Origin of the sequence: Paracidovorax oryzae ATCC 19882, assembly GCF_000687165.1 — a bacterium.
GTDB classification, from domain to species: Bacteria; Pseudomonadota; Gammaproteobacteria; order Burkholderiales; family Burkholderiaceae_C; genus Paracidovorax; species Paracidovorax oryzae.
Genome location: NZ_JMKU01000007.1, coordinates 1 through 223,852, shown reverse-complemented (window position 1 = coordinate 223,852; position 223,852 = coordinate 1). Strand labels below are relative to the sequence as shown.

Here is a 223,852-nt window from a genome sequence, read left to right as displayed (position 1 = left end):
CGATTCCCGTGGGCATCGGCATCACCGCGTTCGATACGGTGCTGGTGCTGGGCCTGCAGGGCGCGGGTTTCCGGCGGGTGGAGGCGATCGTCCTGGGGCTGGTGGGCACCATTGCCGCCTGCTTCGCGGTGGAGCTGGCATTCGCGCAGCCGCTCTGGTCCGAGATGGCCATCGGTTTCGCGCCCAGCCTGGAGCGGCTGCAGCAGCCGGGCGCGCTGTACCTGGCCATCGGCATCGTGGGCGCCACGGTGATGCCGCACAACCTGTACCTGCATTCCTCGGTGGTGCAGACCCGGCTGGTGGAAGACAGCGACGCCGGCCGGCGCGAGGCGATCCGCTTCTGCACGCTGGACGCGGTAATTTCCCTGTCGCTGGCGCTGCTGGTGAACGCGGCCATCATGGTGCTGGCCGCGAGCGCCTTCCATGGCAACGGCCACCGGGACGTGGCCGACATCGCGGACGCCTACCGCCTGATCGAGCCACTGGTGGGCAGCGCGCTCGCCGCCACGCTGTTCGGTATCGCACTGCTCGCATCGGGCCAGAGTTCGACCTTCACCGGCACGATCGCCGGGCAGATCGTGATGGAAGGCTTCCTCCAGCTCAAGATTCCCTGCTGGCAGCGGCGCCTCATCACGCGCGTGCTGGCGCTGGTGCCGGCCCTGGTGGGCGTGTGGTGGCTGGGCGACGAGGGCGTGGGGAAGATGCTGGTGCTGAGCCAGGTGGTGCTGAGCTTCCAGCTGCCGTTCGCGATGTGGCCGCTGATCCGGTTCACGGGGGACCGCACGGTGATGGGGGCGTTCGCCAGCGGCCGAACGGTGCGCGTGCTGGCCTGGGGCCTGTTCGGCGTGATCTCGGTGGCCAATGTGTGGCTGGTGGGTTCCGTGCTGGCGGGGTGAGCGGCGTACGCATTTCCACGTAATGCTTTCGCGTACGGTTGGGCTCTAATTTCAGGGTGTCCACTTCCGGTCGCGCCGCCGTCGTCGATGGCGGTGCCTCCTGCCTCCCATGACTCCCACTCCCCATTCCTCCATGGCTTCCGGCAGCGAAGCCGCTCTTTCCGCGCCCGCTTCGTCGAAGCTGGCCACCGTCCTGCGGGTGACGGGCGGCAATTTCATGGAGATGTTCGATTTCTTCCTGTTCGGCTTCTACGCCACGCAGATTTCCAAGGCCTTCTTCCCGGCCGGCAATGAGTTCGCGTCGCTGATGCTGACGTTCATGACCTTCGGCGCGGGCTTCCTGATGCGTCCGCTGGGCGCGGTCTTCCTGGGTGCCTACGTGGACCGCGTGGGCCGCCGGCAGGGTCTCATCGTGACGCTGGCGCTGATGGCGCTGGGCACGCTGCTGATCGCCTGCGTTCCGGGGTACGCCACCATCGGGCTGGCGGCGCCGCTGCTGGTGCTGATCGGGCGCCTGCTGCAGGGCTTCTCGGCCGGCGTGGAACTGGGCGGCGTGTCCGTGTACCTGTCCGAGATGGCGACGCCGGGCCGCAAGGGCTTCTACGTGAGCTGGCAGTCGGCCAGCCAGCAGGTGGCGATCATCGTCGCGGCGGCGCTGGGCTACTGGCTCAACGTGACCTTCGTGCCGCAGGAGATCGCCGACTTCTACTGGCGCGTGCCGTTTTTCGTGGGTTGCCTGATCGTGCCGGTGCTGTTCATCATCCGCCGCTCGCTGCAGGAGACCGAGGAGTTCAAGGCGCGCAAGCACCGTCCCTCCACGCGCGAGATCTTCCGCTCGATCATGTCCAACTGGGGCCTGGTGATCGCGGGGATGATGATGGTGTCGATGACGACGGTGTCGTTCTACCTCATCACCGTGTACACGCCCACCTTCGGCAAGAGCGTGCTGCACCTGAGCACCACGGACGCACTGGTCGTGACGCTGTGCGTGGCGCTGTCCAACTTCTTCTGGCTGCCGGTGATGGGCGCGCTGTCCGACCGCGTGGGCCGCAAGCCGCTGCTGGTGGCCTTCACCGTGCTGACCATCTTCACCGCCTATCCGGCCCTGAAGTGGCTGGTGGCCGCCCCGGATTTCGCGCGCATGCTGGAGGTGGAGCTGTGGCTGTCCTTCCTCTACGCGAGCTACAACGGCGCGATGGTCGTAGCGCTCACCGAGGTGATGCCGGTGGACGTGCGCACGGTGGGCTTCTCGCTGGCCTACAGCCTGGCGACCGCGGTGTTCGGCGGCTTCACGCCGGCCGTCGCCACGGGCCTGATCGAATGGTCGGGTGACAAGGCCGCGCCGGGCTGGTGGATGACGGCCGCCGCGGTCTGCGGCCTGCTGGCCACGCTGCGGCTGTACCGCCGGGCGGCCGGCCGATAGCCCGGCCTCAGTTGGTCGGATAGGCCGTGAGGAGGATCCACTGGCCGCCGACCACCTCGAAATCGAGTTGGATGTTCGAGTACTGCGAGGCCGTCTTGGTGGTGCATCGACCCTGGGCATCCGCGGCCGTGCAGTTGAAGCCTCCGATCCGGTCCTTCTTGAGCACGCTGTAGACGGTCACCTTCTGCCGCGCGCTGTTTCCGGAGCAATTGACCGCATTGCCGGTGTATTTCTTCGGATCGAGGTAGTTGTTCCAGAAGCCCTTGTATTCGTCAACGCTGGAGAACAGGGTCTTGGTGGCCTGGCTGCTGCCTTGCGGCGGCGTGGCGCCGAAGATGTGCTGGTTGAGGTGGCCGCCCGCGGCATTGTTGTTGGCGGAGACCCCGCTTTGCTGCACGGAGGCGATCGCGCGGCACTGCTCGGCATGCGCGCCTTCCGTGTGCAGGCCTGCTGCGAGAAGCAGCACGGCGAGGAGGGGCGTGGCGGCGGGGCGCATGGACGGGGCCCGGTCGGCTGTCATGGTCATGGTGTGTTCTCCCTGGAGAAAAGCTCCATGGCCATTCTTGGCGTTGCTCGGCGCCGTGCGCTGAAGGGCGCCTGAATCGTTCTGAAAAGCGCTGAACGGCTGGCGCGGCTTCGCCAGGGAGCTTTCCGTGCCAATAATGGCCCCATGAGCCTGATCGACCGCTACCTGCCACGCCACCAGTTCGCCGAGGAGCACAGCCGGCACATCCCGGCTTCGCCGGCCTGCGTGCTCGATGTGCTCGGTCGCCCCGAGGTGCTGGACGATCCGATCGCCCGCGGATTGATCGCGCTGCGCGAGGCACCCGAACGCCTCGCCGGCTGGCTGGGATTCGCCTCCCGCCTGAAACACCGTCCCTCGTTCAGCGTCGCCAACTTCACGCCCCTGGGGCGGGACGGCGACCGTGAACTCGCGTTCGGCCTGGCAGGCCGCTTCTGGCAATCGGACTATGGACTGATCGAGATGCGCGACGCCGCGGCCTTCGAGGCCCTGGATCCGGCGGGCATCGCCAAGCTGGTGATGAACTTCACGGTAGTTCCGGAAGGCGCGGGGACGCGGCTGACGACGCGCACCCGCGTCTGGTGCGGCGACGGCGCGGCAGTGCGGCGCTTTCGCCTGTACTGGCTGCTGATCAGGCCGGCGAGCGGCCTGATCCGCCGGCGCCTGCTCCAGCGCGCGCATGACGCGGCGCTGCAGGCGTCGCGGCCTTCTTCCTGACGGCCTCCGTGCAGTCCGGCCAACTCGGGTGCCGGCACCCATGAAAAAAGGGCACCGGCCTGATGGCCCGTGCCCTTGTCGCAGCGAATTCGTCGCGGATGACGGTTCGCTTTCCGCCGGAAGGCGGAGCGGCGCTCAGACGCGCTTGCGGTACTCGCCCGTGCGGGTGTCGATTTCGATCTTGTCGCCCTGGTTCACGAACAGGGGCACCGGCACTTCGAAGCCGGTGGCGATCTTGGCGGGCTTGAGCACCTTGCCGGACGTGTCGCCCTTGACGGCGGGCTCGGTCCAGGTGATTTCGCGCTCGACGCTGGTGGGCAGTTCGACCGAGATGGCCTTGCCGTCGTAGAACACCACTTCGACGGACATGCCGTCTTCCAGGTAGTTCAGCGCGTCACCCATGTTCTCGGCTTCGACTTCGTACTGGTTGTACTCGGAGTCCATGCACACGTACATCGGGTCGGCGAAATAGGAGTAGGTGCACTCCTTCTTGTCCAGGATCACGTTGTCGATCTTGTCGTCGGCCTTGAACACCACTTCGGTGCCCATGTTGTTGAGCAGTGCCTTGAGCTTCATGCGCACGGTGGCGGCGCCGCGGCCGCCGCGTGCGTATTCGGTCTTGAGGACGATCATCGGGTCCTTGCCGTGCATGATCACGTTGCCGGCGCGGATTTCTTGAGCGATTTTCATAGCAGGTCTGCCTGGGTTGGGGCCGCTCAACGCACCGGAGCGCCCGCCGAAGGCCGGCGGCGAGCGCGGCGGTGCGACAGGGCGCCGGGCAGGTTCCGCGGCGGGGGGATGCGCCGGCCGGCATGCGGAACTACGCGTGCCGCCCCTTTTGGGCGCAAAACCCCGGATTTTAGCTTTTTTCCCGGACGAACCCGAGCAACTGCGTCACGAGGTCGTCCTGCGCGAACAGGCGGCCGCGCGCCGCCTGCACGCAGTCGCGCCACTCGGCGAGGTGGGAGGCCGTCAGGGCGGGCAGGGCGGCCGGGTCCGCGATGCCGTTCCAGGCGTGGTGGAAATGCCGCAGCGCGGCCGGTGCCTGCAGCCAGTCGAGGAAGGCGTCGAGCTTGGCATGGTGCGCGCCGTCGTCCTGCGGATAGATGTGCCAGACGAAGGGCTGCCCGGCCCAGAGCGCGCGCACCAGCGAGTCTTCGCCGCGCACGGCGTTCAGGTCGCAGGCCCAGAGCATCTCGTCGAATCCAGGCTGGGGGCAGTGCGGCAGGTAGGTGACCATCGGCGGGGCGTCCGCCGCGGGGCTGCCCGCCAGCGCGGCGCGCACGGCGGCCGTGGCGCGCCCCGGGGTGGCCAGCAGGTGGGTGCGCGGCTCTTCGGAGAGGCGGCGCAGCAGGGCGGGCAGCCCGGCGGGCTCGTAGCAGAACAGCGATACGGCCAGCGCGTCCGCGGCCACGCCGTGGCGGGCGCGCCAGGTGTCGCGGTCGAAGGCTGCCTGGCGCGCGACCAGGTCCGGTTCGCGCAGCAGGCCGCCCGTGCGGGGCGTGAAGCCTGGGTAGAAGAACCAGCGGGTGCGTCCGGCGGCGGGGCCGGAGAAAAGCGGCGAAGGCAGGCGATGGCTGCGCTCGACATAGGCCTCGGCCGAAAGGTATTCCAGGTTGATCCACACGGGGCGCCGTGCGGCCCGCGGCCCGTCGGCGGCGGGCAGGCGGGCGAGGAAGGCCTCGGGGATGTCGCAGCCGAAGGCTTCGACGAGCACCTCGCCCGGCCCGGCGGATATTGCACCGGCGGTGGGCCAGGGCAGCACCTGCACGCCCGGTGCGCCGTCCGGCGCCATCCAGTCGAGGGCGGTGGCGTCGTCGGTCCACAGCCGCACGCGGTGGCCCAGCGCGCCGAGCTGGGCCGCGAGGCGCCAGCAGACGCCGATGTCGCCGAAGTTGTCGATGACGCGGCAGAAGAGGTCCCAGGAAAGGGGCGGGGTGGCGGTCATGGCGCGGCCTCCGCGGGCGGCGCCGCGCGCAGGTGGTCCACGAGCAGGCGCGCCGCGCTGGAGAGCGCATCGTCCGCCCGCACGCACAGAGCCAGCTGGCGCCGTGCCCAGGGCTCGGCGAGCGCGACGGTGCGCAGCGGCAGGGTGCCCAGGTAGAGCCGCGCACTGCCGCGCGGCAGCACGCCGACGCCGAGCCCGGCGGACACCATCAGGCAGAGGGCGTCGTAGCTGGTCACCTGGATGCGCAGCCGCAGGGGCTGGCCGGCTTCCGCGGCGGCTCGCGTGAGCAGGTTGTTGATGGCGCTGCCGGGATGCACGCCGACGAAGTCGCAATGGAGCGCCTCGGCCAGGCGCACGCTGCGGCGGCGCGCCAGGGCATGGCCCCGCGGCGCCACCAGCACCAGCTCGTCCTCCCGGTAGGGCAGCAGCGCGACGCGGTCGCCGTAGTTGCCGTGGTTGAGGATGCCGATGTCGGCCGCGTTTTCCGCCACGGAGCGGGCGATGGCGCTGCTGATCTGCTCCTCCAGCCGCACCTGCACCTGGGGGTGGGCCGCCATGAAGCGCTGCAGGTCTCCGGGCAGGAACTGGGTGATGGCCGAGATGTTGGCCACCACGCGCACCTGGCCCCGCACCCCGGCGCGGAAGTCGCCCATCTGCGCGGCGATGCCGTCCAGGTCGTTGAGCACGCCGCGCGCCAGGTGCAGCAGCGCGTAGGCGGCAGCCGTGGGCTCGCTGCCGCGGTTGCTGCGGGCGAACAGGTCCACGCCGAGGGCATCTTCCAGTTCCGCGAGCCGGCGGCTGGCGGCCGAGGCGGCGATGTGCTCGCGCGCGGCGGCGCGGGCGATGGCGTTCTCTTCCATCACCGCCACGAACAGGCGCAGGGACACGGGATCGAGTTTCATGGGCGCTAGTCTGCCATGCCGTTTTGCGATGGCACCTTCTCGATTGGGCGTTTTGCGGCCGCGCCGGTGCTGGGCATGATGCGCGCCATGCAGGAGACGACATCCATGGAAACCAGGGCCACGCAGGCACCCGCCCCGTCCGCCACCCCGACGACCCCCGCGGCCCTGGCCGGTGTACGGGTGATCGAGATGGGCCAGCTCATCGCCGGGCCGTTCTGCGGCAAGACCCTGGGCGAATTCGGTGCCGAGGTGGTGAAGATCGAGGCCACCGGCACGGGCGATCCGCTGCGCAACTGGCGCATGCTCAAGGAGGGCACGTCGGTGTGGTGGCAGGTGCAGTCGCGCAACAAGCGCTCGGTGGCGCTGGACCTGCGCCAGCCCGAGGGGCAGGACATCGCGCGCCGGCTGATCGCCGAGGCCGACGTGCTCATCGAGAACTTCCGCCCCGGTACGCTGGAGGACTGGGGCATGTCGCCCGAGGCGCTGCACGCGCTCAACCCGGGCCTGGTGATCCTGCGCATCTCGGGCTACGGCCAGACGGGCCCCTACCGCGACCTGCCGGGCTTCGGCGTGATCGGCGAGGCCATGGGCGGGCTGCGCCACCTCACGGGCGAGCCCGGCCGCGTGCCGGTGCGCGTGGGTGTGTCGATCGGCGACACGCTGGCGGCGCTGCACGGCGCCATCGGCGTGCTCACGGCGCTCTACCACCGCAAGGTGAACGGCGGGCAGGGGCAGGTGATCGACGTGGCGCTGCACGAGGCGGTGTTCAACGTGATGGAAAGCCTGATCCCGGAATACAGCGCGTTCGGCGCCGTGCGCGACGCCGCGGGCAGCGCGCTGCCGGGCATCGCTCCTTCCAACGCCTACCCCTGCACGGACGGCTGGGTGCTGGTGGCGGGCAACGGCGACAGCATCTTCCGGCGGCTCATGGAGGCCATCGGCCGGCCGGACCTGGCCGCGGCGCCCGATCTCGCGAGCAATGCCGGCCGCGTGGCGCGCGTGCAGGAAATCGACGCCGCGATCGGTGCCTGGACGGCGCAGCGCACCGTGGCCGAGGTGATGGAGACGCTCGCCGCCGCTCGCGTGCCCGCCGGCAAGGTCTACACGGCGCAGGACATCGCGCAAGACCCGCACTACCGCGCCCGCGAGATGCTGCTGCCGCAGGCCACGCGCGACGGCTACACGGTGGAGGTGCCGGGCATCGTGCCCAAGCTCTCGGCCACGCCGGGCACCATCCGCTCCAGCGCCCCGCGCCTGGGCGACGACACCGACGCGGTACTGCGCGAGGCCGGCCTGAGCGACGCCCAGATCGCGCTGCTGCGCGAGAAGGGGGTGGTGCAATGAGCGCCGGCGGCACAGTGTGGCACGGCGCGGGGCGCCGCATCCACATGCAGGAGGTGGGTACGCGCGACGGCCTGCAGATGGAGCAGGCCTTTGTGCCCACCGAGGACAAGATCTCGCTGGTGGACGCCCTGTCGGATGCGGGCCTGGCGAAGATCGAGGTGACGGCCTTCGTCTCGCCGAAGGCGATCCCGGCGCTGCGCGACGCCGAGATCGTGATGCGCGAGATCGCGCGCCGCCCCGGCGTGGTCTATGCCGCGCTGGTGCCCAACGTGCGCGGCGCGGAGCGCGCGATCGAGGCGCGCACCGACGAGCTGAACCTGGTGATGTCCGCCAGCGAGACGCACAACCTGGCGAACCTGCGCATGACCCGTGCGCAGTCCTTCGCATCGCTCGCGCAGGTGGTGGCCACGGCGCAGGGCGCGGGCGTGGCGGTGAACGTGTCCCTCTCGTGCGTGTTCGGCTGCCCGATGGAGGGCGATGTGGCCGAATCGGAAGTGTTCGGTTGGGTGCAGCGCTTCGCCGACCTGGGCGTGGGCGGCATCACGCTGTGCGACACGACCGGCATGGCGTATCCGGCGCAGGTGGCGGCGCTGGTGGCCGCGGCGCGCGCGCGCTGGCCTGCCATGGTCTTCACGCTGCACTTCCACAATACGCGCGGCATGGGGCTGGCCAACGTGCTGGCGGCCATCGACGCAGGCGCGGACCGGTTCGACGCCTCGCTGGGCGGGCTGGGCGGCTGCCCCTATGCGCCGGGGGCCTCGGGCAATGTCTGCAGCGAGGAGGTCGTGCATGCGCTGGAACTGATGGGCTACGACACGGGCGTGGACCTGCCCGCCCTGCTCGCGGCCGCGCGGCGCCTGCCTGCGCTCATCGGCCACGACATTCCCGGCCAGCTCGCCAAGGCCGGCAGGCGCCTGGACCTGCACCCCGTGCCGGCGGATTTCGAGGCCATCCGGGCGCGGGCGATGGCGCGATAGCACCCCGGCCAAGGCAGCCACGGCGGCGGCGCAAACGCCGTGCCGGGCAGACCAGAAAACACAACGACGACAGGAGACACAACCCATGCCCACGCTTCCTTTCCTCTCCGGCCACGTGCCGCGCCGTCGCGCGCTGCAGGCCCTTGCCGCCACCCTCTGCGCTCCCGCCCCATTCGCCCGGGCGCAGGACGGCTACCCCTCCAAGCCCATCACGCTGGTCGTGCCGCAGGCCGCCGGCGGTGCCAACGACGCGATCGCGCGGGTGGTGGCGCAGCGCCTGTCCGAGCAGATGGGCCAGAGCGTGGTGGTGGACAACCGCCCCGGCGCGGGCGGCACGCTCGCCACCGCGGCCACGGCGCGCGCGAAGCACGACGGCTACACCCTGCTGCTCACGGCCGACAGCGCGCATGTGATCGGTCCGGCGCTCTACCGCAACCCCGGCTTCGATCCGGTGAAGGATTTCGAGCCAGTCGCGCCCGTCGCCACGGCGGGCTACGTGCTGGTCGCGCACCCGTCGTTCCCCGCGAACGACATCGCGGGCCTGATCGCGCTCGCCAAGGCGAAGCCCGGGGAATACGCGATCGCCTCGGCGGGCAACGGCACGCTCAACCACCTGATCGGCGAGATGCTGCAGAAGGCCGCGGGCATCCGGCTGCAGCACGTGCCCTACAAGGGATCAGCCGCCGCCGCGACGGACGTGGCGGGCGGGCAGGTGCCGCTGTCGGTGCAGAGCCTGCCTTCCTGCATCGCGTTCATCAAGGCCGGCAAGCTCAAGGTGCTGGGCGTGGTCAACAGCCGCCCCGTGGCCGCGCTGCCCGGCGTGCCGACGATCGGCCAGACGCTGCCGGGTTTCGGCCAGTCGCCCTGGTATGCGCTGTTCGCGCCGGCCGGCACGCCTGCCCCCATCGTCGCGCGCCTGCAGGCCGAGGTGGCCCGCGCGCTGGAGCAGAAGGACGTGGTGGACAAGCTGGCCGGCGTGGGCTGCGAGCCGTTCAAGGGCACGTCCGCGCAGCTCGGCGCGCTGGTGCAGGCGGAACTGCCGCAATGGGCGCGCGTGGTGAAGGAAACCGGCGCCACCGTGGATTGACGGGGCCCGGTGCCACGCAACGCAACAGATAACAACCCAGGAGACATCGACATGCGACATTCCCTCCCACGCCGGCTTGCGCTGGCCGCCCTGGCCGCCTGCGGGGCCCTGCCGCTGGCCGCGGCGGCGCAGGGCAACTACCCTTCCAAGCCGGTCACCCTCGTCGTGCCCACCGCGGCCGGGGGCACCACCGACCTGTCGGCACGCATGCTCGCACAGGCGCTGGGCCCCGTGCTGGGGCAGTCGGTGGTGGTGGACAACAAGGGCGGCGGCAACGGCAACATCGCGGCCGGGGCCGTGAAGCGTGCCGAGCCGGACGGCTACACGCTGCTCATGCAGTATTCGGGCTACCACGTCATCTCGCCGCTGCTCACGGCGCAGAAGACCTGGGACATGGGCGACTTCCAGCCCGTGGCGAACGTGCTCTCCGCGCCGCAGATCATCGTGGTGCGCGATGGCCTGTCCGTGAAGACGCTGGGCGAGTTGATCGCCTATGCGAAGGCGAATCCCGGCAAGCTCAACTACGCCTCGTCGGGCAACGGCTCGCTGCAGCACGTGACGGGCGCCATGCTGGAACAGCAGGGCGGCGTGAAGATGGTGCACGTGCCCTACAAGGGCACCGGCCCCGCGCTGCAGGACCTGCTGGGCGGGCAGGTGGACCTGACCTTCGGCACGGCCCCGCCCTTCATGCCGCATATCCAGTCGGGCAAGCTGCGCGTGCTGGCCGTCACGGGCAGGGAGCGGCTGCCCAGCCTGCCCAACGTGCCCACCACGGCGGAGGCCGGCTATCCGAAGGTGGATGCCACTTCGTGGTTCGCCCTGTTCGCGCCAGCGGCCACGCCCCGCGCGGTGGTGGACAAGCTGGTGGCCGACGTGCGCACCGTGGTGCAGAACCCCGCGTTCCAGCAGAAGGCGCAGGAGCAGGGCGCCACGGCGGATTACCAGGGGCCGCAGCAACTGGGTGCGCGCGTGAAGGCCGACCTCGCCAACTGGGCGCAGGTGGTGAAGGCCGCGAATATCCAGGCGGAATAAAAACCTGCGCGCCTGGTTTTTAAGGGTTTTCCCCATTGCGGCGGCGTGCTGCATTTCAGGGCCTCCATGCACCGCATGGGGGCTTTTTTCTTGCTGCGCCGCACCATGCGGGTGCGGTGGCGAAATCGCTTTGAATGATTGATTTTTTTCTTTAATATGACGTTGTTGTAAATTTTTTCTCAGCGCTCCGCCGCCATGTCCGACCTCCCCGAAACCGCCAGCGAAGCCGTGTCGATCGCGATCCGCATCGGCCGCGCGCGCCCTACGCTGACGCGTTCGCACCAGCAGATGGCGGACTACGTGCTCGCGCATCCGTTGCAGGCGGCGACGATGCCGATCGACGAACTGGCGTCGGCGGTGGGGGTGTCCATTGCCACGGCCAACCGCTTCGCGCGGGCCGTGGGCCTGGATGGCTACCCGATGCTGCGTGCCGAGCTGGTCAAGGGTTTCGAGGCCATGCTGGCGCCCATCGAGAAGATGCGCATCAAGCTGGAAAAGCCCACGTCCGTCCACGACGTGTTCGCGGCCGCGCTGGAGGAGAGCCAGCGCAACATCGCCGCCACGCGCGAGGCGCTGGACCCTGCCGCCTGCGAGGCCGCGGTACAGGCGCTGCTGGGTGCGCGGCGCATCTACCTGGCGGGCTTCGGCGCGAGCGGCTGGCTGGCCGGCCTGCTGCAGCGCGGGCTGGATGCGTACTGCGACAACGTGCACCTGCTCTCGGGCGTGGGCGGGGCCTCGTACGGCGCGCGCCTGCTGCCGCGCATGGGCGCCGAAGACCTGTTCGTCGCGATCAGCTACCCGCGCTATCTCACCGACACCGTCGTGCTGGCGCAGGGCGCCTTCGAGCGCGGGGTTCCCGTGCTGGCGCTCACCGACGGCGCGCGCTCGCCGCTCGTGCCGTTCGCGCGCGTCTGCCTGTTCGCGCAGACCGAGAACCAGTACGCGGCGAACTCCGAATCCTCGGCGCTGGCGCTGATCGAGTCACTCACCAGCGCCGTGGCGCACCAATCCCGCGAGTCCGTCAAGACCGCCGCGCGCATGACCGAGGCGGTGCTGCCGTGGCTGCACGACAGCGCGCACAGCCGGCTTTCGCCGCGGTCTTCCGAGGCCGGAATCCGCAAGGCGGAGCTCCGGCCCGCCCCGCGGGGCCCGGGGCGCTGAGGCCGCCCGCACCACTGCCTTTTCGCTGCCTGTCCGCTGCCTGGCTCTTCCTTCCGCTCCGTTGCCGCCGCCTGCCCGCATGAACGTCTTTCTCGCATCCCCTTCGACTCCCGCCGTGCCCGTGATCGCCATCCATGGCGGTGCGGGCACGCTGAGCCGTGCGCACATCAGCCCCGTGCAGGAGCAGGCCTACCACGCCGCGCTGCAGGACGTGCTGCGCGCGGGCCAGGCCGTGCTGGCGCAGGGCGGCAGCGCGGTGGATGCCGTCTGCGAAGCCGTGCGCCTGCTCGAGGAATGCCCGCTGTTCAACGCCGGCCATGGCGCGGTGTTCACGGCCGACGCCACGCACGAACTGGACGCGGCGGTGATGGATGGCGTGAGCCTGGCTGCCGGCGCGGTGGCGGGCGTGGCGCATGTGCGCAACCCGGTGCTGGCCGCCCGCGCGGTGATGCAGCACGGCCAGCATGTGCTCATGGCGGGCGACGGTGCCGAGCGCATGGCGCGCGACGCGGGCCTGGCGATGGTGGATCCGCCCTATTTCTCGACCGATGCGCGCCGCGCGCAACTGGAGGCCGCGCGCGCCAGCCAGCGCGGCGCCGTGCTGGACCACGACGGCGCCGCGGCGCTGGCGGGCCGTGCGCTCGACGAAGACCGCAAGATGGGCACGGTGGGCGCCGTGGCGCTGGACGCGCACGGGCACATCGCCGCTGCCACCTCCACGGGCGGCATGACCAACAAGCGCCCCGGCCGCGTGGGCGACAGCCCGCTGATCGGCGCGGGCACCTATGCCGACGACCGGACGGCGGCCGTCTCCTGCACCGGGCACGGCGAGAGCTTCATCCGCGTGGCGGCCGCGCACGACGTCTGCGCGCGCATGGCCTACGGCGGCCTCGGCCTCGCGCAGGCCGCCGATGCGGTGGTGCATGGCGCCCTGGCCGCCATCGGCGGCACCGGCGGCCTGATCGCCGTGGACCGCCTGGGCAACGTCTGCCTGCCGTTCAACACCGAAGGCATGTACCGCGGCCTGGCCCGCGTGGGCGCATCGCCCGAAACCTTCATCTACCGCTGAGCGCCCGGCATCCGCCTGTACGCCGCCAACGACCGCATTTCTTCCCGGCCCCATGAAATCCAACGTCCCGACCTCTCCCTCGACCCTCGTCCTGCCCGAGCAGCGCGTGCTGGCCGTCGATGACCTGACCATCCGCTTCGCGAATTCCGAGCGCACGGTGGATGCCGTGCGGAACCTGTCCTTCCACGTGGACCGCGGCGAGACGCTGGCCATCGTGGGCGAATCGGGCTCGGGCAAGTCCGTCACCTCCCTGGCGCTGATGCGGCTCGTGGAGCACGGCGGCGGCAGGATCATCGGCGGTTCGGTGGCATTGCGCCGCCGCAACGGCCAGGTGCTGGACGTGGCACGCGCCAGCAACGCCGTGATGCGCGACGTGCGCGGCGCCGACGTGGCCATGATCTTCCAGGAGCCGATGACCTCGCTCAACCCCGTGTTCACCGCGGGCGAGCAGATCGCCGAATCCATCCGCGTGCACCAGGGCAAGGACCGGGCCGCCGCGCGGGCCGAGGCGCTGCGCATGCTGGAGCTGGTGCGCATCCCCGAGGCGCGCAACGTGCTGGACCGCTTCCCGCACCAGCTCTCGGGCGGCATGCGCCAGCGCGTGATGATCGCCATGGCGCTGTCGTGCAAGCCGCAGCTGCTGATCGCCGACGAGCCCACCACCGCGCTGGACGTGACCATCCAGGCGCAGATCCTGCAGCTCATCCGGCAGCTGCAGGACGAGATGCACATGGGCGTGATCTTCATCACCCACGACATGGGGGTGGTGGCCGAGGTGGCCGACCGCGTGCTGGTGATGTACCGCGGCGACAAGGTGGAAGAGGGCGCGTCGGACCGCATCTTCGCCGCGCCGCAGCATGCCTACACCCGCGCGCTGCTGTCGGCCGTGCCCAAGCTCGGCGCCATGCAGGGCACGGACCTGCCGCGCCATTTCGAACTGCTCGGCGCCGATGGCACGGTCCATGCGCAGCCGGTGCTCGAATCCACGCCCGCGGACACCCGCCCGGCAGGCGTGCAGCCCATCCTGCGCGTGAAGGACCTGGTGACGCGCTTCGACCTGCGCGCCGGCCTGCTCAACCGCGTGAAGCGCCGCGTGCACGCGGTGGAGCGCGTGAGCTTCGACCTCTATCCCGGCGAGACCCTGGCCCTGGTGGGCGAGTCCGGCTGCGGCAAGTCCACCACCGGCCGCTCGCTGCTGCGCCTGGTGGAGAGCCAGAGCGGTGCCATCGAGTTCGGCGGCCGCAACATCCTCGACCTGCCCACTTCCGAGGTGCAGGCCCTGCGCCGCGACATCCAGTTCATCTTCCAGGATCCGTTCGCGTCGCTCGATCCGCGCCTCACGGTGGGCTTCTCGATCATGGAGCCGCTGCTGGTGCACAAGATCGGCACCCGCGAAGAGGCCCAGGCCCGCGTGGACTGGCTCATGGAGAAGGTGGGACTGCCGCGCGAGCATGCGCAGCGCTACCCGCACGAGTTCTCCGGTGGCCAGCGCCAGCGCATCGCCATCGCACGCGCCCTGGCGCTCAACCCCAAGGTGGTGGTGGCCGACGAATCCGTCTCGGCGCTCGACGTCTCCATCCAGGCGCAGATCGTCAACCTGATGCTGGACCTGCAGCGCGAGCTCGGCGTGGCCTTCCTCTTCATCTCGCACGACATGGCGGTGGTGGAGCGCATCAGCCACCGCGTGGCGGTGATGTTCCTCGGCCAGATCGTGGAGATCGGCCCGCGCCGGGCGATCTTCGAGAACCCGCAGCACGCCTACACGAAGAAGCTCATGGCTGCCGTGCCCATCGCCGATCCTGCGCGCCGCCATCTCAAGCGGGCGCTGCTGGACGGCGATATTCCCAGCCCCATCCGCGCCATCGGCGACGAGCCCGCGGTGCAGCCGCTGGTGGAAGTGGGGCCGGGCCATTTCGTCGCGCGCCACGCCATCGCCAACCTGTATTGATGTTCCTTTCCCAACCGGAGTCCACCATGAAGAAGACCCCCGCTTTCCGCCGCGTCGCCGCCAGCCTGCTGGCACTGGCCGCGCTGTCCGCCACCGGTTCGGCACTGGCCGCCGGCAATGCCGTGCTGGCCATCTACCAGCAGCCCGAGACGCTGGACCCGTACAACACCAACACGACGATCACCACGGCCGTCACCAAGACCTTCTACGAAGGCCTGTTCGGCTTCGACAAGGACATGAAGGTCAAGAACGTCCTGGCCGAGAGCTACGACGTCTCCAAGGACGGCCTGGTGTACACCTTCAAGCTGCGTTCGGGCGTGAAGTTCCACGACGGCACCGACTTCAATGCCGCCGCGGCCAAGGCCAACCTGGACCGCGTGATGGATCCGGCCAATCGCCTGCTGCGCGCCAACCAGTTCAACCGCGTGGCCAAGGTGGAGGCCGTGAATCCGCAGACCCTGCGCATCACGCTGAAGGAAGCCTTCGGCCCCTTCATCAATGCCCTGGCGCACGCCTCGGCCGCGATGATCTCGCCCGCCGCGCTCGCCAAGTGGGGCAGCAAGGACATCGCCTTCCACCCCGTGGGCACGGGCCCGTTCGAATTCGTCGAGTGGAAGCAGACCGAAGCCATCGTGGGCAAGAAGTTCGCCAACTACTGGAAGAAGGGCTACCCCAAGGTCGATCAGGTGACCTGGAAGCCGGTGACCGAGAACAACACCCGCGCCGCCATGCTGCAGACGGGCGAGGCCGATTTCGCCTTCACGCTGCCCTATGAGCAGATCGCCACGCTCAAGAAGAGCGACAAGGTGGAAGTGGTGACCGCACCGTCCATCATCCAGCGCTTCCTGACGTTCAACATGCTGCAGAAGCCCTTCGACAACCTGAAGGTGCGCGAGGCCATCGGCTACGCGATCAACAAGGAAGCGCTGGCCAAGGTGGCCTTCAACGGCTACGCCTTCCCGGCCCAGGGCTTCGTGCCCCAGGGCGTGGAATACGCCGTGAAGATGCAGCCGATTCCCTACAACGTGGCCAAGGCCAGGGAGCTGCTGAAGGAAGCAGGCTTCCCCAACGGCTTCGAGACCACGCTGTGGAGCGGCTATAACAACACCACCAGCCAGAAGGTGATCCAGTTCCTGCAGCAGCAGCTGCAGCAGGTGGGCATCAAGGTGTCGGTGGAGGCGCTGGAGCCCGGCAAGCGTGCGGAACTGGTCGATGCCTGGCCCGATCCCAAGACCGCCAAGGCGCGGCTGTATTACATCGGCTGGTCGTCCTCCACTGGCGAAGCCGACTGGGCGCTGCGCCCGCTGTTCTCGACTGAATCGTGGGCGCCGAAACTCGCCAACTACGCCTTCTACAGCAACCCGGTGGTGGATGATTCCATCGCCAAGGCACTGCTGACCACCGACGGCGGCGAGCGCGCCGCGCTCTACAAGACCGCGCAGGAGCAGATCGCCAAGGACCTGCCGCGCATCCCGCTGGTCACGGAGGAAGTGCTCTACGCCCATTCCAAGCGCCTCTCCGGCGTGTACGTGATGCCCGACGGCAACATCAACAGCGACGAGATCTCGCTGAAGTAAGCCCCGGTGTCCGGCCCCCGCACGCCGCGGGGGTCCTTTTCCCGTTTTCGTTCCGCTCCCGTTTTCCCCTCGCTGCGCACCGCAGCGCCGCATCATGCTGAACTATTTCCTCAAACGACTGCTGGGGCTGCTTCCCACGCTGCTGATCGTGGCGGTACTGGTGTTCCTGTTCGTCCACATGCTGCCCGGCGACCCCGCGCGCCTGGCTGCGGGCGCCGACGCCGACGAAGCCACCGTGCAGGTCGTTCGCCAGGAGCTGGGCCTGGACAAGCCCCTGCCCGAGCAGTTCGTGCACTTCTTCTCGCGCATGGTGCAGGGAGATTTCGGCACGTCCATCCGCACCCGCCGCCCCGTGGCCGCCGAGATCGGCGAGCGCTTCATGCCTACGCTGCTGCTCACCCTGGCCGCCATGGCCTGGTCGGTGGTGCTGGGCATGGGCATCGGCATCCTGTCGGCCGTCTATCGCAACCGCTGGCCCGACCGGCTGGGCATGACGCTCGCGGTGTCCGGCATTTCCTTTCCCGCCTTCGCGCTCGGCATGACGCTGATGCAGGTGTTCTCGGTGGAGCTCGGCTGGCTGCCCACCGTGGGCGCCGACAGCTGGAAGCACTACATCCTGCCCTCCATCACGCTGGGCGCCGCGGTGGCCGCCGTGATGGCCCGCTTCACGCGCGCCTCCTTCGTCGAGGTGGTGCAGGAGGACTTCGTGCGCACCGCGCGCGCCAAGGGCCTCAACGAGCGCACCGTGGTGCTCAAGCACTGCCTGCGCAACGCGCTCATCCCGGTCGTCACCATGATGGGCCTGCAGTTCGGCTTCCTGCTGGGCGGATCGATCGTGGTGGAAGCCGTCTTCAACTGGCCCGGTCTCGGCCGCCTGCTGGTGGACGCCGTGACCATGCGCGACTACCCCGTCATCCAGACGCTGGTGCTGCTTTTCTCGCTGGAGTTCATCCTCATCAACCTGGTGGTGGACATGCTCTACGGCTTCATCAACCCGACCATCCGCTACAAGTGAAGCGCACGGACCGGACCCCTCCCACGGACGAAGACTCGGTATGACCACGCCCTCCATTCCCACGCCGCCCGACGCCGCCCAGCTTGCGGCAGCCTCGGTGGCCCCCGCCGCCGGCGCCTCCACGGTGCGCACGCCCTGGCGCGAGTTCTGGCGCAAGTTCAAGAAGCAGCACGTCGCGGTGGCCGCGCTGGTGTTCGTCGTGCTGCTCGTCGCCGTGGCCGTGCTGGCCCCGGCCATCGTGCCGTTCGATGCCGAGAACTTCTTCGACTACGACCGGATCAACGACGGCCCGTCGGCCATGCACTGGTTCGGCGTCGATCCGCTGGGCCGCGACATCTTCAGCCGCATCCTGATGGGCGCGCGCATCTCGCTGGCCGCGGGCTTCCTCTCGGTGGCGATCGGCTGCCTGATCGGCACCACGCTGGGCCTGCTCGCCGGCTACTACGAAGGCTGGTGGGACCGTATCGTGATGCGCATCTCCGACGTGCTGTTCGCCTTCCCCGGCATCCTGCTGGCGCTGGGCGTGGTGGCCATCCTGGGCAGCAGCATGACCAACGTGGTGGTGGCCGTGGCGGTGTTCAGCGTGCCGGCCTTCGCGCGGCTGGTGCGCGGCAACACGCTGGTGCTCAAGCAGATGACCTACATCGAATCCGCACGCAGCATCGGCGCATCGGACTGGACCATCATCGTGCGGCACATCCTGCCCGGCACCATCTCCTCCATCGTCGTGTACTTCACCATGCGCGTGGGCACCTCGATCATCACGGCCGCCAGCCTGTCGTTCCTCGGCATGGGCGCGCAGCCGCCGACGCCGGAGTGGGGCGCCATGCTCAACGAGGCACGCGCCGACATGGTGAACGCGCCGCACGTCGCGCTGTTCCCGAGCCTCGCCATTTTCCTCACGGTGCTGGCCTTCAACCTGCTGGGCGACGGCCTGCGCGACGCGCTGGACCCCAAGATCGACCGGCAGACATGAGCGTGCGCGACCCCGCCGCCATGGCGCCGCCGCGCATCGGCCTGCTGGATGCCGGCCCCCGGGACGCGATCACGGACGTGGCCGGTGTCACCGTCGGCCACGCCACGCTGGACGACGGCCCGGTGCAGACCGGCGTGACGGTGATCCATGCCCACGCGGAGGATCCGTACCGCCACAAGGTGCCGGCCGGCGCCGCGGTCATCAACGGTTTCGGCAAGAGCACGGGCCTGGTGCAGCTGGAAGAGCTGGGCCAGCTCGAGACGCCGGTCGCGCTCACCAATACCTTCTCCGTCGGCGCGCTGGCGCAGGCGCAGATCCGCGACTGCGTGCGCGCCAACCCCGAGACCGGGCGCGCCCTGCCCACCGTCAATCCGCTGGTGCTGGAGTGCAACGACGGCTACCTGAACGACATCCAGCGCATGGCCGTGGGCGAGAGCCACTACCGCGCGGCCTGCGATGGCGCGGGCGTGCAGGTGGCCCAGGGTGCGGTCGGCGCGGGGCGGGGCATGTCCAGCTTCCAGTGCAAGGGCGGCGTCGGCACCGCATCGCGCCGCGTGCCCTTGCACGGCCGCGGAACCAGCACCGTGGGCGCGCTGGTGCTGGCCAACTACGGCCTGCTGCCGAACCTGGTCTGGGGCGGCGCGCCCATCGGTGCAGCCCTGGCCTGCGCGCTCCATGCCGAGGAGCAGGCCGCCGCCCGCGCCGCGGAGAAGGGCTCCATCATCATGGTGCTCGCCACCGACGCGCCACTGGACGCGCGCCAGCTGCGCCGCCTGGCCTGGCGGGCCGCCGCCGGCCTGGCGCGCACCGGCTCGGTCTATGGCCACGGCAGCGGCGACATCGCCCTGGCGTTCTCGACCGCCTACACCCTGCCGCACCTGGCGCAGGAGCCCATGCCGGCCGTGGCGATGGTGCACGAAGGCCTGCTCGACGGCCTGTTCCAGGCCGCGGCCGACAGCGTGGAGCAGGCCATCGTCCATGCGCTCTGGCATGCGGAAACCGTCACCGGCAGGGATGGGCACCGCCGCCGCGCGCTGCGCGACCTGCTTTCCGGGATCGACTGAACGGGCCGCCCGCAGCCTCCCACGCCCACCCCTTCTTTTTCTGCCCAGTGCAGCGTTCCATGAAAATCCTCATCTCCGTCGATATCGAAGGCGTGGCCGGCGTCTATCACCCCGAGCAGGTGCGCGCCGGCAACCCGGAATACGAGCGCGCGCGGCGCCTCATGGCCGCGGAGGCGAATGCCGCCATCGCCGGGGCTTTCGATGGCGGCGCCGCCGAGGTGTTCGTCAACGATTCGCACGGGGGCTTTCGCAACATGCCGCCGGACCTGCTCGATCCGCGCGCCCAGGCCATCCAGGGCAAGCCGCGCTACCTGAGCATGGTGGCCGGCGTGGAACTGGGCGTGGACGGCGTCTGCTTCATCGGCTACCACGCGAAATCGCGGGCCCACGGCATCCTGGCCCATACCATCAACAGCTTCGCGTTCGCCCGCATCTCGCTCAACGGGCGCGAACTGGGCGAAGCCGGCATCTACGGCGCCCTCGCGGGGGCCTATGGCGCGCCGGTCATCGCCGCGTCCGGCGACGATGCCTTCATCGCGGAGACGCGGGACCTGTTCCCGCACGCGCAGTTCGTGCAGACCAAGCGCGCCACGGGCGCCAACAGCGGCATCAGCCTGTCGCCCGAACGCGCCTGCGCCGCGATCCGCGAAGGCGTGGCCCAGGCCACGGCCCGGGCCGGCCAGGCCCGGCCGTTCCGCATCGACGGCCCCGTCACGGTGGACCTGGAGGCGCAGTCGGTGGCGCTGGCCGACCTGTTCTGCCAGTGGCCCACGCTGGAGCGCACGGAGGCCGGCGCGCTGCGGTTCACTGCACCCGATACCGAATCGGCGGTGCGGATGATCAATGGCCTCTCCGCTATGTCCAGCATGCTGAGATAGGGAACACCCCCCTGAGGCGCTATGCGCCTTCCCCCCGCTCTCGCCGTGCTGCGCACGGCGGGCAGGGGGACGACGCCGGTGGCCTGGCGAAGCCAGTTCCACGGCGCCTGCTGGCGTGGCCTGCTCCGCGGCCTTCTGATGGGTGACGCTGTGCCTGTTGCATGGATTGCGCACTATGCGAGTGATTGTTGGGATAACGAGATGACTGAAACTGCAAATCCGTCCACTGGCGCCATGCGAGTGATGACCGTCGGCATCGTGGCCGGCATGGGCCCCGCCGCGGGCGTGGATTTCGCGCGCCTGTTCGTGCACGCGTCGGAGCAGTGGCTGCGCGAGCACGGCCAGCCGGTGCGCGACCAGGCGTTTCCCGAGCACTGGATCGCCCAGGTGCCGGTGGTGGACCGCACGCAGGCCCTGCGCGACCCCGCGGCGCCCCAGCCGCTCGAGGGGCTGGTGTCGGCGCTGGAGCGCCTGGCCGTGGTGGGGGCCCGCGCTGCGGCCATGTCGTGCAATACGGCGCATGCCTGGCATGCGGCGCTGCAGGAGCGCGTGCCGGGCGTGGAATTGCTGCACATCGCGCGGGAGACCGCCGCCGAGCTGCAGCGCCGCGGCATCCGCCGTGCGGCGCTGCTGGCCACGCAGGGCACCTACGGCATGGGGCTGTACGACGAGGCCTTCGCCACCCATGGCGTGGAATGCGTGCTGCCCTCCGCCGAGGCGAAGGAATGGCTCATGGAAGGCATCTACGACGGCGTGAAGGCCGGCGACATGGCCCTGGCCCGCCGGCGGTTCGCCGATGTGGGGCGGGCGGTGCGCGCGCAGCATGGCGACGTTCCGCTCGTCATGGCCTGCACGGAGATTCCCCTGGCGCTGCCCGATGCGCCGGATGCCGCCGGCTGGTCGCTGGTGGATCCGTCCGGGATCCTCGCGGCCGCCCTGGTGCGCCGCGCCTACGGCGACCACTGACAAAGCCCGGCCGGGCACGGGCCATCGCACGGCCCCGCCCGGCGCGGCCGTGCGTGCCGGCCACAATACGCACCATGTCCGACGTGCACTCCGATGAACTGCTCGCGCAGGTGGCCTCGCTGCCGCCCCTGCCGGGCGTGTACCGCTATTTCGACGCCCAGGGCGGGCTGCTCTACGTGGGCAAGGCCCGCAACCTGAAAAAGCGCGTTTCCAGCTATTTCACCAAGACCCATGGGGGCACGCGCATCGGCCACATGGTCGGCAAGATCGCGCGGCTGGAGACCACCGTGGTGCGCTCCGAGGCCGAGGCGCTGCTGCTGGAAAACAACCTCATCAAGACGCTCAACCCGCGCTACAACATCCTGTTCCGCGACGACAAGAGCTATCCCTACCTGAAGATCACCGGCGTGGCAGCGCGCGACGGCACCGGCGAGCAGCCCGGCCAGCGCTTCCCGCGCGTCGCGTATTACCGCGGCTCGATGGACAAGCGGCATCGCTATTTCGGGCCCTATCCCGGTGCCTGGGCGGTGAAGGAAACCATCCTGCTGCTGCAGAAGGTGTTCCGGCTGCGCACCTGCGAGGACACCGTCTTCGCCAACCGCACGCGCCCCTGCCTGCTCTACCAGATCAAGCGCTGCTCGGGCCCTTGCGTGGACCTGATCTCTCCCGAGGCCTATGCGCTGGACGTGCGCAACGCCGACGCCATGCTGCGTGGCGAGACCAGGGAACTGCTGGAGGCCCTGGAGGCGCGCATGATGGCGCACTCCGAACGGCTGGAGTTCGAGCAGGCGGCGGACATCCGCAACCAGATCACGGCGCTGTCGCGCGTGCTGCACCAGCAGGCCATCGAGACGGTCTCCGACAAGGACGTGGACATCCTGGCCGTGAAGGTGCTGGGCGGCCGCGCCTGCGTCAACCTCGCCATGGTGCGCGGCGGCCGCCACCTGGGCGACCGGCCGTACTTCCCCGTCCACGTGGAAGACGCCGCCGCGGTGTACCAGCTGGAGGAGGGGGGCGACGGGAGCGACGGCCCCGATGGCGCTGCCGAAACGGCAGGCTCGGCGCAGGCCTCCCCCTCCGCACCCCGAGCCCCGCAGCGCTCGCTGGAGGTGCAGGTGCTGGAGGCCTTCATCGCCCAGCACTACATCGGCGTGCCCGTGCCGCCCGTGCTCGTCACCAGCGAGCCGGTGGATCGCGCGCTGCTGGAGGCGCTCTCGCTGCAGGCAGGCATCCGCGTGGGCGCGGTGCACCAGCCGCGCGAGCAGCGCCGCGCCTGGCTGGACATGGCGCAGAAGAACGCCGACATCCAGCTCGCGCGGCTGCTTTCCGAAGAGGGCTCCCAGCAGGCCCGCACGCGCGCACTGGCCGAGGCGCTGGACCTGCCCATGGACGACCTGGAATCGCTCACCATCGAGTGCTTCGACATCTCCCACACGGCGGGCGAGGCCACGCAGGCATCGTGCGTGGTCTTCCACCACCACCGCATGCAGAGCAGCGAATACCGCCGCTACAAGATCGAAGGCATCACCGGCGGTGACGATTACGCCGCCATGCGGCAGGTGCTCACACGGCGCTACAGCAAGGTCGTGGAAGCGCAGCGCGAGGCCGGCGGCGCCGAGCCGGCACCCGGACAGGCGCGCCTGCCGGACCTGGTCCTGATCGACGGCGGCAAGGGGCAGGTCAGCATGGCGCGCGAGGTGTTCACCGAACTGGGCCTGGACCTCACCCGCATCGTCGGCGTGGAGAAAGGCGAGGGCCGCAAGGTCGGGCTGGAGGAACTCGTCTTCGCCGATGGCCGCGAGAAGATCTACCTCGGGCGCGACTCCGCCGCGCTCATGCTCGTGGCCCAGATCCGCGACGAGGCCCACCGCTTCGCCATCACCGGCATGCGCGCCGCGCGCGCCAAGGTGCGCGTGGGCGGCGGGCAGCTGGAGGAGATCCCCGGCGTGGGGCCCAAGAAGCGCGCGCGCCTGCTGCAGCGCTTCGGCGGAGTGCGGGGCGTGGCGGCCGCCAGCGTGGAGGACCTGGCCACGGTGGACGGCATCTCGCTGGAGCTCGCGCAGGAGATCTACCGGGCGCTGCGCTGAGCGGGCGGCGGCCATGGTGGCATGACACAATCGGCCCATGTTCCTGACCATCCCCACCATCATGACCTGGACGCGCATCGTCGCGATACCCTTGATCGTGGGCGTGTTCTACGCGCCGCTGGAGCCGGCCACGCGCAACCTCATCGCCACGGTGATGTTCGTGGTCTTCGCCGCCACCGACTGGCTCGACGGCTACCTGGCGCGCAAGCTGAACCAGACCTCCTCCTTCGGCGCCTTCCTCGATCCCGTCGCCGACAAATTCCTCGTCTGCGCATCGCTGCTCGTGCTGGTGCACCTGCAGCGTGCCGACGTGTTCGTGGCGCTCATCATCATCGGCCGGGAGATCGCGATCTCCGCCCTGCGCGAATGGATGGCGCAGATCGGCGCCTCCCGCAGCGTGGCGGTGCACATGCTGGGCAAGGTGAAGACCACGGTGCAGATGGTCGCCATTCCGTTCCTGCTCTACGACGGGCGTGCCGGCGCCATCGACACGGGCGTGTGGGGCACGTGGCTGATCTGGCTGGCCGCGGTGCTCACCGTGTGGTCGATGGTCTATTACCTGCAGAAGGCTTTGCCGGAGATCCGCGCACGCGTCAAGCGCTGACCGGGCAGCCCCTGCCGCATGTCAATGGGGGCTTGCGATAGAACGCGCGGCGCCCGTTGCGCAAACCCCGCGCATCGCCTGGCACCTCCGGAATTGCCGCTAAAATCCACATCTTCCGCCGTCGCAAAACGGCCCGTTGTATTGACACCCGGAAAGTCGATGGCTTTAATCTGGCACAGCGGCATCTGCCCCATGCCAGCCCCTCTCACGCCCCGTACGAACCCCGCGCAGCAGCGGCTGTTCCGGCGCGTGTGAAGGCCAGATACGCGCCAGACATTTCCTCCACATCCTTTCCCGAGAGGCTTCTTGTGAACAAGTCCGAACTGATTGAGCAAATTGCGACCAACGCCGACATCTCCAAGGCAGCCGCTGCGCGCGCCCTGGAATCCATGATCGAGTCGGTCAAGAAGACCCTGAAGAAGGGCGGCACGGTGTCTCTGGTCGGTTTCGGCACCTTCGCGGTGGGCAAGCGCGCTGCGCGCACGGGCCGCAATCCCCGTACGGGCGATACGATTAAGATCAAGGCTGCTAAAGTTCCGAAGTTCCGCCCCGGCAAGGCATTGAAGGATGCCCTCAACTGAGGCTCAAGGTTCAAGGTGGGGTGCTTAGCTCAGTTGGTAGAGCGGCGCCCTTACAAGGCGTAGGTCGGCGGTTCGACCCCGTCAGCACCCACCACCGATCAAAAGGCGAACGAGAGTTCGCCTTTTCTTTTGTCGCCATTGAAAGATCGAAACCATGTTCGAATCCATCCGCAAGCACTCCAAGGTCGTCATGATCGTGCTGTTCTTGCTGATCATTCCGTCGTTTGTGCTCGTGGGCATCGACCGGAACTACTTCACCAGCAAGAGCGCCGTGGTGGCGCGCGTGGATGGCCATGACATCACCCAGGACGACTGGGACAACGCGCATCGTATGGAAACGGACCGCATCCGCGCGCAGTCGCCCTCGGTGGATGCCAAGCTGCTCGATTCGCCCCGCGCGCGCTACGCCACGCTGGAGCGCCTGGTGCGCGACCGCGTGATGCAGGCCGCCGCCGTCAAGATGCACTTGGTCACGAGCGACGCCCAGCTGGCCCGCACGCTGCAGGGCATTCCCGCCATCGCCGCGCTCAAGCGCCCCGATGGCTCGCTGGATGCAGAGGCCTACCGCGCGCTCGTGGGTTCCCAGGGCCTCACGCCCGAGGGCTTCGAAAACAACGTGCGCCGCGAGCTCTCCCTCAGCCAGGTGATGGGCGGCGTGATGGGCTCCGCCTTCGCGGCCCAGGAGCCGGCACGCCTCGCGCTGGATTCGCTCTACCAGCGCCGCGAGATCCGCGTCGCCCGCTTCGACGCCAAGGATTTCGCCGCCAAGGTCACGCCCACCGACGACGAGCTCCAGGCCTACTACAAGGCCCACGAGGCGCAGTTCCGCCAGCCCGAGCACGCCGACGTGCAGTACGTGGTGCTCGACCTGGACGCCGTGCGCGCCAGCATCACGCTGAGCGAGGACGACCTGCGCACCTACTACAAGGAAAACCTCGAGCGCCTCGCCGGCAAGGAAGAGCGCCGTGCCAGCCACATCCTGATCAACGCGCCCAAGGATGCTCCCGCCGCCGACCGCGAGAAGGCCAAGGCCCGCGCGCAGGCGCTGCTGGAGCAGGTGCGCAAGGCGCCCAACACCTTTGCCGAGGTGGCCCGCAAGAACTCGCAGGACAGCGGCTCCGCGCCTTCCGGCGGCGACCTGGGCTTCTTCAAGCGCGGCGACATGGTCAAGCCGTTCGAGGACGCCGCCTTCTCGATGAAGAAGGGCGACATCAGCGACTTGGTGGAGAGCGAGTACGGCTACCACATCATCCAGCTCAACGACGTCAAGACGCCGAAGCAGCCGACCTTCGAGGAAGTGCGCGCCAAGCTGGAGACGGAAGCCAAGCAGCAGCAGGCGCAGCGCAAGTTCGCCGAACTGGCCGAGGTGTTCTCCAACACCGTGTACGAGCAGGCCGACAGCCTGCAGCCCGTGGCCGACAAGCTCAAGCTGAAGGTGCAGACCGCCAGCGACGTGACGCGCACCCCGCGCCCCGGCGCCCAGGGCCCGCTGGCCAACGGCCGCTTCCTGGAGGCCCTGTTCTCGTCCGACTCCGTGCAGAACAAGCGCAACACCGAGGCCATCGAGACGGCGCCCAGCACCCTGGTGGCCGGCCGCATCGCTGCCTACACGCCGGCGTCCACCCCGTCCTTCGACCAAGTGAAGACCCGCGTGCGCGAACTCTTCGTGGCCGAGCGCTCCGCCGAACTGGCGCGCAAGGAAGGCGAGGCCAAGGTGGCCGCCTGGAAGGCCGCTCCGGCCAGCGCCACCGGCCTGGGCGCGCCCGTGACCGTCTCGCGCGACAAGCCCGAAGGCCAGCCCCGCCCCGTGGTGGATGCCGCGCTGCAGGTGAATGCCGACACGCTGCCCGCCTTCGCCGGCACCCCCCTGGGCGCCCAGGGCTACGCCGTCATCAAGGTGGACCGCATCGTGCCGCGCGACCCCGCGGACCCGGCCGTGGCGCGCCAGCAGCAACAGCAGTACGCCGAAGCCGAGGCCCAGGCCGAAGCCATGGCCTACTACGAACTGCTCAAGGACCGCTTCAAGGTCCAGTTCAAGGTGGCCCGCCCGACGGGCGACGGCACCCCCGCCGCGGAAAATTGATGCCAGGAATATAGGCGGATAGGTTTTTATCCGGCTATAATTCGAGGCTACGGTGGCTGTAGCTCAGTTGGTAGAGTCCAGGATTGTGATTCCTGTCGTCGTGGGTTCGAGTCCCATCAGCCACCCCAGATCAACAAAGCCGCTACAGCTCTGAAAGCTGTAGCGGCTTTTGTCTTTGGTTCCCATGGCGGGAATATCTGCTCCATGCACGAGGCGCGCGCGACGCTTTTCTCCATCCAGGCCTTGCGCGGCATCGCTGCCGTGATGGTGTTGCTCGCACACGTACCTCGGACTCCGCAGGCTCCTGCGCCACCCGTGTTCGGTTTCGAAATCGGGGTGGACCTGTTTTTCGTGATCTCGGGTTTCGTGGTTGCCCTCGCCGCTGAAAAGCCCGTACCGGTCCGCCAGTTCGTCGAGGACCGGCTGTTGCGCGTGCTGCCGCTCTACTACCTGGTGTCGCTCGTCGCGCTGTGGGTGCTCGGGGTCTGGGGTCCCGCGCTCAACGTGTTGTGGAACACCTTCATGCTGGTGCCTGTCTTCGACAGGACGGCTTATACCAATCCGGCCCTCTATCTCGGATGGTCCGTTGGCGTCGAGATCTGGCTGTACATGCTCGTCGCTCTGTCCATGTCACTTTCCAGGGGCCGGTGGCACCTGCTCTTCACGGGACTGGTCCTGGCGCTGCTGGTGCAAGGCTACTTCGCTCCTGACCGGATGATGGCGCTGCATTTCATCGGCACGCCGTTGATGCTGGAGTTCCTCATGGGTGTGTGGCTCTGCAAGAGCCGGCTGCCACTGAAATGGCCGTTCGCGCTGGCCGCTGCGGTGCTGGGGGCCTGCTTCGTGCTGACGAACATGCAGGAACGGCCTTATATCGCTGCCCATGCGGGACCGTTATCGATTTTCGGTATCGGCATGCTGAGGGCTCTGACATGGGGCGTGCCGTGCGCCATCCTGCTCTTCGGCTGCGTGAGCCTGGAAAGGTGCGGGGCCATGGTCCCGCGCGTGCTGTCGTGGTTCGGCGGCTGGTCCTATTCCTTCTACCTGGTGCAACCCTTTTCCGTCTCTGCTGTAGAGGTGTCCGGACTGACGTCGTGGCTGGGCATGGCATCGGTATTCTTCTTGGCCAATTGCGTTGCCGGCTATGCGGTGCACCGCGCCGTGGAGCGCCCGTTGATGGCCTGGAGGACGCGGCGGGCAGCAGTGCGAAGGCAGGCGGGCATTCCGGTTACACCAACCTAGGAGCGTGCCTCCGGTGCCGCCCTCAATCCACGCTCGCCCCGGACGACCGCACGAGCCTGGCCCATTTCTCCGTGTCGGCCTGGATGCGGCCCGCGAATTCCTCCGGGGTCGAGGTCATCGGCGTCGCGCCCTGCGCCAGCAGCTTGTCCGTGGTGGCCTTCTCCTGCGCGATGGCGGTGATGTCCTTCGACAGGCGCTCCACGATGTCCCGGGGCAGGCTCTTCGGGCCCACGACGCCGAACCACACCTCCACTGCATAGCCCGGCACGCCTGCTTCGGCCATGGTGGGTACGTCGGGCAGCACCGGGGAGCGTGCCGGGCTGCTCACGGCCAGGGCGCGCAGGCCGCCGGCCTTCACCTGGGGCAGCGAGCCCGGCAGGTTGTCGAACATGAGCTGGATCTGATTGGCCAGCAGGTCCGCCATCGCGGGGCCGCTGCCTTTGTACGGCACGTGCAGGAAGGATGCGCCGGTCATCGACTTGAACAGTTCGCCGGAAAGGTGGTTGGTGGATGCGTTGCCGGCGGAGCCCATGTTGATGGAGTCCGGCCGGGACCTGGTGTAGGCGACCAGTTCCGCGACGGACCGGACCGGCAACTGCGGATTGACCACCAGGATGTTCGGCACGCTGGCGAATGGTGCGACGGGCGTGAAGTCCTTCGCGGGGTCGAAGGGCAGCTTCCTGTAGAGCGATCCGTTGATAGATTGGGTGCCGACCGTGGCGAACAGCAGGGTGTAGCCGTCCGCGGGTGATTTGGCGACCAGATCCGCCCCGATGTTGCCGCCGGCTCCGCCGCGGTTGTCGACGACGACCTGCTGCCCCAGCTTTCCGGACAGTCGCGCGGCCAGCAGGCGGCCGAGGTTGTCCGTGGTGCCTCCGGCAGCGAAGGGCACAACGAGGCGGATGGGCTTGGAGGGATAGGTATCGGCGCAGGCGCCGGCAGTGCCGAGCGCGAGGGCGGCCAGGGCAGCGAGTTTTGTCAGGGGCTTCATGGCGTGGTCCTTGGGAAGCGGTGCAGGGCAGGAGGGGAAGAGGGGGCGGACTCTCAACGGTCCGCGAGGGCGGCGATCTCGGCCTTGAGCGCCGCGCGGGCGCGGGCCAGGGTGTCCCGCCGGTCAGCGGCCCGTGCCGCGGATTGCCGGAGGGCCTGCAGTTGCCCGGCGGCGCGTTGCCGGACCAGCGATGGCGCCGGGCCGCCTTCGACGCATCGGTCCGTGACGCTGGCCACGGGGTCCAGGCACCGCTGCACGGCTGCGCTGCCCAGCTCGATGGTGCGTCCGGTCTGCGCGGTAGCGGCGGCGTTTACCATGTCCGCCGTGATCGCGTCGGCCGAAAGTCCGGCATCGAGCGCCTCGCGCACCACCGCGCCGACCACGTGGTGTGCCTGCCGGAACGACAGGCCTGCTTCGCGCACCAGTGCGTCCGCGAGGTCCGTCGCAGTGGAGAAATCGGCCCGGGCCTTGCGCAGCATTGCCTCCTGCAGGGGCCGTGCGGAGTCCACCACGAGCCTGAACAGCGCGAGGCAGCGCGCGCATTCCTCCGCGCTTTCCCAGAGGCTGCGCATGCTTTCGCGGTTACCGTCGCCGCTGTGCGTGAAGTGCGTGCCCTTGACCGTCGCCATCGCGGCATTGAGCAGGCCGATGAGATGGCCGGTCTTGCCCTTGAGGTATTCGACCACCACCGGATTCTTCTTCTGCGGCATGATGCTGGAGGTGCCTGCGACGCTGTCAGGGAACTCGATCAGGCCGAATTCCGGCGTGGCCCACACGTAGAAATCCTGGGCGATGCGCCCCCATGTCACGGCGGCGATGGCCATCGACGACATCAGTTCCCAGGCGAAATCGCGGGACGCGACTGCATCCAGGGAGTTGCCGACGCATCCCGAGAAGCCCAGCAGCCGGGCCGTTTCCTGGCGCTGGATCGGGAACGCCGTGCCCGCGATGGCGCCGGCGCCCAGCGGGCAGGCGTCGAAGCCTTCCATGGCGACCTCGATGCGCCGGGCATCGCGGGCCAGCGCGTCCGCCAGGGCGGCCAGGTAGTGGCCATACGTGATGGGTTGCGCCGACTGCAGGTGGGTGTAGCCCGGCATGACCACGCCGGCATGCTCCGAGGCGCGTGCAATAGCGACCTCGCGGACTGCATTCAGCCCTTCCAGTACCCGCAGTCCGGCGTCCCGCGCACGCATCCGATCGGAGGTCGCCAGGATGTCGTTGCGGCTGCGCGCCACGTGCAGCCGCCCGCCGGTGTCTGCGCCGGCCAGTGCCATCAGGTGGGCCTCGTAATTGAAGTAGGCATCCTCGCGCTGCGGGTCGAGCGCCACGGCGCCGGGGCCTTCCTCTTCCATCCGCAGCAGCGCTTCGGCCAGACGTGCGGCGGTGTCCCCGGGAACCAGCCCCGCCTTGTGGAGCATCAGCAGGTGTGCCTGGTTGATGTCGGAGAGGCAGGCGAAGCCGCTGGCGAACTCGCGTTCCAGGCGTGGCAGGTAGATGTGCTCGCAAACCTCCTGGGCGGTGGCCTGCTGCAGGCGGCGGCTGACTTTCGATTCCATGGGCCTTCTCGATGCGCATCCGTGCGCTGTGACGATGGGGCCAGTATCGAAACCTCGTAACATGCGGTCAAATACGAGGTTCTGCCAGATCCATACGGTTTTGTTATGCACCATCCACCCAGCGCGAAAGCCATCTACCCATGAAGTTCAAGCAGATCGAGGCGTTCCGCGTGGTGATGCTGACCCGCTCCATGACGCTGGCCGCCAGCGAACTGCATACCTCGCAGCCCAACATCAGCCGCTTCATCACCCAGCTCGAGGCCGAGACGGGCATGAAGCTGTTCGAACGCAAGGCCGGGGGGCTGAGCCCCACGCCGGAGGCCGAGGCCTTCTACCAGGAGGTGCAGCGGTCGTTCATCGGGCTGGATACGCTGGAGGAGTCGGTGCGCCTGATCCGCCGGCTGGGCACGGGTACCCTGCGCGTGGCCGCGTCGCCATCCATCGCCATGAGCGTGATGCCCCAGGTGGTCAGGGCCTTCCGGCAGCGCTATCCGGAGGCGCCGGTGTCCATCCAGACCAGCGATTCACCGGCCGTGGCAAAGTGGACGGCGACCCGTTACTGCGACATCGGTCTGGCGTCCTACCTGGCGGACACGCCGGGTGTCCAGGCCCGGCACTGGGCCACGGATGAAGGCGTGTGCATCGTTCCGCTCGGGCACCGGCTCGCCCGCAAGCGCCGGATCGTGGCCGGGGACCTGGACGACGAGCCGTTCGTGTCCCTGTCCCCCGGCGATGGCACGCGCGCGGCGATAGACGGGGCATTCGAGCCCGACCGGCGCAGGCTGACGCTCGACACGCCGTATGCCGCGACCATCTGCCGCATGGTCGCGATGGGACTGGGCGTCAGCGTCGTGAATCCGCTGGTGGTGCGGCATCTGAACATCCCCGGCATCAAGGCGATTGCGTTCCGGCCGCAGGTGCCGTTCCCGCGGTACATCCTGCTGTCGCAGCAGCACGTGGAATCCGCCCTGATGGCGGCATTCCTGGAATGCCTGGCCGAGGTGTGAGCCGGGCGGGAGGCCGGTGCGCCGGCGGGGCCTGAGGCGCGCAAAAAAGGGGCGCTCAGCCCTGCGGCACCGGCCCCGGTGGCGGCAGCAGCCCCTTCTCGCGCAGGATGCCGGTCACGATCCCGAAGGCATGGTTGGCGACCGGCACGCCGCAGTAGATGGCGGCCATGAGGATCACCTCCTTGATTTCGTCGGGCGTGAGGCGCGACTCTGGCGGGCCGTCCAGCGCGGCGCGCACGTGCAGCGCGAACTCCTCGTAGGCATGGATGCCCAGCATCATCGACAGCACCATGAAGCGCCGCGTGCGGTCGCCCAGCGCCGGCCGTCCCCAGATGTCCTGCCAGGCGTGGCGGGTGATGAGTTCCTGGAATTCGGCATTGAACGGCGTGCGGTTCTCCAGGGAGCGGTCCACCCAGGCATCGCCCAGGATGCGGCGGCGGTTGCGCAGGCCGGCCTCGAAATCCTCGCCACGCGTGGCGGAAGCGGAAGAGGCGGCGGAGTCCTGTGGAGGAAGAGGCATTTGCGTCATGGTGGTCGTGCGGAGCAGTGGAGGCCTGTGCGGCGCGGAACAGCGGGTTGGGGCGAGGCCGGCGGATGGAGATGGAGTGGTGCGGTGCTGGCGGCCGGCGCCCATGCCCGCGACAATCAACCCGTGCATTCTTCCCTGATCGCCCTCGTCGCCCTGCTGAGCCTTCCCGCCATTGTCCTTGCATGGCACGTGTGGCGCGACCTCCGTGGAGGGCGCCGCAATGCGTCGCAACGGTGCTATGCCTGCGGCAACAAGAGCCGGACACTGCGCCCGGTCAGCCATGGCAAGGGCGGGACCTACCTGTACTGCCGGCCTTGCGCTGACAAGGAGGGGTTCAAATCGGCCGTCGCATGGATCGCCCTCGCGTCCTCATTGCTCATCGCTGCTGCTATTCTGGCCACGCGGTGGGCCTGATGGTCCGACCTGGGCCTTGCACGGGGCTGCCCAGGGGCTTGCCCATTCATGGCGGAAGCTCAGATCCCTGCACGTCCACCCGTCCCGCCGGGCCAGCGCGTCAGCACCTCGAAGCCATCGTGCGTCACGGCCACCATGTGTTCCCACTGCGCGGACAGCGACCGGTCCCGCGTGACGACCGTCCAGCCGTCGTCGAGCTGCCGGGTCGCGGCGCGGCCGGCGTTGAGCATGGGTTCGATGGTGAAGACCATGCCGGGCTCCAGCCGCAGGCCCTCGCCGCGGTTGCCGTAGTGCAGCACGTCCGGTGCCTCGTGGCAGGTGCGGCCGATGCCGTGGCCGCAGTATTCCCGCACGACGCTGAAGCGTTCCCGGCGGGCCACCGTTTCGATCCTGCGCTGATTTGAGCGAGATGGTGCGCGCCATCAGCGTGCGCTTTGCGCCACGGACACGGGCGCCGGGGATGCGCCCGCACCGACGGTGGTGGCGACGTCCAGTCCCCCCGCGAGTTCGGTGCGGACCAGCCACTGGCAGATCTGCCGGTGGTCCAGGTCGGGGTTCAGCTCGCTCAGCATGCCGATGCGCATCCAGTGCTCCGCCTGGGCATTGATGGAGCGGCTGAGCGCGTTCGCAGCGACGCGCAGGTTTTCGTGCATCCGGTCGGAGATCTTGACGATGCCCATGGTCTTCCCTTGTATGAAACGCATATGAATTGTGCGTGTTTCGTATTTTCGTGTGTGCAAACCCTCCTGAGCATCGCTCGCAGGTTGCGGAAATTCCGCGTTCCAAGGGATTGTGCTGAGTCAAAAATATTGCATGTTTTTGTCTAAACGATAAACTTGCGTCAAATTCGGTGGTGAAAGTCTGGTCCGGATGGCCTGTTTCTCATGCAGGCCCCCGGCAGCCTCTTGCCGTTGGCGTCAACGTTCGGTGTGGAGGTGGGCGATGAGAAGGCATTTCTTGCAGCGGGCCTGTGCGGTCTCTGCGGCCTGGCTGGCCGTGTGCCTGGCGCCTGGCTTGGCGCAGGCGCAACCCGGGGCCGAATGGCCCGCGCGGCCGATCCGCATCGTGGTGCCCTATCCCCCCGGCACGGGCCCCGACGTGATGGCGCGGCTGGTCTCCGAGGGTCTGGCCCGGGAGCTGAAGGCGACCTTCGTCGTGGAGAACAAGCCGGGCGCCAACGCCATCATCGGCACCGGCGAGGTGGCGAAGGCCCCGGCCGACGGCCACACCTTCCTGCTGGTGGACCGGCTCACGCTGTCGGTCAACCCGCTGCTCTACAAGCCGCTGCCGTTCGATCCGAAGAAGGACCTCGTGTCGGTCAGCAACATCGCCGACGTGGACCTCTATCTGGTGGTGAGCGCGCGCGTGCCGGCGGGCGATTTCCGGTCGTTCATCGACTATGCGAAGGCACGCCCGGGACAGGTTCCCTTCGGCACCGGCGGCGTGGGCAGCGTGATGCACCTCAACATGGAACTGCTGCAGGCCGGCACGGGCGCGCAGTTCCTGCATGTGCCCTACAAGGCACTGGCCGAAGTGATCCCGGCGCTGCTCGGCGGACAGGTGGATGCAACTTCCGGCGGAGTGGAGGCCCTGCTGCCGCATGTGCGCAAGGGCACGCTGAAGCTGCTCGCGGTGGGGGCGGACGCGCGCACGCCGGTGGCCCCCGACGTGCCCACGATGGCCGAGGCAGGGGCCCCCGGCATGCTGCTGTCCACCTCGTATTCGCTCCATGCCCGTGCCGGCACGCCGCCCCAGGTGCTGGAGCGCATGCATGCGGCGCTGGACAAGGTGCTGTCCGCCCCCGCGCTGCGGACCTGGGCGTCCGACCGCGGGCTGCGGGCCGGTGCATCGGCGCCGCAGGAACTCGATGCCCGGATCGCGGCCGATGCGGAGCGTGTCGGGCGGCTGGTGCGCGAGCGACACATCCAGGCGCAGTAGCCAGGCCGCGCGCCTTCCGATTTTCTCCAAAGGACCCAAGACCATGAACCGACTGACCGGCGCGCACGCGCTATGGACCGCGCTCGCCGCCGAGGGGGTGGATACCTGTTTCGCCAACCCCGGCACCACCGAACTCGACCTCGTGCGCGCGCTGGAGCCCCTGGACGGCATCCGCTGCGTGGTGGGCCTGCAGGAAAACATATGTACCGGCGCTGCCGACGGCTACGGCCGCATGCAGGGCCGGCCTGCGGCGACGCTGCTGCACCTGGGGCCCGGCTTCGCCAATGGCATCGCCAACCTGCACAACGCCCGTCGCGCGCATACGCCCATCGTCAATGTCATCGGCGACCACACGAGCTGGCACCTGCCCTACGATGCGCCCCTGACCTCGGACATCGAATCGCTGGCGCGGCCGGTGTCGGGCTGGGTGCGCCGCATCGGCGGCGTGCAGGAATGCGCGCAGGCCGGCGCGGAGGCAGTGCGCCAGAGCCTGGCGCAGGGCGGGCAGGGCGCCACCCTGATCTTCCCGGCGGACTTCCAGGCCGCGGCGCTGCCGGACGCCGTCGCGGACGTGCCGGCATCCACGCCATCCCCCGCGCCGCGCCGTCCCGCCGAAGAGGGCGCGCCGGATGGCTACGACCATGCGCTGGCCCTGGAGCGTTTGCGCACGGCGGGCCGGGTGGTCTTCCTGCTGGGCGGCGGCGGCGAGCACAGCGGCCTGGGCGCGCGGGCCCAGCGCGCCGCGGCGCGGCTGTGCGGGCAGTTGGGCGCTTCGGCCTATGCCGAGACTTTTCCCGCCCGGTCGGAGCGCGGCCAGGGCCTGCCGGCCTTCGACCGCCTGCCGTATTTCCCCGAGCCGGCGCGCGCGGTGCTGGATGCGGCGGACCTCGTGGTGCTGGCCGGCGCACTGCCGCCCATTACGTACTTTGGCTATGCGGGCCATCCGAGCGCGCTGGTGCCGCCGGAGCGGCTGCTGGTGCTCGCAGCCCCGGGCCATGCCGTGGCCGAGCGGCTGGAGCAGCTTGCGGATGCGGTGGGAGCGCCGGCCTACGAGGCTCCCGCGGCAGAGATGCCCGCGATGCCGGAGGGCGAGCTGACGCCTGCGCGCATCGCGGCGGTGCTGGCGCGCGAGCTGCCGGAGCGCGCCATCGTGTCGGTGGAAGGCGGAACCTGCGGCTATCCGTTCTATGCCGCGTCGGCGGCGGCGCGGCCGCATACCACGCTCACCAACACCGGCGGCGCGATCGGGCAGGGCCTGCCGGTGGCGTTGGGCGCGGCCATCGCGTGTCCTGACCGCCCGGTGGTGGGACTGCTGTCGGACGGCAGCACGCAATACACGGTCCAGGCGCTGTGGTCGCTGGCGCACGAGCAGCTGGACGTGGTGGTGCTGATCGCGGCCAACCACCAGTACGCGATCCTGCGCAACGAACTGCGCCGCGACGGCGGCGTGCTGGGCGCGCGCGCCGAGGCGCTCACGGCGCTGGACCACCCCCGGATCGACTGGGTGGGGCTGGCGCAGTCGTACGGCGTGCCGGCGGCACGCGTGTCCACGGCCCAGGCGCTGGCCGGCGAGCTGCGCCGCGCGTTCGGGCGCAAGGGGCCGGCGCTGATCGAGATGGCGCTGTGACGGGGTTCATCGGCCGGGGCGTTTACCGCGGCCTTCCATCCATCCAAAGGAGTGTGCAATGGATCTGAAACTGAAGGGCAAGGTCGCGGTGGTGACCGGAGGCAGCCTCGGCATCGGCCGGGCGGTGACCGAAGCGCTGGCTGCGGAGGGCGTGCGCGTGGCGATCGTGGCGCGCAGCCAGGGCGCGCTGGAGCAGGCGGCGCGCGAGATCGGCGAGAAGACGGGCGTGGAGATCCTCGCCGCGCCTGCGGACGTGGGCAGCACTGCGCAGGTGGAGGCCATGATGGCAAAGGTGGCGGCGCACTTCGGGCGCATCGACATCCTGGTGAACGGCGCGGCCCACCCGGGCGGACTGGTGCGCAGCGAGATCGAGAACGCCGATCCGGAAGGCCTGCTGGAGGACATCAACATCAAGGTGGTGGGCTACATGCGCTGCGCCAAGGCCGCGGCGGCGCACATGAAGCAGGGCGGCTTCGGCCGGATCATCAATATCGGCGGGCTCACCGGCCGCGGCAGCAAGCAGCTGTCGGGCATGCGCAATGTGGCGATCTGCCACCTCACCAAGACGCTGTCCGACCAGCTGGGCCCGTCGGGCATCACCGTGAACGTGATCCATCCGGGGGTGGTGGAGACGCCGCACATCCACGAGCTTTATGCGAAGGAGGCGCGCCTGCAGGGCCTGACGCCTGAGCAGGTCGAGGCGAACTACGCCAAGGCCACGCCGATCCGCCGCGTGCTGCAGCCCGAGGAGATCGCCGACACGGTGCTGTTCCTCGCCTCCGAGCGAGCCGGCGCGATCACCGGCGAATCCATCGCGGTGGATGGCGGCATCACCCGCGGCATTTTCATCTGAACGCATCCAGGAAGGACCCGATCATGCAGGGAACGATTCTCGTGGGGACGGCCGGGCAGGGCATCCTGCGCAGCGCGGACGACGGCGCGAGCTGGCACCGCCTCGGCCTGAAGGAGGCCATCGAATTCGACGGCGTGGTGCGCAGCCTGCTGGTGGATCCGCACGACCCGAACCGGATCTTCGCGGGCGCGGATGCCGGTATCTGCCTGAGCGAGGATGCGGGTGCGCATTTCCGTCGGCTGGCATCGCCGGCCGACGGCATGCACGTGTGGGCGCTGGCGATAGACCCGCGCGATGCGCGCGTCATCTACGCGGGCACGGGCGCGCCGTCGAGGGCGGTGATGTTCCGCTCGCTGGACGGTGGCGCCAGCTGGACGCGCCTGCCCATCGAGCTGCCGGAGTTCTGCGCGGGCGTGAACCGCCCCCGCATCCTCGCGATCGCGGTGGACCCGGACGACGGCTCCGTCTGGTTCGGAGTGGAGGAAGGCGGCGCCTGGCACAGCACCGACCGCGGCGACACCTGGCGGCGCGTGGACGATGCGGACAGCGGCATCGCCAACAGCGACATCCATTGCATCCGCATCCTGCCCGCGGCCGGCGGCCGGCCCAAGACGCACATCATCGCCACGGTCAATTCGGTCTATACGAGTACCGAGGGTCCGGCCGGCCCCTGGGCCGCGGAGAGTTCCGCCGACCGATTCGACGGCATGTACTACACGCGCATCCTCACGCCGCTGGAGGGCGATCGCGAGGTGCTGCTGGCGGCCATCGGCGACGGCACGCCGGGCACGCGCACGCAGATCTACCGCTCGCAGGACCGTGGCCGGACCTGGGCCCCGTCGCTGCTGCATGCCGTGCCCAACTCGACGTTCTGGGCGCTGGGCACGCATGCCGCCGATCCGGACCTCGTGTTCGCGGGCACCAAGTACGGCCATCTCTTCCGCTCCATGGACGGCGGCCGCAGCTGGTTCAAGGACTGGCGCGATTTCAGCGAGATCACGGCCGTGGCGTGGACCCCCGCCGTCGCCGCCGTGAAGGCCCACCCGAAGTCCACCCTCGGAGCGAAGCCCCACCATGACTGAAATCCAGGCCGGGGTGGTGCGCCCCCGCATCCGCCGCACCCACCTGTCGCTGTTCGTGACCGACCCGTTCGCCTCGGCCGCATGGTACGAGCGCATCCTGGGCATGCAGGAAACCGCCCGGGGCGAGCGCTGGGTGTTCATGAGCTTCGGCCGCAAGCACCACGACATCGCGCTGATCAAGCCCGAGCCGGGGCAGGTGGTGGGCGGTTGCGCGCTGCAGCACTACGGGCTGGAGATCGAGGGCGATATGGACGAACTGCGCCGGCTCTACGGCCAGTTGCTGCGTGCCGGCGTGGAGGTGGTCAAGACCACCGACCACAAGGTGGGCTACGGCCTCTATTTCAACGACCCGGACGGGCACCGCTTCGAGTTCTTCCTGGAGATGGTGCACGACGACGAGGAGGGCAAGCGCGTGCTGCAGGCCCACCACGCGCCCAGCGAGCCGTTCCGGCTCGAGCCGCTGTTCGACTGATGCGGCCCGCGCCGGATTCCGTCCTCCCTTCCATTCCCCTCCATTCCTTCCACACCATCATGACCAAGGCTGCCAATTTCAGCGTCTTCCATATCCGCAAGTGGTATCTCCAGATCGAGGACACCCTGGCCGGCGAGACCGGTGCGCCCGCGGACGGCGAACCGCTGCGCAAGATCGTCATCGCCGCGTGCCTCCACAACCCGTTCGCCGGCCGCTACGAGCCGGACCTGTCGTCCTGGATCGATCCGTCCCCGGAGCTGGGCCGCGAGTTCGGCCGGCGCATCCAGGAGGCCGCCGGCGGCCGCGCGATCGAGAGCTACGGCAAGGCGATCGTGGTGGGCATCGACGGCGAGTACGAGCACGGCAACGCGCTGCTCACCAACCCCGCGGCCAACCCCATCCGCGACGCCATCGGGGGCGGCAAGTCCTGGGTGCCGTCGTCCGGCAAGCGCGGCGGCCCGGGCACCTCGATCGACATCCCGCTCGCGCACAAGGATGCGCTGTACGTGCGCTCGCACTACGACACCGTCACTGCGCAGTTCGCGGACGGCCCCAACCGCGACGAGGTGGTGCTGATCTGGGCCTTTGCCACCCGCGGCCGGCTCAATGCCCGCCTGGGCGGACTGAAGGCTTCGGAAATCCAGGGCCGGGACGGCCTGGTCTGAGGGCGGGCCATGGAACGGCGCGAACAGGTGATGTCCCTCCAGGGGCTGCGGTTCCACCTCACCGAGTGGGGTAGCCCGGCGGCCCGGCCCGTGGTGATGCTGCACGGCATCCGCGGCTATGCCGAGACCTTCGCGGGCCTGGCCGCCGCGCTGCAGCCGGATTTCCGCGTGATCGCCTTCGACCAGCGGGGGCGCGGCCAGACCGACTGGGATCCGGCGGGCGACTACTACACGGACACCTACGTGGCCGACCTGGAAGGCATCGTGGATGCGCTGGGCCTGGATGCCTTCGACCTGCTGGGACATTCGATGGGCGGGATGAACGCCATCGTCTATGCGGGCCGGCACCCTGGGCGCGTGCGGCGGCTGGTGATCGAGGATGCCGGCCCGGGCGCCTTCGATGCCAGCGAGGGCGCGACCCGCATCCGCAGGGAGCTGGCCATGACGCCCGCGTCGTTCCCGGACTGGGAAGCGGCGGCGGACTTCATGCGCGCGCTGCGGCCCACGGTGACCGAGGAGGCTCGCCTGCAGCGGCTGCAGAGCATGCTCTCGCCGCTGCCGCAGGGCGGCTTCACCTGGCGCTACGACCATGCGGGCATCACCGCGACGCGGCTGCATCCCGATCCCACGCGGGCGGTGGACCTGGAGGCCAGCCTGCGCGCGATCGCGTGCCCCACGCTGGTGGTGCGGGGCGGGCGCTCCGATTACCTGCAGCCGGCCATGGCCGAGCGCATGCGCGCGCTGAATCCGCGCATCGAAGCCATCGAGATCCCGGATGCCGGGCATTACATCCACGACGACCAGCCGGCGCTTTTCGCGCAGGCGGTGGCCGGATTCCTGCGGAGCGCGGCGGCCCGCGAGGCCGCCTGATCCCCTGAAAAGAAAGAGCCTCATGATCCATGAAATCCGGACCTACACGCTGGTGCCCGGCGGCACGCGCGAGTACCTGCGCCTGTACAACGAAGCGGGCCGCGAAGTGCAGACCCGCCTGCTGGGCGGCCTGGTGGCGGTGCTCACGCCGGAGAGCGGCGACCTGAACCAGCTCATCTACCACTGGGTCTTCGACAGCTACGAAGAGCGCGTGCGCCGCCGCGCCCAGCTGATCGCCGACCCGGCCTTCACCGAGTTCCGCAAGTCGGTGCGCCACCTGCTGGTGAGCCAGGACAGCCGGCTGCTCAGTCCGGCCTGAACGGCCCGGGGCGTGTGTCCACGAAAGGCTGCAAGGCAATGACATTTCCCACTGAAGTCCAGGTCCTCGTCGTCGGCGCGGGTCCGGTCGGGGCCACGATTGCGAACCTGCTGGGCGGCTACGGCGTGTCCGTGCTGGCTGTGGACCGCAGCCCGCAGGTGCTCGACTATCCGCGCGCGGTCGGGCTCGATGACGAGGCGCTGCGCACCTTCCAGGCGGCGGGCCTTGCCGAGCGCATGCTGCGCGACATGATCCAGAACGTGCCCATGCGCATGTACACTGCTTCGCGCCGCTGCTTCGCGGAGATCCTGCCCAGCACGCGCGAGTTCGGCTGGTTCCGGCGCAATCTGTTTTCCCAGCCGCTGGGCGAGGCGGTGCTGCGCGAGGGCCTGCAGCGCTTTGCGCATGTGCACCTGTGCCTGGAGACGGAGCTGCTGGACCTGCAGCAGGATGCGCAGGGCGTGACCGCGGTGCTGCGCGACGCGCAGGGGGCGGAGCACCGGGTGCGCGCGCAGTACCTGGTCGGATGCGACGGTGGCCGCAGCCGCGTGCGCGAGGGCATCCTGAAGCTGCCTTTCGAGGGGCGCACCCATCCCGCGAAGTGGGTGGTCATCGAGTGCGACCAGGATCCGCTGGATGCGCCCTACACGGCGCTGCACTGCGACCCCGAGCGGCCCTACGTGTGCCTGCGCCTGCCCTACGGCCTGCGTCGCTGGGAATTCATGCTGTTTCCCGGCGAGGACGGCGAGCAGATGCTGGCTCCGGACAAGGTGCGCGAACTGCTGGGCCGGCACGTGGCGCGGCCGGAGTCGCTGAACGTGATCCGGGCGCGCGTCTATACCCACAACTCGCGCGTGGCGGGATCTTTCGTGGTCGGGCGCGTGTGCCTGGCGGGCGATGCCGCGCACATCACCCCGCCCTGGATCGGCCAGGGGCTGAACGCAGGGCTGCGCGATGCGTTCAACCTGTCGTGGAAGCTCGCCTGGATCCTGCAGGGGCGCCTGCGCCCCGAGCTGCTCTCGAGCTATCAAGACGAGCGCCACGCGCATGCCAAGGCGATGATCGACCTCGCGGACCTGTTCGGGGCCATGCTGTCGCAGCGCAACCGGGCCCTGGCCTGGCTGCGCGACCGTTTCTTCCTGTCGGTGCGCAACATCCCGCGGGTGCGCGATTACGTGCTGCAGATGAAGTTCAAGCCCATGCCGCGCTTCACGCGGGGCGTCGTGCAGGACAGCGGGGATGCGCGGAGCGACGAGGTGGTGGGCCGCATGTTCATCCAGCCCGTGGTGGAGTGCGCGCCCGGCCGCCAACAGCGTCTGGACGACGTGGTCGGCCCGCGCTTCGCCGTGCTGAGCTGGTGCGAAGACGCGCTGGCCGATGCGCCTGCAGAGTTGCGGGAGCAACTGGAGCGGCTGGGCTGCGGGCGCTACGTGGCAGTGCGTTCGCGCGGCGCCGCGGCGGATGCCTGCGCACCGGCCCGCGGAGGACGCATCGAGGATGTGGAGAACACGCTGCATTTCTGGTTCCAGGACCGGGGTGTGGACTGGGTGCTGATCCGGCCCGACCGCTTCGTGGCGGCCGCTGGCCGCCGGGGCGATGCGGTCCCGCAGCTCGCGGCTTTTTGCCAGGCCGTGCTGCCGCCCGTGCTCCAGCCCCAGGCAGAGCCGGCCCTGCCGGCGTGAAGGAATCCGAGATGTATCCCGAACTTTCCCTGTTCATCGGTGGCAGCTTCCAGGGCCGCAGTGCCGGGCAGCCCGTGCATGACCCGGCCACGCTGGAGGTGCTGGGGCACCTGCCCTGGGCAGGACCCGCCGATGTCGAGGCGGCGATCGAGGCCGCGTACAGTGCCTTTCCCGCCTGGCGCGACAGCTCGCCGATGGATCGGTCCGCCGTGCTGCGCAAGGCCGCCAGCCTCGCGCGCGAGCGGGCCCAGGACATCGGCCGCGGCATCACGCTGGACAATGGCAAGCCCCTTCCGGAGGCCGTGGCCGAGGTGCTCAACGCCGCGGAGCACCTGGAGTGGCATGCGGAGGAATGCCGGCGCATCTACGGCCGCGTGGTGCCGCCTCGCCATCCGTCGGTGCGGCAGTGGGTGGTGCGTGAACCGGCCGGCGTGGTGGCTGCGTTCAGTCCCTGGAACTTTCCTTTCGGCCAGGCCGCGAAGAAGCTGGCCGCCGCGCTGGGCGCGGGTTGCACGGTGGTGCTCAAGGGGCCCGAGGAGTCGCCGAGCGCCATCGTCGCGCTGGCGCGGCTGTTCCACGACGCCGGCCTGCCCGCGGGGGCGCTCAACCTGGTGTGGGGCGTGCCGGCGGACATCTCCCGCCAGCTGATCGAATCGCCGCGCGTGCGGGTCGTGTCGTTCACCGGTTCGGTGCCCGTGGGCCGGCAGATCGCCGCCCTGGCCGGAACCCACCTCAAGCGCACCACGATGGAACTGGGCGGCCATGCCCCCGTACTGGTGTTCGACGATGCCGACGTGGACGAGGCCGCCGCCGCGCTGGCGCGCATGAAGGTGCGCAACGCCGGGCAGGTGTGCGTGTCACCCTCGCGCTTTTTCGTGCAATCCGGCATCTACGTCCGGTTCGCGGAGCGCTTCATGGACGCCCTGGGCGCGGTGAAGATGGGCCCCGGCCTGGAGGAGGGCGTGCAGATGGGGCCGCTCATCCATGCGCGCCGGCTGCAGGCGGTGCAGGGGCTGGTGGACGATGCCGTCGGCGCGGGCGCGAAGGCGTTCACCGGCGGGCAGCGCGTGCGTGGGCGCGGCCACTTCCTGGCCCCCACCGTACTGCGGGACGTTCCCCCGGGCGCGCGCATCCTGCGGGAGGAGCCCTTCGGACCCCTGGCGGTACTCGCACGCTTCGACACCGTGGACGAAGCGCTGGGCCTGGCCAATGCGCTGCCCTTCGGGCTGGCGTCGTACGTCTTCACGCAATCGCTGCCGGTATCCACGCGCGTGGCCCGTGGGCTGGAGGCCGGCATGGTCAACATCAACCATTCCGGCATGGCGCATCCCGAACTGCCCTTCGGCGGCGTGAAGGACAGCGGCTTCGGCAGCGAAGGCGGCACCGAGTCCTTCGACAGCTTTCTCGTGACCAAGATGGTCACCCAACTCTGAGCCGGCCCGCCCGGCCCCCTTATGCTGAACCTGCAAGATCCCTCCCTGCTGCGTGGCCGCTGCTTCGTGGACGGCCGCTGGACCGCCAGCGAGCGCTCCCTGGCCGTGGCCGACCCCGCCACCGGCGCCACCGTGGGCCACGTGCCCCGCATGGGCCCTGCGGAAACCCGCGAGGCCATCGATGCGGCGCACCGCGCATGGCCTGCGTGGCGCGCGCGCACGGCCAGCGAGCGTGCCGCGCTGCTCGCGCGCTGGCATGCGCTGATCCTGGCGAACCAGGACGATCTGGCGCGCATCATGACGGCGGAGCAGGGCAAGCCCCTGGCCGAGGCGCGCGGCGAGATCGGCTACGCGGCTTCCTTCATCCAGTGGTTCGCCGAGGAGGCGAAGCGCGTCTATGGCGAGACCGTGCCCGCGCCCGTGGCCTCGCAGCGCATCGTGGTGGTCCGGGAGCCCGTGGGCGTGTGCGCTGCCATCACGCCGTGGAACTTTCCCGCCGCGATGATCACCCGCAAGGCCGGGCCGGCCCTGGCGGCCGGCTGCACCATGGTCGTGAAGCCCGCCAGCCAGACGCCGCTGACTGCGCTCGCCCTGGCGGTACTGGCCGAGCGCGCGGGGATCCCCCCGGGCGTGCTGTCGGTGGTGACCGGACCGGCCGGAGAGGTCGGCACCGAGCTGGCGACGAATCCGCTGGTGCGCAAGCTGAGCTTCACCGGCTCCACCGAGGTGGGCCGGCACCTGATGCAGCAGACGGCGGCCACGGTGAAGAAGGTGTCGATGGAGCTGGGCGGGAACGCGCCCTTCATCGTGTTCGACGATGCCGACCTGGACGCCGCTGTGGAGGGCGCTCTGGTCTCGAAGTTCCGAAATGCCGGCCAGACCTGCGTGTGCGCCAACCGGCTCTACGTGCACGCGCGCGTGTACGACGCGTTCGCGCGCAAGCTCGTGGAGGCCCTGCGGGCGCTGCGTGTCGGCCCGGGCGCCGAAGAGGGCGTGCGGATCGGCCCGCTGATCGACGAGGCCGCGGTGCGCAAGGTGGAGGAGCACATCGCGGACGCCGTCGCCGGCGGCGCGCAGGTGGCCCTGGGCGGGCGGCGCCATGCGCTGGGCCGCAGCTTCTTCGAGCCGACGGTGCTCACGGGCGTGACGCAGAGCATGCGCGTGGCGCGCGAGGAAACCTTCGGGCCGCTGGCGCCGCTGTTCCGCTTCGATACAGAGGACGAGGTGGTGGCGATGGCCAACGACACCGAGTTCGGACTGGCGAGCTATTTCTACGCCCGCGATATCGGCCGCGCATGGCGCGTGGCCGAGCGCCTGGAGTACGGCATGGTGGGCGTGAACACGGGACTGATCTCCAACGAGGTCGCTCCGTTCGGCGGCATCAAGCAGTCCGGCCTGGGGCGCGAGGGATCGCGCCATGGCATGGACGATTACCTCACCCTCAAGTACATCAACATGGCCGGCATCTGACGCGGCCCGTGCACGTTTTTTCCAGGAACCAGGAGTCTTCCATGTCCCAGTCTCTCTCGCCCCGGCAGCCCGACCATGCGATCCACAGCGTGTTCACCGACCGGTGGTCGCCCCGCGCCTTCACCGGCGAGCCCATTCCCGAGTCCGGCCTGCTGGCTTTGCTCGAGGCGGCCCGCTGGGCGCCTTCGGCCTACAACGCCCAGCCGTGGCGGTTCATCTATGCCCGGCGCGATACCGCGAGCTGGGATCCCATCTTCCAGGCCCTGGAGCCTTTCAACCAGGGGTGGGCCCAGCGGGCGGCCGCCCTGGTGGTGATCGTCTCGGCCGAGCAGGCCGTGTTCCCGGGCGAATCCGTGCCTGCGCCGAATGCCTGGCACGCCTTCGATGCGGGTGCCGCCTGGGCCAGCCTCGCGCTGCAGGCGACGCTGTCGGGCTGGTCGGCCCATGCCATGGCCGGCTTCGATGCTGCCCTCGTGCGGGAGGCGGCAGCCATCCCCGCGGGCTATGCGGTCCAGGCTGTGGTGGCGATAGGCCGGCGCGGCGACAAGGGCGTGCTGCCCGAAGGCCTGCAGTCGCGCGAGTCGCCCAACGGCCGCCTGCCTCTGGCTCAACTGGCCTCGGAAGGGCGCTTTCCTGCAGGGGCTGAGGGCGCCTGACATTCCGGAGGCCGCCTCCTGCGGCCCATGCGCTGCCCGCGGTGCCGTGCCTGGCGCCGCGGGTTTTCTTTTGCCTGCGTGGCGTCAGCGGGCGGTGGCGGTCGGCGCGACCGGCCCCTGCCGCGAATAGAACACATCGGGCCGGTCCGGGGTGCCGGCACCGGCCACCACGCTGGTCAGGGCCAGCCGGTCCGGCCGGACTTCGGTGGCGAAGCTGGCGCCACTGTCGGCGCTGCGCAGCACCAACCCGTCCAGGCCTGCACCCACGACGGTGCTGCCGCGGGCTTGCAGCGCGGTGATGGAGGACTGGCTGTGCGTTTCCACGCGCTGCCAGGTGCGGCCGTCGTCGCCGCTGCGGTAGAGGGAGCCGCGCAGGCCGGCCGCCAGCAGCGTGCCGTCCGGCGTGGCCGCCCCTGTCCAGAACGAACCCTGGTATCCGGTGGGAAGATAGGTCCAGCTGCGGCCCTGGTCGTCCGAGCGCAGCACATTGCCTTTCTCTGCGGCGGCGAACAGCCGGCCACGGGCATCCGTGAACAGGCCCAGCAGGTTCAGGTCGGCCTTGCGGGCGCCCTCGGGCGGGGCCAGGTCCACCTTCCGCCACGTCGCCCCACCGTCGTCCGTGGTCAGCACCAGCGACCACAGGCCGACCGCCACGCCGTGGGCGGCGTCGAAGAAGTGCACGGCGAAGAGCGGGCGGTCTTCCTGCAGGTCCTTGCGCTGCAGTGTCCAGGTTTCGCCCCCGTCGGCGGTGTGCAGGATCACGCCGGCATGGCCTGCAGCCCAGCCGTTGCGCACGTCCGAGAAGGCTACGGATGTCAGCGTCACGTCCACGGGCACCGAACGGGCCTGGCGGTGCGTTCGGCCGCCATCGTCGGACAGCAGCACCACGCCGTGGTCGCCGACCGCCACCAGCCGTGAGCCCGCCAGGGCGCTGGCCAGCACCATGGCCTGGGCGGCGTAGGGAACCTGCCGTGCCGCGGAGATGTGCGGCACGGTCGCGGAGCCCGTGGCCGGCGCGGGCTGGGCAGAGGCGGCTCCCTGCAGGCACAGGGCCGCGGACAGCAGGAGGGGGGGAATGCTGGGGCGCATGGGGCGGGTCCTGGAAAGGGATCAATCGTGCTGCAGCCCGGTGGCCTGCACGGGCTTGCGGCGGGGAAAGAGGCGTTCCAGCCAGACGGCCACGGCCGGCAGGGCCGTCATGGCCATCACCATGTTCACCATGAACATGAAGGCCAGCAGCTTGCCCATGTCGGCCTGGAACTTCAGCTGCGAGAACGACCATGTCGCCACGCCGATAGCCAGCGTGATGGCCGTGAAGATGGTCGCCGTGCCCACCTCCAGAATGGCCGATTCCACGGCCTTGACGATGCTCTGGCCGTGGGCGAGGTGCATCAGCAGCCGGTTGTAGATGTAGAAGGCGTAGTCCACGCCGATGCCCACCGCCAGCACCATCACCGGCAGCGTGGCCACGGTCAGGCCGATCTCCAGCTCTTTCATGAACCAGTAGCCGATGAAGGTGCCCACGGTGAGGGGCAGGCAGCAGGCCACGACGGCGCGCAGGTCGCGGTAGACCAGGAACACCAGCACGATGATGGCGGCATACACATAGAGCATCATCGGCAGTTCGCTCTTCTCCACCTCATCGTCGATCGCCGCCAGCACGCCGGCATTGCCGGAGGCGAGGCGGATGACGATGCCGTCCTGCCTGTCATGCTCGCGGAAACGCTTCACGGCGTCGATCACGCGCTGGATGGTGGCCGCCTTGTGGTCGGTCAGGAAAAGGTGGACCGCCGTCATGCTGCAGTCCTTGCGCATCATGCCGGGCAGGCGGGCGATCTCGGTGGACAGGGCCGCGTAGTTGCCGGGGTCCAGCGGGATCACCGCCATCTTCGGATTGCCTTCGTTGTAGCCCTCGTTGTAGAGCCGCAGCTGCCCCGCATACGAAGACACGGAGAGCACGCCCTCCACCGGCTGCATGGTCCAGGTGAAGCGGTCCTGGTAGAGCCCGACATTGACGTTGCCGCAACTGTCGGGCGGCGCCTCGAAGACCACGGTCAGCCAGTCCAGGCCGGTGTCGTAGCTGCTGGAGATGGCGACCGCGTCGCGGTTGAAGCGTGAGTCCGCGCGCAGCTCCGGCGCGCCGGGCTGCAGCGTGCCCACCACGCGGTCGCGGCTCTGCCAGACGGCGGCGGCGAACACCACCGCCGTCGCCGCCAGCACCAGCAGGGCGTTGCGCGGCTCGGCCACGCGGGCGAGCACCCGCAGCCAGCCCGAACGCCGCTCGCGCTGCACCAGCGCCGCGTCGGCGTAGCGCTTGCCGATGTCGAAATACGAAGCCGCCACCGGCAGCATCACCAGGTTGGTGACGATCTTGTAGGCCACGCCCAGCGAGGCGGTGATCGCCAGCTCGCGCACCATCGGGATCGGGATGAGCAGCAGGGTGACGAACGATACGAAGGCGGTCACCAGGGCCAGCGTCCCCGGAATCAGCAGGCCGGTGAAGCTGTCGCGGCAGGCGTCGTAGTTGGAGCGGCCGTGCGATATCTGCCGCACGATGAAGTTGATCTGCTGCACACCATGCGATACGCCGATGGCGAACACCAGGAAGGGCACGAGCACGCCGAGCGGATCCAGGCCGAAGCCGAGCAGCTTGAGCGTGCCGAACTGCCACACCAGCGAGGTGAGCGAGCACACGATCGGCAGCAGCGTGAAGCGCACCGATCGGCAGTACCAGTACACCGCCAGCGCCGTCAGCACCAGGGCGATGGCGCAGAACTTCAGCACCGAGCGCGCGCCGTCGGCGATGTCGCCGATCTGCTTGGCGAAGCCGATGATCTGGATCTCGAAATCCGCGTCCTCGAACTTCGCGCGGATGCGCTCTTCCAGCAGGTGGTTGTAGGCCACGTAGTCCAGCTTCGTGTTGTCGGCGCCCACCTCCAGCAGCTCGGCGGTGACCATGGCGCTCGTCTCGTCGCGCGAGACCAGCGTACCCACGAATCCGCCCTGCGAGGCGGCACGGCGAATGCCCGCGATGGACTCGGGCGTGAGCTGTCCGGGCGTGATGGTGCTGTCGATCAGCGGGTCGGCCCGGAAGCCTTCCTCGGTGATCTCGTTGACGAAGCTGTTGGGCGTCCAGACCGAGCGCACGCCCAGCCGCTCGACATTGGGCAGGTAGCCGACCGCCTGGGTGACCTCGTACACCCGCTGCAGCGCGGCGGGCGTCCAGATGCTGCCGTGCCGCGCCTTCACCACGATGTTCAGGCGGTTGGCGCCCAGCACGTCGTTGCGGTACTCCTTGAAGGTCTCGATGTACTCGTGCCCGACAGGCATCTGTTTCTCGAAGCCCGCGTCCATGCGCAGCTGCACCGCGAACCAGGCCATCACCACGGTGAAGAGCACCAGCGCGGCGAGCAGCACCGTCCTGTGGTGGAAGACGATCTGTTCGACGCGCTGCACGGCGCGGACGAGGGCGGACCGGGGGGGAGATGCGGAGTCGGGCACGGGTGGCTTTCGGCAGACGGTCGGGGGGCGGTCGGGCGGTCAGAAGTTCCGCGACAGGGTGAAGCCCAGGTAGTTGCGGTCGCGCAGCGGCTGGTCGAACACCCGCTTGCCGCCGAAGAAGGCCGCGTAGTTGATCGAAGCCTGCCACTTGGCAGGGTTCTGCACGAAGCTCACCGTGAGGTTGATCGACTTCGCCCCCTCCATGAGCTGGCCGGCCGCATTGGGCGTGCGGCCCTTGACGGCCTGGAAGTAGTAGATCTCGGGGATCACCTGCCAGCCCGGGATGACCGTGCCGTCGTACACCCAGCTGAAGTCCAGGTTGTATCCCCACGCCGTCTTCGAGCCCATGGGCGAGGGCGACGCCCCCGCGTTGAACTCCTGCCCCCAGCCCCAGGCGCCAGCGGAGATCGGATCGGCGCCGTACAACTGCTTGAGGTGCGGGTAGCGCACCACCACGGTTTCCGCCATCAGGGTGGCGGTGCTGGCGCCCAGCAGGTCGAGCAGCCACTGGCCGTTGCTGGGCGTGACGCTGTAGAGGCCGGTCAGGTGCCACTGGAACTTCTTTTCGTCCACCCAGCAGTTGCCGCCCTGCGAGGCGCACCCGGTGGCGGCGGAGTTCAGCGACACCGCATCGCGCGGCCGGTAGGACAGTTCCGTGCCGACGGACCAGTCGCCCACGGGCATGTTCGCGCTCACGCCGTAGAGCCGGCGGTTCTCCGCGAACGCCCAGCCCGCGCGCCCCGTGCCGTTCACATTGCTGCTGAAATTCGCACCCTTGTCCTGGTAGTTCAGCACGTAGGCGCCGAGGTTGAGCGAAGTGCCCTCAGGCTGGTAGCGCAGCGCCACGCCCCACTGCCCGCTGTTCTTGGGCTTGGCCTCCACGAGCCCGTAGGTGTCGTGGCCCTTGCCGAGGCCGTTGGCAGTGGACCAGTAGCTGCCCGTGGGGGGCATGTAGTTGCCGTTCCAGTGCGTCTGCACGTAGGCCTCGACGTTGAGTCCGTGGCCCAGTCCGCTGGCGACGCTCACCATCGGCGCGGGCAGCAGCACCTCCTTGAGCTGGGTGCCGGGCTGCGAGGCGCGCATCACGTCCACCGCGTTCGTGCTGTTGATGCCGCCGGACAGGAACAGGCTTTCGCCCCAGTTGATCACCTGGTTGCCGACGCGCACGCGCGCGCGCTGGTCTCCGATGTCGAAGGACTTGCTCACCCACAGGTCCAGCAACCGCGCCTTGAACCGCAGGTCACGGCGCGCATCCGGCGCCAGCCCGTCCCGCAGCCCGGAGGGCGCGCCCGCGGCCAGGTAGCCGGTGGTATCGGAGGCGGTGAAGTCCTTGATCCAGTTCACCCGCCCGAGAAAGGTGATGTCGGACGGCAGCTTCAGCAGCAGTTCGTGGCTGCCCTTGAGGTACGTGGTGAAGGCGTCGCCCTTGGCGTAGTTGAGGTTGCCCTGGTCGCCCAGGGCCGAGGTGGGCGCCAGGCAGCCCGCGGGTGCCCCGTCGCCGGTGGCGCCGGCGTTGATGAGCGTGCAGGCCGGGTCCTTCATGCGGATGCCGGTGCCGATGGTGACGGTCGAATCGAAGCTTCCGCGGATGTTCTCCGTCTCGAAGGTCATGGCGTCCGCGCCGGTGCCGAGCAGCGCGGCGGCTGCCAGCGCGGTCGTGCGCAGGTGCAGGGAGTGCTTGGTGGTCATCCTGTTCTCCTGGGTGGGCGCGGGGGCTCAGCGCTCGCTGATGGCGCGGAGGTTGTCGGAGGTGTAGAAGCCCGGCTTGAACCGCGGGCCGGTGGGCTCGGTGAACCAGCGGATGTCCTTGCCGACGCCGACCGTGTGCGTGTCGAACACGTAGCGGCCTTCGGCCAGGTTGTTCTGCACCATCGCCATCACGTCGCAGCTGCCGGTCTCGTAGACGGGAATCAGGAAGCCCTCGCGCATCTTGGCCAGCTTGTTCTGGCCGTCGAAGTCATCCATCAGCACCGGGGCCCAGCTGTCCTCGTCGAGATAGATGGTGCGCTTCGGCGCGGAGTGCCGCATGCCGGACTTGACCGTCGCCTCGATCACCCACACGCGGTGCAGTTCGTAGCGGCGGTGCGTCTGCGCGATGAAGTCCGGTTTGGCGACGTCCTCGAACTTCGCCTTGAAGTCGAACGCGCCGAACGCGTTGTAGGGCACGTACATTTCCTTCTTGCCGACCAGCTTCCAGTCGAAGCGGTCCAGCGCGCCGTTGAACACCTGGGGCTCGTCCAGCGTGTACTGGTTCTCCATGCCGATCTGCGGCGCGTCATGCGAATAGGTGGGCATGCGCCGCACCCGCCGCTGGCCCGGGAAGTAGTAGAAGGTCTCGTTCTCTGCCTGGTTGATGTACTGCGTGATCGCCAGGGCCTGGCCGGCCAGTGCGGCAGGAGCCACGTAGCCGAAATACACGTAGAACTCCACGGGCGGCAGCGAGGACAGCTGCGTGGAGCCCTTCGCTCCGGAGGGGATGAACACGGTCTGCTCCGAATCGGCGCGGATCCATTCCGTGCTGCCGCGCCGCGGTGATACCGCGGTGATCGTGCCCTTGTAGTCGATGCCCACGCCGCGGTAGCGCATCTTGGAGTTCCACATCGCCTCCACGCCGGAGGAGGGGATGGGGAACGGGTATCCGGGCACGGTGGCCTCCTTCAGGCTCCAGCCGTCGTCGTTGAGCTTCGCGGTGCCCAGGTTCTTGCGGGTGTTGGCGGCCACGAAATCCGGCACGCCGCAGGTACGGTGCGACGGGTACACGTCCATGCGGTAGTCCTTGCGCTGCTTGAGCATGGCCAGCTGGCCGGCGCTGAGCTTGTCCGCGTACTTGTCCGCGTTGGATGCGTCGATGGTCAGCAGCGGCTTTTCATCCTTGTGCTTCCAGTAGTCCACGCGCAGCTTGCCCCATTCCCATCCGGCCTGCGGGGCTTCGGCTCCCTGCCATGCGGGAATGGAGCCGTCCTTGTTGCCTTCCTTTTCCGCGCCGGACGGCGTGAGCTTGTCCAGCTGGGCGAGGTCGGCCGCGGGAGCGGCGAAGGGAAGCGCGAGCAACTGGGCCGCGAGGACGGCCGTGCAGGTGGCGCGGAAGAAGGGGGCTGGGGGCTTGCGGACCATGGGGATCTCCGTGGGTTGGGTGGGTTCGATCGGTCGTCCGCGCGCCATGGCGGCGGCGTGCGGCGTGCGGGGCAGGACTGCGGCCGTGCGGGCCGCGGCGGTGCGGGAGCGGTGCTGTCTAGCGGTCCGCCGGCGGGGCCTGGGCGCCCGCCGGCGGTGGGGCAGGGGCGCGCTGGCGCAGTGGCAGCATGCGGCGCAGCACGTCGTCGCGCCGGATGAAGTGGTGCACCAGCGCCGCTCCGATATGCAGCGCCACGAGCACCCAGGCCACCCTCTTGCCGAGGAAGCTGTGGACCGTCCACATGGCGTCTTCAAGCTGGAGCGTGGTCAGCCCGAACAGGGACCGGATCCATTCCGCGAACGCCGTGTCGCGGCAGGCGGGAATGACGAACAGGCCGAAGTTCGTGGGGTCGTACGTGGTCATGTAGCCCGACACGGGCATCAGGATCAGCAGCGCGTAGAGCGCCCAGTGGGCCACATCCGCCGCCAGCACCTCCAGGCGGGAGGCCGGGGCGTGCCGCGGGGTGGTGCCGAGAATGCGCCACAGCAGCCGCGGCAGCACCAGGAAGCCGATGGTCATGCCCAGCACCCAGTGGATGTTGAGGATCGGCACCACGCGCTGCGCATCGGGTGCCCACCCGAACAGCGGGGGACGCACGCTGGTCTCGGGATCGACGATCCAGATCACGTAGTACGCGACCCCGTACGCGGCGATGAAGGCCGCGGCCATCGCCCAATGGAACAGCATCGAGACGCTGCCGTAGGCATCGAGGGTATTGCGCCATCGCATGGTGGATCTCTTTCGCACGGAGGTCGGGGGGCCGAACTGCCGCCGGCTCAGGGCAGCAGGATGGTGATGACCTTCTCTTCGGTGTAGGCGAGGGCGCCGGCCAGCCCGCCCTCGCGCCCGATGCCGCTGTCCTTCACGCCGCCCCATGGCAGGTTGGCCTCCAGCGGGCTCCAGCAATTGACCCCGACGGCACCGACGCGCACCGCAGCGGCGACGCGATGCGCGCGCGCCAGGTCGTTCGTCCACACCGTGGCCGCGAGGCCGTAGCTGGAATCGTTGGCCAGCGCGATCGCTTCCTCGTCCGTGTCGAACGGGATCACCGTGCCCACCGGGCCGAAGATCTCTTCGCGCGCGATGGTCATGGCGTTGGTCGCGTTGGCGAAGATCGTGGGCTTCACGAACCAGCCCTTGTCGGGCGACGAGACGCCGCCCGCGAGCAGTTCGGCGCCTTCCTCCAGACCGATGCGGATGTAGCGATTGACGCGCTCGAACTGCGCCTTCTTCGCCACGGGGCCCATCTGCACGCCCGGCTGGCGCGGATCGCCCACTGCCACGGCATCGGCGGCCTCGGCCAGCGCGGCCGCGAAGCGCTGCGCCAGGCCGCGCTGCACCAGGATGCGCGAGCCCGCGGCGCAGACCTGGCCCTGGTTCACGAACAGGCCCAGCGCGCAGCCGCGCAGCGCCTGCTCGAACGAGGCATCGTCGAAAACGATCTGTGCGCTCTTGCCGCCCAGCTCCAGGGTCACGCGCTTGAACGAGGCTCCGGCGACCTGCTGGATCGCCCGGCCGGCCTCGGGGCTGCCGGTGAAGCTGATCTTGGCGACGTCGGGGTGCTCGCACAGCGCGCGGCCCACCACGGCACCGTAGCCCGTCACCACGTTGACCACGCCGTCGGGGAAACCGGCTTCCTTGCACAGCGCGGCCAGGTGCAGTGCGGACTGGGGCGTTTCTTCCGACGGCTTCACCACCACGGTGCAGCCGGCCGCGAGCAGGGCGGCCAGTTTCCACGTGGTAATCATCAGCGGCGAGTTCCAGGGAACGATGGCGCCCACCACGCCCACCGGCTCGCGCAAGGTATAGGAGAGCGTGCGCATGCCCATGTACCCGCTGGTCGGGATGGTGCGTCCCTCGAGCTGGTTCGCCCAGCCCGCCGCCGCGCGCAGGTGCGACACGGCATTGGGCACGTCCATCATGCGCGGCTCCATGGGTGAGCGGCCGATGGCGTGCGCATCCATGTCGGCCAGCAGTTCCGTGTCGCGCTCCACGAGGTCTGCCAGGCGCAGCAGCAGGCGCGCACGCTGGGCCCCGCCGAGCCTGCTCCAGGCTCCGCCGTGCAACTGGGCGTGGGCTGCCGCAACGGCGCGCCGGATGTCTTCGGCGGTACCGAGCGCCGCCGTCGCGTATTCCTGCTCGTTCACGGGATCCACCAGCGCCATCCTGCCTCCGTCGGAGGCTTCTGCGGGGGCGCCGTTGATGTAGTGCTTCAAGGAGTGGTTCATGGGCATGTGGCGGTGTGTGTTGTGCAATGGCGGGAAACGGTCATCGCGGGAAGTGCTCCTGGGTGAAGCGGCTGCACTGTGCGACGGTGGCGGAAGTTTCGGGTTCGGCTTCCCGGCCGCGTTAGCCCAAATCAGCAACTGCATTCGCCGCAACGCATGCTTGCGCAGGCCGGTTCGCCGGCCTGCGGCGGCCTCCAGAAGGGGGCACAGCCTCATCCCCGAGGCCACGATGTGGTGCGTGATGCACCGGCAACGTGCATGTGCGGGGTTTTCCCGGCTGTATGTGGGAAAAGGCGCTTGCACAATTCTTGCAATGTGGCAAAGCCGTCAGGCCTGCATCCGCGGGTCGCGCCCGCGCAAGAGGTTCCGCCAGACCATGAATCAGTCGATCGATCGGTTTCAAGATATCCATGTGCATGCATCTGCAGTGCGCGAATGGCACCAGACCTACAGCCAGATCACGGCGGGGGCGTTGGAGAGTTCGCTCATCCAGTTGAACAGTGCGCGCTGCCATGTCTTCCGCGAGCACATCAACCAGCGCGTGGTGCAGCATGGCGAGGCGCCCCGCGGCAAGCTGTGCTTTGCCGTGCCCATCGCCATTCCCGGTTCCATCCGCATGCAGGGCCGGGAGGCGGACGACAAGAGCATCTTCGTGCTGCGGGGTGGCGAGGAGTTCATGTTCCACATGCCCATGGGCATGGACCTGCTGGCCATCACGTTCGAGCAGTCGTTTTTCGACCAGGCCCTCGCGGACACGCCGTGGGAGCAGGAGATCGGCATGCTGCTGCGGCAGCCGGTGATCAAGGTGCCGCAGCAGCGGCTCGAGGAGGCGCGCCGCCGGCTGCTCGCGATCTTCTCGAGGGCCATGGCTTCCGGCGATGCGGGCGTGCCGCCGCAGGGAGAGCCGCCGCAGGCGCTGGAGCAGGCCATGCTCGAGGAAATGCTGCGGCTCGTCACCGATCCCGCCTGCGACCGCGCCCAGCGCCACGGCAGTTCCACGCACAGTTTCATCGTGGAAAAGTGCCATCGGCTCGCGATGTCCGACGCGGTCAACGTGCCCAGCGTCATGGACCTGTGCGAGCGCCTTCACGTGAGCCGCCGCACGGTGCAGAACAGCTTCCGCACGGTGGCGGAAACCACCCCGCTGAACTATCTGCGCTCGGTGCGCCTCAATGGCGTGCGCCGCAAGCTGATGTCCACCGCTGCGTCGGAGCTGTCCATCGGGGACGCGGCCTCGGCCTGGGGGTTCTTCCATCTGAGCCACTTCGCCGCCGAGTACCAGGAGCTGTTCGGCGAGCTGCCGTCGCAGACGCGCCGCGCCGACGCGCGCCGGATGGCGAGCTGAGCAGCTCTCCCCAGCCCGCCTGTCCGTTGCACGCTGGCACCCGTTGCTGCGGGAGCGGAGCGGTTGCCGCGCGTGCCGGCCGCGCAGCCGCGGCACCGCACTCCCTGCATGGATGCCGGGCCCGTGCCGCGCCGCGGCCCATCGCGCCGGCTTGCCGATCCGGGATATCGTCCTGCGGCCTGCCGTTCTTAGACTGCGCCTGCTTCGGCCCGGGCCCGGCTTGCGCTCTTCGCGCGGCGTCCGGGTCCCGACATGACACGCCGAGCACGGAGATGAACGTATGGAATGGACAGACCCCCAAGTGACCGGAGCGCAGCAGGCCGGTACGCCCTCCTCGACGGGCCTGCGGAGATCGACGCTCGGCGCAGGAGTCATCACGCTGCTCGTGATCTCCGCCGCCAGCCCGCTGAGCGTGGTGGCCGGGGGCTTCCCGATCGGCATCATGCTGGGCAACGGGGCGGGAACACCCGCGCTGGTGCTGGTGGCGCTGGCGCTGCTGCTCATGTTCGCGGCGGGCTACACCGCCATGGCCACCTGCGTCACCAGCGCGGGCGGCTTCTACTCGATGGTGGCGCGCGGCCTGGGCGGCTACGCGGGCGGGGCAGTGGCGATGGTGGCCATCCTCGGCTACGTCGTACTGCAGTTCGGCCTGTACGGCCTGCTGGGAGCGGTGACCTCGGAGGCGATCCACGCGCTGTCCGGGTGGCAGTTGCCGTGGTGGTCGTGTGCGCTGGCGGCCATGGCCTCGGTGGCCTATTTCGGATACCACCAGATCGATTTCTCCGCGAAGATGCTCGCGGGTTTCGTGGTGGCCGAGTACGTCGTCGTGCTGTGCCTGGACGTGCTGATCCTCGCGCACGGCGGTGCCGACGGCATCCACCTGCGTTCCTACACGCCGCAGGCCATCTCGGGCGGCAATCCCTTCATCGGCCTGCTGTTCTGCTTCGCCGCCTTCATCGGCTTCGAGGCCACCACGATCTACAGCGAAGAGGCCAAGGATCCGCGGCGCAGCATTCCTGTCGCCACCTATGCGGCGCTGCTGCTGGTGGGCTGCTTCTACTCGTTCTCGCTGTGGTGCCTCGTGATCGGCGCGGGCAGCGACAGGGTCGTGGCGTCCATCGCGGCGCTGGAAGACCCGACCAACTTCCTCTACCTGCTCTCCGACCAGTACGGCGGGCCGCAGCTCACCCTGGTGCTGCGCGGCATGTTCATCGTCAGCATCTACGCGGGCCTGATCGCGTTCCACAACTCCACGGCGCGCTATTTCTATTCCATGGGCCGCGAGGGCCTTCTGCCTGCGGTCCTGGGCCGCACGCACCCTGAGTACAAGAGCCCGCACGTCGCCTCGCTGCTGCAGACCGCACTGTGCGCGGTGGTGGTGATCGGCTTCGCGGTGGCCGGTGCGGACCCGGTGCTGTCGGTGTTCTCCTGGCTCAGCAACCTCGCATCGGTCTGCGTACTGGCCCTGATGGTGTGCACTGCCGCCGCAGTGATCGCGTTCTTCCATGGCCGGCCACGCGGCCACGGCCGCCTGCGCGTGCTGGTGCTGCCGCTGCTGGCCTGCCTGGGCCTGTGCGCGGTGCTGGCGCTCGCGGTGGCGAACTTCCACGTCCTGACGGGCGCCAGCCCCCGCGCGTCCATCGTGCTCGTGGGCGCGGTGCCGGTGGCGGCGCTGCTGGGCCTGTTGGCCGCCAGGCGGCTGCGGCGGCGCGAGCCCGGCCGCTTCGCGAACCTGGGCCAGGACCGGGCATAGCCCGCAGCCCGTCCGATGGCAGGTACCGGCATGCGCTGGATGAACGACATGCGGATCGGGGCCCGGCTCGGCCTCGGCTTCGGCGCGGTGATCGCGCTGCTGATGGCCCTCGCGGCCGTGGGCATCGAGCGGATGGCCGCGGTCTCGGCCAATACCGAGCGCATCGTGGACGACCGATATGCCAGGGTGGCCCAGGCACACGCCATCGAGAACGCGGTGCACGCGCAGGCCATCGCGCTGCGCACGGCACTCATCGCCACCGACCTGGAGGCGGTGCGTGCAGAAATGAACAAGGTCGATGCCGCGGACCGCGCCATCGACGGTGCGGTCCGCGCGCTGCAGGACATGCCGGACGCAGCGGAACAGGGGCTGCAGACGCTGGATGGCGTGCTGGAGCTCCGCAAGGCCTACGCCTCGCGCAAGACCGAACTATCCCGGCTGGTGCTGGCGCAGAGCCTGGACGAAGGCGGGGTTTTCCTGGTGCAGCACATGCTTCCGGCGCAGCAGGCCTACCTGGCCGCCATCGAACGCTTCGGCAGGGCCCAGGCGGACGGCATGGTGCAGTTCGGCGCCGACGCTCTGCGCACGGCGCGGCTCGCCCAGGCGGCCATGGCGGTCCTGGCCGCTGCGGCCCTGGCGCTGGCCGCGGGCATCGCCGTGGTGCTGACGCGCTCGATCACCGGCCCCCTCTCCGAGGCCCTGGCGCTGGCCTCGACGGTGGCGCGCGGCGATCTCAGCGTGCGCACGGAGACCCGGCGCGGCGACGAGGCGGGCCAGTTGCTGGGCGCACTGCAGCGCATGGCGGAAAGCCTCGCGGGCATCGTCCGCCAGGTGCGCGAGAGCAGCGAATCCATCGCGATCGGTGCGTCGCAGATCGCCTCGGGCAACCTGGATCTGTCGCGCCGCACCGAGGAGCAGTCTTCCAGCCTGCGGCAGACCGCTGCCGCCATGGACCAGGTCTCCGCCGTGTCCGGTCAGAACGCGCGGGTGGCGGGCGAGACCGCCGCGCTCGTGGAGGAAGCTCGCATCGCCGCGCAACAGGGCGGTGCGGCCGTGCGTGAAGTGGTCGCGGTGATGGGCGAGATCGCGACCGGGGCGCGCAGCATCGCCGACATCACGGGCGTGATCGACGGCATCGCCCGGCAGACCAACATCCTCGCGCTGAATGCGGCGGTGGAGGGCGCCCGCGCCGCGGAGCATGGCCGGGGCTTCGCCGTCGTGGCGGCAGAGGTCCGCACGCTGGCACTGCGCGCCACCGCCGCCGCCCGGGACATCAAGGCGCTGGTTCAGGCCAGCGCGCTCCAGGTGGACGAGGGATCGCGGCTCGTGCAGGGCGCGGGCGCCACCATGGAGGCGGTCGTGCGCCACGTCGCGGGCATCGCGCAGCGGGCCGCCGGCATCGACGACGCCAGCCGCGCGCAGAACCAGGACATCGTGCGGGTCGCGGAGGCCATGGGCTCGATCGACCACGCGACCCAGCAGAACGCCGCGCTGGTGGAGGAAGCCGCCGCTGCCGCGGGCAGCCTCAGCGACCAGTCCGCCCGCCTCGCCGGCGTGGTCCGCTCCTTCACGCTGGAACGCGAGGCATAGCGCCGCCGAAACAGGCTGCATTCCGGTTGCCGATTCCGGCTAACCCGTCTTCCGCGGCTTGGATGACCATCACCTGGCGCTCCACGGTGTGCGGCGCATCCGCCGCACGCCATCCCGCAGATACGCAAAAAGGTACGTTTTTATGACTGAAGCTGAACTGGAAGCACTGAACTTTGCCGATGCCCCGAAGATGGTGTCCACCGCCTTTCCCGGCCCGAAGGCGGCCGAAGCGCTGGACCTGTCCGCGCGCACGGAATCGATGGCGCGCGGCGGCGGCCGCATGCCCGTGGTGATGGACCGCGCTTTCGGCGTGACCTTCAAGGACCCCGACGGCAACGTCTTCGTGGACCTGTCCGCCGGTGTCGGCGTGAGCAGCGTGGGCCGCTGCCATCCGGAGGTGGTGAAGACCATGCAGCAGCAGGCGGGCGACCTGATGCACGCCATGGAAGTGAACAACACGCGGCGCACCGAACTGGCGGCGAAGATCTCCGAAATCGCGCCTGACGGCCTGCGCGGCGACTGCATCACCTTCTTCACGCAAAGCGGAAGCGACGCCCTGGAAGCGGCCGTGAAATTCGCCCGGCGCGTCACAGGCCGCCACCAGATCGTGGCCTTCCACGGCGGCTACCACGGCATCTGGCAGGCATCCAACGCGCTCACCACAGGCACGGCCTACCGCAAGGGCTACGGCCCCTTCATGGGTGGCGTGATCCATGCGCCCTATCCGTATGCCTACCGTTTCCCCTTCGACACCACGCACAAGAGCGCCGAGCAGATCGCGGGCGAGTACATCGACTACCTGCTCAACACCCCGTACACCGCCGCCGACGACGTTGCCGCGGTGATCGTCGAGCCCGTGCAGGGCGAGGGAGGCTACGTGCCCCCGGCGCCGGAATTCCTGCAACTGCTGCGCAAGGCCTGCGATCGCAGCGGCGCGCTGCTCATCGTGGACGAGGTGCAGTGCGGCGCGGGACGCACCGGAAAGATGTGGGCCGTGGAGCACTCCGGCGTGAAGCCCGACATGCTGACCTTCGGCAAGGGCATGGGCGGCGACGTGCCCATGGCCGGCCTGGTCATGCGCTCGGACCTCGCCGCGAAGATCCCGGACGGCTCCGCTCCCAACACCTTCGCGGCCAACGCCCTCTCCGCTGCCGTGGCGCTCACCAACATCCGCCTGCTGCAGGACCCGGAACTGAACCTGGTCCAGCGCGCCCACGATGTGGGCCTGGAGGCGCAGGAGTACATCCGCGGCTTCAACAGCCCCTATGTGGGCGAAGTGCGCGGGCGCGGGCTGATGATCGGCATCGAACTGGTCGAAGACCAAGCCACGAGGGCCCCGCTGACCGGCGAGAAGCTGGGCCGCCTCATGGGCTACGTGCTGAGCCACGGCGTGCTGATGGTACCGTGCGGCCGCTACACCAACGTGATGCGCGTCATGCCATCCCTCACCGTGCCGCGCTCGCTGCTGTTCAAGGCGCTGGACGTCTTCGGCCGGGGGCTGGCGTCGCTCTGAACGCCGTGCGGGCCGCCGGTGGTCCTCCCGGCCTGGTGGGGAGGATGCCGGCGGCCGCGGCCGCGGCCAGGGAGCGGCCGCGCCTCATTGCCGGGCGATGCGCTCGGTCAGCTCGGCCGCAGCCTCGGTAACGAGCTTGCACAGGAAGCCTTCCTGGAAGGCCTTGAAGCGCTCGCTGCGTCCCACCAGCGTGATGCTGCCCAGCACGCGCTGCTTTTCGTCGAACACCGGCGCCGCGATGCCGATGCGCTCGGGGTGCAGCTCTCCCTCGCTGATGCAATAGCCCTGCTTGCGGATCGCCAGCAGGCTCTTGGAGAAATCCTTCCACTGCAGGCCGACATGCTCCAGTTCGGGCCCGGCCGCATGCGCGTCGTAGATGCGGCGGATCTGCCGCGGCGAGAGATAGGCCAGCACCACGCGGGCCGTCGCGCTGTGGAACAGGTCGATGGGCTTGCCGCGCCCGCTGTCCGCCGGCGCGGCATCGCTGCCGCGCTGCAGCAGCACGTTGATCACCACGTCGCCATACAACTCGCTGATCAGCGCGTCCAGCTGGGTTTCCTTCACCAGCCGGTCGATGAGGTCGCGGCTGCGCACCAGCATCGGGTCGTAGTCGGTCATCTGCCGCTCCAGCGCGATGATCCGGGGGCCCAGCGCATAGCCGCGCGGCAGCCTCACCAGCAGCCCCACGTCGCCGAGTTCGCGCAGGTAGCGGTACGCGCTCGCGGGGGTGTAGTCCAGTTCCCGGCAGATGGTATCGACGTCGATCACCGGCTGTTCCGGGCGAAATAGGTCGAGCACGGCGAGCATTCGGCGCAGGCTGTTCATGGGTTCTTCGAAAGATGGAGACGGTGCCGGCTGCCATGCCCGGAGGGCACATGCCGTGCGGTGGATCGGACCTGCGCGGCACCGGAAGGTGGCCGCGGCCCTGTGGCCGGATGCATCTGCCTCCCGTCGCCGCGGGGGCTGCAGAGGCGCCCGCGCCGCATGTATGTTACGGCAGAACACCGGGGCTGCTGCGCGTGTTCCGGTGCAGCGTACGCAGAGACTGACGCCCTCGCGTGCGTAGGAGGGCGCGCCGGTGCGCATCGCGATGGTCACGTTCCGATGCCAGACGTGCAGTCGCTGCAACTTCCGTGAACCGCATTTGCCGTGCTCGTGGATATTCGCTGCGATTCCTACAAACGGCCGAGCCGGCGCAGGAGGAAGCTGGCGTCCAGGCCCGGCAAGCCGCAGCGGTCGCTGCCACTGCCACGCTTCCCTCCGGAAGCGCACGGCCTGCAGTCCTCAACCACGACACAAGGAGAGTCATCCATGAACAGGAATCCACAGGTGCGCAAGACGCTGCAGTACTGCGCCGGCGCGCTGATCTCGGGCGCGGTGCTGATGGGCGCCCCGCTGGCGCAGGCGCAGACGTCGGGCGGGTCTTCCGGCGGCGCCATGGGTGGCGGCACCGCCGATGTCCCGTCCCCCCGGGCCAGCGGCGCCAGCAAGCGCTCCGGGGCCCATTCGGATGGCCGCAGTTCCGGCGGCGCGCATTCCGGCAGCGGCTCCGGAAGCTCCGGCACTGGCTCGGGCGGCAGCGGCGGCACACCGGGAAGCGGCGGTGCCGGCAGCAACGGTTCGGGCGGTTCCGGTACGGGAACGGGCAGCGGTGCCGGCGGTTCGGGCATGGGGCCCGGCGGCACCGGAGCCGGTGGCTCCAGCGGTGGCGGTACCGGTGGCAGCGGTGGTGGCAGCGGCGGCGGTGCCGGAGGCGCCACCGGCCGTTGAGCAGGCCCTGCAGCGCTAGCGCGCCGGGAAAGGCGTGCGCCCGGCCGGTACGCCGGCGCTGGCGGGCGCGGTTCCTACAGCGCATGCCCCGCCCGTCCCACCCCGCGCACGTCCTGCGGGGAGCCCAATAAGGGATCGCAGGTTGAAAAGGAGGTGCCGCATGTCCGTCGTCCAATGCCCGGGAGGCTCCGCCTTCTTCATCGCCGAAAGCACGCGTGCGCGCCAGATGGGGCAGCGCGACCTTCCCCGTTGGCAAGCCCAGCTCGGCGACGTCGAGCCCTGCCCGGATGCCGAGGACATTCCCGACAGCCGCCAGGCCGTGCAATCCCAGTTCTCGGATGAAGATGTTCCCCGCCACCGGCAGTGGCTGGGTTGAGGCCGTGATCCGGGGCAGTGATGCGCTTCAGCGGCGCAGCCGGCAGGCCGCCCGCACCAGCCGGTCGGCCTGGTCCGGTATGGCCTTGAACGTGACGGGCGCCTCTCCCTGCCGGAACGTCCGTTCCGCGGACGCCGCACCCGTCCAGCCCGGCAGCGCGTAGAAGCGCATGCGGGTGTACCAGGCTTCCCTCCGGGAGCAGTCCACCACCACCAGGCTTTCATGGCCGCGGTACGGGCCCCCGCCATAGGCTTCGCGCACGGTCTCGCGGGTCACGCGCACTTCCACGCTGATCAGGTCGCCCTCGAGGTGCGTGACCGACTCCGGGCGGATCTGTATCAGGTCCCGCTCGACCAGCGCCGGATCCCCATACACGGTGAACCATCCGCCATCCGCAGCGGATGTCAGGGAAAGGGTGGCCAGCAGGACGCCGGCAATCAGAGCGTGCATGGGTGGGGCGCCAGAGGGTGCACCATTGTGATCAATTCGTCCATCACCCCCTTCGCGCCATGGGCTTGCCGGCATGCAAGGGTGCGGGGTGACCATCCGGGCTGCTTTACACCCCGCACGGCCGCCGGACCGAGAGTGGCCACGGTACCGGCCCAGACCCCGCGCCCTCCAGAATAGGGGCGCCATTCCGATACGGGCTGTGAAGGCAGGTAAGTTGCTTGTCGGTGTGCGTGGGAAGCCTTGGCCTGCCCGGAGGGACTCGAACCCCCGACCTATTGCTTAGAAGGCAATTGCTCTATCCAGTTGAGCTACGGGCAGATGGTGGGAAGCAGGCCGGCTGCTGCGGCGCTTCCGAGGCCCGTGATCATACCCGTGCGGCAGGCAGCCCCGGGGGGCGGGGGCATCGCCGCCGGATCGCTTTGCGGTTATAACGGAACACAGCGAGATCGCTTCCACCGCCCCTCCCGCGCGCTGAGCGCTGCCAAAGCCCCTCCTTTGACACATGCCCCATAGCGTCGCCCTCATCCATACGATCGCCGTCGGCCTCGGCCTGGCGCTGCTGCTGGGCTTCCTGGCGACGCGGGTGCGCCTGCCCGCCCTGGTGGGCTACCTGCTGGCGGGCGTGGCGATCGGGCCCTACACGCCAGGCTTCGTGGCCGACGGGGCCATGGCCAGCCAGCTGGCCGAGATCGGCGTCATGCTGCTGATGTTCGGCGTCGGACTGCACTTTTCCCTGGGCGACCTGCTCGCCGTGCGCAAGATCGCGCTGCCCGGCGCCATCGTGCAGATGGCCGTGGCCACGCTGCTGGGCGTGGGCCTGGCCACCTGGTGGGGCTGGGGCCTGGGCGGCGCGCTGGTCTTCGGCCTGGCCCTGTCGGTGGCCAGCACGGTGGTGCTGCTGCGGGCGCTGGAAACGCTCGGCATCCTCGATTCCTACACGGGCCGCATCGCGGTCGGGTGGCTGGTGGTGGAGGACCTCGCCATGGTGCTGGTGCTGGTGCTGCTGCCGCCCCTGGCGGGGTGGCTCGGCGGCACGCCGGAGGGCGCGGCCGATGCCGTGGCCCATCCACCGCTCTGGAAGACCGTGGGCTGGACGCTGGCACAGGTGGGTGGCTTCGTGGCCGTGATGCTGCTGGTGGGGCGCCGGCTTTTTCCCTGGATGCTGTGGCAGGTGGCGCGCACGGGCTCGCGCGAGCTGTTCACGCTGTGCGTGGTGGCAGCGGCCGTGGGCATCGCTTTCGGCTCGGCCGCGCTGTTCGGGGTGTCGTTCGCACTGGGCGCGTTCTTCGCGGGCATGGTGATGCGCGAGTCGGAGTTCGCCCACCGCGCCGCGCAGGAATCGCTGCCGCTGCGCGATGCCTTCGCCGTGCTGTTCTTCGTCTCCGTGGGCATGCTGTTCGATCCGCGCGTGCTGCTCGAGCGCCCCCTGCAGGTGCTCGCCGTGGTGGCGATCATCATCTTCGGCAAGACCTTCGCGGCGGCCGCGCTGGTGCTGGCCTTCCGCTATCCGCTCCAGACCGCGCTCACCGTGTCGGCCAGCCTGGCGCAGATCGGCGAGTTCTCGTTCATCCTCGTGGGCCTGGGCGCATCGCTGGGCCTGCTGCCCCCGGAAGGCGCAAGCCTGGTGCTGGCGGGCGCGCTGTTTTCCATCGCCTTCAACCCCATCCTGTTCCGAGCCATCGCGCCGCTGCAGGACTGGCTGCGGGCGCGCTCTGCCTGGGCGCGGCAGCTGGAGCTGCGCGACGATCCGCTGGCGGAGCTGCCGCAGAGCACGCACCAGCGCTACCTGGCCCGGCAGGTGGTGCTGGTCGGCTACGGCCGGGTGGGGCGCCGCATCGCCGCCGCGCTGGCGGCGCGCGACATCCCGTTCGTGGTGGCCGAGCAGAACCGGGAACTGGTCGAGTGGCTGCGCGCCCGGGGCATGGCGGCCGTCGCCGGCGATGCCGTGGAGCCGGCCGTGCTGATCCAGGCGCACATCGCGCGCGCCCACATGCTGGTGATCGCCACGCCGGACACGCTGGACGTGCGGCAGATCGTCGCCACTGCCCGCACCCTCAACCCCGCCATCGAGACCGTGGTGCGCACCCACAACGAGGAGGAGGCGCAGTTGCTCGAAAGCGAGGGCGTGGGCAAGGTCTTCCTGGGCGAGGAGGCGCTGGCCGTGGCCATGACCACCCACGTGGTGGCCATGGCGGACGGGCAGGAGCGCCAGGCCGCCACGGTGCCGGGCACGCTCGACGAGCGGCACGCGTCCGTCTGACCCGCCGGTGCCTGCCGGGCGGTGCATGGGCGCCGCACGTGCGCCATGTGGGCGCTAGGCGGGCGCCGCGGTTCAGCTCAGTCCGGTTCCTCGAACACCAGCGTCGGCGTGGTCATCACCCGGGCCATGTCGCCCAGCGAGCCGATGAGCCGGTTCGCGAAATAGCTGTTCTGCGTGTCCGGCTCCAGCGCGGCGACCGCGAGGTTCGCCAGCGGCTGGTTGAGCGGCACGTAGTAGCTGCCGGCGGGCGCATCGATGGCGGTGCGCACGGTCTCGACCTTCACGCGCACGGTGTCCGCCGCGCCGGCCACGGTGCCGCGCACGTCTTCCCGCGGGGCGGTGTCGCGTGCGGTTTCACGGTAGGTGTCGGCCAGCAGCGATCCCTGCTCGGCCACGCGCATCACCTGCACGCCCATCATCTTCAGGTGGTCCACCGCCTCGCCCGCCGCGGGACCGAGCCAGTAGCCACAGGGGCGCGGGCGGCTGGTGAGGATGCGCAGGTCGAGCGACGAGTTCCATTCCACGCGCACGGTCTTGTCGGCACCGGTCTGCGGGTCGAGCATCAGCAGGTCGCGCTGCGTGGCGGTCGGGCCCGCATCCACGGCGACCTCGCCGCGGCAGGCCTGCGCGACCGTGTCGCGCGCGACGAACGAGCGCACCTGCTCCAGGTTGGCTGCACGCTCGGCCGTGCTGCGCAGGGCGCTGGTCAGCGCCGTCACCTGGGTATGCACGCGGCGCTGGATGTGCGTGCGGCCGATGCCCACGCCGCGCGTTTCCACCAGCAGGCTGACCGCGTTCTTGAGGCCGTTCACGTTGCGGCCGGTGTCCGGCCGCGTGCCGCCCATGGAGACGCGCATGTCCGCCGGATCGGTGGAGGTGGTGTAGTACCAGTCGCTGGTCAGTCCCTGGCCCTGCAGGGCGGCCGCCATGGGCTGGTAGTACCACTCGCGCGAAGCCTTGGTGAGGAATTCCGGCACGTTGGCGGTGGTGGCGTACTGCATCAGCGCGTCGTAGCGCTGGATGCCGCCGAACTTCTGCAGGAAGCGGCCGACCACGGTGTATTCGTGCGCATCGACGATGGCGATGGGGCGGTAGTCCCGCACCAGGCGGGCCAGTCCCTGCGCCTCGGGTGTGGTGAGCAGCAGGTGGTCCCGGTTCATGTCGGTGCCGTTCGCGGTCACGCGGGTGCCGGCTTCCGCGCCGTCGGGGTTGGCGCGCGGCACCACGACGACGTTGATGCGGTCCAGCAGCGGCTCCAGCAGGCCTTGCGTGAGTTCACGCGCGATCACCAGCAGCGCTTCCGAGCCCGCGGGCTCGTCACCGTGCTGCTGGCCGATCAGCACCACGGTGGGCCGGCCGCTGGCATCCAGTTCCTGCAGCGAGGTGCCGGCTCCGCGCGTGGCCACGAGGGCCTCGAGCGGGACGCCACGCTGCGAGCGGCCCCACTCGATCACCGCCGTCTTCGTCGCGCTGCCCGCCTGGGGCGCGAGGCTGTGCAGCCACTGCGAGGCCTCGGCGTTGGTGGTGAAGGCCCGGCGGCCGTCGGCCAGGCCGGGCGTGTCGTAGCGCACCGAGGGATCGGGGAACCGTGCCGCGACGGCGGCGGAGTAGGGCAGGGCCTCGGCCGGCGCAGCGGCGGGAGGGGGCGCCGCACCTTCCGGCTGCGGCACGATGGGGGTTTCGGAGACCGGAGTGGTGACCACTTCCGCGCGCGTGGTGCCCAGCGGCGGGGGAACGGTGCGTGCGGGAGCCGGACGCGTCTGCGCGGTGGAGGGCAGGGGCGTCGGCGCGCTCGCGGGCCAGGGGGGCAGCGGCGTGCTGCTGCAGCCCGCCGCCAGCACGGCGATGGCCAGAACCAGGGGTGCGAGCGCGCGGGGCGGCAGGCCGGGAGCGGCGGTCCTGGAGGGACGGAGGGCGTCGAATGGCTGGTTCATGGTCGATCGGGCCGCGTGCGGCCGGGGTTGGCAGGCGGGGCCGATGTTACCCGGCGCCGGGGCCGGGCCGTGTCGGTGGCAGTCCCGTGTGCCAGCGCATTCGGGCCCGGACCGGCGGAAACGAAACGGCGCGGCACGGAACGGTCCGGAGACCGCCCGTGCCGCGCCGTGGGCATGCAGCGCCGCCCCGGGAAGGGGCTGCGCGGAGATTCAGCGCCCGTAGCCGCCGCCACCGCCGCCACGGGGGCCGCGGTTGCCGCCACGGCCGCCGCCGTAGCCGCCGCCACCACCACCGCCATAGCCGCCACCACCGCCGCCGCCGCTGCGGAAGCCGCCGCCGCGCCGGCCGCTGGACATGCTGTCCACGCTGGTGCGCATCGGGTCGGGCTGGCCGCCGCCACTGCCGCTGCCATGCCGCGTGGGGCCCAGGTGGGTGCCGAGCTGCGTGCCCAGGTGGGCGTTCTCGCGCCGCGGCTGCAGGTCGTCGGAGCGGTGGCCGCCTTCGCTGCGCGGGGGGCGGTTGCCGCGGCCGCCGCCATTGCCGCCGCCACCGTTGCCGGAGCGCGGATGGCCGCCGTTGCCGGGATGCGCCGCACGCGGGCCGTTGCCCTGGCCCTGGCCTTGCGCGCCGCCGCGGCTGCGCTGGGGCTTCTGGCCACCGTTGCCGCCGCCTTCGCCCTGGCCTTGCGCGCCGCGTCCGCCGGACTTGCCGCCGCCGCTGCGCTCACCCTGGGTGGCCTTGTTGGTGCGGATGCGTTCCATCATCTCGCTGCGCGCTGCCTTGGCAGCTGCCTGCATGACTTCGCGGCTCGGCGGCTTCCCGGCACCGCCCCAGATGGTCTGGCGGCCCATGGCGATCGGCTCGGCCTTCTCGCCTTCCTCGGGGCCGAAGCCGTCGAGCACCTGCACCGGGATCTCCTGCTTGGTGAAGCGCTCGATCTCCATCATGAAGCCTTCCTCGTCCATGCAGACCAGGCTCACGGCCTCGCCGCTGGCGCCCGCGCGGCCGGTGCGGCCGATGCGGTGGACGTAGTCCTCGGGAACGTTGGGGATCTCGTAGTTGACGACGTGCGGCAGCTCGTCGATGTCGATGCCGCGCGCGGCGATGTCGGTGGCCACGAGGGCGCGGATCTCGCCGCTCTTGAAGCCGGCCAGGGCCTGGGTGCGGGCGCTCTGGCTCTTGTTGCCGTGCAGCGCCATGGCCGTGACGCCGTTCTTGGTGAGGAATTCGGCCACGTTGTTGGCGCCGAACTTGGTGCGGGTGAAGACCAGCACCTGGCTCCAGTTGTGCTGCTGGATGATGTGCAGCAGCACCTGCTTCTTCTTGCCACGGCCCACGGGATGGATCACCTGCGTGATGCGCTGCACCGTGGTGTTGCGCGGCGTGACCTGGATGCTCTGCGGGTTCTTGAGCAGGGTGTTGGCGAGTTCACGGATCTCGTCGCTGAAGGTGGCCGAGAACAGCAGGCTCTGCTTGTCGCGGGGCACCAGGGCCAGCACCTTCTTCACGTCGTGGATGAAGCCCATGTCGAGCATGCGGTCGGCTTCGTCCAGCACCAGGATCTCGACCGTGGAGAGGTCGAGGAAACCCTGCTGCTGCAGGTCCAGCAGGCGGCCGGGAGTAGCCACCAGCACGTCCACGCCACGCTTGATGCGGTCGATCTGCGGGTTCATGCCCACGCCGCCGAAGACGACGGTGGAATTGATGTCGAGGTACTTGCCGTACGCGCGCACCGATTCCTCGACCTGGGCGGCGAGTTCCCGCGTGGGGGTCAGCACGAGGGCGCGCACGCCCTTGCCGCCGAACTTGCTCTTCGGCGCCGATCCTTGCGAAAGGCGGTTCAGCATGGGCAGCGTGAAGGCCGCCGTCTTGCCCGTGCCGGTCTGGGCTCCGGCGAGGAGGTCGTGCCCTGCGAGCACGGCAGGGATGGCCTGGGCCTGGATGGGGGTGGGGGTCTCGTAGCCCTGCTCGTGCACGGCTTTCAGAATGGCCGGGGCCAGATTCAGTTCGTCAAAAGTCATTCAAGGAAGCGCCCTCTCCGGGCGCGGGAGGCATCGGCCTGTCGCAGGACCCGGGGGAGGGGCTGCGTCCAGTCAAGGCAGATGGGATTCACGAATGGGAGCCGGAACACCGCGTGGCGGCTTCCTCGTCCCCAGCAGGTTGCTGAGGCCGCCGGTTCCTGGTGCCGGCGGCTGAGGCGCTATTGTGGCACGAGATCGCACCACACCGTGCGCAGGGACACACTGCAGGCGTGGCCGTTGCCCGCGCCGGACTGTCCCGGGCTTAGACTGGCGACCTGTCATTCACGTTGCGGTGGCCGTGCCGCCATCGGGATTTACCCGGTGCGCGGCCGTCGTCACCACGCCAGCCCGCGGATCCGCCCCCATGCCCTCAACGCCATCGACATCGCCCGCCGCAGCGCCGGACGGCGCCCTGCAACTCGACATCGCCCACATGGAAGGCCTGGTCTGGTCCGGCCCGGTGCGCGTGGTGGGCCTGCCGGGCGCGGAGGGCGCCTTCGGCGTGCTGCACGGCCACACGCCGCTGCTCACGCGGCTGCGCGCGGGCTTCGTGCACATCGAGACCCCGGCTGGCGAGCGCATCGAGGTGTATGTGTCCGGCGGCTATGTGGAGATCCAGCCCGCGCGCGTCACGGTGCTGGCCGACACCGCCGTGCGCAATGCCGACCTCGACGCCGCGCGCGCCGAGGCCGCGAAGCAGGCGGCCTCCAGCCTGCTCGGCGGGGAGCTCGCCCATATCGACCACGCGCTGCTGCATGCCGAGATCGCGCGCGCCGCGGCGCAGTGGACGCACGAAGCCCGCAAGCTCTCCGGGCGCTAGGCCCTCCCGCCGGGCCCGGCATCCCGTCCGGCGCAAAGCATCCGATAATCGCAGGCGAAGCCTCCGCCGCGCGGCGCCCCGCCGCCGCCTCCCGCCCCTGGCGGAGCCGCCCCCATTCCAAGGAAAGAAACCCAATGGCCCAGTACGTTTATTCGATGAACCGCGTCAGCAAGACCGTGCCCCCGAAGCGGCAGATCTTGAAGGACATCTCCCTGTCGTTCTTTCCCGGCGCCAAGATCGGCGTGCTGGGCCTGAACGGCTCGGGCAAGTCCACGCTGCTGAAGATCATGGCCGGCGTGGACAAGGAGATCGAGGGCGAAGCCATCCCCATGCCGGGCCTGAAGATCGGTTATCTGCCGCAGGAGCCGCAACTCGACCCCAACCACACCGTGCGCGAGAGCGTGGAAGAGGCCATGGGCGAGGTCTTCGCCGCCAAGGCCAAGCTCGAGGAGGTGTACGCCGCCTATGCCGAGCCCGACGCCGACTTCGACGCGCTGGCCGCCGAGCAGGCCCGCCTGGAGGCCATCATCGCCACCGCCGGCACCGATTCCGAGCACCAGCTGGAGATCGCCGCCGACGCGCTGCGCCTGCCGCCCTGGGAGGCCAACGTGGGCGTGCTGTCCGGCGGCGAGAAGCGCCGCATCGCGCTCTGCCGCCTGCTGCTGTCCAAGCCCGACATGCTGCTGCTCGACGAACCCACCAACCACCTGGACGCCGAATCCGTCGACTGGCTGGAGCAGTTCCTGCACCGCTTCCCCGGCACCGTGGTGGCCATCACCCACGATCGCTACTTCCTCGACAACGCGGCCGAGTGGATTCTCGAACTGGACCGCGGCCACGGCATTCCGTATAAGGGCAACTACAGCACCTGGCTGGACCAGAAGCAGGCCCGCCTCGAATCCGAGCAGAAGGGCGAGGAAGCCCGCGCCAAGGCCCTGAAGAAGGAACTGGAGTGGGTGCGCCAGAACGCCAAGGGCCGCCAGGCCAAGTCCAAGGCGCGCATCGCCCGCTTCGAGGAACTGAGCGACTTCGAATACCAGAAGCGCAACGAGACGCAGGAAATCTTCATTCCCGTGGCCGACCGCCTGGGCACCCAGGTGATCGAGTTCAAGAACGTCACCAAGTCCTTCGGCGACCGCGTGCTGATCGACAACCTGTCGATGAACATCCCGGCCGGCGCCATCGTCGGCATCATCGGCCCGAACGGCGCCGGTAAATCGACCCTGTTCAAGCTGATCGCCGGCCGCGAGCAGCCCGACAGCGGCGAGGTGGTGATCGGCTCCACCGTCAAGATGGCCTACGTGGACCAGAACCGCGATGCGCTGTCCGACGAGAAGACCGTGTGGGAAGACATCTCGGGCGGCCTGGACATCATCAACATCGGCAAGTTCCAGATGGCGAGCCGCGCCTATGCGGGCCGCTTCAACTTCAACGGCGGCGACCAGCAGAAGAAGGTCGGCAGCCTCTCGGGCGGCGAACGCGGCCGGCTGCACCTGGCCAAGACGCTGATCGCGGGCGGCAACGTGCTGCTGCTGGACGAACCCTCGAACGACCTGGACGTGGAAACCCTGCGCGCCCTGGAAGACGCGCTGCTGGAATACGCGGGCACCGTGCTGGTCATCAGCCACGACCGCTGGTTCCTTGACCGCATCGCCACCCACATCCTGGCCGCCGAAGGCGACAGCCAGTGGGTGTTCTTCGACGGCAACTACCAGGAATACGAAGCCGACAAGAAGAAGCGCCTGGGCGAAGAGGGCGCCAAGCCCAAGCGCATGCGCTACAAGGCGCTCAAGTGAACGCGGGACGGCTCCACCCCGTCCGGTAGCTCCGTCCTTTTCCCGCCGCGATCCCCACCGCGCCGAACCACGCCGCCGCGCCATGTCCGCCATCGCCCCCGCCGCCCGGTCGGCTTTCCGTGCCTGCGTCGTGGCAGCCATCCGCGACGGCGAGGCGGTGATGGAGGCGCTGGTGGCGCAAACGCGCGATGCCCTGGAGGCAGAGGCACCGCTGGCGCGCGAGCCCCGGCGGCGCGATGCGCTGGAGGGCGCCCGCGCGCTGCTGGTGCAGCACGCGCCCGCGCTGGTGAGAGGCTTTCCCATGGCCCTGCTGGAGATCTTCGCGGGCGCCGGTCCGGACGCCCGGGCGAGGCCTTCAGAGCCCGCGGGGCTGGATTTCGGCGAGCTGTCCCTGATGGACGAGGCCGAGGTCATGGCGCAGGTGGAACTGTCGCGCGCCCAGCAGGTGGCGCTGCATGCCACCGAAGCCGTGCTGGCGGAACTGGACGCGCTGGTGAGCGCGGCCCAGGGCCTGCCCAGCGTGCAACCCGACCGCAATCCATTGCGGCCCGGGAACTACATCCGCGCCCTGCAGCAGGTGGTGGGCGCCACGGGGGTTGCGTCCGACGTGCGCACCCTCTGGATGGCGCCGCTGCGCAATGCCCTCGGCACCCAGCTCCAGGCCGCCTACCGCAGCGCCGCTGCCCGGCTCCGCGAGGACGGCGTGCAGCCCGTGGGCTACGCCGTTGCAGCCCATGCTGCGGGGCGGAGCGCCGCCGCCGGGCGCTGGCATGGGCCGGCGGCTGGCCAGGTGGGCGGTGGGCAGGGCGGCGGCTGGGGCACGGCATACGGCCCCGTTCCCACACTGGGCGACATGCAGTCCGCGCAGGGCGGATGGCGGGGGCCGGTGACCGACTGGAGCGGCATGGCGGACGCGCCGCTGCAGCCGTCCCGGCCGGCAGTCCTGGCGCCTGAAGCCGAGGAAGCGCTGCTCACCGTCGCCATGCTCCGGCAGATGCTGACCCAGCCGATGGGGTCGCTCGCCGCCCCGGCGGCCGCAGGGGTGCCCGCGCACCTGGCACTGGCGGCGCATCCGGGGGGACTGGACGGCCTGCCACTGGCCGGCCTGCCACTGGCCGTTCCCCCGGACGGTGGTCTCGCCGCCGCTGCGGCCGAGGCCATGGAGGACATCGCCGAACTCGAGCGCATCGTGGGCCGCCTGTCCGGCAGCCTGCCCGCACCGCTCGCCGCCGTCGCGCCCGCAGCCGCGCATCCGGGCATGGCTGCGGCCCCCATCGCACCACCGGCAGCCGGCCCGGCCGGCGCGCCTGCACGTTCCCGCTCGCGCACCGCCAGCGAGGTGGTGAGCCGCATGATGGACAACATCGCGCAGGACGACCGCCTGCTGGCGCCGGTGCAGCGCTCGCTGCAGAACCTGCGACCGGCGCTGCAGCGCCTGGTGCGGCACGACCCGCGCTTTTTCACCGATGAGCGGCATCCTGCGCGCCGCCTGCTGGACGTGCTCACCCAGCGGGCGCTGTCCTTCGATTCCGAGGACGTGGATGATTTCAGCGGCTTTGCGCGCCTCATGGAGCGGGCCGTGGAAAGCGTGACTTCGGGCGACACCCGCAGCGCCGACACCTTCGCTGCCGCCCTGGCGGGGCTGGAGGCCGGCTGGTCCGAGCAGGACCGGCGCCGCCGCGAGCGGGAGGAGTCCGCGCGCGCCGTGGCGCAGGAACTGACGCGCCGCGAAGCGCTGTCGCAGCGCGTGTCGCAGGACATCCGTGCGCTGGCCCGCACCGAGGACTTACCGCCGGACATCGTGGAGTTTGCCGCGGGCCCCTGGGCCGATGTGGTGGCGCGCGCCCAGGCGGACCGGCCCGGCGAGGATGACCCCGGCGGCTACCTCGCGGTCGTGCCCGAGCTGTTCTGGCTCGCCCAGCCCTGGCTCGCAGCCCGCACGCCCGAGCGCCTGGCCCCCGCCGTCACGTGCATCCTGGGCGCCCTGCGCGGCGGTTTGGACAGCGTAGGCCACGACGAGGGCATGACCGCCGCCATCCTGGAGCGTGTCGCGACCCTGCACCAGGCGGCCGCCGAACAGGCTGCGGCCCGCGCTGGGGAGGCCGTGGACTCCGGCATGCCGCAGACCGGCCACTCCCTGCTGGAGCCCGAGGAGCCCGAGGAGTCCGAAAGGCCCGGAGAGGCCGGCGAGGACAGGGCCGGGGGGGCAGCCACGTCCGCTGGCGGGGCGAACGCCTCCGGCGACGAACTCTCCATCGGTACCTGGGTGGAGCTCACCACGAATCACCGCGCGGTGCATACGCAGCTCACCTGGGCCAGCCCGCACCACACGCTGTTTTTGTTCACGGCGCCCGACGGCAGCACGCAGTCCATGACGCGGCGCGTGCGGGACAAGCTCATGGCCGAGGGCGCGCTCAAGGTGCTGCCGGGGCCTCCGGCGAAGATCCGGCCCGCACGTGGCGGATCGCGCAAGCCCGTACGCTGAGCCGCCGCAGGCCGCGCCAAGAGCGGCTAACACGACCCAGCGAAGCGGTTCTGGCCAGGCGCCGTATCACAGGCAGTACGAGTAGTACGACAAGATGCGGCAACGACGCCAGAAGGGTCGTGCTAGCCGCTCTAAGGAGTAGCGGAGGGGGCCTGCATGCCGCCAGCCACCTTCTGCCGCACGATCTGTATGTGGTGGCGCAGCGCATAGAGCTCATCCGCATACGACAGCGGCACGCTCACCTTCTCGACCTGGGTTTCCAGCCGGGCCAGCTGCGCCAGCAGTTCCGGGGGCGGCATGCTGCCGGTCTCGAACTGGTCTTCGATCTCGCGCAGGCGGCCGTACCAGCGGAACACGCGCGAGCGCACCCGGAACTGGTAGAGCGGCGGCACGATGCGCGACAGCGGCAGCATGGCCGCCAGCAGCACGCCCAGCACCAGCCACATGCGCTCGACGAGGTTGGCGATCCAGAACGGCAGGTAGCGCTGCAGCAGCGGCGGCGAGCCGTTGATGGCGCGCTCGCCTTCGGCGGCGATCGGCACCTCGCTGTGGCGGGTATTGGGAAACTCGCGCGCGCGGTTGAACCAGCCCGCGCCGCCGTGCAGCGTCTGCGCGCTCTGCGCGAACAGCTGCAGCAGCGCCGGGTGCGTGCCCTCGCGCGCCAGCAGCGAGGTGGTGGAGGCCACCAGGCGCACATCGGAGGAGGGCACGTTGCCCGCGAGGTCCACCACGCCGCGCGGCAGCGTGACGGGCGTGAGGAACGGAAAACGCCGGGCATAGGCTTCGTTCTGCGGGAAGTCCATGAGCCGCACGCCGGGCGTCTGCAGCAGCATTTGCACCATCAGTGATTCGGGCGCGGAGGCGAACACCAGCGCGTCCAGCCGGCCCGCCAGGAAGTCCACCGTGGCGGGCGTCTGGCCCAGTTGCGTGCGGTGCACGCGGGCCGGGTCCACCCGGTTGGCTTCCAGCAAGGTGTCCATGAGGGTCGGAACCCCACTGCCCGGCGTGCCCACGTTCACCCGCAGGCCGCGCAGCTGCGCCAGGCTGGCGAGGCGGCCGTTGGCGGACACGCGCCGCGCTGTGTCGTCCCGGTAGAACAGCCAGATCGGCTCCACGAACAGGCTGCCGAGCGACTCCAGGTTCCCGGCGTCCTCCGGGCGCAGTTCGCCCGTGCCCCCCTGCACGAAGGCCAGGTCCGCCCGGCCCTCGCGCAGCAGCTGCAGGTTGGCCGAGGAGCCTTCGCTTTCCAGAAGCAGCACGTCGATGCCGTCCGCCGCCAGGGCCTTGCGATAGCGCTGGCCGAACTCGGCGTAGGCGCTCTGTGCGGGGCCGGTGGCCAGGGTGACCCGGCGCGGAGGATTGGGCTGCAGCCACCAATAGGCCAGCGCCACCAGCCCCACGGCCAGGAAGGCGAGCGGCCCGGCCGAGAGCAGCAGGTCGCGCACGTTCAGCAGGGCGGTGCGCAGGCGCCGGGCGGCGGTGCGCGATCGGGCGGCCAGCATGTTCATGGCCAGACCGCTCCCCAGGAGGCCATGCCGCCCAGCTCCGCTGCGCCGGGCAGATGCAGGCCCTGCGGCGTGGCGAGCGAGCGCGCCGCGAGCACCGCGCGCAGCGTGGCGCGGGCCGTGACTTCGGCCGCCAGGGTGGACAGCACCATCATGCCCGGCGAGCGGCCCGCCAGGCCCGTGCCCAGCGCGAAGAGCGTGTCGCCGTCCGACAGCGTGTGCACGGGGTTGATGGCGCGCGCCAGCCCGTCGTGCGCGCACACCGCCAGCCGCCGCGCCTGTGCCTTGGTGATGGCGGCATCGGTCGCCACCACGCCGATCGTGGTGTTGGTGCCCGCGAGCAGCGTGTCCGGCACGTCCCCGGCCAGCAGAGCGCGGCGCGTGTCGCGCAGCCGCAGCCCGTCGGCCGTGCGCGCACCCGCCACCGGACGGCCGGACTCCGGGTCCACCACGTCGCCTGCCGCATTGCAGGCCACCAGCGCGCCCACGGTCACCCCCAGCACGGTGATCGACGCGCTGCCGATGCCGCCCTTCATGGCGTATTCCATGCCGAAGAGCTTGCCCACCGAGGCACCCGCGCCCGCGCCCACGTTGCCTTCGGCCGGGTCCGCACGCGACGCGGCGGCGCAGGCCGCGTAGCCCGCGGCAGCGTCGGGGCGGATGCGCGCGTCGCCCACGGGCAGGTCGAACAGCACGGCGGCCGGCACCAGCGGAATGCGTGCCACGCCCACGTCCAGGCCGATGCCGCGCTCTTCCAGCCAGCGCACCGCGCCGCCGGCCGCATCCAGTCCGAACGCGCTGCCGCCGGCCAGCATCACGGCATGGATGCGGTCCACCAGGTGCGTGGGCTCCAGCAGGTCGGTCTCGCGCGTGCCGGGCGCGGCGCCGCGCACGTCCACGCCGCCCACGGCGCCCTCCCGGGCGATGACCACGCTGCAGCCGGTGGGCCGGCGCGTGTCGGTGCTGTGGCCGACCTCGATGCCGGCGACGCGGGTGATGGAGCCGGCATCGCCGGCAGGGCCTGGGGAGTGCGAGAACTGGGACATGGGAAGAAGGGCCGGTTCGCCGGCGTGCCGCGGAGGCGCCACCATAGCGCAAGCGCGCGGGCTCGGTCAGCCCGCGAGGAGCCTGCGGCGGAATCCCTCCGGCGACAGGCCATGCCAGCGCTTGAAGGCCTGGGAGAAGGCCGACAGGTCGGCATAGCCCATGCGTTCGGCCACTTCGGTCAGGCTCAGCCGGGGATCGCCGACCAGCGCCGCAGCGGCCGAGGCCTGCGACTGCGCCGCCAGCTGCCGGAAGGACGTTCCTTCGCCCTGCAGCCGCCGTTTGAGAGTGCGCTCGCTGGTGTGGAGCAGGCCCGCGATGTGCTGGAGGCTGGGGAGGGCGCCCGGGGGCAGCGCGGCGAGCTGGTGCCGCACCATGGCAGCGCAGCCGATGTCCACGCGCCGCTGCTCCAACAGTTTCTGGCACATGCGCTCGCACATCGCCGCGGTGGCCGGGTCTGCCTGGGGCAGTGGCCTGGCCAGATAGGCGCGGTCGTAGGCGATCAGGTATGCGTGCGCCTTGAAATCGGGCACCGCGCCGAGGATGTCGTGGATGCCGGCGGGCGGCGCCCCGATCCTGCCGGGCAGGGCCTTGAGCGCGATGCGGTCCAGCCGGAAGCCGTCACCCGCCACCTGCCGCATCAGCATGGCGGCGGCGGCCATGTCGCGTTCGACCAGGAGGCGGCCGAGCCCGGGCGACAGGTCCGGCTCGCTGAAATGCACTTGCACCGAGTCCTCCAGCACCTGCGTGCTGATGGCGGAAAAAGCATACGAGAGCGGCAGGAAGCGCATCGCGATCTCCAGCGCCGCGCCGGCCGTGGCGCTGCTCAGGAGGCCATAGCCCCACATGCCGAAGTTGCCCAGCCGGTAGCGCAGGCCGAGCTCCAGTCCCAGGCCGGGCGGGTGCCCCAGCAGCCGCGAAAGATTGCGCGCCACCTGCAGCTCCTGCCCGGGTTCCAGCTCGGCGTCGGGCTCGGCCAGCAATGCCTCGCCGATACCGCTGCCGGCAAGCAGCGACGGGCAGTCCAGCCCTTTTTCACGGCCGTACTCCACCAGCAGGCGCGCGCCCGTGACCCCTCTTCGGAACATCAGAAAGCTCATCCAGACTTACCCTCAATGCCGCCGATTTGGCCCGAATTCTAAAGTGGCTGGCCCGGCCGCGCCTTGTGGCGCGCCGGGCGTGATTCGATGATGGCCCCATGCATAACGACGATACGGAGACATGATGCACGTGCGAATCCCATTCCCGACACCGTGCAGCCGCGGCACCGGGAGGCGGCCATGCTGATGCCGACGCCCATTCCCGGCACCTCCCTGGCCGGCATGCTGGCTCGCCAGCGCGCGGCGTTCGACGCCGAGCCGATGCCTGCCTGGCAGGCGCGCGCCGACCGGCTGCGCCGCCTGCTCGCCCTCACGCACCGCTGCGAGGCGCAATTCATCGCCGCCATCGACGCCGACTTCAGCGGCCGCAGCGCGCATGAAAGCCGGCTGGCCGAATTGTTCGTGGTGCGCGCCGGCATCCGCCATGCCCTGCGCCACCTGCGCGGCTGGATGCGGCCGCGCCGCGTGCCCACGCAGATGCATTTCCTGCCGGGCGGCAACCGCCTGCTGCCGCAGCCGCTGGGCGTGGTCGGCGTGGTCGCGCCCTGGAACTATCCGCTGCAGCTGGCGCTGGGGCCGGCCGTGGCCGCACTGGCGGCGGGCAACCGGGTGCTCATCAAGCCGTCGGAACTCACGCCCCGCTTCGCGGACGCACTGTCGCGGGCCGTTTCCGATGCGTTCGATCCCTCCGAAGTGGCCGTGGTGACCGGCGATGCAGAAGTGGCCCGCGCCTTCGTGGAACTGCCCTTCGACCACCTGTTCTTCACCGGCTCCACCGCCGTGGGCCGGCAGGTGGCCCAGGCCGCTGCAAAAAGCCTGGTGCCGGTGACGCTGGAACTGGGCGGCAAGTCGCCCGCCATCATCGATGTCAGCTGCGACCTGGGCGAGGCCCTGCCGCGCATCGCCTTCGGCAAACTGCTCAATGCCGGCCAGACCTGCATCGCGCCCGACTATCTGCTGGTGCCGGCCGGCCAGGGCGAGCCGGTGGCGCACGGCCTGGCCGCCGCCATGGGACGGCTGTATCCGCGGCTGCGCGACAACCCCGACTACACCTCCATCGTGAGCGACCGGCACCGCCAGCGCCTGCTCGCATTGCTGGACGATGCCCGGGCCCAGGGTGCGCGCGTGATCGAGGTGAACCCGGCCGGCGAGGACTTCAGCCACGGCACGCGCAAGCTGCCACCCGTGCTGGTGCTGGGCGCCACGGCGCAGATGCGGCTGATGCAGGATGAAATCTTCGGCCCGGTGCTGCCCATCGTGGAGGTGGCCGACACCGGGGCCGCCATCGCCCATGTGAGGGCAGGGGATCCACCGCTGGCCCTGTACTGGTTCGGCCGCGACCGGGCCGCCGAGGGACGCGTGCTGAACGGCACGCTGGCTGGCGGCGTCACGGTCAATGACTGCCTCTGGCACCTCGCGCAGGAGCACCAGCCCTTCGGCGGCGTGGGTGCGAGCGGGCAGGGCGCCTACCACGGCCGCTGGGGGTTCGACCGGCTGAGCCATCTCAAGCCCGTGTTCCGCCAGGCCCGGTTGAATGGCACGGCAATGTTCCATCCACCCTATGGCAAGACCTTCGAGCGCCTGCTCGGCTTGCTGGAGCGGCTGGCCTGACCTGAAGTGATGATGAGATGAAGGAGACAACGACATGAGCGACCTCTTCGATTTCGTGGTGGTGGGCGGCGGCTCCGGCGGCTGCGTGCTGGGCGGGCGGCTGACGGAAGACCCGGCCACCAGCGTCTGCCTGCTGGAGGCCGGTGGACGGGGCGACGGCGCGCTGGTCCGCATGCCGGTCGGCGCCGTCACGATGATCCCGACCCATCTGAACAACTGGGCCTTCGAGACCGTGCCGCAGCCCGGCCTGGGCGGGCGCCGCGGCTACCAGCCGCGCGGCCGGGCCCTGGGCGGTTCGTCGGCGATCAATGCGATGGTCTATATCCGCGGGCACCGCAGCGACTACGACGACTGGGCGCGCATGGGCGCCACGGGCTGGTCGTACGACGAGGTGCTGCCGTATTTCCGTCTCTCCGAGCACAACGAGCGCATCCAGGATGCCTGGCACGGCAGCGACGGCCCGCTGTGGGTGGCCGACCCGCGCACGGACAGTCCCTTCCATGCCGCCTTCCTGGAGGCGGGCCGGCAGGCAGGCCATGCGGTGAACTCCGACTTCAACGGTGCAGAGCAGGAAGGCGTGGGTGTCTATCAGCTCACGCAGAAGCACGGCGAGCGCTGCAGCGCGGCACGCGCCTACCTGCTGCCGCACCTGGGGCGGCGCCCGAACCTGGAGGTGCGTACCCATTCCCGGGCACTGCGCGTGCTGTTCGAGGGCCGGCGCGCCGTGGGCGTCGAGTACCTGCAGGATGGCGTGGTGCGCAGCGTGCGTGCGCGGCGCGAGGTGATCCTGGCGGCCGGCGCGCTGCAGACGCCGCAGCTGCTGATGCTTTCGGGCGTGGGCGCCCTCCATGCGCTGTCCGCGCAGGGCCTGCCGGTGGTGATGCACCTGCCCGGCGTGGGGCAGAACCTGCAGGACCATCCCGATTTCATCTTCGGCTACCAGGTGGACAGCACCGCCGCCATGGGTGTGTCGCTGTCCGGCGGACTGCGCATGCTGCGCGAGGCGCTGCGCTACCGGCGGGAGCGTCGGGGCATGCTGACCTCGAACTTCGCCGAATGCGGCGGCTTCCTGCGCTCGCGCCCCGATGCGGACCGGCCCGACCTGCAGTTGCATTTCGTCGTCGCCATGGTGGAAGACCACGCCCGCCGGTTCCGCCTGGGCCACGGCCTCTCGTGCCATGTCTGCCTGCTGCGCCCGCGCAGCCGCGGCAGCGTGGCCCTGGCCGGCCGCGACCCGCTGGCCGCGCCGCTGATCGATCCCGCCTTCTATGCCGATGGGCAGGACCTGGAGGACATGGTGCGGGGTTTCCGCATCACGCGGCAGATCATGCAGGCGCCCGCCATGGCCCGCTGGCTGCGCCGGGATGTGTTCACGAAGGACGTGGAGTCGGACGAGCAGATCCGCGCGGTGCTGCGCGCGCGTACCGATACGGTCTATCACCCCATCGGCACCTGCCGCATGGGCTCGGACGAGAACGCGGTGGTCGATCCCCAGCTGCGCGTGCGCGGACTGGACCGGCTGCGCATCGTGGATGCCTCGGTCATGCCGACGCTGATCGGCGGCAACACCAATGCGCCCACCATCATGATCGCCGAGAAGGCGGTGGATCTCATCCTCGGCCGCCGGCGCGTTGCGCAAAGCGGCGACGCTTCGCCATCCATCCCGCAGGAGGCCACCCATGCGATCGCCTGAGACCCCTGCCGCGATCCCCGGCGCCACGTCCTTCCGCTTCCTCATCATCGGCTCCGGCTTCGCCGGGCTGGGCATGGCGATCGCGCTGCGCAAGGCCGGCATCGACGACTTCGCCATCCTGGATAAGGCCGGCGACGTCGGTGGCGTCTGGCGCGACAACGCCTACCCCGGCGCTGCCTGCGACGTGCCGTCGCACCTGTATTCGTTCTCCTTCGAGCCCAACCCGCGCTGGAGCCGCGTGTTCGCTCCGCAGGAGGAAATCCTCGAATACCTGCGCCACTGCGCCCGCCGCTACGACCTGCTGCGACACGTGCGCTTGCGCAGCGAGGTCGCGTCGGCCGCCTGGGACGAGTCCGCGCAACGCTGGATGGTGCAGCTGCAGGGCGGCCAGCGCCTGGATGCGCAGTTCCTGGTCAGCGGCACGGGCCAACTGAGCCGTCCGGCGCTGCCCGCCATCGCCGGCATCGAGCGCTTCGCCGGGCCCAGCTTCCATTCGGCGCGCTGGGACCACGGCGTGGACCTGGCAGGCAAGCGCGTGGCCGTGATCGGAACCGGGGCCTCGGCCATCCAGTTCGTGCCGGCCATCGCCGGCCGGGTGGAGGCGCTGCATGTGTTCCAGCGATCGCCCAGCCACATGATGCCGCGCCCCGACAGGGCCTACAGCGGGCTGGAGAAGGTGCTGTTCGGCCGCGTGCCCGGCGCCATGCGGCTGCACCGCGCCTGGATCTACCTGAAATACGAGTCGCGCGCGCTGGCCTTCACGCGCTTCAAGGGCCTGATGCAGTGGGCCGTGGGCCGGCCCTTCCGCAAGATGCTGGAGCGGCAGGTGCCCGATGCGGCACTGCGCGAGGCGCTCACGCCCGATTACCCCATCGGCTGCAAGCGCATCCTGCTGTCGAGCGAGTACCTGGCCACCATGGCGCGCGCCAACGTGCATGTGCAGACCGGCGCCATCGATCGCGTGGAGCCGGGCGGCATCCGTACCCGCGACGGACAACTGCACGCTGCCGACGTGATCGTCTACGGCACGGGCTTCGCGGCCACGCAGTTCCTCTCGCCCATGAAGATCACAGGGCGCGGCGGGCGGGACCTGAACGCCGCCTGGCAGCGCGGCGCGGCGGCCTACCTGGGCATCACCGTGCCGGGCTTTCCCAACTTCTTCATGCTCTACGGCCCCAACACCAACCTGGGCCACAACTCGATCGTGTACATGATCGAGAGCCAGATCGCCCACGTGATGCGCTGCCTGCGCGCCATGGAACGCGCGGGCGCGACCACCATCGAGCCGGACGCGCAGCGCTTCGAGCGCTACAACCGGCACATCCAGCAGAGCCTGCGCCGCACCGTCTGGAATGGCTGCAAGAGCTGGTACGTGGACGCCAACGGCCACAACAGCACCAACTGGCCGGGATTCACGCTGAGCTACCGGGCTGCCACCCGCTGGTCGGGCCTGGACGCCTACCGGCTGCAGAGCCCGCAGGCGGGCGCCGATGCCACGCGCATCGCACCGCCGCCCGGTGTCGCGGAAAACCTCTCGGCCGCCTTGCTGCGCGGCTTCCTGCGGCTCGGCTTCAAGCGCCTCATCGGCCCTCCCTTCGGCGCAGGCTGGCAGCGCGCGGTGGTGGGCCTGCTTTCGCCGCTGATGCCCGGCGCGCGCGGCACCGTCCAGTACCGGGAGCAGTGGGGTGGTGTTCCGGTGCAGGTCGTGGCGCCTGCCGTGGGCGAAGGCCGTACCCATGTGCTCTACCTGCATGGCGGCGCCTTCTGCCTGGGCAGCCCGCACACGCACCGCAGCATCACCACGCGGCTGGCCCTGTCGGCCGGCGCGGTGGTGGCCGTGCCGGATTACCGCCTGGCGCCAGAGCACCCTTACCCCGCAGCGCTGGACGATGCCCGCGCCTGCTACCAGGCGCTGCTGGCGCGCGGCGTGGCGCCCGGGCGCATCGTGCTGGCCGGGGACTCGGCCGGCGGTGCGCTGGCCATGGCGCTGCTGCTGTCGCTCAAGCGTGCCGGCCAGCCCATGCCGGCCGGTGCGCTGCTGATCTCGCCCGTGACCGACCCGGCGCTGCGCGGGGCGAGCCTGGCGAACCTGCGCGCCGAAGACCCGATGATCCGCGAAGGCTGGCTGCGCCAGGGTCTGGCCTGGTACGGTGCCCCGGCCACGGCGGGCGAGCACCAGCCTCTGGCGGCGGACCTTTCCGGCCTGCCGCCCGTGATGATCCAGGTGGGCGAGCAGGAAGTACTGCGGGACGATTCGCTGCGGCTGGCCGACCGGCTGCAGCAGGCGGGCGTGGAGTGCCGCCTGCAGGTGTGGCAGGGGCGCTGGCACGTGTTCCACCTGCAATCGGCCTGGCTGCGGTCTGCTGCGCTGGCCATTGGCGAACTGGGCGCGTTCGCCCGGGAGCGGGTCCGGAGCGCGGGCGGACTGGGCGCGAGCATTGCGCAGGCGCGTTCCATCGCCACCGCGCCAGGGGGCGCGGGCCGGCAGGATGCCTGCGCGTTGCCTTGAGGCGTGCCAGGGCGGATGTCACCGCGGCGGGCGGCGTTCCCCGCTGCGGCAAGCCGCGAACAAGTTGCCCAGCGTCAGGTGTTCCGACCACGCCGCCTCGAGATCCACGCCGTAGCGGCTGGCGGCCTCGAGCGCCAGGACCTCGAGCTCCATCGCATCGACGCCCAGGCCGCCCTGGCGCGGGTAGCGCGCGGTATGGATATCCAGGATACGGTCGTCCGGTGCGAATCGCAGCCGTTCGCCGGCATGCAGGAGGAAGCTGCCTGCGAACATGCTAAGGAAGTCGCGGATCTCCTCCTTGCTGGCATGCGGAAATGCGCGCCTCCAGGCGCGGCCCTGGCAGGGGCGGCCGCGGAACGACCCGGGGGCCCGGCTTCCGGGCCGGGAAATCCACAGGGCGCATGCTGCCAGCAGATCGGTGAATGTTCGTACGAACGCAGGCATGCCTGGCCGCAAACTTCAGAGGAGGTTGGACAAAACCCGGGCCAGGCGGTCCTGGATGGCGTCCATCACTTGCCCGCGGCGTTCGCGCCGATCTCCGGCATATACGGCAACCTTCACTGTTTCGCGCATCGCGAAAGACTCGAACGTGCCGTTGTCTTCCTGGCGTTGCTCAATGCGATTTCCGCCGATCACGAAGAAGTCCTTTTTGCGGTTCTCCTGTTTCACGACACCGACATTGACGTCAGACAGCACGAGGTAGCTGTCGTATTCGTTGTTGGCTCGCAGCACTTCCTGCAGTGTCGCGCCCGCGACGGCTCCCAGCAATGCCCCCGAGCCCGGTCCCGTGCCACCGGGGCGCTTAGCCATCTCGTAGCCGGCCACGCCCCCCAGCAGCATGCCCAACTCATTGGACGCACGCTGGCGACCTTGTGCCACCGAGTTCATGAAGTAAAGGTTCACGTCAACGAGGATGCCGAAGTTCTGCTCGCCGATCTGGTAGCCGGCAGCGCGCAGGCCGGACTCCATTGCACCCCTGATTGCAGAGACGTCGATGGAGGGGTCCCCGGAGGAGTTGCGCAGGCGGAGCTTCACAGTCCGGTTGGCGAACTGGCCGGGATCGACGAACACATTCTTCGATGTGGCGCTTCCGATCTTGAATGCGTTGACCTGGGTGTCATGGGCGGCGCATCCAGCGAGGGCCATGAGCACGAGTGGCAGGAAAAGTCGGGTTCTCATGGTCATTTGCCTTTGAATCGATCGAGGTACGACCGGATCTCGTTGTAGGAGACGCTGAAATTGAGGTTCTGCGAGCCTTTGTCCACGCGGATCCAGTCATTGACGCCGATCACGGCGTCCTTGAGCAGTAGCGGTCCGCCAGAATTTCCCTGGCTGATGGGCGTATCGGTTTGAACGAATTCCACGAGGTTGTCGGAGCCGATGGCAGCGCTGCGCTGGCGCCGCATCGCGCTGATGACACCGCGCGTGATGGTGAATTCATACCCTTTCGGATGACCGATGGCCTCGACGGTTTCTCCGAGCTTGAGCGGGCCGGTGTGAATGGCTAGCGGCTTCCCTGCCTGCTGTGCCTTGACCAGTGCGAGATCGAGGCGCACGTCGTGGTCTATTACGCGGCCATAGGTCTTCGTGCCGTCGTAGTAGGTCATCTCCACCAGGGATTGGCCCTCGACCACATGGTGGGCTGTGAGCACCAGTTCCGGGGTGATGTAGAACCCCGTGCCGGTGGCTTTCGCGTTGCGTATCACGACGACGCTGTCGAAGCGTCCATCTGCAATCGTGTCGCCCACTGGCGCCCGGGCAGGAGGTGCACTGGCCAATGCCGCAGTGCCGCGTGCATTCAACCCGGAGTAAGACGGAGCGGCTGACGCATAGCTGCGCGTGCTGAGCGTTTTGAGAAACGCCTGCATGTTCGTGTAGGTACTAGATTCGGCTGCGCGCAGGTTGGAAGAACTGAAGAGCGTGCTGATGGGGACGGTCATTGGCCGCTTCTCCCAGGCCGTGACCTCGTCCTCGGTCTTGACATTGCGCTGGATGCTGGCTTTGTCCGGGTCGGCATCCCTCACGTTGTAGGCAACGTTGAACACCTCGTTGTCATTGATCTGGAAGCTGTTGCGAAGGATGCGCTTCTTTCTGACGTCGATGACGTAGTAGTTCACATCCGCCGTTTTTGTCGTGTTGATATCAACGGACTGATAGGCATATTCCGAGTACACGGGCTGGTCGATCATCTGGCTGGTGGCAGCGAGGCGTGCCGAAGCCTGGTCGACGCCGGCACGCGCACCGGCGCTCGCCAGGCCGTCAGCGAGACCTTGCAGCGCGCAACCCCAGCCGGAGCACAGCTTCGGTATGGCGCTGCTGATCTGCGCGCGCTGGAATTCGGCCATGGCTTTCTGGTAACTCGCCATCGCGGTGACATAGTCGGGATTCTGAATTTGCTGGGTTCCCGTCTGAGCGCGGCTCTTGTTGTCGCGCTTGTTCCTGAATTCGCGGGATACCTTCGCCACGGAAAGATCCGTGACGAAGAGGTAGTCGAACCGGGAGATGTCTCCGGAAGCGAAGACGGAATCGGTGGCTGGAGCGAAGCGGAATTCCAGGTCCGGCTTGAAGGCAATCTCGAAATCAAAGACGTTGCGGTCCCTGAAGCTGGCACTGGTCAGATCGACATAGCCGATCGTCGCGAGCCCCGCCAGCGCTTCCGCTCCGCTGCCGAAAGGTGTCCGGAGGCTGCCCAGCGTCGACACTTCATCGAGCGATATGTGCCCATCGGCCATGAGTTGCCTGCGCACGATCTCGACATAGGTGTCGTCTATGCTTTTGCGACTCTGCTCGTGCAGATAAGGTCCGAGCTGGACAGCTTGCCGGTAATAGCTGTCCTTGTCGCTGCGATGGGACGCCAGTTTGGCGAGCGCCGCGGTCTGGAACCTGGGAGAGCCGACATAGTCGCTTTCGCTGAATGTATGTCGGCCGATGAACTCCGCGCTGTGCCTGCCTTGGCTCAACGTGTCCTCGAAAGTAGATTCGAGAGCCTCGGCTTTGCCGGCCTCGGCAAGCTGTACCACCCGCGCGGCTTGTTCTTCCAGTTGCTGTCTCTTCTCTGAGCCCACATGGGTCAATTCAAGCAGCCGGTCTGCTGCAATGGCTTCAAGAACCTGATCACTGTTCTTGAGGGTGCGAGAAATCTGCGGCCATTGCGATTTGTCAGCGAGGCTGTGGATACCCCTCAACTCGTTGAGCGCCGAGTCCGCCTTGTTGCGGTAACGGGTTTCCCACACCTGGTTGGCCAGCTGTTCGAATTCGGGTGGAAGAGGTTTGTCGCTGCCTTTGTAGCGTTTCTCGAAGTAGGCGGCTTCTTTGAGAAAGAGCGCATCCGCTTCGTCGAATTTCTGCTCCCCGACCAACTTCTTGAGTTCGCGCAATTGCGGGCTGAACGCATCGCCAATGGTTCCGCTGATGTCGTCCAGCCCCAGCTTGCCGAACTGCAACTGGGGAAGAGTGGAGGCGCTGCCCCCTTGCGTGGTGACGCAGCCTCCGAGAGCCAGGCCCGATACCAGCAATGCCAGGCGAAGCAGTCCACTGCTTTTGTTCATTTGATCGTTCCTCCTGCAGGCCGGGGCTCGCCATACCGCGGGCCACGCGCCACAGCACGAACCTGTGGAACGTCCCTACCCCCTTATACAACTGGAAACATCTTAAGGGATGGATAGGGGATCGCCAATGGGTTTCAGCCCGATCCATCGAGGAGGCTCAATGTGATGGGCGCACCCCCGTCCGCGGAACGGGCGTACGAGATCCAGGTGTTGGCTACGCGGTTGGCCCGACAGGGCATCCCGCCGCCTGAAGATGGATATTCCGTCAGGCCATGATCCACACCTTGCGTACCGTCTCGAGGGTGCGCCAGGTGCCCACGTAGCCCGGCTTCATGATGAAGCAGTCGCCGGCCCTGAAGATCTTCGGCGCATGCCCGCGTTCGGTGATTTCCACCACGCCGGAGAGGATCAGGCAGAACTCCCAGGTTTCACCCTTGATGGAGTGGTTGAGGCCCGGAGTGGCTTCCCAGACGCCCGCGCGGACGGCGCCGTCCTTGGCGCTGTCGATGTCCCAGTTGCGGCAGACGATGTCGCCCTCGATCACGCGCTCGGCGGGCGGGCGGTATTCGGGGGCTTCGCCCAGCTTGTCGAAGGGAAAGGTCACGAGCAGATCAGACATGGCGCGGTCCTGAAGGGAAGAAGAGAAACCCCCGGTGGGGCGATGCCCCGATGCTAGGCGGGGAGGGAGCCCGGGAGGTGCTGAAAACACGCGCGCCGGCAGCGGCAAATGCGCTTTTGCCGCGGGTCCGCCAGCGCAATCTGCCGCCCATGTTCTCAGGGGTGGGCGGGTTCGATGCGGCTCGCGACGAAACCGCCGGCATCGCGTTCCGCGAGGAAGCGCACCCGTGCCCCCGGCACCTGGGCTGCCGCAGGAATCGCCTCGCGCACGCGGAACACCATGGTCATGGGAGGCATGTCCAGGTTCCGCAGCTCGCCGTGCCGCAGCGTGATGCGGCGGGTGGCGGCGTCCCAGCGCACGACTTCGCCCTCGCTCAGGTCCGGCGCCTGCGGCGCGCTCCCGGTGTTTGCGGTGGTGCCATGGTCCGCATGGTCGGCGGCGGCCGGCTGCGCGCAATAGCTGGTGAACACGCGTGCACTGCCGTCACGAGCGACCAGCAGCACGTCATGGGCATCGCGGCGGCCGCCGTAGAAAGCCCCGTCCATGCCCGGCGACCCCACCGGCATGCCCGGCACGGCCAGGCCCAGGGCGCGGGGCTTTTCGCGCAGCAGGCGCTGTACATCGGCGGCGGGCACGTGGCCTTCGACCAGGTAGCCGCCGACGAGGGCGGTGTGGCAGGAGCCAAGCTTTTGCGGCAGTCCGAGCTTTTCGCGCACGGCGGCGTTGCCGGTGTCGTGCACGGTGGCCTTGAAACCATGGGCCTGCATGTGGTCCACCCAGTCCTTGCAGCAGCCGCAGTTCGGGTCTTTCCAGACTTCGACGGGCGTGGGCCCGGGGCTGGCAGCGCGGGCGAGCAAGGGCAGGCTGGCGGCGGCAGTCGCCGCAGCGCAGAGTGCGGTGCCCAGCCAGGCGCGGCGGATCTCGCCGGCCGCGGAGAGTACAGGAGCCGGGGCGTGGGTGCCCGCGCCGGGCGCGGCGTGGATGGGGTGCGTGGCGATGTTCTTCATGGGGGGACTCCTTTGCGTGCGGAACATGCCGCAGTGATGTAGGGGAAAGCAGCGGTGCTGCCGATGGCAGCAATGGCAGAGCGATCAGTGGTCGTGCCCATGGCCCTGTTGGCTCCCATGGCCGTGGCCCGGCTTGCGCACGCGGGCTGCGCCGTCGTCGGCGCCCGCGCCCGCGCCCGCTGCCGGCGCACCCGCGGCACGCGGTGCGGGCGGCAGGGCATCCGCGCCACCCTGCCATTCATGCGCGCGTGTTCCAGGCGTCTGCACGTAGTCGCCCGGGTCGCGGAAATCCTTCGCCGCGAGGCCCTCGCGCACCTTGAGCACGCTGAACATGCCGCCCATCTCCAGCGCACCGAAGGGGCCGGTGCCGGTCATCATGGGCAGGGTGTTGTCGGGCAGGGGCATTTCCATGGCGCCCATGTCGGCCATGCCGCGATCGCCCATCACCATGTAGTCGGGCACGATCTTCTGGATCTTCCCCACCAGGCCGCTGTGGTCCACGCCGATCATGGTGGGCACGTCGTGGCCCATGGCGCCCATGGTGTGGTGGCTCTTGTGGCAGTGCACGGCCCAGTCGCCGGGTTCGTCGGCGATGAACTCGATCTGCCGCATCTGCCCCACGGCGACGTCGGTGGTCACCTCGGGCCAGCGGGCAGACGGAGGGACGATGCCGCCGTCGGTGCCCGTCACCTCGAATTCGTGGCCGTGCACGTGGATGGGGTGGTTGGTCATGGTGAGGTTGCCGATGCGCAGGCGCACGCGGTCGCCGCGCCGCGCCACGAAGGGGTCGATGCCCGGGAACACGCGGCTGTTCCAGGACCAGATATTGAAGTCCGTCATCTCGTTGATGCGGGGCGTCCGGCTGCCCGGTTCGACCGCGAACGATCCGAGCAGGAAAGCGTAGTCGCGGTCGGCCGTGGCGATGCGCGGATGGCGGCCGCGCGCGTCCAGGCGCGGGTGCGTGATCCACAGGCCCATGAGGCCCATGGCCATCTGCACCATTTCGTCGGCATGCGGGTGGTACATGAAGGTGCCGGGCCGGCGCGCGGTGAACTCGTACACGAAGGTCTTGCCCGAGGGAATCGCCGGCTGGTTGAGGCCCGAGACGCCGTCCATGCCGTTGGGCAGCCGCTGGCCGTGCCAGTGCACGCTGGTGTGCTCGGGCAGGCGGTTGGTGACGAAGATGCGCACGCGGTCGCCTTCGACCACCTCGATCGTGGGGCCGGGGCTCTGGCCGTTGTAGCCCCAGAGGTTGACGTGGAAGCCGGGCGCGAACTCCCGCACCACGGGCTCGGCGACGAGGTGGAATTCCTTGACGCTGCCATTCATGCGCCAGGGCAGGCTCCAGCCGTTGAGGGTGACGACCGGGTGGAAGGGCAGGCCCGTGGGCGGGAGCGGTGGAACCTGGGTGCCGGCGCCCGCGGGCGCGGCGGCCTCGGGCAGGGCCGCGAGGGCCGCGCGGCCCACCGAGGCGGCGGAGAGGGCGGCCACGGCCGTGGCGGCGCCGCCGAAGAAGTGTCTGCGTTGCATGGTGGATCAGTGGCCCGCGCCGGCCGGGGCCGTGCTGGACGAGGAAGTGGGGGAGGACAGGGAGAGGGCGGAGGAGGTGGCCGACGCGGAGGCGGAGGGCTGCGCGCCGGGCGAGGCGACCGCGAGCGCGAACTGCAGGTCGGTGTCGGCGAGCCAGAAGTCGCGCCGGGCGGCGACGGCGTCGGCCACGGCCTGCGTGGTCTGCCGGGCCTGGGCGAGCAGGTCCCAGACGCTGGCGAGCATGCCGTTGTAGCGCAGCAGGGTCTCCTGCTGGATCTGCTGCTGCAGGGGGACGACGTGCTTTTCCTGCTCCTGCGCCAGCTCCCAGGCGGTGCGGTAGCCGCGCCAGTGCATGCGCACTTCGGAGCGGGCGCGCAGGGCCGTCCGCTGGAGCTGGGCGGCGCTCTCGTTCACGAGCCCCTGGGCACGGGCGTTCGCCGCGCCGCCCCAGTCGAACAGCGGCAGCGGCAATTCCAGCTCCCAGCCCCGTTTGACTTCGGAGTGGCCGCCGGCGCCGCGCCCGGTGGTGGTGTCGCGCCGGTAGCCGAGGCCGATATCACCGAAGAGCTGGCCGGCGCGGGCGATGCCCTGCTGGCCGGCCACGCGATCGAGCCCGATGCGCGCCGCTCGCACGTCGAGGCGCTCGCGCAGGGCGCGCTGCTCCAGGGCCGCGGAGTCCATCGGTTCGGCGGGCAGGTCGGGCAGTTGCTTGGGCAGCGTGATCGAATCGGCGGCGGTGCCCCAGAGGCCGAGCGCGAGCGCCAGGGCTTCGCGCTCCGTGCCGGCCGCAAGGCGTGCCCGTGCCAGCCGGGCCCGCGCATCGGCCAACACGGCCTGTTCGCGCGCGGCCTGCAGCCGGCTCCAGTTGCCGGCGCTGGCCATGCGGCGCGCCAGCTCGGCACCGGCTTCGGCGGCATCGTGCATGCGCTCGTGCGCGGCGAGGGTTTCCTGCGCGGCCACGGCGCGCAGCCAGGCGCGGCGGGCGTCGCTGGCGGCGCGCGCGGCATCGGCCGCGGCGGCGAGCGTGTCCTGCTCGCGCAGGCTGCCGGCCCAGCGGTTGCGCCAGGGCAGGGTGATCAACTCCACCAGGCTGAAGGTGATGGAGCGCTCGATCTCGCGCTCATGCGCGGTGGTGAGCCGCCCCAGGCCGAGTACCGGATTGGGCGGCGTGAGCGCCTGCACGCGCTCGGCGTCCTGCACGCCCAGGCGGGCGAGGCGAGCCTGCAGGCCGGGGTGGCGGAGCAGCGCGATGCGCACCGCGGCCTCCTGCGTGAGCGGCGCGGCCAGCCAGTGGGCGACGGCGTCGTCTGCGGCACGCTGCGCGGCGGGGTCCGTGGAGGGCAGGGTGGCACCCTCGGCGCCGGCCGTGCGGCCCTGCAATGTGGCCTGCACATCGCCGCGCAGGCCGTCGGGCGAGACGCTGGCGCAGCCTGCGAGCAGGAGCGCTGCGGCAGCGGGCAGGGCCGACCGGAACGGTCGGAAAGATCGGAAACGGAAATGGGGATGGAATGGGGCGCGGGGCCCGGGGGTCTGCATGGAAAGCCTCTCCTGGACTCGGAAGCGAAAGCGGAACGCGGCCGCGCCGCCGTGCGCCGGGTGCTTCCCTGACGGCACGGCGGGGGCGGACGCACTTCGGGCGTCGAGGCTCAGGAAATGGGCGGCTTGGTGGCCTGCGCGGGCAGGGCGCTCGCGAAGCGGACGGCGGCGGGCACGCGCGGGCCGGCACCGTGGGAGGCCGCGCCTGCAGCAGGCGCGGGAGGGGCCATCACCACCGTATGGCAGATCTCGCAATCGGCGCAGGCGGCATGCGCGGCGTGGTCGCCGGATGCGGCACTGCAGGCGGAGGGAAGTTGCGCATGGGTCGCGGATTCGCCATGGCAGTTCGAGGCGATGGTGGCAGGGTCCAATGATGCGAAGCCGTGTCCGGCATGGGCCATGGCTTGTGGAGCGTGCGCCGCGGCATCGCCGGTGGCTGTGCCGTGGCCATGCTGCGCCCACCCGTCCTGCACTGCGGAGGGGTTTGCATCGGCGCCATGGGCACCATGCTCCGCGTGGGCTGGAACCGCGCTGCCCGCGTGCGGCATTCCCGCCATCTGCGCGGCCATGGCCGGGCCCACGAGCCCGCGCAGGGCCATGAGCACGATCAGCGCGAAGAAAACGAGGCGGCGGCGCATGGGCCCGATGATACGGCGTGCCTGGCGCGCCCGGTCACACGGCCATGTAGCGGCCGGGGCGATGGTTCATGGCCAGCACCAGGTTGAGCGCGACGGCGCCCACGATGGACCAGAGCACCCGGCCCGGCTCGACGGTGAAGAGCGCCAGCAGCACGATCGCGCAGTCCACGCCCATCTGCACCTTGCCGGCGCGCCAGCCGTGCCGGTCCTGCAGGTAGAGCGCGAGGATGCCGACGCCGCCCAGGCTGCAGCGGTGGCGGAACAGCACGAGGAACCCCGTGCCGACGATCAGCCCGCCGGCCACCGCCGCGTAGAGCGGCTGCAGCGCCGACAGCTGCAGGAAGCGCGACTGCGCCTCGGTCATCAGCGAGAGCAGCAGCACCGCCACGAAGGTCTTCAGGGTGAACGCGCGCCCCATCTTGCGCCACGCCAGCCAGTAGAAGGGCAGGTTCAACAGGAAGAACCATTTGCCGAAGCCGATGCCCGTCGCATAGTGCAGCAGGAAGGCGATGCCCGCCGTGCCGCCCGTGAGCAGCCCCGCACTGGTGAAGAACGCCACGCCCACCGAGATCAGCAGCACGCCCGTGAACACGGCCAGCGTGTCTTCGGTGGTGGTGTGCGGGACCATGGCGGCGGCAGGTGCGGGTGCAGCAGGGGACGGGGCGAGGGTCTGGCTCATGGATGGCGAGGTGAAGGGGCGCGCGGCGCGCGGCGGCCGAGGGGCCCGCGATTGCAGCACGGTGCCTGGAGCGGCGGTTTGCGGTGCGTCAAGGGGCGGCCCCTCGCGCGGCGCGCGCGTGGAAAGATGCAGGATTCTAGGGTAAACCCTGATCTGGCGGCGCGGTGCGGGATCGGCAAGGCAGGCATGCCGAGGGTGTTGCAATAACCGTACCTTGGGCGAAGCACCCCTGCGGTGCCGCGTGTCCAGTTCCTGCGGCGCAAGTGGCCCCCGCTCCCCGCCAGGGCATTGCCGCAGGGCTACCGTGCCGACTTACCCTGCTACCGGGCCGCTCTCGAACACCAGGCTGATCGCCGGCGCGTACTTGTCGCCATGGCCGGCGTCGATCGCCTTCTGCAGCGTGTCCAGCAGGTTGCGCGCGCCGGTGGGATCGACGCCGACCTGCTCGCCCAGGGCGACGGCGTACGAGATGTCCTTCCTGGCGTAGGTGACCGGGAAGGCCTTCTCGGGGAACTGGCCGGGAGCGATCGCCTTCATGCCGTGGTTGCGCAGCGCGAAGCTGTCGGCCGAGCCGGTGGAGAAGGCCTGGAACAGCACGTCCGGCTGCACGCCCGCGCGCCGGCCGATGGCGGCGGCCTCGGAGAGCGCGAGCACGGTTTCGTAGAGCACCATGTTGTTGAGGATCTTCACCACCTGGCCGGCGCTGATGCCGCCGGCATGCGTGACGTCCGAGGCGAAGGTGCGGATGAAGGGCGCGATGCGCCCGAACACCTCGGGGCTGGCGCCGACCGGCACGGCCAGGGTGCCGGCCTCGGCGGCGGCGCGCGTGCGCATGACGGGCGCGTCGGCGAAGGCGATGCCCTTGTCCTGCAGCAGCCGGGCCACCTCGAGCGTGACGTCCACCGACGAGGTGCTCAGGTCCACCAGCGTGGTGCCGGGGCGCAGGCGCTCGGCCAGCCCACCGGGCGCGGCCACGACCTGCTTCATGACCTCGCCCGAGGGCAGCGACATGAACACGATGTCGGCCTGCGCGGTCAGCTCCTGCAGGGCCACGGTGCGCACGCCATGTTCCGCGAGCCGCGCGAGCGGCTCCGCATTCAGGTCGGACGCGATCACGGGCGCGCCGCCCTTCGTTGCGATGTGCCGGCAGATGGGCTCGCCCATCACGCCGACGCCGATGAAACCCACGGTGGGTGACTGCATGTTGTTTTCTCCTGGGATGTTGGTTGGGAGCGCGGCGCGGGCCGGCTCAGGCCCGGACGTTGGCGGGGTTCATGCTCCAGTAGATGCCCTTGCTCTGCTGGTAGAGGCGCACGCCGGTCACGCCCTTCTCGCGGCCGATGCCGCTTTCCTTGAAGCCGCCGAACGGCGTGGCGATCGACAGCTGCTTGTAGGTGTTGATCCAGACGAGGCCGGCCTCCAGCGCGCGGGCCACGCGCCAGGCGCGCTGGTAGTTGGCCGTCCAGATGCCCGAGGCGAGGCCGAAGGCGGTGTCGTTGGCCTGGGCGATCAGGTCGTCCTCGTCGTCGAACGGCAGCACGCACAGCACGGGGCCGAAGATTTCCTCGCGCACGGCCGTGGCATGGTTGCCGAGTCCCGCGATCACCGTGGGCCGGTAGAAGGCGCCTGCGCCGAGATGGTCGCCCTCGGGGCGGCAGCCGCCGGCCAGGATCTCGCCGCCTTCGTCGCGCGCGCTCTGCACCATGGCCTCGATGCGCTCGCGGTGCCGGAAGCCGGACACGGGCCCCATCTGCGCGCCGGGCGCATCGGGCAGATCCACGCGCAGCCCGTTGGCGCGTTCCACCAGCATCGCCAGCACCTGGTCGAGCACCTTGCGGTGCACGAAGAGGCGCGAGCCCGCCACGCACGACTGGCCGCTGCCTTCGAAGATGCCGTCCACCACGCCGTCGATGGCGGCGTCCAGCTGCGCGTCGTCGAAGATGATGTGCGGGGACTTGCCGCCCAGCTCCAGCGCGACCGGGATCAGGCGCTGCGCGGCCACGGCGGCGATGCTGCGGCCGGTCTGCGTGCCGCCCGTGAACGACACCATGCGCACGCCGGGGTGGTGGATGATGGCGTGGCCCGTGACCGCGCCGGTGCCGGGCAGCACGTTGAGGATGCCGGGGGGCAGCCCGGCCTCCTGGGCGATGCGAGCCACCGCCAGGCCCACGCTGGGCGTGACTTCGGAAGGCTTGAGCAGCACCGCGTTGCCGGCCGCGAGCGCGGGGGCGATCTTCTGCGCCTCCATCGTCATGGGCGAATTCCACGGGGTGATGGCCGCCACCACGCCGTAGGGCTCGTAGGCCGTCATCGAGAGGTAGTCGCCGCGCGCGGGCGGCACCTCGGCGCCCAGCGTCTCGCACACGGCGGCGTAGTAGCGGTAGGTGGCCGCGGCGCCGGCGACCTGCGTCCTGCATTCGCTCAGCACCTTGCCGTTCTCGATCATCTGCAAGTGCGCGAGTTCGTCCGCATGCGCGCGGATGCCGTCGGAGATGCGCCCCAGGATCTGCGCGCGCACGTGGGGCAGCATGTCGCGCCAGCCCTTGGCCGAGGCCGCGTCGCGCGCGGCGGCCACGGCCGTGTCCACCTGCGCGGCGCTGGCCGCCGTGACGCGGCGGTTGATGCGGCCGGTGGCCGGGTTGACGGAGTCGATGGCGCCGTCTTCGCTGGTGATCCATTCGCCGCCGATGAGCATCGGCTGGGTGGCATTCGTCGTGGTGTCCATGGACATGGTGAAGGTCTTCTCTGTCGCGCTGAAGGATGAAAAAAGGGAGATGGCGGCGGGACCGGGCGGTCAGCTGATGGTCGCGCCCGACTGCTTCACGATCGCCTGCCACTTGCGGTATTCGGCCTGCATGAAGGTGCCGAACGCGGCCGGGTCGCTGGAGACCACCTCGCCGCCGAGGTCGATGAGCTTGGCGCGCAGGTCCGGCTGGTCCACCACCGCGCGGATGTCGGTGGCGATGCGGTTCTGCAGCGCGGCCGGCATCGATGCGGGCGCGAGCACGCCGAACCACGTCGCGGCCTCGAAATTGCGCAGACCCTGCTCGGCGAAGGTGGGGATGTCGGGCACCTTCTCGACGCGCTGGCCGTTGGCGAGCGCGATCGCGCGCAGCTTGCCCGAGGCGATGTGCGGCAGCACCACGGTGAGTGTGGCGAACATGGCGTCCACCGAGCCGCCCAGCAGGTCGGTGATGGCCGGCGCGTCGCCCTTGTAGGGCACGTGCAGCATGCGCGTCTTCATCGCGGCATTGAACATCTCGCCGGCCAGGTGCTGGGCGGTGCCGTTGCCCGGCGAGGCGAAGGTGGCCTTGTCGGGGTTGGCGCGCACGTAGCGCGTGAATTCGTCCACCGTCTTCGCCTCGAGCGTGGGCCGCACCACGAGCACCAGCGGTACCTTCGCGATCAGGCTGAGCGGCGCGAAATCCTTCACCGGGTCGTAATTGAGCTTGGGATAGACCAGGCCGCTGATGGTGTGCGCCGACGTGGTCATGTAGAGCTGGTAGCCGTCGCCGGGCGCGCGCGCCATCTGCGCGGCGGCGAGCGTGGTGCCCGCGCCGGGCTTGTTCTCGACCACCACCGCCTGGCCCCAGCGCGCGCCGAGCCGGTCCACCACCGCGCGGGCCACGATGTCCGTGGCGCCGCCCGCGGCATACGGCACGACCATGCGCACCGTGTCGTTCGGGTACCTGGGCGCCTGCGCGAAGGACAGGCCGGGCGCGAGCGAGGCCAGCAGCAGGCCGCCCAGTGCGTGCCGTCGGGTGAGGGAGTCGGTGGTCATGGATGTGTCTCCTGGTTTTTCATCGTTGCTGAAGGAATGGCGGCCGCTCACAGGCGGTAGAACTGCGCGGCGGTGTCGCGGTAGAGCCAGCGCTTGTCGCCCTCGGACAGGTCCGCCGTGACGCGCTTGAACGCGTTCCAGAGCACGGCGTAGCTGCACGTGCCCTTGTCGACGGGGAAGTTGCTCTCGAACATGCATCTCTGCGGGCCGAAGATCTCGATGCATTCGCGGAGGTAAGGGCCCCAGGCCTGGGCCAGCGCTTCGGAAGTGGGCGGCGCGTCCCGCAGGTGGAACGGAAACCCGATCACGCTCATGCCCAGCCCGCCCAGCTTGACGCAGACGTTGGGCAATTCGGCGATGCGGCGCATGTCGGCCCTCCACTGCGCGAACACCGCATCGTGCCGGCCCGCGTAGGGCCCGACGCCGACCGGCGCCCCGACGTGGTCGATCGCCACGGGCGTCTGCGGGAAGGCGCGGGCCAGGTCGGCGAGTTCGGCCAGCTGGGTGTGGTACGCCCAGGAATCGAAGCTCAGCCCGAAGGGGGCGAGCTTCGCGAACCCCTCGCGGAACGGGCCGTTCAGGTACAGGTGCAGCGGCGGCGCCTGCATGACGCCGTACTGGAATTCGGGATGCGCCGCGGCATGGCAGCGGATGCCGCGGAATCGCCCGTTGCCAGCCTCCAGGTGCGCCACGAGCACCTCCTCGACGGCCGCGCCCAGCGAGAGATCGGCGAAGCCGACGATACCGGCGCAGAGCCGCGTGGCGTGCCCCGCCTGGGCGGCTTCGCGCGCGATGCGGACCACGCGCTCGGTTTCGCCCACGGGGCGAAGGTGCTCCGGGCCGTGGTCGCGGTACGCGAAGCCCACTTGGATGAACACCGTCGATTCGATGCGGTGGCCCGAGCCCAGGTCGGCCAGCAGGTCGTCCGCGAGGTAGCCGCCCCAGCCGTGGTCGGACAGGTGGTGGTGCGGATCGATGATGGCGAGATCGGGCTCGAGTGCCGCCTCGGTGTGCTGCGCGAGCCACGCGGGCCGCACTTCCGCGCGCGGGATGACCGGCGGGGCGGAGGGCGCGTTCTGCGGATGCATGGGGAGGGTCCTTTCGTGTGCGGCCTTCAGATGCCGAGGAAGGCCTTCTGCACGAAGCTGTCGTTCAGCAGCTCCTGTCCGGAGCCCGAGCGGATCACGCTCCCCTGCTCGAACACGTAGGCGTCGTGCGCCATCTTCAGGGCCAGCCGCGCGTTCTGCTCGACCAGGACGACGGAGATGCCGGTCTCGGCATTCAGCCGCCGGATCGCCTGCGCGATTTCCGAGACGATCTTGGGCGCGATGCCGAGCGAAGGCTCGTCGAGCATCAGGATGCGCGGGTGCGACATCAGAGCCCGGCCGATGGCGACCATCTGCTGCTCGCCGCCCGATAGCGACCCCGCCATCTGCTCGCGCCGCTCCTTCACGCGCGGGAAAAGTTCATAGACCAAGTCCAGCGACCGGGCGCGCTGCGCGGACGAGCGCACCGTGTGGGCGCCCACCATCAGGTTCTCCCAGACGGACATGCGCGGAAAGAGCCGGCGGCCCTCGGGCGAGAGTGCGAGCCCCAGCCCCACGCGCTGCGCCGCGTGCGTGCCCTCGATCGGCTGGCCGTCCAGCAGCAGCGAGCCGGCCGTCAGGCGCTTGAGGCCCATCAGCGCCTTGAGCGTGGTGCTCTTGCCGGCGCCGTTGGAGCCGATCAGCGCCACGATCTTCCCCGCATCGATGCGGAAGCCCACGCCGTGCAGGGCCTGCACCAGCCCGTAGTGGACGACGATGTCCTTGACTTCAAGCGTGCGCATCTTCATCCACTCCCAGGTAGGCCTCGATCACCGCCGGGCTGTTGCGGATTTCTTCCGCCGTGCCCTGCGCGATCTTCTGTCCCTGCACGAGGACGATGATCTTTTCGCAGGTGCCCATCACCAGCGCCATGTGGTGCTCGACGAACAGCAGCGAAATGCCGTGCGCATCGCGCAGCGTCTTGAGCAGCCGCCCGAACTCGGCGCATTCCTCGGGGTTGAGGCCGGCGGCGGGCTCGTCGAGCAGCAGCAGGCGCGGCCGGGTGGCCAGGCCCACGGCCACGCCGATGCGCTTCTGGTGGCCGTAGGCCAGCTCGCCCGCGATCTCGTGCCGCAGCGGCGCGAGCCCCGTGGTCTCCAGCACCTGGTCCACCTGCTCGCGCACGCGGCGGCAGGCATCGCGGTAGGCTGCGGTCTGCGCGATCTGGGCCCAGACGGGCACGCCGAAATGGCAGAGCGCGCCGCGGTAGACGTTCTCCTGCACCGTCGACTTCGGGTAGACCGTGGCCGACTGGAAGGTGCGGGCCAGGCCGTGGCGCACCACCTGGCTCGGCTTGTGGCCGGTGATGTCCTCGCCCGCGAAGACGATGTGGCCGGCCGAAGGAGGCAGCGCGCCGCTGATCATGTTGAACGCCGTGCTCTTGCCGGCGCCGTTCGGGCCGATCAGCCCGACGATCTCGCCTTCGTTCAGCGTGAAGCTCAGGTCGCGCACGGCGGCCAGGCCGCCGAAGTTCTTGCCCAGGCCCTCGATGGTGAGCAATGCGGTCATCGCGTGCCTTTCTGGCGCCGCAGCCGGGCGCCGATGCCGACCAGACCCATCGGCAGGAACTTGAGCACCAGGATCAGCGTGATCCCGTAGAGGATGTTCTGCGTCTCGATCGCGCTGCGGAACAGCTCCGGCAGCGGCGTCATGATGAGCGCGCCGAGGATCGGGCCGACCACCGAGCCGCGTCCGCCGATCACCAGCATGATGATGGCCGCCACGGACACGTGCTGGCTGAACGACTCGGGCGACACGAAGCCCAGGTAGTGCGCGAGCAGTGCCCCCGCGAAACCCGCGAGCCCGCTGCCCAGCAGGAAGGCGAACATCTGCGTGCCCTGGATGCCGATGCCGCTCGCCTCGGCCAGGTCGGGGTTGTCGCCCACCGCGTCGAGTTCGTGCCCGCGCGGCGTCTTGAAGAGCACGATCAGCAGCACGATCGACGCGAAGGCGCCGGCCGCCGCGAGGCCGTAGAACGACAGCTTGCTGTCCAGCGCGATGCCGAAGATGCTGGCCGGCGGAATGTTGGCGATGCCGTTGGCGCCGCCGGTGAGGTTGCCGCCCTCCAGCAGCACCAGCCGGAACAGCTCGCCGAAGCAGAAGGTGACGAGCACGAAGTACACGCCCTGCAGGCGCAGGATCACCGCGCCCAGCAGCCAGGCCACCAGCACGGAAGCTCCCACGCCCGTCAGCACCGAGACGGGGAACGGGGTGTGCAGGCGCGTGGTGCAGATCACCGCCGTGAACGCGCCCATGCCCATGAACGCGGCATGGCAGAACGACAGCTGCCCCGTGCGGCTGATGACCGACAGCCCGTTCACGAAGACGATGTTGATGCAGATGAGCACCGCGAGGTGCACGTAGAACGGATTGCCGGCCAGCAGCAGCGGTGCGGCGAAGAGCGCCAGCAGCGCGGGAATCCAGGCCTTCCAGGGGCCTCCGGGCGCGGCCGGCGATGCCTGGGCCGCCGGGCGCGGGGCAGGGGTGGGGTGCATGGTGGAAGCGTCGTGCATGGTTCAGCGACCTGCCTTTCCGAGCAGGCCCGAGGGGCGGAAGATCAGCATCAGGATCACGAAGCCGAAGAGCAGCATGTCGGAGACGCTGCTGGACATGAAGGTGTTGGCCACGCTCTCGAACACGCCCAGCAGCAGCGCCGCGAGCGCCGCGCCCGGGATGCTGCCGAGCCCGCCCAGGATCACCACGATGAACGCCTTGAGCAGCGGCGTGGAGCCGATGCCGGGCGATACCGAGAACACGGGCGCCATCAGCGCGCCGGCCACCGCCGCCAGCCCCACGCCGATGCCGAAGCCCAGCGGGTACATGAACTGCGAGCGGATGCCCTGGGCGTTCGCGATCTCGATGTCCTGCACCACGGCGCGCAACGCGCGGCCGCCGCGGCTGTGCATGAGAAAGCCGTAGAGCGCCGCCAGCACCGCCAGCGAGAACACCACCACGTAGAGCCGCGACATCGGCAGCACCACCGGCCCGAGCGCAACCACGCCTTCGGCCACGGCGGGCATCGACTGCGGATCGGGCCCGAAGACCATGAGCGCGCCGTTCTGCAGGATCATCGCCAGGCCGATGGTGGCGATCATCCCGTTGAGCTCGTCGCCCCGGAAGCCCTTCATCACCACCACTTCGATCAGCCAGCCGGCCACCAGCGTGACGGCGAAGGTGGCGAGCACGGCGGCCAGGAAGGGCAGCTGCAGCTTCGTGACGCAGACATAGGCGACGAAGGCGCCCAGCATGTAGAACTCGCCATGCGCGAAATTCACCACGCGCATGACGCCGAAGACCAGCGTGAAGCCGATGGCCATCAGCAGGTAGAGCAACCCGATGATGAGGCCGTTGGTCAGTGCCTGGCCGAGCAGGAAAGTGAAATCCACGGCGGTGTTCCCGGAGAGTGGGCGCCGGTCACTTGCAGGCAGTGAGCGAGCAGGTCGCCTCGACCACTTCCTGGCCATCCTGCACGCGGGCGATGTAGAAGGGCGCGTCGATCTGGTGGGCGATGCCGTACACGCTCGCGCCCGTCCAGTTCAGGGTGCCCAGGATGCCTTGGTAGTCCTTGATGGCCTCGAGCGCGGTGCGCACCTTGTCGGTGTCCGCCGCGGTGCCGGCCGAGGCCATGGCCTGGAACAGCATGCGCGTGCCGTCGTAGAACGCCGGGCTGAAGCCGTTCATGCGCTTCTTGTACTTGGCGAAGTAGCGCTCGGAGTAGGCCTTGACGGCGGCATTCGCCGGGTTGACGGGCGTGTTCACCAGCATGCCGTTGGTCGCGCCGGCACCCGCCACGTTCACGATCTCGGGCGTCGCGGGGCCGCCGCTGCGGATGATCGCGCCCTTGAATCCCAACTCGCGCGCCTGCTTGACGATCAGGCCCGCGGTGCCGGGCGCGTTGCCGTCCAGCTCGATCGCATCGACGCCCTTGGCCATCAGGCGGGTGAGCAGCGGCATCATGTCCACGCGCTCGCGCTCGAAGAATTCCTTGGCGTTGAGTTGGGCGCCGGCCTTGGCGTAGGCCTTCTCCAGATCCTGCGCGATCTGCTGGCCGGTCTCGTCGTTCGGGAACAGGCCGCCGACCTTCTTCACGCCCTTGGCCTTCACGATCCAGTCGATCTGGGGCTGGGACGTTTCCATCGTCGTCAGGTTGGGCCGGAAGTTGAAGGGCTTGTCCTTGGCGAGCGCCTTGTCGGTGAAGCCGAGCGTGAGCATCACCACCTTGTTCTTGTTCACGATGGGCGACACCGCCAGCGCGGCGGCGGAGCCGACCGGGCCGATGATGTACTGCACCTTGTCCTCGAAGATCAGGCGGTTGGCCGCCGTCACCGCCTCGCCGGCCTGGTACTTGTCGTCGTAGGCCACCACTTTCACCGGGTGCTTCCTGCCACCCACCTCCAGGCCGCCCTTGGCGTTCACGTCGTCGGCCGCGAGCTCGGCCGCGTAGAGCATCGCCTGTCCCCAGGCCGCGCCCGCGCCCGACAGCGTGACGATGGCGCCGATCTTGATCTCCTCCTGGGCCGAGGCGGGGCCGGCGAGGCACAGGGTGGCGAGGGCGGCGGCGGTGGCGAAGGTCTTCTTCATGGTTGTCTCCTGGAATGTGTGTTGTGTGACCGACGGGAAAAAAGGGGAAATCAGGAACCGGAGGGCGGGGCGGCGTGCCCGCGCTGCGCGATGGCCTCCAGCACCGGGGCGATGTATTTCTTGAACTGCACGGGGTTCTCGCTCATCGGGAAGTGACCCAGTTCCTCCATCACCACGGCCTGCGCGCCGGGAATGTCCTGCGCGGTGCGCAGCGTGTCTTCCGGAGTGCACGAGAAGTCGTACTCCCCGGTGAGCAGGTAGAGCGGTGTGGTGTTCGTGTCGATGCCGCCCAGCTGGCCGCGCAGGTCCGAATCGACGCGGTAGAAGTACAGATCGCCACGGAAGATGCCCGGGCCGCTCTGCCGGTACTGCCACAGCGTTTCGTGGCGGTACTGCGCGGGGCTCTGCGGCGCGACCAGGCCGGAGACCAGGGCCGCGCAGACCTCGCCGCCGTGCACGTCGGGGCGGTTCAGCCAGCTGGTGTCGTACCAGGGCTGCTGGTGGTCGGCGCCTTCGAGGCCGATGAGCGCGCGGAACTCCTCGCCATGGGCGTGCGCCAGCTGCAGCACGATGCGCCCGCCGATCGAGCAGCCCATGACCACGGGCCGGTCCAGCCCGAGCGCCGCGATGAACGCGCGGATGGTGGCCACGTATCGCTCGGTGGTCAGCTCGTAGTCGCGGTCCTGGAAGCCGACGGGCGGATAGGACTTGCCATGCCATGGCATGTCGAAGGCGATCACGCGGAAGCGCGAGGTGACGTCCTCGTCGCACAGCAGGTGGCGGAACTGGCGGCCGTCCGATCCGGCGGTGTGCAGGCACAGCAGCGGGATGCCTTCGCCGCATTCCTCGAAGTACACCCGGCAGGTTTCGCCCAGGATGTCGAAGTGAACGTACCGGCCGACGATGGGTTCCATGGTGGCGTTCATCGCGTTTCCTCTCTCGGGGTTCAGTGGGCCGGCGCCGAGCGCGGCAGGGCCAGGACGTCCTTCAGGTACTGCAGGTGGGCGAACAGCAGGTGCGAGTCGCCCTCGATCGCCATGGCGCCGCGCTTGGTCAGCGCGAACAGGTCGTGCCAGCCAGGACGGGGGATGGGCTCCCACAGGGCCGTCCACGCCTCCTCGGTGCCGCGGATGACCAGATCGGCCGGCGCGAACAGCGGCATCTGGGCCTGCAGGCTCTCGACCCTGCCGCCACGGATGCGCAGCAGGTAGGGCACGTCGCCCACCACCACCTTCAGGTCGGCGGTCAGATGGCGGCCGCGGTGCACCAGCCGGTCGTCGGCGTTCACGCGCTGCGCGATGGATTCGAAGCGTTGCTGCAGGGAGCCGGTCATGTCGCGATCCTTTCGTGGCGTGGTCAGTCGGCGCCCACGCCGATGGGGCTGGGCAGGCGCTTTTCGGTGTTGTGGCGCAGCAGCGCGGCGGTGCGGAAGATGCCGTGCGCGAACTTGCCGTAGGGCAGGGTGGCGAACAGCGCGATCACCGCGCCCAGGTGCAGGCACAGCAGCAACGCGAGCGCCGGGGTGCCGCGGCCGAGCCAGAGCGCCATGCCGCTCGCGGCCACCAGGAACAGCAGGGCGATGAACCCCAGGTCCATGGGCTGCTGCCTGGCGTCGCCGTGCTGCGGATGCCGGGCGCGGCGCAGCGTCCAGAGGCCCGCGGTGCCGACCATCAGGCCCACGCCGCCCAGTGCGCCCAGCAGCTTGGGCAGGCTGGGCAGCTCGTAGGGCGCCACCCAGCCGAAGGCATAGTGGTAGACGGTGCCGAGCGACGTGGCGGCGAAGCACAGCAAAAAGCCGTAGAAGGTGAGGTGGTGGAAGCGCCGGCGCTTCAGGGTATAGGCGTCGTCCTCCTCGTGGCAGCCTTCACCGTGGCCGCCGCCCAGGTACTTGAGGCGCAGCACGTCGGAGGTAGCCTCGGCGGCGGCGGGCGCCCCCACGTCCACGCCGCTGGTGGCGGGCTTCACGTCCTTCCAGAAGCGGCGCACGCCCATCGCCAGCGCGAACACCGCGAACAGGAACACCGGCGCGAAAATGCCCACCAGCAGGTTGTGCGGGAACAGGTGGTAGAAGTTGTTGCCCAGCCCGCCGCCCCAGAGCCGTGCCACGCCGCCCTGCAGCGCCACGGCCAGCGCCAGGAAGAGGAACAGGCCGGCCGCCAGCGCCAGCGACAGCGTGAGGCCGTTGCGCTGGTAGAGCCGTCCCAGCGCGGGCGGCCAGGCGTAGTCCACGTAGGTCTGGCCGCGCACCTCGGCCATGGCCTTCGGGATGTTCACGCCGAATGCATGCGGCGGCGCGTACTGGCAGGCGTGCAGGCAGGCCCCGCAGTTGTGGCACAGGTTGGCCAGGTAGTGCACATCGGCCTTGCCGAACTCCAGCCGCCGCGTCATCGCGGGAAACACCGCGCAAAAACCCTCGCAGTAGCGGCAGGCATTGCAGATCTGCAGCGCGCGCGCCACCTCGGCCTCGGAGGCGGTCTCGGTCGGCGCGGGGCGGATCGGGATCACCCGGCGCGCGGTGGGCATCCGGTCCTGGGCCTCGTCGGCCATGGGGTGGGGGTTCTGCATCTCAGGTCTCTTCGTCGTTCACGGCGCCGTGCACCGCGGGCTGGCCGGTGGCGGCGAGCGCGGCATTGCGCCCCGCGATGCGGCCGAAGGCGGTGCCGATGGACATGCCCACGCCCGCCGTGTAGCCCTTGCCCAGCACGTTGCCGGCCATCATTTCGCCGGCCACGAACAGGTTCGCGCTGGGCTGCCCGCCGAAGCGCACGGCGGCCGTGTCGTCGGTCTTCAGGCCCAGGTAGGTGAAGGTCACGCCGGGCCGCAGCGCATAGCCGTAGAACGGCGGCGTGTCGATCGGGCGCGCCCAGTGCGTCTTGGCGGGGGTGATGCCGTCGGTGCGACAGTCATCCAGCGCCGTGTGGTCGAACCGGCCCGGCCGGCAGGCGGCGTTGTAGGCGTCCAGCGTCTGCATGAACTCCCCGGCGTCCAGCCCGAGCTTCGCCGCCAGTTCCGGCAGCGAATCGGCCTGCTCGCCCGGGAACACCGGCGGCATGAAGCGGCCGATCGCCTTGGCGTCGATGACCGAATAGGCGATCTGGCCCGGCTGCTGCGCCACGAGGCGTCCCCAGATGGCGTAGCGCTTGGGCCAGAAGTCCTCGCCCTCGTCGTAGAAGCGCCGGGCCTCGCGGTTCACCACCACGCCGAGCGACACGCAGTCGATGCGCGTGCAGATGCCGCCGTCGTAGAGCGGCGCGCGCGCGTCGATCGCCACCATGTGCGCCTGCGTCGGGTCGCCGATGCCGTCGGCATGCTGCGCCTCGAGCATGTGCCGCAGCAGAACGCCCTGGTTGAAGGCCGTGCCGCGGATCAGGAAGTTGTCCGCGGGCCACTCGCCGCGCTCGTTGCGGCCCCAGGCCTCGCGCAGCCATTCGCGGTTGGATTCGAATCCGCCCGCGGCCAGCACGCAGCTGCGCGCCGTGATGCGCTGCCCACCCACCCAGGCCGCCTGGAAGGCGCCGTTCCCGATCTCCAGGCGGTCCACGGGCGCTTCGTAACGCACCTGCACGCCCAGGGCTTCGGCGCTGCGGAAGTACGCGTTCACCAGCGCCTTGCCGCCGCCCATGAAGAAGGCGTTTGTACGCGCCACGTGCAGCGCGCCCGACAGCGGCGGCTGGAAATGCACGCCGTGCCGGCGCATCCAGCCGCGGCAGGTGGACGAGGCGCGGATCACCATGCGGGCCAGGTGTTCGTCGGTGAGGCCGCCCGTCACCTTCAGCAGGTCCTGCCAGAACTCCTCTTCGGGGTAGGCCTCGACCAGCACGTCCTGCGGCGCATCGTGCATGCAGCGCAGGTTGCGGGTGTGGGCGGAATTGCCGCCCCGCCAGTCGCGCGGCGCGGATTCCAGCAGCAGCACGCGGGCACCGGCTTCGCGCGCCATCAGCGCCGCGCAGAGGGCTGCATTGCCGCCACCGATCACCAGCACATCGGTGTCGAAGTTGTCTCGTTTCATCATGGGCAGCGACGGGCGAGGCCCACCGCGTTCAGCGCTTTGTATCGTTGCGCTGGACTATAGGAATCGCTGCCGCCCCCGTGCAGGGGCCTTTCGTTATGGGGGTATCACGATCCGTGATGGGTCGGCCGGTCCGTGAGCGTGGCGCCGATCCACTGGCCCGACCGCACCAGCCGCCGGGCGCAATCGAGCAGCGCCACGCGCGCGGCGAGGCCTGCGGGCGAGAGTTCGTCGTTGGAGAGGCTGCAGAGCGCCGCATCGCGCCGGACCTTCTCGTCGGCGATTTCCGACCACTGGAACCGTTGCGCCGCAGCCTCCTTGTAGAGCGCCACGGCCGACCAGGGCTGCACCGTGGCCCCGAAACCCGCGTCCACGGCCTCCATCAGCAGCGGCAGCGAATCGATCTCCATCGCCATGCGCGGCTGGACGCCGGCGGTGGCGAACGCCGCCGTCACCGTGCTGCGCAGGCCATGGCTGCCCGATGGCAGGATCAGCGGCACGTCGCCCAGCTGGGCCAGCCGCACCGGCGCGGCGTGGGTGATGCCGGGCGCCACGGGACGGGTGCGCGACTGGATCAGGAAAAGGCGCTCTTCCAGCAGCGGCGTGATGCTCCAGCGCCGGGCGCTGTGCGTGTCGAACAGGATGGCCAGGTCCAGCTGCCGTGCGTTCAGCAGGCCCGTCAGGTGCCCGGACAGCGCCGAGACGATGTGCATCCGCACGTCGGGATAGCGCTCCTGCATGGCGCGCATCAGCGGCAGGCCGAGCACCGAGGCGATGGACGGTGGCAGGCCCATGCTCACCGCCCCCGACAGGCGCGCCTGCTGCGCCGCGAGCACGGCCTGCTCGGCATGGCGCAGCGTGAGCTGGGCCTCGTGGAAGAAGGCCTGGCCGGCCTCGGTGGGGATGACGCCCCGCGGCGTGCGCTGCAGCAGCCGCGTCGAGAGCTCGGATTCCAGCCGGCCGATCTGCTGGCTCAGCGCGGACTGCACCATGTCCAGGTCCAGCGCGGCACGGCTCATCGAGCCCAGTTCGACGATGCGCACGAAGGTGCGGAGTTGTCTCAGTTCCATCTTGTCCTATTCAGAGCGGCTCACACGGCCCAGCGAAGCGGTTCTGGCGAGGCGCCGCATCGCAGGCAGTACGGGCAGTACGACAAGATGCGGCAACGACGCCAGAAGGGTTGTGTCGGCCGCTCTCAGCGGCTGCCCACCCCGCGCAGCATGCGCAACCCGTTCGCCACCACCAGCAGGCTCGCGCCCATGTCCGCGAACACGGCCATCCACATCGTGGCCTGCCCTGCGAGGGCCAGCCCGAAGAACACCACCTTGATGCCCAGCGCCAGCGCGATGTTCTGCCACAGCACCGCATGCGTGCGGCGCGACAGCCGCACGGTTTCGGCCACGCGGCGCAGATCATCGTTCATGATGACCACGTCGGCGGTCTCCATGGCCACGTCGGTGCCGGCCGCGCCCATGGCGAAACCGATGTCGGCGCGGGCGAGCGCAGGCGCGTCGTTGATGCCGTCGCCCGCCATCGCGGTCATGCCGTGCTGCTGCTGCAGGGCGGCGATGGCCGAGAGCTTCTGCTCGGGCAACAGACCCGCCTGCACGTCGGCGATGCCGGCTTCCTGCGCGGCGGCCCGGGCCGCGGCGGCGTGGTCGCCCGTGAGCATCACCGGCACGATGCCCAGGGCGCGCAGCTCGGCCACGGCCTCGGCGGCCTGGGGCCGCAGCGTGTCGGCCACCGCGAACAGCGCGCGCACGCCCTGGGCATCGCCCAGCAGCGTCACGCTGCGGCCCTGCGATTCATGCGCCGCGGCGGCGGCCTCCACCGCCTCCGTCCAGAGGCCGCGCTCCTGCGCCAGGCGCCGGTTGCCGAGGAACCAGGTCGCGCCGTGGATGCGGCCTTCCACGCCGCGGCCGGGCAGGGCGGTGAAGTCCTGCACGTCCGGCAGATCCGCCGGCAGATCCGCCGGCAGATCCGCCGGCAGGGCAGCCGCGCCGGCCGTGCCGGTCGCACCGGCCTTCCCGACCGTTCCCTTGGGGGCGATCCCGGCCGCGATGGCCTTGGACACCGGATGGTCCGAGCGCCCCGCCAGGGCCGCGGCCACGTCGGCCGCACCGTCATCGCCGAAGCGCTCGCTGCCCACCAGCACCGGCCGGCCGGCCGTCACCGTGCCGGTCTTGTCGAAGGCCACGGCGCGCACGCCGCGGGCCCGCTCCAGCCACTGGCCGCCCTTGATCAGGATGCCGCGGCGTGCTCCGGCCGCCAGCCCGCTCACCACGGTCACCGGCGTGGCGATGACCAGCGCGCACGGGCAGGCGATCACCAGCAGCACCAGCGCGCGGTAGAGGGCGTCCAGCCAGGCCCAGCCCAGCGCCAGGGGCGCGCCCACGGCGACGATGGCCGCGAGCGCGAAGACGGCGGGCGTGTAGACGGCGGCGAAGCGGTCCACGAAGCGCTGCATGGGCGCGCGCGACCCCTGCGCCTCTTCCACCGCATGGATGATGCGGTCCAGCGTGGTGTTGCCGGCCGCGGCGGTGACGCGGAACTGCAGTTCGGCCTGCGCGTTGAGCGTGCCGGCATAGAGGGCGTCGCCGGGCGCCTTGTCCACCGCCAGGCTCTCGCCCGTCACGCTGGATTCGTCCACCGCGCCGCGGCCTTCCAGCACCACGCCGTCCAGCGGCACCCGCGCGCCGGGGCGCAGGCGCAGCACTGCGCCCACCGGCACCTCGGCCGCTGGCACCGTGCGCCAGCGGCCGTCCTCGCCGCGCAGCTCGGCCTGCTCGGGGCTGAGCGCCAGCAGGGCGCCGATGGAATCGCGCGCGCGGCCCACGGCCCGCTCCTCGATGCGCTCGGCCAGGGCGTAGAGCGCCATCACCATGGCGGCCTCCGGCCACTGCCCGATCAGGAAGGCGCCCGTCACCGCCACGGCCATGAGCGCGGAAATGTCCAGCCGGCCGCGCGCCAGCGCACCGAGGCCGGCGCGGTACACGCCCAGCCCGGCCAGCAGGATCGCGGCGGCGGCCACGGCCATGCCCGCTGCCCGCCAGGGCAGGGTGTCGGGCGCGAGCAGGTGCAGCAGTTCGGCGGCGGTGGCGGCCGCGAGCGAGACGCCGAGCCGGCCCCAGCCGGGCAGGGTGCCGTGGTCATGGTCGTGTCCGCCGGCGTGGCCCTTGCCGTGGTCGTGGTCATGATCATGATCATGGTCGTGCGTGCCGCCCGCCCGGTCCGTCGGCCCGTGCGCATGGTCGTGGCCGTGGCCGGCGTGGTCGCTGTGCGCCGCCGCCCGCGGCGCCGGCCCGCACCCGCTGCTGCAGCCGCAGGAGAGGTCGATCCGCGGCTTCGCTCCAGAGGTGGGTGCCGCCGGGGATCGGTCGGTGGATGCCGTGCTTGCCATGTGCTGTGTCCTTGCGTTGGGGAGAATTCCGACAGGGGTCCGCAACCGGACCGTGCCATCATTGGAAACCTTCAAGCCGCTTCAAGGTCAAGCCGTGTCTGCCGCAAGCCCCCACCACCGTATCGGCGATGCCGCCCGCCTCTCCGGCGTGCCCACCGCCAACATCCGCTACTACGAGAAGGAGGGCCTGCTGCCCGCGCAGGCCCGCGCCGACAACCGCTACCGCCTCTACAGTGACGACGAAATCCACCGCCTGCGGTTCATCCGCCTGTGCCGCGCCATGGACATGTCGCTGGACGAAGTGCGCACGCTGCTCTCGCTCGGCCGCGGGACGGACACCGCCGCGGACCATGCGGCCTGCGCCACGGTGGACGAGCACCTGCTGCATGTGCGCACCCGCCTGCGGGAGCTCCAGGCGCTGGAGGCCCAGCTGCTGTCGCTGCGCGGGCGCTGCGACGGCACCGACGGCAGCCGCTGCCACGTGATCGAGGCCCTCCATGACCGTGCCGATGCCGATCCCCTGCCGCTGCCCGACCCGCCGGCGCGCCGGCATGTGTGATCGTCTTTTTCCCATGCCCGCGCAGCCGCTTCCGACCGGAGTGCCGTCCGCCTGCCGCCTGGCGGAGGAGGCCGCATGAGTGCCGGAGCCGGCACCCTGCCCGCATGGACCGACCGGCTGTGGCGCGCCGCGCGCGGCTGGGCGCTGGCCTGGTGGCGCATCATCTATCTTGGCGCAGTGGTGGCGGTGCTGATGCTCTCGCCGTCCAGCTACGGGCGGTTCACCCGCGCGCGCCTGGCGCGCCACATGTACATCGACACGGCGCCCCTGCTGCTGGGCTTCACCGCGCTGGTGGCGCTCATCTGCCTGGTGGTCACGCACATCGTCGTGGTCACGGCGCGCAGTTACGGCCTGTCGCACTATGCGCTGCAGATGGTGGTGCGGGTGCTCGTGCTGGAGCTGATCCCGCTCACGGCGGCGCTGTTCGTGGCGCTGCGCACCACGATCCCGGGCGGCACGCAGCTGGCGCTCATGCGCCAGTCGGGCCACTGGGACGCGTTGCGCGCGCGCGGCGCCGATCCTGTCCGCGTGGAACTGCTGCCGCGCGTCGTGGCCGGCATCTATGCCAGCATCACGCTTGCCGCGCTGTCGTGCGTGGTCGCCCTCGTGATGGCCTACCTGGGCGTCTATGGCGCGAGCACGGCGGGCGTGCCCGCCTACACCCGCATGTTCGGGCAGGTGTTCACGCCGCCCGTCACCCTGCTGTTCGCGCTCAAGACCCTGCTGTTCAGCCTGGCCGTCGCGCTCATTCCCATGGCCGCCGGCCTGCATGCCACGGGCGACCCGCGCGCCCGCTCCGAGCTCGGCGGCTTCGCACGCATGTTCGCGGTGCTGCTGCTGATCGAGATCGCCTCGCTCATGGGCAACTACTACTGATACTGATTCACGCTGTCCCGGACCGCCTCCGATGAAAGACCAACCATCCCCGCCGCCGCCCCCCGCCGGCCCGCCCGCTTCCGAGCCCGCCGAGGCGCTGCTGCGCCCCGTGGCCCACCTGGAACGCAAGGCCGCTGCCCTGCTGCTCTTCACCCTGGTGCTGATCATCGGCTCCGGCCTGTACCTGCTCTACGCGCGCGGCGTGTTCGAGCCCACGCAGCAACTGGTGCTCACCGCCGAAGACTCCGAGGGCGTGGTCGCCGGCATGGACATGACGTTCTCGGGCTTCCCCATCGGCCGGGTGCGCAGTACCGAACTGGCCGAAGACGGCGATGTGCGCATCCTGATCGACGTGCCGCGCAAGGACGCGCACTGGCTGCGGGAATCCAGCGTGTTCACGCTGGTGCGCGGCATCGTGGGCGGCACCACCATCAAGGCCTACAGCGGCATCCTGACCGATCCGCCGCTGCCCGACGGGGCGGTGCGGCCGGTGCTGCGCGGCGATGCCACGGCCGAGATCCCGCAACTCATGTCGGCTGCGCGCGAACTGCTCTCCAACCTGCAGGCCCTCACCGCGCAGGACGCCGCGCTGGGCGGCACGCTGGCCAATGTGCGCACCCTCACCGAGCGGCTGAACGCGCCCGGCGGCGCCCTCGGCGTGCTGATGGGCAGCGACGCCGAGGCGCGCAAGATCGCCACCACGCTCGACCGCACCAACCAGCTGCTGGCGCGCATCGACGGCATGGCCGCCAAGGCGGACCGGCAGGTGTTCGGCACGGCCGGCGAGGCGGGCCTGGTGACCGATGTGCGCGCCACCGTGGTGCAGCTCAACGGCCTGCTCGCGGACACGCGCCAGAGCCTGGCCAAGGTGGATGCGGTCCTGGCCGAAGCCCAGGCCATCGGGGCCAACGCCCGCGAGGCCACCACCGACCTCGGTGCCCTGCGCGCCGATGTGGAAAGCAACCTGCGCAAGGTCGAGAGCCTGGTCAACGAGATCCAGCGCAAATGGCCCTTCGCGCGCGACACCCGGATCCAGCTGCCATGAGCCCTGTACCCATGTTCCCCCGGCCTGGCCGGCCCCGGCTTCCCCGGCGTTCCAGCGCGTTGCTGTCCGCCGTGCTGGCTGCCGCGCTGTCCGCCGGCTGCGCCCAGCGCCCCCCTGCGCCCGAATGGGAAATGAACGCCCGTGGCGCCGCCGACCGGGCCACGCAGGCCTACCTGTCCGGCAATGACCGCGTGGCTGCACAGGAATGGCGGCGCGCCCGGGAAGAAACGGCCCGCACCGCGCGGCCCGACTTGCTGGCCCGGGTCGTGCTGCTGGAGTGCGCCACGCGGGTCGCCAGCCTGGCGCAGGTGGGATGCCCCGATTTCGCGCCTCTGCGTGACGGCGCGGCCGCGGCCGAGCGTGCGTATGCGGACTATCTTGAAGGCCGTGCAGGAGGGGCGGAGGGGGAGCTTCTGCCACCGGCCCAGCGGGCCGTGCTGGCCGGCGGAGCTTCGGCGCTGGCCGGGGTGGAGGATCCGCTGGCCCGGCTGCTGGCCGCCGCGGTATTGCATGGTCAGGGGCAGGGCGGTCCGGATGTGTCGCGAGATGCCATCGATGCTGCGTCGTCACAGGGCTGGCGCAGGCCGCTGATGGCCTGGCTGCTGCTGGCCGAGCAGGACGCCCGGGCGGCGGGCGATGCCCGGCGGGCGGAGCAAATGAGGCAGAGGCTGGATGTGCTCGAACAGGGAGGCGCCGGAGGAGCGCGGTAAGCCGCTGCCCGACGGCTCCCGTTCAGCCGGGAGCCGGAACGGTGCGGGTGGCGCCCGCCGCCTCGCTCAGGGCGAGGAAATCGGATCACCCGGCAGGAACTGCTCCAGATCCTGCGGGATGCGCACAAGGGAATCCGCCGCCTGGACGGCTTCGTCCGGTACGAGGTTCATCGCCGTGGCGGCCACCGCCAGCAATACCGTGGTGGTGAACGCGATGAACGCGCGGGGGCCGGTGTAGCGGTTGCGTTGCATGGCAGTCTCCTTGGATGGGGATCGGTGGGTGGGCGAGTAATGCGTGGTGCTGGATGCATTACATGCCGGCCTGCCGCCCGCGTCTGTCGGACACGTCCTCGCGGACGTGTGCTGCAACGGGAGTTACCCTTGGTTTCGCCGTGCGGGATGTCTTGTAGGACGGCCGGGTTATTCGCCCACCGCCGGGGCCAGCCGGCGAGCGAGGGCGGAAGCGGTCAGCGTACTGCCCGGCGGCCATTGGTCGGCCGCCCTCCCATGGGCATGACAGGCCGCGGTGGCCGCCTCGAACGCTGAATCCTCGCCTTCGGGCCGGCCCGCCCACAGGGCACCCAGGAATCCCGCCAGCACGTCTCCGGTGCCCCCCGTGGCCAGGCGTCCGTTGCCCGTGGGATTGATGTGCACCGGCCGGCCCGGCGCGGCCACCACGCTGCCGGAGCCCTTGAGCACGACGGCGCAGTGGAAGCGCTCGGCCAGTGCACGGGCCGCACCCAGCCGGTCGGCCTGCACGGCGGCCGTATCGCTGCCCAGCAGCCGCGCGGCTTCCAGGGGATGGGGCGTGAGCACGGTGGGCAGCGGGCCATGGCGCAGGGCGCGCCCGCGCAGTTGCTCCGCCAGGGTGCTGTCGCGGGCCACGGCGTTCAGCCCGTCCGCGTCCAGCACCAGCCGGGGGGCCTCGGCCAGCACGCGCGGCAGTACGTGCCGCACGGCCTCGCCACCGCCGCAGCCGCAGACCACGGTGGCCCGGTCCAGTTCAAGGGCGTCGAAGCGGCGCAGCATGCATTCCGGCTGTTGCGGGTCCACGGGCAGGGTGTCCTTCCCGCTGGCGTCCAGCAGCGCCACCACCACCCGCCCCGCGCCGCCATGCAGCGCGGCGGAGGACGCCAGCAGCGCGGCCCCGGTCATGCCCTGGCCCCGGGACGCGATAGCCTCGCCGCCCACCACCGCCACGTCGCCGTAGCTGCCCTTGTGGGACGCATGCGCCCGCCGCACGGGCACGCCGGGTCCTGCCAGCCACGCCGACGGGGGCTCGGCCGATGCATCCACTTCCAGATCGTCCTGCCAGACGGTGCCCGCGGCATCCCGGCCCTGGCCGGTGAACCACCCGGGCTTGAGGGTCAGCAGCCCCAGCGTGTGCCGCATGCCTGGGGGCGTGTGCCCCGGCGGCGCGAGGCCGGGAAGGTATTGGCCCGTATCGGCCTGCAGACCCGAGGGGCCGTCCACGCAGAGGAGGGGGGCGCGGCTGTCGTGCAGCGCGCGCAGCAGCGCGACCAGTTCCGGCGAGGGCGCACCGGAGCGGGCCGTGGCCCCGATGCCCAGCAGGGCATCGATGCACAGGTCGTCCGGCCCGAGATCCGCGGGGGCGCGTTCGACGAAGGGCACTTGCGCGCCCCGGGCGCGTTCCCAGGCCCGGCGTGCGTCGGCGGGGGCGGCGTCGGGCCGGCCCAGCCAGGTCACCTGCACCCGCACGCCGCGCAGCGCCAGCTGCGCCGCCGCCTCGAGCCCGTCGCCGCCGTTGTTGCCACTGCCGCAGGCGATCCACACCTGCCGCGCATGCGGCGCCACCGCCTGGGCCAGGCGCGCCACCGCCAGCCCCGCGCGCTCCATCAGCGTGCCGGCCGGCAGCGATCGCAGCGCGGCCTGCTCGATGCGGCGGGTCGTCGGAACGTCGAACAGCGGATGGGGGCGGTCGGGTTCGATGCGGATCATGGACATGCGGCAGGCCTTCCTTCGGAAACCCATTGTGGACCGCTCCGCGGCCCGTGCCGCTCCGGTCAGAACCTGCGCAGCCCGAAGGGCTGCAGGTCCGTTTCCGGCACCCGCTGGGCGACCAGGTCGGCCACCGCGCGGGCGCTGCCGCAGGCCAGGGCCCAGCCGCACGCGCCGTGCCCGGCGTTGATCCACACGCCCGGCACGCCGGCGGCGCCCACCACCGGCAGGCCATCCGGAAGCATGGGCCGCGCCCCGCGCCAGGTCTGCACCTGAGGCGATGACCACTGCGCGCCGCCGGGGAACCAGCCCGAGGCTGCGTTGTAGAGCGTCTGCAGGGTGGGGGCGTGCGGCGCGCCGCTGCCGGGGCCCAGTTCCGCGCCGCCGGCCACCCGCACCCGCTGTCCCTGCCGGGTGACGGTGATGCGGTGCAGCGGGTCGATCACCGTGCCCTGCGGGGCATGGGTGTCCTCGCGCACGGGCGCGCTCAGGGTGTAGCCGTGCAGCGCCGCCAGCGGCATCGCGGTACCCGTGCCCCGCAGCAGGGCGGCGGCCGACACGCCCGCGCACACCACGACCGCGTCGAACCGGCGCGCGTCGCGTTCGCCGGCCAGACGCACGCCGGCCGGGCCGCCCTGCAGCGCCTCCACGCGCGACTGGAACAGGAACTGCACGCCGCGCTCCTGGGCCGCGTAGCGCAGCATCTGGGCGAAGAGGCGGCAATTGCCGGATTCGCCGTCCGGCAGGTGCAGCGCACCCGCCAGTTCGCTGTCCGAGGCCAGCCCGGGTTCGATCAGGCGGGCGGTGTCGGCATCCACGTCGAGCACGTTCAGCCCGGTGTCCCGCAGGATGCGGGCGGCCGGCTGCACGCGGTCCAGGTCGGCGGGTGCGCGCAGCAGTACCAGCACGCCGCGGCTGCTCTCCGGATCCAGCTCCAGGGCCTGCGCCACCTGCCGCATGCGGATGTGGCTGTAGTGCCCGAACCGGGCCAGCGCCGCGATGGAGGCCTCGGCCATGCCACCGCGCGCCGACCTGCGCCGCCGCCACAGCCAGCGCAGGTCGGCGAGCCCGGCTCCCTGGGCCAGGCGGACGGCGGCGTGCCGGCCCAGGAGCCTCTGCCGTGCGGGGCCGCCGATGGCCGGCGATGCCCAGGGAATCAGGGGCGCGGGAGCGAGCAGGCCTGCATTGGCGAAACTGGCCTCCTCGGCGGCGGCGCCGCGCTGCTCGAAGACGGTGACGGCATGACCGTCGCAGGCCAGTTCATAAGCGGTGGCGGTGCCGACGATTCCGGCACCGACGATGGCGATGTGCATGGTGGGTGGGGGCCGCCTCCGGTGTGCCGGGGCGGACCCGCTTCTGGGGTTCTGGGAGGGCCGCGGGGCGCCGCAGCCCGCGGCGGGGGAGCGGCGGCGGGAGGTGCATGCGACCCGGTATGCTAGAATCTCGGGGTTTTGCTGTGAGGGGCGCCTCTTTTTTCAGGTGGCGTCAGCAGCGGCGGAACATTCAAGCCAACGCAAATGCGAACCGGCCCTATCAAGGTGCCGCCCCGGTCGATTCGATATTTCGATCGCTGCCGGGCGGTTAGCGGGGCCGGATTTTAGACCCAACCTTTGGAGAATACCCATGTCCGTCACCATGCGCGAAATGCTGGAAGCCGGTGTCCACTTCGGCCACCAAACCCGCTTCTGGAACCCCAAGATGGCCCCGTTCATCTTCGGCCATCGCAACAAGATCCACATCATCAACCTGGAAAAGTCGCTGCCGATGTTCCAGGAGGCGCAGAAGTTCGCCAAGCAGCTCACCGCCAACCGCGGCACCATCCTGATGGTCGGCACGAAGCGCCAGGCCCGCGAGATCCTGGCCTCCGAGGCGCAGCGCGCCGGCGTGCCCTACGTCGACCAGCGCTGGCTGGGTGGCATGCTCACCAACTTCAAGACCGTCAAGACCTCCATCAAGCGCCTGAAGGACATGAAGGCCCAGCAGGAAGCCGGCCTGGAGTCCATGAGCAAGAAGGAACAGCTGACGTTCACCCGCGAGATCGAGAAGCTCGAGAAGGACATCGGCGGCATCCAGGACATGAATGCCCTGCCGGACGCCATCTTCATCATCGACGTGGGCTTCCACAAGATCGCCGTCGCCGAAGCCAAGAAGCTGGGCATCCCCCTGATCGGCGTGGTGGACTCCAACCACTCCCCTGAAGGCATCGACTACGTGATCCCCGGCAACGACGACTCGGCCAAGGCCGTGGCGCTGTACGCCCGCGGCATCGCCGACGCGATCATCGAAGGCCGTGCCAACGCCGTGAACGACGTGGTCAAGGCCGCCGCTCCCGAAGGCTCGGACGAATTCGTCGAAGTGGAAGAATCCGCTGCCTGAAGGCCCGGCCGCGCGACCTGTCGCGAATGAAAGAGGGGCTCCTGGTTAGCCCCCTTTTTTTTAGCCTTGAATCCTGTAACGAACTGAAATCTGGAGAATTACCGATGGCTGCAATTACCGCTAGCATGGTTGCCGAACTGCGCGCAAAGACCGACGCTCCCATGATGGAGTGCAAGAAGGCGCTGACGGAAGCCGACGGCGACCTGGCCAAGGCCGAGGAACTGCTGCGCGTCAAGCTGGGCACCAAGGCTGGCAAGGCTGCCGCCCGCATCACCGCCGAAGGCGTGGTCGCCAGCTTCATCGAGGGCACGACCGGCGCCCTGATCGAAGTGAACAGCGAAACCGACTTCGTGAGCAAGAACGACAGCTTCATCGCCCTGGCCAAGGCCGCGGCCGAGCTGGTCGCCAAGCACAACCCCGCCGATGTGGAAGCCCTGGGCTCGCTGCCCTACAGCCAGGAAAGCTTCGGCCCCACGCTGGAAGAAGTGCGCAAGGGCCTGATCGGCAAGATCGGCGAGAACATGTCCTTCCGCCGCTTCAAGCGCTTCTCGGGTTCCAAGCTGGCTTCCTACCTGCACGGCACCCGCATCGGCGTGGTGGTGGAGTTCGACGGCGACGAGACCGCCGCCAAGGACGTCGCCATGCACATCGCCGCCATGAAGCCCGTGGCCCTGACCAGCGCCGACGTGCCCGCCGAGCTGATCGAGAAGGAGCGCACCGTCGCTGCCGCCAAGGCTGCCGAATCCGGCAAGCCTGCCGACATCGCTGCCAAGATGGTCGAAGGCTCGGTGCAGAAGTACCTCAAGGAAGTCTCGCTGTTCGACCAGGTCTTCGTGAAGGCCGCCGACGGCAAGCAGACCGTGGGCCAGATGCTCAAGGCCGCCAACACCACCGTGAAGGGCTTCACGCTCTACGTCGTGGGCGAAGGCATCGAGAAGAAGGTGGACGACTTCGCGGCGGAAGTGGCCGCGCAAGTGGCCGCCGCCAAGGCCGCAGCCTGATCCCTGGTTCCGTACAGTCCCCCGATTCCACCACCCGAAGAGAAACGCCCATGACCCTCGCCGCTCCAGCCCACAAGCGCATTCTGCTCAAGTTGTCTGGAGAGGCTCTCATGGGTGACGACTCCTTCGGCATCAACCGCGCCACCATCGTCCGGATGGTCGAGGAGATCGCCGAGGTCACGCGCATGGGCGTGCAGGTCGCGGTGGTGATCGGGGGCGGGAACATCTTCCGCGGCGTCGCGGGAGGCTCCGTCGGCATGGACCGCGCCACCGCCGACTACATGGGCATGCTGGCCACGGTCATGAACGCGCTCGCGCTCGCCGACGCCATGGACAAGCAGGGCCTCATCGCCCGCGTGATGTCGGCCATCGGCATCGAGCAGGTAGTGGAGCCGTACGTGCGGCCCAAGGCGCTGCAGTACCTGGAAGAGGGCAAGGTCGTGGTGTTCGCCGCCGGCACCGGCAACCCCTTCTTCACGACGGATACCGCCGCGGCCCTGCGCGGCGCCGAGATCGGCGCCGAGGTGGTGCTCAAGGCGACCAAGGTGGACGGCGTGTACACCGCCGATCCCAAGAAGGACCCGACGGCGACGCGCTACACCAAGCTCACCTTCGACGAGGCCATGTCCCGCAACCTGGGCATCATGGATGCCACGGCGTTCGCGCTCTGCCGCGACCAGAAGCTGCCCATCCGCGTCTTCTCGATCGTGAAGCACGGCGCGCTCAAGCGCGTGGTGATGGGCGAGGACGAAGGAACGCTGGTGTACGCTTGACGCCCGACTGCACCGCGCCCGCGGCGGCTTGGCGCTGCCCCGGGCGACGGATGCGCACAGGAGAACACATGACGATTGCCGACATCAAGAAAAACACCGAAGCCAAGATGGACCAGTCCATCGTGGCCTTCAAGAACAACCTCGCCAAGATCCGCACGGGCCGTGCGAATCCGGCGCTGCTCGACTCCGTCCAGGTCGAGTACTACGGCTCCATGGTGCCGCTCTCGCAGGTGGCGAACGTGTCGCTGATCGACGCGCGCACCATCAGCGTCCAGCCCTGGGAAAAGGGCATGGGCGCCAAGATCGAGAAGGCCATCCGCGAAAGCGACCTGGGCCTGAACCCCGCCTCCATGGGCGACCTCATCCGCGTGCCGATGCCGCCGATGAGCGAGGAGCGCCGCAAGGAGATGACCAAGCTCGCGCGCAACGAAGGCGAGAGCGCGAAGGTGGCCGTGCGCAACCTGCGCCGCGACGCCAACGAATCGGTCAAGAAGCTCGTGAAGGACAAGCTCGCCTCCGAGGACGAGCAGAAGCGCGCCGAAGCCGACATCCAGAAGGTGACCGACAAGCACATCGCCGAGGTCGATGCGCTCGTGGCCGCCAAGGAACAGGAAATCATGGCGGTCTGATCGGCCCGTTGCACGGGTTCGATCGATGCCTTCCATGTCCACTGCCTCGCCTGCCATCCCCCACCACATTGCCATCGTCATGGATGGCAATGGCCGGTGGGCCACGCGCCGGTTCCTGCCGCGGCTGGCCGGCCACAAGCAGGGGGTGGAGTCGCTCAAGCGCTGCGCCCGCGAGTGCGTGGAGCGCGGCGTGGCCGTGCTGACCGTGTTCGCCTTTTCCTCCGAGAACTGGAACCGTCCCGCCGAGGAGGTGTCCGGCCTCATGGACCTGCTGGCCAAGGCCCTCGCGCGCGAGGTGCCGCAACTGCAGAAGGACGGCGTGCGCCTGCATTTCGTGGGCGAGAAGTCCACGCTGTCCGAGAAGGTCCGCGCCGGCCTGGCGCAGGCCGAGGCGTCCACTGCCCACAATGACCGCCTCGTGCTGAACGTGTGCTTCAACTACGGTGGGCGCTGGGACATCGCCCAGGCGGCCTCCGCGCTCGCGGCCCGCGGCGAGCCCATCACCGAGGCAAGCCTCCACACCGCCATGGGCCTGGCCCACGTGCCGGATCCCGACCTGGTGATCCGCACCGGCGGCGAGATGCGCATCAGCAATTTCCTGCTGTGGCAGTGCGCGTATTCCGAGCTGTACTTCAGCGACCGCCTCTGGCCTGATTTCGACGGCGCAGCACTGGACCAGGCCATCGCCGCCTACGGGGCGCGCGAGCGCCGCTTCGGCAAGACATCCGAGCAACTGCTGGCCTCCCCGACCTCGTCGGCGTGCGCCTGAAGGGATTTCCCATGCTGGTGACGCGCATCCTCACGGCCATCGTCCTGCTGGCCATCCTGCTGCCGGCACTCTTCGCCGGCTCGGTCGTGCCTTTCGCGGCCGTGGTGCTGGTGCTCATGGCCGCCGGCGGCTGGGAGTGGGGCCGGCTGCAGGGCCTGGGCCAGCCGGCGTCCCTGGCGGTGGGCGCGGCCTGCGTGCTGCTCTGCGCCGCGAGCTGGGCGGGCGGCTGGACCGCGCGTCCGCTGCCCTGGCTCTGGGCCGCCGCCGGAGCCGGCTGGGTGCTGTGCGGCGCCTGGCTGCTGCGCCATGGCGTGGAGGGCTGGCCGCGCATCCCCCATCCCGTGCGCCTGGCCGGCGGGGTGCTGGCCCTCTGGCTGGCGTGGCTGGCCGCCGTGCAGGCGCGCACCATCGGCATCAACTTCCTGCTGTCCGTGCTCGTCCTGGTCTGGGTCGCGGACATCTTTGCCTATTTCGCCGGTCGGGCGTTCGGCTTGCGCTTCACGCGTTCCAAGCTGGCACCGTCCATCAGCCCCGGCAAGAGCTGGGAAGGCGTCTGGGGCGGCATGGCGGGCGTGATCGTGCTTGCCGTGGCCTGGGCGGCCGCCGATGGCGCTTGGCAGGCCCTGGTCCCGAGCTTCTACACGCGGCTTGCCGCCAAAGGGTGGTGGCTGCTGGTCATCGGCGCGGTGTTCATGGCCTGCATGAGCGTGGTGGGGGATCTCGTCGAATCGCTGGTCAAGCGCAGCGCGGGCGCCAAGGACAGCAGCCGGCTGCTGCCAGGCCACGGCGGTGTGCTCGACCGCGTGGATGCGCTGCTGCCCACGCTGCCCCTGGCCATGATGCTCACCCATTTCGCTGCCCCATGAAACAACGCCTTACCGTCCTGGGTTCCACCGGCTCCATCGGAACCAGCACCCTGGACGTGGTCGCGCGCCACCCCGGCCGCTACGAGATCTTCGCGCTGAGCGCCGCCATGCAGGTGGACGCGATGGCTGCGCAGTGCCTGCGCTTCGGTCCGCGCTACGCGGTCATGGCGAGCCCGGAGCATGCCCGCGCGCTGCGGGAGGCACTGGCCGCACAGGGCTCGTCCACCGAGGTGATGGACACCCCCGATGCCCTGCAGGCGATTTCGGCGCACCCCGAGGTGGACGTGGTCATGGCGGCCATCGTCGGCGCCGCCGGGCTCGCCCCGTGCCTGGCCGCCGCACGGGCGGGCAAGCGCCTGCTGCTGGCGAACAAGGAAGCGCTGGTCGTGGGCGGCGAGGTGTTCATGTCCGCGGTGCGCGAGGGCGGTGCCACGCTGCTGCCCATCGACAGCGAGCATTCCGCCATCTTCCAGTGCCTGCCGGAGGATGCGTCCTCCTGGCCGCGGCGCGTGGACCACATCCTGCTCACCGCGTCCGGCGGCCCGTTCCGCACGCGCGAGCCCGCCACCTTGCGCGACGTGACGCCCGAACAGGCCTGCGCCCATCCCAACTTCTCCATGGGGCGCAAGATCTCGGTGGATTCCGCGACCATGATGAACAAGGCGCTGGAAGTGATCGAGGCGCGCTGGCTGTTCAACCTGGCGCCGGAACAGATCCAGGTGGTCATCCATCCGCAGCAGATCATCCATTCGATGGTGCAGTTCAAGGATGCCTCCGTGCTGGCGCAGCTGGGCACGCCCGACATGCGCGTGCCCATCGCCTGCGGCCTCGCCTGGCCCGAGCGCATCGAGAGCGGCACGCCCCGGCTCGATTTCCGCAGCCTCGCCGCCCTGACCTTCGAGGAAGCCGACGCCACGCGCTTTCCCGGGCTGCACCTGTCGTGGCAGGCCCTGCGCGCCGCGCCGGGTACCACCGCTGTGCTCAATGCGGCCAACGAAGTGGCGGTGGCGTCCTTCCTGGAGCGCCGGATTCGGTTCGACCAGATCCACCGGCTGAATCTTGCAACTCTGGAGGCGGTATCGCCCTCCAACCCGGACTCGCTGGGCGCCTTGCTCGACCTCGACGCCCAGGCGCGCTCGGTCGCGCGGCACCGGGCAGAGCGGCTCGCGGCCTGACCGCCGCGTTCCTCCACCGTACGGGAGTGCCCCCATGCTTCTCACCATCGTCGCCTTCGTCGTCGCCCTGGGCCTGCTCATCGCGGTCCATGAGTACGGGCACTACCGCGTGGCCGTGGCGTGCGGCGTCAAGGTTCTGCGTTTCTCCGTGGGCTTCGGCAGGCCGCTGCTGCGCTGGCAGCCGCGCGGGTCTTCCACCGAATTCGTGATCGGCGCCTTCCCGCTCGGGGGCTACGTGCGCATGCTCGACGAGCGCGAGGCGCCGGTGGACGCTGCCGAGCGCCACCTCGCCTTCAACAACAAGCCCCTGCGCGCGCGCGCGGCCGTCGTCGCCGCCGGCCCGATCGCCAACCTGCTGCTGGCCGTGGTGCTCTATGCGGTGGTCAACTGGATCGGCGTGCAGGAACCGCGCGCCATCCTCGCCAGCCCCGCCGCGGGCTCCGTGGCCTACGACGCCGGGCTGCGCGGCGGCGAACTGGTGGTGGGCGCCGCCATCGGCGCCGAAGAGCCGGAGCCGGTCCGCTCCTTCGAGGATCTGCGCTGGGCGCTCACGCGCGGCGCTCTCGACGGCCAGGACGTGCGCCTGCAGGTCGAATCCGATCCGGGCGCGCCGCAACGCGAGCTGGTTCTGGAACTGCACGATTTCGATGCGCGCGAGGCCGACGCTCAGCTGTTCCGCAAGATCGGGGTGCTGGGCCCGTGGACCCGTCCGGTCATCGGCGAGGTCGTTGCCGGCGGCGCCGCGCAGCGGGCCGGCCTGCGTGAAGGGGACACGGTGCTGCAGGTGGGTGCCACGCCCGTGGTGGATGGCCAGCAGCTGCGCGAGCTGATCCGCGCCTCCGTGCGCGACGGCAAGGCCGCCGCGCAGGCCTGGCGCATCGACCGGGCAGGGCGCGCGGTCGATCTGCAGGTGACGCCCGACGTGGTGCGTCAGGACGGCGCGGCGCCCGCGGGCCGCATCGGCGCCTACGTGGGTGCCCAGCCCGCGATGGTCACCGTGCGCCACGGTCCGCTCGAAGGCCTCTGGAACGGCGTGACCCGCACCTGGGAAGTGTCCGCGCTCACGCTGCGCATGATGGGCCGGATGGTGCTGGGCGAGGCTTCGCTCAAGAACCTCAGCGGGCCCCTCACCATCGCGGACTACGCCGGCCGTTCAGCCAGCCTCGGATTCACCCAGTACCTCGTGTTCCTGGCCCTCATCAGCGTGAGCCTGGGGGTGCTGAACCTGCTGCCGCTGCCGGTCCTCGATGGTGGCCACCTGATGTATTATCTTTGGGAAGGCGTGACCGGCAGGGGCGTGTCCGACGCCTGGATGGAGCGGTTGCAGAGGGGCGGCTTCGCATTGCTCCTCGTGATGATGTCCATCGCCCTCTTCAACGACGTCACCCGGCTTTTTGGCTAAACCTACCGCCGCATGAATCCGCCATGTCGGCACCAGTTCACTCATGAAAAAACACATCAACCGCCTGGGCGTGCGTACGGCATGCGCCGTTGCCGCAATGGTCTTCGTCGCGCAGGCTGCCTGGGCCCTTGAACCCTTCAAGGTCCAGGACATCCGGGTGGAGGGCCTGCAGCGCGTGGAGCCGGGCACGGTGTTCGCCTCCATGCCTTTGCGCGTGGGCGACGACTACAACGACGAGAAGGGCGCAGCCGCCATCCGCTCGCTCTTCGCGCTGGGGCTGTTCAAGGACGTGCGCCTGGAAGCCAGCGGCAACGTGCTCGTGGTGGTGGTGGAAGAGCGCCCGACCATCGCCGACGTCGATTTCGCCGGCACCAAGGAGTTCGACAAGGACACCCTCAAGAAGGCCATGCGGGACGTGGGCCTGACCGAAGGGCGGCCCTACGACAAGGCCCTGACCGACCGGGCCGAGCAGGAGCTCAAGCGCCAGTACATCAACAAGAGCCTGTACGGCGCCGAGGTGGTGACCACGGTGACGCCCATCGAGCGCAACCGCGTCAACCTCACCTTCACGGTGACCGAGGGCGAGCCCGCCAAGATCAAGGACATCCACATCAACGGCGCGCAGGCCTTCAGCGAATCCACGCTCAAGGGCCTGTTCGACCAGGACACCGGCGGCTGGCTGAGCTGGTACACCAAGTCCGACCGCTATTCCCGCACCAAGCTCAACGCCGACCTGGAGACGCTGCGCTCCTACTACCTCGCGCGCGGCTACCTCGAGTTCCGCATCGACTCCACCCAGGTGGCGGTGTCGCCGGACAAGCAGGACATCAGCATCACGATCAACATCACCGAAGGCCAGCGCTACGTGGTCTCCGGCGTGAAGCTGGAAGGCAACTACCTGGACCGCGACGACGAGTTCAAGTCGCTCATCACCATCCAGCCCGGCGAGCCCTACAACGCCGACAAGGTCACCGAGACCACCAAGGCCTTCACCGACCACTTCGGCAACTTCGGCTTCGCCTTCGCCCGCGTGGAGGCCGTGCCCGAGATCGACCGCGAGAACAACCGCGTGGCCCTCGTGCTGCGTGCCGAGCCCTCGCGCCGCGCCTACGTGCGCCGCATCGTGGTGAGCGGCAACAACCGCACCCGCGACGAAGTGATCCGCCGCGAATTCCGCCAGTACGAGGCGTCCTGGTACGACGGTGACAAGATCAAGCTGTCGCGCGACCGCGTGGACCGCCTGGGCTACTTCACCGAGGTGAACGTCGAGACCCAGGAGGTCTCGGGCTCGCCCGACCAGGTCGATCTGGTGGTGAACGTGGCCGAGAAGCCCACCGGCTCCCTGCAGCTGGGCGCAGGCTTCTCCAGCGCCGAGAAGGTGTCGCTGTCGTTCAGCATCAAGCAGGAGAACGTGTTCGGCTCGGGCAATTACCTGGGCGTGGACGTGAATACCAGCAAGTACCGCCGCACGCTGGTGCTCAGCACCACCAACCCGTACTTCACCCCGGACGGCATCTCCCGCACGCTGGACCTCTACTACCGCACCGACAAGCCCTACCAGGACCAGGGCGGAAACTACCAGCTCGTCACCGCCGGTACGAGCGTGCGCTTCGGCATCCCGTTCAGCGAGACCGACACCGTGTTCTTCGGCGGCGGGCTGGAGAACACCCGCATCAAGCTGGGCACGAACATTCCCGCGGCCTACCTCTCCTACGCCAACACGTACGGCACGAGCAGCACGGCCCTTCCCCTGACCGTCGGCTGGTCGCGCGACGACCGCGACAGCGCCCTGGCACCGAATTCGGGCCGCTACCAGCGCCTGAACTCCGACTGGTCGGTGGCGGGCGATGCGCGCTACGTCCGGGCCAACTACCAGTTCCAGCAGTACGTGCCGCTGAACAAGAAGTTCACCCTGGCATTCAACTCCGAGCTGGGCTGGGGCAAGGGCCTGAACGGCCGGCCCTACCCGGTGTTCAAGAACTTCTACTCCGGCGGCCTCGGCTCGGTGCGCGGCTTCGACCAGGGCACCCTGGGCCCGCGCGACGTCACCGGCGCCTCCCTGGGCGGCCCGAAGAAGGTCACGCTCAATGCCGAATTCATCGCGCCGTTCCCCGGTGCGGGCAACGACCGTACGCTGCGCGTGTTCACGTTCGTGGACGCCGGCAACGTTTACGGCGAAGACGAGAAGGTCTCCTTCAGCGACATGCGTGTCTCTGCGGGCCTGGGCCTGAGCTGGATTTCCCCGCTCGGTCCGCTTCGCCTCGCTTTCGCGCAACCGGTGCGCAAGTTCGCCGGCGATAAAATCCAGAAATTGCAATTCCAGATCGGAACGTCTTTCTAATGAAATCCCTTTCCCGCCATATTCCCCTGGTCCTTCTGCTCGGCGCGCTCGGCGCAGCCGTGCCCGCGCAGGCACAGGAGTTCAAGGCCGGTTTCGTGAACACCGACCGCATCTTCCGCGAAGCCAGCACGGCCAAGGCCGCACAGGCCAAGCTGGAGCAGGAATTCTCCAAGCGCGAGAAGGACCTCGTCGACCAGGGCGCCGCGCTCAAGTCCGCCACCGAGAAGTTCGAGCGCGAGGCCCCCACCATGGCTGAGAGCCAGCGCACGGCCCGCCAGCGCCAGCTGGCTGACCAGGACCGCGACTTCCAGCGCAAGCGCCGCGAATTCCAGGACGACCTGGCCGCGCGCAAGAACGAAGAGCTGGGCCAGGTGCTGGAACGCGCCAACCGGGCCGTCAAGCAGGTGGCCGAGGCCGAGAAGTACGACGTCATCCTGCAGGAAGCCGTCTACATCAACCCGAAGCACGACATCACCGACAAGGTGATCAAGGCGCTGAATGCAGGCGCTGGCGCCAGTGCGAAGTGATCGCAGCGGCAGCCGGGCGGCGCGCGCGGGGCATCCCGCGTGAGCGTGCGTCTCAGGCAGATTGTTGAGGCGCTGGGCGGAACGATCGAAGGGGGCGACGGCAACGTCGAGATTCTTCGCATCGCCCCGCTCGACTCTGCGGAACCGGGCGACCTGGCTTTCCTGAGCAATCCGCGCTATCGGCAACAACTGGCCGCCTCCCGGGCGGCCTGTGTCATTGTGGCGCCCGCGATGCGCGAGGAAGCGCTGGCGCGCGGCGCGTGCATCGTGGCGCAGGATCCCTACGCCTATTTCGCGCGGGCGACGCAGCTCTGGAAGCGCCTGCACGGGCACACGCCCGCGGCAGGCGTCCATCCGTCCGCCGTGGTGGATCCGGAAGCCTTCGTCGATCCCTCGGCGCGCATCGGCCCGCTCTGCGTGGTCGAGCGCGGCGCGCACATCGGCGCAGGCACGGTGCTGACCTCGCGCATCACGGTGGGCGAGGGCTGCCGCATCGGCGAGCGCTGCCTGCTGCATCCCGGCGTGGTGATCGGCGCCGACGGCTTCGGCTTCGCGCCCGACGGCGGCGCCTGGACCAAGATCGAGCAGCTCGGCGCGGTGCGCATCGGCAACGACGTGGAGATCGGCGCCAATACCTGCATCGACCGCGGCGCGCTGGACGACACCGTCATCGAGGACGGGGTCAAGCTCGACAACCTCGTGCAGATCGGCCACAACGTGCGCATCGGGCGGCACACGGCCGTGGCCGGCTGCACCGGCGTGTCCGGCAGCACGCGCATCGGTGCGCACTGCATGATCGGCGGCGCCGCCATGATCCTGGGGCACCTGGAGATCGCCGACGGCGTGCAGGTGTCTCCGGGCACGGCCATCACGCGCTCCGTCCTGCGGCCCGGGCTCTACTCCGGCATGTTTCCCTTCGACGAAAATGCGAAGTGGGAAAAGAACGCGGCCACGCTGCGCCAGCTCCACGGGCTGCGCGCGCGCATCATGGCCCTCGAAGAACAGATACGAAAAGACGGTCCCCCCGCACACATCCAATGATGGACATCCACCAAATCCTCAAGCTACTGCCGCACCGCTATCCCTTCCTGCTGGTGGACCGTGTCGTTGAACTCGAAAGGGGCGAGCGCATCCTGGCGATCAAGAACGTCACGATCAACGAGCCGTTCTTCACGGGCCATTTCCCGAGCCGCCCGGTGATGCCCGGTGTGCTGATGCTCGAGGCGCTCGCGCAGGCGGCAGGTCTGCTGTCCTTCGACATGATGGGCGAGGCGCCGGGCGACGACAAGGTGTTCTATTTCGTCGGCATCGACGGCGCGCGTTTCAAGCGGCCCGTGGAGCCGGGCGACCAGCTCATCCTCGATGTGAAGCTCGACCGCATCAAGGGCGGCATCTACAAGTTCGTCGGCGTGGCGCGCGTGGGCGACAGCACCGCGTGCGAAGCCGAGATCATGTGCACCATGCGGACCGTCGCCTGACGGGCCGGGGGCGCGGGACCATGAGCAGCATCCATTCCACGGCCATCGTCGATCCGGGCGCCGAGCTGGACAGCTCGGTCACCGTCGGCCCCTATGCGGTCATCGGCCCCAAGGTGCGCATCGGGGCCGGGACGCGCGTCGGGCCGCACTGCGTCATCGAGGGCCGCACGACGATCGGGCGTGACAACCAGATCTTCCAGTTCGCCTCGCTCGGCGCGATTCCCCAGGACAAGAAATATGCCGGGGAAGACACGTGCCTGGAGATCGGCGACCGCAACACGATCCGCGAGTTCTGCACATTCAACCTCGGCGTGCCGGGCGCGGGGGGCGTCACGCGCGTGGGCGACGACAACTGGATCATGGCCTACTGCCACATCGCGCACGACTGCCTGGTGGGCAACCACACCACGCTCTCGAACAACACCACGCTGGCCGGCCATGTCGAGCTGGGCGACTGGGTGACCGTCGGCGGGCTGGTGGGCATCCACCAGTTCGTGAAGATCGGCGCGCATGCGATGGTGGGTTTCGCCTCGGCGGTGTCGCAGGACGTGCCGCCTTTCATGCTGGTCGACGGCAATCCGATGGGCGTGCGCGGCTTCAACATCGTCGGCCTGAAGCGCCGCGGCTTCTCCGCGGACCGCCTCGCCGCGGTCAAGCAGATGCACCGCCTGCTGTACCGCCAGGGGCTGACCCTGGAGGCGGCCGCCAAGGCGATCGAGGAGCTTCCTGCCATGCACCCCGAGGCCGCGGGCGACATCGCGCTGCTGCGCGATTTCATCGTCTCCTCGACGCGTGGCATCGCGCGCTGAAGGGGAGCGTCCAGCCATGCAGGAAGCCCCTCGCATCGCGATGGTGGCCGGCGAGACGTCCGGCGACCTGCTCGCCGGACTGCTCCTGGACGGCCTGCATGCACAGTGGCCGGCGGTGTCTGCGCAGGGTATCGGCGGCCCGCAGATGGAGCGCAGGGGCTTCCACTCCCTGTGGCCGAGCGAGCGACTCGCGGTGCATGGCTACAGCGTCGAGCTGGTGCGTCGCCTCTGGGGCATCGTGCGCATCCGCCGGCAATTGCGCAGCCGTCTGCTGGCAGAGCGGCCCGACCTGTTCATCGGCGTCGATGCCCCGGATTTCAACCTGGGCCTGGAAGCCGACCTGCGCGCCGCAGGCATCAGGACCGTGCATTTCGTCTGCCCCTCCATCTGGGCCTGGCGCGCGGAGCGCGTCCACAAGATCCGGCGCAGCGCCGACCATGTGCTGTGCATCTTCCCCTTCGAGCCCGATTTGCTGGCGCGCCATGGCATCGAGGCGACCTACGTGGGCCATCCGCTGGCCCAGGTCATCCCGATGGAGCCCGACCGCCTCGCAGCCCGCGCACAGCTGGGACTGGGTGCGGGCGACGAAGTGCTGGCCATCCTGCCCGGCAGCCGATCCGCGGAAGTCGCCTATATCGCCCGGCCGTTCTTCCAGGCAGCGGCGCTGCTGCGCCAGGCGCGGCCCGGCCTGAAGATGGTGGTGCCCGCGGTGCCGGCGCTGCGTGCGCGCATCGAGCAGATCGCCGCCGAATGTGGCATGCGCGATGCGCTGCAGATCACGGCCGGCCAGTCCCACGCCGTGCTGGCGGCCTGCGACTGCACGCTGATCGCCAGCGGGACCGCGACGCTGGAGGCAGCGCTGTTCAAGCGGCCCATGGTCATCGCATACCACATGCACCCCATCAGCTGGCGCCTGATGCGCCGCAAGCAGCTGCAGCCCTGGGTGGGGCTGCCCAACATCCTGTGCGGCGATTTCGTGGTGCCCGAACTGCTGCAGGACGCGGCCACGCCGCAGGCCCTGGCAACGGCCGTGCTGCAGTGGCTTGACGCACCTGCAGGCCAGCGCGACGCGCTGGCGCGGCGCTTCACCGCGCTGCACGAGGAGCTGCGCCGCGATACCCCGAGATTGGCCGCCGATGCGATCCAGAAAATCCTTGCCGCGCGTTGAGCAGGCCCATCTGCCATGGCATCCACCCGGGCTCGTCGCGGGCGTGGACGAGGCGGGCCGCGGACCGCTGGCCGGGCCCGTGGTGGCCGCGGCCGTCATCCTGGATGAACTGCAGCCTATCGAAGGCCTGGCGGATTCCAAGACCCTCACCGCTGCCCGCCGCGAGGCGCTGTTCGACGAGATCCGCGCCAAGGCGTTGTGCTGCAGCGTCGCCGAGGCCACGGTGGAAGAGATCGATACGCTGAACATCCTGCAGGCCACCATGCTGGCGATGCGCCGCGCCGTGTCCGGCCTGCGGCTCAAGCCGGTGCGCGTGCTCGTGGACGGCAACCGCCTGCCGCCGCTGGACGTGCCCGCCGAGGCCATCGTCAAGGGCGACGCGCTGGTGCAGGCCATCTCCGCTGCGTCCATCCTGGCCAAGGTCACGCGCGACCGCTGGTGCGCGCAGCTGCACCAGGCTTATCCGCATTACGGTTTCGCTTCGCACAAGGGCTACGGCACGGCGGAGCACATGGCGGCGCTGCAGGCCCATGGAGCATGCCCGGAACATCGCCGGTCCTTCGCGCCGGTCGCGGCGGTGGTGCAGCGTACCGTGGCCATGCAGGCCACTGCCACCATCGTGACCACCGTGGAAACCACCGTGTGCGTGCGCCCTGCGGCGCCCCGGCCCGCGGAAGGACTGCACGCATGACCACCGGGCCGACCTTCATCCAGTCGCGCGACAACACCTTCGTGAAAGACCTGCGCAGGCTGGCGCAGGACAGCGGCGCTTACCGCCGCCAGGGCCGCGTCTGGCTCGAGGGCGACCATCTCTGCCGTGCCGCGCTGGAGCGCGGCGTGCGGCCGGCGATCGGGGTCTATGCCGAATCCGCCTGGCCGGCATGGGAGCACGAGTGGGGACCTGCGGCCGCTCGCAACGTGGTGCTGGCAGATGCGCTCTGGGCCGACGTGAGCGGGCTGGAGTCACCTGCGCGCATGGGCTTCGTGGTGCCTGCGCCCGAGGCGCCGGTGCTGCAAGCCGGCCTGCCGACGGTGGTGCTGGACCGGCTGCAGGACGCTGGCAACGTGGGGTCCATCCTGCGCAGCGCCTCGGCCTTCGGTTTCCGGCAGGTCGCGGCGCTCAAAGGTACGGCCGGCCTCTGGAGCCCGAAGGTGCTGCGGGCAGGCATGGGTGCGCATTTCGCGCTGCACCTGGTGGAAGGGCTGGCGGTGGACGACATCGACACGCTGGGCCTGCCGCTGCTGGCCACGAGTTCGCACGGTGGCGACCTGCTGCACCGCGCGCGCCTGCCCTGGCCCTGCGGCTGGATCCTGGGCCACGAGGGGCAGGGCGTTTCGGAGGCGCTGCAGCAGCGTGCCACGCACCTGATCCGGATCGCGCAGCCGGGCGGCGAGGAGTCGCTCAACGTGGGGGCCGCGGCCGCCATCTGCCTGCACGCCAGCGCGGCGAGCGCGGATTCTTCCGGACACGCTTGAGTCGTCCGGGATGGCATCCGGCGCGGTGGCCGCGCCGCGGATGCATCGCGTCACGGTGCCCCGTTGTGTCGCCCATGAAAAAACCCCTGACTCTTGCGAATCAGGGGTTTTTTGTTTGGTGCCGGAGAGATGAATCGAACACCCGACCTTCTCATTACGAATGAGCTGCTCTACCGACTGAGCTACACCGGCGAAGAATTGAATTATATACCGGAATGGTAGCGTGTCACGCGTTCCACTTCATTTTTTGATCCGAGGATCACGCTGACGCGTTCGTGCAGCTGCTTGGGCTGGATGTCCAGGATGCGTTCCTTGCCGTTGGTCGCCGCACCGCCGGCCTGCTCGATCAGCCAGGACATCGGGTTGGCCTCGTACATCAGGCGCAGCTTGCCCGGCTTGTTCGGCTCGCGCTTGTCCCAGGGGTAGAGGAAGATGCCGCCGCGCGTGAGGATGCGGTGCACGTCCGCCACCATGCTGGCGATCCAGCGCATGTTGAAGTCCTTCTCGCGCGGGCCTTCCGTGCCGGCCAGGCATTCGTCGATGTAGCGCTTCACCGGGGCGTCCCAGTGGCGCATGTTGCTCATGTTGATCGCGAATTCCCTGGTGTCGGCGGGAATCTTCACGTTCTCTTCCACCAGCACGAACGAGCCTTGCTCGCGGTCGAGCGTGAACATCGCCACGCCGTCGCCCACCGTGAGCACCAGCGTGGTCTGCGGGCCGTAGATGCAGTAGCCGGCGGCCACCTGGCTGGAGCCGGCCTGCAGGAAGTCCTCGGTGGTCACGCCGGGGTGGCCCTCGGGCTTCTTCAGCACGCTGAATATGGTGCCGATGCTGACGTTCACGTCGATGTTGGAGGAGCCGTCCAGGGGATCGAACAGCAGCAGGTATTCGCCCTGCGGGTAGCGGTTGGGCACCACGTAGATGCTGTCCATCTCTTCCGACGCCATGGCGGCCAGGTGGCCGCCCCATTCGTTGGCCTCGATGAGCACTTCGTTGGCGATGATGTCCAGCTTCTTCTGGATCTCGCCCTGCACGTTTTCGCTGGAGGCCGAGCCCAGCACGCCGCCGAGGGCGCCCTTGTTCACGGCGTGGCTGATGTGCTTGCAGGCGCGGGCCACCACCTCCAGCAGCAGGCGCAGCTGCGAGGGGATGAGGCCATCGACGCGCTGCTGCTCGACGAGGTAGCGGGTGAGGCTGATGCGTTGTGCCATGTTCGGTGGATCTCTCGTTTCTTTATCGTCAGGGATGTCCGGCCTGCCGGATCAGTCTGCGAGCGCGCGGCCGACCACCTCGCGCACGTCGTTGGACAGGTCGGGCTTGGCCGCCACGCGGGCGATGGCGTCGCGCGCGGCCGTCCGGTAGGGTTCGGCGAGCTTGCTCCAGCGGTCGAGGGCGCGCGCGAGGCGGGCTGCCACCTGCGGGTTCAGCGTGTCGAGTTCGATCACGCGGTCGGCCCAGAAGGCGTAGCCGGCGGCGTCCTGCCGATGGAAAGCCCCGGGGTTGGCGCTGCAATAGCTGAAAATCAGGCTGCGCGCGCGGTTCGGGTTCTTGAGGCTGAAGTCCGGGTGCTTCATCAGTTCCTTCACGGCGGGCAGCACGTTGCCGCCGCGGTCCGGAGCACCGGCCTGCAGCGCGAACCACTTGTCCAGCACCAGCGCCTCGTCCTTGAACATCGTATGGAAGCGCGCCAGGGCCTGCGCGGCGAGCGGCTGGCCGCTGGCCACCAGGGCGGCCAGCGCGTTGAAGCGGTCGGTCATGTTGCCCGCATCCTTGAAGCGCTGGTAGGCCCTGCCCGGCCAGACGGTGTCGCCCGTGCGGCGCGCTGCCAGGCACAGCATCGACAGCGCCATGCCGGCCAGCGCGCGGCGGCCGGAGGACGTGGCATCGGGCCGGTAGCCGCCGGTGTCGTGGTGCTGCTCCCACGTCCATTCCCAGTCGGGCTGCAGGGCCACGGCGAGCTGCTGGCGCATGGCTTCGCGCACGGCGTGCACGCGCTGCGGATCGACCACGTCGAGCTGCTCGGCGATGTAGCCTTCGGAGGGCAGGGCGAGGACCAGTTCCTTGAAGGCAGCGTCCAGCGCGGGATGGCGCAGCACGTCGCGCATCGCGGCGACGAAGCTCGCCGGCAGCAGTTCACGCTGCAGCACGCCATCGGCGGGTACATCCAGCGACGTGTCGCCGATGGCCTGGATGGCGATGCGCAGCGCCAGGCGCTGGCCGGCCTCCCAGCGGTTGAACGGATCGGTGTCGTGGGCGAGCAGCGCGAGCAGTTGCGCGTCGGTGGCCTCGATGTCCAGCAGCACCGGGGCGCTGAAGCCGCGCAGCAGCGACGGGACCGGCTCCGACGGCACGTTCACGAACGTGTAGGTGTGGGCCGGCTCGGTGAGCACCACGGTGCGGTCCGGGGCGCCGGCCTCGGCCTCGCCTTCGAGCTGCAGGGGCAGGGCGGCGCCGTCGGCGCCGAGCAGCCCCAGCGCCACGGGGATCACCATCGGTTCCTTCATGGGCTGGCCGGGCGTGGGGGCGATGCCCTGTTCCAGCGTGAGCGTGTAGGTGCGGGCGCCGGCGTCGTAGGCGCCGCGGGCGCGCACGCGCGGCGTGCCGGCCTGGGCGTACCAGCGCTTGAACTGCGGCAGCAGGCGGGCCAGTTCGCTGCCCGGGTTGGCGTCGGCGATGGCCTGCGCGAAATCGTCGCAGGTCACGGCCTGGCCGTCGTGGCGCTCGAAGTAGAGCTTCATGCCCGCGGCGAACCCGTCGCGGCCGACCAGCGTGTGCATCATGCGCACGACCTCGGCCCCTTTCTCGTAGATGGTGACGGTGTAGAAGTTGTTGATCTCGACGTAGCTGTCCGGGCGCACGGGGTGTGCCATCGGGCCGGCGTCCTCGGGGAACTGCACGGTGCGCAGCACGCGCACGTCCTCGATGCGCTTGACGGCGCGCGCGGACGGGCTGCCCGAGAGGTCCTGGCTGAATTCCTGGTCGCGGAAGACCGTGAGGCCTTCCTTGAGCGACAGTTGGAACCAGTCGCGGCAGGTGACGCGGTTGCCGGTCCAGTTGTGGAAATACTCGTGGCCCACCACCGATTCGATGTTCGCGAAATCGGCATCGGTGGCCGTGGCCTGGCTCGCCAGCACGTACTTCGTGTTGAAGATGTTCAGGCCCTTGTTCTCCATCGCGCCCATGTTGAAGTCGCTGGTGGCGACGATCATGAAGCGTTCGAGGTCGAGCGGCAGGCCGAAGCGCGCCTCGTCCCAGGCGATGCTGGCCATCAGCGAATTCATCGCGTGCTCGGTCTTCTCCAGGTCGCCCGGGCGCACGAAGATCTGCAGCAGGTGGTCGTTGCCGGAGCGTGCGCGGATGCGCTGCTCGCGCGCCACCAGCTTGCCTGCCACCAGCGCGAACAGGTAGCAGGGCTTCTTGTGCGGATCGACCCACTTGGCGAAGTGCCGGCCATCGTCCAGCGCGCCCTGGTCCACCAGGTTGCCGTTGGACAGCAGCACCGGGTACTCGGCCTTGTCGGCGCGCAGCGTGACGGTGTAGCTCGCCATCACGTCGGGGCGGTCGAGGAAGTAGGTGATGCGGCGGAAGCCCTCGGCCTCGCACTGCGTGAAGAACGTGCCCTGGCTCACGTAGAGGCCCGAGAGCTGGGTGTTCTTCACGGGCGCGCAGGTGGTGAATATCTCCAGGTCGAACGGCTCGTGGCCCTCGGGCAGGTTTTCCAGCATGAGCTGGGCGCCTTCGAGCTTGAAGGACGTGCCTGCCCCGTTGACCAGCACCCGTGCGAGGTTCAGATCCTCGCCGTCCAGGCGCAGGGGGCCCGGCGGCACGTCGGCGTTGCGGCGCACGCGCAGGCGGCTGAGCACGCGGGTCTTGGCGGGGTCCAGGTCGAACGTGAGGTCCACGCTGTCGATCCAGAACGCGGGGGCGGTGTAGTCGGCACGGTGGATGGCCGTGGCGGCCTGTCCTTCTCTCATCATGGCTTGGCTGCTTTCCGGGCGTGGTCAAACGCCCTGCTTGAGGGAGGCTTCGATGAACACGTCGAGGTCGCCGTCCAGCACCTTCTGGGTGGCGGAGACTTCGATATTGGTGCGCAGGTCCTTGATGCGGCTGTTGTCGAGCACGTAGCTGCGGATCTGGTGGCCCCAGCCCACGTCGGTCTTCGTGTCTTCCAGCTTCTGCTGCTCTTCCATGCGCTTGCGCATCTCGAAGTCGTACAGCCGCGAGCGCAGGCGCTGCCAGGCGACGTCGCGGTTGCTGTGCTGGCTGCGGCCGTCCTGGCACTGCACGACGATGCCGGTCGGGATGTGCGTGAGGCGCACGGCCGAATCGGTCTTGTTGATGTGCTGGCCGCCCGCGCCCGATGCGCGGAAGGTGTCGGTGCGCACGTCCGCCGGGTTGATGTTGATCTCGATCGAGTCGTCGATCTCGGGATAGACGAACAGCGAGGCGAAGCTCGTGTGGCGGCCGCCGGACGAATCGAACGGGCTCTTGCGCACGAGGCGGTGCACGCCGGTCTCGGTGCGCAGCAGGCCGTAGGCGTACTCGCCCTCGATCTTGATCGTGGCGCTCTTGATGCCGGCCACGTCGCCCGGGGTCTCGTCTTCCACCGTGGCCTTGAAGCCCTTGCGCTCGGCGTACTTGAGGTACTGGCGCAGCAGCATACCGGCCCAGTCGCAGGCCTCGGTGCCGCCGGCGCCGGCCTGGATATCGACGAAGCAGTTCAGCGGATCGGCCTCGTTGCTGAACATGCGGCGGAACTCCAACTCCTCGATGAGCGGGCGCAGCTTGGCCGCTTCGGCCTCGATGGTGAGCAGGCCGGCCTCGTCGCCTTCTTCCTTGCTCATCTCATAGAGCTCGGCGTTGTCCGCCAGCTCGCGCGTGAGCTTGTCGAGCGTGACGACCACGGCGGAGAGGGACTTCTGTTCCTTGCCCAGTTCCTGGGCTTTCTTCGGGTCGTTCCAGACGGACGGGTCTTCCAGCGAGGCGTTTACCGTGCGCAGGCGTTCGAACTTGGCATCGAAGTCAAAGATACCTCCGTAACTCTTGCGTGCGCTGCGAGAGGTCTTCGAGGGTGGTGCCGATGAGGTTGATGCGTTCTGCGTCCATGGTGCTGTCCTGTCTTGCGGTTCGTTGGTGTAACCATCGATTTTCTCATGGGCGCGGGGCCGGGGCTCCAATGTCCCTTCGCACTTCCTCGCAGCGCACCGCGGGGCAGGGCAGGACAGTGCGTCAGGCCTGCAGGAAGTCCTCGATGAGCCGTGCCACCACGGCCGGCTGGTCGTGGTGCAGCATGTGGCCGGCGTCCTGCACCACCGCGGTGCGGCAGTCGCGCACCTGCTCCAGCCGCCGGTGGTATTCCTCGAGCGAATAGCGGCCCTTCCACCACTGGCCCATGCTGTCGTCGCTGGCCTCCACCGCCAGGACGGGGGCGGAGATGCCGGCATACAGGGCCAGGGCCTCTTCCACGCGGTAGAGCAGGGGATTGACGACCTTGTGGGCGGCATCGCCCAGGATGCGCCAGCCTCCCGCACCGTCCGGCTGCGCCCACTCGCGCGCCAGCCATTCGGCCCGGTCGCGTGCCAGCCGCGGGTTGGTCTTCATGAGGCGGCCCGCGACGGCCTCCGCGCTCTCGTAGCGCTTGAGCTCCATGCCGCCGGCCTCCAGCGTGCGCAGTTCGTCCAGCCACTGGGCGTAGCGTGCGGGCGCCTGCGCGGGCTCCGTGGCGGGCAGGCCGAAGCCTTCCAGATTGACCAGGCGCCGGATGCGGCCCGGCCGCACGCCGGCATAGGCCATCGCCACGTTGCCGCCCATGCTGTGGCCGACGAGGTCCACCGGGCCGTCGGGCGCATAGTGGTCCAGCAGCCTGTCCAGGTCGGCGAGGTAATCGGCAAAGGCGTAGTGGTCGCAGCGCGCGGGCGGCATGCTGTGCCCGAAGCCGCGCCAGTCGGGCGCGATGATGCGCCGCGCGCCCGCGAAGGCCGCCCCGAAGGCATCGACCACGAACTGGTAGGACGCGCCCACGTCCATCCAGCCGTGCACCATCACCAGCGGCGGTGCCGTCGCCGCGGTATCGGCGGCCTCCCACAGCCGGACGTGGTACTGGAGGGTGCGGATGGGCAACCGTTCGCTGCGCGAGGTTCGGAGGGGCTGGTACATGCCCGGATTATTGGCATGCCGGGCGGGCCCGGCAGTCAAGGCTGGGACAAGGCGCGGCAGCCTGCGCAGGGCCGAAAAGCTCCTGGCAGCGTTCGCAGCAGTAGGCAATGCGTGCGGTGCGTCCCAGCTTGCGCTTTTTGAAGGGAATGTGGCAGCGCGGGCATTCGGACTGCCAGTGGCTGAGCCGGGGCGGGGTGTCCTTCGGGTCGTCGATGCGGAAGGAGCCGAAAAGGAGGAAATGCCCGCGCACCGTGCAGCCGCTGTCCGGCTCGAGCAGGAAATGCTTGCCCCAGGTGCGCACGGATACGACGCTGCGCCCGGTCAGGGCCGCGGTATCGATGGGGGGGGGGGCCGACGCCCGCTCGATCCTGCGGCCCTCGGCCAGTGGGCGCGCGGCTTCCTTGAGCAGGACGAGTGACGGGCCTTCTGGCATGGGGGCGGTCTGCGGCGTTCGTCAAAATCCATTATTCTCCCCAGCCACTTTCGCAGCTTGTAGGCCTCATTCCATGCAAAAAGTCACGTTGGGCGCGAGCGCGCTCCAGGTCTCCCCCATCTGCCTCGGAACCATGACATTCGGCGAGCAGGTGGGCGAAGCCGACGCCCATGCCATCCTCGACCGCTCGCTGGCGGCCGGTATCGACTTCATCGACACCGCCGAGATGTACGCCGTGCCCGCGCGCGCCGAAACCTACGGCGCGACCGAATCCATCATCGGCCGCTGGTTCGCGAAGAACCCGGGCGCCCGCGGCAAGGTCGTGCTCGCCACCAAGGTGGCGGGCCCCTCGCGCGGCATGCCCTGGGTGCGCGAGGGCAAGGGGATGACGGCGGCCGACATCCAGGCCTCCTGCGAGGGCAGCCTGCGCCGCCTGCAGACCGACGTGATCGATCTCTACCAGATCCACTGGCCCGAGCGCCACGTGGCTGCCTTCGGCACCATGTACTACGACCCGCAGAAGGAAACCTCCGCGACGCCCATCCGCGAGCAGCTCGAAGCCCTCGCGAAGCTGGTGCAGGTCGGCAAGGTGCGCTACGTGGGCCTGTCCAACGAGACACCCTACGGCGTGCACGAATTCGTGCGGCTGGCCGAGGCGCACGGCCTGCCGCGGGTGGCGACGGTGCAGAACCCGTACTGCCTGATCAACCGCACCTGGGACAACGCGATGGACGAGAGCTGCCATCGCCTGGGCGTATCGCTGCTGGCCTATTCGCCGCTGGGCTTCGGACTGCTGACCGGCAAGTACGACCAGCACGCGCCGGCAGACCCGGGCGCGCCGCAGGGCGCGCGCATCGCCCGCTACGAGTCGGTGCGCAAGCAGCGCTGGGGCCGGCCCGAGGCGCTGGCTGCCGCGCGCCGCTACAACCAGCTGGCCCGCGACAACGGCCTGACGCCCACGCAGATGGCACTGGCCTTCTGCTACCGCAACTGGCGGGTGGCCAGCACCATCATCGGCGTGACCTCCCTGGCCCAGCTGGAGGAGGACATCGCCGCCTGGAACACGCAGCTGTCGCCCGAACTGCTGGCGGCCATCGACGCGATCCGCTGGGACATCCGGGACCCGGCGCTGTGAGCCGCAAGGACCGGGCCGGCGTCCACGTCAGCGAAACGCCGGCCACGCAGTTCCTGCGCCGCCACGGCGTGGCGTTCACCGAGCACCCCTACGAGTACGTGGAGCACGGCGGCACGGCCGAATCGGCGCGGCAACTGGGGCTGGACGAGCACATGGTCGTCAAGACGCTGGTGATGCAGGACCAGGACGCCCGTCCGCTGATTGTGCTCATGCACGGCGACCGCAAGGTCTCCACCAAGAACCTGGCGCGCCAGATCGGCGCCAAGTCGGTGGAGCCGTGCAAGCCGGAGGTGGCGAACCGCCACAGCGGCTACCTCGTCGGCGGCACCTCGCCCTTCGGCACGCGGCGCGAGATGCCGGTGTACGTGGAGGAGACCATCCTGGCGCTCCCGCGCATCGCGATCAACGGCGGGCGCCGGGGCTTTCTGGTGCAGCTCGATCCCGCGGTCTGCGTGCAGGCCCTGGGCGCCCGGACCGTGCAGTGCGCGCTGGCAGAATAGCCGGCCCGTGCGCGGCGGCCGACGCCGCGCCCCGCTCCACCACAAGGACACGATCTTGACCGCCGTCTATTCCCTCCTGGCCACGCTCGCCGCCTACCTGTTGGGCTCGCTCTCCTTCGCCGTCATCGTGAGCCGCGCGATGGGGCTCAGCGATCCGCGCACCTACGGAAGCAAGAACCCGGGCGCCACCAACGTGCTGCGATCGGGCAGCAAGGCGGCCGCGGTGGTGACGCTGCTGTTCGATGCGCTCAAGGGCTGGCTGCCGGTGGTGCTGGCCCAGGCGTTCGGCCCGCGCTACGGGCTGGGGGACGGCACGGTCGCGCTCGTGGGGCTGGCAGCGTTCCTGGGCCATCTCTGGCCGGTGTTCTTCCGCTTCGAGGGGGGCAAGGGCGTCGCCACGGCCCTGGGCGTGCTGATGGGCGTGAGCGTCTGGCTGGGCCTTGCCACGCTGCTCACCTGGGTCATCATCGCGTTCTTCTTCCGCTATTCGTCGCTGGCCTCGCTGGTCGCGGCGGCTTTCGCGCCGCTGTACTACGTGCTCGGCGGCGGCGTGGCCTGGTATGCCGAGCCACCGGTGGGCGTGGCCATCACCGCCATGTCGGCGCTGCTCGTTTGGCGCCACCGCGAGAACATCCGCCGCCTCGTCGCCGGCACCGAATCGCGCCTGGGCCGCAAGGGCAAATCCTGATCAGCGGGGCGCGCCGGGCGCGCCCACCAGGCCGGCGATGCCGCGGTACTGGCGGGCGGCATAGAGGCCCAGGCGCACCAGCAGGCGGTGGTCCAGTTCCACCTGCACGGCCGAGCGCGCCAGCGCCGACTGGATGCGCGGGCGTCCGGTGGCCGTCTGGTGCAGCGCGGGCTGGCGCCTCTGCTCCCCCTCGCGGTCGATCACGCTGGCCACCAGCGGTGAATTGATCTTCTCGCTGCGGCGCAGCACCAGCGCGGTCTCGCCATTGTCCAGCCGCACGAACGTGCCCGGCGGGCACAGCCCGACCGAGCGCACCAGCGCATATGTGACCTCGTCGCGGCGCTCGTCGTCATGGCCCACGATGGCGCGCACCGAATCCGTGGCACTGCGCCCCGCCCGGGACTTGCGGGGGCTGATCATGGCCGCGTAGCGGTCGATCGTGCCCAGGATGCGGGTGAGCCGCCGAGCCGCCGGCAGGGTGGCCAGCGCACGCACATCGCCCTCGGTGAGCGGCGCATGGTGGTGGCCCACCACCTCGAGCCACAGCGCGTCGCCGACGCCCAGCTGCTCCAGCAAGACCCGGCTGTGCCGGGGGTGTTCGTCGATGGCTTTCTGCTGGGTGGACGAAGGGCGCTCCCGCTGGTTGGCCAGTTCGTCCTGCAGGGCCGTCATGCCGATGTTCATCGTCATCGCCGCGCGCACCAGGCTGTCGCGTTCGGCAGGCGGCAGCTGCAGCTCGTGCGCGAGGATGTGGCAGAGGGTGCTGCACACCAGCGCGTGCGAGGCGCTGTAGCCCACGCTGGAGGTGGCCGCGAGCTGGAACATCAGGTAGAGCGCCGCGTCCGTGTCGTGTGCGACGAGGTCCTGCAGCCAGGCGTCGCACTGGCGCATCTTGGCGGGGAAGCCCACCACGCTGCCGGGCCGCGAGAGCAGGACGGACAGCGCCGATTCCAGGTCGGACCACAGGCCGAGCAGGTCTTCGTATTCGCTGTCGGGGCCCTCCGCATGGAGCGCCGCGGGGCGGGAAGACGAGGGCGGCGGGAAGGGCATGGCGTTCACAGGCCCTAGTGCCGCTTTTCGAGCACCAGCCGGTCGCCCGACCGGTTCATCTGGAATTCGTTGAGGGCGCTGTTGCCCAGCAGCACGTAGGGCATGCCCTGCGGCGTGACGATGGCGTCCACGCCGAACAGTTCCACGTCACCCAGCCGGAGGGAGTCGAGCCGCAGGCGCCAGCCGCGGGCCGTGCCGTTGGCGGTGCCTACCGTCACGGGCTGGCCGCCACGGTAGTCCAGCCCCAGGCGATCGGCATCGGGCTGGCCGATGGCCACCATGCTCGCGCCCGTGTCCACGAGGTACTGCATGCTGCGGCCGTTGACCGTGCCGGTGCCCGAGAAATGCCCGCGGCCGTCGGCGATGAGCACCACGGTGCGCCCCGTGCCCGCGCCCCGGCTGCCGACGCTCACCGGCGCCTCGCCCAGCCGGACGGTGTGGCGTCCGGCGGATGTTTCCAGCACGGCATCGTCGGGGCCGACGGACACCACCTTCACGCCGCCGAGCGATTCGCCCGCGGCCAGCGCGCGGGGCGCGCCGCCATCGACCACCAGCAGCGCCTTGGCACCCAGGATGCCCGTGAGCGCGATCGACTGGGACGCGGCCGGAAGCGGCGCGAGCCATGCCAGCGCGCAGGCAGCGGCGCACGCCCGCACCATGCGCGGCGCCAGGGCCTGGGTCTGGGCGTCGGTCAGCCGGAACATGGCGGGCGGGCAGGCGGCGGGCGGCCCGTCAGTCGCGGAAGTTGTCGAAGGACAGCGGCACGTCGGTGATGTCCTTGCGGATCAGCGCCATCACGGCCTGCAGGTCATCGCGCTTGGCGCCGGTCACGCGCACCTTCTCTTCCTGGATCGCGGCCTGCACCTTGATCTTGCTTTCCTTGACGAGCTTCTGGATCTTCTTGGCCAGCTCGCTCTCGATGCCGTTGCGCACCTTGATGACCTGCTTGACCTTGTCGCCGCCGATCTTCTGCACGTCGCCCTTGTCGAGGAAGCGGACGTCCACGTTGCGCTTGGTGAGCTTGTTGCGCAGGATGTCCTCGACCTGCTGCAGCTGGAACTCGGCATCGCCGAAGAGGGTGATTTCCTTGTCCTTGATCTCGATCGCGGCGGAGGTGCCCTTGAAATCGAAGCGGGTGCCGATTTCCTTGGCCGAGTTCTCCACGGCGTTCTTCACTTCCACGAGGTTGGCTTCACAGACGGTATCAAAAGAAGGCATGGCTTTGCTCTCGGTATCTCGGGTGGGGGCCTCGCCGGCGAGGCCCGAATGCGACAATCCGGTGGATGTTAGTCGAGAAAAACGTCCCCCTGCAGGCCTGCAACACCTTCGGCATCGTGGCGCGCGCCCATACGCTGGTGCGCGCGCGCTCGGCCGACGACGTGCGTGCGCTGCTCGCCGATCCGCAGCTCGGCGCCGGCCCGCTGTTCGTGCTGGGCGGGGGCAGCAACATCGTGCTCACGGGCGACGTGAAGCCCGTCGTGCTCAAGATGGAGATTCCGGGCATCCGCCTGGTCGAGGAAACCCCGCGCGCCTGGATTGTGGAGGCCGGCGCAGGCGAGCGCTGGCACGACGCGGTCGCCTGGACGCTCGAGCACGGCTTCCCGGGGCTGGAGAACCTGGCCCTCATCCCAGGCACCGTGGGGGCCGCCCCCGTGCAGAACATCGGCGCGTATGGCGTCGAGCTGCAGGACCGTTTCGACTCGCTGGACGCCATCGACCTCGCCACGGGCCGCTCGTTCTCGCTGGACTCGGCCCAGTGCGCCTTCGGCTACCGCGACTCCGTCTTCAAGCACGCACCCGCCGGCACCGGTGCCGACACCGGCCTGCCCAGGGGAATGGGGCTGGCGGGCCGTGCGGTCATCACCCATGTCCGCTTCCGCCTGCCCAAGCCCTGGAGGCCCGAGCTCGGCTATCTCGACCTGGAGCGCAAGCGCCAGGAGGCGGGCGTGGAGCAGCCCACGGCCCGCCAGATCTTCGACTGGGTGTGCGAGGTGCGCCGCGCCAAGCTGCCCGATCCCGCAGTGCTCGGCAATGCGGGCAGCTTCTTCAAGAACCCGACCGTGACGCCCGAGCAGTGCTCGGACATCATCGCGCGCGACCCGAAGATCGTGCACTATCCGATGCCGGACGGCACCATCAAGCTCGCGGCCGGCTGGCTCATCGATGCCTGCGGCTGGAAGGGCAAGACGGTGGGCAAGGCCGGCGTGTACGAGAAGCAGGCCCTGGTGCTGGTCAACCGCGGACGCGGCGGCGAAAGTGTCACGGGCGGCGAGGTGATGACGCTCGCCAAGGCCATCCAGACGAGCGTGTACGAGCGTTTCGGCATCCGGCTCGAGCCCGAGCCGGTGGTGGTCTGAACGGCCGCGATGCGCGAGCCCGCCGGGCCGCTTACCAGGCCATCTCGCCCTTGAGCACCTTGGCGCCCAGTTCGAGCGACGACGCCTCGCCCAACTGCGGATAGGCCTCCCGCATCGCGCGCACCACGCCCGCGCTGTCCGGGGACTGCTGCAGTGCGGATTCGAACTTCACCAGATAGCCGCGCGTGAAATCGATCGTGCTGGCGTCCAGCGGCGTGCCGGGTGCCATGTGGCCGGGCACCACGATGCGCGGCTGCAGCGCCTTCATCTCGTCGAGCTGCGCGATCCAGGCCTGTCGCTCGGCGGGCTTCTGCGTATCGGCGGTCCATGCGTGCATGTTGCCGAACACGGCCACGTTGCCCAGGATGGCGTGCAGGGAAGGCACCCACACATACGGACGGTGTGCCAGCGGGCCGGTCGTGCCGCGGATCTCGATCGCCTCGCCGTCCACCGTGATCCGGTCTTCCGCGAGGGCCTCGGGCACGATCGGCTGCGCCGGCGCGTTGGCGCCCATCTTGGGGCTCCAGAACGCCACCTTGGCGGGCAGCTTGGCGGCGATCTTCCCGCGCACCGCCGGCGTGGCAACCACCTTCGCCTGCGGGAAGATCGCCTTCAGCACTTCCGCGCCGAAGTAGTAGTCCGGATCGGCATTGCTCACGAGGATCGTGGTCAGCGTCCTGCCACTGTCGAGCACGTTGGCGGCGATGCGGTACGCATCGGCGCGCGTGAAGCCAGTGTCGATCACGACGGCTTCCTTCGGCCCAGTGATCAGGGCCGAATTCACGAGGAAGCTCGTGGCCGGCGCATTGACCACCTGGAGCGCCAGCGGCTGCGCGGCCAGGGATGCCGAGGAAACCACGGCCAGCGTGGCGGCGAGCACGGTGGTGCGAAGGGACGAGGGAAGGGCGTGTGCGTTCGAGGTAGTCATGGTGTGGTCATGTGAAGGGAGTCGCTACAGCCATTCACTGTATGTTCTTGGATCGATCGAATAAACGCCTCAAAATGCCCATATTTGTTGCCTGGATCGATCAAATCGATGGACCGAATCACCGCCATGCAGGTGTTTGCCGATGTGGCCTCCACCGGCAGCTTCACCGCCACTGCCGACCGTCTGGAGATGTCGCGTGCGATGGTCACGCGCTATGTCGCAGCCATGGAGCGCTGGCTGGGCGCGCGGCTGCTGCAGCGCACGACCCGCCGGGTCACGCTCACCGATGCGGGCGAGCAGTGCCTGCGGCGCTGCCTGCAGATGCTCGACATCGCCGCCGAGGTGGTGGACGAGACCGCACCGTCCGACGGTACGCTGCGCGGCCAGTTGCGCCTGGCCTGCAGCGTTTCGTTCGGGGCCGCGCAGCTGGCGGCAGCGCTGGGCGATTTCCTGGCGCTGCACCCCCATCTCAAGGTCGATCTGGACGCGGGTGAAGGCACGTTGAACCTGGTCGCATCGCGCATCGATCTGGCGATCCGCATCAGCAGCGATCCGGACCCGGCCCTGATCGCGCGGCCCCTCGCCGCGTGCGAATCGGTGCTGGTGGCGGCGCCCGACTACCTTCGGCGCGCGGGGCGACCCGTGCATCCGTCCGGGCTGGCTGCCCATGCCTGCCTGGGGCATGCCACCTATGGCCGCAGCCGGTGGCGCTTCTCGTCGGGCGGCGAGTCGGTGGAAGTGCCCGTGACGACGCGCCTCACCGCCAATGACGCGGTGGTGCTGCTGGCGGCCGCCGAGGCCGGTGCAGGCATCGCGCTGCAGCCCGCCTATCTCGCGCGCCCGCGCATCGCCGCCGGCGCGCTGGAGGCGCTGCTGCCGCAGTGGCAGCCGCCCGTGCTCACGGTCTATGCCCTCTATCCCTCGCGCCGGCACCTGCCGGCGGCCGTGCGGGCGTTGCTGGATTTCCTGGCCGGACGCTTCGCCGGGGCGCGCTGGTAGACGCTGCGGCCGTACCCGTAAAAGCTCAAGGCACCGCATGCCCCGCAGGCGGCGCGCGAAACGCGACCATGAGACGGTTCCAGCCATTGATGGCGACGATGGCCATCGACAGTTCAACGATCTCCGCCTCGGTGAACCGGGCACGCACTTCGTCGTAGACGCTGTCGGGCACCTGCGAAGAGGCCACCAGCGTGAGCGCCTCCGTCCATGCGAGGGCGGCGCACTCGCGGGCATCGAACACGCCGGACTCCCGCCAGGCGGCCAGCAGGTGCAGCCGGCGGTCGCTCTCTCCGTGCTCGCGCGCCACGCGGGCGTGCATGTCGATGCAGAAGGCGCAACCGTTGATCTGAGAGGCACGCATCTTCACCAGTTCGTGCAGCTGCACGGGCAGCGTGCCGGCATTCACGTGCTTCTGCAGCGCGAACATCGCCTGGTAGCTGGCGGGGTGCTGGCGCGGCAGGTCGATGCGCGGGGCGTGGGCGGTGGTCGTGGTCATGGATGGCCTTTCGTCGAGAAGTACAGGGGGAACGGGATGGAGCGGTCGCAGGGCGAGGCGCGCGCAGCGCGTGCGCTGCCCGGCCCGCGGCCCCGTCAAAGGCCGCGCAGCTTGTCCGGGTTGAGGACCGAATAGATCGCGCGGATGCGCAGGCCGTCGGTCTCGAAGGCCATGACCGACCGCACGGCGCCGCTGTCCGCGTCGCGCACGATCAGGCCGGGTGCGCCATTGACCTCGGCCGCTTCGATGGGCTGCCCCGCCAGGTAGCGGCGCCAGATGCCCGCGGCCAGCCGGGCGAGCGCGCGCGGGCCGTGCAGCACCCTGCTGGCCGCGCGCACGCGGCCGCCGCCGTCGGATGTCCACTGCGCCTCTTCCGAGAACAACGCGAGCAGCTCGGCATGGCTCTGCGTGCGCATGCCTTCCAGAAAGCGCGCAACCAGTGCACGGCCCGCCTCGGGCGTGGCGGAAAAGCGGGTTCTGCGTGCACGCACCTGCGTGCGGGCGCGGTGCACCAGTTGCCGGCAGGCGGCCTCGCTGCGGCCGAGCACGTGCGCCACTTCGCCGTAGTCGCTGTCGAACACATCGTGCAGCAGGAAGGCGGCGCGTTCGTCGGGCGTCAGTTGCTCCAGCACCACGAGCAGGGCGATGGACAGGTCGCCTGCCAGTTCCGCGCGCGCATCGGCGGGCGGCGCGACCTCCGCGCCCAGCCAGGGCCCAGGCAGCCAGGGCCCGCGGTAGGCCTCGCGCTCGGCGCGCGCCGAGCGCAGCCGGTCCACGCACAGGCGCGTGGTGGTGGCGACGAGCCAGGCCTGCGCCGTCTGGACGCGCTCGGCGGGCGTGGCCTGCCAGCGCAGCCAGACGTCCTGCACCGCGTCCTCGGCGTCGGCGCGCGAGCCCAGCATCCGGTAGGCGATCGCACCCAGCCGTGCACGGTGGTGCTGGAACACGGCGGCATGGACGTCCTGGGCGGAGCCGGGCGTGGACATCGGCGGGGTCGGGGAGAAATCGGTTGTCATGCCCTCAAGACGAATGGCGAGCCCGGTTTGTGACGGGCTGCGTGCCGGCCGGCGCTCGCGGGCGAAAAAAGGCCGCCCGGCCTGGCGGCGGGGCGGCTTCATGCAAGAGCGCATGCGCCATCGCAGGGATGGCGAGCGCTGCCTTTCGCTTACTTCCGGTCGCTGTCGTCGCCCAGTTGCGCCAGCGCTGCATTGCCGCCCAGCGACAGCAGGCCCGCCTGTGCATAGACGCCGAGCTTGGCGCGCGTGTCCACGATGTCCAGGTTGCGCATGGTCAGCTGGCCGATGCGGTCGGCAGGGCTGAACGGCGCGTCTTCCACCTTCTCCATCGACAGGCGTTCGGGCGCGTAGGTCAGGTTGGGCGATTCGGTGTTCAGGATGGAGTAGTCGTTGCCGCGGCGCAGCTCGAGCGTCACGGTGCCGGTCACGGCGCGTGCCACCCAGCGCTGGGCGGTCTCGCGCAGCATGATGGCCTGCGGGTCGAACCAGCGGCCCTGGTAGAGCAGGCGGCCGAGCTTCAGGCCGTTCATGCGGTACTGCTCGATCGTGTCCTCGTTGTGGATGCCGCTCACCAGGCGTTCGTAGGCGATGTGCAGCAGCGCGAGGCCCGGGGCTTCGTAGATGCCGCGGCTCTTGGCCTCGATGATGCGGTTCTCGATCTGGTCGCACATCCCCAAGCCGTGGCGGCCGCCGATGCGGTTGGCTTCCAGGAACAGTTCCACCGGGTCGTTGAACTCGACGCCGTTCAGGGCCACCGGCTGGCCTTCCTCGAAGCGCACCGAGACTTCCTCGGCCTTGACGACCACCTCGTCCTTCCAGAACGCGACGCCCATGATCGGGTTCACGATGCGCATGCCGCTGTTCAGGAACTCCAGGTCCTTGGCCTCGTGCGTGGCGCCGAGCATGTTGGAGTCGGTGGAGTAGGCCTTCTCGGCGCTCATCTTGTAGCCGAAGCCCTCCTTCGTCATGAAGGCAGACATCTCGGCACGGCCGCCCAGTTCGTCGATGAAGAGCTGGTCGAGCCAGGGCTTGTAGATCTTGAGCGACGGATTGGTCAGCAGGCCGTAACGGTAGAAGCGCTCGATATCGTTGCCCTTGAAGGTCGAGCCGTCGCCCCAGATGTGGACGTCGTCTTCCTTCATGGCGGCCACCAGCATCGTGCCCGTGACGGCGCGGCCCAGCGGCGTGGTGTTGAAGTAGGTGGCGCCGGCGGTGCGCACGTGGAATGCGCCGGCCTGCAGGGCTGCGATGCCTTCATGGGCCAGCTGCGTGCGGCAGTCGATCAGGCGGGCCTTCTCGGCGCCGTATTCCATCGCCTTGCGCGGGATGGCATCGTAGTCCGGCTCGTCCGGCTGGCCCAGGTTGGCCGTGTAGGCGTAGGGCAGGGCGCCCTTGTTCTTCATCCAGCGCAGGGCCGCGCTGGTGTCGAGGCCGCCGGAGAAGGCGATGCCGACCTTCTGGCCGGCGGGGAGGTTCTGGAGGATGGTCGCCATGGAAATCTCGGGTCTTGTCGGGTGCGTCGGTGCGGCAGTGGAGCGGTTTCGGCCGCGGATCAGCCGAAGTGGCAGATGTAGTGGTAGGCCTCGGTCACGCGGATCTCGAACTTCGAGTTGCCGGGCACGCTGAACTTGTCGCCCTCGCCGGACTTCACCCAGGTATCGGTACCGTCCAGCTTGTATTCGCAGGCGCCGCCCACGCATTCCATGATCTCCGGCGCGCCCGTGTTGAAGGTGAGGGTGGCGGGCAGGATCACGCCGACCGACTTCTTCGTGCCGTCGGGGAAGGTGATGCCGTGGCTCACGCACTTGCCGTCGAAGTACACGTTGGCTCGGGTGGTGACGGACACGCCGTCGATCTTTTCGGTCGTCATGGATGCGCTGTTCTCTGAAAGGGGAAGGAAGAGGGCGGAAGCCGAAGATTCTAGAGCGTGTCCGGCCGCGTCCTACACGGGATGCCCCGGCACGGCCCCGCCGTTCGCCCGCGGCCCGGGCATGAAAAAGGAGCCCGAAGGCTCCTCGTCGCGGCGGCGCGCGGCGCGCTCAGCGCCAGTACGGGTCGCCCGGAGGGCCATAGGGCCGCCCGTAGGCGTCGCGGTACTCGATCACCGTGGCTGCCGGCGGCGTCACGTAGGCGGGCGGGCCGGGCTGCGTGGACACCACGACACCGGGCTGCACGTAGGTCGTCGTGGTGCTGCTGTACACCGGCGCGCGCGGTGCGCTCGCGAGGGGCTGGACGCTCAGCGGGATCCAGGCGCCCGGATCGTGCTGGGTGCGCGTGGTGTACTGGCGGCCTGCATATTCATACAGCACGTCGTAGCCCACCACGCGGTTTTCATAGTGCGTCTGGTTGGAGCAGCGCGTCACGTTCTGGTACTCGGGGCGGCTGCCCTCGATGTTGTTGCCCAGTATCGCGCCGCCGATCAGGCCCAGGGCCGTGGCGGCCACCCGGCCGCCGCCATGGCCGATGGCATTGCCGGCGGCACCGCCGGCGACCGCGCCCAGCACGGCGCCGGCCCCCGTGGGGCGGGATTCGGAATAGATGGTCTCGTTGCCGCAGACCTGCTGGGGGATGGCGACCTGCTGGGTGACGGGGGTGGCGGACAGGACCCGGCCCTGTTCCTGTGCATGGGCGCTCGCTGCCGCTGCGGCCATGGCGGCGAGGGCGGTCCAGGCGATGATCTTTTTCATGGAGATGCTCCTTTCGGTCGGCATACAACGCTCCGGCCTGCAGAAAAGTTTAGGCGCCGGCCGTGAAGCCGCCGGAGGGGGGACGTAAAACTCCGTAAAGTTCGGTGTCTTTCAGGCGGAGCGGTGGCCGTGTCACCGCTTGGAGGCGGCCGTGAGCCGTTCGTTCCATCGGGCGTGATGGAAGCCCACCGTCACCTCGCCGCCGGCATCGCCCGTCCATTCCACCACCGGCCGCTTGATGGCGCTGGGCTGTGCCTGCAGCAGCGCGGCGGCGCTGGCCGGGTCGCTCACCGCGGCCTGGGCCTGCGGATCCAGCTTGCGCCAGGTGGTGCCCTGGCGGTTCACCAGGGGCTCCCAGCCCAGCGACGCCATCCAGGCGAAGAGGCGCTCCGCCGGAACGCCCTGTTTCTTGAAGTCGTGGAACCGGTACTCGATGCCGTGCTCCGTGAGCCATGCGCGGGCCTTCTTGACCGTGTCGCAGTTGGGAATGCCGTAGACGATGGGGGTGGGGGTACTCATGCGCCCGATCATCCTGCAACGCCGCCTCGGCGACAATCGCGGGCTCTATGCACACCACTTTCGACACCCTGGACGGCTGGCTGGCCCATTGCGAACGCATCCACCCGAAAACCATCGACATGGGCCTGGAGCGGGTGGACGAGGTGGCGCGCCGGCTCGGGCTGCACTTTGCCTGCCCTGTCATCACGGTGGCCGGCACGAACGGAAAGGGCTCCACCTGCGCCATGCTGGAGGCGGTGGCGCTGCAGTCGGGCTACCGCACCGGTGTCTATACCTCCCCGCACCTCGTGAAGTTCGAGGAGCGCTGCCGCATCCGCGGCGAGAGCGTCGGGGCGGACGACCTGGTGGCGCACTTCGCGGCCGTGGAGGCGGCCAGGACGCAGGACAGCGCGGAGGTGTCGCTGTCCTACTTCGAATTCACCACGCTCGCCATCCTGCGCCTCATGAGCCAGGCGGGCCTGGACGTCGCCATCCTGGAGGTGGGACTGGGCGGCCGGCTCGATGCCACCAACGTCGTGGATACCGATTGCGCGGTCATCACCAGCATCGACATCGACCACACGGAGTTCCTGGGACCGGACCGCGAATCCATCGGCCGGGAGAAGGCCGGCATCATGCGGCCGGGCCGTCCCGCCATCGTCAGCGACCCCATGGCTCCGCAGAGCGTGCTGGACCACGCGCGCGCCCTCGGGGCCGACCTGTGGCAGTTCGGCCAGGACTTCAATTTTTCCGGCGACAAGCAGCAGTGGGCCTGGGCCGGGCGGGGCCGCCGCTATGCCGGGCTGGCCTACCCGGCGCTGCGGGGGGCGAACCAGCTGGTCAACGCCTCCGGCGTGCTGGCCGCCCTGGAGGCGCTGCGCGACCGGCTGCCGATCACGGCCCAGGCCGTGCGCACCGGCCTGGCCATGGTGGAGCTGCCGGGACGCTTCCAGATCGTCCCGGGCCAGCCGACGCTGGTACTGGACGTGGCCCACAACCCGCATTCGGTGGCGGCGCTCACCGCCAACCTCGACGCCATGGGTTTTTTCCCGACCACGCACGCGGTGTTCGGTGCCATGGCCGACAAGGACCTCGCTCCCATGCTGGCCCGCATCGGCCCGCTGGTGGACCGCTGGTACTTCACCGACCTGCCGACGCCGCGCGCCGAAACCGCTGCCGCCCTGCAGCAGAAGTGGAATGCCCTGCAGATCGTCGCGGGCGGGCGCCGCGAAGTGCGCACCAGCCTGCACCCGGACCCCTGGCAGGCACTGCAGGCGGCCGTGGCCGCCGCGGAGCCGACTGATAGAATCGTGGTCTTTGGCTCCTTCTATACGGTCGGCGGTGTGCTGCACCACGGAACGCCCCGCCTGCAGGCCAAGCACCTGGGCACTTGAGCATCCGACAGCGCACTCCCCGCACTGCATCCATGGCATTTTTCAAGTTTCGTTGGCCCGGCCGCAAGGAGCAGCCCGAGCAGCCCGCAAAGCCCGCCAAGCGGTCACGCGGAGGCGCCGCCCAGGCCGCGGAAAGCATCGAGGCGATGCGGCGGCGCGCCCGCCATCGCCTGATCGGCGCGGCCGTCCTCGTGCTGGCCGGTATCGTGGGCTTCCCGATGCTGTTCGATACCCAGCCGCGGCCCATTCCCGTGGACATCCCGATCGACATTCCCGACCGCAACAAGGTGGCGCCCCTGGTCGTGCCCGAGGCGGCCCAGGCCGCATCGTCCCCGGCCGCCGCTGGCACGGCCGCGAAGCCCCCGGCGGCCCCTCCGGCCACGGCGGGCCTGTCCGATGGCGAGGAGGTGATCCAGCCGTCGCGCAGCGCCGCTGCGCAGGCGCCCCAGGCACCCGCTCCGGCTCCTGCTGCGGCACCGCGGCAGGAAACCCACCATGCCGACAGCCGTGCCGCGGCCTCGAAGCCCGAAACCAGGCCGGCGAAGCCCGCCCACGAGACCAAGCCCGAGACCAAACCTGCAGTGGCCGAGGCGCGCCCGGCCGCGCCGGCCCCTGCCGCCGTATCCCGCGACGACGCGGCGCGCGCCCGTGCGCTCCTCGAAGGACGCGAGGGGGCTGCGGCCGCGCCCAAGGGTGATGACGGTGCGCGCCTGATCGTGCAGGTCGGTGCTTTCGCAGACGGCGACAAGGCCCGCGAAGTGCGCCAGTCGCTCGAGCGTGCGGGGCTCAAGACCTATACCCAGGTGGTGGATACCAAGGACGGCAAGCGCACCCGGGTGCGGGTCGGGCCTTTCGCCAGCAAGGCGGAGGCGGACAAGGCCGCGGCGCGCATCAAGGGCCTGGGCCTGTCGGCCTCGGTGCTTGCGCTGTAGCCCGCGTGGAGCGGGGCGGCATGGCGGCGCTGGACTGGATCTTCGTGGCGGCGCTGCTGGCTTCCCTGCTCCTGGGGGCCTGGCGCGGGCTGGTGTACGAGGTGCTTTCGCTGGCCGGCTGGGTGGTCGCTTTTTTCGTGGCGCAGTGGTGGGCGGCCGATGCGGCGGCGCTGCTGCCGATCGCCGAGTCGGCCGGCTCCATCCGCCATGCGGCGGGTTTCCTGCTGGTTTTCGTGGGCACGGTGTTCGCTTGCGGATTCGTCGCCTGGCTGGCCAAGAAACTGATCGAGGCAGTGGGCCTGCGGCCGGCGGACCGGACGCTCGGCGCGGCGTTCGGCCTGCTGCGCGGCCTGGTGCTGCTGCTGGCCGCCACGCTCGTGGCGCTGTGGACGCCGATCCACGAGGCCGTGTGGTGGAAAGAGTCCGCTACGGTCCCCATATGGACCGAGATGCTGTCGGTGCTGAAGCCGGCGCTGCCGGATTCGCTCGGGCGGCACCTGCCCGGATGAGGGTGTTTGTTTCGTGCGCGGCGGCCATCCCTGCAAAGGACGCCGCGGCGGGTTTTTAGGATATCGCGGGCACGGCCCGCATCTGGATGGAACGCTAACTATGTGTGGAATCGTCGGTGTGGTCAGCACGGCTCCCGTCAACCAGCTGATCTATGACGCCTTGCTGCTGCTGCAGCACCGGGGGCAGGATGCCGCGGGCATCGTCACGCAGCAGGAACGCAAGTTCTTCATGCACAAGGCGAAGGGCATGGTCCGCGACGTGTTCCGCACCCGCAACATGCGCGCGCTGCCCGGCACGGTGGGCCTGGGCCAGGTGCGCTATCCCACGGCTGGCAACGCCTACAGCGAGGAAGAGGCGCAGCCCTTCTATGTGAACGCGCCGTTCGGCATCGTGCTGGTGCACAACGGCAACCTCACCAATGCGCAGTCGCTGCGGGCCGAGCTGTTCTCCACCGACCACCGCCACACCAACACCGAGAGCGATTCCGAGGTGCTGCTCAACGTGTTCGCGCACGAGCTCGAACGCGCCACGCGCGGCGTTCCGCTGCAGGTCGAGGACGTCTTCAACGCGGTGGCCGCCGTGCACCGTCGCGTGAAGGGCTCCTATGCCGTCATCGCGCTGATCGCGGGCCATGGCCTGCTGGCGTTCCGCGATCCGCACGGCATCCGCCCGATGTGCCTCGGCCGCAGCGCCGACGGCACCGTGATGGTGGGCAGCGAATCGGTGGCGCTCGAAGGCACCAACCACGTGTTCGAGCGCGACGTGCAACCCGGCGAGGCCGTGTTCATCACGCCCGACGGCACCGTGCATGCCCGCCAGTGCGCGCAGGCGCCCCAGCTCAACCCCTGCATCTTCGAGTTCGTGTACCTGGCGCGGCCCGATTCCGTGCTGGATGGCATCTCCGTGTACCAGGCGCGCCTGAACCTCGGCGAGGCCCTGGCCAAGCGCGTGGTGTCCACGGTGCCGCCCAACGAGATCGACGTGATCATCCCGATCCCCGAATCCAGCCGCCCGAGCGCCACGCAGCTCGCGCACCTGCTCGGCATCCCGTACCGCGAGGGCTTCGTGAAGAACCGCTACGTGGGCCGCACCTTCATCATGCCGGGGCAGGGCGTGCGCAAGAAATCCGTGCGCCAGAAGCTCAATGTGATCGCCAGCGAATTCAAGGGCCGCAACGTGCTGCTGGTGGACGACTCCATCGTGCGCGGCACGACCTCGCGAGAGATCGTGCAGATGGCCCGCGACGCCGGTGCACGCAAGGTGTACCTCGCCAGTGCCGCGCCGCCGGTCCGCTATCCCAACGTGTACGGCATCGACATGCCCACCAGCAATGAGCTGGTGGCCCATGGCCGCACGGTGGAGGAGATCCGCCAGGCGATCGGCTGCGACGCGCTGATCTACCAGGACGTGAACGCCATGAAGAAGGCCGTGGGCTCGCTCAACGGCGGTATCGAGGGCTTCGACGCTTCGTGCTTCGACGGCGTGTACGTCACCGGCGACATCACCGCCCAGGACATTGCGCGGCTGAACGAGGGCCGCGTCGGCAAGGAAGAGCAGGAAGAGGACACTTCCCGCCTGGCCCTGCCGAACGCCCAGGACGCCTGAGGGAGACGCCATGGCCCACGACAGAACGAACGGCGCCGGGGGGCTCCCCGAAGGCCTGCATCCCGACACGCTCGCCGTGCGGGAATCCATCCCCCGCAGCCAGTACGGCGAGCATTCCGAAGCGCTCTACCTGAGCAGCAGCTTCGTGCAGCCCGACGCGCAGACCGCCGCGCGGCGCTTCGCTGGCGAAGAGGACGGCTACACCTACACCCGCACTGGCAACCCCACGGTGACGGCCTTCGAACGGCGGCTGGCCGCCATGGAAGGCACCGAGACGGCGATCGGCACGGCGACCGGCATGTCCGCGATCCTGCTGATGTGCCTCGCACTGCTGAAGGCGGGCGACCACGTGGTGTGCTCGCAGTCGATGTTCGGCTCCACCATCAAGCTGATCGGCGGCGAACTCTCGCGCTTCGGCGTCGAGACCACCTTCGTGCCGCAGACGGATGCCGCTGCCTGGAAGGCGGCCCTGCGCCCTGCAACGCGCCTGATGTTCGCCGAAACGCCCACCAACCCGCTCACCGACCTGTGCGACATCGCCGCGCTGTCGGCGATCGCGCGCGAGGCAGGCGTGCTGCTGGCCGTGGACAACTGCTTCGCGTCGCCCGCGCTGCAGCAGCCCGCGAAGTGGGGCGCGGACCTCGTCATCCATTCCGGCACCAAGTTCCTCGATGGCCAGGGCCGTGTCATGGCAGGTGCCGTGTGCGGCCCGCGCTCGCTCATCGACGACAAGCTCGGCCCCATGATCCGCAGCGCGGGCATGAACCTCTCGCCCTTCAATGCCTGGGTGGTCCTCAAGGGGCTGGAGACCCTGTCCATCCGCGTCCGTGCCCAGGCCGACAATGCCCTGCGCCTCGCTACATGGCTGGAGTCGCACTCCGGCGTGGCGCGCGTCTATTACCCGGGCCTCGCCTCGCATCCGCAGCATGCGCTGGCGATGCGCCAGCAATCCGGCCTGGGCGGCGCGGTGCTTTCCTTCGACGTGAAGTCGAAGGAGGGGGCCGAGGCCGCGCGCCGCAGCGCCTTCCACGTGATCGACAGCACCCGCGTGTGCAGCATCACCGCCAACCTGGGTGACGTGAAGACCACCGTCACCCATCCCGCGAGCACCTCGCACGGGCGCCTGACCGAGGCGCAGCGCCAGGCCGCCGGCATCGGCCAGGGGCTGATCCGCGTGGCCGTGGGCCTGGAACACATCGAAGACCTGAAGGCCGACCTCGCGCGCGGCCTGGATACCCTGCAATGAGCCAAAGCCTTTCTCCCGCTTCCTCCTCCAGCGGCGCGCAGCAGCGCGTGCGCACCCGTTTCGCGCCGTCCCCCACGGGCTTCATCCACCTGGGCAACATCCGCTCGGCGCTCTATCCGTGGGCTTTCGCGCGTGCCACGGGCGGCGACTTCATCCTGCGCATCGAGGACACCGACGTGGAGCGCTCGAGCCAGGCCGCCGTGGATGTCATCCTGGAAGGCATGCAGTGGCTGGGCATGGAGCCGGACGAGGGCCCGTTCTACCAGATGCAGCGCATGGACCGCTACAAGGAAGTGCTGGCGCAGATGCAGGCACAGGGCCTGGTCTATCCGTGCTACATGAGCGTGGCGGAGCTCGACGCGCTGCGCGAGCGCCAGATGCAGGCCAAGCAGAAGCCGCGCTACGACGGCACGTGGCGCCCCGAAGAAGGCAAGACCCTGCCCCCGGTGCCCGAGGGCGTGCAGCCGGTGCTGCGCTTCCGCAACCCCGTCGGCGGTGCGGTGGCGTGGGAGGACAAGGTCAAGGGCCGCATCGAAATCCAGAACGACGAGCTGGACGACCTCGTCATCGCGCGCCCGGACGGCACGCCCACGTACAACTTCTGCGTGGTGGTGGACGACATCGACATGGCCATCACCCATGTGATCCGCGGCGACGACCACGTGAACAACACGCCGCGCCAGATCAACATCTTCCGCGCGCTCGGCAAGGAGCCGCCGGTGTATGCCCACCTGCCCACGGTGCTCAACGAGCAGGGCGAGAAGATGAGCAAGCGCAACGGCGCCAAGCCCGTCACGCAGTACCGCGACGAAGGCTACCTGCCCGAAGCCATGGTGAACTACCTGGCGCGCCTGGGCTGGAGCCACGGCGACGACGAGATCTTCTCGCGCGAGCAGTTCCTGGAGTGGTTCGACCTGGACCACCTGGGCCGCAGCGCTGCGCAGTTCGACGAGGCCAAGCTGCGCTGGGTGAACGCCCAGCACCTGAAGGCCATGCCCGACGAGCGCCTTGCCGAACTGGTGGCGCCGCGCCTCGCGGCCCGTGGCATCGCGCAGGCCGATCTGCAGGACGGACGCCTGCCGCGCATCTGCGCGCTCTTCAAGGACCGCTGCGACACGCTGGTGGCGCTGGCCGACTGGGCGCAGGTGTTCTACGGCGACGTGACGCCCAATGAAGAAGAGCGCGCCAGGCACGTGGTCGATGCGGTGAAGCCCGCGATCGCCGCGCTCGCCGACGCCCTCGCGCAGTGCGCCTGGGACAAGGCCAGCATCGCCGCCGCCTTCAAGGAAGTGCTCGCGGCCCAGGGCCTCAAGATGCCGCAACTGGCCATGCCGGTGCGCGTGCTCACCGTGGGCACGGCGCACACGCCGTCGGTCGATGCGGTGCTCGAACTGCTCGGACGCGAAAAAATTGCAGCGAGATTGCGAACGGCCTGAAAACCTGTCTATAATTCAAGGCTCAGGAGATGACGACGATAAATAACAATATCGACGGCATCGAAGTGGGGGTATAGCTCAGCTGGGAGAGCGCTTGCATGGCATGCAAGAGGTCAGCAGTTCGATCCTGCTTACCTCCACCAAACTGAATCAAGAACGGAAGTTCCCAGGTTTTGACCCTATCGTCTAGAGGCCTAGGACATCACCCTTTCACGGTGAGTACCGGGGTTCGAATCCCCGTAGGGTCGCCAAGTTCGTGGCACTTGGCTTGCATGGATTTGCAAGCGAAACAGCCGCCTGCCAGGAGTGGTAGTTCAGTTGGTTAGAATACCGGCCTGTCACGCCGGGGGTCGCGGGTTCGAGTCCCGTCCACTCCGCCAGATTCATGCCTTTGCAGGTGGTTCGCGCAAAGGCCGAAATTTTGACGATGCCGTATGGCTTTGTCAGGATTCGGGGGTATAGCTCAGCTGGGAGAGCGCTTGCATGGCATGCAAGAGGTCATCGGTTCGATCCCGTTTACCTCCACCAAACCATTTTTGAGAACGGAAGTTCCCAGGTTTTGACCCTATCGTCTAGAGGCCTAGGACATCACCCTTTCACGGTGAGTACCGGGGTTCGAATCCCCGTAGGGTCGCCAAGTTCACGGCACTTGGCCTGCATGAGAATGCAGGCAAAACGCTGTCTGCCAGGAGTGGTAGTTCAGTTGGTTAGAATACCGGCCTGTCACGCCGGGGGTCGCGGGTTCGAGTCCCGTCCACTCCGCCAGTTCATCCAGGCCGGTCCATGCCGCACCTGAAGGCACAAAAGCCGCAGCGAGCAATCGTTGCGGCTTTTTTTCTTGCCCCCGGCCCATGCGACCCTTCCATCACCGCGTGCCTCTGCCGATGCCGTCTTTCCTCACATCCGCTCCGCAGCTGCCCCCTGCGCCATCCGCTGTGCCTGCGGGGGCCGCCACGTCCCGCCTGGTGTCCATCGACGCACTGCGCGGACTGGTGATCGTCTTCATGCTGCTCGACCACGTGCGCGAGACGTTCTTCATGCACCACCAGGTCACGGACCCCATGGCGTTGGCTGATACGCCACCGGCCCTGTTCTTCAGCCGCGTCCTGGCGCACCTGTGCGCGCCGGTGTTCATCTTTCTCGCGGGGCTGTCCGCCTTTCTATACGGCAACCGCCAGCCGGACGGCCGGCGGGCCGCCGCGGTGTTCCTCTTGCAGCGCGGGCTCTTCCTGGTGGTGCTGGAACTCACGGTGGTGAATTTCGCGTGGACCTTCCAGTGGCCGCCGCAGGTGGTCTATCTGCAGGTGATCTGGGTGATCGGCCTGAGCATGCTGGCGCTGGCCCTGCTGCTATGGCTGCCCCGCGGCGTGATGGTGGCGGTCGGGCTGCTGCTGGTGGCGGGCCACAACCTGCTCGACGGAGTGCACTTTCCTGCGGGGCACGCACTGCATGTGCCGTGGGCGGTGCTGCACGACCGGGGATGGCTCGCGGTGGGCGACGGCCTGCGGATGCGTACGTCCTATCCGCTGCTGCCCTGGATCGGCGTGATCGCGCTGGGGTATGCCGCCGGCCCCTGGTTCACCGCCGGGGCAGACGCGGGGCTGCGGCGGCGCCGCCTGGTGGCGTGGTCGGTGGGGGCGCTGGCGCTGTTCGTGGCGCTCCGCTGGCTGAATGTCTATGGCGATCGGCCCTGGGCCCTGGGTGCCACGCCGCTGGAGACCGTGATGGGTTTCCTGAACGTGACGAAGTACCCGCCCTCGCTGCTCTTCGTGGCGCTGACCTTGGGGCTCGGCTTGGCACTGCTCGCCGCCCTCGAGCGCGTGCCTGCGCGGGCGGGGTGGCTGCGGGTGCTGTTGGCTTTCGGTGCCGCGCCCATGTTCTTCTATGTGCTGCACCTGTACGTGCTGAAGGTGCTCTACCTCGGCGCGCTGGGAATCTGGGGGGCCAACCAGGGACGCTATTTCGGTTTCGATGCGGTGTGGCAGGTGTGGCTCTGCACGGCCGTGCTGGCCGTGCTGCTCTACGGGCCGGTGCGTGCGTTCGGGGCCTTCAAGGCGCGGCGAAAAGACCTGGCCTGGCTGCGGTTCCTGTAGAGCTGGCCACGCTTTCCGCACAGGGGCATCCGCGCGCGCTCTTCGGCGAGGGCCTGCACGGGCCTTTGCTCCTGGCGACAATGCGGGATGTCTTCGTCGCCTTTCCTGCGCATGGCCCTGGTGCTGGGCCTGCTTTCCGCCATCGGTCCTTTCGCGATCGACATGTATCTGCCCGCGCTGCCCGAGATCGGGCATGGCCTGGGCGCGCCGGTGGGCGCGGTGCAATGGAGCCTGACGGCCTTCTTCCTTTCGCTCGGCGTGGGGCAATTGCTGTACGGTCCGCTGTCGGACATGGCGGGACGCAAGCCACCGCTCTATTTCGGGCTGGTGCTGTTCACCGTGGCGAGCATCGGTTGCGCGCTGGCCACCAGCATCGAGGCCCTGATCGTGCTGCGCTTCCTGCAGGGGCTGGGCGCGGCCGCGGGCATGGTGGTGCCGCGTGCCGTGGTGCGGGACCTGCACACGGGCCATGAGGCCGCGCGGCTGATGTCGCTGCTGATGCTGGTGTTCAGCGTATCGCCGCTGCTGGCGCCGCTGGCAGGCAGCGGCGTGATCGCCCTCGCGGGCTGGCGTGGCGTGTTCTGGGCGGTGGCGATCGCCGCGCTGGCCGGGTTGCTGCTGGTGCGCTTCGCCCTCTCCGAGACCCGGCCCGCCGCGGAGCGGACGCACAGCACCCCGGGCAGCGCGCTGCGGGGCTACGGCCTGTTGCTGCGTGACCGGCATTACCTGGGCCTGGTCTTCATCGGCGGTTGCGCGATGGCGGGCTTCTTCGTGTACCTGGCGGGCTCGCCGTTCGTGCTCATCAACCACTATGGGCTCACGCCCACGCAGTACAGCCTGGCGTTCTCGTTCAATGCCGCGGCGTTTTTCGCCATGGCGCAGTTCAACGGCATGCTGGCCGCCCGCTTCGGGCTGGAGCCGATCGTGAAGGTGGCGGCCACCGCTTCGTCGGCGGTGATGGCCGTGATGCTGGGCTACTACCTGCTGGGCGGTGACCGGCTCGCGGTGCTGATCGGCCTGTACTTCATGGCCAGCGCACTCATGGGGCTGGTGATTCCCACGACCTCGGTGCTGGCACTGGAGGAGCACGGCGCGATCGCGGGCACGGCCTCCGCGCTGATGGGCACGCTGCAGATGCTCACGGGCGCCGTGGCGATGGGGCTGGTGGGGCTGTTCGCCGATGGCCGGCCGCTGCCGATGGTCGCGGGGATGGCAACCGGCGCGTTCCTCGGCACGGCGCTGTGCTGGACCACGCTGGGCCGCACCCGCGTGGCGCCCGGCCAGGGCCGCCGGGGAGCCCGGGCATGAGCGGCACAGCACCTGGCACGACGCCCGGCACGGGGCAGGGCAGCGCCCCGGAAGCCGCCGCGTCGCGGCCTGCAGGCGTGACGGACGGGCTGGAGCCGCCGGAGCGCGGGCGGGCGATGCTGGTGATCATCCTCGGCATCGCCGTCGCGGTGCTGGATGGCAGCATCATGAACCTGGCGCTGCCCACCATCGCAAGGGAACTGCAGGCCGGCGCGCCGCAGGCCATCTGGGTGGTGAACGCCTACCAGATCGCCACCCTGGGCATGCTGCTGCCGCTGGCCGCGCTCGGGGAGCGCATCGGCTACCGGCGCGTGTACCTGCTGGGCATGGGCCTGTTCGCCATCTCGTCGCTCGGTGCCATGCTGGCGTCGTCGCTGGAGGTGCTGATCGCGGCGCGGGCCGTGCAGGGCCTGGGCGCGGCGGGCATCATGAGCGTGAACGCGGCGCTGGTGCGCATGATCTATCCGCGCGCACGGCTGGGGCAGGGGCTGGCGCTCAATTCGCTGGCCGTCGCGGCATCATCGGTGGCCGGCCCCTCGGTGGCGGCCGCCATCCTTTCGGTATCGTCCTGGCCGATGCTGTTCGCGATCAACCTGCCGCTGGGCCTGGCGACGCTCTGGCTCGGCCGGCGTGCGCTGCCGTTCAATCCTGCGCCGCCTGTGCGCGGGGCAAAAGCGGTCGCGCGCTTTTCCGTGATCGACGTGGCGCTCAACGTGCTGATGTTCGCGCTGGTGTTCATCGGCGGCGACCAGTTGGGCGTGCACGGCGGGGCGGGCGGGCTGCCGCAGGGCCCCGTGCTGACGCTGCTGGCGGGCCTGGCGGTGGGGGTGGTGTTCGTGCGCAGGCAGGTGCGGGCCGACCGCCGCGGGGAGACGCCGCTCTTTCCGGTGGACCTGCTGCGCATCCCGGTGTTCTCGCTGTCGATGGGGGCATCGGTCGCGGCCTTCTGTGCGCAGATGCTGGCGTTCCTCGCGCTGCCGTTCCTGCTGCTGGAGGCGCATGGCCGCTCCCATGCCGAGGCCGGCCTGCTCATCACGCCCTGGCCGCTGGCCATCGTGGCCGTCGCACCGCTTGCAGGGCGGCTGATCGGGCGCGTGCCGGACGGCCTGCTGGGCGGCATCGGCATGGCCGTGCTGGCACTGGGGCTGGCGGCGCTGGCCGGCATGCCGCAGGATGCGGGCGCGTTCGGCGTGGCGTGGCGCATGGCGCTGTGCGGCGTGGGCTTCGCGCTGTTCCAGTCGCCCAACAACCACACCATCGTCACGTCCGCACCGCTGCAGCGCTCGGGTGCCGCGGGCGGCATGCTGAGCACGGCGCGGCTCACGGGCCAGACGCTGGGTGCCGTGCTCCTCGCGGTGATCTTCGCGATCCAGGGCACGCACGGCGGCCATGCGGAGACGGTGGCGTTCTGGCTTGCCGCAGGCAGTGCCGTCGTGGCAGGCGTATGCAGTGTGCTGCGCCTGGGGCCGGCGAAGGCTGCCGGAGGACGCGGCGCAGGCCACTGATGGTGCGCGTGGCGCGTGGCAGGTGAGGCCGCCGCTGTACTGCGCGTCGTCAGATCGTGGATTCGTTGCCCGATTCGTTGTTGGAGTCGTCACCGGATTCCGCTTCGGCGCATGCACCTGCGTTCCGGTCCGCGTCGCTTTGCATGCCGGCATCGGCAGGCGGACGATAGCCCTGCAACGCCGCCACCTGACCCGCCAGGGTGCGGATGGTGATCGGCGCGCAGCCCTCCGCATGGTTGCTGATCGCGACGAACGCGTTCTGCCCCTTGCCGGTGATGCCGGCCAGCGTGCGCGCCAGCAGCGCATGCACCTCCGGCGCGGGATGGACGATGCGGTCGAACGGGCTGTAGAGCGCTTCGGCTTCTTCGTAGCCGTAGGCGCCATGCACGGGGTTGAGGTTCCAGCGGCACACCAGCGGGCCCGGCCAGAGCCTGCGCAGCAGCCGCAACTGCTCTTCGAGCGGCGGCATCTTGGCATGCAGCCCCAGGCAATAGGTGGCGCCGGCCGAGAGCAGCGCTTCGGCGAACAGCGGCTCGTATTCGGGCGACAGCCACTCCGGATCGCGCACTTCCACGGCCAGCACGCCGTCCGGTGCGGTGGGGGCGAGCGGCGGCATCGCGCGCAGCAGGGTGCCTAGCTGGGCGATGGTGCCTTCGAGGCGATGGAGCTGCGCCAGCGGCAGGGGGCTCAACTGGAACACCAGGGCCCCGATCTTGGCCCCCAGGCCTTCCAGCGCGGGCGCCACGAATTCCTGCAGCGCCAGCGCGGGGTCGAGGAAGGCCGGGTTCGGCGCACGTCCGCGGCCGTCTTCGGCGCGCACCAGTGCATCGGTGACGAGGCTGGGCGCCTTCACGATGAAGCGGAAGTCGTCGGGCACCTGCGAGGCGTAGCCCGCGTACTGGCTCACGGTGAGGGGTTTGTAGAAACCGCGGTCGATGCTCACGGTGCGCATCAGCGGGTGCCGTGCATAGGCGGCCAGGCCCTGGCGCGCCAGCGTGGATTCGGAGTGCTCGCCTTCCCAGACGAGGCCTTTCCAGCCGGGGTAGCTCCAGGAGGAGCCACCGAGCCGCAGCTGCTGGGGCAGGGCGGCGGCGAGGGCCAGCAGGCCGGGGGCGGGATCGATGGGATGGACGCCGCCGCCAGTCCTGGGCGGGCGGCGCGGCTTGGCGGGGGCTTCCTCCGCTGCTGGAGACTGGGCCGCTGCCGGCGCCGGTGCAGGCGGGGGAGGAAGGTCGTCGTCGCCGAAGAGGGACTCTTGCATGGGTGGAGCCTGCCGGAAGCACCGGCGCGGTTCAAAACGGGGATCGGTGGCTATCTGGACGGCGCGGTTGCACGGCGGGGCTCCGTGGCAGGGCTGCTGTCGCCGATGGCGTCATCCTTCACGGAATCGATGACGAAGCGGTCGCGCGACCAGCGGTAGATGATGGTACGGCGGATCTGCGGCGCACCGCCTTCCGCGTCCTCGCCATATCGGACGAACCAGCGGATGAGCCGGCCATGCCGCACTTCCAGGCGCGGCGTGCGGCGCTGGCCTTCATACAGCTTGTCATCCTGGTATCCGGTGTCGTCCAGTGGCAACGAGGCCAGTCCGCCGTCGGGCAGCCTGCGGAACACCTCGGTGATGTCCGCACCGCCGTTGCCCATCGCGCAGGTGGTGGCCTCCACGACGGCCTGCTCGTCGTCTTGCCCGAGCAGGTCCGCGTACTGCACCGTGATGTGCCTGATCGGATCCCTTTTGCAGAACTCTTCAGCGAGCTGCTTTCCCAACCCGCCGCGCGCGAGCAGATAGGCGCGGAAGTCCACCTTGCGGATTGCATCCGCATGCGCGCGGGCACGGCCATGGGCCTGCGGGGTAGGCGGCAGCTGGGCATGTGCCGTGGTGGAGGCCAGGACCAGGACCGCCGTTGCCGCGGCATGCCAACGGGACGGGCGGACGGCGCACGGCGCTGTGCGGGTTCTGCGTTTCGGCGGGATCTGGAGGGGCATGCAGGCAGCGGCGATGAAGACGCGCCGATTCTCCTGGCATGCCTCCATCGAGGCATCGTTGCAATTGTCACGAAGTGTGGAGGCGCCGGTGGCATCGGGGCCCGCGCGCGGGGCATCCGCGCCCGCTATGGCACACTCGCCCGCTTCGAGTTTTCATCGTTCGTTCGCAAGGGTTATGCAGCAGATCATCCGGCAACTGGCCACGGAAATCAGGGTGGGGGAACAGCAGGTCCGTGCGGCCGTGGATCTGCTGGACGGCGGGGCCACGGTGCCCTTCATCGCACGCTACCGCAAGGAGGCCACGGGTGGCCTGGACGACATTCAGCTGCGTGAACTGGAGGCGCGGCTCGCCTACCTGCGCGAGCTGGAGGACCGCCGCGCCGCCGTGCTCAAGGCCATCGACGAGCAGGGCAAGCTGACCGACGCGCTGCGGGCCGCCATCGCGACCGCGCCCACCAAGCAGGAACTGGAAGACATCTACCTGCCCTACAAGCAGAAGCGCCGCACCAAGGGGCAGATCGCCAAGGAGTTCGGCATCGAGCCGCTGGCAGACCGCCTGTTCGCGGACCCGACGCTCGACCCGGCCGTGGAGGCGCAGGCCTTCCTGCGCCCGCCCGAGGTGCTGGACGACGGCAAGCCGGGCGCCGATTTCTCCACCGTGGGTGCGGTGCTGGACGGCGTGCGCGACATCCTTTCCGAGCGCTGGGCGGAAGATGCCGCCCTGGTGCAGTCGATGCGGGAATGGCTCTGGACCGAAGGCCTGCTGCGCAGCAAGAAGGTGGAGTCGAAGAACGAGGCCGACCCGGAGGTGGCGAAGTTCCGCGACTATTTCGACTACGACGAACCCATCGGCCGCGTGCCGTCGCACCGCGCGCTGGCCGTGTTCCGCGGGCGGGCGCTGGAGATCCTGGAGGCCAAGCTCGTGCTGCCCGTGGAGCCCGAGCCCGGCAAGCCGAGCATCGCCGAAGGCCGCATCGCGCTGCACCTGGGCTGGAGCCATGCGGGCCGGCCGGCCGACGACCTGCTCCGCAAGTGCGTGGCCTGGACGTGGCGCGTGAAGCTCAGCCTGTCCACCGAGCGTGACCTGTTCTCGCGCCTGCGCGAGGAGGCCGAGAAGGTGGCGATCAAGGTCTTCTCGGACAACCTGCGCGACCTGCTGCTGGCTGCACCTGCCGGCCCGCGTGCCGTGATGGGCCTGGACCCTGGCATCCGCACCGGCGTGAAGGTGGCGGTGGTGGATGCCACCGGCAAGCTGGTGGAGACGGCCACGGTCTATCCCCACGAGCCGCGCCGCGACTGGGAAGGCTCGCTGCACACGCTGGCACGCCTCGTGCAGAAGCACGGCGTGCAGCTGGTGGCCATCGGCAACGGCACCGCGAGCCGCGAGACCGACAAGCTGGCGGCCGATCTGCTCAAGCTGGTGGCCAAGGCCGAGCTCAGTTTCGAGAAGGTGGTGGTGAGCGAGGCGGGTGCCTCCGTCTATTCCGCCAGCGAGTACGCGAGCCAGGAAATGCCGGACGTGGACGTGAGCCTGCGCGGTGCGGCGAGCATCGCCCGCCGGCTGCAGGACCCGCTGGCCGAGCTGGTGAAGATCGACCCGAAAAGCATCGGCGTGGGCCAGTACCAGCACGACGTGAACCAGAGCGAACTGGCGCGCACGCTGGACGCGGTCGTCGAGGATTGCGTGAACTCCGTGGGCGTGGACCTGAACACCGCGAGCGCGCCGCTGCTCTCGCGGGTATCGGGCCTGTCGGGCAGCGTGGCCAAGGCCGTGGTGCGCTGGCGCGAGGCGAACGGCGCCTTCCGCAGCCGCCGCCAGCTCATGGAGGTGGCGGGCCTGGGCGCGAAGACGTTCGAGCAGTCCGCCGGGTTCCTGCGCATCCGCGGGGGCGACAACCCGCTGGACATGACGGGCGTCCACCCGGAAACCTATCCGGTGGTGGAGCGCATCCTCGCCCACACGGCCAAGCCGGTGACCGAGGTCATGGGCCGCGCAGACATGCTCAAGCAGCTCAAGCCCGAGCTGTTCGCCAACGAGAAGTTCGGCGTGATCACTGTCAGGGACATCCTCGCCGAACTCGAAAAGCCCGGCCGCGACCCGCGCCCGGACTTCAAGGTGGCACGCTTCAACGACGGCGTGGAAGATATCGCCGACCTGAAGGAGGGCATGGTGCTCGAAGGCACCGTGAGCAACGTCGCCCAGTTCGGCGCCTTCGTGGACCTGGGTGTGCACCAGGACGGCCTGGTCCACGTGAGCCAGCTCAGCCACAAGTTCGTGCAGGACGCGCGCGAGATCGTGAAGACCGGCGACATCGTGAAGGTGAAGGTGCTCGAGGTGGACCCGGTGCGCAAGCGCATCAGCCTGACCATGAAGCTCGACGCCGCGCCGGCGCGCCGGGACCAGGATGGCCGTGGCCCGCGCGAGAACCGCTTCGAGGGCGCCGGCCGCGGCTACGCCCAGCCTGCGCGCCGTGCGGCCGACCCGGCGCCGCAGTCGGCCATGGCGTCGGCCTTCGCGAAACTGCAGGGTCACAAACGGTAAGAAACGTTTTCAGGCGTGGATAATGGGGCGAACGCCTCGTCTCCCCACGCCATGGAACTCAACGCCCTGCTGGAAATCCCCGTGGCGCTGCCGAGCCATCCGCGCGCGGTGGCGCTGCTGATGGCCGAGCTGTCGCGCGCCGAGCCGAGCCTGCGGCGGCTGACGCAGATCTTCGGCACCGATCCGGCGCTCGCCGCACGCCTGCTGGAGCTGGCCAACGGGCCGGAATTCGACATGCCGAGCGCGGTCTGCGGCGTGCCGGAAGCGCTGGCGCTGGTCGGCGTCCCCCAGGTGCGTGCGCTGGTGGGCTCCGCCCCGCTGGGCACCACCTCCCGCTCGGTGCCGGGCGTGAACCTGCAGCAGTTCTGGCGCTACAGCCTCCACACGGCCAAGATGGCGCGCTCGCTCGCGGGCGTGGTCCGGCACAACCCCATGGCAGGCTACACGGCCGGCCTGCTGCACGGGCTGGGTGAATTGCTCATCCACCTGGGGCATCCGGAACGGCTGGCCTCGGTGGATTCCGTGGTCGGAACTTTCGATCCCCGCCGCGCGGCCCTGGAGCACCGCCTGCTGGGCTATGGCTTCGGCGCGGTGAGCGCGGCGATGGCCCGGCGCTGGCAGCTGCCGCAGGTGGTCGTCGATGCCCTGCAGTACCAGCATGCACCCTTCGAGAACAGCGTCTATGAACCGCTGGCCGGCGTGCTGCACCTGGCCGCCTGGCGGGCCTGGGCCCGCGAAGCCGGCTGGGGGGACAAGGAACTGGCCGTGTCCTTTCCGGCGGAAGTCGGCCTGCCGCTGGGCCTGGACATCGACATGGTGCTGCAGCAGGACCCGATCGACTGGACGGCGCCCGTGGATGCGGGCGCCTACCTGGTGTGACGGCGTCCCGGTCCGCTGGCGGGCGCGCACTGCGCATCCATGCCGGTCCGGCGGCGCTGCGGCACATCGCGCGGGAGGGGTTGTCGCCCGCGGACGTGGCGGTGGTGCCCGCCGCCGCGGGAGGCCCCAAGGGGCTGGTGCTGGGACCGATGGACCGTTTCCTTTTCGGCGACTGGCTCGCGCAGGGCACGGAGCCCGTCCACCTGGTCGGCGCATCGATCGGCGCCTGGCGCATGGCCACGGCCTGCCTCGGCACGCCCGTGGAAGCGTTCGAGCGGCTGGAGCAGGCCTACATCCACCAGGCCTACGACCTTCCGCAGGGCCGCAAGCGGCCCGATCCGGCGCATGTGAGCGAGCGGTTCGGCCAGAACCTGCAGGCCTTTTATGGCGGGCGCGTGGACGAGGTGCTGGCGCACCCGCGCTACCGGCTGCACGTCGTGGCGTCCCGCGGGCGGCATCTGCTCGCGCGGGAGCACCGCGTCGCGACGCCGCTGGGCTATCTGGGCGCCTTCGCGGCGAATGCCGCGCACCGGCGTGCGCTGGGCCTGTGGCTGGAGCGGGTGGTGTTCTCGTCGCCTGGAGGGGACGGCGCTCCGGCCCTGTTGCCGTTCGAGGGGCGCGACTATCCCACGCGCCAGGTGGCGCTGGATGGCGGCAATTTCCTGCCGGCCCTGCAGGCGAGCTGTTCGATACCGTTCGTTCTGCAGGCCGTGCATGACATTCCCGGCGCGCCGCGCGGTGCGTACTGGGACGGCGGCATCACCGACTACCACCTGCACCTGCGCTATGCAGGCGGCGCGCCGGCCCGCCGGGGCGGGGGGCTGGTGCTGTACCCGCATTTCCAGCAACAGTTGGTGCCGGGATGGCTCGACAAGGGACTGCGCTGGCGGCATCGCGCCACGCGGGCGCTGGACACCATGGTGCTGCTCTCGCCCGATCCGGCCTGGGTGCGCGAAGCGCTGCCCGACGGCAAGCTGCCCGACCGCCAGGACTTCCTGCGCTATGGGACCGACACGGCCGCCCGGGCGCGTGCCTGGGGCGCGGCGGTGGCGGCCAGCCGGCAATTGGCCGACGAGTTCGCGCAGTGGCTCGCACGGAGCTGCCCCCCGGACGCCGTGGAGCCGCTGTAGGCCGGTCTCCACCGGGGCGGCAGTTGCAGCTACATCGACGCTTCCAGCATGGCCCGGTAGTCGTCCACGGTGGCTTCGCGCGGATTGGTCTTGTGGCAGTGGTCGGCCATGGCGCCGCGGATCACGCCGTCCCACACCTCCTCTCCGACTCCCATGGCGGCCAGACCGGTCGGCAGGCCCAGGCGAGCGCTCATGTCGCGGATCGCATCGGGGATGTCGTCCGCGCTGGCCAGCCCCATGGCCTGGGCCATGCGCTCCAGCCGGCGGTCGCGGCGCACGGCCTCGTCCTGCGCATTGAAGCGCACCACCGCGGGCAGGAACACGGCATTCAGCGTGCCGTGGTGCAGGCGCGGGTTGATGCCGCCCAGGCTGTGGCTGAGGGAGTGCACGCAGCCCAGCCCCTTCTGGAAGGCCATGGCGCCCTGCATGCTCGCGCTCATCATGTGCAGCCGCGCGTCGCGGTCCTGCCCGTCGCGCGTGGCGCGCTCGATGTGGGCCCAGCCGCGGGCGAGGCCGTCGAGCGCGATGCCGTCGGCCGGCGGGTTGAAGGCGGAGGACATGAAGGTTTCCATGCAGTGCGCGATCGCGTCCATGCCCGTGGCGGCCGTCAGGTGGGGCGGCAGGCCCAGCGTCAGGGCCGGGTCGCAGATGGCGGCCTTGGGCACCAGGTGCCATGAGTGGAAGCCCAGCTTGCGGTGGTCGTCCACGATGAGGATGGCTCCGCGCGCCACCTCGCTGCCCGTGCCTGCCGTGGTGGGCACGGCGATCAGGGGCGCCACCCGCTCCGTGATGCGGGGCGAGCCGCCCTCGATGGTCGCGTAGTGGGTGAGCGGCCCGTCGTGCGTGGCGGCGATGGCGATGCCTTTGGCGCAGTCGATGGCCGAGCCGCCGCCGACGGCGATCAAGCCGTCGCAGCCATGGGCGCGGTAGATTTCCACGGCCGCGCGCACGGCGGCTTCGGTGGGGTTGGCGGGCGTCTGGTCGAACACCGCCACCGGCAGGCCGGCGAGCGCGTCCAGCGCGGGCTGCAGCACGCCGGCGGCCTTGACGCCGGGATCGGTGACCACGAGCGGGCGCGTGATGCCGGCGCGCGCGCATTCCTGGGCGAGCAGCCGCACTGCGCCGAATTCGATCTGGATCTGGGTGATGTAATGGATGAGGGCCATGGTGGTGATGGGGGTTGCCAGGATGCGCGCGCTGGCGCATTGGTGGTCTGATCACGCCAATCTACAACCCCGGAGCTTGCCATGGCCCTGCAGCAAACCCTCATCGCGGCGCTGGCCGCCGTCGCCTGCGTTACAGGAGCGCGGGCTGCGTGCCTGGGCGACGCGCAGGTGGCCGATCTCGCGGCGCACTACATGGCCCGCACGCCCGCGGCCAATCCGCCGCCCATGGACGCCGCCGATGCCGCCTGCACCCGCGGCAAGTTCAATGCGTTGCTGGAGCAGCGCCTGGGCAAGCCCGTCGGCTACAAGGCCGGTCTCACCAACCCGGCGGTGCAGCAGCGCTTCCGCACAGACCAGCCCGTCTGGGGCCGCCTCTATCCGGGCATGGTGCTGCCCTCCGGCAGCACCGTGGATGCCGCCTTCGGCGCACGGCCGCTCTATGAAGCCGACATGCTGGTCCGCGTGAAAAGCGCGGCCGTCAACCATGCGCGCACGCCCCTGGAGGTGCTGGACGCCATCGACCAGGTGATTCCCTTCATCGAACTGCCCGATTTGCTGGTGCAGGTGCCGCCCCAGCTCGACGGAGCAGGCGTGGCGGCGATCAACGTGGGCGCGCGCCTGGGCGTGGCCGGCACGCCCATTGCCGTGCCGGCGCTGCGCGCCGAGCGCTACGCGATGCTCGACGCCCTGGCCGCGATGACTGTCACGCTCACTGATGGCTCGGGCGCCAGGCTCGGCGGCGGCCGCGGCAGCGACATCCTGGGGCATCCGCTGCAGGCCGTGGTGTGGCTGGCCGGTGCGCTGCAGAAGGAAGATGCCGCGCTGCAGCCGGGCGATCTCGTCAGCCTGGGCTCGTTCTCCGCATTGCTGTCGCCACGGCCGGGCCTTGCGGTGACGGCCACGTTTGCCGGATTGCCAGGTGCCGCGCCCGTGGAAGTGCGCTTCAAATAAAGAAGGAGGGGCTGCGGTTGCGTCCTGCGCCCCGTCGCGCAGGGCACTCCAGGCGGCACCGGTTTCGGGGATGATCGGTGGATGCGCCGCAGTGCGTGTTCCCTGTCCGCCCCCGATCCGTGATTCCCGTGACCGCTCCACCTCTTTCGCCGCCTCCGCATTCCACGTCCCAACCGCACCGTCTCACGCCGCAGATGCGCAGCGTGATCGACCGCATGCACCGCGCGCGCCGTCCGCCGCTGGAGACCCTGACCGTGCAGGAGGCCCGTGCCGCCTACGAACTGGGCGCGGGCGTGCTCGAGATTCCGAAGCCCGCGCTGCCGCGCGTGGAGCCGCTGCGCATCCCGGCGCGTGATGGACATGCGCTGCCGGCACGCCTGTATGCGCCGCACGCAGAGGGAACCGCATTGCCGGTGCTGCTCTACCTGCATGGCGGCGGCTTCACCGTGGGCAGCATCGACACGCACGACACGCTGTGCCGCGAACTGGCGCGCCGCGCCGGCTGCATGGTCGTGTCGCTGGACTACCGGCTCGCGCCGGAACACCGCTTCCCCACGGCGGTGGAGGACACCTGGGATGCCCTGGCCTGGCTGGCCGCCGAAGGCCGCGGCATCGGAGCCGACCCCTCGCGCATGGCGGTGGGCGGCGACAGCGCGGGTGGCACGCTGGCCGCCGTGGCAGCCCTGCAGGCGCGCGATGCCGGCCTGCGGCTGGCGCTGCAACTGCTGATCTACCCGGGTTGCGCTGCCCACCAGGACACGCCGTCGCATGCGCTATACGCGCACGGGTTCGTGCTGGAAGAAGCGGCCATCACCTGGTTCTTCAGCCACTACGTGACCCACGCCCAGCGCGACGACTGGCGCTTCGCTCCGCTGCATGCCCCCGATGTGGACGGCGTGGCGCCCGCATGGGTCGGCCTGGCCGAATGCGACCCGCTGGTGGACGAGGGCATTGCCTACGCCGACAGGCTGCGTGCCGCGGGTGTCGCCGTGGACCTGGAGATCTACCGCGGCGTCACACACGAATTCATCAAGATGGGTCGCGCCATCCCCGAGGCGCGCACCGCCCACGGCCATGCCGCTGCCGCCCTGCGCGCGGCCTTCGGCCTGCCCGAACCCCTGGACGAGGAGACCCCCGATGCGACGCGCTGATTTCCGCTGCACCGAACGCCTGCGCGTGCGCTGGGCCGAGGTGGACATGCAGAAGATCGTCTTCAACGGCCACTACCTGATGTACATCGACACCGCCATGTCCGCCTACTGGCGGGCCCTGGCCATGCCCTACGAGGGAGGCATGCGCGCGCTCGGCGGCGAACTGTACGTGAAGAAGGCCACGCTGGAATACCACGGCTCCGCTCGGCTGGACGACATGCTCGACGTGGGCCTGCGCTGCGCGCGCATCGGCAACAGTTCGCTGCGCTTCGAGGCCGGCATCTTCGCGGGCGACCGCCTGCTGGTGTCGGGCGAGCTGGTCTATGTGTTCGCCGACCCGGCCACGCAGACCTCGCGGCCCGTGCCCGCCGCGCTGCGCGCGCTCATCGAAGCCTATGAAGGCGGCCACGAGGTGGTGGAACTGCGCACGGGTGACTGGGCCGCGCTGGGGCCGGATGCGATGCGCCTGCGCATGGCCGTGTTCGTGGAGGAGCAGGGCATCGATCCGGCGCTGGAGGCCGATGCGCTCGATGCGGGCGCGGTGCATGTGGTGGCCTACAACCGCATCGGGCTGCCCGTGGCCACCGGCCGGCTGCTGCAGCCCGCGCCGGGCGAGGCACGCATCGGCCGCATGGCCGTGGACCGCGCGGTGCGCGGGCAGCGGTGGGGCAGGGCGGTGCTGGATGCGCTGGTCGAGGCCGCGCGGGCGCGGGGCGACAGGCGGGTCACGCTGCATGCGCAGTGCACCGCCGAGAACTTCTACCGCCGTGCAGGCTTCGAGGTGGAAGGCGAGCGTTATGAAGAGGCGGGCCTTCCCCATGTGAATATGAGCATCCCCCTGAGGACCGGTGACATCCCCCTGAGCGGCTGACGCCGCTTCCCCCTTCTCTCGCGCTGGCGCGCGGGAAGGGGGACGACGCCGGTGGCCGGGCGGAGCCCGTTCCACGGCGTCTGCTGGCCTGGCCTGCTCCGCGGCCCTCTGACGGGAAAGGCCTTGGGGTATCGGGCATCTTTCGCAAGGCGCCCGCTCAGGCCGTCGGAAGATCAGTGCAACGTCAAATATCGTCGAGCAGCGCGTAGGGCAGGTCGCCCAGGGCGAGGGGCACGCCTTCCGGGCCGCCCACGCGCAGTGCCTCGCCGGTGGAGGCTACCTGCAGTGCCACCAGCGCATCGAAGCCGCCGCCCGGTGCCGCCGCGGCCTGGACCACCGTGCCGCAGGGCTGCTCGGCATCGCTGGCGGCGAACACCTCGGCGCCCACGGCGATCGGCTCGGGGGCGTGCGCCAGGTAGGTGCGGCGCTTGAGCGTGCCGCGGAACTGGCTGCGCGCCACCACCTCCTGGCCGGGGTAGCAGCCCTTCTTGAAATTCACGCCGCCTACCGATTCGTAGTTGAGCATCTGCGGCACGAACAATTCGACCAGCGGTGCGGTCAGCGTGGCCACGCCGCTCTGCACTTCGCCCCACTCCCAGAGGCCGGGCGCCAGGGCCGGGCCGGCCGGTGCGGGCTGGCCCGCGGGTTGCGCCAGCAGGGCACGCGGCTGCCCGGCACCGGGATGGAGGTGCACCACGGTGCCCTGGGGGGTATCCTGCCGGCTCCAGGGCGGCAGGGCCTCGCCCGCCACCGCGGAGACGGCATCGCCTGCCAAGCCCCAGAGTGCGAAGTCGGCCGTGGCATCGGTGAGCCGCGCCTTGGCGCGCAGCACGAACATCGACAGGCGCTTGAGCACCGTGGCGAGCACGTCGCGGCTGCAGACCAGCAGGACCTCGGCATCGCCCGCGCGCCAGCCGATGAAGCTGGCCTGCATGCGGCCCTTGGCCGAGAGGAAGGCCGCCAGCCGCGCCTGGCCGGGCGGCAGCAGCAGGAAGTCCTGCGTGAGCTGGCCGTGGAGGAATTGCGCGGCATCTTCTCCTTGCACGCGGATCACGCCGAGCCCGTTGAGGGGGGCCAGGCCATTCAGGGGGGACGTCATGGGTGAATTATCATGCCCGGCTCTTTCCCCTCTCTCCATTCCGGTTCGTGCGCCGTTTCTTCCTTTTCATCGTGTTGGTGGCCTTCGCGGCAGCCGGCCTGGGTTTCTGGTGGCTCCACCATCCGCTGCCGCAGCGAGCGGCCGCGGGCGCCGCCACGGCCGGGGGCACCCCCGGCGTGCTGGAACTCGAGATCGAGCCCGGCACCACCCCGCGCGGTGTCGCCGTGGCCGCCGTGGAGGCCGGCGTGGATACCGATCCGCGCCTGCTCTATGCCTGGTTCCGCCTGTCGGGCAAGGACCGGCTGATCAAGGCCGGCAACTATGAAATCCCGCCGGGCACCACCCCCTTCGGCCTGCTGCAGAAACTCGTGCGCGGCGAGGAGGCTCTGCGCGCCGTCACGCTCGTGGAGGGCTGGACCTTCCGCCAGTTCCGCGCCGCGCTGGACCGCGACGAGGCGCTGCGCCACGACACCCAGGGCCTGGCCGACGCCGCCATCATGGAGCGCCTGGGCCGCACCGGGGTGCCGCCCGAGGGGCGTTTCTTCCCCGATACCTACACGTTTGCCAAGGGTACGAGCGATCTCGCGGTGATGAGGCGGGCCCTGCGCGCCATGGATCGCCGGCTGGAGGCCGCATGGGCGCAGCGCTCCGCCGACCTGCCGCTCAAGAGCGCCGACGAGGCCCTCATCCTGGCGAGCATCGTCGAGAAGGAAACCGGCCGAGCCTCCGACCGTGGCCAGATCGCCGGCGTCTTCGTCAACCGCCTGCGGGCGGGCATGCTGCTGCAGACCGATCCCACGGTCATCTACGGCATGGGCGAGAAGTTCGACGGCAACCTGCGCCGCCGCGACCTGCTGGCCGATACGCCCTGGAACACCTACACCCGCGCCGGCCTGCCGCCCACGCCCATTTCGATGCCGGGCAAGGCCTCGCTCATCGCCGCCGTGCAGCCCGAGCGCACGCAGGCCCTCTATTTCGTGGCGCGGGGCGATGGCACCAGCCACTTCAGCCCCACGCTCGATGAACACAACCGCGCGGTGAACCGCTACCAGCGCGGCCAGCCGGCGCCGCAGGGGCAGTAAGCCGCACCGGCAGCGCACGCACCACAAAGGTCTTTCTTCCATGCAGCGACGGGGTTGGTTCATCACATTCGAGGGCATCGACGGGGCGGGCAAGTCCTCCCACATCGAGGCCGTGGCCGAGGCACTGCGCCGCGAAGGCCGCACGGTCACCGTGACCCGCGAGCCCGGCGGCACGCCCCTGGCCGAGACCCTGCGCTCGCTGCTGCTGAACGAGGCCATGGACGCGCTCACCGAGTCGCTGGTCGTCTTCGCGGGCCGCCGCGACCACCTGCGCTCGGTGATCGCGCCCGCGCTGGTGCGCGGCGAAGTCGTGCTGTGCGACCGCTTCACCGACGCCACCTTCGCCTACCAGGGGGCGGGGCGGGGCTTCGACAGGGCCGTGCTCGCCCAGCTCGAGCGCATCACCCAGTCGGGCCTGCAGGAGGGCTCCGATGCCATCCTCCACCCCCACCTGACGCTCTGGTTCGACCTGGCTCCCGATGTGGCCGCCGCGCGGCTCGAAGGCGCGCGGGCGCCGGACCGCTTCGAGGCGCAGCCCGTGGAGTTCTTCCGCCGCGTGGCGCAGGGCTATGCCGACCGGGCGGCGGCCGACCCCGGGCGCTTCGCGCGGCTCGACGCCGACCAGCCGCGCGAAGCGGTGCGTGCCCGGCTCATGGACATCCTCCACCGGCGTGGCGTGCTGGATGCGGCGCAGGAGGGGGCATGAGTTCGGCCGCCGTGTCCCCCTGGATCGCTGCCCAGCGCCGCAGGCTGCTGGCCCAGCGCGGCCATGCGTGGCTGCTCAGCGGTCCTTCCGGGCTGGGGCAGTACACGCTCGCGCTCGAGCTGGTACGTGCCTGGCTGTGCGAAGCGCCGACCGAAGACGGCGCATGCGGGCACTGCGGCAGCTGCCATGCCATCGAGGTGCGCACCCATGCCGACCTCTGCGTGCTCATGCCTGAAACCGAAATGATCGGGCGCGGATGGCCGCTGCCGGAGAAGGCGCAGGCCGAGATCGACGACAAGAAGCGCAAGGCCAGCCGCGAGATCCGGGTCGAGGCGATGCGCGATGCGGTGCAGTTCGCGCAGCGCACCTCCGCGCGCGGACGGGGCAAGGCCGTGCTCGTCTATCCGGCCGAGCAGATGAACACCGTCACTGCCAACGCCCTGCTCAAGACGCTGGAGGAGCCCGCGGGCGACGTGCGCTTCGTGCTGGCGAGCGAGGCCGCGCACCAGCTGCTGCCCACCATCCGCAGCCGCTGCCTGGGCCACACCATGCAGTGGCCCGGCGAGGATGAATCGCTGGCCTGGCTTGCAGGGCAGGGCGTCGCTGCCGATGCCGCGGCGTCCCTGCTGCGGGCGGCCGGCGGCCGGCCCGAGGACGCCCTGGCCTTCGCCCAGGGCGGGCGCAGCCCCCAGGCCTGGTCGCAGATCCCGCGCGCCGTGGCCCGCGGCGATGCGACGGCGCTGTCGGACCTGTCGCCCGCCGATGCTGTCGATGCCCTGCAGAAGCTCTGCCACGACCTGCTCGCCCGGCGCGTGGGCGCCACACCACGCTACTTCGCCGAGGCCGACCTGCCTTCGCCGCCCGCCGTCGGTCCGCTCACCCGCTGGGCCCGTGCGCTCGCCAAGGAGGCCCGCACCGCGGACCATCCCTTCAACCCGGGATTGATGCTGGAGTCGCTTGTTGCCCAGGCGCGAAACGCCCTAAACTCCCGCCATTGAACGACCGGCCCGCCCCCACATGAGTACCCCTCCCAGCGCCCCCCGTCCCAGCGTCATGCAGCTGGCCATCAAGGAAAAGGCGGCACTCTACGCGGCGTACATCCCGTTCTTCTCCGAAGGCGGCATCTTCGTGCCCACCCAGCGCGAGTACCGCCTGGGCGACGACGTCTATGTGCTGCTCACGCTGCCGGAGGACACCCAGCGCTATCCCGTGGCCGGCCGCGTGGCCTGGGTCACGCCGGCGCGCGCCGCCGGCAACCGCACGCAGGGCATCGGCATCCAGTTCCCCAAGGACGACAAGTCCCGCGTGCTCAAGGCCCGCATCGAAGAGATCCTGGGCACGGCCCTGGCCTCCGAGCGGCCCACGCAGACCATCTGAGCCGGTTTGCCGCGTCCGCGCCGCCCTGGCGCGAAGCGGGCCGGTGCGCCTCGCGCCGTCTCGGTGGCCCGGCGGCCGACCTGACCTCCTGTCCCGGCCGGAACCCGGCCGTGCCGTCGTTCTCCTACGGCCGTGGCGCTCCGCGCCGCCTAACATCCCTGCTGCCATGTTCACCGATTCGCACTGCCACCTGAGCTTTCCCGAACTGTCCGCGCAACTGCCCGCCATCCGCCAGGCCATGGACGAGGCACGCGTCACCCGCGCGCTGTGCATCTGCACCACCATGGAGGAATTCGGCGACGTGCATGCGCTCGCTCTCGCCCACGACAACTTCTGGAGCACGGTGGGGGTGCACCCCGACAACGAGGGCGTCACCGAACCGTCGGTGCAGGACCTGCTGGACCGCGCCGCGCTGCCGCGGGTCATCGCCATCGGCGAGACCGGGCTGGACTACTACGGCATGGAAGACCGCAAGGGCGGCCGCAGCATCGCCGACCTGGAATGGCAGCGCGAGCGCTTCCGCACCCACATCCGCGCCGCGCGGGCCTGCGGCAAGCCGCTGGTCATCCACACCCGCAGCGCGTCCGACGACACCCTCGCCATCCTGCGGGAGGAGGGCGAGGACGGCGCCGGCAACCGCGCGGGAGGCGTCTTCCACTGCTTCACCGAGACGGCCGAGGTGGCACGCGCGGCGCTGGATCTCGGCTACTACATCTCGTTCTCGGGCATCCTCACCTTCAAGAATGCCCAGCCGCTGCGCGACGTGGCGGCCTTCGTGCCGCTCGACCGCATGCTCATCGAGACCGACAGCCCCTACCTCGCGCCCGTGCCCTACCGGGGCAAGACCAACAACCCGTCCTACGTGCCCTTCGTGGCGCAGCAGATCGCGGCGCTCAGGGGGCTGGAGGCCGAGGCCGTGGGCGAGGCCACGAGCCGGAATTTCGACACGCTCTTTTTCCGAAAGGATGCTCCATGACGCAGTTTCGCCACCTGTCGCGGCGCCTGTTCGTCTCCGCCGCGGCGCTGGCCGGCGCGGGCCTGTGCGCCGCCTGCGCGCACGCCGGCGCCTATGACGACTTCTTCACCGCCATCGTGCGCGACCAGGGCGACGACATCACTGCGCTCGTGCGGCGCGGATTCGACCCCAACACGCGCAACCCGAAGGGCGACGTCGGCCTCACGCTCGCCCTGCAGCAGGGCTCGATGAAAGCGTTCGACGCGCTCATGGCCGCGCCCGGCATCAAGGTGGAAACGCGCAACTCCAAGGACGAGAGCCCGCTCATGATCGCCAGCCTGCGCGGGCAGGTCGCCGCGGTCCGCGCGCTCATCGCCAAGGATGGCGACGTCAACAAGACCGGCTGGACCCCGCTGCACTATGCCGCCTCCGGCACCACAGACCAGCAACTGGAAATCACCCGGCTGCTCATCGACCAGAGCGCGTACATCGATGCCGAATCGCCCAACGGCACCACGCCGCTCATGATGGCCGTCAGCTATGGCCGGGCCGACGTGGCGCGCTTCCTGGTGGAGCAGGGCGCGGACCCCACCATCAAGAACCAGCTCGGCCTCACCGCCGCGGACTTCGCCCGGCGGGCGGCGCGGCAGGACATGGTGGACCTCGTCGCGCAGGCCCTGCAGCGCCGCCAGCCCAATCGCGGCAAGTGGTGAACAGGTAGCAAGGTAGCAAGGTAGCAGCGGCCCTCAGCCGCCCGCGAGGGCGGAGCCCTTCAGGCGCGCATAGAGGCCGCCGCGCGCCTGCAGTTCGGCGTCCGTGCCCTGTTCCACGATGCGGCCGCGCTCCATCACCACCACCCGGTCGGCGTGCTCGATGGTGGAGAGCCGGTGCGCGATCACCAGCGTGGTGCGCCCGCGCATGAGGCGCTGCAGGGCGTCCTGCACCAGCCGCTCGGATTCGGTATCCAGGGCCGACGTGGCCTCGTCCAGGATCAGGATCGGCGCATCCTTGTAGAGCGCCCGCGCGATCGCCAGGCGCTGGCGCTGGCCACCGGACAGCTGTACGGCGTTGTGGCCCACCAGGGTGTGCATGCCCTGGGGCATCGATGCCACGTGCGCCGACAGGTTGGCTGCCTCCAGGCAGGCCTGCACGCGCCCTTCGTCCACGTCCGCGCCCAGCGCTACGTTGGCCGCCACGGTGTCGTTGAACATCACCACGTCCTGGCTCACCATGGCGAACTGCGAGCGCAGCGCGGACAGGTTCCATTCCTCCAGGGGCCGGCCGTCGAGCAGCACGCGGCCTTCGGTCGGCTGCAGGAAGCGCGGCAGCAGGTTCACCAGTGTGGTCTTGCCGGCGCCCGAGGGACCCACCAGCGCAACGACCTCGCCGGGACGCACCGACAGGTGCAGCCGGTCCAGCGCCGGCGCCAGTTCGGCCCCGAAGGCCACCGTCACGCCCTCGAGCTCCAGCGCGCCCTGTGCCCGCTCCTTCGGCGCATGCTGGCCTCCCGACTCGGCCGGTGCGCTTTCCAGCAGCACCAGGCCGCGCTCCAGCGCGGCGACGCCGCGTGTCAGCGGGTTGGCCACGTCCGCCAGGCGCCGGATGGGCGCGATCAGCATCAGCATCGCCGCCATGAAGGCCGCGAAGCCGCCCACGGTCACTTCCCGCGTCTGCCCGATGTGGCTCTGCCAGAGCGCCACGCAGATCACGGCCGACAGCGCCGCCGCGGCCAGCAATTGCGTCAGCGGGGTCATCGCGGCCGAGGCGATCGTGGCCTTGATCGCCAGGCGCCGCAGTCTATGGCTGAGCACCCCGAAGCGGCGCGCCTGCCCGGGCTGCGCGCTGTGCAGCCGCACCATGCGGTGGGCCAGCACGTTTTCCTCCACCACGTAGGCGAGCTGGTCCGTCGCCTCCTGGCTGCTCTTGGTGATCTGGTAGAGGCGGCGCGACAGCGTCTTCATGATCCAGGCCACGCCGGGCACCAGGAAAGCGACGATGAGCGTGAGCTGCCAGTTCAGGTAGAGCAGGTACACGAGCAGCGCCACCAATGTGAAGCCGTCGCGCGAAATGCCCAGCAGCGCCTGCACCAACTGCGTGGCGCCGTTCTGCACTTCGTACACCACCGTGTTCGACAGGGTGCTCGCCGACTGGCGGGAAAACAGCGCCATCTCCGCCGACAGCAGGCGCTCGAACAGCGTCTCGCGCAGCTTGAGCATGCCTTCGTTGGCGATGCGGGCCAGGGCGTACTGCCCGCCGAACTGCGCCAGGCCGCGCACGAAGAACACCCCCATGACGGCCACCGGCACCAGCCAGAGCTTGAGCGAGCCTTCCGTGAAGCCCTGGTCGAGCAAGGGCTTGAGCAGCGCGGGGATCAGCGGCTCGGTCACCGCGGCCACTACGGTGGCCAGCACCGCCAGCGACCAGGCGAGGCGCTGCCCCCCGAAGTACGAGGACATGCGCCGCAGGCGCGCGAACAGGGAAGGGGGGGCGGATGCGGGAGCCGCGGCGGTGTCCGTCGCGGGGGCTCCCTGGGGGGCGGAGGCTTGCATGAAGGGCGGATTCTACGTAGGACCGCGCCGGCAACTTGCACAGTTTGTCACAGGACTGTCCGCCCTGTGTGTAACATTCGGCCCCTGACCTTTCCGGTTTCCCTCCGGCGAATGGCCCGGTATCCCAACGCTGTCAATGACTTCAGACCGCCCATCCCATCCCCTCGCCGCGGCCCTGCCGCACGCCACGCGCCGCCACGCCATCGTGGCCCTCGCCTCCGCAGCCTCCTTTCCCGCCTTCGCGCAGTTCCGCGTCGAGATCACCGGCGTGGGCCTGACCCAGCTGCCGACCGCCATCGCGCCGTTCCGCGGCGAGGAGAGCGCGCCGCAGAAGATCTCCGCCATCGTGCAGGCCGACCTGGAGCGCAGCGGCCAGTTCCGCGCCGTGGACGCCTCCGGCCAGCAGCTGGACGAGAACTCCCGCCCCGACGTCGCCCTCTGGAAGCAGAAGGGCGCCGACTCGCTCACCACCGGCAGCATCACGCGCCTGCCCGATGGCCGCTACGACGTGCGCTTCCGCCTCTGGGAGACGGTGCGCGGCGAAGACAAGGGCGGCCAGAGCTTCGTGGTCACGCAGGGCGACCTGCGCCTCGTCGCCCACCGCATCGCCGACTACGTGTACGAGAAGCTCACCGGCCAGCGCGGCATCTTCTCGACCCGCATCGCCTACGTCACCAAGGCCGGCAGCCGCTACAGCCTGTGGGTGGCGGACGCCGACGGCGAGAACGCCCAGTCGGCGCTCTCCAGCCCCGAGCCCATCATCTCGCCGGCATGGTCGCCCTCCGGCACGCAGCTCGCCTACGTGTCGTTCGAGTCGCGCAAGCCCGTGGTGTACGTGCACGACGTCTCGACCGGGCGGCGCCGCCTGATCGCCAACTTCCGCGGCTCCAACAGCGCGCCCGCTTGGTCGCCGGACGGCCGCACGCTCGCCGTCACCCTGAGCCGCGACGGCAGCTCGCAGCTCTACACCATCGACGCCAACGGCGGCGAGCCGCGCCGGCTCATGCAGAGTTCGGGCATCGACACCGAGCCCACCTATTCCAGCGACGGCCGCAGCATCTACTTCGTGAGCGACCGCGGTGGTGCCCCGCAGATCTACCGCGTGCCCGCCACGGGCGGAAGCGCCGAGCGCGTCACCTTCACGGGCGCCTACAACATTTCTCCAAGCATCAGCCCCGACGGCAAGTGGTTGGCCTACATCTCCCGCGTGGGAGGGGCTTTCAAACTGCACGTCATGGATCTGACATCCGGCAGCGTGACCGCCATCACCGACACCACGGCCGATGAGAGCCCGAGCTTCGCGCCCAATGGCAAACTCATCGTCTACGCGACCCAGCAGCAGGGCCGTGAAGCACTTATGACCACCACGCTGGATGGCAAGATCAAGGCCCGCCTGGCGGGCCAGAGCGGCGATATCCGGGAGCCGGACTGGGGTCCGTTCCAGAAACAATAATTTGAATCTTTTTCGTTTTTCAGACTCGACAGTAACGCCTTATCCGGACTAGGAGAACCATCCCAATGATCAATCTTCCCTTCAAACGCATTTCCCTGGCCCTCACCGTCGCCGCCCTGATGGCCGGTTGCAGCTCCGGCGTGAAGCTGGAGGACGTGCCCGTCGAGAACAAGGGCGCGACCTCCACGGCGCCCAACGGTGCCAATTCCAACGGGAATTCCCAGAGCGGCGTCGCTCCCGTGGACCTGAACCAGTCGGCGCGCGACGCAGCCGGCCCGGTCGGCGTGGCCCGCATCGTTTACTTCGACTTCGACAGCTACGTCGTCAAGCCCGAATACCAGTCGCTCATCGAGCAGCACGCCCGATTCATCAAGGCCAGCCAGGGCCGCAAGGTCATGATCGAAGGCCACACCGACGACCGTGGCGGCCGCGAATACAACCTGGCCCTCGGCCAGAAGCGTGCCGAGGCCGTGCGCCGCGCACTGGGCCTGCTGGGCGTGCCCGATGCCCAGATGGAAGCCGTGAGCTTCGGCAAGGAAAAGCCCGCGGTGCAAGGCAACACGGAAGACGCCTTCTCGCAGAACCGCCGCGTTGAACTGTCCTACCGTTGATGGCCATCTCCACCGTGCAGCAGCGGACGCGTGAGCGCGTCCGCAAGGCGGCGGCGCTCGCTGCGCTGTCGCTGGCCGCCGGCTTCGGTGCCACGGCCAGCCATGCCGCGCTCTTCGAGGACGACGAGGCCCGCCGCGCCATCCTCGAATTGCGCCAGCGCGTCGATGCGCTCCAGCAGCAACTGGGCGGCGACCAGCGCCGCAGCTCGGACGAAACCTCCCAGATGCGCCGCAGCCTGATCGATCTGCAATCGCAGATCGAGACCCTGCGTTCCGAGCAGGCCAGCCTGCGTGGCCAGAACGAGCAGCTGCAGCGCGACGTGGCCGACCTGCAGCGCCGGCAGAAGGACATCGCCCAGGGCGTGGACGAACGCCTCAAGCAGTTCGAGCCGGCCAAGGTGACCATGGACGGCCAGGAATTCCAGGCCGATCCTGCGGAAAAGCGCGACTTCGAAGCCGCGCTGGCCGTGTTCCGCTCGGGCAAGTTCCCCGATGCCGTGTCCGCCTTCGGCAACTTCCTGCGCCAGTACCCCCGCAGCGGCTACATGCCCTCGGCCCGGTTCTGGCTGGGCAACGCCCAGTACGCCACGCGCGACTACAAGGAAGCGATCAACAACTTCAAGGCCCTGCTGGCCGCGTCGCCCGACCATGCGCGCGCACCGGAAGCCGCCCTGTCGATCGCCAACTGCCAGATCGAGCTGAAGGACACGCGCGCCGCGCGCAAGACGCTGGAAGACCTGCTGCGTGCCTATCCGCAGTCCGAAGCCGCTGCCGCGGCCAAGGAACGCCTCGCGCGGCTCAAGTGAGCACGCCGGTGCAGCAGCATGCGCAGGGGGAGGTGCCGGAAACGGTGCAGCCCTCTGCCCCCCCTCCCTCGGGTCCCGGCCCGGGGGAGCACAATACCTTTCCCCTCGATGCCGACATGGGCCGCCGCTTCGGTGGCCTGGAGCGCCTCTATGGCGTGGAGGGGGCCGCTCGCATCCGCGCGGCACACGTGGCCGTGATCGGCGTGGGCGGCGTCGGCTCCTGGGCCGTCGAGGCCCTGGCCCGCAGCGGGGTGGGGCGGCTCACGCTCATCGACCTCGACAACGTGGCGGAATCCAACGTGAACCGCCAGATCCACGCCCTGTCCACCACCGTGGGGCAGGCCAAGGTGGAAGCCATGCGCGACCGCATCGCGCTCATCCACCCGGGCTGCGAGGTCCGCTGTATCGAGGAATTCGTCGAGCCCGGCAACTGGCCCGCCATCCTGCCCGAGGGCGTGGATGCGGTGATCGACGCGTGCGACCAGGTCCACGCCAAGACCGCCATGGCCGCCTGGGCCCTGAGGCTGCGCCACGGCCACCACCGCTTCATCAGCGTGGGCGCGGCGGGCGGCAAGCGCCTGGCCCACAAGGTGGACATCGACGATCTGTCCCAGACCACGCACGACCCCTTGCTGGCGCAATTGCGCTACCGCCTGCGCAAGCAGCACGGTGCCGCGCGCGAGGGGCGCCGCATCGGCATCACCTGCGTGTTCAGCCGCGAAGCCGTGGCCCCTCCACATGCCTCGTGCGCGGTGGATGCCGGTGCCGACGGCACCCTGAATTGCCACGGCTATGGCTCGGTGGTGTCGGTCACCGCCACGTTCGGCCAGTGTGCCGCCGGCTGGGTGCTCGACCGGCTCGCCGAATCTGGTTCGGGCCCCAAAGTGGCGCTATAATTTGAGTCTTTGCTGTTGCGGCTTCCGGGCCGTGGCAGCAATGTTGGGACGTTAGCTCAGTTGGTAGAGCAGCGGACTTTTAATCCGTTGGTCACAAGTTCGAATCTTGTACGTCCTACCAAAAATCAGGAAGCCCTGCTATGCAAAACGTAGCAGGGTTTTTTATTTTCCGAAGGCTGGCGGTCTGACAGGCCGTGTCCGAATGGCTCTTGTCCAAAGCAAGGCTTGCCTGGCATCGCGTTCCACGGGCCGCTTTTTTGGGGTGCGCTTCTAGAATGGGCCGATGCCCACGTCCGTCCTCCTTGACCGCTTCATCGATGCCCAGGAACCTGTCTGGGACCGGGTACTGTCTGAACTGAACGCCGGGAAAAAGCGCTCCCACTGGATGTGGTTCATCTTCCCCCAGGTCCACGGCCTGGGCCGCAGCGACATGGCGCAACGCTACGCCATCCAGTCCCGCGCGGAGGCCGTGGCCTACCTGGACCATCCCGTGCTCGGCGAGCGCCTGCGCGAAGCCTGCCGCGTCCTGCTCGGCCTGGATGACGGCCTGTCCGCCCATGGGATCTTCGGTTCCCCCGACGACATCAAGCTCCGCTCCAGCATGACGCTGTTCGCCGAGGTCGCAGGGCCGGGCAGCTGTTTCGATGCCGTGCTGGCCCGGTACTTCGATGGCGTGAAGGATGCGCTCACGCTCGAACTGCTGGGATCGATGGCCTGACGCCTGACCTGGCGCCTGGCGCCGCAGCGGCTTTACCGCCATAAGGCTTGCTCCAGGCCCGGGCCCCGGCGGAACCGGGGCCCGTCCTGCTCACAGGCTCTTCAGCGGCACCACGTCCTTGCCCTTGAAGGTGTACACCGTCACCGCCGACGACTTCAGGTCGTGTTTCGCGTCATACGAGAACTCGCCCGTCACGCCGGCATATTTGCCGTTGGCGATCGCCTGGGCGATCTTCTTCGTGTCGGTGGTGGACTGGGCGGATTCCATGGCGTTGGCCAGCAGGTGCATGCCGTCGTAGAAGGCCGCGGCGTAGGTGAGCGGGTCGCGCTTGTATTCGGCGCGGTAGCGCTCGGCGAATTTCTGGCCCTTGTCGCTCTTGTCCAGCATCGAACCACCCTGGGTGCAATAGACGTTCAGGTCACCGGTGAGCTGGGCCAGGTTGGCGGTTTCGGTGGAGCAGATGCCGTCGCCGCCGAGCAGGGGACCGGTGATGCCGAGGGCGCGCATCTGCTTGAGCAGGGGGCCGCCCTGGGGCGAGTAGCCGCCGTAGAACACGGCCTCGGCCTTGGCGCCGCGGATGTTGGTCAGGATGGCGCTGAAGTCCGTGGCCTTGTCGGTGGTGAATTCGGTGGCCACGACCTGCAGGCCCAGGCGCTTGGCCTGCGCCGTGAATTCGCGGGCGACGCCCTGGCCGTAGGCGGTGCGGTCGTCGATCACGGCCACCGTCTTGAGCTTCAGGTCCTGCGCCGCGTAGGTAGCCATCTTGGTGCCCAGCTGGTTGTCGCTGGCGCCGATGCGGAACAGCGTGCCGTAACCGAGTTCGGTGATCTTCGGGTTGGAGGCCACGGTGAGCGTGAGGATGTCCGAGTCGTTCAGCACCCGTGCGGCGGGCACCGTGACGCCCGAGTTGTAGGGGCCGAGCACGAAGCGGATCTTCTTGTCGGCCAGCGTCTGGGCGACCTGCACGCCCTGCTTGGGATCGGCCACGTCGTCGTTGATGTCCAGTTCGAACACCACGGGCTTGCCGGCCACCTTGACGCCCTTGGCGTTCAGTTCCTTGATGGCGAGCAGGGCGCCGTCGCGGTTGTCTCCTCCGTTGGCCGCCTGCGGGCCCGTGACGGGGCTCATGAAGCCGATGCGGACACGTTCCTGTGCCTGGGCATGGGCGGCCGCGCAGGCCAGTCCCAGGGCCATCGCGGTCAGGCGGAATATCGTTTGGGTCTTGCTCATTGGCATGTTCCTTGTGATGCAGGGATGGGGCACGACGATCGGATGGGCCTGGTGCCCCGGCAGGCGGGAAGGGCCCGCCTGGCTCGTGGCTGGGCGGACCGGTAAAAAACCCCCGATTGTGCGCACGCTTTCGGTGCATTGGCGCGCAGTGCCCGCCCAAATCGGGGTGGTTCCGATCACATGGCGATGCCGAGCGACCGGATGGCGACCCTCGCGGCCGCGAGGTCCCAGGCGGCCGTGCCCACGCTCTTGAAGACCGCCGGGCGGCTGCGGTCGGGCCCGGCCCAGATCAGCGACGCGAGCGGATGGACGCTGCTCCAGTCCACCTGCGCGCGGATCAGGTCGCCGGCCTCGTGCCGGGCGCCCGCGGGGTCGTCGGCGTACAGGTCGCTGCCCTGCAGGGTGGTGGCACCGATCTCGGCCATGCCGGGCCGGAAGGCGCCGACCCCGATGACCACGCGCCCGGCACGGGCCGGCTCGTCGTAGACGGGGGCCGTGGCGGTGGTGAGTGCGATGACCGCATCGACCGACTCCGGAATGGCCCCGGTGCAGGGCTGGACGGCGGAGGGCGCTGCGGCCTGTGCGCAGAAAGCCTGCGCCGCCACGGCGGTCCGGCCGCAAACGAGCACCTTGCAGGCGGGGTGCAACTCCCGTATGGCCTGGAGGTGGTGCCGGGCCTGCACGCCCGTGCCGATGAGCAGCACCTGCCGTGGCGCATGCCCCAGCAGCCGGCCCAGCGCCACCATCGAGACGGCCGCCGTGCGGCGGCCCGTGAGTTCCGGGCCATGGAGCTGGCACAGCGGCCGGCCGGACGGCGCATCGCACACCGTGACGATGCCGTGCAGTGTCGGCAATTGCCGGGCGGCGTTGCCCGGCTGCACGGTGACCAGCTTGTGGATGCCCAGGTCGTGCGCCACCGCCGGCATGCTGAGCATCACGCCGCCCTGGCCCAGCGGCAGCGCCAGGCGTTCCGGGCTGGCGATCTCGCCGCGGTGGAATTCGATGGCGGCGGCCTCGATGGCCGGCACCAGCGCTGCGAATGGCAGGGCACGGGCCGTGGCTGCCTGGTCGCAGGCGTGCAAGGCCGCGGCCTGCGCGGGAAGGGCGGAGGTCATGCCGTGGCTCCGGTGGGCTGAGAAGGAGTCCCGCATTGTCCTCCCGCAGGCCGGGAGCCCGAGGACAGTCAGGCCAGCCGCACCTCGAAATACGCTCCTTCCGACTCCCCCAGGCCCTGCATGCCGGCAGTACGCGCCGCCGCTGCCGCGCGGGCCCAGCGGTTGATGGTGGCCATCGGGTCCGTGCCTTCGGGGGCTTCATCGCCGTCCTGCAGGCACTGTACGGCGGCGAGCGATCCGGCCACGCCTTCCGGGCCGCCGAGCTGGCGCTCCAGCACCCGGGCATAGCGGGCCTCGGCGGCGGTGCGCTCGCGCTGCGGCAGTTCGGGGAAATCGCACAGGGCGACGGTGTAGGCGAGGGTGGCGGTTTCGGACATGCCTTTTCTCCTGAAGTAGCAATGACTGTATGAATATACAGCTATTGCCATGCAGGTGTGAAGGGGGCGTTTCCGAAGGCGCGTCAGTGCGCGGGCGCTGGCGAGGGCAGCAGCCGCATGCCGGTGCGGCGCTCCACCTCCTGCAGGGTGATCGGCTGGCCTGCGGTGGCATCGGGCGCGTTCTGCTGCCAGTGCGCCCACGAGCGCCCGGTCTCGGCGTCGTACACCAGCTTGAACAGGTGCGATGGCACGGCCACCTGTCCGGCGCCGATGGTTCTGGCGCCGGGCTCGAAAACGGGGCCGGTGATGACATACACGTCGCCGCGCGCGCGCATCGCATAGCGGCGCGTGTCCTCCTCGATGCGGGCCCAGGGGCCGCTGTTTTGCTTCGGGTCCTGCGGCACCATGTTGGCGAGGCTGAAGGACTGCGCCATGGCTTCGGGCGTGCCCATGTCGCCCGCGGGCGCCATATGGCCTCGGGCATAGCCCGAGCCGCGGTAGTCCTCGAGTTCGGCGCGCTCGCCGCGCGGCAGCCGGGCGTCCGCATAGAAGTGGTCGGTGCGGTGCTGTTGCCGGGCCTGCTGCAGTATCTGGCGGTTGAGCCGCTCGGCCACATACACGGGGGTGCGCGTGTTGCCGCTGTGCAGCACCGCGAAGGCGTCGAAGCACAGCTCGCGCAGCCGGGGGGCGTCGGGGGTGAGGGGCGGCACGCCGCCCGCGAAGTGCTGCCGGCACTCCGAGAACTGGCCGGCGCGCGTAGGCTGTACGGCGCTGCCGGACCAGGGGCCCTGCGTGGGGTGGATGCCGCAGCTCGTGACCTGCAGGCCCACGATCGCGGAGGTGAACAGGGAGACCAGCAGCCGGCGCATGCGGCCGGAGGACCGGCGCAGGAGGGTGATGGACGGGGACCGGGAGGATTTCTTTCTGCGCGATTGCTTCTGCTGGGCCATCCCTGGATTAGAACCCGCGCAGGTGCCGTGCCGGGGCTTGCGCACGCAACAGATGCTGCCGGCCGTGTCCGTCCTGACCGGCCAATGCTGCGTTGTCTGACGTGCAGGTTTGCAGGCACGCCCTAAGGTCGGTGCATCGATCGCACACCAGGAGCCTTGCCATGATCACCACCGAACCCACGATGACCAACCTGTTCCTGCAACTGGGCCTGGAGGAGAGCCCGGACGCCATCACCCGCTTCATCCACACCCACCAGCTCGGCGCCGGAGTGCAGGTGGCCGATGCGCCGTTCTGGAACGATGCGCAGCGCCAGTTCCTGGCGGAGCAGCTCAAGGCCGATGCACCCTGGGCCATGGTGGTCGACCAGTTCAATGAAGCGCTGCACGCCGATGCGGTCGAGCGGCGCACCGAAGCGGAAGTGCCGGGCAGCGCCGAGGCCGTGCCCACGCGCTGATCGCCGCACCGCCGGAGGACCCGGCACCCCCCTTCCGTGCGCTGCGCATCCGGAGAGAATGTGCAGGCAATCTTGCGGGCGAGAGGCGCGGAGGGTCGATGATGAGGGATGGTGGGGATGGTCAGGAAGCTGCGCAGCCCGGTGGCTGGGCAGGCATAGCCGCGCTGGAAGGCGCGTGGTCGCGCATGGCGCGGGCGCGCCGGGGGCATGCACAGGAGGTGCCGATGCGGCAGTGGCGCGAGGACCATTGGGTGCTGCATGCCCTGGGTATCGGGATCGAACCGTTCCATGCCTGGTTCGGCCGGCCCGGTGCAGTGGACTTCCCTGCATTCGCACGGTGGCTGCAGGAAACCGCAGGTCATCCGCCCGCGGACCGGCTGGCGCGGCTCGAGGCTGCACTGGCAGGATTGCCCCTGCCGCCCGACGCGCAGCGGTTGATCGCCGCGGTGGACCGCATGGAGCCGGTGTTGTCCGAGGAGGACCTGGCTTTCTGGGATGCGCACGGCTATGTGGTGCTGCACGACGCTGTGCCACCGGACGATGCCGCGGCCGCTGCCGATGCCATCTGGGCGTTCCTCGGTGCGCGCCCGGAGGAGCCCGCCACCTGGTATCCCTTCAACGACCACGGCATCATGGTCCAGCTCTTCCAGCACGAGGCCCTGGAGCGCAACCGGTGCAACCTGCGCATCCACAAGGCATTCGCCCAGCTGTGGGGCACGGCGGACCTGTGGTGCACCACCGACCGCGTGGGGTTCAATGCGCCGGAAACGCCTGCCTGCCGCTTCCGCGGCCCGCACCTGCACTGGGACGTCAGCCTGCGGATGCCCGTGCCCTTCGGGACGCAGGGCATCCTGTACCTCGCGGATACCCGGGCGGAACAGGGGGCGTTCACGCTCGTGCCCGGCTTCCACCACCGGCTCGGGGAATGGCTGGACGGGCTGCCCGGGGGGCCGGCCTCCGCGCGTACGCAGGACCTCCAGGCGTTGGGCGCGGTGCCCGTCGCCGGGCGTGCCCGCGATCTCATCATCTGGCACCACGCCCTGCCGCACGGCAGCCGGCCGAACACGGCCGATCGGCCGCGGCTGGTGCAGTACCTCAACTTCTTTCCCGCCGACGCGCCCGCACAGGACGAGTGGATCTGAGCGGCGTTGCGGTGCATCGGGGCATTGCGCGACCCGCGCGCATGGCCTTGTCCGACGCGGGGCGCGGGGCACGGCAGGTTACCTTGGGATTCTCAAAACCCGTCAATGGAGAAGACCCCATGAATGCACCCCGCAACTCGGCTGGCGCCGTCCCCACGTCCTCGAGCCGCAACCGGTTCGCCAGTGCCCGCACCCTGTGGGTGGCCGGCATCGCCTTGGCGGTGATTCTCTTCGTATTCATGATCCCCTGGTAATCGCCGCCCGGGTACAACCGGCATGGGAGTCCGGGCAGGGCGGAGCGCATGACCGCTTCGTCCTCCGGGCCGACGGCGGACGCCGGCGATGGTCGCCAGGCGCCGCACCATGTTGTGAGGGACCCATGTCGAAATCTCTGTATTCCGTATTCGGCCGGCGCTGCGCGCGGGCCTTGAGCTGGCTCGCGCTGGTGGTCGCGTTGCCGGTCGCTGCGCAAGTCACTCCGGGAGAAACCTATACCGGGCGCGGCACGAACTATGGCTACAGCGGCGGTGGCAATTGCAGCCTGCCGTTTCCCGAGCAGGTGTTGACCGTGGCCATCAACGATGCCGACTACCAGGGTTCGCAGGCATGCGGCGCCTACCTCGAGGTGCTGAATCCCGCGACGTCGAAGAAGGTGGTGGTGCGCGTGGACAACCGCTGTCCCGACTGCCCGCCGCGCGGGCTGGACCTGGCCATACCGGCCTTCGCGCAGATCGCCCCGCTGGAAGCGGGCATCGTCTCGCTGCGCTGGCGCTACGTGTCGGGCCCCGATGCGCAGGCGAGCGTCGTTTTCAAGGAAGGCTCCAGTGCTTCGTGGAGTGCGCTGCAGGTGCGCAACCAGCGCAATGCGGTCGCTTCGCTCGCCTATCGCACGACCGGTTCGGGCGGCACCTATGTGCCGCTGGAGCGGCAGATGTACAACTACTTCCTCGCGCCCGGCGGCATGGGGCCGGGGCCGTTCGACCTGAAGGTCACCGATGTGTTCGGCCAGGTGCTGGAAGTGTCCGGCGTGCCGCTGAGCGTGGGTCCCGAGCTTCCGCTGGGCGTGCAGTTCCCTGCGGTTCTGCCCGCACCCGGCTCGGCTTGGTCCGTACCGGATTCCACGCCACCGGCGCCTGCCACCGGCCCGGTCACCTATGCCACCAGTGTCAACAGCGACTGGGGCCAGGGCTATTGCCTGAACGTGATGGTCACCAATCCCAATGCCGGTCCGGTGGACTGGGCCGTGCGCATCCCCGTGGCGGGGACGGTCTACAACGCCTGGGACTCCCAGGTGACGCAGGCAGGCAACGAGCTCCTGGCCCAGGGCGCGGCCTGGAACCGCACCCTGCAGCCCGGCGCCAGCCTGCAGTTCGGCTTCTGCGCCAATCGCTGAGCGTTGCCCGGCAGCGGCCTGTTTCCGGTGGTGTCAACCACCGGCGCCGGACGGGTGGTGGCCCGCCGCAACGATCCTGTCGCGGCCCTGCTGCTTGGCTTCGTAGAGGGCCGTGTCGGCGCGGCCCAGCAGTTCTTCCGGCGTTTCGGGAGCAAGCCCCGGGCAGCAGGCGACGCCCCCGCTCACGGTGACGTGGCCGAAGGGGCTGCCGGGGTGCGGCAGGCGCAGGGCGATGACCGCGGCGCGGGCGGCCTGGGCCACCTGCAGAGCGCCCGGCGCATCGGTTTCCGGCAGGACGATGGCGAACTCCTCGCCGCCATAGCGGGCGATGAAGTCCCCGGGCCGGCGGATCGATCCCGCCAGCGCGTGCGCCACACGGCGCAGGCATTCGTCCCCCTCCGGGTGCCCCAGGGCGTCGTTGTAGCGCTTGAAGAAATCGACGTCGAACATCACCACCGAGACGGGCCGCTGGTAGCGCCGGCACTGCGCCATCACTTCGCGGATGCGCCGGTCGTAGGCTCGCCGGTTGTGCACCCCGGTGAGTCCGTCGTGCTCTGCCATGTGCTCCATGCGCGCGTGCGCCTCGACCAGCGCCTCGTGGGTCGTGCGCAGCCGGAGGTCGGCATCCCGCCGCAATTTCACGGTGCGGATCAGGTAGGCCCCCGCAGGGCCGATCACGGCGAGCAGGAGCAGGATGCCTGCGAACTGCACGGCCGTGGCCCTGCGCCACTCCGTGAAGATTTCATCCTCGGACAGTGCCACGGCCACGGCGAGCGGGACATTGCGCGCGTGCTCGAAACTGACGAGACGCACCACGCCGTCGATGGGCGACGGCATGACGGAAATACCCGATCGGGAACTGAGGAGTTGCTGCAGTTGCTGACCCGGCAGCATGCGCCCGAGGTCTTCCACACGGAAGGGCTCGCGGGTCAGCACCGTGCCGTCCGTGCGCAGCAGCGCGATGGCTCCCTTGTGTCCCACGTCGAAGCCCTGCAGCACCTGCTGCACGTACCGGACGCGGAGGGTGGCGAGCACTACGCCCGCGAACCCGCCCTGGGCATTGTTGATGCGGCGGGACAGCGGGATGACCCATTCACCCGTCGTCCGGCTCTTCAGGGGCTTGCCGACGTAGGTCAGGGTGCTGGGATTGTCGCGGTGGTGGACGAAGTACTCGCGGTCCGCATTGTTGGCGGCCGGAGGAGGTATCGGCAGACTGTGCACGAGCCATTCGCCATTTTTTCCGAAAACGAACAGCCCGTGCAGGTGCTCCGCCAGGGACACCTGGTTGACCAGCACGGGCTGCAGCGCGTCCAGTTGCTCGGGAGACAGCTCGTCCCGCTCCAGTTCGTACTGGATGGAGACCAGCGCGCGGCCTACCTCCGTGGCGAGGCCGTCCATTTGCTGCGCCACGGCCCGGGACAGGTTCCGGGCGAAGACCTGCGCCTGCTGCCATTCAGCCTGCCGGGCACGCCAGGCCAGCCACACGTTCGAGCCGATGAGCAGCAAGGCCACCAGGACGACGAAGCCGACGGTGAGGGCCAGGGAGCGGTCCGGGCCGGATCCCTGCGGTGGGTCGGAAGGCAACGGCGGTTCCGGGGGGGCGTTGGACATGGACGGCGAGGTGCTGGGTGCTGGCTGTGGGCGAAAGACGGGCTGTGGCTGGCCATTCTCACATTGCCGGGCGACATTCCATCACCCTGCGATAGAGCTCCCGGGCGGCGACGGACAGTTCCCGGTCGCGGCGCCGCACGAGGAAGATCTGGCGCGTCAGTGCCGGCAGCGACAGCGGCCGCGTCACGAGGCCGGGCTGCGAGAAATGGAAGAGCGTGAGCGTGGGCACCACGCTGATGCCGATGCCTGCGCGCACCATGCCCATGACGGTGGCGAGCTGTTCCACCTCCATCAGCGTGTTCATGGCGTGGGGATGGATGGCGGCCTCCAGGTACTGGCGCACGCTGCTGGTGCGCGCGAGGTGCACGAACGGCCAGGGTGCGAGATCCTGCACCTGCAGGCCGCCGCGGGGACGGCGTTTCGCGAGGGGGTGGTCGGCGCGGCACACGAGATGGAAGCCGTCGCTGCAGAACGGCTCGGCCTGCAGGGACGGCGTATCGGCGCGGATGGCTGCCAGCGCGAAGTCCGCGCGGCCCGACGCCACGCGCTCGATGCAGGGCTCGGACAGCACGTCGGCGATGTCGAGTTCGATCCGGGGGTGGTCGGCCCGGAAGCCGGCCAGGATCCCGGGCAGCCAGCCCGCGGCCAGCGAGGGCAGCAGCGCCAGGGACACCCGGCCGCGCCGCAACTGCGCCGCATCGCGTGCCATGCCGATCGCGCTGTCGATCTCCGCGCGCAGGCGCCGCGCGGACTCCAGGAACTGCAGGCCTTCCGGCGTCAGCTCCACATGGCGCGTGCTGCGGTCGAACAGGCGCAGCCCGAGGCCTTCCTCCAGCGAGCGCACGAGGGCGCTGAACGCCGGTTGCGAGAGATGGCACAGGCCCGCCGCGCGCGTGAAGCTGCGTTCCTGCGCCAGGGCCAGGAATGCATCGATGTGGCGGCTGGAAAGATGCATGGGTCGGGCAGGGCGGCGTGGCGGATGCGGCCGGTGAATTGATCGGAAAAACGGATGAATCCATCTTAACAATCTATTTCACGAAACAAGCCGCGGCGCCTACATTGGGCCCAGGAGACCACAACGCATGGCGAATGGAGACATATTGCGCATCGGCTGCGCGGCCGGCTTTTCGGGCGACCGCACCGATGCCGCGCTGCCCGTGGTGCGGGCACTGATCGGCAGCGGCGGCCCGGCCGTGCTCATCTTCGAGACGCTCGCGGAGCGCACGCTGGCCCTTGCGCAACTGGCCCGCCGGACGGACCCGGAGGCCGGCTTCGAACCGCTGCTCGACGAACTGCTGCGCCCGGTGCTCGCGCTCTGCCTGGAGCACGGCATCCGCATCGTGAGCAATTTCGGCGCCGCGAACCCGGAGGGCGCTGCGCACCGCATCCATCAACTCGCTGCGGAACTCGGCCTGAGGCGCCCGCGCGTGGCCGTGGTGCAGGGCGACGACCTGAGCGGCCGCGGCCACCAGCCGCTGCTGTCCGGCGCCCTGGGCGCGGCTCTGCCCGCCGAGCCGGTGGTGAGCGCCAATGCCTACATCGGCGCGGAGCCGATTGCCGGGGCGCTGCGCGAGGGTGCCGATATCGTGGTGTGCGGGCGGGTGGCGGATCCTTCGCTCGTCGTCGGGCCCGCCTTGGCGCATTTCGGCTGGAGGCTCGACGACTGGGACCGCCTGGCCCGCGCCACCATGGCCGGGCATCTGCTGGAATGCGGCGCTCAGGTCACCGGCGGGTATTTCGCCGATCCGGGCTACAAGGACGTGCCCGGCATGGCGCAATTGGGCTATCCCATCGCCGAGATCGATGCCGACGGCCACTGCACGCTGTCCAAGCCGGAGGGCACGGGCGGGCGCATCGACGAGCGTACGGTGAAGGAGCAACTGCTGTACGAACTGCACGATCCGGCGGCCTATCTCACACCCGATGTGGTGGCGGACATCACCGCCGCCACGGTGCAAGAGATCGCGCCGGGCCGCGTGCGGCTCGAGGGCGTGCGCGGGCATCCCCGGCCGGCGGCCCTGAAGGTGAATGTGTGCTTCGAGGCCGGCTGGTTCGCCGAAGGCGAGATCTCCTACGCAGGCCCCCGGGCCGAGGCGCGGGCGCGGCTGGCGGGCGAGACACTGCGCGAGCGCCTGGCCGGCGTCGCGCCGCTGCGCCTGGACCTGATCGGCGTGACCAGCGTGTTCGGCGACGACGCCAGCCGCTGGATGGACCAGTCGCTCCAGGGCGACGCCCGCGACGTGCGCCTGCGCGCAGCGCTGCAGCACCGCGACCATGCGGCGGCCCGGCGGCTGGTGCGGGAAGTCACGGCCCTGTACTGCTGCGGCCCGGCGGGCGGCGGCGGCGTGCGCACCGCCATGCGGCCGCGCCTGGGCATGGTGTCGTGCCTGGTGCCGCGCGAGTCGGTGCCGACGGGGCACCACTTCCTGGACTGAAAGGACGGACGCGATGGATATTCCGCATTCGGCCGCCGCGGCGGCCTCCGGCGAGCACATCGCCGTGCCGCTCTACCGGCTCGCGCACGGGCGCACGGGCGACAAGGGCAACCGCTCGAACATCAGCGTGATCGCCTGGCATCCGGCGCTCTGGGACGTGCTGGTGGAGCAGGTGACCGAGGGCGCCGTCGCGCGCCGCTTCGACCAGCGCCGGCCGAGCCGCGTGCGCCGCTACCTGTTGCCGCAGCTGCACGCGATGAACTTCGTGATCGACGACGTGCTCGACGGCGGCGTGAACGATTCCCTGAACCTCGACAGCCACGGCAAGGCGCTCGCCTACCTGCTGCTGGACCTGCCCCTGCAGGTGCCCGCCGCGCTCGCGCCGCACCTGGCCGGCCCGCCCTGACGGCGGAGCGCATGCACGTTCCCACATAAATCCACAAGGAGACAACGCCACCATGAACCATTCCGCCTTCCGCCCGTCGCGCCGCCGCGTGGCCCTGGCAGCCGCCTTTACCCTGTTCGGCACGGCCGCATCCGTCACGGCCCAGCCGGCCGCCTATCCGTCCAAGCCGCTCACTTTCGTGGTGCCCTTCGCCGCCGGCAGCGCCACCGACCAGCTCGCGCGCGCCCTGGGGCAGGCAATCACCACCGACACGAAGCAGCCCGTGGTCGTGGACAACAAGGCCGGCGCGAGCGGCATGATCGCCGCGCAGGCGGTGGCCAAGGCGCCGCCGGACGGCTACACGGTGCTCATCACGACGAACACCACCCATGCGGCCAACGAGCACCTGTACCGCAAGCTGCCCTATGACCCGGTGAAGGATTTCGTGCCCGTCACCGGCCTGGGCAAGGGCGGGCAGGTGCTGGTGGTGAATGCCGGGGCACCCTACCGCAGCGTGGCCGACCTGCTGGCCGCCGCGAAGAAGAACCCGGGCAAGCTGAGCTTCGGCAGCGGCAGCTCTTCCAGCCGCATGGCCGGTGAGATGCTCAAGCAGCTGGCCGGCGTGGACATCCTGCACGTGCCCTACAAGAGCAATCCGCTCGCCATCACCGACCTGCTGGGCGGGCAGATCGACATGATGATCACCGACACCTCCACCGGCGTGCCGCAGATCAAGTCGGGCAAGCTGCGCGCATTGGGCTATTCCACGCAGAAGCGCAGCGCGCAGCTGCCGGACGTGCCGACCCTGGAGGAGGCGGGCGTCAAGGGCTACGACATGGGCTACTGGTTCGCGGCCTACGTGCCCGCCGGTACGCCGGCCCCCGTGGTGTCGCGGTTGAACGAGCTGCTGACCGCTGCGACGCAGAGCGCCGCGGCCAAGTCGTTCTACGACACCGCGGGCTCCGAGCCCTGGACCACCACGTCGGCCGAGCTGGCCCGCTTCCAGGCGGCCGAGACGCAGAAGTGGGGCAAGGTGATCAAGGCCGCCGGGATCGATCCGGAATAGGCTCCTGCCCGCACAGGGCACTTCACGCCCGGAACGCATGGCACCGCGCATCGCCAGGGGCGGTTGCGCCTGGACTCCGGCGTTCCTGGTGGCAGCTTGCGCATTCCACAACGACAACACTGGAGACATCGCCATGCATTTTCCCGGAGCCATTTTCCGGCGCGCCCGCCCGCGGCGTCCATTTCCCACGTCCGCCGCCGCGGCGCTCGCGGCGGCCGCGCTGCTGGCCGCATGTGGTGGCGGCGGATCACCGCCGCTGGCGGACGGCGTGCCGAAGCTGCGCCTGACCATCGGCGCCACGGAAGACTTTCCCGGCAGCTTCGGCAGCGTGGGCGCCTATGAAAAGGTGTCCGGCACGGTACAGGGCGAGCTCGATCCGGCGGATCCGCGCAATGCGGTCATCCAGGACCTGCAGCTCGCGCCGCGCAACAGCCGCGGCATGGTGGAGTACAGCGCCGACTTCGTGCTGCTCAAGCCCAAGGACATGTCCAAGGCCGGGGGCGTGCTGCGCTACGACGCGCCCAACCGCGGCAACATCCTCACGCTGCCCAATCCGGCGGCCGTACCGGGCGATGCGGTGTATTTCGAGCGGGGCTACACCTTCCTCTATTCCGCATGGCAGGGCGACGTACCCAAGAGCTCGCCCGCGCGGCTCACCGCCACCGTGCCCGTGGCCCGCAATGCCGACGGCAGCAGCATCACCGGCCCGTACCGCACGGAGTTGGTGCCCACCGCCGTGGCCGCGGCCATGGCGTTGCCCGGAGGCGTCTTCAACGGCACCATGATTCCCTACGAGCCCGCGGGCCTGGACAACACGCAGCCGGGCTATTCGCTCACGCGCCGCCGCAACGAGACGGATGCGCGCGAAGCCATACCGGCCGCCGACTGGAAGTTCGCCGCCTGCGATACCGGTGCCAACCCGTTCCCCGGCACGCCCAGCCCCGCCAGCGTCTGCCTGCGCGGCGGGTTCGATCCGCAGTATCTGTACGAACTGGTCTATGTGGCCAAGGATCCGAAGGTCATGGGCGTGGGGCTTGCCGCGCTGCGCGATACCGTGGGCTTCTTCCGCGGCAGGGCCGCCGATGCGGATGGCCGGGCCAATCCGCTGGCGGGCCGCATCACGCACGTGATCGGGCAGGGCACGTCCCAGTCGGGCAATGCCATGAAGACCTTCCTGCACCTGGGCTTCAACCAGCGGCTGGACGGCGGCATGGTGTTCGACGGCATCTACGCTCACGTCGCCGCGCGCCAGACCAACGTCAACACCCGCTTCGCCGTGCCCGGCGGCGGCGGCGGCCTGCGCACCGACCACACGGCCTTCGGGCAGACGGCGCCGCGCGGCCTGGCGGCGGATTACGTGGATGCCGTGAGCGGCCGCGAGGGTGGCGTGATGCGCCGCTGCAGCGCGACCGGCACCTGCCCGCGTTTCTTCCTCGGCCTGTCGGGCACCGAGTTCTGGCAGCTGCAGGGCTCGCCCGTGCTCACCGATGCGCAGGGCCAGCGCGACATCGCCCAGCCCGCCAATGCACGCATCTACTACTACGCGAGCACGCAGCACGGCGGGGCGGGCGGGGTGGAAAGCATCAGCTACACACCCTCGCGCACCGTCTATCCCGCCGGCACCGTGGTGCATTTCAACGACACCTTCCGGGCGCTGTTCCTCGCGCTGGAGGACTGGGTGGTGCGCGGCACGGAGCCGCCGGCCAGCCAGGTGCCCCGCATCGCCGACGGCACGCTGGTGCGCCCGGCCCAGGTCGCCTATCCGGCCATGAAGGGACTGGCCTGGAGCGCGGGAGGCGTGCAGACACCGATTCCGGAATTCCGCTACCAGGCGCGCTACAACGGCTTCACCCTGCTGGACTTCGGTCCGCAATATGTTCCGCAGGACGAATCGGGCATCGCCACGGTGCTGCCTCCACGGACGGTGGGGCGCGACTACGCCATCCTGGTGCCGCAGGTGGATCCGGCGACCGGGCTGTCGCGGGCCGGCATCCAGAGCGTGGAAGCCCAGGCGCCGCTGGGCACGAGCATCGAGTTCAACGAGGTGGCCACACCCGGCATCGTCGATCTCGCCAACCTCACGGGCAGCTTCATCCCGTTCCACAAGACACGCGCGGCGCGCCTGGCCGCGGGCGACGGGCGGCCGTCGCTGGAGGAGCTGTACGGATCGCAGGCGGGGTACGTGGCCGCCGTGTCCCGCGCCGCCGACGGGCTGGTGGCGCAGCGCCTGCTGCTGCGCCGCGACGCCGACGCGATCGTGGCCAAGGCGCGGGCGGCCAGCATCCTGCCCTGAACTGACCGCCACCTGCGCCCGGGGACGCCTGTGCGCCTCGGGGCGCAGGTGGCGTGGAGTGCAGCGGTGTGACGCGGCGGGCTGTACGTGCCGGCCGGGGGTGCGTAGAGTGGCGGGGCAGGGCGCCCCGCCCATATAACGAACGAAGAGACAGACCCCCATGCCGCCCATACCCCCAGGCCCGCCCTGGCCTGCATTCCTTTCTTCCCTGCTGCACCGTTGCACCGCCCGGTTCCGGGCCGCTGGGGCCGCACTCATCCGCAGGGCCAGACGCGTAGACAAAGCGGAGTGCTGGGCGGCGGCCGTGGCGATGGCTGCGATGGTGTGCGCCACCAGCCCTGCCGCGGCACAGGCATCCGTCGATGCCCAGGTGCCTGCCGCGCCGGCGCCGGCCTCCGGCATGGCCGACCGGGTTATCGCCTGCACGGCCTGCCACGGCCGCGAGGGCCGGGCGACCCAGCAGGGCTACTTTCCGCGCATCGCCGGCAAACCCGCGGGTTACCTGTACCACCAGCTCCTGAACTTTCGTGACGGGCGCCGCAGCTACCCGCAGATGTCCTACCTGCTCGAGCACATGACGGACGACTATCTGCGCGAGATCGCCCGGCATTTCTCCGCGCTGGAGCTTCCCTATGCCGCGCCGCCTCCGCCCCAGGCCCCCCCGGCGACGCTGGAACGGGGCCGCCGGCTGGTGCGCGAGGGCGATGCCGCCCGTGGCATACCCGCCTGCGTGCAATGCCACGGCGACGCCATGACCGGCGTGCAGCCCGCCATCCCCGCGCTCGTCGGCCTGCCGCGCGACTACCTCAACAGCCAGATCGGGGCCTGGCAGACCGGCCAGCGCCGCTCGCAGGCACCCGATTGCATGGCCCGCGTGGCACGGCAGCTCACGGCCGAGGACGTGAGCGCCATCTCGGCCTGGCTGGCCGCCCAGCCGGTGGCCGGCAGCGGCAAGCCCGCCGACGCACCCGCAGGCCCGCTGCCCATGCCCTGCGGCGGCGTGGACGTATCCGCCTTGGGGAGCGCGCCATGAACGGGCCGCCACTGCATGCACGGAGCTTCTGGCGGCGCTGGCCTGCGCGCGTGGGCGCGGCCCTGCTGGGCGCGCTGGCGGCCTGCGCTGTGCTCGTGGCCGTGCTCAACCGCTGGGGCGAAACCCCGCTGCCGCAGGACGACGGCCCGCCCGCGCCCGCCACGCCGCAGGCCATCGCCCGGGGCGAATACCTGGCGCGGGCCGGCAACTGCATGGCCTGCCATACCGAGCCGGGCGGCGCGCCGTTCGCGGGCGGCCGCGGCATCGAGACGCCGTTCGGCACGGTGTACAGCACCAACCTCACGCCCGACCCCGACACCGGGCTGGGCCGCTGGTCGGATGCTGCCTTCTGGCGCGCCCTGCACCATGGCCGTTCGCGGGACGGGCGGCTGCTCTACCCGGCATTCCCATATCCCAGCTACACGCACGTGACGCGGGAGGATGCCGACGCGATCCACGCCTACCTGCGCAGCCTGCCGCCGGTGCGCCAGGCCGCCCGCCCGCACGCGCTCGGCTTCCCCTACGGCACCCAGGCCGCGCTCGCCGTGTGGCGGGCGCTGTTCTTCCGGCCCGGCGGCCTCGCGCCCGTGCCGGAACGGCCTGCGGACTGGAACCGCGGCCGCTACCTCGTGCAGGGCTTGGGGCATTGCGCGGCCTGCCACAGCCCGCGCAATGCCCTGGGGGCCACGCGCGATGCCGGCGCCCTGCGTGGCGGGCTCATTCCCGTGCAGAACTGGTATGCGCCGGCCCTGGACACGGTGAGAGAGGCCGGCGTCGCCGACTGGCCCGTGGACGAGGTCGTCGCCCTGCTGCGCGACGGGACCGCGCCACGCGGCACGGTGACAGGACCCATGGCCGAGGTGGTCTTCCGCAGCACCCAGTACCTGGACGACGCGGACCTGCGCGCCATCGCGGCCTACCTGCGTGCGCTGCCCGCGCCGCAAGGCCCCGCGCCAGCGGCATCGCCGCCGCCGTCCCGGCCCGTGATGGAGCGGGGCGGGGCGGTCTATGCCCGCCACTGTGCGCAGTGCCACGGCGATGGCGGGCAGGGCCGGCCCGGGGCATTCCCTTCGCTGGCCGGCAACCGCGCGGTGCTGCTCGAATCGCCGGTGAACGTGGTGCGTACCATCCTCCAGGGCGGCTATCCTCCGGTGACGCCCGGCAATCCGCGGCCGCACGGCATGCCGCCCTTCACCCAGGTGCTGGGCGACGACGACGTGGCCGCCGTGGCCACCTTCGTGCGCAACAGCTGGGGCAACCGGGCGCCCGGGGTGGGTACCATCGACGTGTACCGCGCACGGGAGCGCCGGGGCCGCTGAGGCGGGCTCCTTCCTGCGCGTGCTCCGTCCCTTGCCTCCCTTTTTCCAAGCCCGTTGAAAAAATCCATGCCGGACACCACTTCTCCACCCGTACCGCTTTCCGCCGGCGGCCCCCCCGCGGCCCCGGGCTGGTGGGTGGTCTGCCTGTGCGCCGCCTGGTGTGGCGTCTGCCGTGAATACGGCGCCGTCTTCGAGGCGCTGCGTGCCGCCCATCCGGATGTCCGCTTCGAGTGGGTGGATGTGGAGGACGAGGAAGACCTGGCCGGAGACCTCGATGTGGAGACTTTTCCCACCTTGCTCGTGGCCGACGGCACCCATGCACGTTTCCTCGGCCCCGTGCTGCCCCAGTCCGGCGTGCTCGCGCGCATGCTCGCCGCCCTGCGGCAGGAGGGGGACGCACCTCCCGTGGATGCGCAGGCACAGGCCGTGTTCGAGCGCATCCGCCAGGCGCGCGCTGCGGCCGGAAACTGACGCTGCGCCGCCACGTTTGTGGCGCACCTGCAATGCAAATTGCATGCCGCCGGCTTGGCAAAGCAACGCGCAGCAGGCTACAATAAGGGCTTCACGGCCAAACGGGCGGGTCCCCACCGCCCGTTTTTTTTGGCCGTTCGCTTTCTTCGAGCTCGAAGCTGTCGGGGAGATTCCTCGGCGGTTATCGGGTTTTTTGCACTTCTGGAACAGAACTGAACGACACGTGGCATTGCAGCAGATCGTCGAACAAACCGTCGCGGGCCTGGGTTATGACCTGGTGGAGATCGAACGCTCCGCCGGCGGACTGCTGCGCATCACCATCGATCTGCCCTGGCAGCCGCCCGTGGAAGGCGCCGCCTCCGATGCCGCCGCTGCGGCCGGCCCCGAGGCGTTCGTGACGGTCGAGGATTGCGAGAAGGTCACGCGCCAGCTGCAGTTCGCGCTGGAGGTCGATGGCGTGGACTACAAGCGCCTGGAGGTCTCCTCGCCGGGCATCGACCGCCCGCTGCGCCATGAACAGGATTTCCAGCGCTTCGCCGGCGAGGTGGTCGACATCACGCTCAAGGCTCCCATCGGCGATGCCGCCGCCGGCCAGGTCAACGCCAACCGCAAGAAATTCCGCGGCACGCTCGAGCGTGCCGAGGCCGGAGGCTGGCAGATCGTCTGGAGCGACGAGCCTCCCCCGAAGCCGGGCCAGAAGGTCAGCAAAAAGCGGGTGCCCCCGCCGCTGCAGGCCCTGGGCTTCACGCTCGACGAGCTGCGCGACGCCCGGCTGGCGCCGATCGTGGACTTCAAGGGGCGCGGGCCGAAAGGCGGGCCGGCCCCGGACTGAATCGGGCCGCAGCGGATTCGAAGCAAGGGCCGCCGCGCAGGGCGCGGGCCTTCAAGGGATTGAAAAATAGGAGAGTCGTCGATGAATCGCGAACTGTTGATGTTGGTTGAAGCCATTTCGCGCGAGAAGAACGTGGAGCGCGACGTGGTGTTCGGCGCCGTGGAACTGGCGCTGGCCCAGGCCACCAAGAAGCTCTACCCGGGCGAGGTGGACATCCGCGTGGCGATCGACCGCGACAGCGGCAACTACGAGACTTTCCGCCGCTGGCTCGTCGTGCCCGACGACGCCGGCCTGCAGAACCCGGACGCCGAGGAACTGCTGATGGACGCGCAGGAGCGCATCGCCGACATCGAGGTCGGCGAGTACATCGAGGAAGGCATCGAGTCCGTGCCCATCGGCCGCATCGGCGCCATGGCCGCCAAGCAGGTCATCCTGCAGAAGATCCGCGACGCCGAGCGCGAGATGCTGCTGAACGACTTCATGTCGCGCGGCGAGAAGATCTTCACCGGCACCGTCAAGCGCATGGACAAGGGCGACATCATCGTCGAGTCCGGCCGCGTCGAAGGCCGCCTGCGCCGCAGCGAGATGATCCCCAAGGAAAACCTGCGCAACGGCGACCGCGTGCGGGCGATGATCATGGAGGTGGACCTCACGCTGCGCGGTGCGCCCATCATCCTCTCGCGCTCCGCGCCCGAGTTCATGATCGAGCTGTTCCGCAACGAGGTGCCCGAGATCGAGCAGGGCCTGCTGGAGATCAAGAGCTGCGCCCGCGACCCCGGCAGCCGCGCCAAGATCGCCGTGCTGTCGCACGACAAGCGCGTCGACCCCATCGGCACCTGCGTCGGCGTGCGTGGAACGCGCGTCAATGCCGTGACCAACGAACTGGCCGGCGAGCGCGTGGACATCGTGCTGTGGTCCGAGGATCCGGCGCAGTTCGTGATCGGCGCGCTGGCGCCGGCCAACGTGTCCTCCATCGTGGTCGATGAGGAAAAGCACGCCATGGACGTGGTGGTGGACGAGGAGAACCTCGCGATCGCCATCGGCCGCGGCGGCCAGAACGTGCGCCTCGCTTCCGACCTGACGGGCTGGAAGATCAACATCATGGACGCGGCCGAGTCCGCCCAGAAGCAGGCCAACGAGACCGATGCGTCCCGCCGCCTGTTCATGGAAAAGCTCGACGTGGACGAGGAAATCGCCAACATCCTCATCGAGGAAGGCTTCGCCAGCCTCGAGGAAGTGGCCTACGTGCCGCTGCAGGAGATGCTCGAGATCGAGAGCTTCGACGAGGATACGGTGAACGAACTGCGCGCCCGCGCCAAGGATGCCCTCCTGACCATGGAGATCGCCCGCGAGGAAAGCGTGGAAGGTGTCTCGCAGAACCTGCGGGACCTGGACGGGATGACGTCCGAGCTCATCGGCAAGCTGGCCGAGGGCGGCGTCCACACCCGTGATGATCTGGCCGACCTGGCCATCGACGAACTGACCGCCCTGACCGGCCAGTCTGAGGAAGAAGCCAAGGCCTTGATCATGAAGGCGCGCGAACACTGGTTCGCGGGGCAAGAGTAAGGGTCAGGGGAGGTACGAACCGAATATGTCCAGTAACACTGTCGCCGAGTTCGCCAGCGAACTCAAGAAATCGCCGGAAACCCTGCTCGACCAGCTCAAGTCCGCTGGCGTGTCCAAGGCTACCCCGTCCGATGCCCTGACCGAATCGGACAAGCAGAAGCTGCTCGCTTTCCTGCAGGCCAGCCACGGCACCGCCACGGCCGACCGCAAGAAGATCACGCTGACGAAGAAGTCCACCAGCGAGATCAAGCAGGCCGATGCCACGGGCAAGGCGCGCACGATCCAGGTGGAAGTGCGCAAGAAGCGCACCTTCATCAAGCGCGACGACGCGGCCGAGGGCGCCGCCGAGGGCCAGGGCACCATGTCTGAGGACACCGTCGCGCCGTCCGCCGAGGACCAGGATCTCGCACGCCGCGAGGAAGAGGCCCGCCGCCAGGCCGACCTCATCAGCCGGCAGGAGGAAGAGCTGAGCGCAGCGCGCCGCGAGCGCGAGGAGCGTGAGCGCCGCGAGCGCGAAGCCGAAGAGCGCGCAGCCGCCTACGCCGCCCAGCAGGCCGAGAAGAAGGCCCAGGAGTCCGCCGTGCGCGAGGAAGCATCGCGCGAGGCCGCTGCCGAGGCCGCTGCCCGCAATGCCGCGCAGGCCGAGGCCCGCGCCAAGGCCGAAGCCGAATCCAAGGCCCGCGCGGCCGAGGAAACCGCGCGTGCCGCCGACCTGGACGAACGCCGCCGCAAGGCCCTGGCCGAAGCCGAGGCGATCCGCGCCATGATGGCTGCGCCCAAGAAGGTGCTGGTCGCCAAGAAGCCCGAGGAGCCGAAGCCGGCTCCGAAGCCCGCGACCGCGGCCGACGCCAAGAAGGGTACGCTGCACAAGCCCGCGGCCACGCCGGGCGCGCGTCCCGCGGCCGGTGCGCCGGCCGGCGGCGGCAAGGAAGTGAAGTCCGCCAAGCTGTCTTCCAGCTGGGCGGGCGATCCTGCCAAGAAGAAGGAAATCAAGACCCGCGGCGACGCCAGCGGCGGCGTGGGCCGCAACAACTGGCGCAGCGGCCCGCGTGGCCGCCGCAGCGACCGCGACGAGCATTCGCACCAGGCCTCCGCACCCGCCGAGGCGCGCATCATCGAAGTGCACGTGCCCGAGACCATCACGGTGGCCGAGCTGGCGCACAAGATGTCGATCAAGGCGTCCGAGGTCATCAAGTCGCTGATGAAGATGGGCCAGATGGTCACCATCAACCAGCCGCTGGACCAGGACACGGCCATGATCGTGGTCGAGGAAATGGGCCACAAGGCCGTCGTGGCCGCGCTGGACGATCCGGAAGCATTCACCGACGAAGACGTGTCCGGCCAGCAGGCCGAGGCGCTGCCGCGCGCTCCCGTGGTCACCGTCATGGGCCACGTGGACCACGGCAAGACCTCGCTGCTGGACTACATCCGCCGCGCCAAGGTGGCGGCGGGCGAGGCCGGCGGGATCACGCAGCACATCGGCGCCTACCACGTCGAGACGCCGCGCGGCATCGTCACGTTCCTGGACACTCCCGGCCACGAGGCCTTCACGGCCATGCGTGCCCGTGGCGCGCAGGCGACCGACATCGTCATCCTCGTGGTGGCGGCCGACGACGGCGTCATGCCGCAGACCAAGGAAGCCATCAAGCACGCGAAGGCGGCGAAGGTGCCGATCGTCGTGGCCATCACCAAGGCCGACAAGCCCGATGCCAACCCCGACCGCGTCAAGCAGGAACTGGTGGCCCAGGAAGTCGTGCCCGAAGAGTACGGCGGCGAGTCGCCCTTCGTGCCCGTGTCCTCCAAGACCGGCATGGGCATCGACGACCTGCTCGAGCAGGTGCTGCTGCAGGCCGAAGTGCTGGAACTCAAGGCGCCCGTCGAGGCCATGGCCAAGGGCCTGGTCATCGAAGCGCAGCTGGACAAGGGCCGCGGCCCCGTGGCCACGGTGCTGGTGCAGTCCGGCACGCTGAAAGTGGGCGACGTGGTGCTGGCTGGCCAGACCTCCGGCCGCGTGCGTGCCATGCTGGACGAGAACGGCAAGGCGACCAAGTCCGCGGGTCCCTCCATCCCGGTGGAGATCCAGGGCCTGTCCGACGTGCCCCAGGCCGGCGACGAGTTCATGGTGCTCTCCGACGAGCGCCGAGCCCGCGAGATCGCGACCTACCGCGCCGGCAAGTTCCGCAACACCAAGCTGGCCAAGCAGCAGGCTGCGAAGCTGGAGAACGTGTTCGCCGACATGACGGCGGGCGAGGTGAAGAACCTGCCCATCATCATCAAGGCGGACGTGCAGGGCTCGCAGGAAGCGCTGGCCGCCTCGCTGCTCAAGCTCTCGACCGACGAGATCCGCGTGCAGCTCGTGTATGCGGGCGTGGGTGGCATCAGCGAGTCCGACGTCAACCTGGCCATCGCCTCCAAGGCGATCGTGATCGGCTTCAACGTGCGTGCCGATGCCGGCGCACGCAAGACGGCCGAGGCCAACGACGTGGACCTGCACTACTACAACATCATCTACGACGCGGTGGACGAGCTGAAGGCGGCCATGTCCGGCATGCTGGCGCCCGAACAGCGCGAAGAGGAAATCGGTACCGCCGAGATCCGCACGGTGTTCGTGGCCTCGAAGATCGGCACGGTGGCCGGCTCCTACGTCACGTCGGGCCAGGTCACGCGCAACTGCCGCTTCCGCCTGCTGCGCGACAACGTGGTCATCTACACGGGCGAAGTCGAGTCGGTGCGCCGCCTCAAGGACGACGTCAAGGAAGTCAAGGAAGGCTTCGAGTGCGGTATCAAGCTCAAGAACTACAGCGACATCAAGGAAGGTGATCAGCTGGAGTTCTTCGAGATCAAGGAAATCGCAAGAACGCTGTGAAACACCCCCTGAGTCGCTTCGCGCCTTCCCCCTCGAGGGGGACGACGCCCGTGGCCTGGCAAAGCCAGTTCCACGGCGTCCGCTGGCATCGCCTGCTCCGCGGCGTTTCGATCGGGCACACGCCGTGCTTGAACGAAAGCCGCGAGCAGTGCGCGACGCGATAGGGACAACGATATGGCTGCCAAGAAATCCTCCACGCCCAACCGCGGCTTCAAGGTCGCGGACCAGATCCAGCGCGACCTGACCGAGCTGATCCGCGAGTTGAAGGACCCGCGCATCGGCATGGTCACGCTGCAGGCCGTGGAAGTGACGCCCGACTATGCGCACGCGAAGGTGTTCTTCAGCGTGCTCGTGGGCGACGCCGACGCGACGCAGGATGCGCTGAACCAGGCCGCGGGGTTCCTCCGCAACGGCCTGTTCAAGCGCCTGCACATCCACACCGTGCCGACGCTGCACTTCATGTTCGACCGCACCACCGAGCGCGCATCGGACATGAATGCACTGATCGCGCGCGCCGTGGCTTCCCGTTCCAAAGACGACGACGAAGCATGACCGCACGCGCTCCCCGCATCCGGGTGCAGCGGCGCCCGGTGCACGGAGTGCTGCTGCTCGACAAGCCCCTGGGCCTTTCCAGCAACGATGCGTTGCAGAAGGCCAAGTGGCTGCTGCGCGCTGAAAAAGCCGGCCACACGGGCACGCTCGACCCGCTCGCCAGCGGCGTGCTGCCGCTGTGCTTCGGCGCGGCCACCAAGTTCAGCCAACTGCAGCTCGATGCGCCCAAGACCTACGAGGCCGTGGCGCAGCTCGGCGTGACCACCACCACCGGCGATGCGGAAGGCGAGGTGCTGGAACGCCGCGAGGTGGATGCCTCGCAGTTCGCTCCTGCGCGCCTGGCCGAGGTGCAGCGGCAGTTCACCGGCCCCATCCGCCAGGTGCCGCCGATGCACAGCGCCCTCAAGAAGGACGGCAAGGCGCTCTACGAATACGCCCGCGCGGGCATCGCCGTCGAGCGCGAGGCGCGCGACGTGGTCATCCACGCGCTCAAGCTGTCGCTGGTCGAGGACCAGGGCGGCGGGCCTGCCGTGCGCATGGTCGTGACCTGCAGCAAGGGCACTTACATCCGTACGCTGGGCGAGGACGTCGGCGCCGCACTGGGCTGCGGCGCGCACCTTACCTTCCTGCGCCGCATCGATACCGGCGGGCTGGGCGTGGAGCGCTGCGTCACGCTCGCTGCGCTCGAGGCGATGAACGAGGCCGCACGGATGGCCTGTGTCCAGCCCGTGGAGACGCTGCTCGCAGGGCATGCGGCTGTCACGCTGGACCATGACAATACGGCGCGATTCCTCTCCGGCGTGCGCCGCCTCGGGCCCTGGCCCGATGCGCCCGCCGTGGCGGTGTTCGGCGACGAACCCCGCGCCCTGCTGGGCGTCGGCCGCGTGGCGGCCGGCGAACTCATCCCCGAGCGCCTCCTGAGCCCCCAGGAGATCGCACAGATTCTGGAAAGCACGCCGCGGGCAGAGCGCGGCACATTGGAACCCACTCTATGAGCAAACAAATCCGCAACATCGCCATCATCGCGCACGTTGACCATGGCAAGACCACCATGGTGGACCAGCTGCTGCGCCAGTCCGGAACCTTCGCCGACCACGAGAAGGTCGTCGATACCGTGATGGACAACAACGCGATCGAAAAAGAGCGCGGCATCACCATCCTGGCCAAGAACTGCGCCGTGAGCTGGGAAGGCACGCACATCAACATCGTGGACACCCCGGGCCACGCGGACTTCGGCGGCGAAGTGGAGCGTGCCCTCTCGATGGTGGACAGCGTGGTGCTGCTGATCGACGCGCAGGAAGGCCCCATGCCCCAGACGCGCTTCGTGACCAAGAAGGCCCTGGCCCTCGGCCTGCGCCCCATCCTGGTGGTGAACAAGGTGGACAAGCCGGGCGCCAACCCCGACAAGGTCGTGAACGCCGCGTTCGACCTGTTCGACAAGCTGGGCGCCACCGACGAGCAGCTCGACTTTCCTGTGGTGTACGCCTCGGGCATCAACGGCTGGTCGTCGCTGGAAGAAGGTGCGCCGGGCGAGCAGTGGGGCCCCGACATGTCGGCCCTGTTCAACACCATCCTGAAGCACGTGCCCCCGAACTCGGGCGACCCGGCCGCCCCGCTGCAACTGCAGATCTCGGCGCTGGACTTCTCCACCTTCGTGGGCCGCATCGGCGTGGGCCGCATCAGCCAGGGCACCCTCAAGCCCGGCCAGGACGTGCTGGTCATGGAAGGCCCCGACGGCAAGAGCGTCAAGGGCCGCGTGAACCAGGTGCTGACCTTCCAGGGCCTGGACCGCATGCAGACCCCGCTGGCCGGCCCCGGCGACATCGTGCTGATCAACGGCATCGAGGACATCGGCATTGGCGTGACCGTGACCGACCCTGCCAACCCCGCACCGCTGCCCATGCTGAAGGTGGACGAGCCCACGCTGACCATGAACTTCTGCGTGAACACCTCGCCGCTGGCAGGCCGCGAAGGCAAGTTCGTGACGAGCCGCCAGCTGTGGGACCGCCTGCAGAAGGAGCTGCAGCACAACGTGGCCCTGCGCGTGAAGGAAACCGACGAGGAAGGCATCTTCGAAGTGATGGGCCGGGGCGAACTGCACCTGACCATCCTGCTGGAGAACATGCGCCGCGAAGGCTACGAGCTGGCCGTCTCCAAGCCGCGCGTGGTGTTCAAGGACATCGACGGCGTGAAGCACGAGCCGATCGAACTGGTGACGGCCGACATTGAGGAAGGCCACCAGGGCGGCGTGATGCAGGCGCTGGGCGAGCGCAAGGGCGAGCTGGTGAACATGGAGTCGGACGGCCGCGGCCGCGTGCGCCTGGAATACCGCATCCCGGCGCGGGGCCTGATCGGCTTCACCAACGAATTCCTGAACCTGACCCGCGGCTCGGGCCTGATCTCCAACATCTTCGACAGCTACGAGCCGCACAAGGGCGACATCGGCGGCCGCAAGAACGGCGTGCTGATCTCCATGGACGACGGTGAAATCTTCACCTACGCCCTGGGCAAGCTCGACGATCGCGGCCGCATGTTCGTGAAGGCGAACGACCCGGTGTACGAAGGCATGATCGTCGGCATCCACAGCCGCGACAACGACCTCGTCGTGAACGCCACGCGCACCAAGCAGCTGACCAACTTCCGCGTCTCCGGCAAGGAAGACGCGATCAAGATCACGCCCCCGATCGACCTGACGCTGGAATACGGCGTGGAGTTCATCGAGGACGACGAGCTGGTCGAGATCACGCCCAAGAGCGTGCGCCTGCGCAAGCGCCACCTGACGGAAAACGAGCGCAAGCGCGCTGCCCGCGGCATGTGACCGGGGCCCCGGCCGGGGCCTTGGCTTCTCGCATGGAACGACGCGCCCCGAGGGGCGCGTTTTTTCGTTTCTGGAGCCGCGGTGCCGCCGCAGCAGCGAGGGCAGGGACTCAGGTGCCTGCGGACGGCGATGCCGCGCCGGCAACGGCCGGATCGGCGCTGTCGTCGCGGCGCACGTCCACGCGAGCGATGCGCCGGCCCTGCAGGGCCACCACCTCGAAGCGCAGGCCGTGCAGCACCATGGCGCGGCCGGGCTCGGGCAATTCCCCGAGGGTTTCCAGCAGCAGCCCGGCCAGCGTGCTGGCATCGTGCGCGCTGTGGGCGAGCCGCTCCACCCGCACCGTGCGCGCGAGCGTGTGCAGGTCCACCAGTCCGTCCGCCAGCCAGTGGTCCGGCCCCACGGGCTGCACCAGCAGGTCTTCCCCCGCATCGGGAAATTCGCCCGCGATGGCTTCCAGCACGTCCATCGGCGTGACGAGGCCCAGGATCGTGCCGTATTCATCGCTCACCAGCGCCAGGTGGTTGCGCGTGCGGCGCAGGTTCTCCATGAGGCGCAGGATGCTCACCGTTTCCGGCACGATCAGCGGCGGCTGCAGGCTGCGCTGGCGGTCGATGGTGCCGCGCTCGACGAGGTCGGCCATGAGGTCCTTGGCGCGGCCCACGCCGAGCACCGCGTCCAGCCCGCCCCGGTCGCAGACCGGGAACAGCCCGTGCGGCTGCGCCTGCAGTTGGCGGTAGAGCGACGGCTTGTCCTGGCTGATGTCGATCCAGTCCACATCCGCGCGCGGGGTCATGATGGAGAGCACGGAGCGCTCGGCCAGCGAGAGCACGCCCCGCACCATGCTGCGCTCCTCCTGGCGGAAGGCGCCCCTGAGCGCGGCTTCCGCGCTGGCGGCGGCCGAATTGCCGCCGGCTGCACCCGCGTCCTGGCCGCCCAGCAGGCGCAGCACCGTGCGCGCCGTGCGCTCGCGCAGCGGCAGCCGCGCGGCATGGCGCGCGATATTGCGCAGCCGCCACTGGTTGAAGAACTCGATGAGGATGGAAAAACCGATCGCCGCGTACAGGTAGCCCTTGGGCAGGTGGAAGCCCATGCCCTCGGACACCAGGCTGAGCCCGATCATGAGCAGGAAGCTCAGGCACAGCACCACCACCGTGGGATGGCGGTTGACGAAGGCGGTGAGCGCGCGCGACGCCACCATCATCACGCCCATCGCGATCACCACGGCGGCCATCATCACCGGCAGGTGCTGCACCATGCCCACGGCGGTGATGATCGAGTCGAGAGAGAACACCGCGTCCAGCGCCACGATCTGCACCAGCACGACCCCGAAAGCCGCATGCTCGCGGCGCTCCGGACCGGTCGCATCCACGCCTTCCAGGCGCTCGTGCAGTTCGGTCGTGGCCTTCCACAGCAGGAAGATGCCTCCGGCCAGCAGGATGATGTCCCGCCACGACAGCGACAGCCAGCCCCATTCGATGACCGGCGTGGTGAGGCGCACCAGGTGCGCGATGGCGGCCAGCAGGCACAGCCGCAGCACGAGCGCGAGGGACAGGCCGATCAGCCGGGCGCGGTCGCGCTGCTCCGGCGGCAGCTTGTCGGCCAGGATGGCGATGAAGACGAGGTTGTCGATGCCGAGGACGATCTCCAGTACCACCAGCGTCGCCAGGCCCGCCCAGGCCGAAGGGTCGCTCAGCCATTCCATGGCGGGTCTCCCTGCGGGCTGGTGCGCTGCGGCGCCTGGCTCGCCGCAAGGCAGCCCTCAGCGGCGGGCCGCACGCGGGGCGGCGTGATGGAGGAGAAAGGGAGGGGCCGCGGTGCCGCGGCGGGGTGGGGCATGCCGGAACATTCTAGGCAGCGCTCCAGGCAGGTCCTGTAGGAGACCGGGCACACCGCGCGGCCTGCGGCACAATTTCCGGCACGTTCCAACACAGGATTCCAAGGAGACTATCGAATGGATGCAACGCAACGCGACGTGCTGGCCGAGGTGCGCGGACAGGTGGGCTTCATCACGCTGAACCGCCCGCGCGCGCTCAACGCCCTGTCGCTGGGCATGGTGCGCGACCTCATGGAGGCGCTGCTGCGCTGGCAGTCGGACCCGGCCGTGCTCGCCGTGGCGATCCGCGGCACGAACAAGGAGGGCGCCTTCGGTGCGTTCTGCGCGGGCGGGGACATCCGCTTCCTGCACCAGGCCGGCAGCACCGGCAACCCGCAGCTGGAAGACTTCTTCACCGAGGAATACGCGCTCAACCACCTGATCCACACCTTCGGCAAGCCCTACATCGCCTTCATGGACGGCATCGTCATGGGCGGCGGCATGGGCATCAGCCAGGGCGGGAGCCAGCGCATCGTCACGGAACGCACCAAGATGGCGATGCCCGAGACGGCCATCGGCCTGTTCCCGGACGTGGGCGGCGGCTACTTCCTCTCGCGCTGCCCCGGCCGCACGGGCGAATGGCTGGCGCTGACGGGTGACACCATCGGTGCGGGCGATGCGGTCGCGCTGGGCCTGGCCGATGGCTGCATGCCCGCCGAGGCCCAGCACGGCGTGTGGGAGGGCCTGGCCACGCAGGGCTTCGAGGATGGGGCCGCCATCGAACGCTGGGTGGCCACGCATTTCGTCGCATCTGCACCCGCCGCCACGGCCGACCGCGCGCGCATCGACGCGGCCTTCGGCCAGGACAGCGTGCCGGCCATTGCCGCGGCGCTGGAGGCCGATGGCAGCGACTGGGCTCGCGCCACGGCGGCCACGCTGCGCAAGCGCTCGCCGCTGATGCTGCACGTGGTGCTGGAGCAGATCCGGCGCGCCCGGGGGATGGACCTGGCCGCCGACCTGCGCATGGAGCGCGACATGGTGCGGCACTGCTTCTACCTGCGGCCCGGACAGAGCGAAACGGTGGAAGGCATCCGCGCGCTCGCGGTGGACAAGGACCATGCGCCCCGCTGGAACCCGGCACGCATCGAGGACGTCACGCCCGCCATGTGGCAGCCCTTCTTCGACAGCCCCTGGCCCGCGCATTCCCATCCGCTGGCCGGCCTGCGGTGACTCACAGCTGCGGATGGACGGCCGTCGCGATGGCCAGCAGCGCATCGCGCGGCAAAGGCCCGCTCAGCGCGTAGCCGAAGCCGTCTTCCACCCAGTAGAAGCTGGGCACGGGACCATCGCCTTCGTAGCGGAACGCGGTTTCCGCCGGAGCCGCAGGCAGCGCGCCGAGGTACAGCGTGACGCGCTGCCCCGCGGCATTCTGGTACATGAACTGCGCCCGCGCGCCGCTGGCGCCGCCCGGTCCCGCATCGCCCGGCAGCAGGCGCCCGCCCACCAGTTCGTAGCCCTGGGGCTGCAGGTCTGGAATGTGCAGCGGCCGGCCCAGGCGCCTGGAGAGCCATTGCACCAGGTGTTCCTGCTGTGCCGCGCCCACCTCCACCGGATGGCGCTGCTCGGGCTGGTACACCGCGTGGGCCGCGGCGGCCTGCAGCGCGAAACGCTGGGTGGGAGGCAGGGTCGTGGGGGCCGGGCCGTGCAGCGTCCACCCCAGTCCGAAGGCGAGCAGCAGGGAGGCGGCAAGACCCGCCATGCTCCAGGCCCGTGACGCCTGCAGGCGGCGGTTGCGGAAGTCCTGAGCCGCCTGGGCGAGCAGGGGCGGCACCGGAGCCTCTTCCCAGTGGGCATGCAGCCCGCGCAGCTGTTCCCGCTGGGCCTCCCAGTCCTGCACGCGTTCACGGTTCGCGGGGTCGTCCGAGAGCTGCCGGCGCAGCGCCTGCGCTTCCTCGTGCGGCAGCCGGCCGTCCACCAGCGCATGCAGGCGGTCGTCGTCCAGGCCGGTGTCCGGAGCGCCGGGTGGGGCGCCATGCGGAGTACCGTCGGGATAAGGTGTGCGCGGGTCGGTCATGGCCTGCGGTCCATCATCATTTCAGCCGCCGCAGCCGCGGCGCTGCAGGCGGCGAGGGCGGCCGCCGCGCCGCGGCCTCCGCCGCCGCGCCGGGTGTACGGGCCTGCGGTTCCATCAGTTCGCGCAGCCGCTGCCGGGCGCGCGAGAGGCGCGACATCACCGTGCCCGCCGGCACGTCCAGCACCTTCGCGGCGGCGGCGTAATCCATGTCCTCGAGTGTCACCAGCAGCAGCACCGCGCGCTGGTCGGCGGGCAGGCGCTGCAGGCAGCGGTCCAGGTCCAGCGCGTCGTCCGTGCGCGCGGGCGGCGCCTGCAGGTGGTCCTGCACCGATTCCAGGTCGAGCGGCGGCTGGGCCGGCACCGCCCGCAGCTGGTTCAGGTACACGCGGTGCATGAGCGTGAACAGCCATGCGCGCAGGTCGCTGCCCGGGCGCCACAGCAGCCACTTCCGGCAGGCACGTTCCAGCGTGTCCTGCACCAGGTCGTCCGCCGCCCAGGCATTGCCCGTCAGGGCCCGCGCATAGCGCCGCAGGCCCGGCAGGTGCGCAGCGATGTCGTCCATGCGGGCGGCGTCGAGGCCGGTCAGGGCTTGGCGGTGCGCCAGACCTGATTCACGCCGTCGCCGGTGCGTTCGCCGGGCTGGGTGTCCTTGACCCAGTAGTACAGCGGCTTGCCCTTGTAGGCCAGTTGCTTGGCGCCGTCATCGCGCTCCACCACGCTGAATTCGCCCGTGGGCGTGTCGCTGCCGGCCAGCAGCGGCGGCCAGTTCTTCGCGCAGGGGCCGTTGCAGACCGACTTGCCGCCGCCGGCCGGGTCGCGGTCGAAGGTGTAGAGCGTCATGCCGTTCGGGCCCACGAGGGCGCCGTTCTTCTCGGCAACGCCGCCGGGCATGCGGGACGACGACATGGAGGCGCAGCCGGCAAGCGCCAGGGCCAGGGCGGAAGCGGCCAAGAGGGTGGAGATTCGGGTCATCGGTGTTGCTCCTGTAGGCAGGGCCGGCGACATGCCGGCCCGCAACGGAGTAAACACCGGACGCGGCGGATTTATTCCGCCCTGCCCGAAAAAAAATTCCACCGCCTCAGCGGTGGCGGCTCTTCATCGCGCGTTCCACCTCGCGCTTGCCCTCGCGCTCCTTGATGGTGTCGCGCTTGTCGTGCTCGGCCTTGCCCTTGGCGAGCGCGATCTCGCACTTGGCGCGGCCGTTGGTCCAGTGCAGGTTCAGCGGCACCAGCGTATAGCCCTTCTGCTCGACTTTTCCGATCAGGCGCTTGATCTCTTCCTTGTGCAGCAGCAGCTTCTTGGTGCGGACCGCGTCCGGGCTCACGTGGGTGGAGGCCGTCTTCAGGGGATTGATCTGGCAGCCGATCAGGTAGAGCTCGCCTTCGCGGATCACCACGTAGCCGTCTGTGAGCTGCACCTTGCCTTCGCGCAGGGCCTTGACCTCCCAGCCGTGCAGCACCATGCCCGCCTCGTGGCGTTCCTCGAAGAAATAGTTGAAGGCCGCCTTCTTGTTGTCGGCGATGCGTGACAGGGTCTCGGGTTTCTTGGCCATGGGGAATCAGATGCGGCACATGGAGGCGTTTGAAAGCCCTCCCTACAATCGGACGATCGGCCGTGCGCTATCCGGGGATTCTAGTGCTCCGTCCCGCCGCGGCCCGCCATGCCCGTCCTCCCATGAAAAACGTCAACAAGTCCGTCCTGATCTGGTACAGCCCCGAAGAGATGTTCGCCCTCGTCACCGACGTGGCGAAGTACCCGGAATTCCTGCCCTGGTGCGACAGCGCGCGGGTGCTGGAACAGGACGAGCACGGCATGACCGCCGAGGTGGGCATCGCCTTCAGCGGCCTGCGCAAGTCCTTCGTCACGCGCAACCAGCACGAGCCCGGCCGGCGCGTGCAGATGCGGCTCGTGAAAGGGCCTTTCTCGCAGCTCGATGGCGACTGGCGCTTCCATCCCGTGGGCGACGGCAGCCAGCGGGCCTGCAAGGTGGAGCTGCAGCTCAACTACGGTTTCGACAACATCGCGCTGGCCGCGCTGGTGGGCCCGGTGTTCGACCGCATCGCGGGCAGCATGGTGGATGCGTTCATCCAGCGCGCGGAGCAGGTCTATGGCTGAGGCCGGTGCCATGGCCGCCGCCGTCGCGGGCCGCGTGGCGGTGACCGTCGCGTGGTCGCCCGGGCCGCGCGAGGTGAGGGAGGCGGCGATGGAATTGCCTGCCGGCGCCACGGTGCGCGATGCGATCGCGGCCTGTGGCGGCCCCGAGGATGGATCGGCTACCTGCGGCATCTGGGGCCGCCCCGTGGCGCTGGACCGCGTGCTGCAGGACGGCGACCGCGTGGAGTGGTACCGCCCGCTGCGGGTCGATCCCAAGAAGGCGCGGCGCGAGCGCTTCGCGCGCCAGGGGGCACGGGCCACGGGGCTGTTCGCCACGCGGCGCCCGGGTGCCAAGGCCGGGTACTGAGGGTCCGGAGCCGCCGCGAACGCAGCCGGCTTCAACGCGCGCAGTCGGAGGCGATCGCCGCTTCCGCACGCCGCATTTCCGCGGCGCGGGTCGCATCGTCCATGAAGGCGCGCTCGCCCTGGGCGTTCACCTGGCTCACGAGCTGGCCCGACGACAGCATGGCCTGTTGCTGGCGCGCGCGCTGGCAGTTCTCGGCACGGGCCTTGGCCTGGCGTTCCTCGTCGGCCTTCTTGCGGGCGGCCTCGGCGGCGTCCGCCTGTGCCTTGCGCTGCTGCAGCTCCGGGTCGGACGCCGGCCGCCGTGGCGCCGCCGCGGCGGATGCCGGTGTGCCGGGCGCATCGGCAGCGGTGTTGGCCGCCTGCGTGCGGGGCGGGGGCGGGGCGCCCCCCGGCTGCTTCAGGATGTTCTTCGCAGGCACGTCGGTCGGGGGCGGGCGGTCGCTGAACACCTTGCGCCCGTCCTTGTCGATCCATTGCCATTGCGCCGAAGCCCCCAGCGCCCAGGAGCAGGCGCAGGCGAGCACGAGAAGCCGGTGGAGTTTCATGCGGGCAGTGTAGCGCCCGGCCTCCGGCCGCGCCATCGCGCCGGCAAGACCCGGCGCGGCAGGGAATGCGGCCCGGCAGGTACAATCGTTTTTTTGGAGCGAATCTCATGCGCCTTCTAGGAAAAGCGCTCACCTTCGACGATGTGTTGCTGGTGCCGGCGTACTCCCAGGTCCTGCCCAAGGACACGTCCCTCGCGACGCGACTCTCCCGCAATATCTCCCTGAACCTTCCCCTCGTGTCCGCCGCCATGGACACCGTCACCGAAGCGCGCCTGGCCATCGCCATCGCGCAGGAGGGCGGCATCGGCATCGTGCACAAGAACCTCACGGCGCAGGAACAGGCGGCCCACGTCGCCAAGGTCAAGCGCTATGAATCCGGCGTGGTGCGCGACCCCGTCGTCATCACCCCCGAGCACACGGTGCTGCAGGTGCTGCAGCTGTCCGAGCAGCTCGGCATCTCGGGCTTCCCGGTGTGCGATGCGGGCAAGGTGGTGGGCATCGTCACCGGCCGCGACCTGCGCTTCGAGACCCGCTACGACGTCAAGGTGCGCGACATCATGACGCCGCGCGAGAAGCTCATCACGGTGAAGGAGGGCGCGACCGCCTCCGAAGCCAAGGCGCTGCTCAACAAGCACAAGCTCGAGCGCCTGCTCGTCATCAACGACGCGTTCGAGCTCAAGGGCCTGATCACCGTCAAGGACATCACCAAGCAGACCAGCTTCCCCAACGCGGCGCGCGACAGCAACGGCCGCCTGCGCGTGGGCGCTGCCGTCGGCGTGGGCGAGGGCACCGAGGAGCGTGTCGAGGCACTGGTCAAGGCCGGCGTCGATGCGATCGTGGTGGACACGGCCCACGGCCACAGCAAGGGCGTGATCGACCGCGTGCGCTGGGTCAAGCAGAACTACCCGCAGGTGGACGTGATCGGCGGCAACATCGCCACCGGTGCGGCGGCGCTCGCCCTGGTCGAGGCCGGCGCGGACGGCGTCAAGGTCGGCATCGGCCCCGGCTCCATCTGCACCACCCGCATCGTCGCGGGCGTGGGCGTGCCGCAGATCATGGCCATCGACAGCGTGGCCACGGCGCTCCAGGGCACGGGCGTGCCGCTGATCGCCGACGGCGGCATCCGCTACTCGGGCGACATCGCCAAGGCACTGGCCGCGGGCGCGAGCACCGTGATGATGGGCGGCATGTTCGCCGGCACCGAAGAGGCGCCCGGCGAGGTCATCCTGTTCCAGGGCCGCAGCTACAAGAGCTACCGCGGCATGGGCTCCATCGGCGCCATGCAGCAGGGCTCGGCCGACCGCTACTTCCAGGAATCCAGCACCGGCAACCCGAACGCCGACAAGCTGGTGCCCGAAGGCATCGAAGGCCGCGTGCCCTACAAGGGCTCCATGGTCTCGATCGTGTTCCAGATGGCCGGCGGCGTGCGCGCCTCCATGGGCTACTGTGGCTGCGCCACCATCGAAGAGATGAACAACAAGGCGGAGTTCGTCGAGATCACCACGGCCGGCATTCGTGAAAGCCACGTGCACGACGTGCAGATCACGAAGGAAGCGCCGAACTACCGGGCGGACTGACTGCCCACAACCCCCTGAGGCGCTGCGCGCCTTCCCCCTTCTCTCGAACGGCTGCGCCGTTCGGGAAGGGGGACGCAGCCGGTGCGGCAGGGCGGCCCTTGCACGGCTGCCCGCGCGTTGGGCCGCTGTGGCGTTGCGTGCCATGACGAAACTGGCGCTCAGGATCATTCTGGTCTGATTGTTATTTTCTGGTCGGTTTGGTAAAGTCTGGTCTGAATTCTTGTTCAGGCCAGACTTTTCTTTTTTCCGGAAGCCTTTCGCGCATGCAGACCGTCGGCATCTACGAAGCCAAGACCCGTTTTTCCGCGCTCATCGAGGCGGTGGAGCAGGGCGAAGAGGTGCGCATCACCCGGCACGGGAAAGAGGTGGTGCGCATGCTCCCGGTGCGGCGCCGGCCGGTGATCACGGACGAGCAGATCGCACGGGAGCTGGGGCAGATCGATGCGCTGCATGCCAGCATCCGCGCCGCGACCGCGCACACGGCGGCGCCCGCCCTGCGCCGCAGCGGGCGGAGCACCGCCGCATGACCATGTCCACCACCGCCTTCGTGCTCGATGCTTCCGTGACCGCCGCCTGGCTGCTGCCCGATGCGGCCAGCGAGCACACGCGGCGCCTCTATGCCCGCATCCGCCGCGACGAGGTCGAGCCCCAGGCGCCCAACCTCTGGCAGTGGGAGTGCGGCAACCTGATCGCGAGCGGCGTGCATGCCGGCCGCATTCCCGCGGGCTCCGTCGAAGGCCTGTGGGCCGTGCTCGAAGCCATCCGCCACCGCGTGGAACTGCACGAGCTGGCGCCCGCGCAGCACAAGGCCGTGCTCGACGTCGCCCTCGATACCGGCCTGCCGGTCTACGACGCCGCCTACCTCTGGCTCGCACGCTCGCTGCGCCTGCCGCTCGCCACCTTCGATACCGCCCAGGCCGAGGCCGCCACGCGCACCGGCGTGGCGCTGCTCGATCTGTCCACGTTCTGACTCCTCCGATTCCACCGCTCTTACCGACCCCGACCACCATGCAACACCAGAAGATCCTCATCCTCGACTTCGGCTCCCAGGTCACCCAGCTCATCGCGCGCCGCGTGCGAGAGGCGCATGTGTACTGCGAAGTGCATCCCTGCGACGTGAGCGACGCCTGGGTGCGCGAATACGCCGCCGACGGTGCGCTCAAGGGCGTGATCCTCTCCGGCAGCCACGCGAGCGTGTACGAAGAGACCACCGACCGCGCGCCGCAGGCCGTGTTCGAACTGGGCGTGCCGGTGCTCGGCATCTGCTACGGCATGCAGACCATGGCGCAGCAGCTCGGCGGCAAGGTCGAAGGTGGCCACAAGCGCGAGTTCGGCTATGCGGAAGTGCGCGCCCACGGCCACACCGCGCTGCTGAAGGACATCGCCGACTTCACCACGGCCGAAGGCCACGGCATGCTCAAGGTCTGGATGAGCCATGGCGACAAGGTCGCCGAGATGCCGCCCGGCTTCAAGCTCATGGCCTCCACCCCCAGCTGCCCGATCGCCGGCATGGCCGACGAAGCGCGCCGCTTCTATGCCGTGCAGTTCCATCCCGAGGTGACGCACACCGTGCAGGGCCGCGCGCTGCTCGACCGCTTCGTGCTCGGCATCTGCGGCGTGCAGCCGGACTGGGTCATGAAGGACCACATCGCCGAGGCCGTCGAATCCATCCGCGCCCAGGTGGGCGACGAGGAAGTCATCCTCGGCCTCTCGGGCGGCGTGGATTCCAGCGTGGCCGCCGCGCTCATCCACCGCGCCATCGGCGACCAGCTCACCTGCGTGTTCGTCGATCACGGCCTGCTGCGCCTGAACGAGGGCGACATGGTCATGGACATGTTCGTGGGCAAGCTGCACGCCAAGGTCGTGCGCGTGGATGCCAGCGAACTCTTCCTGCGCGAACTGGCCGGCGTGAGCGACCCTGAGCAGAAGCGCAAGATCATCGGCCGCTTGTTCGTGGACGTTTTCAAGGCCGAGGCCGCCAAGCTCACCGCCTCGGGCGCATCGAAAAAGGAAAAGGGCGCCACCTTCCTGGCCCAGGGCACCATCTACCCCGACGTGATCGAATCCGGCGGCGCCAAGAGCAAGAAGGCCGTCACCATCAAGAGCCACCACAACGTCGGCGGCCTGCCGGAACAGCTGGGCCTCAAGCTGCTGGAGCCGCTGCGCGACCTGTTCAAGGACGAAGTGCGCGAACTCGGCGTGGCCCTGGGCCTGCCGCACGAGATGGTCTATCGCCACCCCTTCCCCGGCCCGGGCCTGGGCGTGCGCATCCTGGGCGAAGTGAAGAAGGAATACGCCGACCTGCTGCGCCGCGCCGACGCGATCTTCATCGAGGAACTGCGCAACCACGTGGACGCAGAAACCGGCAAGACCTGGTACGACCTCACCAGCCAGGCCTTCACCGTCTTCCTGCCCGTGAAGAGCGTCGGCGTGATGGGCGACGGCCGTACCTACGACTACGTCGTCGCCCTGCGTGCCGTGCAGACCAGCGATTTCATGACCGCCGACTGGGCCGAGCTGCCGTACGCGCTGCTCAAGAAGGTGTCGGGGCGGATCATCAACGAAGTGCGCGGCATCAACCGGGTGACGTACGACGTGTCGAGCAAGCCGCCGGCGACGATTGAGTGGGAGTGAAATTAGGTCCTTTGGGGACTGTCGCCTGCAATCACTATCGTCACGTAAGTTATTGATATTACAGCGATTTGTTTTGCTAGCTATCGGTCGCTATCGCCCGCCAGCAAAACGACTTGGCGGGTGGACTCGCGGTAAAAAAACTTCGAGCGTTTCCTGCTCTAGGGAAGGTCTGCAAAACCCCATCGCTGACTGGCGCGTGAAGTGAGCCGCAGGCAAGATGGCGAGCATGACGCATGAGCAGCAGCAGATGCTGGGGTTCGATCCCCTGCCCAAGAAGACCCGCAAGGAGATCTTCCTTGAAGAGATGAACCGGGTGGTGCCGTGGGCGGCGCTGGTGGCGCTGATCCAGCCGCATGCGCGCGGCGCGCACCAGGCACTGGGTGGACGCCCGCCATTCGCCGTGGAGACGATGCTGCGCATCCACTGCCTGCAACTGTGGTGGAA

General features: G+C 69.6%; 203 protein-coding genes, 11 tRNA genes and 3 pseudogenes (1 of these 217 cut by a window edge). 133 read left to right on the top strand and 84 right to left on the bottom strand.

The genetic code is table 11. The features are described 5' to 3' along the window. On the top strand, positions 1–896 hold the 3' portion of the coding sequence (locus tag T336_RS0107250) for an Nramp family divalent metal transporter (RefSeq protein ID WP_026432031.1). 427 nt of this gene lie to the left of the window's left edge; the window shows 896 of its 1,323 coding nt (coding positions 428–1,323); the start codon falls outside the window, past its left edge; its stop codon occupies positions 894–896. Between the two features lie 133 nt (positions 897–1,029). Further along, on the top strand, positions 1,030–2,319 hold the full coding sequence (locus T336_RS0107245) for an MFS transporter (RefSeq protein WP_209435948.1): 1,290 nt from the start codon (positions 1,030–1,032) through the stop codon (positions 2,317–2,319). 7 nt (positions 2,320–2,326) lie between these two features. On the opposite strand, the gene T336_RS0107240 is transcribed toward T336_RS0107245, so the two are convergent. After that, positions 2,327–2,845 (bottom strand): hypothetical protein, encoded by a 519-nt coding sequence (locus tag T336_RS0107240; protein WP_026432029.1) that lies wholly within the window; start codon positions 2,843–2,845, stop codon positions 2,327–2,329. 144 nt (positions 2,846–2,989) lie between these two features. Here T336_RS0107240 and T336_RS0107235 point away from each other — a divergent pair, with 144 nt between their 5' ends. Beyond that, positions 2,990–3,559: a hypothetical protein gene (locus tag T336_RS0107235; protein ID WP_026432028.1), complete on the top strand. Its 570-nt coding sequence runs from the start codon at positions 2,990–2,992 to the stop codon at positions 3,557–3,559. Between the two features lie 135 nt (positions 3,560–3,694). Here T336_RS0107235 and efp read toward each other — a convergent pair whose 3' ends face one another. From efp to T336_RS0107220, 3 genes are all read right to left on the bottom strand, one after another. Further along, positions 3,695–4,249, bottom strand: coding sequence for an elongation factor P (gene efp, locus T336_RS0107230; RefSeq protein ID WP_013594116.1), 555 nt, complete (start codon positions 4,247–4,249; stop codon positions 3,695–3,697). A 169-nt stretch (positions 4,250–4,418) separates the two neighbouring features. Next, positions 4,419–5,507 carry an elongation factor P maturation arginine rhamnosyltransferase EarP gene (earP, locus tag T336_RS0107225; RefSeq protein WP_026432027.1) on the bottom strand — a complete coding sequence of 363 codons (1,089 nt, stop codon included), beginning with the start codon at positions 5,505–5,507 and terminating at the stop codon, positions 4,419–4,421. Continuing rightward, positions 5,504–6,409 (bottom strand): LysR family transcriptional regulator, encoded by a 906-nt coding sequence (locus T336_RS0107220; RefSeq protein ID WP_026432026.1) that lies wholly within the window; start codon positions 6,407–6,409, stop codon positions 5,504–5,506. The genes earP and T336_RS0107220 overlap by 4 nt, the downstream gene beginning before the upstream one ends. Positions 6,410–6,514: 105 nt before the next feature. Between T336_RS0107220 and T336_RS0107215 the strand changes: the two genes are divergently transcribed. The 20 genes from T336_RS0107215 to T336_RS0107120 all read left to right on the top strand — a co-directional run bounded on the left by T336_RS0107215 (position 6,515) and on the right by T336_RS0107120 (position 28,100). Next, a complete protein-coding gene (locus T336_RS0107215; protein WP_051647080.1) occupies positions 6,515–7,753 on the top strand; it encodes a CaiB/BaiF CoA transferase family protein in 1,239 nt (412 codons plus the stop codon). Next, a complete protein-coding gene (locus T336_RS0107210) occupies positions 7,750–8,730 on the top strand; it encodes a hydroxymethylglutaryl-CoA lyase (protein WP_026432024.1) in 981 nt (326 codons plus the stop codon). Before T336_RS0107215 ends, T336_RS0107210 begins: the two co-directional genes overlap by 4 nt. An 85-nt stretch (positions 8,731–8,815) precedes the next feature. After that, the gene (locus T336_RS0107205; protein WP_035225405.1) at positions 8,816–9,817 is read left to right on the top strand and encodes a Bug family tripartite tricarboxylate transporter substrate binding protein; all 1,002 of its coding nucleotides are present in this window, start codon (positions 8,816–8,818) and stop codon (positions 9,815–9,817) included. 51 nt (positions 9,818–9,868) lie between these two features. Then, positions 9,869–10,849 (top strand): Bug family tripartite tricarboxylate transporter substrate binding protein, encoded by a 981-nt coding sequence (locus tag T336_RS0107200; protein ID WP_026432022.1) that lies wholly within the window; start codon positions 9,869–9,871, stop codon positions 10,847–10,849. Between the two features lie 195 nt (positions 10,850–11,044). Then, a complete protein-coding gene (locus tag T336_RS0107195) occupies positions 11,045–12,010 on the top strand; it encodes a MurR/RpiR family transcriptional regulator (RefSeq protein ID WP_026432021.1) in 966 nt (321 codons plus the stop codon). Between the two features lie 79 nt (positions 12,011–12,089). Beyond that, a complete protein-coding gene (locus T336_RS0107190) occupies positions 12,090–13,079 on the top strand; it encodes an isoaspartyl peptidase/L-asparaginase family protein (protein WP_019700629.1) in 990 nt (329 codons plus the stop codon). A gap of 52 nt (positions 13,080–13,131) precedes the next feature. Continuing rightward, a complete protein-coding gene (locus T336_RS0107185) occupies positions 13,132–15,027 on the top strand; it encodes a dipeptide ABC transporter ATP-binding protein (RefSeq protein ID WP_019700628.1) in 1,896 nt (631 codons plus the stop codon). Between the two features lie 26 nt (positions 15,028–15,053). Then, on the top strand, positions 15,054–16,604 hold the full coding sequence (gene gsiB, locus T336_RS0107180) for a glutathione ABC transporter substrate-binding protein GsiB (protein WP_020424768.1): 1,551 nt from the start codon (positions 15,054–15,056) through the stop codon (positions 16,602–16,604). Between the two features lie 94 nt (positions 16,605–16,698). Beyond that, positions 16,699–17,619 carry a glutathione ABC transporter permease GsiC gene (gene gsiC, locus T336_RS0107175; RefSeq protein WP_026432020.1) on the top strand — a complete coding sequence of 307 codons (921 nt, stop codon included), beginning with the start codon at positions 16,699–16,701 and terminating at the stop codon, positions 17,617–17,619. Positions 17,620–17,659: 40 nt separating this feature from the next. Continuing rightward, entirely contained in the window at positions 17,660–18,595 is a 936-nt protein-coding gene (gene gsiD, locus T336_RS0107170) for a glutathione ABC transporter permease GsiD (protein WP_013594128.1), read from the top strand. Continuing rightward, entirely contained in the window at positions 18,592–19,659 is a 1,068-nt protein-coding gene (locus tag T336_RS0107165) for a DmpA family aminopeptidase (protein ID WP_026432019.1), read from the top strand. Before gsiD ends, T336_RS0107165 begins: the two co-directional genes overlap by 4 nt. Positions 19,660–19,718: 59 nt before the next feature. Continuing rightward, positions 19,719–20,537, top strand: a complete 819-nt coding sequence (locus T336_RS0107160; RefSeq protein ID WP_026432018.1) for a M55 family metallopeptidase — start codon at positions 19,719–19,721, stop codon at positions 20,535–20,537. A 243-nt stretch (positions 20,538–20,780) separates the two neighbouring features. Beyond that, positions 20,781–21,503, top strand: a complete 723-nt coding sequence (locus T336_RS0107155; RefSeq protein ID WP_156957813.1) for an aspartate/glutamate racemase family protein — start codon at positions 20,781–20,783, stop codon at positions 21,501–21,503. Positions 21,504–21,577: 74 nt separating this feature from the next. Next, the gene (gene uvrC, locus T336_RS0107150; RefSeq protein ID WP_026432016.1) at positions 21,578–23,590 is read left to right on the top strand and encodes an excinuclease ABC subunit UvrC; all 2,013 of its coding nucleotides are present in this window, start codon (positions 21,578–21,580) and stop codon (positions 23,588–23,590) included. Positions 23,591–23,627: 37 nt separating this feature from the next. Next, positions 23,628–24,194, top strand: coding sequence for a CDP-diacylglycerol--glycerol-3-phosphate 3-phosphatidyltransferase (gene pgsA / locus T336_RS0107145; protein ID WP_013594133.1), 567 nt, complete (start codon positions 23,628–23,630; stop codon positions 24,192–24,194). A gap of 308 nt (positions 24,195–24,502) precedes the next feature. Next, positions 24,503–24,775 (top strand): HU family DNA-binding protein, encoded by a 273-nt coding sequence (locus tag T336_RS0107140; RefSeq protein ID WP_011794801.1) that lies wholly within the window; start codon positions 24,503–24,505, stop codon positions 24,773–24,775. Positions 24,776–24,793: 18 nt separating this feature from the next. After that, positions 24,794–24,869, top strand: a tRNA-Val gene (locus tag T336_RS0107135). 60 nt (positions 24,870–24,929) lie between these two features. Next, the gene (locus T336_RS0107130) at positions 24,930–26,858 is read left to right on the top strand and encodes a SurA N-terminal domain-containing protein (RefSeq protein ID WP_026432015.1); all 1,929 of its coding nucleotides are present in this window, start codon (positions 24,930–24,932) and stop codon (positions 26,856–26,858) included. Between the two features lie 52 nt (positions 26,859–26,910). Then, positions 26,911–26,986: transfer RNA gene (locus tag T336_RS0107125), tRNA-His, on the top strand. Between the two features lie 76 nt (positions 26,987–27,062). Next, positions 27,063–28,100, top strand: coding sequence for an acyltransferase family protein (locus T336_RS0107120; RefSeq protein ID WP_026432014.1), 1,038 nt, complete (start codon positions 27,063–27,065; stop codon positions 28,098–28,100). A gap of 22 nt (positions 28,101–28,122) precedes the next feature. Here T336_RS0107120 and T336_RS0107115 read toward each other — a convergent pair whose 3' ends face one another. After that, positions 28,123–29,091: a Bug family tripartite tricarboxylate transporter substrate binding protein gene (locus T336_RS0107115; RefSeq protein ID WP_026432013.1), complete on the bottom strand. Its 969-nt coding sequence runs from the start codon at positions 29,089–29,091 to the stop codon at positions 28,123–28,125. A gap of 53 nt (positions 29,092–29,144) precedes the next feature. Further along, positions 29,145–30,647 carry an argininosuccinate lyase gene (gene argH / locus T336_RS0107110; RefSeq protein ID WP_026432012.1) on the bottom strand — a complete coding sequence of 501 codons (1,503 nt, stop codon included), beginning with the start codon at positions 30,645–30,647 and terminating at the stop codon, positions 29,145–29,147. Between the two features lie 140 nt (positions 30,648–30,787). Here argH and T336_RS0107105 point away from each other — a divergent pair, with 140 nt between their 5' ends. Next, on the top strand, positions 30,788–31,654 hold the full coding sequence (locus tag T336_RS0107105) for a LysR family transcriptional regulator (RefSeq protein ID WP_026432011.1): 867 nt from the start codon (positions 30,788–30,790) through the stop codon (positions 31,652–31,654). 55 nt (positions 31,655–31,709) lie between these two features. Here T336_RS0107105 and T336_RS0107100 read toward each other — a convergent pair whose 3' ends face one another. Further along, positions 31,710–32,174 (bottom strand): carboxymuconolactone decarboxylase family protein, encoded by a 465-nt coding sequence (locus T336_RS0107100; protein ID WP_026432010.1) that lies wholly within the window; start codon positions 32,172–32,174, stop codon positions 31,710–31,712. A 132-nt stretch (positions 32,175–32,306) separates the two neighbouring features. On the opposite strand from T336_RS0107100, the gene T336_RS26535 reads away from it, so the two are divergent. Beyond that, positions 32,307–32,597: a hypothetical protein gene (locus tag T336_RS26535; protein WP_156957810.1), complete on the top strand. Its 291-nt coding sequence runs from the start codon at positions 32,307–32,309 to the stop codon at positions 32,595–32,597. 59 nt (positions 32,598–32,656) lie between these two features. Here the strand turns inward: T336_RS26535 and T336_RS24845 are convergent. Together T336_RS24845 and T336_RS0107090 are read right to left on the bottom strand one after the other, a co-directional pair. After that, positions 32,657–32,986 (bottom strand): annotated as a pseudogene (locus tag T336_RS24845) (M24 family metallopeptidase); the annotation flags it as partial. Positions 32,987–33,019: 33 nt separating this feature from the next. Next, a complete protein-coding gene (locus T336_RS0107090) occupies positions 33,020–33,277 on the bottom strand; it encodes a ParD-like family protein (protein WP_019700616.1) in 258 nt (85 codons plus the stop codon). A 262-nt stretch (positions 33,278–33,539) separates the two neighbouring features. Between T336_RS0107090 and T336_RS0107085 the strand changes: the two genes are divergently transcribed. Genes T336_RS0107085 through T336_RS0107030 form a run of 12 tightly spaced genes read left to right on the top strand, consistent with a single transcriptional unit; the run spans position 33,540 to position 45,664 of the window. After that, entirely contained in the window at positions 33,540–34,535 is a 996-nt protein-coding gene (locus tag T336_RS0107085) for a Bug family tripartite tricarboxylate transporter substrate binding protein (protein ID WP_026432009.1), read from the top strand. Positions 34,536–34,578: 43 nt separating this feature from the next. Beyond that, a complete protein-coding gene (locus tag T336_RS0107080) occupies positions 34,579–36,162 on the top strand; it encodes an acetolactate synthase large subunit (protein ID WP_026432008.1) in 1,584 nt (527 codons plus the stop codon). Between the two features lie 58 nt (positions 36,163–36,220). After that, positions 36,221–37,015 carry an SDR family NAD(P)-dependent oxidoreductase gene (locus T336_RS0107075; RefSeq protein ID WP_019700613.1) on the top strand — a complete coding sequence of 265 codons (795 nt, stop codon included), beginning with the start codon at positions 36,221–36,223 and terminating at the stop codon, positions 37,013–37,015. A 23-nt stretch (positions 37,016–37,038) separates the two neighbouring features. Continuing rightward, positions 37,039–38,097 (top strand): WD40/YVTN/BNR-like repeat-containing protein, encoded by a 1,059-nt coding sequence (locus tag T336_RS0107070; RefSeq protein ID WP_026432007.1) that lies wholly within the window; start codon positions 37,039–37,041, stop codon positions 38,095–38,097. Beyond that, a complete protein-coding gene (locus tag T336_RS0107065; RefSeq protein WP_019700611.1) occupies positions 38,090–38,569 on the top strand; it encodes a VOC family protein in 480 nt (159 codons plus the stop codon). The genes T336_RS0107070 and T336_RS0107065 overlap by 8 nt, the downstream gene beginning before the upstream one ends. Before the next feature lie 59 nt (positions 38,570–38,628). Next, positions 38,629–39,234, top strand: a complete 606-nt coding sequence (locus T336_RS0107060) for an amino acid synthesis family protein (protein WP_019700610.1) — start codon at positions 38,629–38,631, stop codon at positions 39,232–39,234. 9 nt (positions 39,235–39,243) lie between these two features. Further along, positions 39,244–40,104, top strand: a complete 861-nt coding sequence (locus tag T336_RS0107055) for an alpha/beta fold hydrolase (protein WP_026432006.1) — start codon at positions 39,244–39,246, stop codon at positions 40,102–40,104. A gap of 22 nt (positions 40,105–40,126) precedes the next feature. After that, the gene (locus T336_RS0107050; protein ID WP_013594148.1) at positions 40,127–40,423 is read left to right on the top strand and encodes an NIPSNAP family protein; all 297 of its coding nucleotides are present in this window, start codon (positions 40,127–40,129) and stop codon (positions 40,421–40,423) included. A 38-nt stretch (positions 40,424–40,461) separates the two neighbouring features. Continuing rightward, positions 40,462–42,105 carry a bifunctional 3-(3-hydroxy-phenyl)propionate/3-hydroxycinnamic acid hydroxylase gene (locus T336_RS0107045; protein WP_019700608.1) on the top strand — a complete coding sequence of 548 codons (1,644 nt, stop codon included), beginning with the start codon at positions 40,462–40,464 and terminating at the stop codon, positions 42,103–42,105. 11 nt (positions 42,106–42,116) lie between these two features. Next, positions 42,117–43,538 carry an NAD-dependent succinate-semialdehyde dehydrogenase gene (locus tag T336_RS0107040; protein WP_026432005.1) on the top strand — a complete coding sequence of 474 codons (1,422 nt, stop codon included), beginning with the start codon at positions 42,117–42,119 and terminating at the stop codon, positions 43,536–43,538. A 21-nt stretch (positions 43,539–43,559) separates the two neighbouring features. After that, entirely contained in the window at positions 43,560–45,008 is a 1,449-nt protein-coding gene (locus T336_RS0107035) for an NAD-dependent succinate-semialdehyde dehydrogenase (RefSeq protein WP_026432004.1), read from the top strand. A 41-nt stretch (positions 45,009–45,049) separates the two neighbouring features. Next, positions 45,050–45,664: a nitroreductase family protein gene (locus T336_RS0107030; RefSeq protein WP_019700605.1), complete on the top strand. Its 615-nt coding sequence runs from the start codon at positions 45,050–45,052 to the stop codon at positions 45,662–45,664. A gap of 84 nt (positions 45,665–45,748) precedes the next feature. Here T336_RS0107030 and T336_RS0107025 read toward each other — a convergent pair whose 3' ends face one another. The 6 genes from T336_RS0107025 to T336_RS0107000 form a co-directional block, all read right to left on the bottom strand. Further along, positions 45,749–46,753 (bottom strand): YCF48-related protein, encoded by a 1,005-nt coding sequence (locus T336_RS0107025; protein WP_019700604.1) that lies wholly within the window; start codon positions 46,751–46,753, stop codon positions 45,749–45,751. 21 nt (positions 46,754–46,774) lie between these two features. Then, positions 46,775–49,165: an efflux RND transporter permease subunit gene (locus tag T336_RS0107020; RefSeq protein ID WP_026432003.1), complete on the bottom strand. Its 2,391-nt coding sequence runs from the start codon at positions 49,163–49,165 to the stop codon at positions 46,775–46,777. A gap of 39 nt (positions 49,166–49,204) precedes the next feature. Then, positions 49,205–50,854, bottom strand: a complete 1,650-nt coding sequence (locus T336_RS0107015; RefSeq protein WP_019700602.1) for a DUF1302 domain-containing protein — start codon at positions 50,852–50,854, stop codon at positions 49,205–49,207. A 27-nt stretch (positions 50,855–50,881) separates the two neighbouring features. Further along, on the bottom strand, positions 50,882–52,279 hold the full coding sequence (locus T336_RS0107010; protein ID WP_026432001.1) for a DUF1329 domain-containing protein: 1,398 nt from the start codon (positions 52,277–52,279) through the stop codon (positions 50,882–50,884). A gap of 118 nt (positions 52,280–52,397) precedes the next feature. After that, on the bottom strand, positions 52,398–53,069 hold the full coding sequence (locus T336_RS0107005; RefSeq protein WP_026432000.1) for a cytochrome b: 672 nt from the start codon (positions 53,067–53,069) through the stop codon (positions 52,398–52,400). Between the two features lie 47 nt (positions 53,070–53,116). Next, a complete protein-coding gene (locus tag T336_RS0107000) occupies positions 53,117–54,574 on the bottom strand; it encodes an aldehyde dehydrogenase family protein (RefSeq protein ID WP_404821581.1) in 1,458 nt (485 codons plus the stop codon). A gap of 370 nt (positions 54,575–54,944) precedes the next feature. Here T336_RS0107000 and T336_RS0106995 point away from each other — a divergent pair, with 370 nt between their 5' ends. The 4 genes from T336_RS0106995 (at position 54,945) to T336_RS0106980 (ending at position 60,769) form a co-directional block, all read left to right on the top strand. After that, positions 54,945–55,913 carry a helix-turn-helix domain-containing protein gene (locus tag T336_RS0106995; RefSeq protein ID WP_026431998.1) on the top strand — a complete coding sequence of 323 codons (969 nt, stop codon included), beginning with the start codon at positions 54,945–54,947 and terminating at the stop codon, positions 55,911–55,913. 280 nt (positions 55,914–56,193) lie between these two features. Further along, positions 56,194–57,666: an APC family permease gene (locus tag T336_RS0106990; protein WP_051647075.1), complete on the top strand. Its 1,473-nt coding sequence runs from the start codon at positions 56,194–56,196 to the stop codon at positions 57,664–57,666. 15 nt (positions 57,667–57,681) lie between these two features. Beyond that, positions 57,682–59,256 carry a methyl-accepting chemotaxis protein gene (locus T336_RS0106985; RefSeq protein WP_244883888.1) on the top strand — a complete coding sequence of 525 codons (1,575 nt, stop codon included), beginning with the start codon at positions 57,682–57,684 and terminating at the stop codon, positions 59,254–59,256. Between the two features lie 142 nt (positions 59,257–59,398). Then, a complete protein-coding gene (locus T336_RS0106980) occupies positions 59,399–60,769 on the top strand; it encodes an aspartate aminotransferase family protein (protein WP_019700033.1) in 1,371 nt (456 codons plus the stop codon). A gap of 84 nt (positions 60,770–60,853) precedes the next feature. Here the strand turns inward: T336_RS0106980 and T336_RS0106975 are convergent, their stop codons facing one another. Continuing rightward, positions 60,854–61,594 (bottom strand): IclR family transcriptional regulator, encoded by a 741-nt coding sequence (locus T336_RS0106975; protein ID WP_013594163.1) that lies wholly within the window; start codon positions 61,592–61,594, stop codon positions 60,854–60,856. A gap of 486 nt (positions 61,595–62,080) precedes the next feature. Here T336_RS0106975 and T336_RS25725 point away from each other — a divergent pair, with 486 nt between their 5' ends. Both T336_RS25725 and T336_RS0106965 read left to right on the top strand, forming a co-directional pair. Continuing rightward, the gene (locus tag T336_RS25725) at positions 62,081–62,539 is read left to right on the top strand and encodes a hypothetical protein (protein WP_050858795.1); all 459 of its coding nucleotides are present in this window, start codon (positions 62,081–62,083) and stop codon (positions 62,537–62,539) included. Positions 62,540–62,699: 160 nt separating this feature from the next. Then, on the top strand, positions 62,700–62,915 hold the full coding sequence (locus T336_RS0106965) for a hypothetical protein (protein WP_026431995.1): 216 nt from the start codon (positions 62,700–62,702) through the stop codon (positions 62,913–62,915). A 27-nt stretch (positions 62,916–62,942) separates the two neighbouring features. Here the strand turns inward: T336_RS0106965 and T336_RS0106960 are convergent, their stop codons facing one another. Together T336_RS0106960 and T336_RS0106955 are read right to left on the bottom strand one after the other, a co-directional pair. Further along, positions 62,943–63,365: a hypothetical protein gene (locus tag T336_RS0106960; protein ID WP_026431994.1), complete on the bottom strand. Its 423-nt coding sequence runs from the start codon at positions 63,363–63,365 to the stop codon at positions 62,943–62,945. A gap of 241 nt (positions 63,366–63,606) precedes the next feature. Beyond that, positions 63,607–63,683, bottom strand: a tRNA-Arg gene (locus T336_RS0106955). Positions 63,684–63,867: 184 nt separating this feature from the next. Here T336_RS0106955 and T336_RS0106950 point away from each other — a divergent pair. Then, positions 63,868–65,625, top strand: coding sequence for a cation:proton antiporter domain-containing protein (locus T336_RS0106950; RefSeq protein ID WP_026431993.1), 1,758 nt, complete (start codon positions 63,868–63,870; stop codon positions 65,623–65,625). Between the two features lie 77 nt (positions 65,626–65,702). On the opposite strand, the gene T336_RS0106945 is transcribed toward T336_RS0106950, so the two are convergent. Both T336_RS0106945 and T336_RS0106940 read right to left on the bottom strand, forming a co-directional pair. After that, positions 65,703–67,559: a M14 family metallopeptidase gene (locus T336_RS0106945; protein ID WP_026431992.1), complete on the bottom strand. Its 1,857-nt coding sequence runs from the start codon at positions 67,557–67,559 to the stop codon at positions 65,703–65,705. Positions 67,560–67,769: 210 nt separating this feature from the next. Beyond that, positions 67,770–69,581 carry a DEAD/DEAH box helicase gene (locus tag T336_RS0106940; RefSeq protein WP_026431991.1) on the bottom strand — a complete coding sequence of 604 codons (1,812 nt, stop codon included), beginning with the start codon at positions 69,579–69,581 and terminating at the stop codon, positions 67,770–67,772. A gap of 364 nt (positions 69,582–69,945) precedes the next feature. Here T336_RS0106940 and atpC point away from each other — a divergent pair, with 364 nt between their 5' ends. The 3 genes from atpC to T336_RS0106925 all read left to right on the top strand — a co-directional run bounded on the left by atpC (position 69,946) and on the right by T336_RS0106925 (position 74,682). Next, complete coding sequence (atpC, locus tag T336_RS24835; RefSeq protein WP_050858797.1) at positions 69,946–70,401, top strand: ATP synthase F1 subunit epsilon; 456 nt, start codon at positions 69,946–69,948, stop codon at positions 70,399–70,401. 134 nt (positions 70,402–70,535) lie between these two features. Next, complete coding sequence (gene ettA / locus T336_RS0106930) at positions 70,536–72,197, top strand: energy-dependent translational throttle protein EttA (protein WP_019700040.1); 1,662 nt, start codon at positions 70,536–70,538, stop codon at positions 72,195–72,197. Between the two features lie 82 nt (positions 72,198–72,279). After that, complete coding sequence (locus T336_RS0106925; RefSeq protein ID WP_026431990.1) at positions 72,280–74,682, top strand: DUF1631 family protein; 2,403 nt, start codon at positions 72,280–72,282, stop codon at positions 74,680–74,682. Between the two features lie 131 nt (positions 74,683–74,813). Here the strand turns inward: T336_RS0106925 and T336_RS0106920 are convergent, their stop codons facing one another. From T336_RS0106920 to T336_RS0106910, 3 genes are all read right to left on the bottom strand, one after another. Then, entirely contained in the window at positions 74,814–76,190 is a 1,377-nt protein-coding gene (locus tag T336_RS0106920; RefSeq protein WP_051647074.1) for a TAXI family TRAP transporter solute-binding subunit, read from the bottom strand. Then, positions 76,187–77,233 carry a P1 family peptidase gene (locus tag T336_RS0106915; protein WP_035207194.1) on the bottom strand — a complete coding sequence of 349 codons (1,047 nt, stop codon included), beginning with the start codon at positions 77,231–77,233 and terminating at the stop codon, positions 76,187–76,189. Before T336_RS0106915 ends, T336_RS0106920 begins: the two co-directional genes overlap by 4 nt. Before the next feature lie 66 nt (positions 77,234–77,299). Further along, a complete protein-coding gene (locus T336_RS0106910) occupies positions 77,300–78,319 on the bottom strand; it encodes an AraC family transcriptional regulator (protein ID WP_317135407.1) in 1,020 nt (339 codons plus the stop codon). Positions 78,320–78,511: 192 nt separating this feature from the next. Between T336_RS0106910 and T336_RS0106905 the strand changes: the two genes are divergently transcribed. Genes T336_RS0106905 through T336_RS0106895 form a run of 3 tightly spaced genes read left to right on the top strand, consistent with a single transcriptional unit; the run spans position 78,512 to position 84,144 of the window. Then, the gene (locus T336_RS0106905) at positions 78,512–79,942 is read left to right on the top strand and encodes a coniferyl aldehyde dehydrogenase (RefSeq protein ID WP_051647078.1); all 1,431 of its coding nucleotides are present in this window, start codon (positions 78,512–78,514) and stop codon (positions 79,940–79,942) included. 34 nt (positions 79,943–79,976) lie between these two features. Continuing rightward, on the top strand, positions 79,977–81,635 hold the full coding sequence (locus T336_RS0106900; RefSeq protein ID WP_026431987.1) for a GMC family oxidoreductase: 1,659 nt from the start codon (positions 79,977–79,979) through the stop codon (positions 81,633–81,635). Then, the gene (locus T336_RS0106895; protein WP_026431986.1) at positions 81,622–84,144 is read left to right on the top strand and encodes a flavin-containing monooxygenase; all 2,523 of its coding nucleotides are present in this window, start codon (positions 81,622–81,624) and stop codon (positions 84,142–84,144) included. Before T336_RS0106900 ends, T336_RS0106895 begins: the two co-directional genes overlap by 14 nt. An 18-nt stretch (positions 84,145–84,162) precedes the next feature. Here the strand turns inward: T336_RS0106895 and T336_RS27345 are convergent, their stop codons facing one another. The 25 genes and pseudogenes from T336_RS27345 to T336_RS0106775 all read right to left on the bottom strand — a co-directional run bounded on the left by T336_RS27345 (position 84,163) and on the right by T336_RS0106775 (position 110,557). After that, entirely contained in the window at positions 84,163–84,417 is a 255-nt protein-coding gene (locus tag T336_RS27345) for a hypothetical protein (protein WP_244883887.1), read from the bottom strand. 186 nt (positions 84,418–84,603) lie between these two features. Next, positions 84,604–85,323, bottom strand: a complete 720-nt coding sequence (traT, locus tag T336_RS0106885) for a complement resistance protein TraT (RefSeq protein ID WP_035225400.1) — start codon at positions 85,321–85,323, stop codon at positions 84,604–84,606. Positions 85,324–85,325: 2 nt separating this feature from the next. Continuing rightward, positions 85,326–87,692 carry a S1C family serine protease gene (locus T336_RS0106880; RefSeq protein WP_244883886.1) on the bottom strand — a complete coding sequence of 789 codons (2,367 nt, stop codon included), beginning with the start codon at positions 87,690–87,692 and terminating at the stop codon, positions 85,326–85,328. A 265-nt stretch (positions 87,693–87,957) separates the two neighbouring features. Then, positions 87,958–88,311, bottom strand: a complete 354-nt coding sequence (locus T336_RS0106875; protein WP_026431982.1) for a cupin domain-containing protein — start codon at positions 88,309–88,311, stop codon at positions 87,958–87,960. A 155-nt stretch (positions 88,312–88,466) separates the two neighbouring features. Further along, a pseudogene (locus T336_RS27340) lies at positions 88,467–88,673 on the bottom strand (copper-binding protein); the annotation flags it as partial. Between the two features lie 93 nt (positions 88,674–88,766). Further along, a pseudogene (locus tag T336_RS27335) lies at positions 88,767–89,318 on the bottom strand (DUF411 domain-containing protein); the annotation flags it as partial. A gap of 84 nt (positions 89,319–89,402) precedes the next feature. Next, on the bottom strand, positions 89,403–90,848 hold the full coding sequence (locus T336_RS0106865) for a multicopper oxidase family protein (protein WP_026431980.1): 1,446 nt from the start codon (positions 90,846–90,848) through the stop codon (positions 89,403–89,405). Between the two features lie 6 nt (positions 90,849–90,854). Continuing rightward, complete coding sequence (locus T336_RS0106860; protein WP_026431979.1) at positions 90,855–92,384, bottom strand: TolC family protein; 1,530 nt, start codon at positions 92,382–92,384, stop codon at positions 90,855–90,857. A gap of 110 nt (positions 92,385–92,494) precedes the next feature. Continuing rightward, positions 92,495–93,022 (bottom strand): hypothetical protein, encoded by a 528-nt coding sequence (locus tag T336_RS0106855; protein ID WP_026431978.1) that lies wholly within the window; start codon positions 93,020–93,022, stop codon positions 92,495–92,497. A gap of 34 nt (positions 93,023–93,056) precedes the next feature. Beyond that, positions 93,057–93,701 carry a YitT family protein gene (locus T336_RS0106850; protein ID WP_026431977.1) on the bottom strand — a complete coding sequence of 215 codons (645 nt, stop codon included), beginning with the start codon at positions 93,699–93,701 and terminating at the stop codon, positions 93,057–93,059. Between the two features lie 312 nt (positions 93,702–94,013). After that, entirely contained in the window at positions 94,014–94,904 is an 891-nt protein-coding gene (locus T336_RS0106845; protein WP_026431976.1) for an NAD(P)-dependent oxidoreductase, read from the bottom strand. A gap of 46 nt (positions 94,905–94,950) precedes the next feature. Continuing rightward, positions 94,951–96,426 carry an aldehyde dehydrogenase gene (locus T336_RS0106840; RefSeq protein WP_026431975.1) on the bottom strand — a complete coding sequence of 492 codons (1,476 nt, stop codon included), beginning with the start codon at positions 96,424–96,426 and terminating at the stop codon, positions 94,951–94,953. Positions 96,427–96,495: 69 nt separating this feature from the next. Continuing rightward, a complete protein-coding gene (locus tag T336_RS0106835) occupies positions 96,496–97,482 on the bottom strand; it encodes a tripartite tricarboxylate transporter substrate binding protein (protein WP_035225396.1) in 987 nt (328 codons plus the stop codon). 47 nt (positions 97,483–97,529) lie between these two features. Further along, positions 97,530–98,570: an amidohydrolase family protein gene (locus T336_RS0106830; RefSeq protein WP_026431973.1), complete on the bottom strand. Its 1,041-nt coding sequence runs from the start codon at positions 98,568–98,570 to the stop codon at positions 97,530–97,532. A gap of 26 nt (positions 98,571–98,596) precedes the next feature. Continuing rightward, positions 98,597–99,310 (bottom strand): ABC transporter ATP-binding protein, encoded by a 714-nt coding sequence (locus T336_RS0106825; RefSeq protein WP_026431972.1) that lies wholly within the window; start codon positions 99,308–99,310, stop codon positions 98,597–98,599. Then, positions 99,297–100,076, bottom strand: coding sequence for an ABC transporter ATP-binding protein (locus T336_RS0106820; RefSeq protein ID WP_026431971.1), 780 nt, complete (start codon positions 100,074–100,076; stop codon positions 99,297–99,299). The genes T336_RS0106825 and T336_RS0106820 overlap by 14 nt, the downstream gene beginning before the upstream one ends. Beyond that, positions 100,073–101,080 (bottom strand): branched-chain amino acid ABC transporter permease, encoded by a 1,008-nt coding sequence (locus T336_RS0106815; RefSeq protein WP_026431970.1) that lies wholly within the window; start codon positions 101,078–101,080, stop codon positions 100,073–100,075. The genes T336_RS0106820 and T336_RS0106815 overlap by 4 nt, the downstream gene beginning before the upstream one ends. Before the next feature lie 3 nt (positions 101,081–101,083). Beyond that, a complete protein-coding gene (locus tag T336_RS0106810; protein WP_026431969.1) occupies positions 101,084–101,953 on the bottom strand; it encodes a branched-chain amino acid ABC transporter permease in 870 nt (289 codons plus the stop codon). Positions 101,954–101,981: 28 nt separating this feature from the next. Next, positions 101,982–103,148, bottom strand: a complete 1,167-nt coding sequence (locus T336_RS0106805; protein ID WP_026431968.1) for an ABC transporter substrate-binding protein — start codon at positions 103,146–103,148, stop codon at positions 101,982–101,984. Positions 103,149–103,198: 50 nt separating this feature from the next. Beyond that, positions 103,199–104,074, bottom strand: coding sequence for an alpha/beta fold hydrolase (locus T336_RS0106800; RefSeq protein WP_026431967.1), 876 nt, complete (start codon positions 104,072–104,074; stop codon positions 103,199–103,201). A gap of 20 nt (positions 104,075–104,094) precedes the next feature. Beyond that, positions 104,095–104,481 (bottom strand): hypothetical protein, encoded by a 387-nt coding sequence (locus T336_RS0106795; protein ID WP_026431966.1) that lies wholly within the window; start codon positions 104,479–104,481, stop codon positions 104,095–104,097. A 23-nt stretch (positions 104,482–104,504) separates the two neighbouring features. Beyond that, on the bottom strand, positions 104,505–105,713 hold the full coding sequence (tcuB, locus tag T336_RS0106790; RefSeq protein ID WP_026431965.1) for a tricarballylate utilization 4Fe-4S protein TcuB: 1,209 nt from the start codon (positions 105,711–105,713) through the stop codon (positions 104,505–104,507). Position 105,714: 1 nt separating this feature from the next. Further along, positions 105,715–107,157, bottom strand: a complete 1,443-nt coding sequence (gene tcuA, locus T336_RS0106785) for an FAD-dependent tricarballylate dehydrogenase TcuA (protein WP_026431964.1) — start codon at positions 107,155–107,157, stop codon at positions 105,715–105,717. Between the two features lie 107 nt (positions 107,158–107,264). Further along, on the bottom strand, positions 107,265–108,227 hold the full coding sequence (locus T336_RS0106780) for a LysR substrate-binding domain-containing protein (RefSeq protein ID WP_026431963.1): 963 nt from the start codon (positions 108,225–108,227) through the stop codon (positions 107,265–107,267). Between the two features lie 125 nt (positions 108,228–108,352). Further along, on the bottom strand, positions 108,353–110,557 hold the full coding sequence (locus T336_RS0106775) for a heavy metal translocating P-type ATPase (protein WP_026431962.1): 2,205 nt from the start codon (positions 110,555–110,557) through the stop codon (positions 108,353–108,355). A 94-nt stretch (positions 110,558–110,651) separates the two neighbouring features. Here T336_RS0106775 and T336_RS0106770 point away from each other — a divergent pair, with 94 nt between their 5' ends. The 4 genes from T336_RS0106770 to T336_RS0106755 all read left to right on the top strand — a co-directional run bounded on the left by T336_RS0106770 (position 110,652) and on the right by T336_RS0106755 (position 113,747). Beyond that, positions 110,652–111,116, top strand: a complete 465-nt coding sequence (locus T336_RS0106770) for a Cd(II)/Pb(II)-responsive transcriptional regulator (protein WP_019700058.1) — start codon at positions 110,652–110,654, stop codon at positions 111,114–111,116. A 75-nt stretch (positions 111,117–111,191) separates the two neighbouring features. Further along, entirely contained in the window at positions 111,192–111,992 is an 801-nt protein-coding gene (locus tag T336_RS0106765; protein WP_019700059.1) for an MlaE family ABC transporter permease, read from the top strand. Positions 111,993–112,023: 31 nt separating this feature from the next. After that, positions 112,024–113,037 (top strand): MlaD family protein, encoded by a 1,014-nt coding sequence (locus tag T336_RS0106760; RefSeq protein WP_026431961.1) that lies wholly within the window; start codon positions 112,024–112,026, stop codon positions 113,035–113,037. After that, positions 113,034–113,747 carry a hypothetical protein gene (locus tag T336_RS0106755; protein ID WP_084151381.1) on the top strand — a complete coding sequence of 238 codons (714 nt, stop codon included), beginning with the start codon at positions 113,034–113,036 and terminating at the stop codon, positions 113,745–113,747. The genes T336_RS0106760 and T336_RS0106755 overlap by 4 nt, the downstream gene beginning before the upstream one ends. Positions 113,748–113,813: 66 nt before the next feature. On the opposite strand, the gene T336_RS0106750 is transcribed toward T336_RS0106755, so the two are convergent. From T336_RS0106750 to T336_RS0106740, 3 genes are all read right to left on the bottom strand, one after another. Further along, the gene (locus T336_RS0106750; protein WP_013594194.1) at positions 113,814–113,999 is read right to left on the bottom strand and encodes a hypothetical protein; all 186 of its coding nucleotides are present in this window, start codon (positions 113,997–113,999) and stop codon (positions 113,814–113,816) included. A 168-nt stretch (positions 114,000–114,167) separates the two neighbouring features. Beyond that, a complete protein-coding gene (locus tag T336_RS0106745) occupies positions 114,168–115,739 on the bottom strand; it encodes an NAD(P)H-hydrate dehydratase (protein ID WP_026431959.1) in 1,572 nt (523 codons plus the stop codon). A 32-nt stretch (positions 115,740–115,771) separates the two neighbouring features. Further along, positions 115,772–117,019, bottom strand: a complete 1,248-nt coding sequence (locus T336_RS0106740; RefSeq protein ID WP_026431958.1) for an FAD-dependent oxidoreductase — start codon at positions 117,017–117,019, stop codon at positions 115,772–115,774. Positions 117,020–117,329: 310 nt separating this feature from the next. Between T336_RS0106740 and rpsB the strand changes: the two genes are divergently transcribed. The 16 genes from rpsB (at position 117,330) to T336_RS0106660 (ending at position 132,496) form a co-directional block, all read left to right on the top strand. Continuing rightward, on the top strand, positions 117,330–118,082 hold the full coding sequence (rpsB, locus tag T336_RS0106735; protein WP_013594197.1) for a 30S ribosomal protein S2: 753 nt from the start codon (positions 117,330–117,332) through the stop codon (positions 118,080–118,082). Between the two features lie 104 nt (positions 118,083–118,186). After that, complete coding sequence (gene tsf / locus T336_RS0106730) at positions 118,187–119,083, top strand: translation elongation factor Ts (protein WP_026431957.1); 897 nt, start codon at positions 118,187–118,189, stop codon at positions 119,081–119,083. A 50-nt stretch (positions 119,084–119,133) separates the two neighbouring features. Beyond that, positions 119,134–119,856, top strand: coding sequence for a UMP kinase (pyrH, locus tag T336_RS0106725; RefSeq protein WP_026431956.1), 723 nt, complete (start codon positions 119,134–119,136; stop codon positions 119,854–119,856). Between the two features lie 68 nt (positions 119,857–119,924). After that, positions 119,925–120,485 carry a ribosome recycling factor gene (frr, locus tag T336_RS0106720; protein WP_019700065.1) on the top strand — a complete coding sequence of 187 codons (561 nt, stop codon included), beginning with the start codon at positions 119,925–119,927 and terminating at the stop codon, positions 120,483–120,485. Between the two features lie 34 nt (positions 120,486–120,519). Beyond that, positions 120,520–121,254 carry a polyprenyl diphosphate synthase gene (gene uppS, locus T336_RS0106715; protein ID WP_019700066.1) on the top strand — a complete coding sequence of 245 codons (735 nt, stop codon included), beginning with the start codon at positions 120,520–120,522 and terminating at the stop codon, positions 121,252–121,254. Positions 121,255–121,265: 11 nt separating this feature from the next. Then, entirely contained in the window at positions 121,266–122,120 is an 855-nt protein-coding gene (locus T336_RS0106710) for a phosphatidate cytidylyltransferase (RefSeq protein ID WP_026431955.1), read from the top strand. Then, positions 122,117–123,295, top strand: coding sequence for a 1-deoxy-D-xylulose-5-phosphate reductoisomerase (gene ispC, locus T336_RS0106705; RefSeq protein WP_026431954.1), 1,179 nt, complete (start codon positions 122,117–122,119; stop codon positions 123,293–123,295). The genes T336_RS0106710 and ispC overlap by 4 nt, the downstream gene beginning before the upstream one ends. Before the next feature lie 34 nt (positions 123,296–123,329). After that, positions 123,330–124,697: an RIP metalloprotease RseP gene (gene rseP / locus T336_RS0106700; protein WP_026431953.1), complete on the top strand. Its 1,368-nt coding sequence runs from the start codon at positions 123,330–123,332 to the stop codon at positions 124,695–124,697. Between the two features lie 43 nt (positions 124,698–124,740). Continuing rightward, entirely contained in the window at positions 124,741–127,038 is a 2,298-nt protein-coding gene (gene bamA / locus T336_RS0106695; protein WP_026431952.1) for an outer membrane protein assembly factor BamA, read from the top strand. Further along, positions 127,038–127,565 (top strand): OmpH/Skp family outer membrane protein, encoded by a 528-nt coding sequence (locus tag T336_RS0106690; RefSeq protein ID WP_019700071.1) that lies wholly within the window; start codon positions 127,038–127,040, stop codon positions 127,563–127,565. The genes bamA and T336_RS0106690 overlap by 1 nt, the downstream gene beginning before the upstream one ends. Positions 127,566–127,604: 39 nt before the next feature. Continuing rightward, positions 127,605–128,606, top strand: coding sequence for a UDP-3-O-(3-hydroxymyristoyl)glucosamine N-acyltransferase (gene lpxD, locus T336_RS0106685; RefSeq protein ID WP_026431951.1), 1,002 nt, complete (start codon positions 127,605–127,607; stop codon positions 128,604–128,606). Next, positions 128,603–129,043: a 3-hydroxyacyl-ACP dehydratase FabZ gene (gene fabZ, locus T336_RS0106680; RefSeq protein WP_026431950.1), complete on the top strand. Its 441-nt coding sequence runs from the start codon at positions 128,603–128,605 to the stop codon at positions 129,041–129,043. Before lpxD ends, fabZ begins: the two co-directional genes overlap by 4 nt. 20 nt (positions 129,044–129,063) lie before the next feature. After that, entirely contained in the window at positions 129,064–129,852 is a 789-nt protein-coding gene (gene lpxA / locus T336_RS0106675) for an acyl-ACP--UDP-N-acetylglucosamine O-acyltransferase (RefSeq protein WP_026431949.1), read from the top strand. Positions 129,853–129,868: 16 nt separating this feature from the next. Further along, positions 129,869–131,020: a lipid-A-disaccharide synthase gene (gene lpxB / locus T336_RS0106670; protein ID WP_026431948.1), complete on the top strand. Its 1,152-nt coding sequence runs from the start codon at positions 129,869–129,871 to the stop codon at positions 131,018–131,020. Further along, positions 130,989–131,711: a ribonuclease HII gene (gene rnhB / locus T336_RS0106665; protein WP_026431947.1), complete on the top strand. Its 723-nt coding sequence runs from the start codon at positions 130,989–130,991 to the stop codon at positions 131,709–131,711. The genes lpxB and rnhB overlap by 32 nt, the downstream gene beginning before the upstream one ends. Further along, positions 131,708–132,496, top strand: a complete 789-nt coding sequence (locus T336_RS0106660) for a TrmH family RNA methyltransferase (RefSeq protein WP_026431946.1) — start codon at positions 131,708–131,710, stop codon at positions 132,494–132,496. Before rnhB ends, T336_RS0106660 begins: the two co-directional genes overlap by 4 nt. A 116-nt stretch (positions 132,497–132,612) precedes the next feature. Here T336_RS0106660 and T336_RS0106655 read toward each other — a convergent pair. The 6 genes from T336_RS0106655 to T336_RS24825 all read right to left on the bottom strand — a co-directional run bounded on the left by T336_RS0106655 (position 132,613) and on the right by T336_RS24825 (position 139,085). Continuing rightward, a tRNA-Thr gene (locus tag T336_RS0106655) sits at positions 132,613–132,688 on the bottom strand. An 11-nt stretch (positions 132,689–132,699) separates the two neighbouring features. Then, a complete protein-coding gene (locus tag T336_RS0106650; protein WP_011794973.1) occupies positions 132,700–133,707 on the bottom strand; it encodes a class 1 fructose-bisphosphatase in 1,008 nt (335 codons plus the stop codon). Positions 133,708–133,758: 51 nt separating this feature from the next. After that, complete coding sequence (pepN, locus tag T336_RS0106645) at positions 133,759–136,470, bottom strand: aminopeptidase N (RefSeq protein WP_026431945.1); 2,712 nt, start codon at positions 136,468–136,470, stop codon at positions 133,759–133,761. A 27-nt stretch (positions 136,471–136,497) separates the two neighbouring features. Beyond that, positions 136,498–137,602 (bottom strand): peptide chain release factor 2 gene (prfB, locus tag T336_RS0106640; RefSeq protein WP_156957809.1). Its coding sequence is split into 2 segments (ribosomal slippage): positions 136,498–137,520 and positions 137,522–137,602, totalling 1,104 coding nucleotides; the frame shifts between segments, so codons are not numbered across the junction. Positions 137,603–137,725: 123 nt separating this feature from the next. Then, positions 137,726–138,652, bottom strand: coding sequence for an alpha/beta fold hydrolase (locus T336_RS0106630; protein WP_026431943.1), 927 nt, complete (start codon positions 138,650–138,652; stop codon positions 137,726–137,728). Between the two features lie 7 nt (positions 138,653–138,659). Beyond that, positions 138,660–139,085 carry a DNA-formamidopyrimidine glycosylase family protein gene (locus T336_RS24825; protein ID WP_051647071.1) on the bottom strand — a complete coding sequence of 142 codons (426 nt, stop codon included), beginning with the start codon at positions 139,083–139,085 and terminating at the stop codon, positions 138,660–138,662. A gap of 73 nt (positions 139,086–139,158) precedes the next feature. Here T336_RS24825 and T336_RS0106620 point away from each other — a divergent pair, with 73 nt between their 5' ends. The 3 genes from T336_RS0106620 to plsY are packed head-to-tail and all read left to right on the top strand — an operon-like array spanning position 139,159 to position 141,408. Further along, positions 139,159–140,220, top strand: coding sequence for an aldo/keto reductase (locus T336_RS0106620; RefSeq protein WP_026431942.1), 1,062 nt, complete (start codon positions 139,159–139,161; stop codon positions 140,218–140,220). Further along, positions 140,217–140,720: a Cys-tRNA(Pro) deacylase gene (gene ybaK / locus T336_RS0106615; RefSeq protein ID WP_026431941.1), complete on the top strand. Its 504-nt coding sequence runs from the start codon at positions 140,217–140,219 to the stop codon at positions 140,718–140,720. The genes T336_RS0106620 and ybaK overlap by 4 nt, the downstream gene beginning before the upstream one ends. A 55-nt stretch (positions 140,721–140,775) precedes the next feature. After that, a complete protein-coding gene (gene plsY, locus T336_RS0106610; RefSeq protein ID WP_035225392.1) occupies positions 140,776–141,408 on the top strand; it encodes a glycerol-3-phosphate 1-O-acyltransferase PlsY in 633 nt (210 codons plus the stop codon). On the opposite strand, the gene T336_RS0106605 is transcribed toward plsY, so the two are convergent. From T336_RS0106605 to T336_RS0106595, 3 genes are all read right to left on the bottom strand, one after another. Continuing rightward, positions 141,409–142,458 (bottom strand): HD-GYP domain-containing protein, encoded by a 1,050-nt coding sequence (locus tag T336_RS0106605; protein ID WP_026431939.1) that lies wholly within the window; start codon positions 142,456–142,458, stop codon positions 141,409–141,411. Positions 142,459–142,472: 14 nt separating this feature from the next. After that, positions 142,473–143,117: a retropepsin-like aspartic protease family protein gene (locus tag T336_RS0106600; protein WP_026431938.1), complete on the bottom strand. Its 645-nt coding sequence runs from the start codon at positions 143,115–143,117 to the stop codon at positions 142,473–142,475. Between the two features lie 73 nt (positions 143,118–143,190). Further along, positions 143,191–143,676, bottom strand: a complete 486-nt coding sequence (locus T336_RS0106595; protein WP_011794984.1) for a YajQ family cyclic di-GMP-binding protein — start codon at positions 143,674–143,676, stop codon at positions 143,191–143,193. 65 nt (positions 143,677–143,741) lie between these two features. Between T336_RS0106595 and murB the strand changes: the two genes are divergently transcribed. After that, entirely contained in the window at positions 143,742–144,815 is a 1,074-nt protein-coding gene (gene murB / locus T336_RS0106590) for a UDP-N-acetylmuramate dehydrogenase (protein WP_026431937.1), read from the top strand. A 31-nt stretch (positions 144,816–144,846) separates the two neighbouring features. Here the strand turns inward: murB and T336_RS0106585 are convergent, their stop codons facing one another. Beyond that, positions 144,847–145,743: an MBL fold metallo-hydrolase gene (locus T336_RS0106585; RefSeq protein WP_051647070.1), complete on the bottom strand. Its 897-nt coding sequence runs from the start codon at positions 145,741–145,743 to the stop codon at positions 144,847–144,849. A 108-nt stretch (positions 145,744–145,851) separates the two neighbouring features. Here T336_RS0106585 and T336_RS0106580 point away from each other — a divergent pair, with 108 nt between their 5' ends. Then, entirely contained in the window at positions 145,852–146,742 is an 891-nt protein-coding gene (locus T336_RS0106580; RefSeq protein WP_026431936.1) for a LysR family transcriptional regulator, read from the top strand. A gap of 25 nt (positions 146,743–146,767) precedes the next feature. Here the strand turns inward: T336_RS0106580 and T336_RS0106575 are convergent, their stop codons facing one another. From T336_RS0106575 to T336_RS0106550, 6 genes are all read right to left on the bottom strand, one after another. After that, complete coding sequence (locus tag T336_RS0106575) at positions 146,768–147,238, bottom strand: carboxymuconolactone decarboxylase family protein (RefSeq protein ID WP_026431935.1); 471 nt, start codon at positions 147,236–147,238, stop codon at positions 146,768–146,770. Positions 147,239–147,333: 95 nt separating this feature from the next. Next, positions 147,334–148,254: an RNA polymerase sigma factor SigJ gene (sigJ, locus tag T336_RS0106570; protein WP_244883885.1), complete on the bottom strand. Its 921-nt coding sequence runs from the start codon at positions 148,252–148,254 to the stop codon at positions 147,334–147,336. 149 nt (positions 148,255–148,403) lie between these two features. Next, complete coding sequence (gene argG / locus T336_RS0106565) at positions 148,404–149,747, bottom strand: argininosuccinate synthase (RefSeq protein ID WP_026431933.1); 1,344 nt, start codon at positions 149,745–149,747, stop codon at positions 148,404–148,406. 59 nt (positions 149,748–149,806) lie between these two features. Then, positions 149,807–150,124 (bottom strand): pyrimidine/purine nucleoside phosphorylase, encoded by a 318-nt coding sequence (ppnP, locus tag T336_RS0106560; protein ID WP_026431932.1) that lies wholly within the window; start codon positions 150,122–150,124, stop codon positions 149,807–149,809. Positions 150,125–150,293: 169 nt separating this feature from the next. Beyond that, positions 150,294–150,941 (bottom strand): glycine zipper 2TM domain-containing protein, encoded by a 648-nt coding sequence (locus T336_RS0106555; RefSeq protein WP_020424804.1) that lies wholly within the window; start codon positions 150,939–150,941, stop codon positions 150,294–150,296. A gap of 132 nt (positions 150,942–151,073) precedes the next feature. Further along, complete coding sequence (locus T336_RS0106550) at positions 151,074–151,472, bottom strand: ArsC family reductase (RefSeq protein ID WP_404821580.1); 399 nt, start codon at positions 151,470–151,472, stop codon at positions 151,074–151,076. A 35-nt stretch (positions 151,473–151,507) separates the two neighbouring features. On the opposite strand from T336_RS0106550, the gene folC reads away from it, so the two are divergent. The 15 genes from folC to T336_RS0106475 all read left to right on the top strand — a co-directional run bounded on the left by folC (position 151,508) and on the right by T336_RS0106475 (position 163,468). Beyond that, the gene (gene folC / locus T336_RS0106545; protein ID WP_026431930.1) at positions 151,508–152,833 is read left to right on the top strand and encodes a bifunctional tetrahydrofolate synthase/dihydrofolate synthase; all 1,326 of its coding nucleotides are present in this window, start codon (positions 151,508–151,510) and stop codon (positions 152,831–152,833) included. 32 nt (positions 152,834–152,865) lie between these two features. Further along, complete coding sequence (locus T336_RS0106540) at positions 152,866–153,765, top strand: SPOR domain-containing protein (RefSeq protein ID WP_026431929.1); 900 nt, start codon at positions 152,866–152,868, stop codon at positions 153,763–153,765. A gap of 20 nt (positions 153,766–153,785) precedes the next feature. Next, entirely contained in the window at positions 153,786–154,274 is a 489-nt protein-coding gene (locus tag T336_RS0106535) for a CvpA family protein (protein WP_026431928.1), read from the top strand. A 100-nt stretch (positions 154,275–154,374) separates the two neighbouring features. Further along, positions 154,375–155,880 (top strand): amidophosphoribosyltransferase, encoded by a 1,506-nt coding sequence (purF, locus tag T336_RS0106530; RefSeq protein ID WP_019700947.1) that lies wholly within the window; start codon positions 154,375–154,377, stop codon positions 155,878–155,880. Positions 155,881–155,890: 10 nt separating this feature from the next. Continuing rightward, on the top strand, positions 155,891–157,126 hold the full coding sequence (locus T336_RS0106525; RefSeq protein ID WP_019700948.1) for an O-succinylhomoserine sulfhydrylase: 1,236 nt from the start codon (positions 155,891–155,893) through the stop codon (positions 157,124–157,126). Beyond that, positions 157,123–158,562 carry a glutamate--tRNA ligase gene (gltX, locus tag T336_RS0106520; protein ID WP_026431927.1) on the top strand — a complete coding sequence of 480 codons (1,440 nt, stop codon included), beginning with the start codon at positions 157,123–157,125 and terminating at the stop codon, positions 158,560–158,562. Before T336_RS0106525 ends, gltX begins: the two co-directional genes overlap by 4 nt. 67 nt (positions 158,563–158,629) lie before the next feature. After that, a tRNA-Ala gene (locus T336_RS0106515) sits at positions 158,630–158,705 on the top strand. Positions 158,706–158,737: 32 nt separating this feature from the next. Continuing rightward, positions 158,738–158,813 (top strand) — tRNA-Glu (locus T336_RS0106510). A 52-nt stretch (positions 158,814–158,865) separates the two neighbouring features. Beyond that, a tRNA-Asp gene (locus T336_RS0106505) sits at positions 158,866–158,942 on the top strand. 72 nt (positions 158,943–159,014) lie between these two features. Then, positions 159,015–159,090, top strand: a tRNA-Ala gene (locus T336_RS0106500). Between the two features lie 33 nt (positions 159,091–159,123). Next, a tRNA-Glu gene (locus T336_RS0106495) sits at positions 159,124–159,199 on the top strand. 51 nt (positions 159,200–159,250) lie between these two features. Continuing rightward, a tRNA-Asp gene (locus T336_RS0106490) sits at positions 159,251–159,327 on the top strand. Positions 159,328–159,446: 119 nt separating this feature from the next. Beyond that, positions 159,447–160,655 carry an acetyltransferase domain-containing protein gene (locus tag T336_RS0106485; protein WP_035225389.1) on the top strand — a complete coding sequence of 403 codons (1,209 nt, stop codon included), beginning with the start codon at positions 159,447–159,449 and terminating at the stop codon, positions 160,653–160,655. A gap of 87 nt (positions 160,656–160,742) precedes the next feature. Further along, positions 160,743–161,963, top strand: coding sequence for a multidrug effflux MFS transporter (locus T336_RS0106480; RefSeq protein WP_026431925.1), 1,221 nt, complete (start codon positions 160,743–160,745; stop codon positions 161,961–161,963). Then, positions 161,960–163,468 (top strand): MFS transporter, encoded by a 1,509-nt coding sequence (locus tag T336_RS0106475; RefSeq protein ID WP_026431924.1) that lies wholly within the window; start codon positions 161,960–161,962, stop codon positions 163,466–163,468. Before T336_RS0106480 ends, T336_RS0106475 begins: the two co-directional genes overlap by 4 nt. Positions 163,469–163,517: 49 nt before the next feature. Here T336_RS0106475 and T336_RS24820 read toward each other — a convergent pair whose 3' ends face one another. Both T336_RS24820 and T336_RS0106465 read right to left on the bottom strand, forming a co-directional pair. Next, positions 163,518–164,729, bottom strand: coding sequence for a DUF72 domain-containing protein (locus T336_RS24820; RefSeq protein ID WP_035225387.1), 1,212 nt, complete (start codon positions 164,727–164,729; stop codon positions 163,518–163,520). A 50-nt stretch (positions 164,730–164,779) separates the two neighbouring features. After that, positions 164,780–165,454 carry a hypothetical protein gene (locus T336_RS0106465; RefSeq protein ID WP_156957808.1) on the bottom strand — a complete coding sequence of 225 codons (675 nt, stop codon included), beginning with the start codon at positions 165,452–165,454 and terminating at the stop codon, positions 164,780–164,782. A gap of 175 nt (positions 165,455–165,629) precedes the next feature. On the opposite strand from T336_RS0106465, the gene T336_RS0106460 reads away from it, so the two are divergent. From T336_RS0106460 to T336_RS0106450, 3 genes are read left to right on the top strand one after another with little or no spacing between them, the layout of a single operon-like run. Further along, positions 165,630–167,996 carry a Tex family protein gene (locus tag T336_RS0106460; protein ID WP_026431922.1) on the top strand — a complete coding sequence of 789 codons (2,367 nt, stop codon included), beginning with the start codon at positions 165,630–165,632 and terminating at the stop codon, positions 167,994–167,996. A 51-nt stretch (positions 167,997–168,047) separates the two neighbouring features. After that, a complete protein-coding gene (locus T336_RS0106455; protein ID WP_026431921.1) occupies positions 168,048–168,875 on the top strand; it encodes an HDOD domain-containing protein in 828 nt (275 codons plus the stop codon). Beyond that, complete coding sequence (locus T336_RS0106450; protein WP_026431920.1) at positions 168,872–170,005, top strand: patatin-like phospholipase family protein; 1,134 nt, start codon at positions 168,872–168,874, stop codon at positions 170,003–170,005. Before T336_RS0106455 ends, T336_RS0106450 begins: the two co-directional genes overlap by 4 nt. 29 nt (positions 170,006–170,034) lie before the next feature. On the opposite strand, the gene gbd is transcribed toward T336_RS0106450, so the two are convergent. After that, positions 170,035–171,171, bottom strand: coding sequence for a 4-hydroxybutyrate dehydrogenase (gene gbd / locus T336_RS0106445; RefSeq protein WP_026431919.1), 1,137 nt, complete (start codon positions 171,169–171,171; stop codon positions 170,035–170,037). An 81-nt stretch (positions 171,172–171,252) separates the two neighbouring features. On the opposite strand from gbd, the gene T336_RS0106440 reads away from it, so the two are divergent. From T336_RS0106440 to T336_RS0106430, 3 genes are all read left to right on the top strand, one after another. Beyond that, positions 171,253–172,122, top strand: coding sequence for a 2-keto-4-pentenoate hydratase (locus T336_RS0106440; RefSeq protein WP_026431918.1), 870 nt, complete (start codon positions 171,253–171,255; stop codon positions 172,120–172,122). Between the two features lie 194 nt (positions 172,123–172,316). After that, complete coding sequence (locus T336_RS0106435) at positions 172,317–173,273, top strand: alpha/beta hydrolase (protein ID WP_026431917.1); 957 nt, start codon at positions 172,317–172,319, stop codon at positions 173,271–173,273. Continuing rightward, positions 173,260–174,144: a YbgC/FadM family acyl-CoA thioesterase gene (locus T336_RS0106430; protein ID WP_026431916.1), complete on the top strand. Its 885-nt coding sequence runs from the start codon at positions 173,260–173,262 to the stop codon at positions 174,142–174,144. Before T336_RS0106435 ends, T336_RS0106430 begins: the two co-directional genes overlap by 14 nt. Positions 174,145–174,328: 184 nt before the next feature. On the opposite strand, the gene ygfZ is transcribed toward T336_RS0106430, so the two are convergent. After that, entirely contained in the window at positions 174,329–175,243 is a 915-nt protein-coding gene (gene ygfZ, locus T336_RS0106425) for a CAF17-like 4Fe-4S cluster assembly/insertion protein YgfZ (protein WP_026431915.1), read from the bottom strand. 47 nt (positions 175,244–175,290) lie between these two features. On the opposite strand from ygfZ, the gene mltG reads away from it, so the two are divergent. From mltG to T336_RS0106395, 6 genes are all read left to right on the top strand, one after another. Continuing rightward, a complete protein-coding gene (gene mltG / locus T336_RS0106420; protein ID WP_026431914.1) occupies positions 175,291–176,325 on the top strand; it encodes an endolytic transglycosylase MltG in 1,035 nt (344 codons plus the stop codon). 40 nt (positions 176,326–176,365) lie between these two features. Further along, a complete protein-coding gene (tmk, locus tag T336_RS0106415) occupies positions 176,366–177,031 on the top strand; it encodes a dTMP kinase (protein ID WP_026431913.1) in 666 nt (221 codons plus the stop codon). Continuing rightward, positions 177,028–178,029, top strand: a complete 1,002-nt coding sequence (locus T336_RS0106410; protein WP_026431912.1) for a DNA polymerase III delta subunit-related protein — start codon at positions 177,028–177,030, stop codon at positions 178,027–178,029. Before tmk ends, T336_RS0106410 begins: the two co-directional genes overlap by 4 nt. Before the next feature lie 19 nt (positions 178,030–178,048). After that, entirely contained in the window at positions 178,049–178,408 is a 360-nt protein-coding gene (locus tag T336_RS0106405) for a PilZ domain-containing protein (RefSeq protein WP_013594257.1), read from the top strand. A 166-nt stretch (positions 178,409–178,574) separates the two neighbouring features. Beyond that, positions 178,575–179,384, top strand: a complete 810-nt coding sequence (locus T336_RS0106400) for a TatD family hydrolase (protein WP_013594258.1) — start codon at positions 178,575–178,577, stop codon at positions 179,382–179,384. Beyond that, positions 179,381–180,076, top strand: a complete 696-nt coding sequence (locus tag T336_RS0106395; protein ID WP_026431911.1) for an ankyrin repeat domain-containing protein — start codon at positions 179,381–179,383, stop codon at positions 180,074–180,076. The genes T336_RS0106400 and T336_RS0106395 overlap by 4 nt, the downstream gene beginning before the upstream one ends. 33 nt (positions 180,077–180,109) lie before the next feature. On the opposite strand, the gene msbA is transcribed toward T336_RS0106395, so the two are convergent. Beyond that, on the bottom strand, positions 180,110–181,912 hold the full coding sequence (gene msbA / locus T336_RS0106390; protein WP_026431910.1) for a lipid A export permease/ATP-binding protein MsbA: 1,803 nt from the start codon (positions 181,910–181,912) through the stop codon (positions 180,110–180,112). Positions 181,913–182,048: 136 nt separating this feature from the next. On the opposite strand from msbA, the gene tolB reads away from it, so the two are divergent. From tolB to T336_RS0106360, 6 genes are all read left to right on the top strand, one after another. After that, a complete protein-coding gene (gene tolB / locus T336_RS0106385; protein WP_026431909.1) occupies positions 182,049–183,365 on the top strand; it encodes a Tol-Pal system beta propeller repeat protein TolB in 1,317 nt (438 codons plus the stop codon). 65 nt (positions 183,366–183,430) lie between these two features. Next, positions 183,431–183,976, top strand: coding sequence for a peptidoglycan-associated lipoprotein Pal (gene pal, locus T336_RS0106380; RefSeq protein WP_019700489.1), 546 nt, complete (start codon positions 183,431–183,433; stop codon positions 183,974–183,976). After that, positions 183,976–184,782 (top strand): tol-pal system protein YbgF, encoded by an 807-nt coding sequence (gene ybgF / locus T336_RS0106375; RefSeq protein ID WP_019700490.1) that lies wholly within the window; start codon positions 183,976–183,978, stop codon positions 184,780–184,782. The genes pal and ybgF overlap by 1 nt, the downstream gene beginning before the upstream one ends. Before the next feature lie 116 nt (positions 184,783–184,898). After that, the gene (locus T336_RS0106370) at positions 184,899–185,678 is read left to right on the top strand and encodes a tRNA threonylcarbamoyladenosine dehydratase (protein WP_244883884.1); all 780 of its coding nucleotides are present in this window, start codon (positions 184,899–184,901) and stop codon (positions 185,676–185,678) included. A 45-nt stretch (positions 185,679–185,723) separates the two neighbouring features. After that, positions 185,724–185,799, top strand: a tRNA-Lys gene (locus T336_RS0106365). A 162-nt stretch (positions 185,800–185,961) separates the two neighbouring features. Further along, complete coding sequence (locus T336_RS0106360; RefSeq protein WP_026431906.1) at positions 185,962–186,396, top strand: DUF1810 domain-containing protein; 435 nt, start codon at positions 185,962–185,964, stop codon at positions 186,394–186,396. Positions 186,397–186,486: 90 nt separating this feature from the next. Here T336_RS0106360 and T336_RS0106355 read toward each other — a convergent pair whose 3' ends face one another. From T336_RS0106355 to T336_RS0106340, 4 genes are all read right to left on the bottom strand, one after another. Continuing rightward, the gene (locus T336_RS0106355) at positions 186,487–187,626 is read right to left on the bottom strand and encodes a branched-chain amino acid ABC transporter substrate-binding protein (RefSeq protein WP_026431905.1); all 1,140 of its coding nucleotides are present in this window, start codon (positions 187,624–187,626) and stop codon (positions 186,487–186,489) included. A gap of 176 nt (positions 187,627–187,802) precedes the next feature. After that, complete coding sequence (lhpI, locus tag T336_RS0106350) at positions 187,803–188,741, bottom strand: bifunctional Delta(1)-pyrroline-2-carboxylate/Delta(1)-piperideine-2-carboxylate reductase (protein WP_051647069.1); 939 nt, start codon at positions 188,739–188,741, stop codon at positions 187,803–187,805. Between the two features lie 68 nt (positions 188,742–188,809). Beyond that, the gene (locus T336_RS0106345; RefSeq protein WP_026431903.1) at positions 188,810–189,118 is read right to left on the bottom strand and encodes a hypothetical protein; all 309 of its coding nucleotides are present in this window, start codon (positions 189,116–189,118) and stop codon (positions 188,810–188,812) included. 83 nt (positions 189,119–189,201) lie between these two features. Further along, complete coding sequence (locus tag T336_RS0106340) at positions 189,202–190,068, bottom strand: DNA/RNA non-specific endonuclease (protein ID WP_026431902.1); 867 nt, start codon at positions 190,066–190,068, stop codon at positions 189,202–189,204. 161 nt (positions 190,069–190,229) lie between these two features. Between T336_RS0106340 and T336_RS0106335 the strand changes: the two genes are divergently transcribed. The 4 genes from T336_RS0106335 to T336_RS0106320 all read left to right on the top strand — a co-directional run bounded on the left by T336_RS0106335 (position 190,230) and on the right by T336_RS0106320 (position 193,058). Further along, positions 190,230–190,523, top strand: coding sequence for a DUF2789 domain-containing protein (locus T336_RS0106335; RefSeq protein ID WP_011796455.1), 294 nt, complete (start codon positions 190,230–190,232; stop codon positions 190,521–190,523). Between the two features lie 224 nt (positions 190,524–190,747). Further along, positions 190,748–191,665 (top strand): phytanoyl-CoA dioxygenase family protein, encoded by a 918-nt coding sequence (locus T336_RS24815; RefSeq protein ID WP_244883883.1) that lies wholly within the window; start codon positions 190,748–190,750, stop codon positions 191,663–191,665. Between the two features lie 119 nt (positions 191,666–191,784). Beyond that, on the top strand, positions 191,785–191,919 hold the full coding sequence (locus tag T336_RS27485; protein ID WP_019700501.1) for a hypothetical protein: 135 nt from the start codon (positions 191,785–191,787) through the stop codon (positions 191,917–191,919). Positions 191,920–192,044: 125 nt separating this feature from the next. Next, positions 192,045–193,058 carry an expansin EXLX1 family cellulose-binding protein gene (locus T336_RS0106320; RefSeq protein ID WP_026431901.1) on the top strand — a complete coding sequence of 338 codons (1,014 nt, stop codon included), beginning with the start codon at positions 192,045–192,047 and terminating at the stop codon, positions 193,056–193,058. 33 nt (positions 193,059–193,091) lie between these two features. Here T336_RS0106320 and T336_RS0106315 read toward each other — a convergent pair whose 3' ends face one another. Further along, complete coding sequence (locus tag T336_RS0106315) at positions 193,092–194,669, bottom strand: sensor domain-containing diguanylate cyclase (protein WP_035225382.1); 1,578 nt, start codon at positions 194,667–194,669, stop codon at positions 193,092–193,094. Positions 194,670–194,727: 58 nt separating this feature from the next. After that, the gene (locus T336_RS0106310) at positions 194,728–195,624 is read right to left on the bottom strand and encodes a LysR family transcriptional regulator (protein ID WP_026431899.1); all 897 of its coding nucleotides are present in this window, start codon (positions 195,622–195,624) and stop codon (positions 194,728–194,730) included. A 127-nt stretch (positions 195,625–195,751) separates the two neighbouring features. Here T336_RS0106310 and T336_RS0106305 point away from each other — a divergent pair, with 127 nt between their 5' ends. The 13 genes from T336_RS0106305 (at position 195,752) to typA (ending at position 212,305) form a co-directional block, all read left to right on the top strand. Further along, complete coding sequence (locus T336_RS0106305) at positions 195,752–197,104, top strand: acyclic terpene utilization AtuA family protein (RefSeq protein WP_026431898.1); 1,353 nt, start codon at positions 195,752–195,754, stop codon at positions 197,102–197,104. Between the two features lie 13 nt (positions 197,105–197,117). After that, the gene (locus T336_RS0106300; RefSeq protein WP_019700506.1) at positions 197,118–197,510 is read left to right on the top strand and encodes an AtuA-related protein; all 393 of its coding nucleotides are present in this window, start codon (positions 197,118–197,120) and stop codon (positions 197,508–197,510) included. A gap of 52 nt (positions 197,511–197,562) precedes the next feature. Then, on the top strand, positions 197,563–198,555 hold the full coding sequence (locus T336_RS0106295) for a Bug family tripartite tricarboxylate transporter substrate binding protein (protein WP_026431896.1): 993 nt from the start codon (positions 197,563–197,565) through the stop codon (positions 198,553–198,555). 133 nt (positions 198,556–198,688) lie between these two features. After that, on the top strand, positions 198,689–200,848 hold the full coding sequence (locus T336_RS0106290) for an alpha/beta hydrolase domain-containing protein (protein WP_026431895.1): 2,160 nt from the start codon (positions 198,689–198,691) through the stop codon (positions 200,846–200,848). 310 nt (positions 200,849–201,158) lie between these two features. After that, the gene (locus T336_RS0106285; protein ID WP_404821582.1) at positions 201,159–201,881 is read left to right on the top strand and encodes a c-type cytochrome; all 723 of its coding nucleotides are present in this window, start codon (positions 201,159–201,161) and stop codon (positions 201,879–201,881) included. Continuing rightward, complete coding sequence (locus tag T336_RS0106280) at positions 201,878–203,200, top strand: cytochrome c (RefSeq protein ID WP_026431893.1); 1,323 nt, start codon at positions 201,878–201,880, stop codon at positions 203,198–203,200. The genes T336_RS0106285 and T336_RS0106280 overlap by 4 nt, the downstream gene beginning before the upstream one ends. 66 nt (positions 203,201–203,266) lie before the next feature. Continuing rightward, the gene (locus tag T336_RS0106275) at positions 203,267–203,671 is read left to right on the top strand and encodes a thioredoxin family protein (RefSeq protein WP_026431892.1); all 405 of its coding nucleotides are present in this window, start codon (positions 203,267–203,269) and stop codon (positions 203,669–203,671) included. Positions 203,672–203,894: 223 nt separating this feature from the next. Then, complete coding sequence (gene rimP / locus T336_RS0106270; protein ID WP_026431891.1) at positions 203,895–204,503, top strand: ribosome maturation factor RimP; 609 nt, start codon at positions 203,895–203,897, stop codon at positions 204,501–204,503. Between the two features lie 81 nt (positions 204,504–204,584). After that, positions 204,585–206,069 (top strand): transcription termination factor NusA, encoded by a 1,485-nt coding sequence (nusA, locus tag T336_RS0106265; RefSeq protein ID WP_013594288.1) that lies wholly within the window; start codon positions 204,585–204,587, stop codon positions 206,067–206,069. Positions 206,070–206,094: 25 nt separating this feature from the next. Further along, positions 206,095–208,935 carry a translation initiation factor IF-2 gene (infB, locus tag T336_RS0106260; RefSeq protein WP_026431890.1) on the top strand — a complete coding sequence of 947 codons (2,841 nt, stop codon included), beginning with the start codon at positions 206,095–206,097 and terminating at the stop codon, positions 208,933–208,935. Positions 208,936–209,109: 174 nt separating this feature from the next. Further along, the gene (rbfA, locus tag T336_RS0106255) at positions 209,110–209,487 is read left to right on the top strand and encodes a 30S ribosome-binding factor RbfA (RefSeq protein ID WP_011796441.1); all 378 of its coding nucleotides are present in this window, start codon (positions 209,110–209,112) and stop codon (positions 209,485–209,487) included. Beyond that, on the top strand, positions 209,484–210,482 hold the full coding sequence (truB, locus tag T336_RS0106250; protein ID WP_026431889.1) for a tRNA pseudouridine(55) synthase TruB: 999 nt from the start codon (positions 209,484–209,486) through the stop codon (positions 210,480–210,482). Before rbfA ends, truB begins: the two co-directional genes overlap by 4 nt. Then, positions 210,479–212,305 (top strand): translational GTPase TypA, encoded by a 1,827-nt coding sequence (gene typA / locus T336_RS0106245; protein WP_019700513.1) that lies wholly within the window; start codon positions 210,479–210,481, stop codon positions 212,303–212,305. The genes truB and typA overlap by 4 nt, the downstream gene beginning before the upstream one ends. A 109-nt stretch (positions 212,306–212,414) precedes the next feature. Here typA and T336_RS0106240 read toward each other — a convergent pair whose 3' ends face one another. Next, positions 212,415–214,007: a TerC family protein gene (locus T336_RS0106240; protein ID WP_026431888.1), complete on the bottom strand. Its 1,593-nt coding sequence runs from the start codon at positions 214,005–214,007 to the stop codon at positions 212,415–212,417. Positions 214,008–214,256: 249 nt separating this feature from the next. On the opposite strand from T336_RS0106240, the gene T336_RS0106235 reads away from it, so the two are divergent. Continuing rightward, positions 214,257–215,348, top strand: coding sequence for an enoyl-CoA hydratase/isomerase family protein (locus tag T336_RS0106235; RefSeq protein ID WP_026431887.1), 1,092 nt, complete (start codon positions 214,257–214,259; stop codon positions 215,346–215,348). 1 nt (position 215,349) lies between these two features. Here T336_RS0106235 and T336_RS0106230 read toward each other — a convergent pair whose 3' ends face one another. From T336_RS0106230 to smpB, 4 genes are all read right to left on the bottom strand, one after another. Continuing rightward, entirely contained in the window at positions 215,350–216,192 is an 843-nt protein-coding gene (locus tag T336_RS0106230) for an anti-sigma factor family protein (RefSeq protein ID WP_026431886.1), read from the bottom strand. 16 nt (positions 216,193–216,208) lie between these two features. After that, positions 216,209–216,754: an RNA polymerase sigma factor gene (locus tag T336_RS0106225; protein WP_026431885.1), complete on the bottom strand. Its 546-nt coding sequence runs from the start codon at positions 216,752–216,754 to the stop codon at positions 216,209–216,211. Between the two features lie 20 nt (positions 216,755–216,774). Next, positions 216,775–217,164, bottom strand: coding sequence for a COG4315 family predicted lipoprotein (locus T336_RS0106220; RefSeq protein WP_019700518.1), 390 nt, complete (start codon positions 217,162–217,164; stop codon positions 216,775–216,777). Between the two features lie 106 nt (positions 217,165–217,270). Beyond that, the gene (gene smpB, locus T336_RS0106215; RefSeq protein ID WP_026431884.1) at positions 217,271–217,744 is read right to left on the bottom strand and encodes an SsrA-binding protein SmpB; all 474 of its coding nucleotides are present in this window, start codon (positions 217,742–217,744) and stop codon (positions 217,271–217,273) included. A 122-nt stretch (positions 217,745–217,866) separates the two neighbouring features. Here smpB and T336_RS0106210 point away from each other — a divergent pair, with 122 nt between their 5' ends. Together T336_RS0106210 and T336_RS0106205 are read left to right on the top strand one after the other, a co-directional pair. Further along, complete coding sequence (locus T336_RS0106210) at positions 217,867–218,307, top strand: type II toxin-antitoxin system RatA family toxin (RefSeq protein WP_026431883.1); 441 nt, start codon at positions 217,867–217,869, stop codon at positions 218,305–218,307. Between the two features lie 10 nt (positions 218,308–218,317). Further along, positions 218,318–218,653, top strand: a complete 336-nt coding sequence (locus T336_RS0106205; RefSeq protein ID WP_026431882.1) for an RnfH family protein — start codon at positions 218,318–218,320, stop codon at positions 218,651–218,653. Positions 218,654–218,684: 31 nt separating this feature from the next. Here T336_RS0106205 and T336_RS0106200 read toward each other — a convergent pair whose 3' ends face one another. Next, the gene (locus T336_RS0106200; RefSeq protein ID WP_026431881.1) at positions 218,685–219,197 is read right to left on the bottom strand and encodes a DUF4124 domain-containing protein; all 513 of its coding nucleotides are present in this window, start codon (positions 219,195–219,197) and stop codon (positions 218,685–218,687) included. Between the two features lie 107 nt (positions 219,198–219,304). Here T336_RS0106200 and guaB point away from each other — a divergent pair, with 107 nt between their 5' ends. The 5 genes from guaB to T336_RS0106175 all read left to right on the top strand — a co-directional run. After that, positions 219,305–220,774, top strand: coding sequence for an IMP dehydrogenase (guaB, locus tag T336_RS0106195; protein ID WP_011796429.1), 1,470 nt, complete (start codon positions 219,305–219,307; stop codon positions 220,772–220,774). A gap of 263 nt (positions 220,775–221,037) precedes the next feature. After that, positions 221,038–221,301, top strand: a complete 264-nt coding sequence (locus tag T336_RS0106190; RefSeq protein ID WP_026431880.1) for a type II toxin-antitoxin system Phd/YefM family antitoxin — start codon at positions 221,038–221,040, stop codon at positions 221,299–221,301. 2 nt (positions 221,302–221,303) lie between these two features. Further along, positions 221,304–221,744: a type II toxin-antitoxin system VapC family toxin gene (locus T336_RS0106185; protein WP_026431879.1), complete on the top strand. Its 441-nt coding sequence runs from the start codon at positions 221,304–221,306 to the stop codon at positions 221,742–221,744. Between the two features lie 38 nt (positions 221,745–221,782). Then, on the top strand, positions 221,783–223,408 hold the full coding sequence (gene guaA / locus T336_RS0106180) for a glutamine-hydrolyzing GMP synthase (protein WP_013594306.1): 1,626 nt from the start codon (positions 221,783–221,785) through the stop codon (positions 223,406–223,408). 226 nt (positions 223,409–223,634) lie between these two features. Further along, on the top strand, positions 223,635–223,852 hold a 218-nt coding region (locus T336_RS0106175; protein WP_501037337.1), incomplete at its 3' end, for a transposase.

What these genes read in the sequence shown, in the direction of transcription:
- T336_RS0107245 (WP_209435948.1), top strand. Translation starts at nt 1,030, where the DNA reads ATGGCTTCCGGCAGCGAAGCCGCTCTTTCCGCGCCCGCTTCGTCGAAG.
- T336_RS0107240 (WP_026432029.1), bottom strand. Translation starts at nt 2,845, where the DNA reads ATGACCATGACAGCCGACCGGGCCCCGTCCATGCGCCCCGCCGCCACG.
- T336_RS0107235 (WP_026432028.1), top strand. Translation starts at nt 2,990, where the DNA reads ATGAGCCTGATCGACCGCTACCTGCCACGCCACCAGTTCGCCGAGGAG.
- efp (WP_013594116.1), bottom strand. Translation starts at nt 4,249, where the DNA reads ATGAAAATCGCTCAAGAAATCCGCGCCGGCAACGTGATCATGCACGGC.
- earP (WP_026432027.1), bottom strand. Translation starts at nt 5,507, where the DNA reads ATGACCGCCACCCCGCCCCTTTCCTGGGACCTCTTCTGCCGCGTCATC.
- T336_RS0107220 (WP_026432026.1), bottom strand. Translation starts at nt 6,409, where the DNA reads ATGAAACTCGATCCCGTGTCCCTGCGCCTGTTCGTGGCGGTGATGGAA.
- T336_RS0107215 (WP_051647080.1), top strand. Translation starts at nt 6,515, where the DNA reads ATGGAAACCAGGGCCACGCAGGCACCCGCCCCGTCCGCCACCCCGACG.
- T336_RS0107210 (WP_026432024.1), top strand. Translation starts at nt 7,750, where the DNA reads ATGAGCGCCGGCGGCACAGTGTGGCACGGCGCGGGGCGCCGCATCCAC.
- T336_RS0107205 (WP_035225405.1), top strand. Translation starts at nt 8,816, where the DNA reads ATGCCCACGCTTCCTTTCCTCTCCGGCCACGTGCCGCGCCGTCGCGCG.
- T336_RS0107200 (WP_026432022.1), top strand. Translation starts at nt 9,869, where the DNA reads ATGCGACATTCCCTCCCACGCCGGCTTGCGCTGGCCGCCCTGGCCGCC.
- T336_RS0107195 (WP_026432021.1), top strand. Translation starts at nt 11,045, where the DNA reads ATGTCCGACCTCCCCGAAACCGCCAGCGAAGCCGTGTCGATCGCGATC.
- T336_RS0107190 (WP_019700629.1), top strand. Translation starts at nt 12,090, where the DNA reads ATGAACGTCTTTCTCGCATCCCCTTCGACTCCCGCCGTGCCCGTGATC.
- T336_RS0107185 (WP_019700628.1), top strand. Translation starts at nt 13,132, where the DNA reads ATGAAATCCAACGTCCCGACCTCTCCCTCGACCCTCGTCCTGCCCGAG.
- gsiB (WP_020424768.1), top strand. Translation starts at nt 15,054, where the DNA reads ATGAAGAAGACCCCCGCTTTCCGCCGCGTCGCCGCCAGCCTGCTGGCA.
- gsiC (WP_026432020.1), top strand. Translation starts at nt 16,699, where the DNA reads ATGCTGAACTATTTCCTCAAACGACTGCTGGGGCTGCTTCCCACGCTG.
- gsiD (WP_013594128.1), top strand. Translation starts at nt 17,660, where the DNA reads ATGACCACGCCCTCCATTCCCACGCCGCCCGACGCCGCCCAGCTTGCG.
- T336_RS0107165 (WP_026432019.1), top strand. Translation starts at nt 18,592, where the DNA reads ATGAGCGTGCGCGACCCCGCCGCCATGGCGCCGCCGCGCATCGGCCTG.
- T336_RS0107160 (WP_026432018.1), top strand. Translation starts at nt 19,719, where the DNA reads ATGAAAATCCTCATCTCCGTCGATATCGAAGGCGTGGCCGGCGTCTAT.
- T336_RS0107155 (WP_156957813.1), top strand. Translation starts at nt 20,781, where the DNA reads ATGACCGTCGGCATCGTGGCCGGCATGGGCCCCGCCGCGGGCGTGGAT.
- uvrC (WP_026432016.1), top strand. Translation starts at nt 21,578, where the DNA reads ATGTCCGACGTGCACTCCGATGAACTGCTCGCGCAGGTGGCCTCGCTG.
- pgsA (WP_013594133.1), top strand. Translation starts at nt 23,628, where the DNA reads ATGTTCCTGACCATCCCCACCATCATGACCTGGACGCGCATCGTCGCG.
- T336_RS0107130 (WP_026432015.1), top strand. Translation starts at nt 24,930, where the DNA reads ATGTTCGAATCCATCCGCAAGCACTCCAAGGTCGTCATGATCGTGCTG.
- T336_RS0107120 (WP_026432014.1), top strand. Translation starts at nt 27,063, where the DNA reads ATGCACGAGGCGCGCGCGACGCTTTTCTCCATCCAGGCCTTGCGCGGC.
- T336_RS0107115 (WP_026432013.1), bottom strand. Translation starts at nt 29,091, where the DNA reads ATGAAGCCCCTGACAAAACTCGCTGCCCTGGCCGCCCTCGCGCTCGGC.
- argH (WP_026432012.1), bottom strand. Translation starts at nt 30,647, where the DNA reads ATGGAATCGAAAGTCAGCCGCCGCCTGCAGCAGGCCACCGCCCAGGAG.
- T336_RS0107105 (WP_026432011.1), top strand. Translation starts at nt 30,788, where the DNA reads ATGAAGTTCAAGCAGATCGAGGCGTTCCGCGTGGTGATGCTGACCCGC.
- T336_RS0107100 (WP_026432010.1), bottom strand. Translation starts at nt 32,174, where the DNA reads ATGCCTCTTCCTCCACAGGACTCCGCCGCCTCTTCCGCTTCCGCCACG.
- T336_RS0107090 (WP_019700616.1), bottom strand. Translation starts at nt 33,277, where the DNA reads ATGGGCATCGTCAAGATCTCCGACCGGATGCACGAAAACCTGCGCGTC.
- T336_RS0107085 (WP_026432009.1), top strand. Translation starts at nt 33,540, where the DNA reads ATGAGAAGGCATTTCTTGCAGCGGGCCTGTGCGGTCTCTGCGGCCTGG.
- T336_RS0107080 (WP_026432008.1), top strand. Translation starts at nt 34,579, where the DNA reads ATGAACCGACTGACCGGCGCGCACGCGCTATGGACCGCGCTCGCCGCC.
- T336_RS0107075 (WP_019700613.1), top strand. Translation starts at nt 36,221, where the DNA reads ATGGATCTGAAACTGAAGGGCAAGGTCGCGGTGGTGACCGGAGGCAGC.
- T336_RS0107070 (WP_026432007.1), top strand. Translation starts at nt 37,039, where the DNA reads ATGCAGGGAACGATTCTCGTGGGGACGGCCGGGCAGGGCATCCTGCGC.
- T336_RS0107065 (WP_019700611.1), top strand. Translation starts at nt 38,090, where the DNA reads ATGACTGAAATCCAGGCCGGGGTGGTGCGCCCCCGCATCCGCCGCACC.
- T336_RS0107060 (WP_019700610.1), top strand. Translation starts at nt 38,629, where the DNA reads ATGACCAAGGCTGCCAATTTCAGCGTCTTCCATATCCGCAAGTGGTAT.
- T336_RS0107055 (WP_026432006.1), top strand. Translation starts at nt 39,244, where the DNA reads ATGGAACGGCGCGAACAGGTGATGTCCCTCCAGGGGCTGCGGTTCCAC.
- T336_RS0107050 (WP_013594148.1), top strand. Translation starts at nt 40,127, where the DNA reads ATGATCCATGAAATCCGGACCTACACGCTGGTGCCCGGCGGCACGCGC.
- T336_RS0107045 (WP_019700608.1), top strand. Translation starts at nt 40,462, where the DNA reads ATGACATTTCCCACTGAAGTCCAGGTCCTCGTCGTCGGCGCGGGTCCG.
- T336_RS0107040 (WP_026432005.1), top strand. Translation starts at nt 42,117, where the DNA reads ATGTATCCCGAACTTTCCCTGTTCATCGGTGGCAGCTTCCAGGGCCGC.
- T336_RS0107035 (WP_026432004.1), top strand. Translation starts at nt 43,560, where the DNA reads ATGCTGAACCTGCAAGATCCCTCCCTGCTGCGTGGCCGCTGCTTCGTG.
- T336_RS0107030 (WP_019700605.1), top strand. Translation starts at nt 45,050, where the DNA reads ATGTCCCAGTCTCTCTCGCCCCGGCAGCCCGACCATGCGATCCACAGC.
- T336_RS0107025 (WP_019700604.1), bottom strand. Translation starts at nt 46,753, where the DNA reads ATGCGCCCCAGCATTCCCCCCCTCCTGCTGTCCGCGGCCCTGTGCCTG.
- T336_RS0107015 (WP_019700602.1), bottom strand. Translation starts at nt 50,854, where the DNA reads ATGACCACCAAGCACTCCCTGCACCTGCGCACGACCGCGCTGGCAGCC.
- T336_RS0107010 (WP_026432001.1), bottom strand. Translation starts at nt 52,279, where the DNA reads ATGGTCCGCAAGCCCCCAGCCCCCTTCTTCCGCGCCACCTGCACGGCC.
- T336_RS0107005 (WP_026432000.1), bottom strand. Translation starts at nt 53,069, where the DNA reads ATGCGATGGCGCAATACCCTCGATGCCTACGGCAGCGTCTCGATGCTG.
- T336_RS0107000 (WP_404821581.1), bottom strand. Translation starts at nt 54,574, where the DNA reads ATGCCCATGAACCACTCCTTGAAGCACTACATCAACGGCGCCCCCGCA.
- T336_RS0106995 (WP_026431998.1), top strand. Translation starts at nt 54,945, where the DNA reads ATGAATCAGTCGATCGATCGGTTTCAAGATATCCATGTGCATGCATCT.
- T336_RS0106990 (WP_051647075.1), top strand. Translation starts at nt 56,194, where the DNA reads ATGGAATGGACAGACCCCCAAGTGACCGGAGCGCAGCAGGCCGGTACG.
- T336_RS0106985 (WP_244883888.1), top strand. Translation starts at nt 57,682, where the DNA reads ATGGCAGGTACCGGCATGCGCTGGATGAACGACATGCGGATCGGGGCC.
- T336_RS0106980 (WP_019700033.1), top strand. Translation starts at nt 59,399, where the DNA reads ATGACTGAAGCTGAACTGGAAGCACTGAACTTTGCCGATGCCCCGAAG.
- T336_RS0106975 (WP_013594163.1), bottom strand. Translation starts at nt 61,594, where the DNA reads ATGAACAGCCTGCGCCGAATGCTCGCCGTGCTCGACCTATTTCGCCCG.
- T336_RS25725 (WP_050858795.1), top strand. Translation starts at nt 62,081, where the DNA reads ATGAACAGGAATCCACAGGTGCGCAAGACGCTGCAGTACTGCGCCGGC.
- T336_RS0106965 (WP_026431995.1), top strand. Translation starts at nt 62,700, where the DNA reads ATGTCCGTCGTCCAATGCCCGGGAGGCTCCGCCTTCTTCATCGCCGAA.
- T336_RS0106960 (WP_026431994.1), bottom strand. Translation starts at nt 63,365, where the DNA reads ATGCACGCTCTGATTGCCGGCGTCCTGCTGGCCACCCTTTCCCTGACA.
- T336_RS0106950 (WP_026431993.1), top strand. Translation starts at nt 63,868, where the DNA reads ATGCCCCATAGCGTCGCCCTCATCCATACGATCGCCGTCGGCCTCGGC.
- T336_RS0106945 (WP_026431992.1), bottom strand. Translation starts at nt 67,559, where the DNA reads ATGAACCAGCCATTCGACGCCCTCCGTCCCTCCAGGACCGCCGCTCCC.
- T336_RS0106940 (WP_026431991.1), bottom strand. Translation starts at nt 69,581, where the DNA reads ATGACTTTTGACGAACTGAATCTGGCCCCGGCCATTCTGAAAGCCGTG.
- atpC (WP_050858797.1), top strand. Translation starts at nt 69,946, where the DNA reads ATGCCCTCAACGCCATCGACATCGCCCGCCGCAGCGCCGGACGGCGCC.
- ettA (WP_019700040.1), top strand. Translation starts at nt 70,536, where the DNA reads ATGGCCCAGTACGTTTATTCGATGAACCGCGTCAGCAAGACCGTGCCC.
- T336_RS0106925 (WP_026431990.1), top strand. Translation starts at nt 72,280, where the DNA reads ATGTCCGCCATCGCCCCCGCCGCCCGGTCGGCTTTCCGTGCCTGCGTC.
- T336_RS0106920 (WP_051647074.1), bottom strand. Translation starts at nt 76,190, where the DNA reads ATGAACATGCTGGCCGCCCGATCGCGCACCGCCGCCCGGCGCCTGCGC.
- T336_RS0106915 (WP_035207194.1), bottom strand. Translation starts at nt 77,233, where the DNA reads ATGTCCCAGTTCTCGCACTCCCCAGGCCCTGCCGGCGATGCCGGCTCC.
- T336_RS0106910 (WP_317135407.1), bottom strand. Translation starts at nt 78,319, where the DNA reads ATGTTCCGAAGAGGGGTCACGGGCGCGCGCCTGCTGGTGGAGTACGGC.
- T336_RS0106905 (WP_051647078.1), top strand. Translation starts at nt 78,512, where the DNA reads ATGCTGATGCCGACGCCCATTCCCGGCACCTCCCTGGCCGGCATGCTG.
- T336_RS0106900 (WP_026431987.1), top strand. Translation starts at nt 79,977, where the DNA reads ATGAGCGACCTCTTCGATTTCGTGGTGGTGGGCGGCGGCTCCGGCGGC.
- T336_RS0106895 (WP_026431986.1), top strand. Translation starts at nt 81,622, where the DNA reads ATGCGATCGCCTGAGACCCCTGCCGCGATCCCCGGCGCCACGTCCTTC.
- T336_RS27345 (WP_244883887.1), bottom strand. Translation starts at nt 84,417, where the DNA reads ATGTTCGCAGGCAGCTTCCTCCTGCATGCCGGCGAACGGCTGCGATTC.
- traT (WP_035225400.1), bottom strand. Translation starts at nt 85,323, where the DNA reads ATGAGAACCCGACTTTTCCTGCCACTCGTGCTCATGGCCCTCGCTGGA.
- T336_RS0106880 (WP_244883886.1), bottom strand. Translation starts at nt 87,692, where the DNA reads ATGAACAAAAGCAGTGGACTGCTTCGCCTGGCATTGCTGGTATCGGGC.
- T336_RS0106875 (WP_026431982.1), bottom strand. Translation starts at nt 88,311, where the DNA reads ATGTCTGATCTGCTCGTGACCTTTCCCTTCGACAAGCTGGGCGAAGCC.
- T336_RS0106865 (WP_026431980.1), bottom strand. Translation starts at nt 90,848, where the DNA reads ATGCAACGCAGACACTTCTTCGGCGGCGCCGCCACGGCCGTGGCCGCC.
- T336_RS0106860 (WP_026431979.1), bottom strand. Translation starts at nt 92,384, where the DNA reads ATGCAGACCCCCGGGCCCCGCGCCCCATTCCATCCCCATTTCCGTTTC.
- T336_RS0106855 (WP_026431978.1), bottom strand. Translation starts at nt 93,022, where the DNA reads ATGCGCCGCCGCCTCGTTTTCTTCGCGCTGATCGTGCTCATGGCCCTG.
- T336_RS0106850 (WP_026431977.1), bottom strand. Translation starts at nt 93,701, where the DNA reads ATGAGCCAGACCCTCGCCCCGTCCCCTGCTGCACCCGCACCTGCCGCC.
- T336_RS0106845 (WP_026431976.1), bottom strand. Translation starts at nt 94,904, where the DNA reads ATGCAGTCACCCACCGTGGGTTTCATCGGCGTCGGCGTGATGGGCGAG.
- T336_RS0106840 (WP_026431975.1), bottom strand. Translation starts at nt 96,426, where the DNA reads ATGGACACCACGACGAATGCCACCCAGCCGATGCTCATCGGCGGCGAA.
- T336_RS0106835 (WP_035225396.1), bottom strand. Translation starts at nt 97,482, where the DNA reads ATGACCACCGACTCCCTCACCCGACGGCACGCACTGGGCGGCCTGCTG.
- T336_RS0106830 (WP_026431973.1), bottom strand. Translation starts at nt 98,570, where the DNA reads ATGCATCCGCAGAACGCGCCCTCCGCCCCGCCGGTCATCCCGCGCGCG.
- T336_RS0106825 (WP_026431972.1), bottom strand. Translation starts at nt 99,310, where the DNA reads ATGCGCACGCTTGAAGTCAAGGACATCGTCGTCCACTACGGGCTGGTG.
- T336_RS0106820 (WP_026431971.1), bottom strand. Translation starts at nt 100,076, where the DNA reads ATGACCGCATTGCTCACCATCGAGGGCCTGGGCAAGAACTTCGGCGGC.
- T336_RS0106815 (WP_026431970.1), bottom strand. Translation starts at nt 101,080, where the DNA reads ATGCACGACGCTTCCACCATGCACCCCACCCCTGCCCCGCGCCCGGCG.
- T336_RS0106805 (WP_026431968.1), bottom strand. Translation starts at nt 103,148, where the DNA reads ATGAAGAAGACCTTCGCCACCGCCGCCGCCCTCGCCACCCTGTGCCTC.
- T336_RS0106800 (WP_026431967.1), bottom strand. Translation starts at nt 104,074, where the DNA reads ATGAACGCCACCATGGAACCCATCGTCGGCCGGTACGTTCACTTCGAC.
- T336_RS0106795 (WP_026431966.1), bottom strand. Translation starts at nt 104,481, where the DNA reads ATGACCGGCTCCCTGCAGCAACGCTTCGAATCCATCGCGCAGCGCGTG.
- tcuB (WP_026431965.1), bottom strand. Translation starts at nt 105,713, where the DNA reads ATGCAGAACCCCCACCCCATGGCCGACGAGGCCCAGGACCGGATGCCC.
- tcuA (WP_026431964.1), bottom strand. Translation starts at nt 107,157, where the DNA reads ATGAAACGAGACAACTTCGACACCGATGTGCTGGTGATCGGTGGCGGC.
- T336_RS0106780 (WP_026431963.1), bottom strand. Translation starts at nt 108,227, where the DNA reads ATGGAACTGAGACAACTCCGCACCTTCGTGCGCATCGTCGAACTGGGC.
- T336_RS0106775 (WP_026431962.1), bottom strand. Translation starts at nt 110,557, where the DNA reads ATGGCAAGCACGGCATCCACCGACCGATCCCCGGCGGCACCCACCTCT.
- T336_RS0106765 (WP_019700059.1), top strand. Translation starts at nt 111,192, where the DNA reads ATGAGTGCCGGAGCCGGCACCCTGCCCGCATGGACCGACCGGCTGTGG.
- T336_RS0106760 (WP_026431961.1), top strand. Translation starts at nt 112,024, where the DNA reads ATGAAAGACCAACCATCCCCGCCGCCGCCCCCCGCCGGCCCGCCCGCT.
- T336_RS0106755 (WP_084151381.1), top strand. Translation starts at nt 113,034, where the DNA reads ATGAGCCCTGTACCCATGTTCCCCCGGCCTGGCCGGCCCCGGCTTCCC.
- T336_RS0106750 (WP_013594194.1), bottom strand. Translation starts at nt 113,999, where the DNA reads ATGCAACGCAACCGCTACACCGGCCCCCGCGCGTTCATCGCGTTCACC.
- T336_RS0106745 (WP_026431959.1), bottom strand. Translation starts at nt 115,739, where the DNA reads ATGGGTTTCCGAAGGAAGGCCTGCCGCATGTCCATGATCCGCATCGAA.
- T336_RS0106740 (WP_026431958.1), bottom strand. Translation starts at nt 117,019, where the DNA reads ATGCACATCGCCATCGTCGGTGCCGGAATCGTCGGCACCGCCACCGCT.
- rpsB (WP_013594197.1), top strand. Translation starts at nt 117,330, where the DNA reads ATGTCCGTCACCATGCGCGAAATGCTGGAAGCCGGTGTCCACTTCGGC.
- tsf (WP_026431957.1), top strand. Translation starts at nt 118,187, where the DNA reads ATGGCTGCAATTACCGCTAGCATGGTTGCCGAACTGCGCGCAAAGACC.
- pyrH (WP_026431956.1), top strand. Translation starts at nt 119,134, where the DNA reads ATGACCCTCGCCGCTCCAGCCCACAAGCGCATTCTGCTCAAGTTGTCT.
- frr (WP_019700065.1), top strand. Translation starts at nt 119,925, where the DNA reads ATGACGATTGCCGACATCAAGAAAAACACCGAAGCCAAGATGGACCAG.
- uppS (WP_019700066.1), top strand. Translation starts at nt 120,520, where the DNA reads ATGTCCACTGCCTCGCCTGCCATCCCCCACCACATTGCCATCGTCATG.
- T336_RS0106710 (WP_026431955.1), top strand. Translation starts at nt 121,266, where the DNA reads ATGCTGGTGACGCGCATCCTCACGGCCATCGTCCTGCTGGCCATCCTG.
- ispC (WP_026431954.1), top strand. Translation starts at nt 122,117, where the DNA reads ATGAAACAACGCCTTACCGTCCTGGGTTCCACCGGCTCCATCGGAACC.
- rseP (WP_026431953.1), top strand. Translation starts at nt 123,330, where the DNA reads ATGCTTCTCACCATCGTCGCCTTCGTCGTCGCCCTGGGCCTGCTCATC.
- bamA (WP_026431952.1), top strand. Translation starts at nt 124,741, where the DNA reads ATGAAAAAACACATCAACCGCCTGGGCGTGCGTACGGCATGCGCCGTT.
- T336_RS0106690 (WP_019700071.1), top strand. Translation starts at nt 127,038, where the DNA reads ATGAAATCCCTTTCCCGCCATATTCCCCTGGTCCTTCTGCTCGGCGCG.
- fabZ (WP_026431950.1), top strand. Translation starts at nt 128,603, where the DNA reads ATGATGGACATCCACCAAATCCTCAAGCTACTGCCGCACCGCTATCCC.
- lpxA (WP_026431949.1), top strand. Translation starts at nt 129,064, where the DNA reads ATGAGCAGCATCCATTCCACGGCCATCGTCGATCCGGGCGCCGAGCTG.
- lpxB (WP_026431948.1), top strand. Translation starts at nt 129,869, where the DNA reads ATGCAGGAAGCCCCTCGCATCGCGATGGTGGCCGGCGAGACGTCCGGC.
- rnhB (WP_026431947.1), top strand. Translation starts at nt 130,989, where the DNA reads ATGCGATCCAGAAAATCCTTGCCGCGCGTTGAGCAGGCCCATCTGCCA.
- T336_RS0106660 (WP_026431946.1), top strand. Translation starts at nt 131,708, where the DNA reads ATGACCACCGGGCCGACCTTCATCCAGTCGCGCGACAACACCTTCGTG.
- T336_RS0106650 (WP_011794973.1), bottom strand. Translation starts at nt 133,707, where the DNA reads ATGGCACAACGCATCAGCCTCACCCGCTACCTCGTCGAGCAGCAGCGC.
- pepN (WP_026431945.1), bottom strand. Translation starts at nt 136,470, where the DNA reads ATGAGAGAAGGACAGGCCGCCACGGCCATCCACCGTGCCGACTACACC.
- T336_RS0106630 (WP_026431943.1), bottom strand. Translation starts at nt 138,652, where the DNA reads ATGTACCAGCCCCTCCGAACCTCGCGCAGCGAACGGTTGCCCATCCGC.
- T336_RS24825 (WP_051647071.1), bottom strand. Translation starts at nt 139,085, where the DNA reads ATGCCAGAAGGCCCGTCACTCGTCCTGCTCAAGGAAGCCGCGCGCCCA.
- T336_RS0106620 (WP_026431942.1), top strand. Translation starts at nt 139,159, where the DNA reads ATGCAAAAAGTCACGTTGGGCGCGAGCGCGCTCCAGGTCTCCCCCATC.
- T336_RS0106605 (WP_026431939.1), bottom strand. Translation starts at nt 142,458, where the DNA reads ATGCCCTTCCCGCCGCCCTCGTCTTCCCGCCCCGCGGCGCTCCATGCG.
- T336_RS0106600 (WP_026431938.1), bottom strand. Translation starts at nt 143,117, where the DNA reads ATGGTGCGGGCGTGCGCCGCTGCCTGCGCGCTGGCATGGCTCGCGCCG.
- T336_RS0106595 (WP_011794984.1), bottom strand. Translation starts at nt 143,676, where the DNA reads ATGCCTTCTTTTGATACCGTCTGTGAAGCCAACCTCGTGGAAGTGAAG.
- murB (WP_026431937.1), top strand. Translation starts at nt 143,742, where the DNA reads ATGTTAGTCGAGAAAAACGTCCCCCTGCAGGCCTGCAACACCTTCGGC.
- T336_RS0106585 (WP_051647070.1), bottom strand. Translation starts at nt 145,743, where the DNA reads ATGACTACCTCGAACGCACACGCCCTTCCCTCGTCCCTTCGCACCACC.
- T336_RS0106580 (WP_026431936.1), top strand. Translation starts at nt 145,852, where the DNA reads ATGGACCGAATCACCGCCATGCAGGTGTTTGCCGATGTGGCCTCCACC.
- T336_RS0106575 (WP_026431935.1), bottom strand. Translation starts at nt 147,238, where the DNA reads ATGACCACGACCACCGCCCACGCCCCGCGCATCGACCTGCCGCGCCAG.
- sigJ (WP_244883885.1), bottom strand. Translation starts at nt 148,254, where the DNA reads ATGACAACCGATTTCTCCCCGACCCCGCCGATGTCCACGCCCGGCTCC.
- argG (WP_026431933.1), bottom strand. Translation starts at nt 149,747, where the DNA reads ATGGCGACCATCCTCCAGAACCTCCCCGCCGGCCAGAAGGTCGGCATC.
- ppnP (WP_026431932.1), bottom strand. Translation starts at nt 150,124, where the DNA reads ATGACGACCGAAAAGATCGACGGCGTGTCCGTCACCACCCGAGCCAAC.
- T336_RS0106555 (WP_020424804.1), bottom strand. Translation starts at nt 150,941, where the DNA reads ATGAAAAAGATCATCGCCTGGACCGCCCTCGCCGCCATGGCCGCAGCG.
- T336_RS0106550 (WP_404821580.1), bottom strand. Translation starts at nt 151,472, where the DNA reads ATGATCGGGCGCATGAGTACCCCCACCCCCATCGTCTACGGCATTCCC.
- folC (WP_026431930.1), top strand. Translation starts at nt 151,508, where the DNA reads ATGCACACCACTTTCGACACCCTGGACGGCTGGCTGGCCCATTGCGAA.
- T336_RS0106540 (WP_026431929.1), top strand. Translation starts at nt 152,866, where the DNA reads ATGGCATTTTTCAAGTTTCGTTGGCCCGGCCGCAAGGAGCAGCCCGAG.
- T336_RS0106535 (WP_026431928.1), top strand. Translation starts at nt 153,786, where the DNA reads ATGGCGGCGCTGGACTGGATCTTCGTGGCGGCGCTGCTGGCTTCCCTG.
- purF (WP_019700947.1), top strand. Translation starts at nt 154,375, where the DNA reads ATGTGTGGAATCGTCGGTGTGGTCAGCACGGCTCCCGTCAACCAGCTG.
- T336_RS0106525 (WP_019700948.1), top strand. Translation starts at nt 155,891, where the DNA reads ATGGCCCACGACAGAACGAACGGCGCCGGGGGGCTCCCCGAAGGCCTG.
- gltX (WP_026431927.1), top strand. Translation starts at nt 157,123, where the DNA reads ATGAGCCAAAGCCTTTCTCCCGCTTCCTCCTCCAGCGGCGCGCAGCAG.
- T336_RS0106485 (WP_035225389.1), top strand. Translation starts at nt 159,447, where the DNA reads ATGCCGTCTTTCCTCACATCCGCTCCGCAGCTGCCCCCTGCGCCATCC.
- T336_RS0106480 (WP_026431925.1), top strand. Translation starts at nt 160,743, where the DNA reads ATGTCTTCGTCGCCTTTCCTGCGCATGGCCCTGGTGCTGGGCCTGCTT.
- T336_RS0106475 (WP_026431924.1), top strand. Translation starts at nt 161,960, where the DNA reads ATGAGCGGCACAGCACCTGGCACGACGCCCGGCACGGGGCAGGGCAGC.
- T336_RS24820 (WP_035225387.1), bottom strand. Translation starts at nt 164,729, where the DNA reads ATGCAAGAGTCCCTCTTCGGCGACGACGACCTTCCTCCCCCGCCTGCA.
- T336_RS0106465 (WP_156957808.1), bottom strand. Translation starts at nt 165,454, where the DNA reads ATGCCCCTCCAGATCCCGCCGAAACGCAGAACCCGCACAGCGCCGTGC.
- T336_RS0106460 (WP_026431922.1), top strand. Translation starts at nt 165,630, where the DNA reads ATGCAGCAGATCATCCGGCAACTGGCCACGGAAATCAGGGTGGGGGAA.
- T336_RS0106455 (WP_026431921.1), top strand. Translation starts at nt 168,048, where the DNA reads ATGGAACTCAACGCCCTGCTGGAAATCCCCGTGGCGCTGCCGAGCCAT.
- gbd (WP_026431919.1), bottom strand. Translation starts at nt 171,171, where the DNA reads ATGGCCCTCATCCATTACATCACCCAGATCCAGATCGAATTCGGCGCA.
- T336_RS0106440 (WP_026431918.1), top strand. Translation starts at nt 171,253, where the DNA reads ATGGCCCTGCAGCAAACCCTCATCGCGGCGCTGGCCGCCGTCGCCTGC.
- T336_RS0106435 (WP_026431917.1), top strand. Translation starts at nt 172,317, where the DNA reads ATGCGCAGCGTGATCGACCGCATGCACCGCGCGCGCCGTCCGCCGCTG.
- T336_RS0106430 (WP_026431916.1), top strand. Translation starts at nt 173,260, where the DNA reads ATGCGACGCGCTGATTTCCGCTGCACCGAACGCCTGCGCGTGCGCTGG.
- ygfZ (WP_026431915.1), bottom strand. Translation starts at nt 175,243, where the DNA reads ATGACGTCCCCCCTGAATGGCCTGGCCCCCCTCAACGGGCTCGGCGTG.
- tmk (WP_026431913.1), top strand. Translation starts at nt 176,366, where the DNA reads ATGCAGCGACGGGGTTGGTTCATCACATTCGAGGGCATCGACGGGGCG.
- T336_RS0106410 (WP_026431912.1), top strand. Translation starts at nt 177,028, where the DNA reads ATGAGTTCGGCCGCCGTGTCCCCCTGGATCGCTGCCCAGCGCCGCAGG.
- T336_RS0106405 (WP_013594257.1), top strand. Translation starts at nt 178,049, where the DNA reads ATGAGTACCCCTCCCAGCGCCCCCCGTCCCAGCGTCATGCAGCTGGCC.
- T336_RS0106400 (WP_013594258.1), top strand. Translation starts at nt 178,575, where the DNA reads ATGTTCACCGATTCGCACTGCCACCTGAGCTTTCCCGAACTGTCCGCG.
- T336_RS0106395 (WP_026431911.1), top strand. Translation starts at nt 179,381, where the DNA reads ATGACGCAGTTTCGCCACCTGTCGCGGCGCCTGTTCGTCTCCGCCGCG.
- msbA (WP_026431910.1), bottom strand. Translation starts at nt 181,912, where the DNA reads ATGCAAGCCTCCGCCCCCCAGGGAGCCCCCGCGACGGACACCGCCGCG.
- tolB (WP_026431909.1), top strand. Translation starts at nt 182,049, where the DNA reads ATGACTTCAGACCGCCCATCCCATCCCCTCGCCGCGGCCCTGCCGCAC.
- pal (WP_019700489.1), top strand. Translation starts at nt 183,431, where the DNA reads ATGATCAATCTTCCCTTCAAACGCATTTCCCTGGCCCTCACCGTCGCC.
- ybgF (WP_019700490.1), top strand. Translation starts at nt 183,976, where the DNA reads ATGGCCATCTCCACCGTGCAGCAGCGGACGCGTGAGCGCGTCCGCAAG.
- T336_RS0106370 (WP_244883884.1), top strand. Translation starts at nt 184,899, where the DNA reads ATGGGCCGCCGCTTCGGTGGCCTGGAGCGCCTCTATGGCGTGGAGGGG.
- T336_RS0106360 (WP_026431906.1), top strand. Translation starts at nt 185,962, where the DNA reads ATGCCCACGTCCGTCCTCCTTGACCGCTTCATCGATGCCCAGGAACCT.
- T336_RS0106355 (WP_026431905.1), bottom strand. Translation starts at nt 187,626, where the DNA reads ATGAGCAAGACCCAAACGATATTCCGCCTGACCGCGATGGCCCTGGGA.
- lhpI (WP_051647069.1), bottom strand. Translation starts at nt 188,741, where the DNA reads ATGACCTCCGCCCTTCCCGCGCAGGCCGCGGCCTTGCACGCCTGCGAC.
- T336_RS0106345 (WP_026431903.1), bottom strand. Translation starts at nt 189,118, where the DNA reads ATGTCCGAAACCGCCACCCTCGCCTACACCGTCGCCCTGTGCGATTTC.
- T336_RS0106340 (WP_026431902.1), bottom strand. Translation starts at nt 190,068, where the DNA reads ATGGCCCAGCAGAAGCAATCGCGCAGAAAGAAATCCTCCCGGTCCCCG.
- T336_RS0106335 (WP_011796455.1), top strand. Translation starts at nt 190,230, where the DNA reads ATGATCACCACCGAACCCACGATGACCAACCTGTTCCTGCAACTGGGC.
- T336_RS24815 (WP_244883883.1), top strand. Translation starts at nt 190,748, where the DNA reads ATGCGGCAGTGGCGCGAGGACCATTGGGTGCTGCATGCCCTGGGTATC.
- T336_RS27485 (WP_019700501.1), top strand. Translation starts at nt 191,785, where the DNA reads ATGAATGCACCCCGCAACTCGGCTGGCGCCGTCCCCACGTCCTCGAGC.
- T336_RS0106320 (WP_026431901.1), top strand. Translation starts at nt 192,045, where the DNA reads ATGTCGAAATCTCTGTATTCCGTATTCGGCCGGCGCTGCGCGCGGGCC.
- T336_RS0106315 (WP_035225382.1), bottom strand. Translation starts at nt 194,669, where the DNA reads ATGTCCAACGCCCCCCCGGAACCGCCGTTGCCTTCCGACCCACCGCAG.
- T336_RS0106310 (WP_026431899.1), bottom strand. Translation starts at nt 195,624, where the DNA reads ATGCATCTTTCCAGCCGCCACATCGATGCATTCCTGGCCCTGGCGCAG.
- T336_RS0106305 (WP_026431898.1), top strand. Translation starts at nt 195,752, where the DNA reads ATGGCGAATGGAGACATATTGCGCATCGGCTGCGCGGCCGGCTTTTCG.
- T336_RS0106300 (WP_019700506.1), top strand. Translation starts at nt 197,118, where the DNA reads ATGGATATTCCGCATTCGGCCGCCGCGGCGGCCTCCGGCGAGCACATC.
- T336_RS0106295 (WP_026431896.1), top strand. Translation starts at nt 197,563, where the DNA reads ATGAACCATTCCGCCTTCCGCCCGTCGCGCCGCCGCGTGGCCCTGGCA.
- T336_RS0106290 (WP_026431895.1), top strand. Translation starts at nt 198,689, where the DNA reads ATGCATTTTCCCGGAGCCATTTTCCGGCGCGCCCGCCCGCGGCGTCCA.
- T336_RS0106285 (WP_404821582.1), top strand. Translation starts at nt 201,159, where the DNA reads ATGGCTGCGATGGTGTGCGCCACCAGCCCTGCCGCGGCACAGGCATCC.
- T336_RS0106280 (WP_026431893.1), top strand. Translation starts at nt 201,878, where the DNA reads ATGAACGGGCCGCCACTGCATGCACGGAGCTTCTGGCGGCGCTGGCCT.
- T336_RS0106275 (WP_026431892.1), top strand. Translation starts at nt 203,267, where the DNA reads ATGCCGGACACCACTTCTCCACCCGTACCGCTTTCCGCCGGCGGCCCC.
- nusA (WP_013594288.1), top strand. Translation starts at nt 204,585, where the DNA reads ATGAATCGCGAACTGTTGATGTTGGTTGAAGCCATTTCGCGCGAGAAG.
- infB (WP_026431890.1), top strand. Translation starts at nt 206,095, where the DNA reads ATGTCCAGTAACACTGTCGCCGAGTTCGCCAGCGAACTCAAGAAATCG.
- rbfA (WP_011796441.1), top strand. Translation starts at nt 209,110, where the DNA reads ATGGCTGCCAAGAAATCCTCCACGCCCAACCGCGGCTTCAAGGTCGCG.
- truB (WP_026431889.1), top strand. Translation starts at nt 209,484, where the DNA reads ATGACCGCACGCGCTCCCCGCATCCGGGTGCAGCGGCGCCCGGTGCAC.
- typA (WP_019700513.1), top strand. Translation starts at nt 210,479, where the DNA reads ATGAGCAAACAAATCCGCAACATCGCCATCATCGCGCACGTTGACCAT.
- T336_RS0106240 (WP_026431888.1), bottom strand. Translation starts at nt 214,007, where the DNA reads ATGGAATGGCTGAGCGACCCTTCGGCCTGGGCGGGCCTGGCGACGCTG.
- T336_RS0106235 (WP_026431887.1), top strand. Translation starts at nt 214,257, where the DNA reads ATGGATGCAACGCAACGCGACGTGCTGGCCGAGGTGCGCGGACAGGTG.
- T336_RS0106230 (WP_026431886.1), bottom strand. Translation starts at nt 216,192, where the DNA reads ATGACCGACCCGCGCACACCTTATCCCGACGGTACTCCGCATGGCGCC.
- T336_RS0106225 (WP_026431885.1), bottom strand. Translation starts at nt 216,754, where the DNA reads ATGGACGACATCGCTGCGCACCTGCCGGGCCTGCGGCGCTATGCGCGG.
- T336_RS0106220 (WP_019700518.1), bottom strand. Translation starts at nt 217,164, where the DNA reads ATGACCCGAATCTCCACCCTCTTGGCCGCTTCCGCCCTGGCCCTGGCG.
- smpB (WP_026431884.1), bottom strand. Translation starts at nt 217,744, where the DNA reads ATGGCCAAGAAACCCGAGACCCTGTCACGCATCGCCGACAACAAGAAG.
- T336_RS0106210 (WP_026431883.1), top strand. Translation starts at nt 217,867, where the DNA reads ATGAAAAACGTCAACAAGTCCGTCCTGATCTGGTACAGCCCCGAAGAG.
- T336_RS0106205 (WP_026431882.1), top strand. Translation starts at nt 218,318, where the DNA reads ATGGCCGCCGCCGTCGCGGGCCGCGTGGCGGTGACCGTCGCGTGGTCG.
- T336_RS0106200 (WP_026431881.1), bottom strand. Translation starts at nt 219,197, where the DNA reads ATGAAACTCCACCGGCTTCTCGTGCTCGCCTGCGCCTGCTCCTGGGCG.
- guaB (WP_011796429.1), top strand. Translation starts at nt 219,305, where the DNA reads ATGCGCCTTCTAGGAAAAGCGCTCACCTTCGACGATGTGTTGCTGGTG.
- T336_RS0106190 (WP_026431880.1), top strand. Translation starts at nt 221,038, where the DNA reads ATGCAGACCGTCGGCATCTACGAAGCCAAGACCCGTTTTTCCGCGCTC.
- T336_RS0106185 (WP_026431879.1), top strand. Translation starts at nt 221,304, where the DNA reads ATGTCCACCACCGCCTTCGTGCTCGATGCTTCCGTGACCGCCGCCTGG.
- guaA (WP_013594306.1), top strand. Translation starts at nt 221,783, where the DNA reads ATGCAACACCAGAAGATCCTCATCCTCGACTTCGGCTCCCAGGTCACC.